We start from the raw sequence: 227,359 nt of genomic DNA on the forward strand, positions 1-227,359 counted from the left end.
GAAGCTACCGCCGAGGAAGGTCAAAGGCGGTACGACCAGCATTGGAATAAGGTTCAATTGTTCGAAGTTCGTCGCCCAGATACCGATTATGAAACCGAACAGACTGAAGCTTACAGCCGTCAGCACGAAGAACAGGATCATCATCAGCGGATGCTGAATGGTGATGTCGACAAAGAAGGAAGCGGTTATCAGAATGATCGTGCCGATCATCAACCCCTTTGTCGCCGCAGCACCGACATAACCAGCAACGATTTCCGTCATGGCAACGGGCGCAGACAGGATTTCGTAGACCGTACCGGTGAATTTCGGAAAGTAGATGCCGAAGGAGCCGTTGCTGATGCACTGCGTGAGCAGCGTCAACATGATCAGGCCGGGCGTGATGAACGAGCCGTAGGAAACGCCGCCAACCTCCTGAATCCGCGAACCAATCGCCGTTCCGAACACAATAAAATAGAGCGATGTGGAAATGACTGGAGACACGACGCTCTGCAAAAGCGTGCGTCGGGTCCGCGCCATCTCGAAGAAATAGATCGACTTGATTGCTTCGAAATTCATTTCTGGCCCCCAACGAGCGAAACGAAGATATCCTCGAGCGAGCTTTGCCGCGTCGATATATCCTTAAAGTGAATACCTTCCGCAGACAGTGCGCTCAGGAGATCGGCAATACGTCCCTGCTCGCCATTACCGTCGATTTCATAGGTCATGGTGCAGTGATCTTCGGAAAGCGACAGAGCAAAGGCGGAGAGTTTTTCCGGCACGGCCTCAAGCGGCTGCGAAAGCTCGAGGAAAAGCTGTTTGCGGCCAAGCTTCTGCATCAGGGCCGTTTTTTCCTCGACCAGCAGCAGTTCGCCACCATTGATGACGCCGACACGGTCGGCAATTTCTTCCGCCTCTTCGATATAGTGCGTTGTCAGAATGATCGTCACGCCCTTGGCGCGCAGATCCTCCACCACCTGCCACATATCGCGGCGCAGGGTCACGTCCACGCCGGCGGTCGGCTCATCGAGAAACAGCACCTTCGGCTCATGCGCCAGCGCCTTGGCGATCAGCACGCGCCGCTTCATGCCGCCGGAAAGTTCGCGCAGCATGTTGTCCTTCTTGCTCCAGAGCGACAGCGACTTCAGGATGCGCTCGATCAGCTCTGGATTCTTCTTCTGGCCGTGCAGGCCGCGCGAAAAACTGACCGTATTCCAGACTGTTTCGAACTGGTCAGTGGTCAGTTCCTGCGGCACCAGGCCAATCAGCGCCCGCGTCTGCCGGAAATCCTTCACGACGTCATGGCCACCGACAAAGACCGAGCCTTCGCCAGGATTGACGAGACCGCAGACGATCGAGATCAGTGTCGTCTTGCCGGCACCATTGGGGCCGAGGAGCGCGAGAATTTCGCCCTCCTTGATATCGAGGCTGACACCCTTGAGCGCCTGGAAACCGTTTGCATAGGATTTGGTGAGGTTTCGTATCGAAACGATTGCATTCATAGCGAAACTTCCGCGAAATCGAGGAGATATGCCCGCCATATAGGCTGTTGCCCGCACAAACGCCAGCCCGCGACCGCCAAACACTGTATTCCGTCAGCGCGGAAAATCAGCCGTAAACGCTGTAAAAGAACTGCGCGGACACAAAGACCAGAAACAGGCCGAAGGCGCGTTCGAGTTGTTGTTTGCTGAGCGCATGTGCCAGCCGGGCGCCGTATGGCGCAACGATCAGCGTAATCGGGATCAGCAGGATGACGGCAATCCAGTTGATGAAGCCTGTCGAGAATGGCGGCAGGCCGGCATCTCCCCACCCCGCCCAGATGTAACCTGCAAGCCCCGGCAACGAGATCAGCACGCCGACACCGGATGAGGTGGCAACCGCCTGATGGATGGTGCGGCCGTAAAGGGTCATGAAGGTGTTGTTCATCACCCCGCCGCCGACGCCCATCAGGCCGGAAAACAGGCCGATACCCGTGCCGACCAGAAAGCGGGTCGGATTGGCAGGCAGATCGGAGCCCAGATGCCAGCTCGCGCGATTGAAGATCATGCGAAATGCCAATGCCAGCGCGATGAAAGCGAAGATCAGCCGCAGGGCGATGCTTGAGGCATAAGCCGCAACGACCGATGCGAGGATGGTACCGAGCGGCACCGCGACAATCCAGCCTTTGAGCAGACCGATGTCGACAGCGCCCTTTTGCCGATGCGTCAGGAAAGAGCGAATGGAGGTCGGCACGATAATGGCAAGCGAAGTCCCAAGCGACAGATGCATTCGCACCGCTTCCGGAACCTCCAGAAGTCCGAAGACATGGTAGAAGACCGGAACGAGAACTGCACCGCCACCAATGCCGAACAGCCCGGCAAGCAGCCCCGCGATGACACCGGCACCGGCGAGTGCGGCGGCAAACATCGCTATTTCAGAAATAGGCGGCATGGAACAGGCTCCCCAGTCTGTCACGAACGTGTGATGGTGATACTGTATGAGAGAGGTGAGGCAAGCCACATTATCGGCCTGCCGGTACGACGACTACGCATTTGTCACACGGCTTCGAAACGGTCGCCGCCTTCTTCGAAGTCTGCAGTTCTTTCGTATTGTTTTTAGTCTGCATTCGGGACAGCACCCACCCCGCGTCGCTGTCCCATTTTAACCGGCCCTCGGGCCGGTTTTTCTTTTCTGCAATCGTCTGCCTCGCCTTAGTCGCAGTGGCGATAGCCGGATTTGCGGGTGCGCAGATCGAAGTGGAAGTGGTTCCAGTGGTTCGGATCGCTGCCCGGCCCGAGAACCGTCGAGAAATATTTGCAGCTATCCGTGCGAACCGCCTTCAATAGCGCCTTCTCGCGGAAGGCGAAGAAGTTCTTCTTGCGAACATCGATCTCCTTGCCGTTCTTCAACGTGATCGTGCCGATATCGATGGCGTTGCCACGGGCATGTTCAGACCAGGGATTGCTGGAGCGAGAATTCATCTTGCGGCAGGAATAGCCGCCCATTGGAGTAATCCGCTCGACGCCGGAGAGATAGCGGAAGCGCGACGACGGCACGAGCTCGAACTTCACCCATTTAGCGAAGGCAAGCGTCACCTGGCAATTGAGTTTGACCGCCGGACGGATTGCAACGCCGCTGGAAAGACCGCTGAGCTCGATCGGATAGTCAATGCCGCAGGTCGGGCCATCGGCAATACGCGCAACATCCCGGAAGGCAACGCCGAGACGGCGAAGTTCGGCCCGGCAGGCAACCTCGGAAGACGGCATCATGCCAGGGGGCATGGAGGGACGGCTGCCTTGTGACGAACCGCCGCGTACCGGATCGTTTGGCATCACCATCGCCACCTCCTCGACCGGCTGGCGGGAACCGCCGGACGACGGTGGCGGGATCAGACGTGATTGGGCAGCAGGCTGTGACTGACGTACCGGAGAAACCTGCATCGGGCTATCCGTGCCGATCCCATCGACAACCGGCTGAGATGACACGCCTTCGGCAATGTCGGCATCCTGCTCTTCGGCCAGCCCGCGCACCGGCTCCACGCCCAGCATGGAATCCATGTTCACACCGCCCTCGCCTTCGGCGATCTGATTGGAAGCGGGTTGGCGTACCATCGCCTGACTTGAGACATTCTGGCCTGTCGCGGCCATGCGCGCCTGATGCTGGCTATCGAGTGTCGAATAGCTGCCCTGCGGCGCCTGCAGCAATGGATCGTGGGATGTGTAGGGTTCCGGCATCGGCTGCGAAACGGCAGAATAATCGGCCATCTGCCCAGCCTGGTTTACCGCGCCGGGAGGCGCGCTGTAGGCGGGCTGCCGTGGTGAGCCAATGGCGCTGACGCGGGTGGTACCATCGACCTCTGCCGGCGGGACAAGCCCCTCCGCAGAGCACGACACCATCACCGTCGAAATCATCAGCAACGTCACCAGACGACGCGGAAGGGAAGCATACGCCATACTCGAACCTGTACCTTCAGCGGCTTCTAGAGCGCCGTGCATTCGTTTGAACGCACGCGGGAACGCCCTAAAATTTGAACCTGCGCATCGTTCATGTCGAAAATCGGTTTCGACCTTCGCCTCGACGCGCAGAGCGGCAATTCAGTTAAAATTTTAGTAAAACGAGGTAAACGAAGTCTTATCCTTCGCTAAGAACCGGGCCGAAATCCGTTAACCGGTTGTTCCAAATGAAAAAGGCGCTGTCGAAACAGCGCCCTTGAGGTCCTCTGAACAATAAGCGTCACGCCGCGCGTGAAAGCGTGCGGCCCGCCTGCTGTCCAAGTTCGAAACGCGACAACAGCGCATGCAACTGTCGGCTTTCTTCGGCAAGCGTCTGGCTGGCTGCGGTCGTTTCCTCCACCATGGCTGCGTTCTGCTGCGTCATCTGGTCCATATGGTTCACGGAGGTGTTTATCTCGTGCAAACCCGTCGCCTGCTCGCGCGCGGCGGTGGCAATGGAATTGACGTGGCCGTCAACACGATTGACGAGGCCAACGATCTCCTCCAGCGCATCGCCCGTCGAGCGGACAAGACGGACACCGCTACCGACCTCTTCTGCCGAACTGGTGATCAGCGATTTGATCTCCTTGGCCGCATTGGCCGACCGCTGCGCCAGTTCGCGAACCTCCTGCGCGACGACAGCAAAGCCACGGCCGGCCTCTCCGGCGCGTGCAGCCTCGACGCCGGCGTTAAGCGCGAGAAGGTTGGTCTGGAAGGCGATCTCGTCGATCACCGAAATGATCTGACTGATCCGCTTCGACGAATCTTCGATCCGCCCCATCGCTGCAACCGCATCGCGAACGATCTCACCGGAACGGCCAGCGCTGGTTTTCGTATCACCAACCATCTGCCGCGCTTCGTTGTCGCGCTCGGAGGCGGTGCGTACCGTCGCCGTGATCTCATCCAGTGCAGCAGCCGTTTCTTCAAGAGCAGCCGCCTGCTGCTCGGTCCGACGCGAAAGATTACCTGTCGCCTCACTGATATCGGAAGCACTGTCGTTGACGACGTGGCTTGTCTTGCTGATTGCCTCGATGACCTGGTGGAGCGCTCCGACGGCCCGGTTGAAATCGGTGCGCAGCTTTTCATAGTCCGCGCCGATATCGGAGATTTCCACCGTCAGATCGCCATTGGCGAGGTTTTCAAGCGCGTTGCCAAGCTGGCTCATCGCATGATCCTGACGCTCCGATGCCGAACGCAACGTCATTTCGTTGCCACGACGCGCCTCCTCCAAAGCGCGCTGCTGTTCGGCCTCGCGCCGCTGCAGGGCGCTGCGCTCATTGACGGAGTTGCGCAGGACAAGAAGCGTCTTGGCCATGGCGCCTATCTCGTTGCTGCGATCAGCAAACGGTACATCTGCCTCACCATCTCCATCGGCAATGCGGCTCATGCTGTGCTTGATCCGCTCGATCGGCTTGACGACACCGCGGATCGTCGCAGTTGCAGCAGCAATGACCAGAAGACCTCCGACAAGGCAGATGGCCGCGTTGAGATAAGCGTCCCTCCAGAAAACCGCCTTCAGGTCGTCAACATAGACACCGGTACCGACAATCCAGCCCCAGGGAGCGAAACCGGCAACGTGCGAGAATTTCTCGACGGGCTCAGGCGCGCCGGGCTTCGGCCAGTAATAGTCGACAAAGCCCTGCCCGCTGGCCTTGACCGTGTTGACGAACTCAACGAACAGCGCCTTGCCGTTCGGGTCCTTGTTTCCGGAAAGATCGGTTCCGTTCATTTCCGGTTTGATGGGATGCATCACCATTTTCGGATGCATGTCGTTGATCCAGAAATAGCCGCTGCCATTTCCATATCGCATCGCTGCAATCGTGGCCTTGGCCTGCTGCTGCGCTGCCTCCCGAGAAAGACTTCCGCTTTGCTCCATGCGATAATATTGGTCAAGAATAGCGATGGCCGTGTGGTTCATCGATTCCAACCCTGCTTTACGTTCCCGCTCCATTCCCCGGTAACTTTCCAACAGGCTGAACGTAAGAGCAGTCGCCAATATCACCAGAAACAACGCGACAAGCGCATAAAGGCGCATAGATATCTTGGTGTTCTTCATAAGTTCGACCGCCTATAGTTGCAATTTAGCCAGCCAACTCTAAAGTCAAAAAATTGATTATTATTAAATACAGTTATTAGACCTTAGTATTGTATTCCAAATACACGGATTGATGGTCCGACACGCAACTAAACGTCCGGAAGCTGTACAGAAATTTTGGAACCAGAACGGTTTCGTTCCATTTTTAAAGACAGCATTAACGTTGAAGCTTTTATTCTGTTCTTGAATTTGCAGCATTGAGAGGCGAGCCATGGCGAAGCCGAATTTCCGTTTCACCCACTACGATCTGAGAGAATTGCGCGCTGGTACGATCATCGAAATCTCGTTGACGGCCATCAACAATGTGCGCCTGATGACGGGGGCGAATTTTCAGCGTTTCACCGAACTGCTGGATTTCAAATATCTCGGTGGTGTCGCCAAGAAATCGCCAATCCGCATCACCATACCTGAAACGATGCATTGGCACCTGGTGATCGATGCCGAGGGACACAGCGGCCTGGCGGAATCTTCCGTGAAGATGTTGCCGGCCCAGGCGGCCGCCATACCGCAGCGCAAGGCGTCCTGACGGCCCGCCTGACGCCTGAGGAACAAACCACGCATTCGAAAAAGAATCTGAAAACAGCAAGATACGGGCATTTACGGAATCATTCTGCAAAGCAGGTGATTCATTTTATGAGGAACAGCGCCTAACGCTGTCCTCTTTCTCGCCGCAGCTTCGCCCACCAGTCCAGCCGCTTGCGAATGTCACGTTCGAAACCCCGGTCCGGCGGATCATAAAAGGTGGTCCTCCCCATCTTTTCAGGGAAGTAATCCTGGCCGGAGAACGCGTCGGGCTCATCGTGATCGTAACGATAGCCGTCTCCGTAGCCTTCACCCTTCATCAGCTTGGTCGGCGCATTCAGAATATGCTTGGGCGGCACCAGCGATCCGTTCTCCTTGGCTGCCCGCATTGCCGATTTGAAGGCTGTGTAGACAGCATTCGACTTCGGTGCGGTCGCCAGATAAATGCAGGCCTGTGCCAGCGCCAGTTCGCCTTCAGGAGACCCCAGATAATCGTAGGCATCCTTTGCCGCGTTGCAGATCACCAGCGCCTGCGGATCGGCGAGACCGATATCCTCAACCGCCATCCGCACGAGCCGGCGGCCGATGTAAAGCGGGTCCTCCCCGGCATCGAACATGCGGCAGAGATAATAAAGCGAGGCATCGGGGTCTGAGCCGCGCACGGACTTATGCAGCGCCGAGATCAGATTGTAATGGCCATCCTGGCTCTTGTCGTAAACCGGAGCACGGCGCTGTACGATACGCGTCAGCCCTTCGGTGTCGAAAACTTCATCCTTGCGGGCGGCACGCCAGACTTCCTCAGCCAGCGTCAACACCGCACGGCCATCGCCATCCGCCATGCGGATGAGACTGGCGCGCGCATCGTCGCTCAGTGGCAAGGGCCTTGCCTCAGCCTGCTCCGCGCGCTTCAACAACTCGGCAAGGCTGTCCTCATCGTGCGAGTGGAAGGTCAGTACCCGCGCCCGCGACAAGAGAGCCGCGTTGAGTTCGAAGGATGGGTTCTCGGTGGTGGCGCCGACAAGAATGATGGTGCCATCCTCCATGACCGGAAGAAAGCTATCCTGCTGCGCACGGTTGAAACGATGGATCTCGTCAACGAACAGCAGAGTCTGACGGCCATTCATGCGCCGCGTACGGGCCGATTCAAAGACTTTCTTGAGGTCTGCGACACCGGAGAAGATTGCCGATATCTGTTCGAAAGCGAGGCCCGCTTCACCGGAGAGCAGCCGGGCAACGGTTGTTTTTCCCGTTCCCGGCGGACCCCAGAAGATCATCGAGCCAAGCGACCCGCTGTCAATCATGCGGCGCAATGCGCCCTCTTCGCCCGTCAGATGTGATTGGCCGGTGACTTCAGCCAAGGTCTTCGGACGCAGGCGGTCGGCAAGAGGTCGCCTGTTGGCAACCTCTGTCGGAACCTGCGGCGCGAAGAGGTCATCGCTCATCGAAGGAACTGCCGGATGCGTTGACCGTCGCGCATGATTTCCACTCGCCAGAAACCGGGATTGTCATCCAGCACCTTCTCGACGGCCGCTGTCGAAGAGACATCCTCTCCGTTCAGCGACAGCAGAATGTCCTTCGGCTGGAAACCGACGCGGTAAGCCGGTGAGCCGCGTTTGACGTCGACAATGACAACACCGTTCACCTGCGAGGGCATGCGCAGCTCATCCGCCAGTTTCGGCGAAAGGTTTGCGACAGTGGCGCCGGCAAAGGGATTGCGACCTTCAATCAGGCGCTCGTCGCGCGGTGCCGTTTCAGGCGCGGAATCAAGCGCAATGGTGACCTTTCGGGCCTGCCCCTTGTCCATGACCGTCAACTCGGCAGATTTGCCGATACCCGCCGTCGTCAGGCGGTAGCCCAGCGCGTCTGGATGCTCTACCTCAATACCGTTGACGGCCGTGATGACCTGTCCCGGCTCGACGCCAGCCTTCTCGGCAGGACCGCCCTTCACGACGCTGACAACCAGCGCACCTCTGGCACGGTCAAGGCCAAGCGCCTCTGCGACATCGGATGTGACGGGATCGAAGGTCGCACCGATATAGGGACGCTGGAAGCTGGCATCACCCTTTTCCGCAGCGGCAATGAACACCCGGACCAGATTGGCCGGAATGGCAAACCCGATACCGTTGGAACCGCCACCTTTGGAGAAGATCGCCGTGTTGATGCCGATCAGCTCACCGTTCATGTTCATCAACGCGCCACCCGAGTTGCCCGGATTGATGGAGGCATCGGTCTGGATAAAGAAACCGAAATCGCCCTGAACCACCTGATTGCGCGCCAGCGCCGAAACGATACCGCTGGTCACCGTCTGGCCGACACCAAACGGGTTACCGATGGCAAGCACGAGATCGCCGACTTCGACCGCATCCGAATTGCCGAGCGGCAACATTGGGAATTGTTCCTTGGCGTCGATCTGCAGCACGGCAAGGTCAAGCCGGTCGTCTTTCAGCAGAACCTTGGACGCAAACTCCCGACCATCGGCAAGGGCCACCTTAATATCGTCGGCGCCGTCGATCACGTGGTTGTTCGTCACCACAAGACCACCGGCCGTAAGAATAACGCCGGAACCGAGCGACGATTGTTTTTCCGTGCGGTTCGGCAATTGCTGGCCGAAGAACTGCTCAAAGAACGGATCGCCAGCGAACGGCGAAAGTCGGCGCTGGACGGCACGCTCGGCATAGACGTTGACCACGGCTCCGGCAGTGCGCTTGACGAGCGGCGCGAAGGACAACTGCATTTCCGTGTGACTGGTCGGTACAGTCTTGTTGTCTTGTGCACCCGCCGCGCCTGGCAGGAAAAGAAGGGCAGCGACAAGGCCGCTGGACAGACATTTCAACATGCTCGGCATGTGATTCCTCATCTTCATCAGTATGATAAAGTTATAACCAGCCAGCCTATAAATGAAAGCACGGCAAGATGATGGCTGGCGCTTTCAAGAATGGGCGGATGGAACAAACCGATGCCTTCCGGCTTTCAAACCCTGACAATATTCAGGGATACAGACAGCATGACGTTCAAAACCGGTTTCTTTGCCCTTTCCATCGCTGCGGTAACGATCATCACCGCCGCACCAGCCCACGCCGCCAGTTTCGACTGTGAAAAGCAGGATCTGGCGGCCGACGAAAAGGCGATCTGCGACAATCGTGTTCTCAACGATCTCGACGTCAAGATGGTAACGACCTTCGACATTCTCACGCAGCTTATGGCGATGGGCGCGCGCGACACGCTACGCGACGAACAAAGCCAGTGGCTGAAGAGACGCCAGGAATGCGGTGCGGATGCCACCTGCCTGACCGGCGCCTATCACGAGCGGATGAAGAAACTCAACGAAGCCTTTGAAAGCATTTCCCGCCCCCTATAAGTCAGGCTGCTAAGTCAGGCTGCGCGAATAATCTCCCCCATCAGCCCATGCAACTGGTCGCGGTAACCGGTTCTGGCGGAGGGGGCATCCTCACGCGACGTCATCACCACCGAAAGCTTTTTAGCGGGCACGATGTAGAGCATCTGCCCGCCATAACCCCAGGCGTAATAAACCTGCTCTCCCGCCATCTCCTTGATGAACCAGCAGTAACCGTAACCGTCGCCATTGAACACGGAATTGGTCCGTTGCTGCCATGACTGGTCGATCCAGGCCTGCGGCAGCAATCGCTCACCATCCGGCGTCACGCCGCCGCGCCGATAAAGCTCGCCAAAGGCCAGCAGTGACCGCGCCGTCATCGCCATCTGGTTGCCACCGAGATAGATGCCCTGCGGATCGCGTTCCCACGCGCCGATCGAAAAACCTTTCAATGGACGAAACCACTCGCGTGCCAAGGCCAATGTCGAGCGGCCCGACGCCTTGGTGAGAATGGCCGAGAGCAGGTGGGTGGAACCGGTCGAGTAAAGCATGCCACCGCCCGGCTCGCCCGCGAAACCGGAGCCCAGCGCCGTCCGCACCCAATCCCGGCTGGACACCCATCGACCGTAATTCGGCCCTGACATGCGCTCCAGGCCGGACTGCATGGAAAGCAGATTGCCAATGGTAACCCTTTCCAGCCTCGGATCGGGATTGGTTGGAAAACTGCTCCGCAACACCGTTGCAATCGGCTGCTCCACGCCATCAAGAACCTTTTTGTCGATCGCCATGCCAACCAGAGCAGAGACGATGGATTTCGACGCGGACTTGATGTTGGTGGAGCCGTTGAGCGCCGCACCGTGATAGGCGCGGCTCGCGGTCTCGTTGCCATCAACGCTAACGATCACAGTCTTGAGGCTGGAAAGCGCATCCGCATTCCTCAAGGCAGGCTCGAAACGATCATTTCCCCCGCCGGTCTGGGCGCGGGCGATGGAAGCAAAGGGCAAGGCGCCGAGAATGGCGAGCGCTGTTCGTCTTTTCATAAAGGCGAGATAGGAACGGGTTGAATTCGGAAAAGGCATGTTCGGCGCACATCACTCCAACGTGACCGGTAGAATTCTTCTGGTTTCGAATGCTTATTGAATATGTTCAAAGGCTTAGATGGATTTTTGGAATCACATCCCCAAAGACTTGAATCGCTTTCTGAAGCTGCAGTCCTCAACAAAAAAGCCGCCCCTGAGGGCGGCTTTCGTATTGGCTTCAAGCGAACGCTCTATCACTCGGCGTCAGGCAGAATGCGAACGGCACCCTTGTCAGCGCTGGCAGCAAAGGCAGCATAGGCCTTGAGCGCCGTGGTGACGTTACGCTTGCGCGGTGCGGCCGGCTTCCAGCCAAGCTGGTCCTGCTCGGCGCGGCGCGACGCGAGTTCTGCATCCGCGACCTTGAGGTTGATCGTACGGTTGGGGATATCGATTTCAATCGTATCACCCTGGCGCACGAGACCGATGGCGCCGCCCTGCCCGGCTTCCGGCGAGGCGTGACCAATGGACAGACCAGAGGTGCCGCCCGAGAAGCGACCGTCAGTGATGAGCGCGCAGGCTTTGCCGAGGCCCTTGGACTTGAGGTAGCTGGTCGGATAGAGCATTTCCTGCATGCCCGGGCCGCCCTTTGGTCCTTCATAGCGAATGACCACGACGTCACCTGCCTTGACCTCGTTGCCGAGAATGCCCTTCACGGCCGCATCCTGGCTTTCATAGACAACCGCCGGGCCAGTGAATTTCAGGATCGACTCGTCCACACCGGCAGTCTTCACGATGCAGCCATCGAGCGCGATGTTGCCGTAAAGCACGGCCAGACCGCCGTCCTTGGAGAAAGGCTTTTCGACAGAGCGGATAACGCCGTTTTCACTGTCTGTGTCGAGATCATCCCAGCGCGACGACTGGCTGAAGGCAACCTGCGTCGGAACGCCGCCCGGAGCCGCCTTGAAGAACTGGCGCACGGTTTCGCTGTTGGTGCGGGTAATATCCCAACGATCGATGGCGTCGCCAAGCGTCGCTTCATGCACGGTGTAGGTATCGCGGTTGATAAGACCGCCGCGATCCAGTTCGCCGAGAATACGCATGATACCACCGGCACGGTGAACGTCTTCCATGTGCACGTCCTGCTTGGCGGGCGCGACCTTGGAGAGGCAAGGCACCTTGCGCGACAGACGGTCGATGTCTTCCATGCCGAAATCGACGCCGCCTTCGTAAGCAGCCGCGAGAATGTGCAGAACCGTGTTGGTGGAACCGCCCATGGCGATATCGAGCGACATGGCGTTTTCGAACGCGGCCTTCGAGGCGATGGTGCGTGGCAGAACGGTTTCGTCGTCCTGCTCGTAATAACGGCGTGCCAGATCAACGATCAGATGACCGGCTTCAACGAACAGACGCTTGCGATCCGAGTGAGTGGCGAGCGTCGAGCCATTGCCGGGCAAAGACAGGCCCAGTGCCTCGGTCAGACAGTTCATCGAATTGGCCGTGAACATACCGGAGCACGAACCGCAGGTCGGGCAAGCGGAACGCTCGATGACCTGAACGTCTTCGTCGGAAACCTTGTCATCGGCAGCAGCAACCATGGCATCGACCAGATCGAGCGCGACCGTTTTGCCGTGAAGCACGACCTTGCCCGCTTCCATCGGGCCGCCGGATACGAAGACCGCCGGGATGTTTAGGCGCATCGCGGCATTCAGCATGCCGGGGGTGATCTTGTCGCAGTTGGAAATGCAGACCATCGCGTCGGCGCAATGGGCGTTGACCATGTATTCAACGGAATCCGCGATGATTTCGCGTGAAGGCAGCGAATAGAGCATGCCATCGTGACCCATGGCGATACCGTCATCAACCGCGATCGTGTTGAATTCCTTGGCGACACCACCAGCAGCTTCGATTTCGCGCGCGACGAGCTGGCCAAGATCCTTTAGGTGAACGTGGCCCGGCACGAACTGCGTGAACGAATTGACCACCGCAATGATCGGCTTGCCGAAATCGCCGTCCTTCATGCCGGTCGCGCGCCAAAGGCCGCGGGCGCCGGCCATATTGCGGCCGTGAGTTGTCGTTCTGGAGCGATAAACTGGCATGGTGTTTTCCTCGATCTGTTGGCGAAGGGATAACACCGCTCATCGCGGCACCTTCCCTTCCCGTTTTGCCGTTTTTCTAGCGCAAACCACAGGCCCTGTCACTGTCACCTTCCGGCAAAACAGTACGGTTCGGTACGGTACGCACTGAGATCATCACGCAATTTCGACAGATCACATCACAAATCCGCGATTTTTACGGTCTTCATACAGTTTTTATAACACGTCTTGAAACATCTCTGTGCAACAGCCGTATTCATTATCATAATCGATTTGTCGCCGTTACGCCCGGCTTTTGTGGAGGTTCACATGCCCGCCTATCGTCCCCCTCGCATCGCAGCCAGCGAGATCACGCCCAAGGGCATCTATCTCTCGCGGCGTTCCTTTCTGGGGACTGCGGCCGGGCTGGCAGCTATCGGGTTGGCCGGCCGCGACGCAATCGCAGCCCCACTTGCCGCGAAACCCGGCGCCTACAAACTCGACGAGAAGCTGACGCCCCTCGACGCCGTGACGAGCTACAACAATTTCTATGAATTCGGCGTCGGCAAATCAGATCCGAAGGAATATTCAGGCGACTTCAAACCGAATCCCTGGACGCTAAAGGTCGACGGCCTCGTCGGTAAACCACAGGAGTTTGGGATCGAAGATCTCCTGAAGTATCAACTCGAAGAACGCACCTACCGCATGCGCTGCGTTGAAGGCTGGTCTATGGCGATCCCGTGGATCGGATTTCCGCTTGCAACACTTCTGGACAAGGTCGAACCGTTGGGCAGCGCCAAATATGTGGCTTTCGAAACCATTGTCAGGCCCGAGGAAATGCCTGGACAGCGCGGTCTCTTCCAGCCGCTGAAATGGCCTTATGTCGAGGGTCTGCGGCTTGATGAAGCCCGTCATCCGCTGACCATTCTGGCGCTCGGTCTTTATGGTGAAACCCTGCCGAACCAGAACGGCGCGCCGGTCCGGCTCGTTGTTCCCTGGAAGTACGGGTTCAAGGGCATCAAGTCCATCGTCCGCATCTCTCTGGTCGAACAGCAGCCGGAAACGACCTGGAAGAACTCCAACGCGCGGGAATACGGTTTCTATTCCAACGTCAATCCGAACGTCGATCATCCCCGCTGGAGCCAGGCGACGGAACAACGCATTGGTGAAGGTGGATTCTTTGGCGTGGAGAACCGCCCGACCCTGATGTTCAATGGTTATGAAGAGGTCGCAAACCTCTACACCGGCCTGGACCTCAAGGCGAATTACTGACCATGGCTTTTGCTCTTACCCTTCCCTCCCTGCCGAAGCGCTATCAGCCGGCGGCGATCTGGGCACTTTACATTGTCGGTCTGGCGCCGGGCGTATTGTATTTCTACCTCGCGGCGACGGGGGGCCTGGGGTTCAATCCTGTAAAGGATTTTGAACACCTTCTCGGTATCTGGGCACTGCGCTTTCTCTGTCTGGGATTGATGGTCACGCCGATGCGCGACCTTTTTAACATCAACCTCATCGCCTACAGGCGCGCGCTGGGTCTTATTGCCTTTTATTACGTGCTGGCGCATTTCACCGTCTATCTTGTGCTCGATCGCGGCCTGATCCTCAGCTCGATCGCCGGCGACATCCTGAAGCGACCTTACATCATGCTTGGCATGGCAGGCCTTCTGATGCTCATCCCGCTGGCACTGACATCAAACCGCTGGTCGATCCGCACCCTTGGCGGCCGCTGGAACACTCTGCACAAACTTGCCTACCCGATCCTGCTGGCGGGCGTTCTGCACTTCGTGCTGGCGCGAAAGTCCATGACGCTGGAACCGGTCTTTTACATCAGCATCATGGTCATCCTGCTGGGCTACCGGCTGGTGCGGCCGACGCTCATGGCACGCAGGCGGGCCGCTAAAAGCGCGACGACAGCCAGAACCGTCTCGCGATAAACGCCGCCAGTAAGATGCCAACGAGATAACAGGCGATATTCCACAACGAAAAAACGCGGCCGAGCAGCAAAGCGCCGGTGGTTGTTGCTCGAAACGCATCAAGCGCCGGGAAATGGACGAGCCTTATAAGTTCGACCAGTATCGCCACTGCACACGCCAATGGCGCAGCCAGCGATCGCCTCTCCGCCCCCATGAACATTGCCATCAGAAAACAGACCATCGATCCCCAGAGGACCGAGCCTCCATACTTCACGACCATGAACGGCAATCCGATGGTATAGCCGTAGCGACGCAGCGCCAGCCCGGCAAAAATCACCAGGACGGCGGCGAACAGGGACCCCACACGGGTGCCATAAAATCGGTGTGAATCGGCGATCATAAATATCTCTTTACGACCGGTTGCCGTAGACAGACAACATTGCCGCACATTGAGGATCAACGGGTTTTGACGAGCGATACCACCTACCCCACAAGCCGCCTCGCCCTGATCGACAGGTTTCTCTGCGATATCAAGCCCTGGGGCGAGTTGCGCGGCTTAAAGCGCTTCGCGGTCGAATTTCTGTATTCCGGCATCAAGGAGGCCCGTGCCTGCATGTTTGCCGGACTGTTTTTCCTGTCGATCTTCCTTGTTCCGCGCACTGCTCTCTTCGGACTGCCGCGTTATGACGTACTGCTCGTTATCGCGCTCGCCATCCAGTTTTTCATGATCTGGAGCAAGCTGGAGACGCTCGACGAAGCCAAGGCGATCCTCCTGTTCCACATCGTTGGTTTTGCCCTGGAGGTGTTCAAGACGTCCGGCACCATACAATCATGGTCCTATCCGGACTTCGCCTATACCAAGGTTTTTGGCGTGCCGCTGTTTTCCGGCTTCATGTATGCGGCGGTCGGCAGTTACATCATTCAGGCGTGGCGGCTGCTCGATGTCCGTATCCGCCACCATCCGCCGTATTGGATGGCAACGCTGATCGGCGTTGCGATTTACGCCAACTTCTTCACACATCACTTTATCGACGATTATCGCTGGTATATCGCCGCTTGCGCAATCGGCCTCTACGCCCGCGCTACAGTCATCTACCGCCCCTATGACCGCGACCGCAAAATGCCTTTGCTGCTGTCATTCGTGCTCATCGGCTTTTTTGTCTGGCTCGCGGAAAACATCTCCACCTTCTTCGGGATCTGGAAGTACCCCGATCAGATTGGTGCCTGGTCCATCGTCCATATCGGCAAGTGGAGTTCCTGGTCACTGCTGGTCATCATGACCTTCACGATCGTGGCCCATCTCAAACATATCAAGAGCCGCATCTACGTTCCCGAATGACGTGAACCGTCCTGGCGAAGATGAACCTGAAGAAGGGCTGTCGTTCCGTTTCGACGCGGACTCCGTCAGCACCTGTCGATCCACCCAACCGGTCCCCTCACCCGGATAACGCCAAACACAAAGAAGCCGGGTGATCGCTCACCCGGCTTTTTATCGAATGACACCGCAAGGGTGTCGGAACTTACGCAGCTTCGGCAGCAGCAGCTTCAGCAGCAACGCGAGCCTTGTCGGCTGCGCCCTTGGCGTCGACGTCACGCTCAACGAATTCAACAACTGCCAGAGCAGCGTTGTCGCCCTGGCGGAAGCCAGCCTTCATGATACGCAGGTAGCCGCCGTTGCGGTTTGCGTAACGAGCTGCGATCGCGTCGAACAGCTTGCGAACAGCGTCCTGATCCTTGATCTGCGAGATCGCCTGACGACGAGCGTGCAGGTCGCCGCGCTTGCCAAGCGTCACGAGCTTCTCAACGATCGGGCGAATTTCCTTCGCCTTCGGAAGCGTGGTTACGATCTGCTCATGGGTGATGAGCGAAGCAGCCATGTTGGCAAACATTGCCTTGCGGTGGCTGGCGGTTCTATTGAGCTTGCGGCCTGAATTTCCGTGGCGCATTGCTATTCTCCTTTAATGCAGGGTTCCCTTTGGGATCTGCCGTTTCCTGGCACATGCAGGTGACTTACCTGCTGTTTGACGGGGAAAGGCAGTCTTTACGGTCCTGCCTTGTCTTTTGTTAGTACTGGTCTTCGTAACGCTTCGCGAGATCTTCGATGTTCTCTGGCGGCCATGCCGGCACTTCCATGCCGAGGTGCAGACCCATGGAAGCGAGAACTTCCTTGATTTCGTTGAGCGACTTGCGACCGAAGTTCGGAGTGCGAAGCATTTCGGCCTCGGTCTTCTGAATCAGGTCGCCGATGTAGACGATGTTGTCATTCTTCAGGCAGTTAGCCGAACGAACAGACAGTTCGAGCTCGTCGACCTTCTTGAGAAGCGCCGGGTTGAACGCGAGTTCGGTAACCGATTCTTCTTCTGCTTCCTTCTGCGGCTCGTCGAAGTTGACGAAGACGCCCAGCTGGTCCTGAAGGATACGAGCGGCGAAGGCTACGGCGTCTTCGCCGGAAACCGAACCGTTGGTCTCGATCGTCATGATCAGCTTGTCGTAGTCAAGAACCTGGCCTTCACGGGTGTTTTCCACCTTGTAGGACACTTTCTTGACCGGAGAATAGAGGCTGTCCACCGGAATGAGGCCGATAGGGGCATCTTCCGCGCGGTTGCGCTCTGCCGGCACGTAGCCTTTGCCGTTGTTGACGGTGAATTCCATGCGGATTTCAGCGCCGTCGTCCAGCGTGCAGATTACGTGGTCGGGATTGAGGATTTCGATGTCGCCAACCGTCTGGATATCGCCAGCGGTAACAGCACCAGGACCCTGCTTACGCACGACCATGCGCTTGGAATCGTCGCCATCCATCTTGATAGCGATTTCCTTGATGTTGAGCACGATGTCCGTCACATCTTCCCGTACACCGGGAATAGAGGAGAACTCGTGCAGAACACCGTCGATCTGCACGGCGGTTACAGCAGCGCCGCGCAGGGAGGACAACAGAACGCGACGAAGCGCGTTGCCGAGCGTCAGGCCGAAACCACGCTCCAGCGGCTCAGCAACGAGCGTTGCCTTCGTGCGGCTGGACGAGGTGAACTCGACCTTGTTCGGCTTGATAAGTTCCTGCCAGTTCTTCTGAATCATCTTTAAACCTTCCGTTCGCCGCCACCATCCAATCGTGACGGACCGAGCATGAAAACATCGAGAGGAACCTATGCCGGTTCATCGATGGGTTCTTGAGCGCAAGTCCGCCGATCGAAATCAGCGCGCACACGCCAGATACACGAAAATTCCGCCAGACCTGAAGGAAAGGCGGAATTTCCGAACCACGGTCGCGTCAGACGCGGCGCTTCTTGCGCGGACGGCAACCGTTGTGCGGGATCGGCGTCACGTCGCGAATGGAAGTAATCATGAAACCGGCAGCCTGCAGAGCGCGAAGTGCAGATTCACGACCCGAACCCGGACCGCAAACTTCAACTTCAAGCGACTTCATGCCGTGTTCCTGAGCCTTCTTCGCGCAATCTTCAGCAGCGATCTGGGCAGCGAACGGGGTCGACTTACGCGAACCCTTGAAGCCCTTGGCACCAGCAGACGACCAGGCAATAGCGTTGCCCTGTGCGTCGGTGATGGTGATCATCGTGTTGTTGAAGGTCGAGTTGACGTGCGCAACGCCAGACGTGATGTTTTTGCGTTCGCGACGACGGACGCGTGTGGCTTCCTTGGCCATGGTATACCTTTCGTTGATCTCTTCACCGCCGTAACACCAGCGGCTACACCGGCAATCCGCCCGAAAACGGGCTTTTCGCCAAACTCAGAAAGGCTGGCGCGGACTGCACCAGCCTCCCCTTTCCGGAAAACCGGAAAATTACTTCTTCTTACCAGCGATCGCCTTCGCCGGACCCTTGCGGGTGCGGGCGTTGGTGTGCGTGCGCTGACCGCGGACCGGCAGGCCACGACGGTGACGCAGACCACGGTAGCAACCGAGGTCCATCAGACGCTTGATGTTCATCGAGGTCTCGCGACGCAGGTCACCTTCGACCTGGTAGTCACGGTCGATGGCTTCACGGATCTGAAGAACTTCAGCATCCGTAAGCTGATGAACGCGCTTGTCAGCCGGAAGGCCAACCTTGTCCATGATTTCCTGCGCGAATTTCGGACCAATCCCGTGAATGTAGGTCAGCGCAATAACAACGCGCTTCGCAGTCGGGATATTGACGCCAGCGATACGTGCCACGTCTGTTCTCCTTGGTTCCAGTTGCCATCCGGCAAGTGGTGATTCCATTTGAGCGGCACGAAAGACCGCCAGTTCAAAATTGGTGTCCGCGACAAGTCAAAACGACCGTACCCGGATATCCCGTCCCTTCGGGAAATCCGCGCCAGTCGCTTGGGTTGTCGCGAGTTGGCGCGGTGTTTAACGGAATCAGCGCAAAAAAGCAACCAGCTCCGCCAAGATTCTTTTTTCGATCCAGAGGATCGACCAGCCTGTCAGGCCGATGCTTTCTCGAGGGCACCCTCGATCGCGCGGGTCACGGCATCAACATCAGCCATACCATCGAGCGTGACGAGCTGACCTTGCTCGCTATAGTACTGAGACAGCGGCGCTGTCTTCTCGCGATATTCGGTCAACCGCTTGCGGAAAGATTCCGGATTGTCATCCGAACGGACAGTGCCGCCGGCTGCAATGGTCTCTGCCACACGGTTTTCGATTCGGCGAATCAACGCCTCCTCATCAACCTTCAATTCGATAACCGCATCGAGAACGAGGTTGTTGTCGCGCATGTTGTCCGCCAGCGCCTTGGCCTGCGGGACCGTGCGCGGATAGCCGTCGAGAATAAATCCCTTCGTACAGTCCGCACCCACGATGCGCTCAGAAACGATTTGATTGACGATATCGTCAGAAACCAGCCCGCCCGCGTCCATGACGGCCTTGGCGCGTTTGCCGATCTCTGTGCCTGCGCTGACAGCAGCACGAAGCATGTCACCGGTAGAAAGCTGCGGAATCCCATACTTGTCGGTCAAGCGCTTTGCCTGGGTTCCTTTGCCCGCACCCGGCGGACCCAAAAATATCAGTCTCATCGTCCCCTCTTTCCTCCACGCAACTTCGATTTCTTGATCAACCCCTCATATTGCTGGGCGATCAGGTGTCCCTGAATCTGCGCAACGGTATCTAGCGTTACACTGACTACGATCAAAAGCGAAGTACCACCAAGGGCTAATGGAATACCCGTACGAGCGATAAGTGTCTCAGGAAGGATACACACGAAGACCAGATAAATCGCACCGATCAAGGTGATACGCGTCAGAACGTAATCGATGTACTCCGCGGTGCGTTCGCCAGGGCGAATACCGGGAATGAAGCCGCCATGCTTCTTAAGGTTATCGGCAGTATCCTTCGGATTGAAGACGATAGCCGTGTAGAAGAAGGCGAAGAAGGCGATCAGCAGGCCATAGAGCGCCATGAACAGCGGCTGTCCATGCTGGAGCGCGGCAATGATGGATGTCGCCCATGTCGGCAGGCTGGTATTACCGGCAAAACCTGCGGCGGTTGCCGGCAGAAGCAGCAGAGACGACGCGAAGATCGCTGGAATGACGCCTGCGGTGTTGAGCTTCAGCGGCAGGTGCGACGTATCGCCCTGGAACATGCGGTTGCCGACCTGTCGTTTTGGATACTGGATCAACAAGCGGCGCTGCGCACGCTCGACAAAAACGATCAGGGCAATAACGAGAATCGCGACGACCACTACGAGCAGGATCAGCGTTGTGGACAACGCACCCGTACGACCGAGTTCGAGCGTACCGGCCAGAGCCGTCGGCAGACCGGCAGCAATACCGGCGAAGATGATCAGCGAAATACCGTTGCCGATACCGCGTGAGGTGATCTGCTCACCGAGCCACATCAGGAACATCGTGCCGCCGAGCAGCGTGATGACCGTCGAGACACGGAAGAACCAGCCCGGATCGATCACGAGACCGTTGCCACTCTCGAGACCAACGGCAATACCGTAAGCCTGAAGAGTACCGAGCAGAACCGTACCGTAACGGGTGTACTGGTTGATGATCTTGCGTCCGGCTTCGCCTTCCTTCTTCAACGCTTCGAGCGAGGGCACGACAGATGTCATGAGCTGCACGATGATCGAAGCGGAGATGTAAGGCATGATGCCGAGGGCGAAAATCGCCATACGCTCGACAGCGCCGCCCGCAAACATGTTGAAAAGACCGAGAATACCGTTGGCCTGGCCGCGGAAGGCCTGTGCATAGGCTTCTGGGTTCAAACCCGGAAGCGGAATATGGGTGCCGAGACGGTAGACGAGAAGTGCGGCAAGTGTAAACCAGAGACGCTTTTTCAGATCCTCCGCCTTAGCGAAGGTCGAAAAATTCAGGTTCGAAGCCAGTTGTTCCGCTGCTGAAGCCATAAATTTCTCCGAAGGACCTCTGCCTACCGGCTACAACCGGCACATGCGGAAAGGTCTAAAAGATACTGGTCAAAAACCGGGCTTCGGACGAACGCGGCTTTCCGCCGCCATCATGCCTCACCCTGTTTTCGTGTGTCTATCCCCTCCCCTGCGGGAGATCAAGACCGTGAGGCTCTCATATAGGAGCGCAAACGCCCGGAGTGAAACACACCGGGCGCCTGAAAGTCGAAATATTATTCGGCAGCTTCTGCTGCAACAACGAGAAGCTTGATGGAACCGCCAGCCTTTTCGATCTTTTCGATCGCAGGCTTGGAAGCACCAGCAACTTCGAAGGCAACCTTTGCCTTCAGTTCGCCGTCAGCGAGAATGCGAACGCCGTCCTTCGGACGACGGATAACGCCAGCGGCCTTGAGAGCGGCTGCGTCAATCGTCGCGGAAGCGTCGAGCTTCTTGGCGTCGATAGCCGTCTGGATACGACCGAGCGAAACAACAGCATATTCGGAACCGAAAATGTTGTTGAAGCCGCGCTTCGGCAGACGACGGTAGATAGGCATCTGACCGCCTTCGAAGCCGTTGATGGCAACGCCCGAACGAGCCTTCTGACCCTTTACACCGCGACCACCGGTCTTGCCCTTGCCAGAACCAATACCGCGACCTACGCGGATACGGTCCTTGGAGGAGCCTTCGTTGTCTCTGATTTCATTGAGTTTCATGATAGGTTACTCCGTCTCACTTCTCGTCAACGACGCGAACGAGATGCTGGACCGCACGGATCATGCCACGAACCGCCGGAGTATCTTCCAGGGTACGCTGACGGTGCATCTTGTTGAGACCCAGACCGACCAGCGTCTGACGCTGGATTGCCGGGCGGCGGATTGGGCTGCCGATCTGTTCGACCGTAACAGTCTTCTTGGCTTCAGTAGTCTTCTTGGCCATGATCCAGCTCCTTATTCTTCAGAAGCGTTGCCGGAAGCGGCACGACGAGCCTGCAGCGTTGCATACTTCAGACCGCGCTGTGCAGCGATGTCCTTAGGATGAACCTGGTGCTTCAGAGCGTCGAACGTAGCGCGAACCATGTTGTACGGGTTCGAAGAACCGGTCGACTTGGCAACAACGTCATGAACGCCGAGCGTTTCGAAAACTGCGCGCATCGGACCACCGGCGATGATACCGGTACCGGCCTTGGCGGAGCGAAGCAGAACCTTGCCAGCGCCGTGACGACCGTTTACGTCGTGATGCAGCGTACGGCCATCGCGCAGCGGTACGAAGATCAGATCGCGCTTTGCGCTTTCAGTTGCCTTGCGGATTGCTTCCGGAACTTCACGAGCCTTGCCGTGACCGAAACCAACGCGGCCCTTCTGGTCGCCAACGACGACGAGAGCAGCGAAACCGAAGCGACGGCCGCCCTTAACAACTTTTGCAACGCGGTTGATCGCGACCAGCTTGTCGACGAATTCGCTATCACGCTCTTCGCGGTTCTGGCGATCGTCGCGCGAACCTCTTTTATCCTGTGCCATTGTCCTTGTCCTTTTTCTTTTGCGGGTAGAACGGCAAACGAGAGAAGGACCACCGGTCTCATTGCTGAAACCTGCATGGTCCGGTGAAAATCCGCCCGGCAGAACCGGGCGGATAAAAGATTAGAAGCTCAGACCGCCTTCGCGGGCAGCTTCTGCCAAGGCCTTAACGCGACCGTGGTAGATGAACGCGCCACGGTCGAATACAACCTCTTTGACGCCGGCCTTTGCCGCACGCTCTGCAACGAGCTTGCCGACTACCGCTGCTGCTGCAACGTCTGCACCGGTCTTCAGCGAACCGCGCAGATCAGCTTCGAGCGTGGAGGCAGACGCAAGCGTCTTGCCGGCAACGTCATCGATGACCTGAGCATAGATGTTCTTCGACGAGCGATGAACCGACAGGCGCGGGCGGCCATTGGCAACCGCCTTAAGCTGGCGGCGCACACGGCTCGCGCGACGTGCAAGTGCTTCTTTCCTGCTAGCCATTTCGCGTGATCCTTACTTCTTCTTGCCTTCTTTGCGGACAATACGCTCTTCAGCGTACTTGACGCCCTTGCCCTTGTAGGGCTCGGGGCCACGGTATTCGCGGATTTCCGCGGCAACCTGTCCGACCTGCTGCTTGTTGATACCGGAAATGATGATTTCCGTCGGCTTCGGCACGGCAATCGTAATGCCCTGCGGCGGCTCGTAAACAACGTCGTGGCTGAAGCCGAGTGCGAGCTGCAGGTTCTTGCCCTGCATCGCGGCACGGTAACCGACGCCGTTGATTTCGAGCTTGCGCTCGTAGCCATCCTTAACACCCTTGAAGATGTTCTCGATCATCGTGCGGGACATGCCCCACTTCGAACGAGCTTCCTTCGTGGTGTTTGCCGGCGTTACCGAAACGCCGTTATCTTCGAGCTTGAGCTGGATGTCGTCGTTTGCGACGAAAAACAGTTCACCCTTCGGGCCCTTTGCGGTGACCTTCTGGCCATCAACATTGGCCGTCACACCCGCGGGAACCGGAACGGGCTTTTTACCGATACGAGACATGTTTCAATCCTGTCTGTTCGCTATGGAGATCCTTGCGCGGTCTTAGAAGACCGAGCAAAGAACCTCGCCACCAACGTTCTGTTCGCGAGCCTGGTGATCGGCCATCACGCCCTTCGGAGTCGAAAGGATGGTGATGCCGAGGCCGTTCGCGACCTGCGGAATGGACTTAACCGAGACATAAACTCGGCGGCCCGGCTTGGAAACGCGGCCGATCTCACGGATCACGGACGCGCCTTCGTAGTACTTCAGTTCGATGTTGAATTCGGACTTGCCGTTTTCGAAATCGACCTTGGAATAACCGCGAATGTAGCCTTCAGACTGCAGCACATCGAGAACGCGTGCGCGGAGGCTGGAGGCAGGAGTGCTTACCGAAGACTTACGGCGAGCAGCACCATTGCGGATGCGGGTGAGCATATCACCCAAAGGATCAGTCATGGTCATGTGCCCGTCTCCTTACCAGCTCGACTTGACAACGCCAGGCACCTTGCCCGAGTTGCCCAGCTCACGAAGCGCAATACGCGACATCTTGAGCTTGCGATAGAACGCGCGCGGACGGCCCGTTACTTCGCAGCGGTTGCGGATACGCGTCTTCGAGCCGTCACGCGGCAGCGAAGCGAGCTTCAGGGTGGCCTGGAACCGCTCTTCGATCGGAAGGGACTGGTTCATGACAATAGCCTTGAGGGCGGCGCGCTTGCCGGCCTGGGAGGCAACTGTCTTGCGGCGGCGCTTGTTCTTTTCAACTGCGCTTGTTTTCGCCATATCGGAGTTCCTTTTCTACGCTCGTCGTTACGGTTAGTGACGGAACGGGAAGTTGAACTCTGTCAGAAGAGCCCGTGCTTCGTCGTCCGAAGTCGCCGTCGTGCAAACGATGATGTCCATGCCCCACATCTGATCAACCTTATCGTAGTTGATCTCAGGGAACACAATGTGCTCCTTGATGCCCATGGCGAAGTTGCCACGGCCGTCAAAGCTCTTCGGGTTCAAGCCCCGGAAGTCGCGAACACGCGGCAGCGCGATGTTGACCAGACGATCAAGGAATTCGTACATGCGCGCGCCACGAAGGGTAACCTTCGCACCGATCGGCATGCCTTCGCGAACCTTGAAGCCCGCGATGGAGTTGCGAGCGCGGGTAACAACCGGCTTCTGACCAGCGATAGCGGCCAGATCAGCAGCAGCAACCGTAGGCTTCTTGGAGTCAGCAGTTGCTTCACCAACGCCCATGTTGATGACGATCTTGTCGATCTTCGGGATCATCATAACGTTAGCGTAGGAGAACTTCTCCTGCATGGCGCCACGGATACGCGAAACGTATTCCGCCTTGAGACGCGGTTCGTACTTGGTCTCAGCCATCGATGACTTCTCCCGAACGCTTGGCCACACGGACCTTCTTGCCTTCTACAACCTTGAAGCCAACGCGAGTCGGCTTGCCATCCTTATCGGCAATGGCAATGTTGGAGATGTGCAAGGATGCTTCCTTGTTGATGATGCCGGCTTCCTGGCTCTGGGTCTGGCGCTGGTGACGCTTCACCATATTAACGCCACTCACGACAGCCCGGTCTTCCTTCGGCAAAACCTGGATTACTTCACCGGTGCGGCCCTTGTCCTTACCGGTCAATACGACAACCTTGTCGCCTTTACGAATTTTCTGCATCGCATTCGCTCCTTACAGTACTTCCGGAGCCAGCGAGATGATCTTCATGTGGTTCTTAGCGCGGAGTTCGCGCGGAACCGGTCCGAAGATACGCGTGCCGATCGGCTCTTTCTTGTTATCGATAAGAACTGCTGCGTTGTTATCGAAACGGATGACGCTGCCGTCAGCGCGGCGGATGTCCTTGGCGGTACGAACTACAACCGCCTTCATCACGTCGCCCTTCTTGACGCGGCCGCGCGGAATAGCTTCCTTGATGGAAACGACAATGATGTCGCCAACAGAAGCATACTTGCGCTTCGAGCCGCCCAGCACCTTGATGCACATGACACGACGTGCGCCGGAATTATCCGCCACGTCGAGGTTTGTTTGCATCTGAATCATGTCAGGTCGCCTTCTTGTTGTTACCGGAACGGTTGGGCAAACTCTTACGAGCAAGCCCCCTGCCCCAGCTTATGAATATCTGTTTGTTTGCGCGGAAAAGTCGTGACAGGGTGGTTTCCCGAAGGACCTTCCGTGCGCATCAAAGCAAAAGACGCCCGTGACACGAGCGTCCTTGCGGTGCTTCATACAGATTTTCGCGCCGAATACAAGTGAGTCGGCGCGATTCTGTTGAAATTAAGCGTGGGCAGATACAACCGTCCAGCGCTTGTCCTTGGAGATCGGTGCGCATTCCTCGATGGAAACGACATCGCCGACCTTGTACTGGTTGTTTTCGTCGTGCGCCTTGTACTTCTTCGAACGGCGAACGGTTTTCTGGAGCAGCGGGTGAGCGAAACGACGCTCAACCCGGACCACTACGGTCTTCTCGTTCTTGTCGGAAACGACGACGCCTTGCAGGATGCGTTTGGGCATATTGTTCTTCCCTTAGGCCTTGGCTTCTGCCGCCTTCTGGCGGGCAATGGTTTTGACGCGGGCGATGTCCTTACGGACTTCGTTGATGCGCGAGGACTTTTCCAGCTGGCCGGTTGCCTTCTGGAAGCGCAGGTTGAACTGCTCCTTCTTCAGGTCAGCGAGCTTGTCCTTGAGCTGATCGGCGCTGAGGCCGCGAACGTCTTCGGCTTTCATGTGCCTTGCTCCTTACTCTGCGATGCGCTGTACGAAGCGCGTCTTCACCGAGAGCTTGGCAGCGCCGAGACGAAGCGCCTCGCGGGCGATCTCCTCGGACACACCGTCGATCTCGAACATCATACGACCGGGCTTGACCTTGCATGCCCAGTAATCGACCGAACCCTTGCCCTTACCCATACGAACTTCGGTCGGCTTAGCCGTAACCGGAACGTCAGGGAACACACGGATCCAAACACGACCTGCGCGCTTCATGTAACGCGTGATCGCGCGGCGGGCCGCTTCGATCTCGCGTGCATTCACGCGGTTCGGTTCCTGCGACTTCAAGCCGAATTCACCGAATGCCAGGTCAAAGCCGCCCTTAGCGACGCCTTTGATGCGTCCCTTGAACTGCTTGCGGTACTTAGTACGCTTTGGCTGCAACATTTTCTTACTTCTCCGAGCTTATCTTTCGCCAGCGTTTATCAAGCGTTTTCGCGACGACGATCGGAACGATCGCCACGCTCGCGGCTTGCCGGACCCTGGGCATCGCCTTCGAGCGCACGACGCTCGGAAGCCATCGGATCGTGCTCAAGGATTTCGCCCTTGAAGATCCAGACCTTGATGCCGCAGATACCGAATGCGGTTTCGGCTTCAGCCGTACCGTAGTCGATGTCCGCACGCAGCGTGTGGAGCGGAACGCGGCCTTCGCGGTACCATTCGGTACGAGCGATTTCGGCACCACCGAGACGACCACCGCAGGTGATCTTGATGCCTTCGGCGCCAAGACGCATTGCGGACTGAACAGCGCGCTTCATCGCACGGCGGAAAGCCACGCGGCGTTCGAGCTGCTGGGCGATCGACTGTGCAACGAGGGTTGCGTCGACTTCCGGCTTACGCACTTCAACGATGTTGAGGTGCGTTTCGGAGTTGGTCATCTCGGAAAGCTTCTTGCGAAGCTTTTCGATGTCTGCACCCTTCTTGCCGATGATCAGACCCGGACGAGCCGAGTGAATGGTCACGCGGCACTTCTTGTGCGGGCGCTCGATGACAACCTTGGCAATACCAGCCTGCTTGAGTTCCTTGACCAGGTAAGCCCGGATAGCAAGGTCTTCGTGCAGCAGCTTGCCGTATTCAGCGGTGTCAGCGTACCAGCGGCTGTCCCAGGTACGGTTGATGCCGAGGCGGAAGCCGATTGGATTGATTTTCTGACCCATTATGCGGCCTCCCCTTTTTCCTCGACTTCACGAACAACGATCGTGAGGTGAGAGAACGGCTTTTCAATGCGGGATGCACGACCACGGCCACGAGCGTGGAAACGCTTCATGGTGATGGACTTGCCAACATAAGCCTCGGCGACGACGAGAGCGTCGACGTCGAGATCATGGTTGTTTTCCGCATTGGCAATTGCAGATTCGAGCGTCTTCTTGACGGTGCCTGCAATGCGCTTGCGGGAGAATTCGAGCTCAGCGAGAGCGCGATCAACCTTCTTGCCACGGATAAGAGCGGCAACCAGGTTCAGTTTCTGGGGGCTGACGCGAAGCGTACGGGCAACGGCCTGAGCCTCGTTGTCCTTCAGCCGGCGTTCGGTCTTAGCCTTCGCCATGATTACTTCCTCTTTGCCTTCTTGTCCGCGCCGTGACCGTAATAGGTACGGGTCGGAGAGAATTCACCGAACTTGTGGCCGACCATGTCTTCGTTGACAGAGACGGGCACATGCTTGCTGCCGTTGTATACGCCGAAAGTCAGACCGACGAACTGCGGCAGGATCGTGGAGCGACGGCTCCAGATCTTGATTACTTCGTTACGTCCGCCTTCGCGCACCTTCTCAGCTTTCTTGAGAAGATAGCCGTCAACAAACGGACCTTTCCATACTGAACGAGCCATTAGTGACTTCCTCTCTTACTTCTTACGCTGATGGCGCGAGCGCATGATGAACTTGTCGGTCGACTTGTTCGAACGGGTGCGCTTGCCCTTCGTGGGCTTACCCCACGGAGTCACCGGGTGACGACCACCCGACGTGCGACCTTCACCACCACCGTGCGGGTGGTCGACCGGGTTCATGACGACGCCGCGAACATGCGGACGCTTGCCGCGCCAACGAGAACGACCGGCCTTGCCGTCGTTGATGTTGCCGTGATCGGCGTTCGAAACAGCACCGATCGATGCGAGGCAGGAGCCGTGCACCAGACGCTGTTCGCCAGAGTTGAGACGCAGGATCGCCATACCGGCGTCGCGACCAACGAGCTGAACGTACGTGCCGGCGGAGCGAGCGATCTGACCGCCCTTGCCTGGCTTCATCTCGACGTTGTGGATGATCGAACCGACCGGGATGTACTGAAGCGGCATGGCGTTGCCTGGCTTCACGTCCACTGCCTTGTCGGAGGCGATTACCTTGTCACCAGCAGCAAGACGCTGTGGCGCGAGAATGTAAGCCTGTTCGCCGTCTGCGTACGTAACCAGCGCGATGAACGCGGTGCGGTTAGGGTCGTATTCCAGACGTTCAACGGTGCCTTCAACGTCGAACTTACGACGCTTGAAGTCTACCAGACGGTAGGTCCGCTTGTGACCGCCACCTTGGAACCGGACGGTGATCCGGCCCTGGTTGTTACGGCCACCCTTGGAGCTGAGGCCCTCGGTAAGAGCCTTTACCGGCTTGCCCTTGTAGAGCGAAGCGCGGTCCACGATAACCAGCTGGCGCTGGCTTGGCGTGGTCGGATTGAAACTTTTCAATGCCATTTTATTGTTCCCTTTTGGGTCTTTGCCCGCTTGGGCCTAACCTTTAGAGTCCGGTGGACACGTCGATGGATTGACCTTCGGCGAGCGTAACGACGGCTTTCTTGACGTCTTTAAGCTTACCGGCGAACCCACGGAAACGACGGGTCTTACCCTTGCGGATAAGCGTGTTCACAGCCGTGACTTTGACGCCGAAGAGAGCTTCAACAGCAGCCTTGATTTCAGGCTTAGAAGCGTCCTTGGCGACATTGAATACGACCTGGTTCTGTTCGGATACCAGCGTCGACTTTTCCGTGATCGAAGGAGATACGATCACATCGTAGTGGCGAAGATCCGTCATTTGAACCGCTCCTCCAGAGCCTCTACAGCAGCCTTGGAAAGCACCAGCTTGCCACGGCGCAGGATGTCGTAAACATTGATGCCCTGTACCGGCAGAACGTCCACGTTCGGGATGTTCTGAGCTGCGAGCTTGAAGTTGCCATCAAGTTCTGCGCCGCCGATAACGAGAGCGTTGGTCAGGCCAAGCGTAGCGAAGCTGCCGAGCAGGGCCTTGGTCTTTGCTTCAGATGCAACGAGCTGATCGATGATGATCAGTTCTTCTGCCTTCAGCTTTGCAGACAGGGCGTGACGCAGAGCAAGCGCACGAACCTTCTTCGGAAGGTCATGAGCGTGGCTACGAACGACCGGGCCGTGGGCCTTGCCGCCGCCGCGGAACTGCGGAGCGCGAGCCGAATGGTGACGAGCGCGGCCCGTACCCTTCTGCTTGTACATCTTCGCACCGGTGCGGGAAACTTCTGCACGGGTCTTGGACTTGTGGGTTCCCTGCTGCTTCTTAGCAAGCTGCCAGCGAACCATACGGGCCAGAATGTCCTGGCGTGGGTCGAGGCCGAAAATCTCGTCCGACAGGGAAACCTTGCCGGCGTCTTTTCCCTCGAGGGTTTTGACGTTCAATTCCATTGATAAGGCTCCCTTACTTCGCAGCCGACTTGACGGCGTCGCGGACGATGATCCAGGAACCCTTGGAACCGGGAACTGCACCCTTCACGAGGATGAGACCACGGTCTTCGTCGGTGGAAACGACTTCGAGGTTCTGGGTCGTAACGCGCGTCTGGCCCATGTGACCAGCCATGCGCTTGCCCTTCCAGACGCGGCCCGGATCCTGGTTGGAACCGGTCGAACCGTGTGCACGGTGCGAGATCGAGTTACCGTGCGAAGCGCGGCCACCACCGAAGTTGTGGCGCTTCATCGCACCGGCGAAACCCTTACCGATCGTCGTACCAGTGACGTCGACCAGCTGGCCGGCCTGAAAATGATTTGCGGTCAGTGATGCACCGATGTCGATCAGGTTCTCGGGGGAAACCCGGAACTCGACGAGCTTTGCTTTCGGCTCAACGTTGGCAGCAGCGAAATGGCCGCGGAGCGCCTTCGTTGTATTTTTGACCTTGGACTGGCCTGCACCGAGCTGAACTGCGGTATAGCCATTCTTGTCTTCCGTGCGCTGGGCAACGACTTGTACGTTATCCAGACGCAGAACTGTTACGGGAATATGCTCACCAGCGTCGTTATAGACGCGGGTCATTCCCACTTTCTGTGCAATCACACCTGAACGCATTGGTTCATCCTCTTGCGAGCCTTGAAGGGAAAACCCTCTCTGGCCTTTGTTAAGGAGTTCCCTTCGACATCTCACGACGTTTCCGGTCTCCGGTTTGGAAGCCGTTGGATTGCTCCACGTACCTTCCTTGTTATTTCGGCCCTCACTCGAGTGAGGTCAGGCCGGGTCTTAGAGCTTGATTTCCACGTCAACGCCAGCAGCGAGGTCGAGCTTCATCAAAGCATCAACAGTCTGCGGGGTGGGGTCAACGATATCGAGAAGACGCTTGTGCGTCCGCATTTCGAACTGTTCACGGCTCTTCTTATCAACGTGAGGAGAGCGGTTGACGGTAAACTTTTCGATGCGGGTTGGGAGCGGAACCGGGCCGCGAACGCTGGCGCCGGTGCGCTTTGCGGTCGACACGATTTCACGGGTAGAGGCATCGAGGATCCGGTGATCGAACGCCTTGAGGCGGATACGGATATTCTGGCCGTTCATTCGTCTTGTCCTTGTTCTTTGTTATTCGTTTCTGCACGCAGAAACACATGAACTTCTATTAATCGTGGCGCCGCAGATTTTCAAAAATCGAGAGGACTGCCCAAAGGCCAGCCAATCATTTCGGTAGTCTGTATTGCTAAAATCACCGCGCTTCGCAATCGCTTGCGAATCCAGCGGTGAGTGTGAGTGCGCGTTTACGCGCTTTCACCGAATTTTTCAAGCACTAAAAGTGCTACGCCGTCACGCTTTTTACCAAAAGCCCGACGGCGGTGCTTATCGCACCGCCGTCGGCCAGTATTTTCAGATCGAGAAATTACTCGATGATCGAGGCAACGATGCCGGCGCCGACGGTACGGCCGCCTTCGCGGATAGCGAAGCGCAGCTTTTCTTCCATCGCGATCGGAACGATCAGCTCAACTTCAACCGTGACGTTGTCGCCAGGCATAACCATTTCCGTGCCTTCTGGAAGCGAAACGATACCGGTAACGTCAGTCGTACGGAAGTAGAACTGCGGACGGTAGTTCGTGAAGAACGGCGTATGACGGCCGCCTTCTTCCTTCGTCAGGATGTAGGCTTCAGCCATGAACTTCTTGTGCGGCTTGACAGAGCCTGGCTTGCACAGGATCTGACCACGCTCAACGCCATCACGCTGTACGCCGCGAACCAGTGCACCGATGTTGTCGCCAGCCTGGCCCTGATCGAGCAGCTTGCGGAACATTTCAACGCCGGTAACAGTCGTCTTCGACGTCGCGCGGATGCCGACGATCTCAACTTCTTCACCGACCTTGACGATACCACGCTCAACGCGGCCCGTAACAACCGTACCACGACCAGAGATCGAGAACACGTCTTCGATCGGCATCAGGAACGGCTGGTCGATCGGACGCTCAGGCGTCGGGATGTACGCGTCAACTTCTTCCATCAGCTTGCGGATTGCGTTCTCGCCGATTTCCTTGTTGGAATCTTCGAGAGCTGCAAGTGCAGAACCCTTGACGATCGGAATGTCGTCGCCCGGGAAGTCGTAGGACGACAGCAGTTCGCGAACTTCAAGCTCGACGAGCTCGAGAAGTTCTGCGTCGTCAACCTGGTCAACCTTGTTGAGGAACACAACGATCGCCGGAACGCCAACCTGACGAGCAAGCAGGATGTGCTCGCGGGTCTGCGGCATCGGGCCGTCAGCAGCCGAGCAAACCAGGATCGCGCCGTCCATCTGGGCAGCACCGGTGATCATGTTCTTCACGTAGTCGGCGTGGCCGGGGCAGTCAACGTGGGCGTAGTGACGGTTAGCCGTCTCGTACTCAACGTGCGCCGTCGAAATCGTGATACCACGAGCCTTTTCTTCAGGAGCTGCGTCGATCTGGTCGTACGCCTTGAACTCGCCGAAGAACTTCGTGATTGCTGCCGTCAGCGACGTCTTGCCATGGTCAACGTGACCGATCGTGCCAATGTTGACGTGCGGCTTATTGCGCTCAAACTTGCTCTTTGCCATTAGTGGCTCTCCATACTTATCCCTGAGCGGGAATAAACTTCAAATCTCGTTTGGGGAGTACCCCGGTCACTTCTGACCGGAGTACTTTGCCTGGATTTCAGCAGCAACGTTGCTTGGAACCGGCGAATAGTGATCGAACGTCATCGAGTACTGTGCACGACCCTGAGACATGGAACGCAGGTTGTCGACGTACTTGAACATGTTGGCCAGCGGAACGTGCGCGTTGATAACAACGGCAATACCACGGCTTTCCTGACCCTGGATCTGACCGCGACGCGAGTTCAGATCGCCGATCACGTCACCGACGTAATCTTCAGGGGTAACGACTTCAACCTTCATCATCGGCTCGAGAAGCTGTGCACCAGCCTTCTTTGCTGCTTCACGGAAGCAGGCACGCGATGCGATTTCGAACGCCAGAACCGACGAGTCGACATCGTGGAATGCGCCGTCGAACAGGGTTGCCTTGACGCCGAGCATCGGGAAGCCAGCCAGAGGACCGGAAGACAGAACGCTTTCGATACCCTTCTGAACGCCTGGGATGTATTCCTTCGGAACAGCACCACCGACGATCTTCGACTCGAACTTGAAGTCTTCGCCTTCTGGGTTCGGTTCGAACAGGATCTTCACGCGAGCGAACTGACCGGTACCACCGGACTGCTTCTTGTGCGTGTAGTCTTCTTCGTGCGCCTTGGTGATGGTTTCGCGGTAAGCAACCTGCGGAGCACCAACGGTAGCTTCAACCTTGAACTCGCGACGCATACGGTCAACGAGAATGTCGAGGTGAAGTTCGCCCATGCCGGCAATGATCGTCTGACCGGATTCATCGTCTGTCTTGACGCGGAACGAAGGATCTTCAGCAGCAAGGCGGTTAAGCGCGAGGCCCATCTTTTCCTGGTCGCCCTTGGTCTTCGGCTCGATAGCGATCTGGATGACCGGCTCAGGGAATTCCATGCGCTCGAGGATAACCGGCTTCAGCGGATCGCAGAGCGTATCGCCAGTGGTGGTTTCCTTGAGGCCAGCCAGAGCAACGATGTCGCCAGCGAAGGCTTCTTCGATGTCTTCACGCGAGTTGGAGTGCATCTGCAGCATACGGCCGACGCGCTCGCGCTTGTCCTTGACCGTGTTGATGACAGACGTACCCTTTTCGAGCTTGCCCGAGTAGATACGTGCGAAGGTCAGCGAACCGACGAATGGGTCGTTCATGATCTTGAACGCGAGCATGGAAAGCGGCTCGGAATCGTCAGCGTGACGCTCGATTTCGGCTTCCGTCTTGAAGTCGATACCCTTGATCGCCGGAATGTCCAGCGGAGAAGGCAGGTAGTCGACAACAGCGTCGAGAAGCGGCTGAACGCCCTTGTTCTTGAACGCGGTGCCGCAGAACATCGGGTGGAACTTCACGTCGATGGTGCCGCGACGAACGAGTTCGCGAATCTTGTCGTTGTCTGGCATGTCGCCGTTCAGGTAGGCTTCCATCGCTTCTTCGTCGATCTCGACAACAGTCTCGATCAGCTTTTCGCGATATTCTTCAGCCTTGGCCTTCATGTCTTCCGGGATTTCAACGACATCCCACTGAGCGCCGAGCGATTCGTCACGCCAGATGAGTGCATTCATCTCGATCAGATCGATGACGCCCTTGAATTCGGTTTCTGCACCGATCGGGAGCTGCATGACAACTGCAATAGCGCCGAGACGGGTCTTGATCATTTCTACCGAGCGGTAGAAGTCAGCACCGGTCTTGTCCATCTTGTTGCAGAAGATCATACGCGGAACGTTGTACTTCTCAGCCTGACGCCAGACGGTTTCCGTCTGCGGCTCAACACCGGCGTTGGCGTCGAGAAGAGCGATCGCACCGTCGAGAACGCGCAGCGAACGTTCAACTTCAATCGTGAAGTCGACGTGGCCGGGGGTGTCGATGATGTTGAAACGGCGCATCTTGCCATCGCGACCCTTCCAGAAGGTCGTCGTGGCAGCGGAGGTGATGGTGATACCACGCTCCTGCTCCTGCTCCATCCAGTCCATCGTGGCTGCGCCATCGTGAACTTCGCCGATCTTGTGCGACTTACCGGTGTAATAAAGAATACGCTCGGTGGTCGTCGTCTTGCCGGCGTCGATATGCGCCATGATACCGAAATTGCGGTAGTCTTCGATTTTATATTCGCGAGCCATAAGGGACTGCCTTTCGATATTCGACCGGTGAGATTACCAGCGGTAATGCGAGAATGCGCGGTTGGCGTCAGCCATCTTGTGCGTGTCTTCGCGCTTCTTGACAGCGGAACCGCGGTTGTTCGCAGCGTCCATGAGTTCGCCGGAAAGGCGATCGACCATGGTCGTTTCGTTGCGCTTGCGCGCAGCAGCGATCAGCCAGCGGATAGCAAGAGCCTGGCGGCGCTCAGGACGAACGTCGACCGGAACCTGGTACGTTGCACCACCAACGCGGCGCGAACGGACTTCAACGTGCGGAGCAACGTTATCGAGCGCGGAGTGGAACACGCCGAGCGGCTCCTGCTTCGTCTTGCCCTGAACGACGTCGAACGCGCCGTAAACGATGCTTTCAGCAACGGACTTCTTGCCATGAAGCATGATGGCATTCATGAACTTGGTGACGACCAGATCGCCGAACTTCGGGTCCGGGTTGATCTCACGCTTTTCTGCACTATGGCGACGGGACATATTCTTTGTCTCTCAACTGTTATGGCGCTTTACCACGCGGAGAACCTCGCGCAGCGCCGGAATCTGTTTAAACCGAATTACTTCGGACGCTTCGCACCGTACTTCGAACGGCGCTGCTTGCGGTTCTTGACGCCCTGGGTATCGAGAACACCACGGATGATGTGGTAACGAACACCTGGCAAGTCCTTTACGCGGCCGCCGCGGATCATGACGACAGAGTGTTCCTGAAGGTTGTGACCTTCGCCAGGAATGTAGCCGATGACTTCGAAGCCGTTGGTGAGGCGGATCTTGGCAACCTTACGCAGAGCCGAGTTCGGCTTCTTTGGGGTCGTCGTGTAAACGCGGGTGCAAACGCCACGCTTCTGTGGGTTTTCCTGAAGAGCAGGAACCTTGTTGCGCTTTACCTGTGCCTGGCGAGGCTTGCGGATAAGCTGGTTTACGGTAGGCATATAACCATCCCTTGCAAAAACTACTTTAGCCACCCTTGCGGGTGGCGGTTATGCCGTTGCCGGCGACGAAGCACGCATATATCCTCATGCGCAAAACGTGGCCCGATCCGCTTTCACGGATGGACCACCAAGAGCAGAGGACAACCTCAAAGGTGTCGTGCGTGCAACATTCGTGTCTTCTACGTGCGATGAAGACCTGTTTGAGATGAACTTCAGGGAAAATATTCCCTGACGGCCAGCACAGACAGAGGCTCCGATGGCGGGCGTACTACTGTTTTAGCCAGCTTTCGTCAAGGGTGAATCCGCACATTGCCCTTTGGCATCGGGGCTTAACGCCAGCCATCAGGCCATTTCATCCCCGTTTTAACACATGTCGCCGCCGCTTGCTGTGAATTTCGCACGCAGCCTTTGGCTTTTCATAAAATCGGTCTATTGATTCCCCGTGCTCCGCTGGAAATGCGCCAGCACGACAAGGGACCGATTCCCGATCGGTCGCACCATTTTACAACTTGAGATCAAGGAACCGCGTCATGAATACTTCTCCAGACAACGACAATGGACGCGATGAGCCCATGGTCTTCATCGTCATTGGCAAAGCCTACGAACAGGAAGGTTCCGAGGGGATCGACATCCATGTCATCCTGAAGGCTCCTGACGACGATACCGCCGTGCGCGAGACACTGAACGCGCTCTCCGAAGAAGGCTTCATCGAGGCTGACCTCGACCAGATCGGCATGCTGACCGAGATCCCGGACGAGGAGCCGCACGCCTCCGCCTATCAGGGCGCGCTGGAAGGCGAAGTTGCGATCATCCGCTTCGCGTGACCTTCCGCGGCGGCATCGCCGCAGCGATGACCGCTTGGCGCAACGCAAAGACCACTTGAGATCACCAGTCCAATAAAAAACGCCCGGATCGCTCCGGGCGTTTTTTGTATCTGAGATGACCAGGGCCTCTTTCGAGGCCCCCGCCCGGCTGCCTTATTCGGCTGCCGGAGCCTGATCGGTCATGTCCTGCAGCATCTGCGTCGCAGAGCCTGCACCGGTACCCTTGCGGCGCTCCTCGAGAATGAGGTCGTCGCGCGAAGTCGCGATGCGGCGGATCTGCGTCATGGTGCCGCCGGTACCGGCCGGGATAAGGCGGCCGACGATGACGTTTTCCTTGAGACCCTGCAACGTGTCCGTCTTGCCGGCGATCGCAGCTTCCGTGAGAACCTTTGTGGTCTCCTGGAACGATGCGGCCGAGATGAAGGACGGCGTCTGCAGCGATGCCTTGGTGATACCGAGAAGAACAGGATCGCCATAAGCCGGCTTCTTGCCCTCTTCGATCAGACGATCGTTCATGTCGTCCAGCTCGATACGGTCGACATTGTCGCCAACGATGTACTGGCTGTCGCCAGCGTCGGTGATTTCCACCTTCTGCAGCATCTGGCGAACGATCACCTCGATGTGCTTGTCGTTGATGATAACGCCCTGCAGACGGTAGACTTCCTGGATTTCGTTCACGAGGTAGGAAGCGAGTGCTTCCACGCCCTTGATCGCCAGAATGTCGTGCGGCGCAGGATTGCCGTCGAGGATGTACTCACCCTTTTCGATGTAGTCGCCTTCCTGAAGATGGAAGGGCTTGCCCTTCGGGATCAGGTATTCAACGGCTTCAACACCGTCTTCAGCAGGCTCGATCATCACGCGGCGCTTGTTCTTGTAGTCGCGGCCGAGGCGGATCGTACCATCGATTTCAGCGATGATAGCGTGATCCTTCGGACGACGCGCTTCGAAGAGTTCGGCAACGCGCGGCAGACCACCGGTGATGTCCTTCGTCTTGGCGCTTTCGAGCGGCGAACGTGCAAGCACGTCACCCTGCGAAACCTTCGCACCCGGCTCGACCGACAGGATGGCGTCAACCGAAAGCTGGAAGCGGGCTTCACCACCACGGGAGAGCTTCGCAACAGCACCGGAAGCGTCCTTGATGACGATCGCAGGTTTGAGGTCCGAACCGCGCGGTGTCGAACGCCAGTCGATAACCTGACGCTTGGTGATACCGGTGGACTCGTCGGTCGCTTCCAGAACGGAAAGGCCGTCGACCAGGTCTTCGAAGTGAACAGTACCTTCCACTTCCGTCATCATTGGACGGGTGTAGGGGTCCCACTCTGCAAGACGCTGACCGCGCTTAACCTTGTCGCCGTCGTCAACGAAGATCTTCGAACCGTAGGCAACGCGCTGCGAGGAGCGCTCCTGACCACGCTCATCGAGAATGGTGACCGCCATGTTACGGCCCATTGCAATGAGGGTGCCTTCGGAGTTGCGCAGGATGTTGCGGTTCTTGATCGCAATCGTGCCCTCGTAAGAGGCTTCGAGGAACGACTGGTCAACAACGTTTGCCGTACCGCCAAGGTGGAAGGTACGCATGGTAAGCTGCGTGCCCGGTTCACCGATCGACTGTGCGGCGATAACGCCAACGGCTTCACCCATGTTGACAGGCGTACCACGTGCAAGGTCACGACCGTAGCAGACGCCGCAAACGCCAACCTGCACTTCGCAGGTCAGAGCCGAACGGATGCGAACGGACTGGATGCCCGCCTTCTCGATAACTGCCACATCGGCTTCATCGATAAGCGTACCCGCCTTGACGAGGTTTTCGCCGGAAACCGGATGATCGATGTCGTCCAGAGCCGTACGGCCGAGGATACGTGCGCCAAGCGAAGCAACAACCTGACCAGCATCGACGATGGCAGTCATGGTGAGGCCCGTTTCGGTACCGCAATCCCTGGAGTTGACGATGCAGTCCTGTGCCACGTCGACGAGACGACGGGTCAGGTAACCGGAGTTCGCGGTCTTCAAGGCGGTGTCTGCCAGACCCTTACGGGCACCGTGGGTCGAGTTGAAGTACTCGTTAACGGTCAGGCCTTCCTTGAAGTTCGAGATGATCGGCGTCTCGATGATTTCACCCGACGGCTTGGCCATCAGGCCGCGCATACCGCCAAGCTGACGCATCTGGTTCGGAGAACCACGGGCACCCGAGTGGCTCATCATGTAGATGGCGTTCATCGGCTTCTGGCGACCGGTCTCGGCATCGAACTCGACAGCCTTAATACGGGCCATCATGTCTTCCGCGACCTTTTCGGTAGCCTTACCCCAGGCGTCAACGACCTTGTTGTACTTCTCGCCCTGAGTGATCAGGCCGTCGTTGTACTGCTGTTCGTATTCCTTCACCAGGGTTTCGGTATCACCGACGATCTTCGCCTTGGTTTCAGGAATGATCATGTCGTCCTTGCCGAACGAAATGCCGGCGCGGCAAGCATGGGCAAAACCGAGCTGCATGATACGGTCGCAGAAGATGACCGTGTCTTTCTGGCCGCAATGACGGTAGACCGTGTCGATCATCTTGGAGATGTTCTTCTTGGTCATTTCCTGGTTGCAGATGTCGAACGGAATGTTGCCGTTCTTCGGCAGCAGTTCGCCGATAATCATGCGACCTGGCGTCGTTTCGTAGATCTTCGAAACCGGGTTGCCGTCGAGATCGACAGACTTGAAGCGGCCGCGGATCTTGGCATGCAGCGTGACGACCTTGTTTTCCAGAGCGTGATGCAGTTCGCCCATGTCAGAGAAGGCCATGCCTTCACCCGGCTCGTTCTGGTTCAGGATCGACAGGTAGTACAGGCCGAGAACCATGTCCTGCGAAGGAACGATGATCGGCTGACCGTTTGCCGGATGCAGAATGTTGTTGGTCGACATCATCAGCACGCGCGCTTCAAGCTGGGCTTCCAGCGAGAGCGGGACGTGAACAGCCATCTGGTCACCGTCGAAGTCGGCGTTGAAGGCCGTGCAGACGAGCGGGTGCAACTGGATTGCCTTGCCTTCGACCAGCGTGGGCTCGAAAGCCTGGATACCCAGACGGTGCAGCGTCGGTGCGCGGTTCAGAAGGACCGGATGCTCGCGGATAACCTCGTCGAGGATATCCCACACTTCCGGCTTTTCCTTTTCAACCAGCTTCTTGGCCTGCTTGACGGTCGAGGAGTAACCCTTCGCGTCGAGGCGGGCATAGATGAACGGCTTGAACAGCTCGAGCGCCATCTTCTTCGGCAGACCGCACTGGTGCAGCTTCAGTTCCGGACCCGTCACGATAACCGAACGACCGGAGTAGTCGACGCGCTTACCGAGAAGGTTCTGACGGAAGCGGCCCTGCTTGCCCTTGAGCATGTCGGAGAGCGACTTCAGCGGACGCTTGTTGGCACCCGTGATGACGCGACCGCGACGGCCGTTGTCAAACAGCGCGTCAACGGATTCCTGCAACATACGCTTTTCGTTGCGGATGATGATGCCAGGCGCGCGAAGCTCGATCAGACGCTTCAGACGGTTGTTACGGTTGATCACACGACGGTACAGATCGTTCAGATCCGACGTCGCGAAACGGCCGCCGTCGAGCGGAACCAGCGGACGCAGGTCCGGAGGAATGACCGGAACGACCTTCATGATCATCCACTCGGGACGATTGCCCGATTCCATGAAGTTCTCGACGATCTTCAGGCGCTTCATCAGCTTCTTCTGCTTGAGGTCCGAGGTGGTCTCGGCAAGCTCGGAACGCAGATCGCCAGCGATCTTTTCGAGGTTCATCGACGCAAGCATTTCGTAGACAGCTTCAGCGCCGATCATGGCGGTGAACTGGTCTTCGCCGAACTCGTCAACGGCGATCATGTACTCTTCTTCAGACAGAAGCTGGTTCTGCTTGAGCGAGGTGAGACCCGGTTCGGTGACGATGTAGTTTTCGAAATACAGAACGCGTTCGACATCCTTCAGCGTCATGTCGAGCAACGTCGAGATACGCGAAGGAAGCGACTTCAGGAACCAGATGTGGGCAACCGGCGCAGCGAGCTCGATATGGCCCATGCGCTCACGGCGAACGCGCGACAGCGTAACTTCAACGCCGCACTTTTCGCAGATGATGCCCTTGTACTTCATGCGCTTGTACTTGCCGCACAGGCACTCATAGTCCTTGATCGGTCCAAAGATGCGCGCGCAGAACAAACCGTCACGTTCCGGCTTGAACGTACGGTAGTTGATGGTCTCCGGCTTTTTGATTTCGCCGTAGGACCAGGAGAGAATCTTCTCCGGGCTAGCGATCGAAATCCGGATGGAATCGAAATGCTGCGCGGGCATCTGAGGATTGAAAAGATTCATGACCTCTTGGTTCATGCCTTGTCTCCTTGAGAGGCTAGCTGCTGCCCCTGTTTGCATCTGGACCGGTATTTCCCGGTAACACCGTCCAGAGCCATAAATACGGTTTAACCGCAGAATGCGGCGAAAGTTTCCCATCGCGGTTCGGCCCCGCGGGGAAAACCGGCAGGCGCCATTTTCAGGCGCCCGCCGCTGTCATTTTTATTCCGCCGCGTCGGGGAGCTGATCGCCTGCCTGAGCCGCGTCGAGTTTGGAGTTCTCCAATTCGACCGAAAGACCGAGCGAGCGCATTTCCTTGACGAGAACGTTGAAGCTCTCTGGAATACCGGCTTCGAAGGTGTCGTCGCCACGGACGATTGCTTCGTAAACCTTGGTGCGGCCCGCCACGTCGTCCGACTTGACAGTGAGCATTTCCTGAAGCGTGTAGGCTGCGCCGTAAGCTTCCAGTGCCCAGACTTCCATTTCCCCGAAACGCTGTCCGCCGAACTGCGCCTTGCCGCCCAGCGGCTGCTGGGTAACGAGCGAGTAAGGACCGATCGAGCGAGCATGGATCTTGTCGTCGACAAGGTGGTTCAGCTTGATCATGTACATGTAGCCGACAGTGACCTTGCGGTCGAAGGGCTCACCCGTACGTCCGTCGTAAAGAACCGACTGACCAGATTCGTGCAGACCAGCCTTCTTCAGCATCGCAGCAACGTCAGGCTCATGCGCACCGTCGAAAACAGGCGTAGCGATCGAAACGCCGCGCTTGGCTTCTTCGGCAAGCTTCACCAGCGACTCGTCGTCGAAACGCTGTACCTCATCATGCGATTCACTCGCATAGATCTCGGTCAGTTCCGAGCGAAGTTCGCTGATGTCCATCGTCTTGCGATACTCTTCGAGCATCTCGCCGATCTTCTTGCCCATACCGGCGCAAGCCCATGCGAGGTGCGTCTCGAGAATCTGGCCGACGTTCATACGCGAAGGCACGCCGAGCGGGTTCAAGCAGATGTCGACGTGCGTACCGTCTTCGAGGAACGGCATGTCCTCGACCGGAACGATGCGCGATACGACACCCTTGTTACCGTGACGGCCGGCCATCTTGTCGCCTGGCTGGATCTTGCGCTTAACAGCAACGAAGACTTTGACCATCTTCATGACGCCCGGAGGCATTTCGTCGCCGCGCTGGACCTTCTCGACCTTGTCCATGAAGCGCTGTTCAAGGCGCGACTTGGATTCGTCGTACTGACCACGCAGAGCTTCGATCTCGGACTGAACCTTCTCGTCCTCGACTGCGAACATCCACCACTGCGAGCGGGGGTATTCGGAGACGACGGCGTTGGAAAGCTCAACACCCTTCTTGAAGCCCTTCGGACCGGCAATCGACACCTGGCCACGCAGCATATCGATCAGGCGACCGTAGACGTTGCGGTCCAGAATGGCCTGCTCGTCATCGCGGTCCTTTGCCAGACGTTCGATTTCCTCGCGCTCGATTGCCATCGCACGTTCGTCTTTTTCGACGCCGTGACGGTTGAACACGCGGACTTCAACGACCGTACCGAACGTGCCCGGAGGCATGCGCATGGACGTATCGCGAACGTCTGAAGCCTTTTCACCGAAGATGGCGCGCAGAAGCTTTTCTTCCGGCGTCATCGGGCTTTCGCCCTTCGGCGTGATCTTGCCGACGAGAATGTCGCCCGGTTGAACTTCCGCACCGATGTAAACGATACCGGCTTCGTCGAGGTTCTTCAGCGCTTCTTCCGAAACGTTCGGGATGTCGCGCGTGATTTCTTCCGGACCAAGCTTCGTGTCACGTGCCATCACTTCGAATTCTTCGATGTGGATGGAGGTGAACACGTCGTCGGAAACGATACGCTCCGACATCAGGATCGAGTCTTCGTAGTTGTAACCATTCCAGGGCATGAACGCGACGAGCGCGTTACGGCCGAGAGCCAGGTCACCGAGGTCGGTCGAAGGACCGTCTGCAATGATATCACCCTTGGAGATGATGTCGCCGACGGACACAAGCGGGCGCTGGTTGACGCAGGTGTTCTGGTTCGAACGCTGGAACTTCTGCAGACGGTAGATGTCAACGCCAGACTTGCCGGCATCAAGGTCTTCCGTCGCGCGGATAACGATACGGGTCGCATCCACCTGATCGACAACGCCGCCACGACGAGCTGCAATGGCAGCACCGGAGTCGCGGGCAACGATCGGCTCCATGCCGGTACCGACGAACGGTGCCTCGGCGCGAAGAAGCGGAACGGCCTGACGCTGCATGTTCGAGCCCATGAGAGCGCGGTTGGCGTCGTCGTTTTCCAGGAACGGAATGAGAGCCGCCGCGACCGAAACGAGCTGCTTCGGCGAAACGTCCATCAGGTTGATGTTGTCGCGCGGTGCGAGCATAACTTCGCCCGAGTGACGGCAAACAACGAACTCTTCCGAGAAGGAGCCATCTTCGTTAAGCGGCGCGTTAGCCTGCGCAACGTAATACTTCGCCTCTTCCATAGCGGAGAGGTAGATCACGTCGTTGGTGACCTTGCCGTCAACGATCTTGCGGTACGGGGATTCGATGAAGCCGTACTTATTGACGCGGGCAAAGGTTGCAAGGCTGTTGATCAGACCGATGTTCGGGCCTTCCGGCGTTTCGATCGGGCAAATACGGCCGTAGTGGGTCGGGTGAACGTCGCGGACTTCGAAGCCGGCGCGCTCGCGGGTCAGACCGCCCGGTCCAAGAGCCGAAAGACGACGCTTGTGGGTGATTTCCGAAAGCGGGTTCACCTGGTCCATGAACTGCGAAAGCTGCGAGGAACCGAAGAATTCGCGAACAGCGGCAGCAGCCGGCTTCGCGTTGATCAGGTCTTGCGGCATCACGGTATCGATTTCGATCGAGGACATACGTTCCTTGATCGCACGCTCCATGCGCAGAAGGCCGAGGCGGTACTGGTTTTCCATCAGCTCGCCGACAGAACGAACACGGCGGTTGCCGAGGTTGTCGATGTCGTCGATTTCGCCCTTGCCGTCACGCAGTTCGACCAGCATCTTGACGACAGCGAGGATGTCTTCCTTGCGCAGCGTGCGCACGGTGTCTTCCGCGTCGAGGTCGAGACGCATGTTCATCTTCACGCGGCCAACGGCCGACAGATCGTAACGCTCTGCGTCGAAGAACAGCGAGTTGAACATCGCTTCAGCCGAATCCATGGTCGGCGGTTCACCCGGACGCATGACGCGATAGATGTCGAACAGAGCTTCCTGGCGGTTCTCGTTCTTGTCTGCAGACAACGTGTTGCGGATGTACGCACCAACGTTGACGTGGTCGATGTTGAGAACAGGAATCTCGTCGAAGCCGGCAGCAAGAATGATGCCGAGCGTCTTCTCGTCGATTTCGTCGCCTGCTTCGAGATAGATCTCGCCCGTCGAGTAGTTGACGATGTCTTCGGCGAGGTAGTTGCCGTACAGATCGTCATCCGTCGCCTTCAGAGCCTTGAGGCCCTTTTCGGTGAGCTGGCGGATAAGGCGCGGGGTAAGCTTCTTGCCACCTTCGACAACGACTTCGCCGGTGTCGGCGTCGATCATGTCGGTGATGACCTTGGCGTTCTTCAGTGCTTCAGGCTGGAACGGAATGCGCCAGCCGTCACCGTCACGCTCGTAAGAAGCCTTGGTGTAGAAAGTCGACAGAATTTCTTCGCCGTCCATTCCAAGCGCCATCAGAAGCGATGTCGCAGGAATCTTGCGGCGACGGTCGATACGCGCATAGACGATGTCCTTCGCGTCGAACTCGATGTCGAGCCACGAACCGCGGTAAGGAATGACGCGTGCAGCGAACAACAGCTTGCCGGAAGAATGGCTCTTGCCCTTGTCGTGGTCGAAGAATACGCCCGGCGAACGGTGCATCTGCGAAACGATGACGCGCTCAGTGCCGTTGACGATGAACGTACCGTTGTTGGTCATGAGCGGCATATCGCCCATGTAAACGGACTGTTCCTTGATGTCCTTGATGGACTTCGCACCTGTATCTTCATCGATATCGAATACGATGAGACGCAGCGTCACCTTGAGCGGCGCTGCATAGGTCAGGTCGCGCTGACGGCATTCCTCGACGTCGAACTTCGGCGCTTCGAATTCGTAGGATACGAATTCGAGCATCGAAGCACCGGAAAAGTCGGTGATCGGGAATACGGATTTGAAAACGGCATTCAATCCCTCGTCGGGACGGCCACCCTTGGGCTCGTCAACCATGAGAAACTGGTCGTACGAAGCCTTCTGAACCTCGATGAGGTTCGGCATTTCCGCTACTTCTGGAATTTTGCCGAAAAACTTGCGTACGCGCCTGCGACCGTTAAACGAAAGGGTCTGAGCCATCGTCGCTCCTTTAAAATTGCATCCGGGCCTGCAACGGACGGGAACCGATGGCCAGTCGACCCCGTCGATCAATGGGTATCATCAATCTCGTTCCACATCCCGGATCGATCAGGCCGGATTGCCTAGATGAGCCGGTTCGGAACCATTCTCTTGAAGAACCCATTACCCAAAAGCCGTTTTCACGCGGCTTTTGGGTAATCGGTTTTATTCTCAATGACGTACGGGAGAAGGCTTTCGCCCTCCCCCGCAGCAATCGCAAGATTACTTAACGTCGACCTTAGCGCCGGCGTCTTCAAGCTTCTTCTTGAGGTCAGCAGCTTCAGCCTTGGAAACAGCTTCCTTGACAGGCTTCGGAGCGCCTTCAACGAGGTCCTTAGCTTCCTTCAGGCCGAGGCCGGTGATGCCGCGAACTTCCTTGATGACGTTGATCTTGTTGGCGCCAGCGTCAACCAGGATAACGTCGAACTCGGTCTTTTCTTCTTCAGCAGCAGCAGCAGCGCCTGCACCGCCAGCAACAGCAGCAACAGCTACCGGAGCAGCAGCGGAAACGCCCCACTTTTCTTCGAGAAGCTTGGACAGTTCTGCAGCTTCCAGAACGGTCAGCGAGGAGAGGTCTTCTACGATCTTTGCGAGATCAGCCATTTTTCAGTTCCTTTAATTCGGTTCGAACCGGTTTGAATATTTACAGCGAAAAACCGCCTTAAGCGGCTTCGTCCTTCTTGGAGTAAGCCGAGAACACGCGGGCAAGCTGACTTGCCGGTGCTGCGACAACCGTAGCGACGCGAGTTGCCGGGGCATTGAGAAGGCCCAGCAGCTTTGCGCGCAGCTCGTCCAGCGAAGGCAGGGTCGCAAGCGACTTGACTGCTTCCGCGTTGAGCGCGGTTGCCCCCATGGCACCACCGAGAACAACGAGCTTGTCGTTGGTCTTGGCGAAATCCATGACGACTTTCGGAGCGGTCATCGGGTCAGTGCTGTATGCAATCAGCGTCTGTCCCTTGAAGAGATTGGTGATCTCTTCCGACTCCGTACCCTGAAGAGCGATCTTGGCCAGACGGTTCTTCGCGACTTTAACTGTGCCGCCCGCAGCGCGCATTTTCGAACGGAAGTCGTTCATCTGCGCAACGGTGACGCCAGCATAGTGGGCCACGACAACCGAACCAGAAGCCTTAAAGACTTCGTTCAGCTCCGTGACGAATTCGCGTTTTTCCGCTCTTTCCACTGTCTGTCTCCAGTAGACGGGACCGCAATCCTGCAGGCCCCATCGGGTTTGCCTTTGCCCCAAGGAACCTTGAAACCAAGGTCCGAGTGACGCTCGAGGATCCTGTCCCCCTGCTCTCTCACCCGAAGGCTGAAGGCACAAGGCACACCAGGTTCGAACCGGATTATTAAGCATCACGAGTGATGCGAAAATCCGGGTCTTACCCGTCTCATGCAGGCAAAAAGTGATTAAGGATCAACCACCTGCAATCTCGGACAGGAATTCCGGGTTTCCCCGGAAACTTCCGGCCGGTGAGGGCCGGAAATCTGTTTTGCCGCGCCTTGCGAAAAGGCGCGGCGAATTCATTAGGCGGTGACCGACGACGGGTCGATGCGAACGCCCGGACCCATGGTCGAGGAGATCGCTACGCGCTTGACGTAGTTACCCTTGGCGCCAGCCGGCTTTGCCTTGATAACGGCGTCAGCGAAAGCCTTGATGTTCTCTTCAAGAGCCTTGGCGTCGAACGAAGCCTTGCCGATGCCAGCGTGAACGATACCAGCCTTTTCAACACGGAACTCGACAGCGCCGCCCTTGGAAGCCTTGACGGCACCAGCAACGTCCATCGTAACCGTACCGACCTTCGGGTTCGGCATCATGCCACGCGGGCCGAGAACCTTACCGAGACGGCCGACGAGCGGCATCATGTCCGGGGTCGCGATAACGCGGTCGAAATCGATCTTGCCGCCCTGAACCGTTTCCAGCAGGTCTTCGGCACCAACGATGTCTGCACCGGCAGCCTTGGCTTCGTCAGCTTTGGCGCCACGAGCGAACACAGCAACGCGAACATCGCGGCCCGTGCCGTTCGGCAGGTTAACAACGCCGCGAACCATCTGGTCAGCGTGACGCGGGTCAACACCGAGGTTCATAGCAACTTCAACGGTTTCGTCGAACTTGGCGACTGCACGTTCCTTAACCATGGAAATGGCATCGGTGAGAACGTAGAGCTTGTTCGGGTCAACGCCTTCGCGAGTCTTCTGTACGCGCTTTGCAAGCTTAGCCATGATCAACCTACCACTTCCAGGCCCATGGCGCGGGCAGAGCCCTCAACCATTGCCATTGCGCCTTCGATATCGGCGGCGTTCAGATCCTTCATCTTGGCTTCGGCGATCGTCTTGACCTGAGCCTTGGTGATGGAACCAGCCTTCGCGCCCTTGCCCGGAGTCTTCGAACCGGACTGGATCTTTGCTTCCTTCTTGAGGAAGTAAGTCACCGGAGGCTGCTTCATCACGAATGTGAAGGACTTGTCCTGGTAGTAGGTGATGACGACCGGAATCGGCATACCCTTTTCCATTTCCTGCGTGGCGGCATTGAACGCCTTGCAGAATTCCATGATGTTAATACCACGCTGACCAAGCGCAGGACCGATCGGCGGGGACGGGTTTGCCGATCCTGCCTTCACCTGCAGCTTGAGCTGGCCTGCAACTTTCTTAGCCATTTCTCTCTGCCTTTCAATTCGAACCAGTCACCCGGCTCATCTAATGCCGAAATATCCGGCGGCTGCGGTTGCGTGGTGCGGCGCCCTGCCCCGGCTTAAAGAGCCAGATTGCCTTCCACGCGGTTTGGAGCTTACCGCCCCAGCACTCAGACCTTTTCGACCTGAGCGTATTCCAGCTCGACCGGCGTAGCGCGGCCGAAAATCGAAACTTCCACCTTCAGGCGCGAACGCTCTTCATCGACATCCTGAACAACGCCGTTGAACGACGCGAACGGACCATCGGAGACGCGAACCTGCTCGCCGATCTCGAACGAAACCGAAGACTTCGGACGCTCGACACCTTCCTGAACCTGACCAAGGATACGCTCGGCCTCATAGTCCGGGATCGGAACAGGCTTGCTGTCCGAACCAAGGAAACCGGTAACCTTCGGCGTGTTCTTGATGAGGTGATACGCCTCATCCGTCAGGTTAGCGCGGACAAGCACGTAACCCGGGAAAAACTTGCGTTCGCTATCGACCTTGCGACCACGACGCACCTCGACGACCTTTTCGGTCGGCACGAGAATCTTTTCGAAAAGGTGATCAAGACCCTTCTGACGAGCCTTTTCTTCGATCGACTCAGCGACCTTCTTTTCGAAATTCGAATATGCGTGAACGATATACCAGCGCGCTGCCATCTTTACTCTCCGTTCAATCCGTTACCGGCCGACGTTCAGCACAAGGCTGAGAACCCAGCCGATGAGCTGGTCGGCAGCAAAGAAGAACAGCGCCGCGAAAATAACCATCACCAGCACCATTGCCGTGGAAATCATGGTCTCGCGGCGCGACGGCCATGTGATCTTCGACGCTTCGGCGCGAACCTGCTGCAGAAACGTAAACGGATTGGTTTTAGATGCCATTGACTGCCCACGCAATTACGGCGCGTAAAGCCGAACTAATCAGCCCCACGCACCGCGTGTCTGTTTTGACCCTACATAAACATCGATTCCCCTTTTAACAAGAGGAAATCGACATTCCGCGAAATTCACCGGATAACCGGCACCCCATCCGCCATGCAGCGAAGTTGCGCGCTTGCGATTGAGGAAGTGGCAGGGGCAGAGGGGCTCGAACCCCCGACCTGCGGTTTTGGAGACCGCCGCTCTACCAACTGAGCTATACCCCTTTAGTTCCGAATCCGGCTGCGCAATTCGCTTGGCCAATTCGGTATGGCGCTCCTTTAAGGTGATGCGGAAAGAATGGCAAGTGCGTTTTTCTTTTTTTCACACCAGCGCACGAAATACATCATATTGTCTCCCTCCCCTGAGACGATCTAGGGTCACCCTCAAACCCCGCAAGCGGTAGCCTTTCATGGAACACCTATGAGCATCTATCTGATCCGCCACGGCCAGACAGAATTCAATGCGGTCCAACGCTGGCAAGGCCAGGTCGATTCGCCGCTGACAGAACTGGGCCGCGCGCAAGCGCTCCGCATGGGACAGAAACTGGCTGAGCTCACCCGCAAGGACCAACTCCACGTTTTCTGCAGCCCACTGGGACGTGCGCGACAGACCTGCGAGATCGTTGTGCGCGAACTTGGCATGATTGACGGCGTGACTCTCGATCCTGGCCTGATGGAAATCAGCATGGGCGCCTGGGACGGCATGACGGACTACGAGATCGATCAGGAATATCCGGGCGCCCGTGACGGCCATGACCGCTACGAATGGTTCTTTCATGCCCCGGGCGGCGAAACATTCGATCGGATGCGCTCCCGCATCGCACACAGCCTGGAGGGCATCAGGAGAAGACAGGCGCGTGACGCCCTCATCATTTGTCACGGCATCACCAGCCGCCTGTTACGGGGCGTCTATGCCGACATGCCGAAAGATCAGGCTCTGCGTCTCGACGTACCGCAGGACGCGTTTTTTCGTCTCAACGAAGGCGCAATCGAACGGATCGACTGCTAAGCCTTGAGGCACCCGCACCTCAGCCTGAGAGAAACGCAGACAACAAAAAACCCCGTTGTTTCCAGCGGGGTTTTCTCAAATCCCTTGCGGGAAATGATTACTCGATGATCGAGGCAACGATGCCGGCGCCGACGGTACGGCCGCCTTCACGGATAGCGAAGCGCAGCTTTTCTTCCATCGCGATCGGAACGATCAGCTCAACTTCAACCGTGACGTTGTCGCCAGGCATAACCATTTCCGTGCCTTCTGGAAGCGAAACGATACCGGTAACGTCAGTCGTACGGAAGTAGAACTGCGGACGGTAGTTCGTGAAGAACGGCGTATGACGGCCGCCTTCTTCCTTCGTCAGGATGTAGGCTTCAGCCATGAACTTCTTGTGCGGCTTGACAGAGCCCGGCTTGCACAGGATCTGACCACGCTCAACGCCATCGCGCTGTACGCCGCGAACCAGTGCACCGATGTTGTCGCCAGCCTGGCCCTGATCGAGCAGCTTGCGGAACATTTCAACGCCGGTAACAGTCGTCTTCGACGTCGCGCGGATGCCGACGATCTCAACTTCTTCACCAACCTTGACGATACCACGCTCAACGCGGCCCGTAACAACCGTACCACGACCAGAGATCGAGAACACGTCTTCGATCGGCATCAGGAACGGCTGGTCGATCGGACGCTCAGGCGTCGGGATGTACGCGTCAACTTCTTCCATCAGCTTGCGGATTGCGTTCTCGCCGATTTCCTTGTTGGAATCTTCGAGAGCGGCAAGTGCAGAACCCTTGACGATCGGAATGTCGTCGCCCGGGAAGTCGTAGGACGACAGCAGTTCGCGAACTTCAAGCTCGACGAGCTCGAGAAGTTCAGCGTCGTCAACCTGGTCAACCTTGTTGAGGAACACGACGATCGCCGGAACGCCAACCTGACGAGCAAGCAGGATGTGCTCGCGGGTCTGCGGCATCGGGCCGTCAGCAGCCGAGCAAACCAGGATCGCGCCGTCCATCTGGGCAGCACCGGTGATCATGTTCTTCACGTAGTCGGCGTGGCCGGGGCAGTCAACGTGGGCGTAGTGACGGTTAGCCGTCTCGTACTCAACGTGCGCCGTCGAAATCGTGATACCACGCGCCTTTTCTTCAGGAGCTGCGTCGATCTGGTCGTACGCCTTGAACTCGCCGAAGAACTTCGTGATTGCTGCCGTCAGCGACGTCTTGCCATGGTCAACGTGACCGATCGTGCCAATGTTGACGTGCGGCTTATTGCGCTCAAACTTGCTCTTTGCCATGTGAATTTTCTTCCTGTGAACATGAAGTAGTTTCCCCGGCGAACCGGTTTGGTGTCGCCGTTTAAGGCTTTGTAAGCGAATGCGCAAGACTTAATTGTTAAAGCGCCCTCGCACGCGCATGAAGCGCGGCATTGAAGCCCTCATATGGGGCCGCCGCCGCGAAAGTCAAACCCAATTGGGCAACCCGGTGTGCCAACCCCGCGTTGAATCAGCGCGTGTTTGTCATGCCCGTTGAACGCACGTCGGCGATAACGAACTCTTTACCGTTGATAACGAACTCTTTACCACGGCACAGTTCTTGGCTTATGGAAGCGAATACGTCCGGGGAGAGACGCCAACCGCCTTGTACCGAACGACATCACGACCGGCCGCGTCCTGCGGCCAGCGCTTTTATATCCGTTTCAGGGCATCCACATGGAAATCTTCACCGCTGCCGGGTTTACGGCATTTCTACAGGTCATCGCGATCGATCTCGTTCTGGCGGGGGACAACGCCATCGTCATCGGCCTCGCCGCTGCCGGTCTCCCGGCCCACCTGCGCCGCAAGGCAATCCTCGTCGGCATCATCGCAGCGACGGTGCTGCGCATCGGCTTTGCAGCCATCACCGTCCAACTTCTGTCTGTGGTCGGCCTGCAGCTCTTCGGCGGCCTGCTCCTGGCCTGGGTCTGCTGGAAAATGTGGGCAGAACTCCGCGAACAGAACGGCTCGATGGAAGATGAGGTAACCGACGAAGAAGCTGACCTTACCAAAGGCCACAAGACATTCTTCCAGGCGGCAATCCAGATTGTCATCGCCGATGTATCGATGTCGCTGGACAACGTTTTGGCTGTTGCCGGCGCGGCTCAGGAACACGTCACCGTTCTGGTAATCGGCCTCATCGTTTCTATCGCTCTGATGGGTCTTGCCGCAAACTTCGTCGCGAAGCTGCTGCACCGCTACCGCTGGATTTCCTACCTTGGCCTGATGGTCATCATCTACGTGGCGCTAAACATGCTCTATCACGGCACACTTGAAGTCGTGCCGCACATCCAGCCTTATTTCGGCTGATCACACCGGAAACTCACGCAAAACAAAGGCCCGAAAACGCGATGTTTCCGGGCCTTTTTTGTTGCCTGCGTGGCGACGTGAATCACGCTTGCGTTGCGCTGCAACATTTTACTGCAATCGGAAAATCACCAATTTTCGTCCGTCCGTTTTGATAGTTGAGGTCAGCCCCGGGCAAGCATAGGGAACTAAATATCAGGTTAAGAAAAACAAGAAGAAAGGCATAACGAACAATGGCTTATGACTGGGGTGGAGGCCGTACGCGCCGTCTTCGCTGGATGAAGCTCGGTTGCGTCGGAAGCTCGCTTGTCCTCGTTACCCTGCTGGTGATGTTCTTTCTCCATTAGGACACGCCAACTGGATTTTTTGACATTGACCGGCGGTGCGAGATGGGCCTTAAACCCATATCATGCCGCCGGTTTCATTTGGGCGACGCATGTGTGGCTCAGGGTTTGATCGCTGTGCAATGCACCGGCTTTTTCATCTCGGCATCCGCCATCAGATCGTAAAGATCGGCTTCATCGCCCTTTGACCACCAGATATAGACACCCCCCTGATATTTCGCACCCGAAGCAGCCATGACGTTCGAGGCGACAATGATTCTGTCTGCAAATGCGATTCGCACGAGACTGATATCTCCGGCATTCAGATAGGTCGCCCCCACCTTCTCCTGCCCACACTGATAAGCCGATTCTGTTTTTTCAACGCTCATCGTTTCGGGCAACGAAATAATAATGTCCTCCGCCATGACGCTGGTGACAACGAGTGGAGACAGCATTGTCGTGATGAGAGCAATTGCAGCGGATCTTTTCATGACATGTCCTTCCCTTACCTGCGCACATAAACGCATCTTATAAGGGCGGGAATCAGGCGGACTGGCATCAGGTGAACAGCCAGTACCCGCCACCCAGAATGAAAGCCCACATCACCAGGGAAATGGCCAGCACGACGAGATAATTTCTAAGTCGCTTTGTCATTCGCATCCATTCGCTCGGCAGTGCACAACACATGCAATATGCCGCTTGGCCGGTGAAAGCGGCACTGCCGCCCATTCAAGTCCTGTATCAAGAGGGAAAAAAGCAAACTATTCGTATATTTTACCCGATGGAATGCGCAGTTGCACCATCGGAACCAACGAATCGCCCGGAACAAGGCAAAAAGCCGGCAAATGATGTCGATCGCCAGACATCCCGCTACGAGCTAAAGCAAATAAGAAGGATGGAAAAAGCCGCAGCTCATGAGCCAATCAAGCTCACAACGGGTGAATGCTATGCCGTGAAGAGATTGGAGCGGGAAACGGGACTAGAACCAAGCCCATAACTCTTTGATTAAAAAAGAGTTTCCGCGTATTCCCTATCAGGAATGGACACGATTATGGACTTATTCTTTCGCGATGGCAAGTGTTGTGCCAACTTTTTTTCTACCGCAGGCTGCTGACGCTCATCAACATCTGGAGCATCGCACGGCCACCTCGATCCCCAACCATGGAGAAGCCCCTCCGTTCCAGGTGGTGGCTCGGCTGACACGCAGAGAGGAAAGACGTGCCTGCCGTTGAGGAACTGTCATCCAATCCCGCGCGGCGTCGTTCGTGGCCATGCTGCCGGTCTGCCTGCTGTGGGGCGCGGCGCACACCAGCGGTTTGATCGTCAGCCAGATGTGAATGACCTCGGCGGCACCGGATGAGCCAGAGTTCGCCACCAGCCTCTATGTTCCGGCGGCCAACCTCGGTGTGGTGCTCAGGGCCGCGGTCAGGGGCGGTTTCATCGAAGCAATAAGGATGCAGGGAACGGTGTGGAGCGGCTGGTTGTTTGCGGCGTTGGCGATGGCCGCCGTGCTAGCCAGAAAGCCGTGGCGCTCAAACCTCCATGGATAAATGGAGGGATGAGAATGTCAGGATTCCCAAGGTGCCTGCCGCCACTGTTCGGCAAGAAACTCCACGAATGCGCTGACCCGGCGAGGGACGGGAGCACGTTGCACGCGCACCGCCTGGATCGGCACCGCAGGTTCGGCCCAGTCGGGGAGCACGCGCACCAGATCGCCGCTGCGCAGTTCTTCGGCCACGTCCCAAGTCTCGCGCAGCGAAATTCCCAACCCGGCCCGACTCCAGTTCCGCAGCGCATCCCCGTTGTCGCTGCGCAGATCGCCTGCCACTTCGACGTTCTCAGTTCTGCCGCTCCGCCCCGCATGCTTGAGTGTCCAGCGGTTCTGGCGCAGGCCCGGATAGGCGAACAACAGGCATTGGTGCCGCGGCAGTTCGCGCGGGTGCGCGGGAATGCCCATGCGCCGCAGGTAGGCCGGGGCCGCCACCAGTATGCGCCGGCTTTCGGCCAGCCGCCGACTGATGAGGCGCGAATCGGCCAGCCGGCCGACGCGCACGGCCAGGTCGAGATCGCTGTCGTAGAGATCGACAACGTGATCGCTCAGTTGCAGATCGAACCCCAGTTGGGGATGGTGTTCGCGGAACGCGGCGATCGCCGGCGCCAGGTAGCGCGCTCCCAATGGAACCGGCGCCGTCACGCGCAGCGTGCCCGTCAGCGTCTGCACGCCTTCCCTGGCGACATCGGCAGCTTCATCCAGCAGCGCCAACGCGGGACGGGCGCGCTCGGCGACGGCCCGGCCTTCATCGGTGATGCGCAGTTGCCGCGTGCTGCGCTCGAACAGCCGCGCGCCCAACGCCTGTTCCAGACGTGCGATCTGCTTGCTCACCGTGGCCGGCGCCAGGTCCAGGGCGCGGGCGGCGGCAGAGAAGCCGCCGCAGTCCACGACCTTCAGGAACACCATCAGATCATCCAGGTTGCGTATCGTCATTTATTCCGATCCATCACAGATGTTTCTCCAATCTACTCCTTTTTGGAAGCATGTGACATCCCCAGAATGAGGGCTGGATCACTGCGTTCGTCACGCCATCAGGCGACGAACCCCACCCTGGAGTCGCCACATGCCCGTTGCCATCTATGTTTTCACCCTTTGCGCCTTCGCCATCGGCTTCACCGAGTTCATCAGCATCGGTCTGGCGGCGTCCCTGGCCGACAGCCTGCAAGCGAGTGCCGCGCAAGTGGGGCTGGCGGTCACGCTGTATGCCGCCGGCGTGGTGATCGGTGCGCCGATCTTGACCGCGCTGGCGTCGGGGTGGTCACGCAAGCGCCTGCTGCTGGTCGCCATGCTCGCCTTCACCGCCGGCAACGTGCTGGCGGCGCTGTCCACCGCTCTACCGCTGCTGTTGGCGGCACGTCTGCTATCGGGTCTGGCGCATGGGGTGTTCTTCGCTGTGGCATCCAGCGTGGCGACGCGGCTGGTAGCGCCAGAGCGAGCGGGTGCGGCGCTGTCGCTGGTGTTCGGCGGCGTGACTGTGGCGATGGCGCTGGGCGTGCCGGCGGGTACCTGGCTTGGCAGCGCGCTGCCCTGGCAATGGATCTTCGCGCTGATCGCGCTTTGTGGACTGGCGGGCGCGCTGGGCGTGGCCCGTTGGATGCCTGCGGGCGCGGGCGACATCGCCAGCAGTGGCCCAGGCTGGCGCCAGTTACCAGTCCTGTTCGACCGCCGCCTGCTGGCGGGGGCCAGCCTGCCGCTGCTGTCCTATACCGGCTCCTTCGCCCTCTACACCTTCATAACACCCTTGCTGCTGCAGGTGACGCATACCGACATCCGTGGTGCGAGCGCGATCCTGCTGGCCTATGGCATCGGCGCGGCGATCGGCAATGTAGTGGGCGGACGGATGACCGATCGCATCGGCATGGATCGCGCCTCGCTCTGGCTGCTGGCGGGCATCGCCGCCGTGCTGGCGCTGATCGGCTTGGCGCAGGGCAGCTTCGCGTTTATGGTGATCCTGGTCATGGCGCTGGGCCTGACCACCTACGGCGCCATTCCGCCGCTGCAATCGCGCATCCTGGGATTGGCACGCCGCCATCGGCCGCAGGCGCTGGACGTGGCTTCCGGGCTGAACATCGCGGCCTTCAATGCCGGCGTGGTCGTCGGGTCGATACTGGGGGCAGCCAGCCTGGAGCATTGGGGCCTGACCAGCTTGGCTTGGGTCGGGCTGGCCGTGGCGCTGCTGGCATTGCTGACACTGGGCTGGCAGCGGCGTTTGCCGTCCATGCGTTTCGCCGCGTCCGTGGCAGGCGAGTGAGGGGCGCTGACATGGCTTTGCATCCCGAAATTCGCGCCTTTCTCGACACGCGCCGCCAGACCGATCCCGGCATCGACTACGGCCGGATTGGCGCGGCGGAACTGCGCGCCGGGTTCGCCATCCCGGCCAGCCCGGCCCCGCCGGGGACTGAATCGCTGCGGATCGAGGGCTGCCGCATCCCCACCCGTGCAGGCGGCATCCGGGCGCGCGTGTATGCACCGCCGGTTGGCGAACCTCAGCCGGTCACGGTGTTCTTCCACGGCGGCGGCTTCTGCATCGGCGACCTGGAGACGACCGACAGCCTTTGTCGCAGCCTGGCCATTCATTCGCGCAGCATCGTGGTTTCGGTGGACTATCGGCTCGCTCCCGAGGCGCCGTTCCCTGCCGGTGTGGAAGATGCGCAGGACAGCGTGGCATGGGTAGCCCGGCACCCCGCATCCTTCGGTGGCGACGCCACGCGCCTGGCGGTGGCCGGGAACAGTTCCGGCGGCAACTTCGCGGCGGTCGTGGCGCAGTGGGCGCGCGATGAGCGGATCGACTTGCGCCATCAGCTCCTGCTGTTTCCCGTCACCGATATCAGCCGTGAGTCGGCGTCCTATGCTGCGTTCGCCGAGGGCTACTTCATGACGGCGGACATGATGCGCTGGTTCCGGCGGCACTACCTGCCTGCGGCCGGCCTGGCGATTGATCCGCGCGCATCTCCGCTGCTGCAGGGTGATCTGGCCGGGGTCGCGCCAGCGACGATCTTCACTGCCGAATACGACGTGCTGCGCGACGAAGGCGAAGCCTACGGGGACGCGCTGCGGCGGGCGAGCGTGCCGGCCCACTACAAACGCTGGAATGGGCAAATCCACGACTTCACGCTGATGGCCGAGCACATCACCGATGCGGACACGGCATTGCGGGAAGCGGGAGAAGCCCTGCGTCTGGCACTGCACGCACGATAGCCGACATAGGACGCTGCGATGGAATTGCGCCACCTTCGCTGCCGCTGCTTCCTCGCTGTCGCCGAAGAACTGCACTTCGCCCGCGCGGCCGAGCGGCTGTACATCGAGCAGTCGCCCCTGTCCCGCGCCGTCAAGGCACTGGAAGAGGAACTGGGTGTGGTGCTGCTTGCCCGCACCACGCGCAGCACGCGACTGGCCCCTGCGGGCAATCTGCTCCTCGATCTTGTCCGTCGTCTCTTCGCAGGCTTGCAGCAGGCTCGCGAGAGCGTGAAGGTGACAGCCAGGGGTTTCACGGTCAGTTGCGCATTGCGCTATCCGACGGCATCACGCCATCCCGCCTGCTGGCGCTATACCGACAGCAAGAACTCGAAGTCGAAATCCTCCTGACTGAAGTGCCGCTGTCGCAGCAGATCATGGATCTGCGTAACGACCTGTACGACGTGAGTTTTGCCTGCGCCGGTGAGGTGGTTGACGGCATATTGCCTCACCCATTTGGACTGATCCACTGATGGTGGTCCGTGCCGGCGCGACCTCCCTTGCTCGCCCACAAGCGCATCCCGCTGGTGCTGTGCACCCGATGGCGTGCGAAGGCCATGCCCGGCAGGTGGATCGCCTACTGCGCCTGGATGCCGAACCATCGGAGACGCTGGCGCGCTTCATCGAGCCGTGCAGGCTATCGCGTCGCTAGAGGCCGTCAGACCGGGTGATGTCTCCCGCTTCCCTAGCCCTCGCGATCTTAGCGGAACAGACCGTTCGCGCTACGCTCATATAACCAGTCCCGGCTTTGTACAAGCCAGGCAGAACGACAGCCCCTTTTCGCCTCATGGGCGACGCTGCTGATCGCAGCGCAGGGCTCGCACGAAGCACTCTGTCTGCACGAGCTATTTCTGATCGCGAATACCACACCAGTGTTCGGCCGGCGGTCGGCACATGAACCTGCGCCACGTGGCAACTGTGGTCAACTGTCGTACCTTCGTGAGGCAGGCCGATTCGTTGGTCCTATGCGCAGGCATGAGGAACAGTCGGGCGTCAATGATGGAAGCATCCAAACATGGGAAACCTTCTCAGCATGGTGGCTTTTCCGGTTCGTTTTCAAGCTCGAATTGCAGCGTTCTGTCCGCTGTCGGAGAACCATTCCAACAACCAAAGGAAGACACACCATGAGGATACGCCACCTGCACTATTTCTTGATCGTCGCCGAAGAGCAGAGCTTTGCTCGCGCCGCAGCCAGGGTCCATATCGAACCCTCGCCACTGTCCCGAGCCATCCAGGAGCTGGAGAACCAGCTTGGCGTCAGGCTTCTCCACCGCGCCAAGGGGCGGATACGGCTGACCTGGCCAGGCGAGGTGTTCCGAGAAGAAGCACGACGCATGCTTTCTTTCATGGACAACGCGAAGTCTCGCGTTCACTCAGCCTCGCAGGGCTACCGCGGTCGGCTGCGTATCGGCCTTGCCGATAGTCTTGCTCAGCCACGGCTCACGCAATTGCTCGCACGCTGCAGAGAAGAGGAACCTCGCACCGAAGTTCGGATCTCCGAAATGACCGTCAACGAAATGCTCCAGGCCCTCCGCCATGATCAGATCGATGTCGGTTTCACGGTGGACGGCGAAGCTACTGATGGATACGTCAAGGAGATGGTCTGGGCCGAGCGCCCCGCGATCGCCATCCCCACCCACCATCCGTTGCTTGCCTTCGACAAGATCCCTCTGGCCGAAGCTCTCCGCTATCCACTGATCCTTTGCCACCCGGAGCGGTGCGCGGGCGGCCATAATGTCATTCGTCGCTGGTTCCATGATGGCGCATTGCCCTCACCCTCCGTTGCCGAGTATGTTTCAGGGCATGAGCCGATGATAATGCTCGTCGCCGCAGGCTATGGCATCGGGATCGGCCTGGAGTCGCAGGTCGCGCTCTACAGCCATCCCGATGTCATCATCAGACAGGTCGTGGACGAGGTTCCCAACACGGCGACGTTCGTTGTGGTGCCGGAGAAGCCGGCCTCCCTAGAGCTGGAGCGCTTCATAAAGCGAGCGCAGGAAATCGGCAAAACCTCGGCCGGCTGACGCTTATGTCGGCACCGTAACGCATGGCATCGTCATCGGCGCCATGCTTTTTTTGTCGGCTAAACGACCAAAAAAGTCGCTCTCATCCTCAGCAACGCGCAGTCCATCTTGCTGCTCGATGACATAAGCCGCGTGATTCTGGCAAGCGAGGCAAAGCAGCCACATGTCAATGCCTGTTAGCAGAATTCGGCGGACTTTTTTGGTCGCCCGAACGACGAAAACCGACACCACCAATCTGCACATTGAATAGGCAGAGGGGTATCGGCTGTTCCTGCGCTTTATCAAGTCGATTTAATTCCGAATATTGGCATTTGCAAGGATCGAGTTGACAGCGATGAGTTCTGAAACGGCACCAGGTTGATTGCAACCCATGAATGCGGTGGTCAGCACGATCCTATTGATTGATGTGTTCTGTCGGTGACGCTCTTCTAATGCGGTTCAGACCCAAGAAGATCCACCGAGCATCAAGGAGTGACCATCATGTTTCAACAGAATCCCGCTCCGGCACCGGAGCGGCGCATACTGCGCCGTGCAGAAGTTGAGGCAAAGACGGGCTTCAAACGCGCCCATATCTACAGCCTCATGAAAGAGGGCAAGTTTCCCAAGGCCATGCGACTTGGCGTTCGCGCCGTTGGCTGGGACTCGGCCGAGATCGACCAATGGATCACCGACCGCCTTAAAGAGCGCGTCTGACCCTGCTCCCCATTTCCTTCACGAAGAGGAGCACGTCATGCAGGTGATTTCCGTCATCTCTACCAAAGGCGGCGTTGGCAAAACGACGATCGCCGCAAACCTCGGTGGCTTCATCGCCGACGCCGGACTGCGCGTGCTGCTTCTCGATCTCGACATACAGCCCACGCTCTCGTCGTACTATGAACTGGCTGACCGCGCACCTGGTGGCGTCTATGAGCTGCTGGCGTTCAACGAGCGCGACATTTCGCAGTTGGCTTCGCGCACGGCTGTCGAGCGCCTGGACATCGTTCTGTCCAACGACCAGCACCGGCAATTGAACACGCTGCTGTTGCATGCCCCTGATGGCCGGTTGAGGCTGCGAAACCTCTTGCCGGCGTTCGAGCCGCACTACGACCTGGTTTTGATCGACACCCAAGGTTCCCGCAGCGTGCTGCTCGAAATGGCGGTGCTGGCATCCGGGGCTGCGGTTTCGCCGGTCACGCCCGAAATCCTTGCTGCTCGCGAAATGCGGCGCGGCACCCTTCAACTCATTCAGGACATCGCTCCTTATCGCCATCTCGGTATAGAGCCGCCGCCCTTGCAGTTGCTGATCAACCGGGTGCCCGCCGTGTCATCCAATGCCCGCCTGATCCGGCAGACGCTGCGGATGATCTTCCGTGAGCAGACAGGCGTCCAGGTACTTGAGACCGAAGTCCCAGCGATAGAAGCATTTCCGCGCGCGGCAACGCAGAGCCTGCCGGTTCACCGGGTCGAACACCGGCGTCCGACAGGCAGGATCGCTCCAGCCGCACTCGACATCATCCGCGCCCTGGCTACCGAGTTATGCCCGCAATGGCGTGAGCGTTTCGGCCTGGTCACTGGCAAGATCGGGAGGAGGCATTCTCATGTCGAACGCCCATGAGCTTGCACGAGGCCACAAGCAGCTCCTGCCTCTGATTGAATTTGCACTGAGCGAAGGCTGGGCCGTTTCTCGCACGTCGGGCGGTCACCTCAAATTCATCAAGCCGGGATTGCCGCCGATATTCACGAGTTCGACAGCCAGCGATCACCGCGCCGGGCGCAACGCCCGCGCAATGTTGCGCCGCGCGAACCGCCAGAACGCCGAAGCCCGTCCTGATGGAAAGGAGACCGGCCATGGCTGATATCTCCGAACAGGAAATGGCGGCGAAGCTGATGAGCGATGGCTTCGGCCGCACTGGCCCGGTGGCCGGCGCACTGACCGATCCGGTCGCGGATACCCCGATGGTCGTAACGCTTGATGAGTTGCGTCCGTACGAGCTTGATCCGCGCCTTACCCGCAACCCGCTCTATGACGAAATCAAGGCTTCGATCCGCGAGCGCGGTTTGGACGCACCACCGCCGATCACACGGAGGCCTGGTTCAGCCCACTACATCATTCGCAATGGAGGCAACACCCGGCTGGCCATACTGCGTGAGTTGTGGACCGAGACCAAGGATGAACGCTTCTTCCGTATCGGTTGCCTGTTCCGCCCCTGGCCTGAGCGCGGCGAGATTGTCGCCCTGACCGGCCACCTCGCAGAGAACGAATTGCATGGCAGTCTTTCGTTCATCGAGCGCGCGCTTGGCGTCGAAAAAGTTCGTGAACTCTACGAGCAGGAAGATGGCAAGTCGCTGTCGCAATCGGAGCTTGCCCGGCGTCTCAAAGCCGACGGCTATCCTGTTCCACAGCCCCATATCAGTCGCATGCAGGAGGCCATCCAATACCTGCTGCCAGTCATCCCGAACGTCCTCTACGGAGGGCTGGGCCGCCATCAGGTCGAGCAACTGACCGGCTTGCGCCGGGCCGGCGCCAGGATCTGGGAGGCACGCGCCGCGACCAAAGAGGTGGATGTTGATTTCGCCACGCTGTTCCAGGACGTTCTTGCCATCTTCGATGGGTCGCCCGGCAACTTCAACATCCAGCGCGTTCAGGACGAACTGATCGGCCAGATGGCCGACCTGCTCGGTGTGCTGTATGACACGCTCGCTCTCGAAATCGTCGACTCCGAGAAGCGCTGGCAAGTTTTGACCAGTGAACCCGCCGCGGCACCACCGGCCACGCCTGCCGTGGCGACATTACCGCAGGCCTCGCCTGCGCAACTTTCCCCGCCCACACCCTCGACGCCACCGCAGCGTGAGACGCCAGTCGCGGCATCAGAGTCCAGCTTGCAGACGAAGCCTTCCCCGGTGCAGCCTCCCGCATCTGACGATCAGCCGGACGATGAAAGCCAGCGGTCTGCGCTGCTTCAGGAGCACATTGTCTCGCCTGCTCCAACGACCGATCGCCTCCAATCGATCCAGCGCCTGATTGCCGACCACACTGGAGAGGCGCACAACGACTTCGAAAGCAACGTCCTTCAGGCTATCCCCGTGCAGGTCGGCGGCCTGTATCCGATCTCGGATGTATGGCACATCGATCCCGGTCTGGACGAACCCGACCGTTTGCGTACGCATATTGCGCAGTTCGCACTGGAAATTGCCAGTGAAGCTGGCGTGGCAGACCATATCGTCCCGTCCGATGACGGCATCGGCTTCTCATGCGCGACCGATATCGAGCGCATGGGCTCGGCCGGCGCAATGGCGCTCCCCGGTGCAACCCTGACGCTGCTGCACGTCCTGAGCGCGCCTTATCTGTCGGCCAGCGCCGCCCCTGCGCGTATCGACACTTCGCGATTGGCAGGAGATTTGGCCGTCCTGCTGCTGGGGATGGCACAGCGGGCTACCCCCTCTCGGGGCCAGTCCCATGTTCTGACCGACAACGGCCTGGTGAAACTGTTCCGGCTGGTTCGGCTCTCGCGTCGACTGCTGGAGATTGAGGCAGGCACCATGGATGGCGATAGCGCCATGCCTGGGTCATGAGGGGAGGCGCCATGTCGAATCCCCATCCTCTCAATCAGGCAGTGATCGCGCAGGCGCTCCACGATTTGCGTAACGGTCAGTTGCGCCGCGCCAAGTCCATGGGATTTGAGGACGCGGATCTCGATGCACTCAAACATCCCGCATTGGCCAGCGCGCTGGCCAATGCCCTGGTTTCCTGGTGCTGCGTAACGGTCAATCGAGATGTCGTGCAACGACTGCTGCATCAGGCCGAGGACGTGACCCAGGAGGTGGTCAGGATCGACCGGTTGCTGCGCCTGGGCGCCAGTACGGAACTCATCAGCAAGTTCTTCGGCCTGACCCACCAGGAGATCGCCCTGCGCCGCGATATCATTGGCCTGCCGAAACGCAAGGGGCGCCACCCTGTCCTGACAGAAGAGCAGGATTGCGATCTATGGAACCGCTGGTCGGAAACCGTCAAGGAGCGCGGTGTGGCGCTGACCGACGAAACGGCGATGCTCGACATTGCCGCAGACCTTGCCGAAAGCATGAATCTGCCCATCTCAGTCATCTGGAGCGCCATCGGCAGGTGGATCGATGAAGGGCTGGTTTGAGCATGGACCGCTCACGCCGATCAAGCGGTCCCGTATCGCTGGGCGACCTTTTCGATCAGGCGCTTCAGCGAATGCAGGTTCACCAACCGCAGCCCGCACCGGACCAACCAGCCCCATCTCGCCAGACTGACGGTTTCATTTTCAGCGGCAATCGCCATGACTCCGTGCCTCGCGCCTTGCTCACGGACAATCGCCTGACGCCGCTGGAACGCAACGCCTGGCAAGTGTTCCGGTTGTTGCTCAACGACGATGGAATCACGGCTCTCCCGACCTACGACCAGCTCGCTCCCTGGCTGGCCTCGATGCCATGCGCCACCCGAGCCTCGCATGAAACGGTCGCCCGCGCGCTGACCCTGCTACGCCTCACACGCTGGATCAGTCTGGTACGGCGGCGGCGCGACCCCAGGACCGGGCGCATCCAGGGCAACCTCTATGTGCTGCACGACGAACCTCTCACGCCGTACGAAGCCATTCAGCTCGATGCCGATTATCTGGGGCTGGTCAGCCAGTCGCTGGACCATGCCAGCAAATCCATCCAGCGCGTCGGCGTCCACACGCTCAAGGAAATGATCGACGACCCTCTGCTCAGCGGCAGGGAACTGCCGAGCCGGCTGCAGGTGATATCGCGGCGTCTGGCCGCGCAAGGGTGGACTGAACCAGCGACTTATCCACAGCCTGGGGATAATCACGATTCCGAAGACGGGGAAGACGGCCTTCTTCGGAATCGTGACGCACCTTCTTCGGAATCCGAAGTGGGCGAAAAACCCCGGAAAACCGGCTCACTTCGGAATCCGAAGACCGATAGTACAGTACGTAAAGAAAAAGAAATAAAAGAAGTACGTACAGTACCGCGCGGGTTGGGCATGCTTCGCCTTCCCGAGCGCTTCATGTCGCTCAAGGCAGAACAGCAATCGGGCGCATTGGCCGCGTTGCAGCCGGTTGATCCCGACCTGCATCAGGCTGTTCTCGATGAGTGGGATGCCCGCTGCCGAGCGAGCACCGTGCGCAATCCTGCCGGCTACCTGTTTGGCATTATCCAGAAAGCGATGCGCGGTGAGTTCCGCGCCTGGGCTGGACAGAGGACGCCGCCCGATAAATCAGCCACACCGCCCCAGGAACCACGGCAACCCGTAGATCCGGAAGTCGCTCAGGCTCATATTGCCCGGCTGCGCTCGATGCTTCGCTTGTCGTAGAGCTTGCCTCTATCGACGAATAGTCGTGGCCATGTCAGGCCATTTCACCGCCGTCGACCATGACGAGAGAGTCCACCCAGTTCCATAGTCGCCTATACCCCGGGTATAGCGAAACATGAAGCCTTCCAGCCAGGGGGCATCAAGCGCTTATCGTGGATGACGGGCTGAGCGTCCAGCGAGAGCCATGGACGCCTATACCCTGGGTATAGCGCAACACACAGCCTTCCAGCCATTGCATCCAGGTCTTTGCCCTGGCTGACGAGGCTGAAAGTCCACTGAGAGCCGTGGACGCCTATACCCCGGGTATAGCGCAACACCCAGCCTTCCGGTCCTGGATAGCCATGCGCCAGCCCAACAGGGAATTCGAGTGTCCACCGAAATCCATGGGCGCCTATACCACTGGTATAGAAGAACAGCCTGCCTTCCCGATCCGGGTAGATTTCGTGAACCCTGCGCCCACGAATAGGTTCCCGGTTCCGATACCGCGCCAGCCGTGCCGCCGCCTGCTCACAAACAGGCGCTGCTCCGGTGCGGTTTGATGACTGACGGCCTTCCGGCCAATGGCGATGCTGACCTCTCGTTTCAACACCGGGAGTCGTCAACATGGCCAACGAAACAGAATCTCTGCAATTGAACCTGGGGTCCCTGCGCAGCGCGATGTCGCTGACGCTGCACACCCATCATGCCTCGCGCATCTGGCACGGGCGTACACCATCCGAAGGCAAGCCCGGCATCATCGGCCTCAACGGCTTTGTCGCCATCATGAACAAGCTCAAGCGCGGCGCCGAGCAGGACGATCCCTATTCGGACTGGTGGATGCTGCGCATCGAAGACAAGCTCAGCACAACCAAGGAGCAGCTTCAAACCCTGCGCGAGCAGGTGGACCAGGCGCTCGCCGACATCCCGCAGGCGCTCAGCCTTGGCGAAAACCTCAATGTCCAGCCAGTCAAGCTTCCACTGTTCGTTTCCTCGCAGCTCGGCTTCATGGCCGTGTACCTCCTGGCCGACTATGACGATCTTGCCCGGCGTTTGATCCTGGCGCATCACACGGCCCTGATCGACCGCAGCACGCTCGAACGCTGGCTGGGCGAAGGCGCGCATTCCCTGCGCAGCCTGTTCAGCCTGGCGCAGCAATACCGCTACTCCGGTACGAAGCGCGACGACTTCGCAGCCAACAACGCCGCAGCGCGTGCGGCCGTGGAGAAGTATGGCGAGCTGCCGCAGGACGTGCTCGAAGGCGAACGCCGCTCCCGCTTCGCGCCGCCGCTTATCCGGCGTTCGCCACTGGCCTCGGCGACCGCCCGGTCCGGAACATCGGCTGTCGTGCCGGCCAGTGACGCCGACCAGACTGCGCCAGCCGATTCCGACGACGAAGCCGAGGGTGAAGCATCCGCGTCTTCGGACGAAGAGGATGCATCAGCATGAACGCGCCAAGCCGCTTCGAAGCGCTGGAACAGCCTGACTTCCAGAAGCTGGAACACGCAGCCTACCTAAAAGGCCTTTTAAGACCCTTTAAAGGTAATGGGGAGCTTGCGACCTGGGCCAGCCAGTGCGAAGCGCTGCGGGACGACCTGATTGGACTGGCGCAGCGCAAGGTGCTGGCGCAGGCCCGCAGCCATCCCTTCAACCTGTTGCCCGTTCAACTGGCGCAACAGACCACTGGCGCAGGCACGACATTTCTTCGCTGGCGCAACCTCGACCGTTCCAGCATGGGCGTGGCGCTGTGGGAAGGACTGATTGCCAGCCCCGCCACACCGATCGGCCTGATCGACGACCTCCTTGCGCTGGAACAGCAGCGCATCGTGCTGAACATGCAGATCAGCCTGTGCCACACCATTGCCCGGCAGGGTTTGGAGTGCGCCAGCAAGGTGGCGTCGGCGCAGACAGCTCACCAACGCCGGGCCGCCGGCGGAACCGGTACTGGTCCATCGAATGGCGGGCCATCATCATGAGCAGGCCTGGCGCTAATGCGCAGCCCCGGTTAAACCGCACCCGCGCGGGCGACTGGCGCGAGATGTTGCGATGGATAAGCCTCGATGGCATGCGGGTGCAAGGCTTCCCACGGCGGTCATTTCGCGGTGTTCTCGGACATCCTCGTTACGCCCTGCATTATCGCCGGCTCGCGAGTTGGCGACTCCGTACTCGATCCTCTCATGGGCAGCGGCAAGACCGCCGTGGCAGCGCTCTGTCTGCGGCGGTATTTCATCGGCTGCGAATTGAACCGGTCGTTCATCGACCTGCAGCACCTGCACTGATGCCAATCGGTCAGGCATTTCCAACCAGCAAGGAGTTTCCACTATGAGCACGCATTTCTATGGCGAAGGCAACATCGGTTCTGCGCCAGAATACCGGGAGTTTCCGAACGGGAATGATGAACCGCGCAGGCTGCTGCGCCTGAACGTCTATTTTGACAACCCTGTTCCGACCAAGGACGGGTTCGAAGATCGCGGCGGCTTCTGGGCTCCCGTGGAAATCTGGCACCGCGACGCCGAGCACTGGGCCACGTTGTACCAGAAAGGTATGCGCGTACTGGTCGAGGGGCGCACTGTTCGTGACGAATGGGAGGACGCCGAAGAGAACGAACGCGTGACCTTCAAGGTTGAAGCCCGGCGCATCGGCATTCTGCCGTATCGCGTTGAAGCGGTCGTTCTGAGCGCGAAGCCCGCATCTGCCGACTCTGCCGAAGGCCAGTAACCTTCACTCGTGGCGACACCCGGCGAGTGGATGGCTCACCATTGCTCGCCGGGATGTGTCAGCCGGAATTTTGTCCGTTGTTGCATTGAGGGTCTACCTATGCGACTGCCATTCGAACTTGATCCGCAGATCATCCACCACATCATCTACAGCCAGGCCGGTTCCATCGGCAAAGCCATCATCGAATTGCTGATGAACTCGGTCGATGCGAAGGCCAGCACCGTGTTTCTTTCTCTGAGCCGCACGGGCTTCACCTGCAGCGACGACGGCCGGGGCTTTGTCAGCAGGGAGGACGTCGTTCACTACTTCGGTCGTTTCGGTACTCCGCACGACGAAGGCGATGCGACCTACGGGCGGTTCCGACTCGGACGTGGCCAGATCATGGCCCATGCAACGACAGTCTGGCGTTCCAGCGCCTGGATGATGACCGTCGACACTCGTGCCATGGGCTATCACTATGATCTCGACGAAATCCGGGATGCAGTGCAGGGATGCTCGATCTCCGGGAACTGGTACGAGGCGCTGAGCGATGCCGAACTGATGTCCGCCGTTCAGGAGATTCGGGATCTGGTGCGTTACACGCCCATCAGCGTCGAGCTGAATGGTCACAGGATTGCCCGCGATCCTCGCACCGAGCATTGGGATGCTGAGGACGAATTCGCGTGGTATCGCGTGAAAGCGGATGGGTCCGTCTCCATCTATAACCAGGGTGTACTCGTGCGGCACGACCCCGCTCACATGTGGGGCGCCGGTGGCCTTGTCGTTTCCAAGAAGGCAATTGCTCTGAACGTCTCCCGCACAGAGATCCTGCGCAAGACTTGTCCGGTGTGGAAGTCGATCGCCAGTCAGTTCGGCCGGTTGGCTGACCAGATGGCTTCCCGGCTTGGCGACCATCGCAAAACCGAGGCTCGCCGCGAGAAATCCGCGCGGGCGCTGCTCTCATGCGATACGAATATCATTCAGATTTATTCCAGGGAGGAAGTCGTCACGCTTCTGCCTGGCAAGAGGCACGTATCACTGGAGGATTTTCTGCGCAAATGCCGGTATAGCCACAACAAGAGGCAGGATGGTCGGTTCGCTGTTGTTGAGAACGCCTTCGACGTGCCGAAGGGTGAAGCAATCGCCCGTGAAGGTATAGCCTTGATTGTGCATCCCGGCACACTCGATCGCTTCGGCTGCTACAACGCGCAGGATTTTGTCGACTGCATTGTTCGCATCAATGCCAATCTGCGTCATGACGTCGAGCAGAACAACACGCAATTCTGGGGTTTGAACAGTCTCTACGTGCCTGATCTCGTCGCGTTCTCAACCCTGCGGGATGCCTTCATCGAGCGGACCCGCATCGTGATCGAGAAAGACGTGCTCGATCGCGAAACGCGGCGTGCCTGGGTCGCCCTGCGCTGGTGTCTGCACCACTACGCAGCCTTATGTACTGGCGGCCGCCCTACGTATGGCGGCCAGGTGCGTGGCGGGAAATCACTTCACATCTTTCTCGGCGAGTCCAACAGAGCCGAGGCATGGACGGACGGCAGTAGCTATATTGCAATCCATCTCACCATCGCGCAACGTCTCAAATCCTACCCAATCCAAACTGCGGCTTACATCTTTACCCTCGTCGAGCATGAGATCTCTCATGAAGGGGACAGCCTCGATTGCGGCCATGACGAAGCGTTCTATCAGCGATTCCACGACATGGCCTTGCGTCATATCGAACAGCGTCAACGCTACATGCACATGTGGCTGATGAAATACACCGTGAGCATGGAGAACGAGGGCAAACGGCCGCGCGGTGAGGCCTGGCGTGAACGCTATCTGGTTGATCGGGCAGGTAGCGGTCGCACAAAGCGCGGCCTTGCTCCAGCGATCGAAGATGTGCGCGATGATCCCGTGGTCCTCAGCGTTGTTCCCGACGAGAACGAAAAGATCATCAACTACCAGAACATGCTTTTCGTCAACGCTGGCATTTGCCCTGCACCGCCTGACTGGCCTGATGTCCTGGCGCGTGCTCAAGCCGACCAGAACCTTATCGCGGAAGATCGTCGTGCCGCTTCTGAACAGCGCGCTGCTGAGCTGGACCAGGCCGATGAGGACGATGCCGCCTGGTGGGCTGAGATCGAGGCCGAGATTGCCGTGCGTCAACGCTTCGCAACGCTGTTCGATGTACCACTGGCGGAGGTACACGTCGAAGCGCTGTGCTATCTGATGCGCGAGGACCTGAACGACAAACAGCTCCATGCCATGTGGATGGACAAGCCCTGGGAGGCTGACGATGCCCCTCCTTCCGGTCACGGCGAATTTGGCGACTACTGGGATGCAGACGTCGATCCGGGCGATGCAGGTTCAGGTGGCTCGCCTACCGAATCGAAAGCGCACTTCTCCGTAGACCTACAGCCTCTGATTCAACCCGGCGAGACCACATGGACGCTGGAGCGTAATGCCGCGGCTGCAGGGTTCTTTCACGTCGATGATTACCTGAAGTGGCGTGCCGGGACTGATACCTGAACCAGACACGCCGTGAGTCGGTTTGCTTCTCACCTGCTGATAAATCACCCGAGGCTGGTTTAATCAGCTTGCCATTTGAAGGCGGCTGTAGCAGCTAACAGTCGCCCTTGATGCGCCAATGCTGCCTGTCATCTGACGCAGCCTGCACCAGCAGGTGCTTCAGCCGGACATATCTCCGGTCTAAGTCTGCCGGGTTCCGCTGAGTTCCACGCGCGCACGGATGGCGAAGCCTCAGTACATCGTTCTTTTCCGACGACCGTTACTCACTGCCGCAACGATGCTCCCGGCGTGCAAAAAGCCGGTCAGCATGGAGTCCACCTTGTTTGCTGCCCGCCGCTGATCCCATCGGCATGCTGGTGTTCATTCGACGATCACCATGCAATTTCCGGGGAGGCCGCATGCGACTGTATCTGTGCGAGAAGCCTTCGCAAGGAAAGGACATCGCCCGAGTGCTGGGCGCCAGGCAGCGTGGTAACGGCTGCTACAACGGACCCGGTATCGTCGTGACCTGGTGCATCGGCCATCTGGTCGAAGCGGCGCCACCGGAAGCTTACGGGGAGCAGTACAAGCGCTGGTCCATCGAACAGCTTCCGATTCTTCCAGAGCGCTGGCGCAACGAGGTCAAGTCCTCGACCGCCACGCAATTCAAAGCGGTCAAACAGCTGATCGGACAAGCCACCGAACTGGTGATTGCAACCGACGCGGACCGTGAGGGCGAGATGATCGCCCGCGAGATCATCGACCTGTGCGGCTACCGTGGCTCCATTCAGCGGCTCTGGTTGTCGGCGCTCAACGATGCGTCCATCCGTAAGGCGCTGGATGCTCTGAAACCGTCGAGCGAGACATTGCCGATGTACTACTCGGCGCTCGCCCGTTCGCGTGCGGACTGGCTGATCGGCATGAACCTCAGCCGCTTGTTTACCGTACTCGGTCGGCAGGCCGGCTACCAGGGTGTGCTGTCGGTCGGCCGTGTGCAGACCCCGACGCTGAAGCTGGTTGTCGACCGCGATCGCGAGATCGCACGTTTTGTTTCCGTGCCGTTCTGGGCTGTCGATGTTCAGTTGTCCCATTCGGGCCAGTCATTCTCCGCCAGTTGGGTGCCACCCCAAGGTGCCAGCGATGAGGCTGGAAGATGCCTGCAACAATCCGTGGCATTGCATGCGGCAGATCAGATACGCGATGGCCGCGAGGCGCTGGTGCAATCGGTGGAAACCGAGCGCGTGCGCGAAGCACCGCCACTACCGTTCGATCTCGGCACGCTGCAGGAAACGTGCTCCAGGCAGTTCGGCCTCGACGTCCAGGAAACGCTGGACATTGCCCAGGCCTTGTACGAGACGCACAAGGCGACGACCTATCCGCGCAGCGACTCTGGCTATCTGCCGGAAAGCATGTTTGCCGAAGTGCCGGCAGTGCTCGACGCCATTGTTGCCACCGATCCCAGCCTGCGCCCGTTGATCGACCGGCTCGACCGAAATCAGCGTTCACGCGCCTGGAACGACGCGAAGGTGACGGCGCACCACGGCATTATCCCGACGCTGGAGCCCAGCAATCTGTCGGCCATGTCGGAGAAGGAACGGGCGGTGTATGGATTGATCCGTGCGCACTTCATTGCGCAGTTCATGCCCCACCACGAGTTCGACCGGACGGTCGCGCGATTGTCGGCGAACGGCCAATCGCTGCAGGCGAACGGCAAACAGGTGATCGTTCCGGGCTGGCGGCTCGCGCTGATCAACAGCGAACCGGAGACACAAGACGGCAAGGACGACGAACCCGCTCAGCGGAGCCAGATCCTGCCGCCTCTGAGCAACGGCACCCGCTGCGGTGTCGAGCAGGTCGAGTTGAAGGCGCTGAAAACGATGCCGCCCAAGCCCTATACCCAGGGCGAATTGATCAAGGCCATGAAAGGCGTCGCCAAACTGGTGACCGACCCGCGGCTGAAGCAGAAACTCAAGGAGACGACGGGCATCGGCACCGAAGCCACGCGCGCCAGCATCATCAACGGCTTGCTCGGCCGGAGCTATCTGGTCAAGAAAGGCCGTTCCATTCGCGCTTCGGATGCCGCTTTCACGCTCATTGACGCTGTACCGTCCGCCATTGCCGATCCGGGTACGACTGCCGTGTGGGAGCAGGCCCTGGACATGATTGAAGCTGGCCAGCTGACGCTGGACACGTTCATCGAAAAACAATCCATCTGGATCACGCAGTTGGTCCGGCAATACGGAAGTACCAGCTTGTCCATCAAGGTTCCCGAGGGGCCGGCCTGTCCTGTGTGCGGCGCCGCGACCCGGCAGCGCACCGGCAAGACCGGCGTCTTCTGGTCATGTAGCCGTTACCCAGACTGCAAGGGCACCGTGGCGATCGAATCGTCCGGTGGCAAGCGTCCGGCCGCCCGCAAGCGTCGCGCGCCCCGCAAGACTTCCTGACGTCAGACACGTCCTGCCCATACCGCGATTTCCAGCGGTGGTCAGGCATTGCCCCGCCAACGGCGGGGTATCCCGAGCATGTCTCCGCCTTCTGCAAAGGCATGTTCCCCTCCAGCGGTTCGTGTCGCCGGGAGGGATGAAGGTGTTTTCCTGCCCGGTTGCGTAAGCGCAGCCTGTTGATCAGCGATTTCTGCGTCCGATCCGAAGGGTCTCCTGGCGCCTCGCATGCGAGGCGCCAGGAGACCCTTCGGGGACGACGGTGTTCGATTCCGGTGCCCGCCGGTGAAACAACGGGTTCCTTTTGTGCGCGGATGTGCGCCGAACGATGCCGGCCCCAGCCACGAAACGGGTCGGGTGCGACCGCTGACACAGCGACAGGCTCATGACGACGGCCAGGTCCCTGCGACAGCCCACAGGTGGTTTCCTTGTCAGTCGCTGGAGGCATTCAGCCTCCAGCGCCCTGTTCCTCTCCTTCCTCGCTTTGCACCACCGCCGACACATCGGTCGCGCGGCCATGGGCCATTGCGCCCCAACCAGAACAGGAGATGCGACATGAACCATCCCAACCTTCAATACGGCAGCGTGTGCAGCGGCATCGAGGCCGTCAGCCTGGCCTGGAAACCGCTCGGCTGGCATCCGGCCTGGTTCTCGGAAATCGATCCATTCCCGAATGCCGTACTCGCCCATCATTACCCCGACGTCCCCAACCTCGGCGACATGACGGGGATCGCCGATCAGATCCTCGCCGGCACCACTCCGGCACCCGACATTCTGGTCGGGGGCACGCCTTGCCAGGCGTTCAGCGTGGCCGGCGCGCGCGGCGGTCTGTCCGACCCGCGTGGTGCCCTGACCCTCAAATACACGGAGCTTGCAAATGCCATCGACCAAACCCGTCAGGAACAGCATCAACAGCCCTCGGTCATCGTCTGGGATGCCGCGCGACGATCAACGTGGAATTCGAGCGACAATCAGGATGGGACTTTGCGGGTGGTGGGCGTAACGGAGTGAGGGCGTAGCCCGATCGAAGTTATGCCCACCACCCGTGGCGCAAATTTCAGGCATGCCTTGCGCCTGTGATCGCGGTCAATCTGGCGATTTTCCATAACCGGAGAATCACTTTGTGCCAGGTCGCCATGTAAACGATCATCAAATGAGGCTTTTCATGAAGTTACGTCAAAATCATTCCGTCACGGTTGCTGCCGCAAAAGCCGAGATGGGCCGCACGACAGCTTTCCGGATCGAGAAGGATCCGCGTCTACCATCTCAAAAAACAAAACCGCGAGAGCGCAGGCGTCCGGATCCACTGGCCCATATCTTTGACGCCGAGATCGTGCCGCTGCTTCAGGCTGCGCCCGGAATACGGGCGGTGGCGATATTCGAGGAGATGTTGCGCCGCCACCCGGAGCTTGGAGACGGCATTCGTCGGACGATGGAGCGGCGCATTCGCTCCTGGCGCGCTGTGCATGGCGCAGAGCAGGAGGTCATCTTCCGGCAGGTTCACGAGCCCGGCCGGTTGGGCCTTTCGGATTTCACCAACATGGATAGTCTGGAGGTCACGATCGCCGGCCAGTTGCTCGATCATCTCCTGTATCACTTCCGCCTTGCCTATTCCGGCTTCGAACATGGTCATGTCATCCTCGGCGGCGAGAGCTTTGTCGCCCTGGCGGAAGGGCTACAAAACGCCCTGTGGTCCCTTGGCGGCGCGCCGCATGACCATCGCAGCGACAGCCTGTCGGCGGCGTTCCGCAACCTGACTGCCGACGAGCAGGAGGATCTGACGCGTCGATACGAGGAACTTTGCGCTCACTATCACATGAAGCCGACGCGCAATAACAAAGGCATCGCCCACGAGAACGGCTCGATCGAGAGCGTGCACGGGCATATCAAGGCAGAGATCCGTGATGCGCTGCTCATGCGCGGCAGCAACGACTTCGACGATCTTGCCGCCTACCGTGCCTTCATCGATGAGATCGTTAGCCGCCGCAATGCCCACAATCTCAAGCGTATCGAGGCAGAAAGACCTCATCTTCAGGAACTGCCGCAGCGCAGGACGACAGACTTCGAGGAGGTGGTTGTCAGGGTCATGCGCACCGGCGGCTTCTCGCTGCGCAAAGTCTTCTACAGCGTGCCTTCCCGCTTGATCGGTCATCGGCTACGGGTGCGCCTCTTCGATGACCGGCTTGATGTGTTCGTCGGCGGCACCTATCTCATGACGCTTTCCCGAGGGCGGGGACATCCAGATGGTCGCCACAGCCAGGTCGTCAATTACCGGCACGTCATTCATTCCCTCCGTCAGAAGCCGATGGCGCTATTGCGGCTCGTCTATCGAGACCAGCTCTTCCCGAGGCTGGAATATCGGCAAACCTTCGAGGCCTTGCTGGAGCGGCTGACCGACAAGCAGGCCTGCAAGACCATGGTCGAGATCCTGGCGCTGGCCCATGAGCGAACCTGCGAACGCGAACTGGCCGAGCAACTGGCCAGAACGTTGGATGCCGGCGAGCTTCCCGATATGGCTGAGTTGCGAAAGCACTTTGCGCCTGACCCCTCCGCCTTACCCGTCGTCTCCGTCCATCTGGCACCGCTAAGCGGATACGAGGTCCTTGTCAGCGCCGACCAGGTGGGAGAACGCGCATGACCAATCCCAATGATATCGATGCCGGCCGTCTGAGCATTATGTTGAACGAGCTTCGCTTGCCGGCGATCAAGATGCTTTGGGCAGACTTTGCCCAACAGGCCGACAGAGAGGGTTGGCCCGCGGCCCGCTTCCTATCGATTATCGCCGAGCATGAGCTTGCCGAACGTGACAGGCGCAGGATCGAACGCCATCTGTCCGAGGCCAGGTTGCCGCCGGGCAAAACGCTCGACAGCTTTGCCTTCGACGCCGTGCCGATGATCTCCAAAGCGCAGATCATGGCGATGACGGCGGGAGATAGCTGGCTGGCGAAGGGGGCTAATGTTCTCATGTTCGGGCCGCCGGGGGGCGGTAAAAGCCATCTTGCGGCAGCCATCGGCCTGGCGCTGGTCGAGAACGGCTGGCGCGTGCTGTTCACCAGGACGACGGATCTCGTTCAAAAGCTGCAGGTCGCGCGACGCGAACTGCAACTGGAATCCGCCATCAACAAGCTCGACAAGTTCGATCTGCTTATCCTAGACGATCTTGCCTATGTCGCAAAGGATCAGGCTGAGACCAGCGTCCTCTTCGAGCTCATCTCGGCACGCTATGAGCGGCGATCTATCCTGCTGACCGCAAATCAGCCCTTTGGCGAATGGAACAAAGTTTTTCCAGATCCCGCCATGACGCTCGCCGCGGTGGACCGCCTCGTTCATCACGCCACGATCTTCGAGATGAACGTCGAGAGCTACCGTCGCCGCTCAGCTATGGAGGCAAAACGGCAACGCGGGCGGCCTCCAATCTACGCGACAATCAACGAGGCTACACAGATTGACGCTCCGCGACAATTAGAAGAGCAATGACCGCTTGCCAGCGTCAATCACGCTGCTAAAGTCCCACTGTCCGCGACACAACAGTCCCATCTAGATTGTCGCGCGAGTTCCTTCCAGATTGCCGCGCTATACAACGGGTTGTGACGGAGTTATCTATCGGAAAAATCTAATCTTTTGATTGATCCAGCAAATTGTGATGTGCAATCCTTGCTGTGCGCCGCTCATCGGCGCCGGGTGTGAGAACCCGAATTGATACCAGCGGGTCGCGTTATGGCGATCCGTAGGGCAGACGCATGCGTCTGGTCGGTCTGGTATCAGCCGGTTTCTCACCCCTGCGGGTCGCCGCCATCTGTCGGATTCCATTCCGAATGGCGCGGGGATTAAAGCCATGGAGGGGACGGCATGGATCACTCGGACAGCAACAAGAAAACCAGCATTCATGCGCAGCGTGCGTACTCGCTTATCTTGTCGGGCGTAGCCGAATGCGACACTGCGCTGGACCAGCGTCTGTTGCTCGACTCTCTCATCTGCCAGTGCGCGGTGTTCACTCGTATTCTGGGCGGTGAGCGTGAATTTTATGATTTGCTGGAGAAGCTGAAACGTATCGATCTCGATGTGGCTGGCGATTTGATGCCTGCAACGCAGCACTAAGGTTCGACTTCGTTGGAGCGGCGATACCTGGCAGGGCCTTGCATTTTTGCTCACTGGATATACAATGAAGATGTATATCTATGAAGGAGGTTCAGCATGCAGGTCGCAAAATGGGGCAACAGTCTCGCCGTTCGTCTCCCGGCCACGCTGGTGGAAGCGCTGGAACTGCGTGAAGGCGACGACATCGAAATCATTGTGGATGATCCGCGCACCTTCGCGGTTCGCAAGAAGCCCGGTGCGGATGCCTTGTTGGAGCGCCTGCGCGCTTTCCGCGGCAAGCTGCCGGCAGATTTCCGCTTCAGCCGTGACGAAGCCAACGCCCGTGGCTAAGTTCAAGCACTTCCTCGACAGCAATGTGGTGCTTTACCTTCTGTCGAGCGATGCCGACAAGGCCGACAACGCGGAGGCGTTGCTGAAGGCTTCCCCGGTCATCAGCGTGCAGGTGCTCAACGAAGTGACGAACGTGTGCTTGCGCAAGCTTCAGATGAGCTGGGACGAGATCGCCCAATTCCTGGAACTGGTGCGCAGCTTTTGCCGGGTCGTTCCGCTCACGGAGACGATTCACGATCAGGCTCGATGGGTAGCCGAACAGCATCGCCTGTCGTTCTACGACGCCTGCATCGTGGCGGCCGCAGCAGCAGCCAATTGCAGCACGCTCTACAGTGAGGACATGAACCACGGGCAGATACTGGAAGACAGTTTGACCATCAGAAATCCGTTCGTAGTGAAATGATTGCAGCAGGTGAGCAGGAAGCAACTGGAGCAACCGTGTAACGTAGACAGCAGGTGATCAACATGAATACGACAACTCGCAGCAGTACCGCAGAACGTTTCGGGCACAAGCTCGGCCGTACCTGGCGTGCTTATCTGCACTACGAGCGTAGGGTCGTCGCGTGGCTGATTTCGGTTGGCGCGCCAAGTGCTGTCGCAACCGCTCTGGTGTGGGTCGTCACGCTCGCCGTTCTGGGCATTCTCCTCTACGCCGCGTTCTGGCTGGCTTTGTTGCTCCTGTTCGCTGTCGCAGCCGCGTGGATGGCCGGACATGGTGACGCCACGGAGGAAAAGATGGGGGTATTTACCACCCAGGAAGATCTCCGAGAGACACCGGGGTACGATCCGGTGCCCTACAACGATGCTGACCACCCAGACTTTCCCGATGAAAAGGACCTTTGAACGCCAGGCTACTTGAGCTTGCTTGAGATGATGGCAGGTCCTTTCCCTCCAGCCGATGCCGCGTCTTTGGTGCTGTTCGAGAAGGCGGAGACTATTCCAGCCGCGCGCACGCCAACCCATGTCAACGCGGCGAGCCAGAACCCAGGCAGCACCAGGAACATCGTTGCCATGACGAAGTTCAACAGCAGATCCCCGAACGCGTTGTTCAACCCCATCACCGGATCGAAATTGGTCATCGGGCGGTTGTAGCCCCATCCCCAGCCATAAAGGGCATCAAGGATGGTCGAGTCCACCCATCGAGCAAGCTGGAACCAGAAGTCGACAAAGAACAGCGCGAACTGCACCACGCTTACCGTGACAAGGTTTTTCAGGTCGTAGGTGCCGATCACCAGCACGATCGGAATGCAGATCACCAGCGCCATCTTGAGTAGCGACAACGCCATGGGCAAAGCCTGGCGCATGACATCCATCGCAGGAAACAGCCCGATGGCGCCGACCGCCATTCCCACGTCTCCCGCAGCCCGCGTAACGACATTCGGCAAGGTCTTGTCGATCTGTCCGCCGTAATCGGTGTAGACCGCGCCCTGGTTCAGCTTCTGCTGACGCGGGGCGGCGATGGCGCGGATCACGGAATCGTCCAGTTCGGTCCTGGAGATGAAGCCAGCCCAGTTCGCCATGCGCGAAAGCAGGTTAGGATCGACCTGAGCTAGGAGGCGGGCACGCAGGCCGGTTGAGCCATCCGACCACCATTCCCGGCAGTTCGGGTATCCGGCCCCACTCGGCACCTCGGTCAATCCCGCGTCGCGACTGTCATCGTAGGGCCAGGACTCGCGCGGTGTGCTGGAGTGGTAGGTGTCGTAGTATCCCGGCGTGTCGACAAAGTAGTTGGAGCCGATCCAACTGACGTCCGCCATCTGCTCCTCACTGAGGTCCGGCCGGTTCATGAACAGCTTGGCCCGCGCCGGGCCGTAGCAGTTGAGCGCGAAATCCGTCACCTCCTGAGCCAGCAGGGGATCGTCGATACGGGTGTTGTCAATGTCCATCCTCATCTGCCGCAGGTCGGTTCCGCACGGGATCGCCGCGACGGCGGCGCTGGTGACCGCTTTGGAAATCGAGTGCATGAAGAACCACCAGACCGGCACCTTGGCGGACTGGTTGTTGAGCGTGGTGAATGACTGGCCCCAGCCGGTATCGCTGGGCGCGGGAACGTTCACCTGGCACTGGCTGGAGCGGGACTGGTCGAAGCTGATGGTGTTGAGATCCACGTCGATGAACGGAATGCCGGCAAACATGATCACGACGATGGCGACGAACACCCTGTTCTCGATCCGCATCGAGGAGAGCACGCCCTTGTTGCCTTCGTCGGCCCCTTCCGCGCGCGCTTTCAGCCATTCCTGAATCACGATGGCGAGAAACGGAAGCGCGAACAGGCCGCTGGCGACGAGAACCGACCAGATGCCGTTGTGGACGATCCACCCGACGAGGGTCAGGTAATACTCCAGGTAGTCGGACGTGTAGAGCGTCATCGTGTCCTCCGCGCCTCAAGTGGATTGCAGCAGCAAGCTGCCTTCAAGGACGGCCAGAGCCGCCACACCGGCGATTTCGACACGGATGAGGCGTTCATGCGATTCCGTGTCGGGTTCGCGAGCCAGAACTCGTTTGCGCATCCATCGCCATCCGCAGGCGATGCCCGCGTAGAGCAGCAGGCGCCAGGCCAGGAAATAGCCGGTATGGTCGTCCATCCAGCGCTCCCAGCTCTCGATGCTGCCCAGCACACGGATGCCGATCACGTTGATGGTGATCGCCACAACGAGCAGCAGGACCGTCCAGAGCAGTGCGTAACCGACACGGCGATTGAACAGCCACCGCATGCGAAGCCAGGCCGGGATCATGGATTGCTTCCTCCCGATTGCGAACGCTGCAATTCGTCGAGGCGATTGGGGATGGGATCGCCCTGGTAGACGCCGCGCGAACCTGCGGCCCGGGTGCTGTGGCGCTGGATGATCTGCATCGGGGAGTTGTTGGCCAGCTCACGGCGCAGTTCGAGCTCGGTCTTGAGGTTGTTGATCTCACGGTCGAGAATGTCGTTCTCCTGCGTGACCGCCTCCTGGGCCATTTCGTTCGCTGCCACATTCGGCTCCATCCGTCCGGTCAGCAGCGTGCGCTGAAGCAGCAAGGCTTTTTCCAGCACGCTGGCGAGAGCCACCTCGGAAGCGAGGCGCCTTGCGAGGATGTCCTGATCTGGCTCATCCCGCAGCGCTTCGATCACGCCGCGGGTGATCGGCAGGGACGTGCTGCTGGCTTTCTGCAGATTGTCGAAGCTCATCGATTGGCTGCCCGAGATCAGTTCCTGCAGGCTTTCCAGCTTGGTCTCGTACTCTTCCTGGATGAGCGGGGTCAGCCCGACGCCGGGCGTGGTCTGCGTCTTGGTGCAGCTTTCGCAGGTGCGCTGCTCCTGCTCGCCCAGGACACGAGTGGCCCAGGTGACAGCGGCCTGCGGAGAACTCCAGGTCTGGCACGTCAGTCGGTCGCCGCAACTGCCGGAATCGATGGACGAGGTGTCATCGACGCTACGGCCGTTGACGAGGTTGTAGCCGGCCCGCGTCACGTCAGCGACCACGCGGATGGGCGCCTGGCCCGAACCGCCGGCATTGTCGCCTCCGACCCATGGCACGCCCTCATTGCCCTTGCTGCTCTCCGCCTCCTCGATCGCGGAAACCGCATCGGTGCTGGCAACCGCCTTCTTGAGCGCCATGCCTTCCGCGAGCTGGTCCCAGCCGAGCTGGCCACCGGCCATGTCGGCCATCCTGTTCGCGATCGCCCGGCAGGTGAGTTTCGAGCGGTCGAAATCGAGCCTTGCTTGCAGGACACCGTTGGTGAGCAGGTTATAGAGACCGGGATCGGCGCGCTGGATGATCAGCGCAGGCAGAGAAGCCACCGCGCTGGTGGCGTTCTGGATCACGTTCGACATGATGGTCTGGAACCCGTTAGTGATGCCGTTCAACTGGTTCTGCAGCGTGGTGGTGAGGCTCATGTCGCCACAAATGAGGTTACTGTTCCAGCCAACGCCAACACCGATCGAGCGCATGTTGGCCGCGCCCGTCATCGATACGGCCCGGCCGCCGCCGATGCTGTACAGCACATCGTCTCCAATCACGCTGCCACGATGTTGCAGGCCGTATTCGTTGACGCTCGTCTGGGCGACGGCGCCAGAGCATGCCGCCGTCAGGGCGCAAACGAGCAGGCTCCGGCGTAGATGTTTGTGGATGGCAGGAGTAGGAGAACGTGAAGTCATCTCAGGAGCCTCCACCGAAGTCGACGCTGCCAAGGAATGTCTGACCCCGGCGCTGGCAGCAGCTGTAGGGCCGCCAGAGCGCCCAGGCATAGTCACCCTGCTGGGCCTGGACGCGCTGGTTCGAATGCGGGAAGACGGCGCACGAACTGGACATCGTGGGCGTCAGTTCCTGCCACTTGCCCGTGGAGGCGTCGCCTTCGACAAGCTCGCCTGCGGGCCAGTAGCCGTCGCGAGCGGTGGCAAGCAGGGGCTGGTAGACGTGGATCTGGCCACGGCGGGTGACGATATCGCCGGCGCGCTGCGCGACTACGGCTCCGCTCTTGTAATCGTCGGTCTGGTGCAGGAAACCGCCCCGTGGATAGACGGCACCCCACAGGTTCAGTGAGGTCCTCGCTCCGATCTCGCGCATGCCGGGGATCAGCGCTTCCGGATAGACGGCCTCCGGCACGTTGTAGCGCCAGGCCACCGTGTCGAGCGTGCTCAGCAGGTATGGCATGAAAGCCGTGCCGGCACCTTCGCAGGAATAGCCCGAAGTGCTGGCGAGCTGACCCAGGACCGCGCCGCCGGGGTGGCCGATCACGTCAGCGTTCTTGAACTTCGACAGGTTGTTTTCGTGATCCTGGTTCGTCGTGCCATCGCCGCCGGCCTGCGCCGTGGTGTTCGGCATGCTCATGGCCCGCACTTCGATCCACGGGTTCTCACCCGTATTGGCGTAGCTGGACACCACGGCATCCGGCACGTAGTGGCGCACTTTGACCGATGTCCGTACCGAGCAGCCGAAGGTGCTGCAAAAGAGCCAGTAGCAGATCCCGACGACTCTGTATTCAAGGCAATCGGGGGATAGAGCCGAAGCCGTGATCGTTGCCGTGTTGAGCGCGAAAGCCGACGACGCGGTTCCAAGCATGAGGGCCGCGATTGCGGCGCGAAGGCGGTGGGCGCGCTTCATGGCTGCGCCCTCCGGTACGCTTCGATGCGGGCAACCGCCTGGGCCACATCCGGCTCGCCGTAGATGACGTAGCGCCGGTCGACCACGATAGCGGGAACGGTGGAAATGCTGAGGCTCCAGGCGTCGGCCACGCCCTGCCAGGCAGAAGCAAGGTCACGTTGAAGCTGGACGCCGCCCTGCTGCAGGCGTTCCTGGACGATGGCTTGGGCCCGATGCGGATCTGCGGGCAGACCAGCCGCAAGGCTGGACTCGATTTCCTGCGCCGCGTCGAGGCGGACGACAGTGGCACTGTCCGCCGATTTCAGCTCGACGGACCGGTCAGTGAAGACCGTCACCTCGGCGGCGCTGGCCGCCTGGCTGGCCAGGGCTAGTGCAACGCACAAGGCGCTGGCTACCGCCGATGGAAAGCGTATCTGCCCGTATTGGGTGCGAAACGGGTTGAGCATGTCCGGACTCCTGAAGCATGTTGCCGTTGTGGAGTCTCGGAGTTCATCCTGAACGCGCGCTCAGGTCAGTCAACAATCGGAATCCGGGAGTGCCCGTATTTCGCATGCAGGCGGCATCGCTGCGGAAGGCTGAGTGATATTTGTCCGGTGACCGCGATCTTCGGCGAATGGCTGGCTGGGGCCCGTCCAGATTTTCATGCATCGACACAGGCTGAAAGGGGCATTCCGATCGCCCGAGCATCATTCCGATCATTCTGATTTGCTCAGATATCGGCTAAAATCAAATGATAATGAAAATCATTACTATTGCAGTCAAGTTTTCTGTATTCTATTCTGACATTTGTTGACGGCAGCCTCACGGTGACAGTGTGCTGGCATCTTTCAGAGTGTTGTTTGAATGGCATATGCGTTTCTGATGGGATACGGGCTGATTTCATTTTCGTTTGGCGTCACACACGTCCAGTTTCAATATAAAGAACTGAGGCAACAAACAGTGAACATTACGAGGTCTCGCTGATGTGGGATCTCAAGCGCTTGTTCCAAAAACATGCCCAGGAAATTGATCGGTTTCTGCGCAAACGTGGGCATCAGCCCGATGTTGCATCCGATCTGACCCAGGACGTGTTTCTCAAACTACTCACTTCCTCACCACCAAAACATAGCGAAAACCCCAGAGCTTACCTTCATACGATTGCCCGAAATGTTTCGGTTGACCTCTATCGTCGGGAGCAGATCGTTCAGAGAGAAGATTTGAGCGAAGAAGAATACGCCGACATTGCCGACCCTACCCCTGGCCCCGATAAGGTTGTCCATCATCGGCAGCGTCTGGCGACGGTTGACAGAGCTTTGTCGGAATTGCCCGAAAAGACACGGCGCGCCTTCGAGCTTTATCGACTTGGCGATATGACGATAAGTGAGGTCGCTGACGAACTGGGCTTATCTGTCTCGCGGACATGGACACTGATCCGACGAGCTTACCTCCACCTGCAAGCCAGCCTTGACGACGAGATTTAGGTGACGTGGGGGTGAAGATTTTATCCTCTCGTTCGTTGTAGCTATTATAGGGATAAGATTGCGCTCCTCCGGAGCGCGCCATCGCATATCCATGACCGAGGACGTATTGAAAGACAACAAACTATACGAGGAAGCGTTTGATCTCATCATTCGCCAACATAGTGATCCCAGTAATACGGTAACCCGGGATCTCATCCGGCGATGGAGGGCGCGCAGTCCTGCGCATGAGGCCGCATGGGCTGACGCCGTGGACGTGCATGGGCTTTCGGGGGTTGTGGTGAAAACCCGCTCCAGAGCTGCAGAACGCGCCCAGCCACGAATATCACGACGATCTTTCATTCTTGGCGGCGGAGCGGCATTTGCCTCAATAGGTGCCGGTGCGTTGTTTGGCCCTCAATTGCTGTTACGCATGAGTGCCGACCACGTGACCTCTACGGCTGAGATACAAGACTTTCCTCTCGCTGACGGCACAACCATATCGTTGGGGCCTGATAGCGCGTTCGCGGAACAGTTCACCACGACCTCCCGACGTGTCGAATTGCTTGAAGGAATGGCTTTCTTCAACGTTGCCGATGATCCCACACGACCATTTCAGGCAGTTGTCTCCGGAATGACGGTGACCGCACTGGACGCCGCATTTGAACTCAGCAAGGATGCCGACCTCTGTAGCGTCGCGGTTCAGCGTGGTTCAGCAGATATCTCAACCGGCGCGGAGCAGAGAGAAATGCTCTCTGACGGCGAATGTCTGACCTTTAACCCCAGCAGCCTCAAAGTCGAGCGAAGTCAACGCTTGCCGTCACAGATCGCTTCGTGGCGGGAAGGTATGCTTGTCGTTGATAAAGAGCCTATCTCTGCCGTTGTTGCCCGAATTGGCCGCTGGAAACCGGGGCGCGTAGTCATTGCCGATGCGGGATTGGCTGCCCAGCGTATCAGCGGCGTCTATAACCTCGCAAATCCACTGCAAGCTATTGAAGCTGCTGTCCAACCGCGCGGCGGAAAAGTACGTGAAATCACTCCCTGGATCACGGTAATTACGACGATCTAAAAAAGTTGAGTTTTTGGGGAGAAATTTTTGCCCCCCCGTCCGTTTCACTTAATAGGGACTGCTTCCAGATAGCCAGTCCCAGTGGATTTGGGTGAAATGGGTCGGGGGCTTGATGACGTCTGTAAGCAAGAAAAAAAATGCGGTTCGCCTTGATGGAAAGCGGTTGATCGTTGCAGCTCTCCTTGGTTCAACCAGCACTGCGGCTTTGATGATAGCAATACCTTCGCAGGTATATGCGCAGTCATCGCAACAAATCACATTCAATATTTCGTCAGGGTCTCTTTCCAGTGCACTTGCAGAGTTCGGCCGGCAGTCCGGTATTCAGGTGAGTTACCCCCCGGAATATGCCGCGGGGAAGCAAACGGCGGGCGTTTCAGGAACGGCGACGCCTGGCCAGGCACTGGCGCGACTGCTGCAAGGCTCTGGCCTTGCGTATAGTTTTACCAGCTCCGGCACGGTGACGATCAGCGATCGGATATCTGCTGCCGTAGCGCCGGTCGACGATGACGGATCGCTGATACTCGATACAATCCAGGTAACTAGCAAGGTAGGCGATAATCCAGCCGATGCGCCATACCAAACCGCAGGGTCAAGTGCCTACATCTCCGGTGAGCAGATTGAGCGGTTTCGCGGAACATCTGTCGGTGATTTCATCTCTGGTGTACCGGGGGTGATGAACGGCGATAGTCGTAATTCAGGCGCGGTAGACGTCAACATCCGCGGTATGCAGGGACAGGGGCGTGTACCGGTCATTGTTGATGGGGCATCAAACGAAACGACAGTCTATCGAGGATACAACGGCTCAAACTCGCGAACGTATATCGATCCCGATTTCATCGGATCGGTCTCGATTGAAAAGGGGCCGAGTATGGGGGCTGATGCTACGGGTGCGACTGGCGGCGTCGTGCGCATGAGCACGATCGGCGTCGACGATATCTTGCTGCCGGGTAAGAGTTTTGGCGTCCGCCTGAAGGGAGGCTTCAACACGAACAGTTCCTCCGTTCCAGCTGTAAAAACTGAAAGAGGGTGGCGGGGGGGCTCGTATCCCTATAACGGCACAATGCCCTCAACAGATACTCTTTTTGCGCCGGGGGGGATGGACCGTCCTTCTCTCTTTGAGCCAACAGGGGGCTCAGGGAGTATCGCTATCGCCGGGACTACCGAGTACATCGACGTAGTTGCTGCATATGCGCGACGTAAGAATGGTAATTATTATGCTGGGGAGCATGGCGGTGATGGTGCCCATCCGGTTCTGGCGAAAAACATTTACGGGCAGGACGTTGTCGCAAACGGTGGTCTGAGCCCCTTCAGATCTGGCGAGGAGGTGCTTAATACATCGCTTGATAACGAATCATGGCTTCTTAAAACGAAAATAAAATTCGATGAAGGTCATTCACTGGAGCTTGGCTGGAATAGATATCATAGCGTGTATGGAGATATTCTCCCAACGCAGATAACGAGCACGAGTGTTCCCTATCAGAATACGTTGAGCGAAATAACATTAAATAACTATACAGCACAATATAAGTGGAATCCCGAAGACAATGATCTGATCGATCTGAAGGTTGATGCTTTTCTAGCTGACGTGGATTTACGGGTGAATTCAGCCGTGCGTTATTCTTACCCCATCCTCGGTATCGATATCCTTTCCCCTAGTTTGGTATACGCGGAATCGAAAAGATGGGGGCTAACAGCGTCCAACACGTCCCGTTTCTTTACTGACTTAGGCGATTTCAAGCTCGAATATGGTGGAGCGTTCACGAGAGAGGATATTGGTTTACCGTCAGGGGTTTCTGCGGACACTGAAGGTCTCTGGATGCCTCGTGACGGCTGGCGTAAGGAAGCGAGCGGTTTCACATCCCTCGAATGGAAGCCGCTAGACTGGCTCACGCTCAATGGAAGCGCTCGCTATTCTCATTTTGAGACATTAGATGACACTGATGGAACCAGCAGTTCCGACGGAGGGTGGTCTCCTGTCGCGAGTATAACCGTTGAGCCCATCCAAGGCTTCCAGATTTACGGAAAATACGGAAGTGTTTTACGTTCACCGAGCATCTTTGAAACACTGAAAACCGACGCGTTTGATGCTGCCACTCAGAACCAGGTCGATCCTGAACGGGCTAAAAGCTATGAGATAGGTCTCAACTACCTGATGGATGGCATTCTTTTGGCGGGCGACAAACTTCGATTTCATGCCGCATATTTCGATAATCATATCGACAATTATATCACGAGAACCAACGTCGCTACAGGAGGCAGTTTTAATGGTATGCCTACATATGGTCTAAGAAGGATAAATCTCGACTACGCAGAAATGCGCGGTTTTGAGGTGTCCACCGAATATGATACCGGAAAATATTTTGGAAGCGTTGCATGGAATCATTACACCGACATGATGTTCTGTGTTCCTGAAGATACAAAACTTTCGCCTGGTTACTCCCAATGCGCCGCAGGCGGCATTCGTAACAGTTATGGATTGCTGTCTGTACCTCCTAAAGACACGCTCACATTAAACCTTGGCACCCGGTTACTGGATGAAAAGCTAACAGTCGGTTCACGCCTCACCTATATTTCCGGTCGCTACGCTGAAGGGGTTGGAGACGGATCTACTTTAGGGAATGGCGAGATCAACGCGTCCACGTGGAAGCCGTATACGCTCATAGATCTCTACGCGAGCTACAAGATCAACGAAAATGCCACGTTCGATTTCGCAATCGATAACCTGACTGATCGCTATTACATGGATGCACTCAATGCTTCCCTGATGCCTGCACCCGGTCGCACTGTGCGCGGCAGTCTTACAGTCAGATTCTAAATGTTGCAGACGAACGCTGTCGGCGTTTCGAGCTGAGAGGTATTGGCTATGAACGAAGAAATAATACTGGATGAGCCGCTGACGCGATCCCGGCGGCTGAAAGCAGCAACCCATGAATCGCACGATCGTCTCGACAAGCGGATCATGGGCAGCGATCCCTTTGCCGACCGCGAACGCTATGGGCGCTTTCTGGAGGTGCAATACCGCTTCCATCACGAGATCGATCGGCTTTACCGCCACGACGAACTGTGCGCCATCATTCCCGATCTCCATGGGCGGCGGCGTCTCGGCCTGATCCGCAAGGACATGGAGGACATCGGCTCGCCGATCCCGGAGTTGCGCGAAAGCGAGGACTATCTGATCGACGTGCCGAACGCGTTGGGGTGGCTTTATGTGGCCGAGGGCTCCAACCTAGGCGCGGCTTTTCTGCTCAAAGAAGCCGCGAAACTCGGTCTCTCCGAAGACTTTGGAGCACGGCATCTGGCTGGGGCACCGGAAGGGCGCGGCAGGCATTGGCGAGCCTTTACTGCGGCGCTCGACGGGCTCGACCTAGACAGGGCAGCCGAAGGCCGCCTCGTGCAAGGTGCGAAGGATGCTTTCGCCCGTGTCCGCTCCCTTGTTGATTTACGCTTCGGCGACTGACTGGGAGGAAGCGATGCCATGTTGCACGTCGCAGGGGAGACCGTAGCATTAAGTATTCCAGGCAACCGGGTTAGCCGCCTGGCCCTGCATGCCGAGGCAGGCCACTGCCATTTGCGGCGTGTCCTTGCGGCCGCGTTGCCATTCCGCACGCGTGCCCGATACAGCGCCTTCCTCTCGGTCCAGTACAGCTTCGCGGGCGAGGTCCAGCCGATCTATGAGCATCCGCTTCTCCACGTTCTGCTGCCGGATGTCAGCTGGCGCTCATCACTCGACCTGATTGTGCGTGACATTACTGATCTGTCGCCAGGAGGGGAACTACCGTCAATCGATCTGGCGCCATCCAGATGCGAGGACGACTGGCCATGGTTGCTCGGATGGCTGTTCGTGGCCGAGGGAATATCGCTCTACGGGCCGACCCTTTACAGGGAGGCCGTCAAGCTGGGGCTAAGCCCCAGACATGGAGCGCGCCATCTGTCAGGTGAGCCGGAACTGCGCCTGCAACGCTGGCGGGCTTTTGTGCGAGCTGTGAATGAGCTTGCGCTCAGCGGCGCGGAAGAAGGCCTGCTGTCGGCTGGCACAGATAGAGCACTTGGCCGCCTTCAGGCTCTGGCAAGTGAGGTGCGCTTATGAATGCTCATCACAAGCTGCCGCAACGCTTGCCAGGGTATAAGCGGACGGCTCTCAACGAGCGCACCCGTGCCGGCTTCATAGCGCTGGGGTTCTTTTTCGTTTTCCTTGGCATTGTGGGTGCGGTCGTACCGCTGATGCCGACGACGATCTTCCTGATCCTTGCCGCATGGTGTTTCAGCCGCTCGTCGCCAAGACTTGAAGCGTGGATGCTGAACCATCCGCGCTTCGGGCGAACGTTGCGCGACTGGCGCGACGAAGGCGCGATGCCGATCCGGGCGAAGCTGATGGCCTGCTCCGGAATGGCGTTCGGTTACGTGCTGTTCTGCCTCGCCGCAAAGCCGGTCTTCTGGCTGGCGGTGATGGTCGCAGCCGTACTGCTCCTCTGCGCCGGATGGATCATGTCGCGACCACGGCCCCGTTCTGGTCATCGTTCGGTTGCGCCGGATAGCAGCCAGTCTCAGGGAGAAAGACAATGTTGAACGTGGCGCGACAGGCCGAGTTTGCCATCGATATCCTCGTGCTTTGCGCCCGACGCCAAAACAGTGACTGGCTGACGATGAGAATGGTGACGCGCCAAGCCGGCACAAATGAACCGGGAAGACTGAATTTATGAGTTTCGCAGGGATTAACTTCACGATCTTGCATCGCGAGCGCCAGGCATCTCGGCTTGTTGTTCTTGCCGCTGCTTTCGCCCTGCTGCTCGCGCCGACATTCGGCGCTCATGCGCAGGAGGCACTCCTTTCCGGGGCTTCGGGTACGACATTCGTCCAGAAGCAGGAGACGCCTGCGACGGTGAGTTCCGATAGATCCATCAGCGAGCGTGGGAATGAACCCGATAGTACCCAGGCCTCACAGCCTGAAGCGCGGCTGGATTTACCCCACAATCTGTCGCCCTGGGGCATGTTCAGGGCGGCCGACTGGGTGGTGAAGGCGGTCATGACCGGCCTTGCCATAGCAAGCCTCGCGACCTGGACCGTATGGGTCGCCAAGACAATCGAGATCGCCTGCGCCCGGGCACGGGTCAGGCGATCGCTCGCCACGATCATGTCCTCGGCCGATCTGGACAGCGCCGCGCACTCTCTTGCCGGACGTGGCGGGCCTGCCGCCTTCATGGTGCGGTCTGCCGAAGAGGAAATGCACCGATCCCATGCTGCGCTTGATCATGCAGGCGACACCGGCGTGAAGGAGAGGCTCGCGTCGAGGCTCTCGCGCATTGAAGCACAGGCGGGACGCAGGCTGAGCAAGGGAACGGGAGTGCTCGCCACCATCGGGTCAACCGCGCCGTTCGTCGGCTTGTTCGGCACGGTCTGGGGGATCATGAACGCCTTCATCGGCATTTCGGAATCCCAGACCACCAATCTCGCCGTCGTCGCGCCGGGTATCGCGGAAGCGCTACTCGCCACCGCGATCGGCCTCGTCGCCGCGATCCCGGCAGTCGTGATCTATAACATCTTCGCGCGCGCCGTCACCGGCTACCGGCAGTTGCTTGCCGATGCCGCGGCAGGTGTCGAGCAACTGGTCAGCCTCGGCCTCGATTTCCGCAAGGTGCCTGCCACGCACGAGACTCCGCCTTACCGGGTGGCGAGGAAATAGCGCATGGCAGGTAACATTCGCGATCACGGCGGTGATGAACTGGCAGAGAACAGCGAGATCAACGTGACGCCTTTTATTGACGTGATGCTGGTTCTGCTCATCATTTTCATGGTCGCGGCGCCGCTTGCGACCGTCGACATCAATGTCGATCTACCGGCTTCGACCGCCAGGCCGGTCGAGCGACCGGACAAGCCGCTTTACCTGACGCTGAAGGACGATCTCTCGCTCAGCCTCGGGAACGATCCAGTCACGCGCGACGTCCTGCCAGCTGCGATAGATGCGGCGAGCGAAGGGAACAGAGAAACCCGTGTGTTCCTGCGTGCCGACAAAGCAGTCGACTATGAGCATCTGATGGAGGTGATGAACCTCCTGCGCGATGCGGGTTATCTCAAGATCGCGCTGGTCGGGCTGGAGACAACTTCGGCGATGAAAGAGTTATCCACCTCGACAACGGGGTTGGCTCCATGAGCGTTGAACAGAGCTCCGGCGCGATGCGGACCGGCAGACTGACCGATGTCGGGCTGTGGATCGGCGCGGGGCTGGTGGCTGCCGCCCTTCATGGAGGTGGCCTGCTGTGGCTGTTACACGAACCGCCGCTCGTCGCCGCCGACAGTGCTCCGCCGCCGGCCATCATGATCGAACTGGCCGATACCTCCGAAGCCGTCATGACCGACGAGAACGAGATTACGGCCGACCAGCAGACGGCTCAGGAGAGTCAGCCGGTCGAGAAGGTGGATACGACCGAGGAAACGCCGGTGGAGCAACCGCAGAAAGAGGTCGCGGAAACAACTTCGGAGCCCGTCGAGCCTGAACATCAGCCCGTCGATAGATCGTCCGAAACGGTTGACCCGGTGAAGCAGGAAGTCGTGAAGCAGTTCGAAAACGTAGAGGTGCCGCTGCCTATATCGCGGCCCAAACCGCCTGAGAAGAAGCGCGAGATGGTGAAAAAAGAACCCGAGAATACGCCGGTCAAGCAGCGCCAGCAGCAACAGGCCGCGTCGAAACAAGCGGTTGAGGCGCAGGCTCAGGTGATTCAGTCGAACCGCAACGCGGCACGCCAGTTAACATCCGGGCTGTTCTCGTCTTCGGTGACGCCAGCGAAATGGCAGGCCCGGCTGATGGCTCATCTCGAGCGGCGCAAGAGATACCCGTCTGAGGCACGGTCACGCGGAGAGTACGGAACTGTTTATGTCCGGTTCAGCATAGATGATTCCGGCAATGTTCTGTCGGTCACGCTTGCGCGTTCTTCGGGGCATAGTGAACTGGACAACGAGGTTTTGTCTCTGGTGCGACGAGCCTCACCAGTGCCGGCTCCTCCGGCCGGCGTGAAGAAGACCATTACTGCACCCGTGCAATTCTCCGTGAGAGGGTGATCCTGGAACCAGCTTTGAATTGCTGTGCTGCGTTCAGCATGGGGGAGCTGGCGACCATTCAGTCCAAAAATGTGATGTAAATGGCGGAGTTATTACTAATGCTAATAATTATAGTAATAATTCGCATTTTCATTTATTTTGAAAGAAATGGTAAAATAGCTAATAAAAAGATTTCTGCCGTTGACCACAACTGACAACCAGCATCGCTGATTGCGATTGATACAGGCCAAGGCAACTGGGCATTCGGGGTGGTTTTTATGATCAGAGACGGCTCCGTCATGCGACGTGTTGTAAATAGATCAATCCATCAAGGAGATTTTTTATGATTCAGATCATGAAGAAAACGGTCCTGGCACTCGCTGTTTTAGGAGCGGTTAGCACGGCCGAAGCGGATGTTGTTGGGGGACAAAGTGATGCAGCGAGTCCTTTTCACGTGGGAACCGCAACTTATGGCACTGCGGGTGCTGCTGGTGCCGGCGTGACAGGGCAGATACTTAATCTTGTAGCGTCTTTTGATCACTTTGCGCTTCCTGCTTATTTTAACTCGACAACCGGTGTCTATAGCGTCAGCGGTCGGCAATTGGTTGCGGACGGAGCACCTGGTCCGGGAACCCCTGTTGATCATAGCGGTTTAGGCGTCTGGTCCTTCGCCCAGGTTGGTAGTCAGGATGTCTGGTTCGGCGAGTGGGATGCTGAATCCACCACCGGTGCGATCGGCACCAAGGTAGCGGGTACCCATACCGTCTGGTACAACGGCGAAAACGGTAACGTTGCTTCGACGCTACCGACTGCGGCACCGGTGACCTATACGGTTCGCTCAATCAACAACTACTCAGGATCGACACTGCCTACCAGTACGTTGACAGCCAACTTCGCCACTGGCGCGGCGAGCGCAACCGGTGATATCGGCTTCACAGGGGGTACGATCAACACCGTAGGTTCTGATGTTCGACTCGCTGCCAGCGGCGTCAGCGTGGCCAGCGCCAGCGGTACTGGCGGCAGTCTCGATGGCAAGTTCTACGGGACCGGCGCTGCCGGCGTTGCCGGGATCGTTACTTTCTCTGACCGGACCAAGGATACCGCCTTCGGTGGCTCCAAAAATCTATGAGAAAGAAGCAGTCTGACAACGGCACTCCGGGCTCATTAGCAGTCGCAACAATTGCAGGAAGTGTTCGTCAATGAAACCCGATAGTGCTTGTACCTTGAGCGAGGGCAGGTTTCCTCATGCCCTTGCTCTTTTCAGCGCCGGTCCCTGACGCCCCGGTTGCGCTGCCGGAGCAGGTGCAGGTTCTCGCGCACTCGCTTTCCGGAAAATCTGCCTATGCAACATCCACTGGATTTATCCGCCGCTTCCTGTCCAAACCAGCGGCAGTCCATATCTCAGAAGCGCCAGTTACTGCGAATATTCCAGAATCGCTCTGGTGGGCAACTTCTCATTCGAGGTATTCTTCCAGTTGTTTTCGGAGTGGTGTCGTTTGCATCTGTTGCCGCACAGGATCGTGACGACACACGCCGCCTTCTCGAACAAAATGTCGAACGTCAGGCGACCGATCGTGAACGCGAACTTCTGAAAGATGAAGTCAGCCCTCCGCAGGGCCAACGGCCGACCCTGACCATTAACGGGCAGTCTTACCAAGTGGAGCGGACCGCCAGCGCTCTGGGACAGGCACTTTACCTGTCGCTTCAATATCACCAATGGTCTGCGGCGGGCCATTTCCTTGAAGAGTACCTCACGCTGCCAGATCGCGACCCGATGCTGGTTCACTATGCCAGCGGAATACTGGCGCGTGTACACGGACGACCGGGCGAAGCGGAGGCGGAATTTCGGGCTTTGTTGGAACTACAACCCGGCTTCCTGCCGGGGAGGCTTGAATTGGCACGAGTCCTGTTCGAGGACGCACAAGAACGTGAGTCAGAGAGGCTATTCTCCGACATCCTGGCGTCGATCGATAACTCGGACCCTAAGACCGCCGGTGTTGGCAAAACCATCGAGGCATACCGAAACGCCCTGAAACAACGTCAGGCGTGGACAGGTTCCTTCTCGTTCGGTCCATCCTGGTCAGACAATATCAACCGAACATCGGCCAGCCGTACTTGCCTTTTATCCGATAACACTGGCTTCTGTTATTACGAGCGCGCACTTCCTGAGGCGATCAGGGCCTATGGTATGGATTTTGACGCGAGCCTCCAGAAGCGAATCCCCCTGCTCGGGCATCATGGCCTGTATATGCGCTCTCTTCTTTACGGTACCCAGTACCAGAATCACGGCGACTATAATGAAACCACGTTCAACACACAGGCCGGTTATAGCTACCGTGATAGCCGCCAGCAGATCTCCCTGGCCCCGTCCTTCGAATATTACGAATGGGGCAATGATGCCCTGTATGGTGCCTGGGGATTGCATGGCGAGTGGAGTTACACGCTCTCTCCGGCGTCGCTTGTCAAGCTTGAGGGGGACCACAAGGATCTACGATATCGCCGCGAACTCTACGCCCAAAACTTCAACGGTTCGCAACGCTCCTTCTATGCCACCTACTTCAGAGATGTTGGGGCAGGCTGGACACTTTTCGGAGGAATTGACTTTGTCGACAGCAATGCGAAGGAGGATGTCAATGCCTATCAGCAGAAAGGGGTGCGAGCCGGTGCGTCTGTGCAGGTCTCCGGATTCCAGGGAACCCTGTTCGCAGCCTACAGAAAGCGCGATTATGACCTTTACAATCCGTTGATTGAGGCAAGGCGCAAGGACGAAGAACAAAATTACACCTTCGTACTGAAAGCTGCGCGCTGGCAGGTGGCCGGTTTTGTTCCAAGCCTCACCTACCGGTACAACAAAGTGAAAAGCAACGTCGACTGGCTCTATTCCTATGACCGCAACGATGTCAGCCTGAAGATGGAGTACACGTTCTGAACGGGTATTCCCGCCTCACCGTGGCGGGAGTTATCGCGGTGCCGGTCTGGCCCGGCACTGCGACAGGATGAGGCTTGTCACGCAAGGCGCGGCAGGCATGATCCTGGTGAAAACTCGGCAAAGCCGATCTTCTCGATGATCTCGGACAGATGCTCCACTACGGTAAGGTCCTGGGCGGCTGCCATTGTCGCTGTTGACGGGCGAACCAGGAAACCATCGTGAGCCAGGCGCAGCATGGCAAGATCGTTGAAGGCGTCACCCGCGGCCAGAACATGGGAGCCCTGTTTCAGAAGGCGGGCGACATGATCTTCCTTGCCATTGCGGTCGGCCCACGCGCAGCCCGTGATCCAGTTGTCGGGATCTGTCTCCAGTGAGTGGCAGAACGCCTCCGGGGAACCCAGCGCATCGAGCAGGCTGCCCGCCAGCTCGCGGAAGCAATCCGAAACGATGTGTACCCGATAGCCACCGTGTTGTTCGAGTTGGTGCAGGAAATTACGGGCTTCATGGTATGGCTGGATATCGGCAAGGATGGCCTGCACGTCACGAAGGCGCAGGCCATGTTGTCGCAGATGGTCGATGCGCCAGCGCATCAGCGCCGGATAGTCCGGTTCTTCCCGGGTCGTGATGGACAAGGCCTCGATGCCGCTGGCCTGCGCGATTCGTGGCCACAGTTCCGGGATCAGCACGCCTTCGAGGTCGATACAGGCAATTCTCATCGCATCCCCCTTTCAAGCGCTGACGTTGGTAAAAGCCAGGGATGCCCCCAGTGCGATTAGCGCGACCCCGATAATCCTGTCGACGGTGAGTTGGTGGTTCAGCAGTCGGCGGCGCATGGCGGGGGCCGCAAAGAAGAGCGCCACGATGCTGAACCAGACCCAGTGCGAAACGGACATGAACAGGCCGTAGGCGAAATTGTGGCTCATCGGGCTGCCGGCATGGACGACCTGCGTATAGGTGGCGACAACGAAGAGCATCGTCTTCGGATTGAGCGCATTGGTCAGGAAGCCCATGCGGAAGGCCGCCAGCGATGACGGCGCGGAACCGGATGCTTCTTCCAGCTTCAGCACCGTTTTGTTGGTCAGTGACTTGTATCCGAGATAGATCAGATAAGAGGCCCCCAGCACTTTCATGCCCAGGAACAACAGAGGTGAATTGACGATCACCACAGCAATGCCCAGCACCGTGTACATCACATGGACCTGCACGCCGCAGGCAATACCGAATGCCGAAATCAGGCCGGTGCGCGAGCCGAAGGCATAGCTGTTTCGGGTGATCATCGCAAAATCGGGACCGGGACTGACGACCGCCAAAATGGTGATGGTGGCTACTGCAATCAGTTCATTCATTGGTTTGGAACTCCATTGGGAGGCTGCGGAACGATCGGATCGTTCCGCAGGCGGTCTCAGCGCTTGTTGAAGGTGATGACGAGGACGTCGCGATAGCCCTGCCGGGCTGGATCATCCGCAAGGATGGGCGTTACCCCATGCATCGTGCGTTCGTCGTTGACGATGGCTGCGTCGAGAGGATCAGCCAGGGTGTAGCGGGCAAGTTCCTGGCGATCCCTGTCGTAGATGCCGGTCTCGCCATTGAGGACGTTCACGCGGTTGACCAGCATCATGAAGACGAAGCTCACACCGTCCCGATGGATGCCTTCGGGAGTGGGCAATGCCTCTGCGCTGGTGGCGACGATCCGGAACTGATGAACTTCGATATGCCAATCGTTGAACGGTGCCAGGCCGCTGAACGTGGCGCGGCACAGTTCCAGCGCCGACATCAAGACCTTGCCCGACGCGATCGAGGGTTCGATGGGCGCGAAATGTCGGGCAATCCCGCCATTGAGGGTGTTATACGTGACGCTCTGGTAGTGAGGTTGCGGCGGCTCCAGCTGAACACTGGAAGCCGGCGTGGCGCTGTAAACGCCATGACGTCGAAACCGGTACGTCCCGCCATCCTTCATGAACTGGTCTTGCTCCAGGCGATTCCAGCTCTCCTGAAACTCTGTCCAGTCGTCCAGTGCGCTTGCATCCTCAGCAGAGAGCAGCGACCGGACAGTTTTGGACGGCAGTATGATGTAATCCTTTTTGGCGATGATTTCGCACAGATTGTTCGTGCGGTCGCTGCCAGTGGCCTGCTTCATTTGCGTTTGCGCAATTTCGGCTTCAGGCGTCGATTTCTCCATATAACACCTCAGTATTTAAGTTTTCATTGAGCTCTCGTGTTGTGCCGATTGAATTATTGAGTGCTTGTGCTGGAGAAAAAAGCGATTTATCTTGAGAGAAATCTGTCAGATTTCATCGTGTATATGAAACTTCCATCACTGGCTTCATTCCGCTTTTTCGAGGCGGCAGCGCAAACCGGCAGCTTCGTGAAAGCGGCCGAACAACTCCACGTGACGCACGGCGCGGTCAGCCGACAGGTGCGGCTGCTGGAGGAGGCGTTGGGCGTCGAGCTGTTCGAGCGGCGCAACCGGGCGATCTTCCTCAATGCGGCCGGGCGCTCGTTGCATACGACCACCTTCGCGGTGTTCGAGCAGCTCGAAGGCGCTGTATACCGTTTGCAGCAGTCGGCACGGGAAGAGGTGCTGGTCTTGTCCTGCGAGCCGACCATCGCCATGAAGTGGCTGATCCCGCGGCTGCCCGCGTTTCACAAGCAGAACCCCGACATCAACCTGCATCTGGTCGCCGCCGGTGGGCCGATCGATTTCGCACGGGAAGGTGTCGACCTGGCGCTACGCCGTGACGATTTCCATTGGGATCAGGACGTCCACGCCGAGAAGATCTGCGACGAGTGGGTGGGGCCGGTCAGCAAGGCGAAGAAGAGCCGCAAGGAGCAACTGGATGGCGTGCGCCTCCTGCACTCGGGGACTCGGCCAAAGGCGTGGCCGACCTGGCAGCGGCTGTCAGGGATTTCCACAAAGGGCAGCATTCGGGTGGATTACGAACACTTCTACCTGTGTATTCAGGCGGCGGTATCTGGTTTGGGGATGGCCATGGTTTCGTTCCTGATGGTGCAGGACGAACTGCAGAGCGGCCAGTTGCACGCCCCCTACGGCTTCATCCGGGATGGGTCCGGCTATTGCCTGCTGTCGCCTCAGCCACTCGACCAGGATGAAAAGTGCGCGCGTTTCAAGGCATGGCTGATGGCGGAGGCGGCTGCGAGCCTTTCTGCGATCGGGGCGTGAGCCGGCAGGACCGACCTTCCATGTCGCGCCGGTCTGTACTCCGGTTGGCGCTATATCGCCTGCCGGTGCCGGTTCTGCTCGAAGACGTGAATGGTGCTGGTCAGCATCGCGGTATGAGCGAACAGGTCCCGCGCCGAATCGGATGATTCTCCGACCAACTCCGCGTTCTGCATGGCGATACGTTCCAGATCGACCACCGCCTGGCTGATCTGGGCAACGCCCGTGCTCTGCTCCTGCGCACTGGTCATCAGCGTATTTTGATCCAGCCCGCCCGTTTGCGCTGTCACATCGCCCAGGAGTGAACGCAGGTTGCTTTGAGAGTCAAAGTCACCTTGACACGTTATCAACCGCATCGGAGGGTGTCTCGGTGTTCGTTCCCAGCTCGGTATCATGATCGGCAGATAGCAAATCCAACGCGGACAACAGCGCGTCGCCTTCGACGGGACCTGACAGGGCAAGTGTGCGGCCGCCCTGGTTGTCTCTCAGCTTCAGCGTCGGGGTGGCGGTGAAGCCTTCACGCCAACCTTCGCTGGTCTGTGCCTGGATGATCGCCTCGGTGCGTTTGCTATCCTGGCAGGTCTGGATTGCTGGCGTCAGCGCTGGGTATTGCGCGGTGTCCGGTATGCCGGCGCCATCGCTCCGGGTGTGTTGGTAGATCCAGGTAACCGCCTGCCAGAACGCGGTGTGGCCTTCGGCCTCTCCCGCGCATTCGGCCAGTCGAGCCTGTCTTGTTGCTGCTGGTTCGTGCATGGGAAGTGGCAAATGGTGCCATTGCAGGTTCGCCTCGGGGTGCCGATCCACCCATGCTTTGATTATTGGGTAGTAGCTCTTGCAGTATGGGCATTCCAGATCCGCATAAAGAATCAGCGTAAAACGTGCGTCAGCGCTGCCATATCGCCATGGCGGCCCCTCCTGAAAATGATGCGTGGCCGCGTTTTCCGCACTGACTTTTACCGGTGAACCGGATTCGTTCATCAGGTACCAGGCTCCCAGAAGCAACAAGGTGAGTGCCAAGGCAACCAAGGGGCCCAACTGACGACGAAGCGGAGAACGGAAGAAGAGAGAGGATGGCATGGCAGGCTCCCACCGTTTAGTTGAATGCGTCCAGCGGCAACGAGTCGATGCCGCGCGCCCGGTCGATCTTTTCCGCGACCTTGAAGGCGGCATCGAGTTCGCTGATGCCGAATTGCTGCATTAGCTGGTAGCGCTCAGCCTTCTCTTCCGGCTCGGTCATGGCAAGCGCCAGGTACAGGCTTGGCGGGACGGCGCGGAACAGCAGTTCCATCGACTTCGACAGGATTACGCCTTCGGTGAATTTCCCGGCCTCTTTCCTCGCCGACAGCATCAGGGCTTTCTGCGATGGATTGAGCTCGCGGAAGCGGGCGATCTTCTCCACTTCGTCGGGCGGCATGCTGAGGCACACCCACCATTCAATCATATTGAGCATGGGTTCCGCCGCTTTCGGCAGGTCGTCGAGGTTTTGCGTAGCGAGCCAGTACCAGGCCCCCAGCTTCCTCCACATTTTCGTGATTTTTACAACATAGGGTGCGAGCAGCGGGTTCTTGGTGATGATGTGGCCTTCATCTGTCACATTGATGATGGGACGGCCGAGAAACTGGTCGCGTTCGGCGATGTTGTTCACCGTGTTGATCAGGCTGATATAGGCGATGGAGAGCTGCGCGTTGTAGCCCTCCCGCGAGAAGGTCGCCAGATCAACGATGGTGATGTCCGCCTCCGGCCACGGTGTACCGGGCCTGTCGAACATTTCACCGTCGATCCCTTGGCAGAACATGTCCATCGCATCTGCCATTTCCAGCAGGCGCGTGCGGCGCGTTTCAGGCAAGGTGGGATCGCGGCCGCGTTCGCGCAGCGCATCGCGCACGTCGCGAGTCAACACGGTGCGCTTCTCCGACACGCAGCGTTGCGCGGCCTCAAGAATGCATTGACGGATGAGGCTGCGGTCGGCCCTTGTCATTCGGGCTTCCTCTTTATCCTCGCCGCCAGTGATCATCAGCCGGGCGGTGATTTCCAGTTCTCCCAGCACGTCACGCTGTTCGTCTCCCTCCGTCGCTTCCTCTTCGGCGCTCTCCTCGTCCAGCGCGTCGGCATCGAGTGTCTGCACCTGGCTCGGCGTATCGACCAGGCGCCAGGCATCGGCAAACGGTGCAAGGCTCACGCCGGCGCCGGGTGAGAGCTTGACGCGATGCACGGTGAGGCCCAGCCGCGCCGCAAAATCACCGAACAACCCGAAGCTGTTGCCTGCTTCCACGATGAACATCCGCGGGCGGTAAATCGCTGTGACCTGGTTGAGGATGTTGTTCAGGGTCGCGCTCTTGCCCGAGCCGGTGGGCCCGAACAGGAACAGGTGCGCATTCATCTGTCGATCGAGCCGGTTCAGCGGGTCGAACGTGACCGTACCACCGCCACGGTTGAAGAAGGTGATGCCCGGATGGCCGGTTCCCTGGCTGCGTCCCCAGACCGGCGCCAGATTGGCCGCATGCTGGGCAAACATTAGCTGGGTGTACCACTGCCGCTTGTCCTTGCCGGGGTCGTAGACGCAGGGAAGCCAGCGCAGGTAGCTGTTGAGCGGCGCAACTTCGTCTTCCTCGCGCACGGGCTGCAGGCCGGCATTGAGGAGGACATTGCCAAGCTGAAGGCCGCGCATATCGAGATCGGCGAGGTCGCGCCCGCGCAGGTAGAACGCCAGCGAAGCGCGATAGAGCTTGTGCGAACTGCCGATCAGCCCGCGCGCCTGCTGCACATCTTTGAGCGCTTGTTCCGATGCCAGGGTTTCGCCGACCGCTTTCTTCGCCAGATGGTTCAGATGGGCTTCGAGAATGTCCTGGGGGGTGATCACAAGGGTGAGGCACATGGTCGTGTCCTCGGGCATCTGGTCGAACAGGGCATTGATGGCGTCACCGCCTTTGCGGGTTTCGCCGGTCAGGTGGCCGGTTGCCGGCGGCGTGCGCAGGCGGTCGAGCACGATGGTGCGATGGGGCATGCCGTCGAAGAACCAGAGGCCGTTGTCAACATCGGATCTCGGCTGGCCGAAAAACAGCCGCTGCGCGAAATCGGTGCCGCTGGCAAGTTCCAGTTCGTCTTCTCCGGTCGCTTCCGGATAGGAAGCCAGACGATAGAACCGCTCACGGTCTTCGTCTGTCGGACCCAGGAAGCTTGGTCCAGGATTGAACCAGGGCAGCAACCAGGCATGGATGGCAGCGGCATCGAGGCGGTGCGCCTGCACGCCGGCATTGGCGAGGCCGCCGGCCAGGCGTTCGCAGACGACATTCAGCGCCTGCTCGGGCGATTGCCCGCGCCGGGCTGGCGTATTGCCGACGCGCCGGTAGACGACCAGCCGAACACGGCGCGTCTGCCCGCGCCAGGGCAGCCGTGTGACCGTGCGGTCCTCGAACAGACCTCCCTGCCTGGAGACGGCGCGTAGATGGTGGCCGAAGAAACGGAGGTAGAACTTCGTGAACTCGCTTTCCCTCGCCCGAGGCTGAAGGTAGTTTTCAAGGGTCGAAAGATAGCGGTTCCAGTCGGCATCATCCTGGGCATACAACTGGACCACCCAGGGGGACTCGTCCAGTTCATCGAAACTGTCCTGGATTGCGTTCTCCAGCGCATCACGGACCTGTGCCAGCCATGAGGATTCCCTGCCTTCCGTACCGATCGGCATCAGCTCGAAGAATGCGGCGACAGAAGCTCCGTCCTCCAGCAGCATGCACCTGGACTCCGGCAGATACTCTACCCACGGCAGCAGATCGGCAAAGGACGGCGAAACGTCGTACAGCGCCTCTTCGTCGGCCAGCGTCGCGGGCCTGCGCCTGGCGTCCCGTTTGCCGGGTTCAGGGATGCCGTGCGCCCGCAGCTGCGCGAGGTAGCGCTCCCATGCGTCCGGTGGAGCATCTGGCGAGGAGCCGCTATCGGTATCGGGCGACGAAGCACGGCGCTTGAAGAACGGCCAGTCCATCAGTAATCCTCGGTCCGTTCGCCCGGCATAGCGTATTGCACGCGCTGGTACAGTGGGAAGACGGTGGTGTAGCCGGGGACAGGCACCGGATCGGTGCCCGCGAGATGGGGAAACACGTACATCACCAGATCGGGATTCGGCAGGCGTTGGAACTGCCGGTAGATCTCGTTTTGCGCCGTGCGGGTGTAGCTGGCATTGACCGCCGGCGCGGCCTTCACATCGACTTCGGTCAGCGGGCGGCGCAGCGACTGTCTTGCATCGAGCAGCTGCCGGGCGGTCTGGCCGCCGCGGGCGTTGCCGCCGGTTTCCTCGTTCCAGATATCCAGCATGCTCTGCCCATCGTGAGGCAGCAGCTTTTCCTTGCTGGTCGAGCAACCGCCAAGCGCCACGGCAATGACCAGCACCGCCAGGCCGTTAATCCAGATCCTGTGCATCAGAAGCACCTCCGAGACGATGATCGACCTTGCGCCCCTTCGGGTCGTAATCGATGGTGAGGGGTTGTTCGAGATGAACCGCGACCTTGGCGCCGGGCTTGACGTACACGGCCGCAAACGCCTGGCCGTAGAGCTTGTTCACCCACTGCGACATGTCCTGGACGCCACCGGCCAGGATGCGGCCCATCGCTTCGTTGCCGGAAATGCCGACCGTGCCGAGCGAGCCGTTGTTGTTGGCGACCACCGCCACGCTGCCGTTGTCCGACTTGATCAGCGACGCCGCACCCGCTCCGGCCGCGGTGATCAGCGCCTGGGTGCCCAGGTATTGCTGGGCGTTGCTGCGCCGTTCGCCGCTCACGCAGGGAATGCCATAGGGATCGCTGATCCAGCCGAGGCCATCCTGCGTACTGTTGCCATTGGCGTTGCTGCTCTGCTGGCGGTTGCCGCCACGATCGCCGTCCTCCGGAACCGTGCGGATGGTGCCGTCATGGAACACGAAGGTGACCGAGCGGATCTGCCCGCGCACGCACGAGAGCGTCCAGTCGCCCGACGCCGTGCCGCTGACGACCGCACCGGCGACATCGGGAATGTCGATGCCGTTCGCGGTGAGGTTGTCCGGGCCGATCAGGACTTTGAAGGGGTATGGATCGTTAACGGTCCCGTCAATCGGGACGCGCCCGATCAATGCCGTCATCGAAATCGAACCCATCAGCGTGGCGTTGGTCGGTACGGTATAGACCGGCCTGGCGGTGGAGATGCCGGCGGCCTTGGCTCCGGCATCCGCGACCGTCTCCCGGGTGGTGTCCAGCGTCTTCTGTGCCGGGCCGAAGCTGTTCGGGAATGTGAAGCTCCCGGCCGTGCCGGGGCTGCGGCTCTTGCCGTCGCTGCGTGCATCTTCCGGCTCGATCCAGCGCACGCCATCGGTTCCGAGCCCGGCGCCGTCGCCGGGTTCGAGGCCAAGCCCGACCGGCAGATCGGCATGGCCGTTCTTGCCGCTCAGGTTTTCGAACTGGCGCTGCAGGTCCTGCAGCAGGCCCTGGGTTTGCTGGCGTTCGCTGGCAACCTGTTCGCGGTCATTCTTCAGCTGGTTGCGCTCGGTCTCCAAGGCGCTCTGGATACGGCGATCGATGGCGCCCTCGCGCTGACGCAGGCGTTCGTTTTCCGCCTTCTGGGTCTTGTTGTCGGTCAGCGCCGTCTGCAGTTCGGTGCGCAACTGCCGAACCTGGCCGACCAGGGTCGCCACCGTATCGCGCGGCGTGTCGCCTTCGATGCCGAGCGCCCTCGCTTCTTCCGGTGTGAGCTGGGTTCCGCCGTCCCGGCCAGGCTGGCTACCTCCGCCGGAAAACAGCTTCACGCCGACGAACACCAGCAGCAGCGCCATCGGGATCATCAACCACTTGAGCAGGCCATTACCTTTCATGACGGCCTCCATCCTTGCGAGCCGGTGTTTTGGGTTCCGGCAGGTTCAGCGCGGCATTGACCGGGCTGATCGTCGGCAGCAGCGATTCACCCAGCCCGTGCCCCTTCGTCACCAGATAGACGACCGAGGTGTCATCGGGCGTGCCGGCCGGACCCAGCGTGTTGTGCTGGAACGCCCCCGTCATGAAGTCGCCTTGCAGGTCGCGAGGGTCGAGAGAGAGCCAACGCTTCGAGGTGTTGTTCAGCCGTACCGCCGTCACCCACAGGCCATCGAGGCGCCAGGCGGCGAGCGCCTGCGCTCGCACCGGCAGGGTCGGCAGCAAGGTATCCAGTGGCAGGTTGCGTTTCAGATTGACGCGCGTGATGCCGGATATCGGCTCGACGGTACGCAGCGGCGCATAAAGATTCTGGGCCGCATAGCGCGTCAGCACCACCGGCACAGGCGTCTCGCGAGCCGTGCGGGAGACCGCTTCCTGCGTGCCGTTTTCGTCGCTCTTTGCGGCCGCTGCCAGGTCGCCGTAACGGGTCGGAGCGCCTTCGGCTTCGACGATGCGCACCGGCTCCAGCGGCGCCTGGCCGGCCGGTGCAGGTTCGGCTGCAATGTCCAGCAGGATCAAGGCGCCGCTGTCAGCGTCCTGCAATTGCAGCCGGGTGGGCTCGATCGGCTCGCTGGCCCGCAGGTAGATTGCGCCGCCGGCGCTCTGGACACGGAGGCGGCCGGTCAGCGATGCGGGGACGCCGACGCGGACATTGCGGTCGATGAAGACGACGCGCTCCTGGTCCACATGCAGGGACACCGCCAGCGGCAGCCGCTCCCAGCGCAGGATTTCCAGCGCCTGGACCGCGGTCGGCAAACTCGTGGTCACCAGCAGTCCAAGGGCATAAAGGACATGTTTCATGGCGTCTCTCCCAAAGCGCCGCCGAGCCCGCCGGATGTCGTACCGGTCGGTGTCACGGGGTCGGGGGTGGTGATGCGCTGCGGCGCACCGCTGTAGCAGTCGATGGCCAGGCCGAATGGGTTGCGTTCCGGATCGACGTCCGAGCGCACGACCTTGAGGGGGTAGCGCACCAACGCGCGCTTGACCTGTTCGGAGCCGTAGTATTCGTCCGCCGTGACATCGAGCGTGACGATCCAGTCGCGGTCCGAGACCGTCTTTACCCGCAGCGTGGGGTCTTCGCCGTAGCCTCGGCCGGGGATCTCGTAGATCCCGCGTACCCGCTGACGCAGCTCGCCGGCCGTGCGGCGGTACTCGTAGTCGTGGCGCAGGAAGCTCTGGCAGGAGGGTGTGAAGTACGGCGACAGCACATGGATGTTGCGGGCGTAGTCTTCATCGCCGTTGACGGGCCAGCGCTGGAGTTGCTGCCAGATATAAAACGAGAAGGAATAAACCGATTCTGGCGGCACCTCCCACCATTTCCTGGTGCTGCCCGAGCGCAGGTCCGGCGGCACGTGGATGGTCAGGTCGCGCGGCGCGTTCCACCAGCCGATCCCCATTACCAGGGCCACCAGGAGCAAGGCGCCCGCGCCGAGGCGCAGGGTCTTGATGTGCGCCTGCAGGTGGGTGATCTCATTCTTGAACCGGCTCACGAGGCGGTCCTCCGTCTGGTGGTCCAGTAGCCCGAACGGGTCACCAGGTCGCGGCCACCGATGAACTGGGCCAGGCCAGGGTGCCGCCGCGCGACCCACCACTGGATCTGCCGGTACAGCCAGGTGTCGGGCCTGCCGCGTTTCTGGCGGCGCAGCATGCCGCCGCCGGCGAAGACGCCGGCGGCGATGCCGAGCACGATGGCGGTGGGAGCGATGGCGATCATCGAGAAGACGATCGCCAGCGGAATGCCCACTGACAGGCCGGCCGCGCCCGACAGGCCTGCGCACACCCACAACTCATCCGCCGTGAGGCCGCGCACGACCACGGGATGGCGATTGAGGCGATGCGGCAGGAACGCTACCGTTCCGTCAGGCCGGACGTCCTGATGCTCAGGCATGTTCGTCCCTCACAGAACGCCGGTGGCTTCGGTGAGCAGCCAGATGCCGACGACCAGCAGGACCGCGCCAACTGCCACCGTCAAACCGAACTGTCCCCAGGTTTTGCGGCCCGTGTGGATTTCGGCATACGTGCCGTAGGCGTGGTAGCACACGCCCACGAACATCGACGCGACCACCAGCAAGGCGATCAGCATCACGATGTCGTAGCCGTAGTTGCGCAGCGTATCCATGATGCCCGAGCCCGTGCCGCGCGACGGGTCTTCAAGCGTGGGCAGGCCCTGGGCCTGGGCGAGTGAACTCAGCATGGCAAACGCCGGCAGGGACGCCAGGGCTGCGATGCGCGTGGAGCGGAAGGGATGCGAAACCGGGTTCATGATGTGAGCCTTTGCGTTACGAGAGGAGGAAAAAAGTCAGCACGACGTACATCGCGACAAAACGCACCGCGACGCCGAGGAACTGACGCTGGGAAATCCGCTGCTCCGACCAGCCGACATAGGCAGTGCGCAGCGCCCACACGCCCCACAAGAGCAGGACCGCGAACACGGCGCCGACCAGCACGACGGATACGGCGGATGGGGTGAAGCCGCCGTTGGCCTGGAAGGCGGTGACCTGGCTGGCATTCATTTCTTCGGCTCCTGTTCGGAGTCCTGTCGGTAGTCGCCCTGCAATGCCGCGGGGTCGCGTGGCTGGGCGCGCTGCGGCGTCAGGTAGTCGTTGATGCCGGCCCGCATGCGCTGCAGGTCAGCAGCAAGGCGCGTGTAGTCGAAGTGATAGCGGGCGCGCTCCTGCGATGCGGTCGCGGCGGATTGCTTCGCGAGGCGATCGAGCAGATCCAGCTGGCGAACGACTGCCGCCAGATGTTCCTTCTCATTGCTGTCGTCGGCCGCGGTCGCCGGCAGAGCCGTCGACAGGCCGGCAAGCACCAGCGCCGCGAGCGCGCTGCGCCTTGCAAGTGCCGAGCGGTAGGACCGTGCCATCGTGCATTCCCCGTTGATGCGTAATGGCTTGATGCTGCGGCGGCGAGCGCGTGAAAGCCGCAAACAATAGGAACTGGCGGCTCACCACATTCTTGGGATGCTGGGTGTGTGAGCGTCTGGATGAGCACATGAGGTATCGGCTACGGTCGGTTCTGGGTGCTCCAAGGGTGTCGGAGCGCGGTGGGGGATCGAATGCGGCTTGTACGCCCGCGTTGGAAATAGGCACGCAGGAAACGCATAAAAGCGTCTCATGAGAGTGCTTATGCGATACTCTCGCTCCCTTGGGAGTGGTTATTGAAAGTTTGGGCGGGAAATGCAATAATCCGTCTCATGAAGGCAGATAACGATGATAGGCGCTCCCGTGAGAGCGATAAATTAGATGCACCACTGCCGTTGCCTGTCGAGCGTGCGATCCGCAAGCTCGGCAGCGACGTCGCGCTGGCGCGTAGGCGCCGCCGGATTTCGCAGGCCTCTCTGGCCGAGCGGATGGGCGCATCCGTGTCTACCGTCCGGCGCATGGAAAAAGGCGATGTGCGTGTGCCCATCCACTTCTTCGCCCGCGCCCTGCATGTCTTTGGCGAGATACAGGCCCTGGCTGGGTTGCTGGATACCGCGCGCGACGACATCGGCCTGACATTGATGGACGAACACCTTCCCAAACGCGTGCGCAGCAAGTCACCGACATCGGGGGCGCTATGAAATCCGCAGTTTCTATACGCCAGCAGATCCAGGTCTGCATCGGCAAGGCCGGCACGCCTGTCGGCACCCTCGTCTATGTCAAGCAGGGGCGCCGCGAAAACACCACCTTTGCCTACGACCAGAGCTGGCTGGCAAGCCCGCACGGGTTCAATGTGTCCGCCGACCTTGCGCTTCACTCTGGCTATCAGCCACGCCGCGCGCCGTCAGCGCACGATTCGGTCTTTCACTTCGCCCTTGCCGATACGGCTCCGGACGCCTGGGGGCGCAGGGTCATCGCGCGGGACCACGCCAGGCGCCGCAAGGACAACGCAGCACTCGCACCGCTGACCGAACTGGATTACCTGCTGGCGGTCGACGACTTCAGCCGGGTGGGCGCCTTGCGCCTGCGCGATCAGGGCGGCCGCTATTGCAGGACGGTCGATGAAGGCCGGCGCAGCACGCCGCCGCTTCTGGAGCTGCAGCGCATCTACCAGGCCAGCCGCGCGGTCGAGCAAGGCCAGGAAAGCACCGAGGATCTGCGCTACCTGCAGGGAAAGGGCACGTCGCTTGGCGGCATGCGTCCCAAGAGCACGGTGGTCGATGAGGATGGCGCGCTGGCGATCGGAAAATTCCCGAGCGTGGGGGATGCGCGCAGCGTGACGCGCGGCGAGGTACTGGCCCTGTGCCTGGCGCAGCGCGCCGGCATCGATGCCGCGCCTGCCCGCGTCGTCGAGATTGAGGGCACGCCGGTCGCGGTCATTCGCCGCTTCGATCGCGATGGGGTCGATGGACGCATTCCGTACCAATCCGCTGCTTCGTTGCTCCAGGCCTCCCGTGAAGAGGACCGAAGCTATACCGAGATCGCCGACGCGATTCGTTCTGTGGGGTATTCACCAACCGCAGACGTGCAACAATTATGGCGTCGGCTGGTGTTCAATCTGCTGATCACCAATGTGGATGACCATCTACAGAACCATGGCTTTCTGCACGTCGAAAAGGGGCTTTGGCGGCTGGCGCCGGCTTTCGACGTCAATCCTTTTCCCGACAAGGATCGGGAATCGAAGACCTGGCTGTCGGAGCAGGACGGACCGATCACCGACCTTGAGATGCTGCTGGCCCGAAGCGCCTATTTCTCATTGAGCAGGAACGATGCGCTGGCTGTGCTGGAGGAGGTGCATGCCGCCGTACTGGATTGGCGGGAGGTCGCGCTGGGGGCGGCGGTGGGGCTGCGCTCGAACGAACTGGACGACTTCGCGCCGGCGTTCGAGCACGAGCAGATGTCGCTTGCGAAAGCGTTGCTCGGCTGATCCAGTCTGGAGGATACGGGCGCTAACAGCCGCGCCCGGATTCACAGCTTCTAATAAGGATGCTTGCCGGAGAAACCCGAAGCGCTTCCGTGATGAATTCGCTCGTAGATTTCCTGCCGATGAACATCCACGTCCCTTGGCGCGGTCGTGCCGAATTTAACCTGCTGGCCGTTGACGCCAAGGACAGTGACAGTGATGTCGTCGCCGATACGGATGATCTCGCCAATGCGGCGCGTCAGAATAAGCATATGGCCCTCCTTGCTGGCGATTTTTGCTGTTTGTCGGAAAAGCCATTTGCGAGCGAAAGAAAGAGCCCGCCAATGAAAGCGCGAGCGTATTTCCCAAGGTGTTAGTCGCTATTTCACTCCGGGCTTCCTTATTGTGAAGTACCGGGTGGAATTTCATCATGGCAGAAGTATTTCGCTTTTCATAAATGTTTTCGCAGATCAATAATGAGATATTGATCGTTACTGCCGATCAATTTTCAAAAATGAGCCATTGGCGCGACCATCATGTTGGTGGCTCACAAATATTTCTTGAAGCTTCCGGCTGCGATGTCCGTCGCCAGTCCCAGCAGCACCGCGCTGGGCAGCAGGATGAGCAAGGGGCTGACACTCAGGGGTAGCGCCAGGTAGATCACCCATGGCAGCACGGCCAGCGGCATCAGCGATGCTTTGGCGCGATGATAGATGAAGCCGGATTCGCGTCCGGCGCCGAAGCGGCGGATGTCGCGGCGCACCAGGCCGTCGACCAGCCCTACGAAGGCGGCCATCAGGAATAGCGGCAACGTCAGCACCAGCACCATCAGGCGCACGAGGAAGACCAGGGTCGTGAACGCTGCAGCGATCAGGTAGCTTTCTATCCAGACATATGCCTGGCTGATGTAGTACCGGAAATCGCGCGTTCCGCTGTGGCTGGGGGCGCTGGCCTGGTTCGCGGCGTTGCGCATCCACTCCAGGAAGCCTGTCTTGACGAAGATCCACTCGTAGGCCTGTTCGACCAGCCAATGCGCGGTGCGTCCCGGTTCCTGCACCAGAGCGCTGCGGGTGAAATGACCGGAGAGCTGGGCCAGTTCATAGTCGAGCATTCCCTGTGCGTGCCGCCATCCTTGATCCGGCCAGAACAGGTGCATGCCCACGCATTCGATGACGATGCAAAGGAGCAGCGAGCCGCACAGAACGCCGAATAGGCGAAACGGCAGCGTGATGATGCCTGCGATCAGTCCTTGCTGGCGGTTCTGCTGGCGTTGCGCGGTGGCGGCCGGATCACTCATATGACCGCCTCGCCATCGGCCGCGGCCGAGGTGATATGCCGAAAGTCGTCCAGCAGGTCGTCCGGTAGCGGTTCATCCTGCAGGCCCGGAAGTCCCTGGTTTTCCCACCAGTCGCCAGCCTCCACGTAGTGCTGACGCATGTAGCCCGCCAGTTGTTGCAGATCCCTGGGCATCGCCTCGTCGGGATCTGGCGCCGGCAACGGCATGCGCACCTTCCAGAGGTTCCCACCCTCCAGCAATGCAAAGGCCTGCCCTTTCGGTAGTGCCACCACGTGCGCCGGCTCGATCAACGGCACGCTGGTGGTCGTGATCCTGTCCTGGGTGTTGCTGGTGAAATCGGTCTGCCCGCGAATATCCGAACTGTCGGTTGCGCCGCTCATCAGCGACGTAGTGTAGACCTCGACCTTTGGAAGCTGCTTGGTCAGCAACTCTGCCGTCGCTGTTTCGCGCACGCGCAACATGAAGAGATTATTGAAGTTGCCGACCACCTGGCCGGCTTTGGCACGGTTGCCGATCCTCGCTTCGATATCACTGAGGGTCTGGGTGTAGGCCGTGACTTGCAGGCCGGCGCCGCCGCCCTTGTTGACCATGGGGATGAATTCATCGCCCATGAGTTCGTTGAATTCGTCGGCATGGACGTTGATCGGCAATTTCACCCCGGAGGCCGTGCCGGGAAGCCCGTCATCGATCCCGAATTTGTAGATGTGTCCGGCCACGGATACCAGATCGCTGAACATCGAGTTGCCGACCGCTGCCGCGACCTCCGCATCCGACAGCGCATCAAGGCCAACGTAGACGACCGCCCTCTTGCGGATGATCTGCATCCAGTCGAAGATCGGCCGCGGATCGTTCAGGTCGGAATAGTTCGGCGCGAGCAGCTGCGCGGTTTTGCCGGTCGTGAGCTTTTCGAGCAACGGCAACAAAGACGCGACGATCTTGTCGAAATAGGTGCGGTCATAACGCACTGCCGAACGCAGACCATCGAGCACGGGATCGTACACGCGCACCTGGGAGAGATACTGCTCCAACGCTACCACGCGCTTCTCGCGGCCCATCATGTGACGAGGCGTATTCTTGTCGTTGATCCGGCCTTCGAGTTGGACGATGACCTCCCACGCCTTCTGCTCATGGCTGGCGAAGTAGTGTTGGGCATATTCGATGAACAGGGCGTCGATGTTCACCACATGGCGCTGGATCAGTAGGTAGTCCGGCCGCTGCCCCAGTTCCACCAGGGCTCTGGCGATGATGTTGACGAAGCGCCATGCGAATTCACGGAACGCCGCACTGTTGCCTTCGCCCGAAAGCTGCCCTGCGATGCGGGTCGCCACTTCACTGATACGGCCGAAGCGCCCCACGGCGTTGTAGCGTGACGAAATGTCGGGCCATCCCAGATGAAACACATAGAACTCGCCCTCGCGCCCGGCGCGTTTGGCCTCGACGTACATTCGTTTCAAAAGGTCTGCGTCACCCTTGGGGTCGAAAGCGATAACGACCTCATGCTCTCCGGCGGCGTTGCGCCGGCGGATGTCCTGGGTGATGAACAATTCGGCCAGCCGGGTCTTGCCGACGCGCGTGGTGCCCAGCACAAGCGAGTGGCCGACCCGTTCGCCGAGCGGCAGGGTGACGTCGATTTCGTGCGGTTCGATGCCGTGCAGGCGTGGCATGCCTCCCACTGGTGGCAGCGGCCGCGCGGGATTCAACGGGTTGTCCCATGCTATCACCCGGGCGAGCTTCGAAAGTGGAAACGGTGCGAACTCCAGACGCTCTTCAACGCGCCGGGCAAGGCGGTAGATCGGTGTCGGCTCGACGTAGCGCCGGAATTCCGGCCGATAGGTCTGCATCAGCCGGTGCGTGTGGCGCTGGTCCCAGCGAAAGCCGCGGCCGATAAACAGGCGCTGCCGACTGACCGGCACCTGGCGACTGGTCATGACATAGCGAGGCAGGCGGCGGATATTGCGGCGGTATCGCAAGATGGCCATCGCCTCGCGCAGGCGGATGCCGCCAAAGACGAGGAATGCCAGAGCGCTGCCGGATCCCAGCAGCGGGCTTAACGCGAGCGACCATGGTGCCACCATGCACACCAACGCGGCGCCGGCGCAAACCGCAACGGTGTATAGCTCCACCGCTGGCCGCAGCAGCACTTCGACCGCATGAGGCTGGGCCATGACGGCTTGCTCACTGCTCGATGCCGCTGGCGGTGATCAGGACCGGGTAGTGCCGCAGTCCGAGCCGCTGAGCGAGGTCGTCACCCGATACGGGGGACAAGGTGAGCTCGGGCGCCAGCTTGCGCAGTCCCGCCAGTGTCTCTGCCGATCCGACATTGACCACGAGACCGATGGCGCTGATTTCGGTCAGTGCCGCCTTGCGCTCAAGCAGCCATGCGCGTGAGCGCTCGTCATCACCGATGAGGAAGACTGGAGTAAGACCCGGAGCCTGGATCACCCGGCGAGGCTCATCGCCAGGCGACAACCGCTCCGAGCGCACCGGCAGCATATCTGCTTCGCTGAAGGTCTTGCCTCCGGACGGCGGCACGGAGATACGTGGCGGACTCGGTTGATCCTGGCGTGGCGGCAGGTCCAGCGCCTGGTAGTAAGGCAAAGCGGAACTGCCTCCATGGTCCTCGACCACGACGAGAGGCGGCTGGCCCGCCGCCAGGGCTGGCAGAACAACGGCGCACAACAACGCGCAAAGAATCGGCCTCACGGCGCCAAGGGCGAAGGCAGGTTTCATGGTGTATTCCTCCTTGTGGAAGCGTCCGTACGGGAAGGACCGACCACGCGCGCCAGGTGCTGGCTGACGCTGCGCCGGTAGCGCGCAGCTGGTGCGCCGCCGGCTGGACGGTGATAGCGACCGATGGCGACCAACCAGTCCTCGCCGGGCGTGTGTTGTTCACGCAGGATTTCGGCCGCGATGGCGAGGTTGCGGTATGGATCGAGCAGATCGCAGGGGCGGCTGTAGCGGTGCTTCTGGTAGCCCAGGTTGACCTGAGCCAGTCCTGCGTCGATGCGGGTTGGCGGAACTTCACGTAGCGCCTTGCGCAGCCCCTCGCAGGCCTCTGCGTGGCTGCTAAAACGGCGGGCCGCACCCGCTACGTTCAGTGTCCAGGGCCAGGGAACCAGTCGTCCGCCACGCTGCAGGCCGCTTTCCTGCAGGGCCACTGCATATAGAACCGGGGACGGAATATCGGCACGTTGGGCTGCGACCTGGTAGGCAGGTGGCGGTATCTCCTGGGCGTTGGCCTGGGCGGTCCCGGCCATCAAGCCGGCCAGCAGCGCGAGCAGGCGTGCGTAACGGTTCACTGCCGTTGCCATTGATCGCCAACCTGCCGCACGACGGCTGGCAGATCTCCCTGCAGGCCCAGTGACAACCAGCGGCCTGCGTCGTGGTTGAGGGTGATGGAGCCGTTGCGAACACGGGAGGGGTCGATACGCTCCCGCTTGGCCCATTCGCGGATGCGGGCATCATCCTGGCGGCTTCCGACCATGTAGAGATCGAACTCGTTTCCCGAAGCCTGCAATTGCTGGACAAGCTGACCGCACGGCGCGCATTCGTCCTTGACGAATACCGCCATCCGGCGCTCATCACTTGATGCAGCGCTCGCACTGGAAGCGGCGTTGGCACCAGGCAGATTGACGCGCTGCATGCCGGGATGCAGGCGTTGCCAGGCGGCGTCATAGGCGCGCTGATAAGCCAATGTTTTCTCGACGCGGCGTGCTTCGACCTGCACCTGCAATTCAGCGTAACGGCGGCGCTCGTCGTCCGACCGTGCCTCGATGCCAAGTGCTGTCAACGGATCGAGATTGGGAGAAAAGATTCCCAGCGGCCCCCGCATCACTTCCCGGTAGCGCGTCCATTCCTCCGGGCGAAGTCCCCAGTCGCGCGCATTCTGTTCGTCGCTGTTGGTCGCGATCGTTGGCTGTTCCTGGCTGGGAACGACAGGAGAAGCGGCTGTGCGCGCGTTTTGCGCCGTTGCCGCGGAGACGGCACCGACGGCAAGGCTGGTCGCCAGTGCAAGCGAAATGATCCTGTGGTTCATCTGGCCCTCCTACGGCGCAACCACGCGAAGAACCTGGCCGCCGTTCTGGAACACCGCGGTGTGGTCTTCGATGGTTTCCAGCCGCCAGCCGGCCTCCGTTTCGCCGGGCCGCAGAACGCCTGTCAGGGGCGAGGCAGCGGCTCCCGTAGGCAGGATCGACAAAAAGCGTTCGCCGCCGCGCATTTCGAGGCCGATGACCTTGAATGGAGGCACCGCCGCCTTGGGCTTGGAGGCCTGGGTCTTCCGCGTCCGGGTTGGGGTGGGAGCGACCTGGGCGGCTTTCGCCATGCGGGTCTCCAACTGCTCGATGCGGCTTTGCAATGGAGAGAGGCTTTCGGCCGTCAGCCGTTTACCAAGCGCCTGCTCGATCCTGGAAACCCGTTGCTCGATGGCCTGGCGCTCGGTTTCGAACTGCGCGGTCGTTAACGCGTCGGGCCGTTGGCGCTGAGCTTCGATCTGCTGTCCCAATTCCGCCAGCCGTGCTTCCATGGCCGCGACTTGCCCACTTTGCGCGTTGTCCCCGGCATGTGTGGCAAGGTTGGACAGCGCGACGTGATTCACTACGGCTCCCGCGCTGATCAGCAAGACCCAGGTGATGGTGGCCACGCGCAGCAGCGGTACACGCGAGCGGCGGCCGGAGTCGGGGATGATGGTCATGGCCGGACCTCCGTGATGAGCGGGCGTTTTTCAACATGACCGGCCGCCTTCGAGGCTGAGTGCGCGGCCGGTTGGCTCAGAGCAGATGCTGGTTGGGGAAAGCGGGTGAAGCAGATCCGGCGGGCGCCATCGTCGACTTTCAGATCCCACGCGGGGCCTGCCAGCGTCAGCAGGGCATCGCGCAGCAGCATCGGCCCCAACCGATAGTGGGATGCCGGCAGTGGCAGTGAATTGAGCGCGGTGATCTCGCCCACCGAGCAGAGCTGGTAACCAGAACGCAGCAGGACGTGACGCAATGCATCGCCCACGGTCGCATTGCGCGTATCGGGCATGGCAACGTCGACTACCTGCAACAGTAGGTCATGCTGTGCCGATGCCGGAGCCAGTTCGACCAGGGTGTAGCGGCCATAGCGCACGACAGGAATGAATTCCGGCCTCTGTTTTGCCGGCGCGATCGCCGGCTTCGCGATGGGGGCGGCCTTCGGGGGAGGCGTCGTCGTGGCGCAGCCGGCCATCAGTGCGGCTGCGATCAGCAGGCCGCAGCCCGCCAGATGGCGATGGAAGTGGCTGAATGGTTGCATGTGTCGGTTCTCTAAAGCGTTGAACCGTCACAATCGCCGTTCATGGCGGGGGCATCAGCAAACAAAGGGAACTGCTGGCTGCCCCTATTTCTATTTTCGAAGAGCTTCCCCCTTCCTATCGCTTATTCGCTGTCTGTCGGCAGGGGTGCGTTCTCTTTGCGCTAAGACCTTGCGTGAGCTCTTAGGATGGGCCAAGTTCGCTCTTCGATGTTCTGGGCTGCGGAACCTGCGTACCGAGGCATTGTCGGCATCGGCGCCGAGGACGGTTGGTGCGGCTTTCACGTAGTAAAAGGAGCACCTAGCATGGCCAGGCGAATGCCACCAACAAGCGTCCCGCCTAGCCACGCCGCTTTCAGGCACTTACCATCGGCTGTATTATTTACCATCGCTATCTTTCGGTAACGCATAGGCCACGATCGCATCACCAAGCTTGGATTCCATGAACAGGCTGCCGCCTGCCGCGATCACCACGAATTGTCGCTTGCTGCGATCGGACCAATAGGTCATCGGCGTGGCCTGGCCGCCCGCGGGAAGACTGGACTTCCACAGTTCCTTGCCGGTGCTGGCATCAATGGCGCGCAGCACGCTTTCCTGCGTCGCCGCAACGAAAATCAGGTTACCGCGCGTCACCAGCGATCCGCCGGCGATGGGGGTGCCCATCGTGATCGGAAGGTGCGATGGAATGCCGAACGGGCCGCTACCGCTGGCGGTACCCAGTGGCTTGGTCCAGATAACCTTGTGGGTGGTCAGATCAACCGCCGTGATCAGCCCATACGGCGGCGCGTTGCATGGAGCGCCGAGCGGAGAAAGGAAGGCCTTGATATCGGCGGCGAACGGAGTCCCGGCCTGCGCTCCGGCACCGCCAACGTCGCCACCCGCGCCATGGCCAGCGGGCACCAGCCCCAACTTGTCGGCTTCTTCGCGCGGGATCAGCCGGTCGTAGTTGGGAACCTTGCTGGACGTCACGATCATCAGGTTACGCTGGGGATCCACGGAGACGCTGCCCCAGTCGCTTCCCCCCACGAAGCCCGGGTAGGCGACGGTTGGCCTCACGCCGGGAGGCGTCAGCGGGCCGTCATAGCGGGCCTCCTTGAACTTAATCCTGCACCAGAGTTGATCGAGCGGCGTCGTACCCCACATGTCACGTTCGCGCAGATCCGCTCCGCGGAACGAAGGCATCGCGACCGAGAACGGTTGCGTCGGGCTCAGGCGATCGCCAGGCGCCGGGTTGCCGGGTGCCGGGACTTCTTCCACCGCGGACAGCGGCTGGCCGTTGGTGCGATCCAGCAAGAACATCTCCCCGCGCTTGGTCGGCTGGACCAGCGCATGTACCGGAGCGCTGCCATCCTTGCCGGGCAAGTCGATCAGCGTCGGCTGCGAAGCGATGTCATAGTCCCACAGATCGTGATGCGTGGTCTGGAACGACCAGCGAAGTGCACCGGTGTCGGCATCGATTGCCAGCACCGAGCTGGAATACTTGTCGTCGAACGGTCGCCGCTGGGCACCGTAATAGTCCGGCGTGGCGTTGCCCGTGGGTACATAGACCATGCCCAGTTCTTCGTCGGCACTCATCGGCGCCCAGCTGTTCGGGGTCGAATGCGTATAGCTCTCGCCGGGCTTGGGCTCGGCATGGTCGTCGGGGCGGCCCATGTCGAACGCCCAGGCGAACTTGCCGGTGACTGCATCGTAGCCACGGATCACGCCGGACGGTTCGCCCCAGTACTGGTTGTCGGCCACCCAGCCGCCAAAGATGACTTTTCCACGCACGATCGCCGGAGCGGAGCTGACGTAGTAGTAGCTCTTCTCGATCTTGCCCTCGGCATTGGGCAGGTCGATATCGACCTGGCCATTGTTTCCGAAATCGGGGCAGGGCTGTCCACTGACGGCATCCAGCGCGATCAGGCGGGCGTCGATGGTCGCGGTGAGGATCCGGCTGGAACACACGCCGGTGGCCTGCGGCACCTGGTAGTAGGCCACGCCTCGGCATGCGCCATGCGAGGAGACCTTGTGCAGCGCGCCGGATTTGAAGCGCCAGTTCACGTGTCCGGTTTCGGCGTCGATGGACAACACATCGTTGTAGCCGGTGCACACGTAGACCGAATCGCCGACCTTCAACGGCGTCACTTCAAGCGCACCCAAATCGCCATCCACCGACTTGCCGACATGCACGGTCCAGATGGGTTTCAGGCGCGAGACATTGGCCGGGGTCAGTTGCTCCAGGGCGCTGAAACGCGTGCCGCCGCGGTCATTGCCATAGTGCAGCCAGTTGCCGGCGTTCGCTATATCTGTTGCAGGAGTATCGGGACTGGCTGCTGGAGCTTCCGTCTGAGTACCAGCTTGATACAGCGGATCGACCGGTGTTCCACCAATCCGATGGGCCATGGACCCGACCACGATGGCAGCGACCAGGGCCGTTACGAACACGCCCGCCGATCGCGAGCGCGATGCTGCCGGGCTTAGTGTCGCCACCAGCCCCGGAATCAGAAAGCCGGCGCCCAGCAGGAAGGTCAGCCACAAACGCGGCAACAGGCCCCAGAAATCGAATCCCGCTTCCCAGACCGCCCAGGCCAGAGTCAGTACCAGGATTGACGCATACAGGCGGCGTGCATAGGCATTTCCACGCCATACCAAAATGCAGCACACTAGGCTGGCGATACCCGCCAAGAGGTAGTAAGGAGAGCCGCCCAGCAGCACCAGACGTATGCCGCCGATCACCAGGGGAAGGCCAAACAGACCCAGCAGAACGGCATAGATCGTGCGGCCAGATTTTTTTGTAGTAGAAGCCTGATGAGACACGGAAACTTCCTTATGTTAGTTAGGGAACTCGGATATTCGGATCAGGATGCGTTCAAGCCAGGGGCCAGCGGTACATCGCCATCAGTTGGCCAGATCGCCACCAGCGACCGGATTCGCGCTGTTCAACACGAACGCGCCGAGATCGGAAGCAGCGAACAAGACCACACGGGCGATATCGTCGGAAACGCCACGTAGGCCTTGGCCGGGAGGTGGCAGGCGCTGGGGTAGAGCAATGACGAACATAATGGCGGCCTCTATTGCCTTGGTTGAACTGGCCCAATGATGTGTCGGCGGATCCTTGACACCGTAATCGAGCGTCCAGGATCCGCAGTTTTAGCCCTTTGCAGCGACGAAGCTGGCGATCAGATTGCCGTAGAATGGCAGGTGTTCACCCATGATCTGACCAAGCTGCTGGCCCGTCGGCTTGCGCCAATCGGCCTGGAGTTCGGCACCGACGGCGACCCAGGTGATTGGCTTGATGCCGGCCTGTACCATGCGTGCCACGGCGACCTCCTGGACGAGCTTATTCCAGGTGCCGGAGGCGTCGATCACCGCATAAACGTCATAGCCAGCATTGATCGCCGACAGCGCGACAAAGGCGACGCAGACTTCGGTGGAGACGCCCGCCACGATCAGCTTCTTGCGGCCGGTTTTCTCGACCGCGGCGACGAATTCGGCGTTATCCCAGGCATTGATCTCGCCGGGTCGATGGATGACCGGCGCGTTTGGAAGGGTCTGGGTGATTACCGGCAAGACAGGGCCGTTAGGCCCGTCGCTGGCGCTGGTCGTGATGACGGCGGGAAGATTGAACGCCTTGGCGAACTTCACCAGGCCGGTCACGGCAGCCAGATATTCGGGGACGCTCTGATCCTGTACGCCGTTCGACAGGCCGGTCTGATGATCGACGAAAAGGACGGCGGCATTGTCGGGTGTAAGACGGTCGTAGCTCATAACAATTTCTCCTTGGGTGATCCGGCCACTGGCCGGGTTTAGTTCGCCGGACGTTTTGCCGGCAGTGGTGGTGTCACGTTTTCGGGTCGGCAGGCCATCAGATCCACGCAGCGATGCAGGTCACGGCCAGAACAGCGCCGGGAATGAGGGCGTGGCTGTACTCTTTGTGGTAGAGAACGACGGCGGCGGCACTCACCATCGTGACTGCGGCAAGAACGAGTCCGCCGGTTCGCCAGCCCGGCACCACAAGCATGACCGCCACCGCCAGTTCCAGTGCGCCCACAAGAAAATGGAACCACCCTGGAAAACCCCAACGCTGAAACTCGGCCCGGATCGGGGCTGGCGCAACGATGTTGACGCCACCACCGATGAGGAAGAAAGCGCCTAGAAGCCAGGTCAGGATGGTTGCCGTCATATAGTAGATCTCCGCGTGGAATGGTGCCACCGGCAGGCTCAGGCGCTCGCGGCGTCGTTCAGGGTGGGATAGTCGATGTAGCCCTTGGCGCCCGGCGAATAGAAGGTGTCCTTGTCCGGCGCATTGAGCGCGGAACCCAGACGGAAGCGCTCGGGCAGATCGGGGTTGGCGAGGAAGGCAGCACCGAACACTGCGGCATCGGCCGCGCCCTCGCTGATGAGGGTTTCAGCCTTGGCTTGGTCGAGACCGCTGCCGATCAGGTAGGCACCCTTGAAGCGCGGGTGCAGCAGCGCGTGGTAATCGACGCTGGGTGCGCCGAACAGGGAGACCTGCAAATAGGCCAGGTCGAGGCCGCGCACCTGATCGACGAGGTAGGTGTAGGTTTCCTGCGGCGTGGCGTCGGTGATGCTGTTGAAGTTCATCTCGGGCGAGATCTTCAGTCCGACGCGATCGCCGCCCGCTTCCGCCACCATCGCCGCCAGTACCTCCAACACGAAGCGGGCACGGTTGGCGATGGAGCCGCCGTACTCGTCCGTGCGCTGATTGCTGCCCGAGGACAGGAACTGCTCGGGCAGATAGCCCGACGCGCCGTGCAACTCGACGCCATCAAAGCCGGCTTCCAGCGCCCGGCGTGTGGCGGTGCGATAGTCGGCGACAACGTCGGCGATCTCGGCCACGCTCAATGCGTGCGGCACGACGTAATCCTGCGGCCCGCTGGCAGTCCAGGACTGACCGGCCGGCTTGATCGCTGACGGAGCCACGGGGAGCGCGCCGCCCGGCTGCATCGACGGGTGCGAGACGCGCCCGGCGTGCATCAACTGCATGAAGATGCGGCCGCCTTTGGCATGCACGGCATCGGTGACGTGCTTCCAGGCCGCGACCTGCGCATCGTTGATGATGCCCGGTGTACGCACGTAACCTTTGCCCGTCGCCGAGGGATAGGCGCCCTCGCTGATGATGAGGCCGGCGCCGGCACGCTGCGCATAGTAGGTGGCGACCAGTTCGGTCGGCACGCCGGTCGCATCGTCGGCGCGCGAGCGGGTCATGGGGGCCATAACCAGGCGGTTGGGAAGCGTGAGACGACCGATGCGGACGGCGGTGAAAAGCTGGCTCATGATAATGTCCTCATATTCGCGATGGATGGTTGTAGGAATAAAGTGATAAGCGTGCCTTCGAAGCAGGCGCCCCGGCGTTATCGGGTTTGCACGGATTCCGCACCGAGCTCACGGGAGTCGCTCTGTTCATTGGCGCACGATGTCGAGCGGCATCAAACGACCCATTTCGCCGTTCGTGTAACGCTTGAAGGCCTCGGCTAACTGTGCCTGGTCGTTCATGATGAAAGGCCCGTGCACGGCCACGGGCTCCCCCGGATCGGTCCCGGAGAGCACCAGAAACTGTGCCGGTTCAAGGGCAGTCACCTGCAACTGTCCAGCTTTCACCATATGTGCTGCGACCGCCTGGAATGGGGCCAGCCGTCGGATTTCGTCGTCGGCTGCAATCTCGACGGATCCTGACAACAGGTAGACCAGCACGTTGCGACGCGGCGGGACGGCGTATATCCACGTGCCAGTGGCCTTGACGTCGAACAGGTCGAACGCCTCTGCCGGATCCAGCGAACTCCGGGCGCCGGAAAAGCGACCGGAAAGCACGCGCGTGCGGTTCTTCCCGGTATCCATCACAACGGGAACATCTGCGGCGGCCGCATGCATCATCCGGGGGGCCAACGCCTTGGCTAATCTCGCCTGGTTCACGAATATCTGGACTCCGTGTACTTCGCGACCGATCTGCGCGGGAAACTCGTCATGGACGACCCCGGTGCCCGCCTGCGTCCAGACGATGGCGCCCGGCTCGATGACCAGATCGTTCTGCAGGGAATCGCGGTTGCGCAATCCCCCAATCGAGTTCTCGAAAATATAGGAAATCGCCGAGAAGCCCGCGTGCGGATGCGGGGCAAAAGTCGGCCCCCTCATCCGGTAATGGTCGAAGCCCATCACCGGCAATGCGAATGCTCCCAAGCCCTGCAGATCCAGGCGGCGCGCGGCGAAGTGAGCACCGTGCGCCGCCTGGGCGGCATTCACTACCTTGGAAAAACGCACAGTCATCTCCGTTCTCCGGCTTGGCCATCACACTAAATGAATATATCCCCGCAACAGTTACGCGATAAGATGGAAATTCACGAAAGACTGGTGCATATACGCACCAATGGAGCCTATGGATAACCTCAACGATCTGGCCTATTTTGTAGCCGTGGTTGACCACGGTGGCTTCTCGGCTGCGGCCCGTGCCACCGGCCTGGAGAAGACTCGCCTCAGTCGACGCATCGCGGCGCTGGAGTCTCGGTTGGGCGTTCGCTTGCTACAGCGCAGCACCCGCCGCATCGCGTTAACCGAAGCGGGAGAGCGTTTCTTCGTCCAGGCGCGGACATTGGTCGAAGGCGCGCAGAGTGTCTACGACAGCGTGGCCGATCTTCGGCGCGAGCCGTCAGGCACGATCCGGCTGACCTGCCCACAAGTAATGGCACAGAACTACCTCGCCCCGATACTGCCGGGATATTTGGTGACCCATCCGAAGGTCAAGCTTGAACTGGACGCCAGTGACCGGCACATCGACCTGTTGAAGGAGCGCTTCGACCTGGCGCTTCGCGCGCACGTGAAGGTCGAGGACACCTCCGGGCTGGTTGCGCGCGAACTCGGGCAGGCTCGCCGCGTACTGGTTGCAAGTCCGGCCTTGCTCGATGCCATTGGTCGTCCAGAAGCCCCGGAAGACCTGTCGGTGCGGGACACTATCAGTCGTCTCAGCGACGTCCACGATGGACAAGCCCGCTGGGCCTTGAACGATCCTCAAGGCCGAGCAGCCATCGTCCCCCATGTGGCACGTCTGTCATCGGACGATCTGAGGATGCAACTCGAGGCCGCCATCCATGGGGTGGGCATCGCACTGCTTCCGGAACCGATCGTCTCCGGCTCCGTTCGAAGGGGCCTTCTCGAAGTGGTTCTGCCGCAGTGGGCCGCCACTGCACATGTGATTCATCTGCTCTACCCACCGCCGCGCGGCATGCTGCCATCCGTGCGCAGCCTCATCGATTATCTGACCCTGCATCTGCCCGCGAGCATACAGCAACGAAGCGTTGATGCATTCGACGCCTCGCGCTGATCCCCATGAGGTAGTTCAACACCCGTCTATGCCATCACCGAGATATGGCTGTTTTCAGCAAAAATACAGCGCTTCACATTGTGTACGAATCTGGACGCACTGACGCAGAAGGCTGACGAAGTCGAAACGTCGAGTTCACCTGACGAAACACTCGTGCTCCGGTTTCGAGAATGGGTGGCGATCGCCCAATGCTACAGGGACGTTGCCGCAATGATGGCGGCCGCCCACACCAACGCGAACTCCTCGCTTGATACGCCGCGGCGCACTCGGCAGGCGCGCGACTGCTGCGTGCCCAAGACGAAGGAACGGCGCGCGCCGACATGACCGGGGTCGACCTGTTCGCGACGCTCGGCTGGGAGGTTCACTAACCGCCGTTCGCGTCGAGGGCGGATCATCTCGTTCACCTCAATTACGAGCGTCATTCCGACAAGTCGGCTGGCAACGATACCAGGAAGGCGCATAACAGGGCGCAACATATTTTTGTCTGCATCGCATGAATTGCGTCCGCAGCCGGCCCCATGTCAGCGAGCTGTTGGTCCAGCCGCTGTTCGATCACTGGCTTTTACGGCACAAGCGAGAAGCCCATCCCGTCATCGAGCATGTCGTAGCGCCCACTGGCGAGCATGACGCTGCGCCGTTAGATTCCGACCACACGCTTCCCGTCGGCTACGGGCTCTCCGTTCAGCAGCTAGGTCGCGGCCAAAATCAGGCGAGCTTTGACGATATTGGGCGCAGCTTGGATGTTGGAGTTCATGGAAATCATCCATGGATGAGAAAGAACACAGTTATGCCCACCAAGAACATTGGAATGACTGCAAGGTGGAAGAAACGAGAAGGCCAGCGACCCGATGGGCGCCAGCATAGGAATTTGAATCAGACTGCGAAAAGTTGGCCTGACATCGCCACTTCCGCCGAATCGCCGTCCGTGTAGAGTGCGTCCAGGCCGGACTCCGGCACATCTCCGGATGTGCTCTGCGAGGCGAGGATCCTCTTCGCCATCAGCGACAGGCACGCCATCTGCGACGTGGATAAGCAGCCGAGATATATTGAAACCGATGCGCGATACGCTTTTACAGCAGGCGCATGAAGTCCTGTACCAGCCCGAAGGTTAGGTACGCCATCAGCAGCGCGATTCCAGCGTCGAGCATGCGCCAGGCTTGTGGCGACTGGAAAAGACCGGTCAGCTTCTTGCTGCCTGCCGCCAACAGTACGAACCAGATGAATGATGCGACCATCGTGCCTGCCGAGAACGCCGATTGCTGATCGACAGGTTTAGCCGCACCCATCGAGCCGATAAGCACCACTGTGTCCAGCCATGCATAGGGGTTTGCAAAGCTGAGGATGAACGCTGTGCGCAGCAGGTGACGCTGCGTGCCGGTGTCGGTATCCGCGAGGCGTGGCATGGACTGATTGCGGATACAGGCGACCAATCGCTGCCCGCCGAACCAGACCAGGTAGAGCGCACCGGACAACAGTAGCACCGCTACGATACGGGGATGGCTCTCGAGTAGTGTGCCGACACCCGACACGCCGATAGCAATGAGAATGGCGTCGGCAATCACACAGATGGCAACGACGCCCCAAATAGCGCCCCCGCTGACACCCTGGCGGATGACCAGGGTGTCCTTGGGGCCGGGAGCGGAAAACAGTGCAACGCCCAGCAGCAGTCCTTCGAGAAACAGCGAATGTACGAATGAACTCATCTAGCCCTCGCGTCAGGCGGTTTTCGCTGCAACAGCAATTGGAAGATTGCCGAAGCCAGTGTGATGAGCATTCATCGCTGCGGAGAGGTCGACCGGCTTCCTGCGGCGAAAGCCGATAAGCGCATCTGCGCTGCTGGGATTGGCGAAATACACGAGCGAGCTTCGCTGAACGGGTTGGCTCGGCGTCAGGACGGCATGGTAGGTTGCTGGAATAGCGCAGTCGGATAGCTGCGTCAGCAATGAACCCGAGAGGACTGCCAGTTCGTTTTCCAGCAGGCGAACCGGCTCCAGGGCGCTGCCTCGCAAGATGACCAGGCCATCGCGGTTGGGCCGGATGAATGTGAGCAAATGACCGTCCTCGTGCGGGTCTTGTGCAAATTTCCGTTCACGCGGAGGCGGGTTCTGGCCGTACACGCATAGTTGCAGGTACGAGCTGTCGCGGATGGAAGCCAGCGGCGGTGCGCCGAACTCGTGGCATATCCCCTTGATGACGCCCTGAGCCAGCTCGCTGATTTCAGTTTCATAGGCTGCGGCTGCTCGCAGATATGGACTTTGGCTGAAGGGATGATCCTCGCGCCTGCCGCTGTGAGCGTGCCAGTAGCAAAAGCGTTCACACAGATCGGGATTGTCCCTGACATGGGCATATTCGGAACCGAACGGCAGGAAGCCATCGGTATCCGCAGCGAAGCTGTAAGTCTCCTTTGTCTCTTGTGCTATGCCAGTAAATCCATCCAGCAGCAGCGAATAGTTATCTCGCATTGCCGCCGTCATCGGGATGATCCCGAAGCCGGTTCGTGCAATAGCTTCAGCGCAATTTTTGATATGAGGCATAAGGGTTACCTGTCCGTCTGGTTCATGGGTACGGCCACTCGGTTACTGCCATCAGGCTTCATGCGTACAACATGCTCGCTTGGCGATATCGCTGTTTATTGGCAATCATCTGGCCGAAGACAGATTGCCTTATTAATTGAATACTGGCCGATGATTGGTTTACTGTGGCACTCAGACTGTCCTTTTTAGTGGACAATACGCGGTGGTCGGGAGCGCGGCCACGGGGAACGAGATGAAATCAAAGAGAGAAACGCTGCGCGCGCTGATCGCGCGACGTGGCCGGGAGCTTGGCAAATCCATGACCGCGATTGCCAAGGAAGCTGGGCTGTCCCGGACTTACCTGTACGGACTGGCTGGTGGCGCATCGCAGGACCCCTCCGTGCGAACCCTGGTCAAGCTGGCCAGGGCCATCCAGGTCTCGCCGCTGCTGCTCTTCCGCTACTACGCCGATCTTGGCGGTGCGCCATCGGCCGGCGCGCCATTGGCACCGACCAACCGTGCGGTGGGCTTGAGAGATCGGGGCGACATTGCGGTGTTCAACGCCGATGTGACGACGCCCGACCATGCCATCGTCCTGCCTGGCGAAGCCTTCCATAAGATATGGGAGATCCAGAACGTGGGCCGCAAACCCTGGCATGGGCGCAGGCTGGTACGTGTGGATGGCGAGTACGTGATCGCTCGCCGCGAACCAGGCAAGACCGACCTTCAGGTAGTCTTGAATGCCCACCTCACCAGCCTGTACCAAGAGGTTGCCATTCCGGACACGCTGCCAGGACAACCCGTGCGTATCAGCATTGAATTTGCAGCGCCGAAAGAGAGCTGCACGGTGGCATCGATCTGGCGGATTGAGGACAGCGAAGGCAATCCCTGTTATGGGCCGTCCTTCATCTTGCATGTGGTGGTGACGGTCATGGCGCGATGACGTCTACCACTGGTTCATGCCCGTATGACTTCAAGAGGATTTCTGTTTTGGGTTGTGTTCGAGGACGCGTGATGCTGTGGCTCTCCGTCACATCAGAAAAAAGGCCCCAAGGTGGGGCCTGAAGAAGTGAATGCGTACTTGCCGGATCAATCCTCACGGACAGAACCCAGCTTTCGTGCGGCCGAAAGGATGGCGTTCTGTTCTGTCGCATCGAAGCAGACGAATGGCTCTTCGTATCTGGCTTCTTCGGCCAGATCTTTGGCCTTGTCGTAGTGAACACCCAGGTCAAATTCCTCCCGGGTGATCCTGACGGTGAAGAGCGGCATGTCAGACATGCCCGAGGCGTTGACGCAGGCGACCGCGATTCGCATCTCGAATTCATCGTGATCCGAAGGAGCGGCTGATATGGCCACAGTGGCTTGGGTTTCAAGATCATCGCCGTCAACTATATCCATGCGTTCGCGCATTTCGGAGACGAAGGCTTCGGGGGGCATCAGGCCATAACGCGACAGGCGGACGGGGATGTCTTCCGCGTCGAGGTTTCCGTCCTCGATGCGCTGTCGCATGAAGGCGGCAATCCCGGCTTCCAGTGTGTCATCGGCGGCTGCCGTTGGCGAAAGGGAAGCGGCGATTGACCAGGCGTCCACTTCCGCGGCGGTCTCCCCGGTCAACATGCCTTCGCCGATGGCGCGTTCGCACATGCCGCGCATGCGTTCCAGCATTTCCGATGCCGACTCGCCGTTGAGCAGATAGGCCACGTCCAGCGTCAGGCGCGCGCTGACGATTTCGGGCGTAGTTTGAGTGTTGTTGTTCATGGAAATCTCCTTGGGATGAGAAAGAACACAGCCATGTCCACGAAAAACGCGGGCATGGCTGCAAGGTGGAAAAACGAGAAGGCCGGCGCCCCGATGGGGAGCCGGCATGAGCAGTTGCATCACGCGGCGACAAGTTGCCTTGCCATCGCCACTTCTACGGAATCGCCGTCCGTGTTGAGGGCATCCAGGCCGGACTCCGGCACGTCTCCCGACGTGCTCTGCGAGACGAGGATCTTCTTCGCCATCAACGACAGGCACGTCATCTGCGACGTGGCCGCATAGCCGAGATAGATGACCTTCACGGGCAGCTTCTGGCCGATCCGCCATGACCGACGCGAGGCTTGCTGGAGCGTATACACGTTCCAGCCAGACTGCATGAACACGATCGTTGGGAACTCCAGCAGATCCAGCCCTGTTTTGACCAGTTCGGGATTGGTCAGCAGCACATCGATGCCCCGGTCCAGTTGCTTGGCAATCCAGTCTTCGCGCCGTGAGGTGTCCACGCTTGCGCGCAGCACCGCGACCTTCAGACCTTCCTGCTCCAGCAGAACCTTCAGCCTCGACGTGGTGTCCCGCGTCCCGGTATAGACGGTATAGGCCAGGACCTTGCGGCCTTCGGCTTTCTCTGCCTTGCAGATGTCGATCAGCTCACGCTCTTTCGGCGTGATTTCCAGCTCGTTGAACTGCGACGGTGTGAACGCCAGCAGCTCGCGCGTGCGGGGATGCGTCACCGTCTCGGGACGGAAGCACGTGTCCGGCCAGGCCAGAAGCACGTTGAGGACCACACCAAGAAGCGTCGTGTCCCGCTTGCGCAGGGCTTCCTTGAGGGCCGCGGTGAGACGCCCGGCGAGATCACGATAGGCGCTGGCCTGATCGGCCTCCATCGCGACCTCACGAAACTCCTCCTCATAGCGAGGAAGAACATTGCCGCCAATGTCCCTGAGTTTCAGGAACACGGTGAACGGCAGCACGCAGCGCAGGATGCCTTTCGGCCCGAAACCCGGCGCCTTGACGGTGCGCACCGTGATCTTGGTGCCTCTGGCCGTCTTGTGCGCGGTTCCGGTGCTCTCGGAATAGATGTCCTTCAACACGCCGTGTTCGCGCATGAAGGCCATCGCAGCCGACGTCATGCTGCCGGTCCTGGAGGGCCGGTAGCCGTCTTCGATCATCCGCCCGGTCAGCGTCCGGAACAGCAGCGCGAACAAATCGTCCGCGTAGCCGCCCATCAGCGTTCCGGTCAGCAACAGGGTCCTGCGAGCCTTGGAGGCAAGCACGCCCATCGCTTGTCCCTGTGCGGAACCAGACCCTTTGTACTCATGGCCTTCGTCACACACTAGGAGATCGAAAAAGCCCTGCGGAAGATAGCGCTTGATGAATTCACTGGCTTGATATCCGCCTTCACCAAAGCCAAATTCCATGGAGGCCATTGCACGTTCCATACGCTGAGCCTGCCGGTCGCTGAAGACAAGATCGCCGTTCTCGTCCATCAGGTTGATGAACTCGAACAGGTTGTCGCCCAGGAGAGAAACCAGGAACGACTCGCCGAACTTTTTCATCAGCCGTTGGGCCGTGGCTTCGCCGATGGTGGGAATACGCTTGAGCGCCTTGATCACCGCCGAGGACTGGTCGGTTGCCGAAAGCGAACGAGGACGTATCAGGGTCCATAGCGCAGATGCGCACTGGCTGCACTTGCGCCGCGACTCTTCGGCTTCGAGCTCGACCGTGTTGACGGGCTCGCCATCGAGATCGGTGATGACGTGACCGCAATGCGGGCATGCTCCGACGAAACCGCCGGGAATGCGGCGACGGGTGAACACGGGTTTCCAGTGGAAGCCCATGCGCATCCTGACCCTGCCGAGTACGAAGAACTCCTGGCCGCTGGCCGGTACGCCGAGTTGCTCGCGCAGCTTCAGCAGCTTGACCAGCGTGTCGGGGCCGTTGAGCACCCACACCTTCGCGCCAGGAATGGTTTCGAGGATTTCCCGGCGCCACTTGTAGACAAGGTGCGGCGGTGACAGGACCAGCGTGCGACGGTAGCCTTCGGCGTTGAGCACGGCGGCGACGGCAATTGCCATCAGTGTCTTGCCCGTTCCCATTTCTGCGTTGATGATCGCGGCGCGTTCACCGCGGTCGACCAGCAACTCGCTGATAGCGTGGATGACTTCGGCCTGCGCCGGGAACGGTAGCCGCTTGAGACGCGACAGAACCTGTTGCCGGTGCGGGCGCGCTTTTCCGGTATAGACCGGAGGGTTGGCGCGGTTGAGGCTGTCCAGCAGTTCGTCGCCGAATTCGGAAACGAAGTCGTTGAGGCTGATGGTCAGCGGCGAGGATTCCGTTTCGAGCAGGTCGCCCTGCACGGAGGAATCGGGGATGTTTTCAAGATCGAGGGACATGGTGATGCTCCAAAGAAAACGGGGCATGCACCTCCCCCTGCGGGGCGATGGACATGCCCCTGGGTGGGAAGATGAGAAGCGGCGACAGCCGCCGGACGAAGATCAGTACTCGCTAGGAAGCAGCAGCGTGGTGACGCTGCGATCCCACTCGGTGATGATCCAGAGGTTCAGGTCAGGCTCGACCTGGTAGGACGAGAACAGGCGGTCCTCGCCGGTGCGCAAGGCGGTGTCATTGGACTGCCAATCGCTGTCGTCGAGATCGCCCCAATCGGCGCTGAGATGGCGCGCGAGGTATCGGCCTGGATTGAGCCGGCCCTGGTGGACCAGTTCATCGACGCCGGCGGTCATGACCAGTTGCCCGGTCAGGAATCGCGGTTGCGGGACAACGCTGAGGAAAAGCGCTTCGTGTGCCATGGTGGTGACTCCATATGAAATGAAGGGCCATGGCACCCGTTCGGGGTGATTGGCCCCGTGGGTGGATGATGCGGACGACAGCAGTTATTGGGCTGTCGCAATGGAAGAACGAAGCTTTGGTGCGTCAGGATTCGGATGGCAGCAGGACATGCGTCGCGCTGCGATCTGCCTCGGTGAAGATGCGAATGGTCACGTCGCGGGTGACCACGTAGAGCGAGTCGAGACGTGCGCCGGATTTCAATGCGGCATTGTTTTCCCGCCACTTGTCGTCCGTCACGTCACCCCAGTCGCCGCGGATGTGGCGCAAGAGGTAAGGCATCGGATCGAGCCGGCCTTCCCGCATCAGGCGGTCTACGCCTTCGCTGAAAATCAATGCGCCGATCGGGAACAGCAAACGGCGGTGATCACGAGGTTTCGCGTCGGAGGTCATGGTGTTTCTCCTGCATGTTGAGGAGGGCCATGACACCCCGTTGGGGCAGCATGACCCCGTTGGGTGGAAAAGTCCGAAGATGCAAGTCGTCAGCGCGGCTCGTTCTCCTCGGGCAGCTGGATCACGGTCTGGCTGTGATCCTTGCTGGTGGTCACCAACAAGGATAGACGCGGTGTCACTTGGTAGCGCGAGGTCAGAGCGCCTTCTGATTGAAGGGCAGCATCGTTCGCGCGACGTTCGGTGTCATCCAGATCGCCCCAATCACCACGCAGGTGGCGATGCAGGAAACGATGGGGATCAACCAGCCCCTTGCTGTCCAGCCATTGCACCTTGGCGCTGAGCGTCAGGGCACCGCTGGAGAACAGAGGGATGGAAGCCGGCGTGGTGCGCTGGCGTGGGAACAGTTTGAAGGACATGGTTGTAGCTCCTGTTGCGTTGATGAAAAACGAAGCCAGCGCCTGGTCCAGGCGTTGGTTTTCGGGGGGATGAAGAATCAGCGGATGGTCAGCACTTCTCCCCGCGTGGGGGAGCCGGGTGTCATGTCCCATGCGCGAATGACCGGGATGAACTTGTCGGTGAGGATGCGCGTTTCGGCGATCGAGCCGTCGTCACGTTCGTGGTATTCGACCGCGGCGGACTTCTCTTTGTGGGTATCGCCTTTGACGACCATCACCTTGCCGGTTTTGGAACGGACGACACCTGAAATCGCACCGGCGGCGAGCGCCAGGGCGAGATGCCAGTGAGACAAGGCACGGGCCGGCGGCCGCAGCGACTGCTGCGAAGAGCCGAGATGCGTATCGAGGGAAGGCCATAGCCCTTGCAGGCGATGAACCTCGGCCGCGAATTGCTCCGGCTCCAAGGTGACCCGGTAGAACTGCTCCGGCTCGGCCTGTGCGGCCGGGACGGAATACGGGAGGAACGGCCATTCAGCCGGCAGTTCTTCCGCTTCGATATCACCCGCGCCGATCTGCAGCAGCCGGTTGCGGATGGCTTTGGCATCGCTTGCCAGATCGCGCTGGCGTGAGCGGGTGCCGAAGATCACCACCTGCCTGAACTGCTGTTCGACCGCACGGTAGATGCGCAGTCCGGTGAAATGGCGTGTCAGCCAACCCACCAGTTCCGCATCCAGCGTGTAGCTCGGAATGATGAAGACCAGCACGCCACCGTACTGCAGCAGCGGCAAGACGCGCTGATAAAACAGCTTCTCCAGCCTGGCGCGGCCCTGTCCCTGGTAGCCGATGTTGCCATCGGCATCCCTGGACAGATCCCCATAGGGAGGATTGAGCCACATCAGTCCGAAGCTTTGCCGGCTGATCAGCGTGTCCATCAGGTCGCTGTGCAGGCAATGGTCGACAAGACCTCGGGCATGCCTGGCGCGCTCTTCGTCGAATTCGACGGCATAAGCTGACACCAGATCACGGCCGAGCGCATGTGCGGCTTCAGCGATGGCAACGCCTTCGCCTGCGCAGGGGTCGATGATGGTGACTTGACCGGCGGCCGGCGCCAGCGCGTTGAGCGCCCGCTCCAGCGTAGGTTCGTCGGTTGGGTAGTACCCGTTTTTCGCAAAATTCCTGGCAAGCCGGGGGAACATGAGAGCCATGTGAATCTCCTGATTCTGGTTGGGAAAATGAGGGGCGTGCGGCTTGCGCATGCCCTTGCGAGACTTCAGGCGACGCGCCGCAAAGGCATGCCGGAAGCCAGTTCATGCGCCGTGGCGCTGAGGGTGCCGTTGCGGATCAGATCGCCGAGTGCCTTTGTGAGCACAGGAACATCCAGCGCCAGGCGGTGCCCTTCCAGTGGCCCGTAAGCCATGGGAAGATGCGCCAGCATGGATTGCTCCATCAGCAGGTCCAGCACGATGTCGCGCCAGTGATCGAGGAGTGGCAGAGGGCACGTTTCCTGTACCAGCGTCCACAAGCGATCAAGCCGATGGTCTGAGTCCCTGGGCAGCAGCGTCAGCGCGCTGGCGTTGGCCTTGTCGGGCTTGACGCAGCGCTGGTCGAAGAGCCACAGGTTGACCATCGAACCGAACAGGGTGCGGCGGAAAAGGCGCGTGGAGCGCTTCTCCAGCCTGTCGACGTTTCCGATGAAAACCGGAATGGAGCCGCCTGCGTCGGTGATGAGGTGGAACTGATCCAGGCCATCGTCGTCACGACCCAGCGTGAGCCGGGCCAGAAACTGTTGAACGGCCGTATCTCGTGCCCAGACGGACAGGAAGATCAGGTTGCCGCCTTCGTCGCCGATATAGCCGTCGGCCATCAGGTCGGGGCATTCATCAATGCGAAGAAGCGGTTGCGAAGATGTTGTTTCGGGCATGGTCGTGTCCTTTGGAAGATCCAGGGACAGCACCAGCCCGTGAGGCTGATACAGCCCCTGGGGGTGAGGAATGCTCCGTCAGGAGCGGTGGGTGAAAACCGCGGGCATTGCCCGAAACGGGCACAGTCCGCGTCAGATCAGTTTTTCAGTTGCCGCAGGCCTTCGGCCAGCAGCCACAGCGCCCGATTGAGGCGGACGTTCTGATCGATGCCTTGCACAGGGCGTGTGCGTTGATGGCGGCCATTGGCAGTCCGACCGGACAGACCTCCTTTGACGAGGTTTTCCTGCACCCGGTTGAACACCGACCATAGATCCGGCCGGTTGTCATCGAACCGGCGTGTTGCCAGAACCTGGCTTTCAGTTATCGGCAGCACCTTGGTGTCGCTGTCGTACTTGAGCGTCAGGGCCGATCGCGCAAAGACTTCCGCCTCGCCATCATCGAGCGTGACCGCTCGCATGGCTTCGCGGGAGTCCTGCACCTGGTCGAAGCCGCTCAGGACCTCGTAGGCGCCTTCGATTACATGGTCCGTGACATTGCCCTTGTGGGGCACACGAACGTCACCGACGATATCGCCGCACACCAGACCGTTCTGGCACACGAAACGGAACATACCCGCCAGCATCTGGTAGCTGCTGGTGCCATCATGTGAGTTGAGGAGGATGATCTCATTCGCCTCTTTGCCGTTGATCTGGCTTGCATGGCGAAGGCGGAGCATGTGTTTCGTGAACTCGCGACGGTCTTCATGACGCACGCGGGTCTGGCACACCATGAAGGGCTCGAACCCTTCATTGCGTAGCTTCGCCAGAACGGCGGAGGTCGGTATGTAGCTGTACCGTTCGGAGCGGCTTTCGTGCGGTGTATCCGCGAAGATGGAGGGAGCGACTGCGCGGATCTGGTCATCCGACAGCGGATGATCTGCACGCAGGATCGGGGAACGTGATGCGAAACGAGATGCGAGTTGCATGTCTATCTCCTTGAGGATTGGGCAAGCGACATCGACGGCCGGCACAAGGCCAGTCGCGCGTGCGTGCGTGGAAAACCTGCGATGCAGGGTCAGTCCGAAGACTGGTGGACGGGAAATTCAGACGACTGGAACGGCGGATGCCGAACGTACTGCGCGTCTGTGGTCGTGGTACGCCCGCACACGCTCGCGCCATTCGGACGATTGCGTGGGTGCGCGTTCGAGATAGCTGAGCGGGCAGCTGTAGTAGTAGGGATGAACGGATTCATCCATCGACTTGTAGCCCCACTCGTTGCGATAGCGCTGCAGCAATGTGCAGCCGATGTAGGTGCGGAATTCACCCGCAGCGAGGTTGAGCATGTTTGGCTCTTTGGCCGTGATTTTGACCACGGACCACAACACGTTGCCGCGAAGGGTATAAGCCAGAGTTTCAACATGCGCGGCCTGGCAATCTTGCGGCTGCACCAGGTAGTGGATCAGTTCGCTTCGCGAGCGATGGGAAAATAGCCAACCCATGAGAAGGTCTCCTGAAGAAAAAGCCGGAGTCCTCCCCTGCGGGGAAGAACCCCGGCGGGTGGGATGCCGCTTGCGCGGTGGATCAATCAGGCGCTGGCGAGGTGCCAGTCCTGGGAGAGAGGTTCAAACCGATAGCCCATCGCATCGAGACGGTCACGCTGCTGACGCAGGACGCGGCGGTCGACGGTTGCGTCGAGTTTCACGGTTTCGCTCAACGGCCAGAGCATGCCGAACAGTGCCGCGTCGTCATCGTCAGCCGAAGCGTCGGAGGGCGATGCTGCCGCTGGTTCGCTGCCGAACGGCGTGGTGTCGACCAGTGGATCGCGCGTGCTGCGGGCCTTGGTCCTGGCTGGAGGCCTGGCGGCGGCCGCAGGAGCCTGCGCTTCCTCATCAATGGGATCGATCTCCTGCGGGCTCAGCCGCTGGGCTTCGTCCTTGCTCAGGCGATCGCTGTTCGAGAGGGTCATCCCGCCCAGGTGGGCGCGGATTTCGATGACCATCCGCCCACTGGTGTTGTAGGTGGAGGGTCGGATTTCGGCGATGACGAAATCACCGTCGTATTTGCCTTCGTCGTACTGGTCGAGCTCGGCATTCTTGATGACGAACTCACCAATGCTGGTCGAAAGGCGGCCGACATTGAAGTCGCCATTCCTACCGTGGATTGTCTTGATGGCCAACTGGCCCGGAAGGGTGATCATGGAGTGCTCCTGGTGAAGAAAGGACGACCGGGCTCCGCCGACAGCGCTGTGTCAGGGATGCTCGGCTGATGAAAAGAACAAGGCCCCTGTGAGGGGGCCTTGCGGATCAGAACGACTCGGCCAGTGCCGGTGCTTGCGCATCAGCAGCTTCGTCGGCAGGTTCTGCGACCGGCTCGGATGCTTCCGGAACCGGTGCTTCCTGCGGCGCAGGAGCAGGAGCAGCGGATTGCTCCGCAGCATCCTGTTCGGACTCGGCCGGCTTGGGCTCGGCCTTGTACTTCAGGACGCCATCGACCTTGATCCAGCTGACGAACAGCAGGCGGGCCTTCAGGCTGACACCCTGTTCGCCGGCGCGCTTCCCCTTGGAATAGGTGAATGTGTCGGTCCACAGGTCGCCCAGTCGGAACCCGATCATCACTTTCTTCTCCGCCTCGACGGCATCGATGCAGCGACGAATGAGGTGCTGGGCATCGGTGCCCGAAACGCGCGTATCGAAACGCACGTACGAGACATCGTTGCTCGGACCATTGAGCGCTGCGATATCGCAGGCCAGGAACGGTTCACCTTTCTTCGGCTTCACTTCGCGGATGCGATTGAGGTAGCCGAGACCGGTGATGTGCAAGTCAAAAAAGGACTTTTCGGTGGAAGTGGTCATGGTGATCTCCAGACTTGAGGACAAGAAAGCGGAGACACACCGACCCCATACGGGAGGTGTGTAACCCCCGCGTGGGTTGATGGATCGTGAGATCCGGCAACAACTAGGTTGGCATCACCGCCGATTGCTCGACGGTCGTTCGCGCTGGGATGCCGAGTGCGAACTGGTGTGATCACGCGGACGGAACCGCGCCGTAGCCTTGAAGATCGTGGCTACCTGGGCATGTTGCTGACCGTGGTCAGCGCAACATGGCTGTAGCGTGGCATCTGCTTCTCTGGACGGCCATCCGGAATGGGTACTGGCCTGTCGCCTTATTGTTCGGCCGCTGAACGTGAGTCGTGCGCGCATGCCGATTGCCGCGTAGAGCGCATGGCGTAACCCGGTTGTATGCTGGTTCTCAACAGCGGCGGAGCCTGGTGTGCGGTGTCGGGATGCTGAAAAAAAGAAGCCCCCGAGGCGGGGGCTTGCTGGGTGATCAGCGATGGAGCAAGTGCCAATCCCTATGAACCGCAACCGGCCGGGCAGCAACCCAGCTCGATTCCGTGTGTGCAGTAGCCATTCTGTGCGTTCCAGTTCCGGGTTTCCCGCCTCTCGGCAGGTGTTGCGTAGTCCCATTCCTGTGCTATCTGCAGAGCCTGCGCGCGCTGGCATTCAGGCAGTCGATCAATGTGTTTTTCGATCTGTGAACTGAAGCGTTCGACGTAGTAGTCATGAGACAGTCCGCAGCCGTTGTTGGCTTGCACGGCGAACTTCTCGCAGACAGCCCGCCACGCGGTTTCATCGAACGCGGGATGAGTCTGCCCGATGGGCTGTGAGGATGTACTGCAAGTGATTTCTGACATGGTGGATACCTCAAAGTTGAAGAAAAAAGGCCCTCCATCTGAGTGGATGGAAGGCCTGTAGGGGGCAAGTCGTCGCCAGGCTACGGCATCAGCCGTAATGCCGCCGGGCTTCCTGCCATGGAACGAAGCGCGCATCACGGCCAGTCGAGAGCGGAAGCGGTAAGCTCCCGGCCTCTTCCTTCGAGAAGCGCGTCGCCTGGTTGAACAAGACCCAGCCGAACTCGTTGGACCAGAAGCCGGCGCTGTCGCTGACGACCGACTCGTTGGGTGAATAAACCACCCAGGAGTCGCTTGCCGTGGACGTCACGCCGACACCGCCTGGCGTCGCCGTGAAGCCTTGGCGTCGATCACGCTCACGTCGATCAGGCGCCAGCGCCCGTCGTCGATCAACTGCTCCAGCACTTCGCCGAGCATGTCGAAATACACCTCGTCGTGCCGATCGACCAGTTCGCCATCGCGATGCAGCTCCACCACGTAGGTGTCGCCTGCACGGTCATAGAGGATCGTCACCCGGCCCTCGAACTTCCCGGTCGAAACCGCGAAGCTGATCGCCGGAGGTGTCTCGATGATCCTGGACGGCTTTGGATCGACCCAGGTGAAGTCACGGGCGCCCGCATCGACCAGCATATGGGTGATACGCCGGAAGCCATCGGGCGCCGGCATTTCCTCCAACTGCTGGATGAGCTGGCCCAGTTCCAGGCACTGTGGCGCGGGGATGGGCAGCTTGGCCGGTGCGGAACCAAGGACATGCGTTTTGACGGTGTAGGGGATGCCGTCAGACGTCATCTCCGTGCGCTCTTCCGGGGTGTCCGCACGCAGGCCGTCGAAACGGCGCCGCGCGTAGGGTTGGACATGCACCTTGACTCCTTCTTCGGGGACGGAAGTCACCAGGTTGGGATCGAGCACCGCGAACTCGGTGGGTTTGATCCTGACGATGATGGCATCGCCGGTGGTCGCGACCACTTTGCCGTCGAAGGCATCGGGGTCGATCGAGAAGCCGAATGCCGACACTTGTGGCTGATCGTCAAATACGCGGTACTTGAAACCTCGCGCATTGCGCGGCACGTGGGCTGAGACAAGCGAAGGCATCAGGGACTTGATGAGGGAACGGTCCATGGGAACTCCTTGAGAAAAGGCAAGGGATTCCCGCCACAAGGGAGGGTGTCCCTTGTGGGTTGAGTGATTGGCGCGGAATGCGCCGGTAGAACAGACCAACCAGTGCGACGAGGCACCGCAGTCTTGAAGGTCTCGACTGCCTGGGCATGCAGCCGGCAACGCCAGCAAACATGTCGTCAGGTTGATCTATGGCGCTGCGAATTGTTAGCGCCTATCGGAGCCGTCTCTTCACCGTATTCCTTCGTTGCGGGATCACAGATCGTCGCGTCGCAGGTGCTTGCGACGAACCTGCATCCAAGGGAACATCAAACTTGCGACAAACCCGCCAATGACGCCGGTGGCCAGAAATCGGATCTCGCTCCCCCAAGGCTGCGGCAACGCCATGCTCAACGCCAGGACGCCGAGAAGAATCGCGCTGGCGGATGCGATCCACCGCCACCGGGTTCTGAGCAGGCCGCCTGCCAGGGCATCCAGCAGACTGAGTTCGGTGAACGTTTCCCCGGAGGATTTTTCCGCAATGCGTTCGCGGAGCACGTCCAGGTCGATATCCGGGCCGTTCCCTGCATGGCGCTCCTGCTGCTGAAGTGCGTCGGTAATCGTGTGAGGCGAAGGCAGGTTCTTTGGCCAGGCGCTCGCGGGGTTGACGCCATAGGCTGTCAAGAGCGTGTGGGTCAGTTTTGGCAGCAGTAAACGCTTTGCCAGGCGGTCGTCCAACACGCACCACATCTCCTCCCTGCCAGCTTCTGCCAGACGGTAGAGCGCCAGCCGGCTGGCGGCCGGGTAATCAATGGTGGTCACCATCGCAGGCATTTCGATTGCACCACCGGAGCGCAGGAAGTGGACGCGGTTCTTGCCTTCGTGGGCGAACCACAATCCCAGCGGAGCGATCTCAAACACGATGGCCTGGTCACGGTCTCCCGGTGCCGAGCGTTCATCTTGCAGCAAATAGTCGGCAAGCCCGGTGGCGGAGGGTGCCTCCCTCCACCGCCAGGATTCGCCCAGCACCCTATCGAGCGGAACATGAGCGCGCGCGCTGCCGACCGATTGCCGCAAATCCAGAAAAGGCACTATGGCCCTGGTGAAGGCGGAAACGTCGACAGCGGAACCGGCTGCATTGGGCAGTTCAGGGGGCACAAGGAATGTCGAAGCAGGTAATCTAAGCGCTGCATCCAATGCGTCCTTTGCAGCCACGATGTTTCTGACAGCTTGCTTCAGCTTGGCAGAAGCAGCATCGGGTTTCTGTACAGGGGCAACTTCGATATCTGACGGCATCGTCACAAGGTTTCCAGAAAATACAAAATCGAACTACATGGAACTATAAAAAAGAGAGCCTCGCGAGGAGGCTCAAATTTCAATCTACAGTTATTCTTCATATTGTGGCAGTCCATCCAGGATCGGGGCATCGGCATCGAAGATCAGGATGCGGGTGTCGGCCAAAGCCGCCAGATGGAGAGTATCAACCAGGGATTCCGGCATGCCCTTGTTCAGATGTTGCTGTCGCAGTTGTGCAGCGGTAATGCCCTCGATCTGCAACAGGTTCTCATCTGTCCATGGCGTGGCGATCAGTTTTACGCCAATCGCCGGGCTATAGGGAATGCGGAATGCGATGAACTGGAAGGCAGTCGGGGTGGCGATATCAGCCAACTCGGCCAGGTAGCGGGAAGCCTCTTCGGTAATGTGCGCCGTACTGATTTCCCAGCACCGGCTGTAAAAGCCGGTCTCGAAGCTCAGTCGGTGAATCACTTCCTCCGCAGATTTTCCGGAGTAGGTGTCTGCGATATGAACAGGCTGATCGAAGTCATCGCCGGTAATGGCATAGACTACCGTGCGCACAACTCCATCGGTCTGGCATTGGCTTTCCAGTTCCTTCAGGATTTCCTGGCCTTCGGTGATCAACGCAAAGTCGTTGCACAGAATGCAGGGAAACTGCGCGATCTGTTCGTCAGGCAGATGCGCCTGGCTGGGATGCAGCGGCCGCCAGACTGGCGGGCTGTCGTCTGCGTGGTTGATGCAAAGCGTGCGGACGAAATGCAAGTGCTGATAGCCGCGGATGAAGGGATTGAGAGTCTGGGACATGAGATTTCTCCAGCGAGTTAGGCGGAGCGCCCCCTCCGGGGATAACGCCCCGGTGGGTGGATAAAATGCGCAGCCTTGGTCGAAAGCTCAGTCCTGATTTTGGAGCAGACCCTCGGCTATGCGTTGCCGCAGTTCCCGGCGGCTATTGTGATCTTGAACCCCGGCAAGCAGTCTTGCCGTTTCAAGTGTTATGCGGGCGGCTGCTACAGTCAGATCGCCCTCCCGCAGCGCCCTATGCAGATCAGTTGCGAGTTCCAGCGCCTGAGCGGAGTTCCCGAACAGCCTGATCTCCCGACTGATGAAGCAGGCGTGACCACCGAACTCGAACAGCCTTGGTTTGCTGCAGTACCAGCAACCCTCAAACTGAATAGCGACAAGGTTATGGCCATCGTTGAAGCAAGAGGCGATCAGGAACAAGGCTTCGAGGTCTGCGTCACCATCAAACGGATGATGTTCGATAAGGTTTTCGAGATCTTCGTCCTGATCGGCGTGGAAATGCCTGGCGAGCGCTTCAAGAACCACATCGATTGTCGTCTCGGGTTCCTCACCAGGTGAAATGTTGAGCTGAGTGGATAGGGTCGTCAGGCCCTCCAGCACGTCACTCCATTGCGGATCGTTGGTTTCGGCAATCGTTGCGATGAATGCCCGCCCGTTCCCTGGATAGTTGGCGTCGAGATTGAAGGCGCCGAACAGTGCGGAGATAACAGGCGTAACGTGTTCCAGCATCAGAACGCCGGTAGCTTCGTAATAATTATTCGCCATGATGATGGCTCCTCTCGATGAATGAGCGGAGCCACGTCCCTGCGGACATGAGCATCCGCATGGGGAGTAGAAGGGAGACGCCAGGACAGAGGCGCGCCGTCCCTTACAGCGTCGGTCGGAAAACAATGAAACCGGCTCACCAGCCGCTGTAGTTGAGCACCAGCTGCGCGATCACTTTCCTGCGTTCCAGGTCGAGGCCGCCGAGATCGGCGAGACCTTCGAAGCCGATACGCTTGAGCATCGCTGCGCCCTCTTTGGCGTTGTAGAAGCTGACCATTGCAGAAAGGAAGAGCCGCTGTCCGCCGCTCAGGACGCCAAGGGCATCGTTGAGCAGCAGCAAGTTGGGCCGCAGATCCCATTTGCTGGCAGCACTCAGAAATCCTTCGCGGGTGCCGTCGCCAAACCACTCGACACCGGCGATTTCCACGCCGCGCTTCCAGGCACGGAAGAAGGCGGATGGCGCCAATGCGAAATGCGCTTCTTCAAGCGCGATCTGATCGACGACCTCTTGGGGGAGAGAAATTTTCAGGTTCATCGCTATGACTCCTGTGGCTGTACGATCAGGGATGCGAACGCTGTTGCCACTCACCGTTTTCGAGAGCGGTCGCTGCAGTTTCGCTACTGGGGAAATATTCGATGGACTCGCGCGAGACCGGGCCTTCTTCATCGGTCGTGCCGATGTAGTAGCCTGCTGCGCTTCTCAGCACTCGCAGGGGCAGACGCTTGCCGACCCAGAACAAGGCCAGATGGCCGATCCGGGGTTCGGGATGTGAAGCAATGGACATGGTGTTCTCCTGACAATGGCGGGAGGCGCCACATCCCGACGGAAGTGGAAGCGTCCCGTGGGTTGATGGAAATGCATCGACGCCGTGATGGCGTGCGTCCGCGAAGGTGATGCGTGGCGGACTGGTGGGTCGGCGCGGAGAACTCCGCGGCACAGCCGGAACGACCCTGGCTGCTGGCATGGCGCTGACAACATCAGCAACACATGTGGCCAAGCATCAAGCAGGCGGCGTCGATCGTCATGCCGAAATGAGATACCGGCCACCCCCCGATTGAGAGACGTGAGCGAAAAAAAAGCCCCGCAAAAATGCGAGGCTTGTTGATGGTGTCTCGCCAGCGGGCGATCAGGATGCGTCGTTGTTGCCAGTGTGCTGTTTCCAGAGGGCGAATGCCTCATCGGGGGTGAGCTCGGCGAGGATGACGATTGGCTGTTTTTGCGCGGCGCGTAGCCTGGCGAAGTAGGCGGGCCTGTCGGTGATGGTCTTGAGCTTGACGCCCTTGAGGAACAGCAATTTGCCGTCCTTGACGAACAGCACCTTGTTGCCGATGTCACGATTGAAGGCGGCACGGATTTTCTTGTCCGCGTGCATCGTGTTGGCGAGATGGTCGACCAGGTAGTCCAGCGTGATCTCGATGGTCAACTTGCGCGAACGATCCTGGGGATCGTCGTACTCGGTGACATCCGGTGGCAGGCTTGCCGCGAACTCCTCCGCTTCAGCGAGCTTCGAGCGTTTACCGTCGCGTGCGCGGACGAAGGTCATGCCGCCGTGGCCGTCATTATTGGCGTCGGCGATGGGCTCGCCGTCGAACAAAACGGTGGCGGTGAAGCAAAGCGTTTCCTCGCTGGCGAAATCGGCAACCTTGAGGTTTTTCAGGCTGACGCGCTGTTGATGAATGCTCATGGGAACTCCTGTGAAATGAGGCGGGAACGGCCTCATCCCGACAGGACGTGGCGAGTGTCCCGCAGGGGTTAGGGAAGAAATTGCATCAACGCCGGCTATGGCGTGCATCCGCGGATTTGATGCGAAGCGGACTGGTTCGGTCGGCGCGTGGGAACCGCGGCGCAGCCTGGAAGACCGTAGCTGCTGGCATGGTGCTGAATCATCAGCAACGCATGGGAATGAGCATGGCGATCCAGTGCGGCTTCGTCCTGCGTCAATCGGAATGCAGACCTGGCCCTATTGCCAAAAAAAAAGCGCTCCCAAAGGAGCGTTTGTGAGGTGGATCAATTGGTGATCGTATGTAGCTTGCCTTCATCATCGAAGAGCAGCCGCACCGTCGCGCCTGCCAGTTTGGGCTGAGGCGTATATACAGAAATCTCCTTCTCACGCTGATAAATCCATCCTTCCATCTGTCATATCTGTGGGGACGGCTTCGGTCCAACTACGCGGGCGTGGCTCTTTATCGGCGCATCATGTCGTTGGTCTGGATGGGTTTCCTGGTCGGTGTCGGGATGAAATATGGAGCGCTGTTCTTCAGTCTCATCATCGCCGTTCCTTTTGTCATCGTGTACCAGATGGCGTCATTGCTGCACCTTCTTACCGAGCACGTATGGCTGCTGCGTCGTTCGGACGAGACTGTTCGTGATAGCCATGTGAAGAATTGCCTGGCACGTTTTTGCGGTTCCCGATGCCCGGCGGATTTCTCCCTGCGCAATAGCGGTCGCTGGCTGAAATGGGGCATCGCACACCTGTTCTTCCATTTGCCCTGCAGAATGCTGGTCGTTCAGGGATCGCTGGTCTGTCATGACTGGCATCACCGCTTCGGGAGTGCTCGCGAGTGGTATGCATATGCGCAGTTGAGGGAGAAGGATGCCCGGAAAATGGCGCTCCGCAGCACCTATGACTATGTGGATATCTGGGGGCTGCATAACTGTCTCGATTATGTATTTACGATGATCAGCAATGCAGACCCGGTAGATATTGATACGCTGGAATACCGTCTCAACTAATGTCGGTGTCCGATGGACTCCTGGCCACGATCCTTGTGGCATCAGAGGCTACACGTTCATGAAGCTGGAGAGCCTTTGGCCCAGCCAGGCAACACAGGGGACAGCCATCGAATTACCGATCGCTTTGTAGCGCGGCGCGTCGGCGGCAGGCTTGCCGCGATACGGCACCAGGGTGTAGTTGTCCGGCATTCCCTGAAGACGCTCGCACTCGACAGGCATCAACCGCCTTACGCGCCAGCAAGCCCATTGTGACCAGCCGCTTTCGTCCGGCGCGAGCAACTCGCCACGGAAATATGCCTCGAATGAGGGCAGCAGGACATGCGCCTTGTCGCTGCCGCCCCCACTTGCACGCAGAGCGTCAGCCACCGCACCGCCCAACTCGGCCGTTGCGCCGCCCTCCCGCCCACGCACCGCGACGGAGCGTGCGACCAGATCCGGCCCGAGGACAGTCTCGCTGCGTTCCGGCTCTCCCTTGTACCGACTGGTGATCGTGCCGGAGATGTCGTAGTTGAAGGTGGCCCGAAGCGTCTTGAAAGCGATCGCCGGCACGACCCCGGCATTGGCATGGCTGTCGGCGTGCCCGCCGGCGCGAAGGGTTGGAGCGAGATTTTCGAGAACATCCGCGCCGCTGCCCTGGGCGGTGAATCCCAGCATCGGCGTCTTCTCATCGCCCTGGTCATCCGATGCGGCGTTCCGGGCAGGAACATGGGCGATTGCAGGCAGTCCCTGGCCTGGCGTGCCGCCGCCTACTGACAGCGCACCAACGATCTGGCCATCACCGGCTTCAAGGCGAACCTCGTTGCGGATGTTCTGGGCGAAAGCCACGGGCATTGCGGACCAGGGCGTGAGCTGGGTGACGATGGGTACGCCGCGGCCGGTTCCGTCCTCACTACTACCTTTGCCGCTGTTGGCGGTGTTCAGTGCATGCGTTTGCTGTCCGGTGACCGACTGGGCTGCAAAGGTTTCGACCTCGAAATCGCATTTGTGCCCGCGTGCGGTCAGGCAGGCCGCTTTGTCGATCGGCCCTTGCCGGTTTCCGCCGCCGAAGCAGACGGTGACGGATACCCGTTGGTAGGCTCCGGCCAGTGATCCGGGAAAGCTGCCTGCGCGATCAGCGCTGCCTGCAAAAGGTCCGGCAGCGATTTGCCACGTTTGCTCGCCCGGCGAAGAATCCCCGTGCAGGCAATCGGGCTCAAAAAGTACCGCTGCGGGATCGAATCCGACACGACCACTTGCCACAAGAAACACGCGCTTGCGGCGTTGGGCGACACCGAAATATTGGGCGTCGAGTACCCGCCACGCGATGCTGCGGCGGGGTCCAGACACACAACCCGCGTTCGTCCATTTGGCCCCTGCTGGTTGCAGTTCGCGGCTTTCGCCGGCCAGTGCTCCCAGAAGGCATCCAAAAGCATTGGATTTGTCGGAGAGGACGCCGGGGACGTTTTCCCAGACTATAGCGCGGCAATCTGGAAGGAACTCGCGCGACAATCTAGATGGGACTGTTGTGTCGCGGACAGTGGGACTTTAGCAGCGTGATTGACGCTGGCAAGCGGTCATTGCTCTTCTAATTGTCGCGGAGCGTCAATCTGTGTAGCCTCGTTGATTGTCGCGTAGATTGGAGGCCGCCCGCGTTGCCGTTTTGCCTCCATAGCTGAGCGGCGACGGTAGCTCTCGACGTTCATCTCGAAGATCGTGGCGTGATGAACGAGGCGGTCCACCGCGGCGAGCGTCATGGCGGGATCTGGAAAAACTTTGTTCCATTCGCCAAAGGGCTGATTTGCGGTCAGCAGGATAGATCGCCGCTCATAGCGTGCCGAGATGAGCTCGAAGAGGACGCTGGTCTCAGCCTGATCCTTTGCGACATAGGCAAGATCGTCTAGGATAAGCAGATCGAACTTGTCGAGCTTGTTGATGGCGGATTCCAGTTGCAGTTCGCGTCGCGCGACCTGCAGCTTTTGAACGAGATCCGTCGTCCTGGTGAACAGCACGCGCCAGCCGTTCTCGACCAGCGCCAGGCCGATGGCTGCCGCAAGATGGCTTTTACCGCCCCCCGGCGGCCCGAACATGAGAACATTAGCCCCCTTCGCCAGCCAGCTATCTCCCGCCGTCATCGCCATGATCTGCGCTTTGGAGATCATCGGCACGGCGTCGAAGGCAAAGCTGTCGAGCGTTTTGCCCGGCGGCAACCTGGCCTCGGACAGATGGCGTTCGATCCTGCGCCTGTCACGTTCGGCAAGCTCATGCTCGGCGATAATCGATAGGAAGCGGGCCGCGGGCCAACCCTCTCTGTCGGCCTGTTGGGCAAAGTCTGCCCAAAGCATCTTGATCGCCGGCAAGCGAAGCTCGTTCAACATAATGCTCAGACGGCCGGCATCGATATCATTGGGATTGGTCATGCGCGTTCTCCCACCTGGTCGGCGCTGACAAGGACCTCGTATCCGCTTAGCGGTGCCAGATGGACGGAGACGACGGGTAAGGCGGAGGGGTCAGGCGCAAAGTGCTTTCGCAACTCAGCCATATCGGGAAGCTCGCCGGCATCCAACGTTCTGGCCAGTTGCTCGGCCAGTTCGCGTTCGCAGGTTCGCTCATGGGCCAGCGCCAGGATCTCGACCATGGTCTTGCAGGCCTGCTTGTCGGTCAGCCGCTCCAGCAAGGCCTCGAAGGTTTGCCGATATTCCAGCCTCGGGAAGAGCTGGTCTCGATAGACGAGCCGCAATAGCGCCATCGGCTTCTGACGGAGGGAATGAATGACGTGCCGGTAATTGACGACCTGGCTGTGGCGACCATCTGGATGTCCCCGCCCTCGGGAAAGCGTCATGAGATAGGTGCCGCCGACGAACACATCAAGCCGGTCATCGAAGAGGCGCACCCGTAGCCGATGACCGATCAAGCGGGAAGGCACGCTGTAGAAGACTTTGCGCAGCGAGAAGCCGCCGGTGCGCATGACCCTGACAACCACCTCCTCGAAGTCTGTCGTCCTGCGCTGCGGCAGTTCCTGAAGATGAGGTCTTTCTGCCTCGATACGCTTGAGATTGTGGGCATTGCGGCGGCTAACGATCTCATCGATGAAGGCACGGTAGGCGGCAAGATCGTCGAAGTCGTTGCTGCCGCGCATGAGCAGCGCATCACGGATCTCTGCCTTGATATGCCCGTGCACGCTCTCGATCGAGCCGTTCTCGTGGGCGATGCCTTTGTTATTGCGCGTCGGCTTCATGTGATAGTGAGCGCAAAGTTCCTCGTATCGACGCGTCAGATCCTCCTGCTCGTCGGCAGTCAGGTTGCGGAACGCCGCCGACAGGCTGTCGCTGCGATGGTCATGCGGCGCGCCGCCAAGGGACCACAGGGCGTTTTGTAGCCCTTCCGCCAGGGCGACAAAGCTCTCGCCGCCGAGGATGACATGACCATGTTCGAAGCCGGAATAGGCAAGGCGGAAGTGATACAGGAGATGATCGAGCAACTGGCCGGCGATCGTGACCTCCAGACTATCCATGTTGGTGAAATCCGAAAGGCCCAACCGGCCGGGCTCGTGAACCTGCCGGAAGATGACCTCCTGCTCTGCGCCATGCACAGCGCGCCAGGAGCGAATGCGCCGCTCCATCGTCCGACGAATGCCGTCTCCAAGCTCCGGGTGGCGGCGCAACATCTCCTCGAATATCGCCACCGCCCGTATTCCGGGCGCAGCCTGAAGCAGCGGCACGATCTCGGCGTCAAAGATATGGGCCAGTGGATCCGGACGCCTGCGCTCTCGCGGTTTTGTTTTTTGAGATGGTAGACGCGGATCCTTCTCGATCCGGAAAGCTGTCGTGCGGCCCATCTCGGCTTTTGCGGCAGCAACCGTGACGGAATGATTTTGACGTAACTTCATGAAAAGCCTCATTTGATGATCGTTTACATGGCGACCTGGCACAAAGTGATTCTCCGGTTATGGAAAATCGCCAGATTGACCGCGATCACAGGCGCAAGGCATGCCTGAAATTTGCGCCACGGGTGGTGGGCATAACTTCGATCGGGCTACGCCCTCACTCCGTTACGCCCACCACCCGCAAAGTCCCATCCTGATTGTCGCTCGAATTCCACGTTGATCGTCGCGCGGCACCGTTGCCTCAGCGAGGAATGCACGAGCCTAACCATTAGCGCAGGACGACAAAGGGGCGCCTCCAGTACCGCATTCTTGCTCGCTGGCACTGGCCCACAGGGCTATATCAAAGGGCTCGGCAAGGGGCAAGGGAATGGGGCCCAAGGGGAATGGGCCTACCTGAAAAGGAAAAGGCTCTCCTGCGACCGCAATTTCAGGTGCTTCCATGTTCGCACTGTTCCAACGAAAACGACCCGTGCAGGCCGATACCGTATCGCCTGCTACTGCAACAAAAGGCAAAGGGCTGACGCGGCCGGAATCGGCCGCGGTTCTGTTAGCGACCTCTCGGCGCCAGAAGTTGCTGGAACACATCTGGCAGCGGACATCACTCTCGCGCCAGCAGTTCGCGGCGCTATACCTTGCTCCACTGGAACGGTACGCCGAGCTGGTCCAGCAGTTCCCAGCATCGGAATCGCATCACCACGCCTATCCAGGGGGCCTGCTCGATCACGGGCTTGAGATCGTCGCCTATGCGCTCAAGCTACGGCAGTCGCACCTTCTTCCGGCAGGAACGACACCCGAGGACCAGGCCGCACAAGCCGAAGCCTGGACGGCTGCAACGGCCTATGCCGCGCTGCTCCATGATATTGGCAAGATCGCCGTCGATCTGCATGTCGAGATGAGCGATGGCAGCGTGTGGCACCCCTGGCACGGGCCGTTGCAGCATCCGTACCGTTTTCGCTATCGCAAGGAACGCGAATACCGCCTGCACAGTGCAGCGAGCGGACTGCTCTTCAACCGATTGCTCGATCGCGACATCCTCGACTGGCTCAGTGGCTACCGTGAACTATGGGCCGCGCTGCTTTACGTGCTGGCCGGACAGTACGAGTACGCCGGCGTGCTGGGCGAGCTGGTCACGCAAGCCGACCGCGCCTCAGTCGCCCAGGAACTGGGCGGTGATCCCGCCAAGGCAATGGCCGCGCCGAAGCACGCTTTACAGCGCAAATTGCTGGAGGGGCTTCGCTATCTGCTCAAGGAAGAGCTGAAGCTGAACCAGCCGCAGGCATCGGATGGCTGGCTGACACAGGATGCCTTGTGGCTCGTATCCAAGACGGTCTCGGACAAGCTGCGCGCGCATTTGCTATCGCAGGGCATCGAGGGGATTCCGGCCAACAACACGGCCGTCTTCAACATCCTGCAAGACCACGGCATGCTGCAGGCCACACCTGACGACAAAGCCATCTGGAAAGCGGTCGTCACCAGCGAGGCAGGCTGGACGCACACGTTCACGCTGCTTCGGCTCGCACCGGCGCTGATATGGGAAGACAGCGAGCGTCCGCCGGCGTTTCAGGGAACTGTGGAGGTGGTTCAGGAAGAGGACGCATCGGCAGCAGCATCCCCCGCTACATCGACCACCGCTGAGCAGCCTTCTACTACCAGCGAGACGCCCACTCCCGCGATCTCCCCGCTTGCGCCTGCTGCACAAGCGGTCGGCAATGATGGCGTAGATGCCTTGCTCGATTTGCTCGGAACGCCGGACATCGAGGTGCCGTCAACCACAGCATCTCCGAACGAACCAATCGAGACAGGAATCGGGCAGGATCAGGAGCCTGAGCTGCCAGCGCCTGTTGCTCCCTCAGCCGCCGCGGTGAAAAACGAAACTCAGGCGCGTCCATCCGGCGAACACTTCATCGCGTGGTTGCATCAGCATATCAACACCCGCAAGCTGATTATCAACGACGCTAAAGCCCTGGTGCATACGGTGGCCGATACGGTGTATCTGGTCAGTCCTGGATTGTTTCAACGCTACGCGCAAGAGCATCCAAAAACTGCATTTCTGGCAAAACAGGAAAATGTCGCGGATTGGCAGTGGATTCAGAAAGCGTTCGAGAAACTGCAGCTGCATCGTAGGCAGGATACCGGCCTGAATATCTGGACCTGCGAGGTCACCGGGCCACGGAAATCACGGCGGCTGCATGGCTATCTGTTGGCTGATCCCACACGCCTTTTCGATGAGGTCCCACCCAACAATCCATATTTGACTTTAGCAACGACCACATCATCACCGGCATCAGGCGAATACTGAGGCGCTGCAAATTTTCCCGATTCACCCCCCAGGCTGCATCCAGCCATGCCTTCTCCGCCACCATTCAGGTTGACGATAGGTTCGGGAAAAAGACATTCATGAAGCGTCGAACTGGGCCTTTCGTGGGAACACTCTTCAACGACATGTCACGTCCAAAGGGCACGACCGAAAGCCAGTCACCTACACGACAGTACCGTAGCAACCGCATGATTCTCCAGCAGCCGAAACTGAAGTCATCCAACAAGGGGCTTTGATGAAATAACGCCGTAAAAGCGGCGCCGGGAAAGACACCTCTCCGTAATACAATGATTATAATGAATTTATTGACTACGGATATAACGTCCGAACACATCGGACACTCATGAGAATTTACCAATACAAATTTACCGCATAGTATTCATAACGAATAATATAAGCATTCGTAACAATGTTTACAGGCGGATAACAATATCCGAATAATGTGCTTAATTTTCCATCGAGAAGAAATAGTCATCCACGAAGCTATCTCTGGATGATCTAAATGTGTCGGTGTCTTCTGATGCGCCGTCCAACCATCAATTCAATGTCGCACCACTAAGACTGTTTATCAAGGGGTTAGATATGAATTCCGTCAAAATCTTAGATGTTACTTTGCGCGATGGCGGGTACAGGAACAATTTCAACTTCACAAAGGATTATGCATGTAAGGCAATCTCGCGATTGGCTGATATAGGAGTGCAATACTGCGAGATAGGCTATTGCAACGGCTCCTTCGTACGCAAACCAGAGCATGGATTAACCAGCTCAGTGAGTGTCGATTATCTGCGCGCTGTATCAACATCATCAGGACAGAATTTAAGCCTCGCTGTCATGGTTCATCCAAGAAACGTCGGGCCATCCGATTTCGAAATGCTTCACGAAGAAGGCGTTTCAATGATCAGGGTCTGCCTGAAACGAGAACAGCTTAACGAGGGTCTCGCCACGATTAGACTGGCGAAATCTTTGGGATTTCTGGTCAGCGCCAATGTCACTCACATAACCGCCCAGACAGTCAGTGCCGTGATTGATACATCGCTCCAAGCTGAAGGTGCAGGCGCGGATCTCGTCTGCTTCGCTGATTCCAATGGGAATATGATACCCACTGACGTCGAACGCCTAATCGGACGCGTCTTCAACCGTGTGATCGTGCCCATAGGTTTTCATGCCCATAACAACCTATCGTTGGCACTAGCCAATGCAATAGCCGCCATGGAGGCGGGCGCTGAATATATCGATACGTCTATCTGCGGCATGGGAAAAGGTGCCGGCAATTTACATCTAGCGATGTTGATTGCCTACCTTGACCGTGCGGGCATCAAGCATCAATACGATCTCGTCAAAGCAATTGAACTGTCACTTCTAACGTCGCAACAAGTACCAGATAGCGATATTTCGGCACCGTTACTGGACATCATGATGGGCGCGTACAACTTTTCTTACGACGTAGGAAAGCGCCTGCAGGAAACACTTTCCAATTTCCAACTTGCTTCGGAGTTCCACGCTCTTCAGGTGATGCACCAACAAGATCAAGTCGCCAGGTTAGCTCCCCGAGCGGTCGGTTCGACAGCAACCATGCCTCACGTTCGGCATTCAATGTGAGGATCATTCCGATGACAGGACCTCATGAAACAGGAAAAAGAAAACGTATTTGCGTATTGCCTGGTGACGGCATCGGCGCGGACGTCATGGAACAGACACTCCCCATTATTGATGCACTTGAAGTACCGCTGGATCTTGAGTTTGGTCGAATTGGCTGGAAATGCTGGGAAGAAGAAGGCGAGCCAGTGCCGCGAGCAACTTGGGATGCCATTCAACGATGCGATACGACTTTGCTCGGCGCGATCACAAGCAAGCCGCTGCGTGAGGCAGAGGCCGCACTTCCACCGTCACTACGGGGCATCGGACATAAATTTACTTCGCCTGTGATTCAGTTACGGCAGCGGTTGGATCTCTATGCGAATGTCAGGCCAATCGTAGACATATTGGGCAATAGCAGTTTCAAATTCACAGTTATTCGTGAAAACACCGAGGGCCTTTATTCAGGGCTGGACTTTGGGTGTATACCTGCCGAATTCGAACCACTACTACAAAAGCGTGAAGCAGAGGGCGCGCCTTGGGTGCGTGAGGGATCAAACGATGCCGTTATGTCGGTTCGCTTGCAAACTCGGAGAGGCCTTTTGCGGTTGTTCCGGTTCGCGTTCACCTACGCCCATGAAAACAACTTCCATCTTGTAACATTCGCCGACAAACCAAATGTCCTTAGATACAGCAGCGCTTTTGCCCGAGAGCTCCTTGAGCAGGTAGCGGATGAGTTTCCCGCGTTGAGCTATAGCGTTGACAATATCGATGCTGTTGCATTGTGGATGGTTCGACGCCCCGAGCGGTTTGGTGTAATCGTGGCTGAGAACATGTTCGGTGACATTTTATCCGATCTTGGGGCCGGTGTAATGGGCGGCCTTGGTCTCGCGCCGAGCGCCAACATAGGCGAATACAAGTCTTATTTCGAGCCTGTGCATGGTAGTGCGCCGTCCTATGCCGGATTAGACAAGGCGAACCCCAGTGCAATGTTCCTGACCCTAGCTCTAATGCTTGACTACCTGGGCTTCAGAGAAAGCGCACAGATAATTTCGCAAGCCGTACGAATTGTGGCTACGTCGGATATACGTACTTATGACCTCAATGGTCAGCACGGTATGAGAGCTGTCGCCGAAGAAATAATACTTACGGCTAGCACATTTCACTCATCAAAAAATCTGCCGGGGGACGTTATAAATGTCTGAACACGACAAAGAAATTCTTGCTCAACTAGAAAATTTGGATACGCCGGCACTTTCCGATGCCCTTGATAGCCTTGGAATAAATGGTGGCCTACTTGGTATCACGCAACAAGTACAAGGCACGCGCTGCTCGGGGTTCGCTTTTACCGTGCAGTACGAGCCAGTAATAGACAATATTGGGTTCAAAAACGCTGCGAACTACATTGATCAAGTGCCGGAAAATTCGATTATTGTATCGGCCAATAACGGCCGGATGGATTGCACAGTGTGGGGAGACATCATGACCCATGTTGCAACAATCAAGGGCATTAGAGGAACTGTTATCGATGGCGTAGCCCGCGACTTTGATACCCTATCCCAGCTTCATTATCCCTTATTCAGTAGGGGGCGATTTATGCAGTCAGCAAAAAATCGAACTCAAATGCAGGCTGTTCAGGTTCCGCTCCAAATATCTGGCGTAACGGTAAATCCCGGAGATGCGATTGTCTGTGACTCTAATGGCTGCTTAGTCATTCCGTACGACAAACTCTCCGAAGTGATACGGCGAGCAGCAGCGGTTGAAAAAACCGAGCGCGGCATAATCGACAGCGTAAATGCTGGGCTTCCCCTTATAGACGCCCGCCTCAAGCATCGCTATGATCAACCCTGGCTCTCCTCTGATGAAAAGGCAGACGTTCCCGAGCAATTTCACAAGGGGCGGCACCATGAATAGCTCCGGCAGCTTGGCGTATAGTCAACGTGAAGACGTGGTGAAAAACTTTAAAAAGGCCATGCGCCGTCTCACAAGCACTGTGACAATCATCGCGACACGAGATGAACAACGGTCTTATGGAATGATTGCTACAGCAGTTATTTCCGTCAGCGCAGCTCCCCCGGCTATTCTCGTGTGCATAAATCATACGGCAAGCCTATACCAACCTTGTATAGCATCGGGACGGTTCACCGTGAACCTACTCACCGATCGACACACAGACTTGGTTGGCACATTTTCTGGGGATGTCAAAGGCAGCGCGAGATTTCAATGTGGCCGCTGGCTTTTCGACCGTGGCCTTCCTTATCTTGAGGACGCACAGGCCTCTCTGTTCTGCACCGTCGAAAACCGTATCCCATACGGAACGCACGACATATTAATCGCACGAGTCGATGAGGCTCTTGCCGTCGATGATATATCCCCTCTGCTTTGGCAGGATGGTCATCCCGCAATATCGATATCAATTGACGCTCAAAGTTAAGAGCCATTACAGGAAAAACAAAATGACTAATGCACACGCTTTCGACAACAATTCCGTCTCCGATCAAAATGCAATTTACCTCGTAAATGTGGTTCATGTTAACGAGGGACATCAAGATTTAGCTATCGATATACTCAAGAAAACGGTCGAGTACGTCGCGAAGAAATATCCTGCCTTTAAGTGGAGCAGGCTTATGAAGAGCACAGATGGAAAAACCGTCATCAACCAAGCGCAGTGGACAAGCAAAGATCAATTTGATTCATTATTCAACGACGATCAATTCCTAGCCCTTTATTCCAGATTAAAAGAAACTGGAACGTGGGAATACCATTTATACAACGTCTCTGAATATATCACGCCGTAATCAAATCGATAAATAAACCAATAGACTTTAATTATTGCCACCGGAGGCTGCATATGATGCGCACACTCACAACACCACTAACAAAATTGCTAAATATCAAACACCCACTTGTTCTTGCCCCAATGGGTGGAGTTTCAGGTGCCAGACTGGCCAGCGCTGTTAGCAACGCAGGAGGTTTGGGGCTCATTGGTGCAAGTTACGGCGAAGCCAATTGGATGCGGACCGAGCTTGCTGCAATGCGCGATGTAGCTGCCCCCTGGGGCGTTGGGTTGGTGATGTTTACAGTCTCCGAGAAGATGGAGCTGTTGCATCTAGCTCTAGACCACGGGCCTGATGTAGTGGCGCTATCGTTTGGCGATACCACCCCCTTCATTCGCCCCATCCGAGACAGCGGCGCCAAAATCTTGGTCCAGGTTCACGATGTTGACCAGGCGGTGGCTGCACTTGACGCCGGGGCGGATGCACTGATCGTGCAAGGAGCCGAAGCTGGTGGGCATAGCTTGCGCCGATCTTCCTTTCCGCTGTTTCCTGCTGTGCGGGACGCTGTTGGTGAGGAACCTGTCTTGATCGCGACAGGCGGTATTGCAGATGGGAGGGGGGTCGCGGCCGCCCTTGCTTTGGGTATGGACGGTGCCATGATGGGGACCCGCTTCTATGCTTGTGACGAAGCTCTTCCGTCTTTGCAGGTCAAACAGCGCGTTGTTGACGCCGTAGCCAGTGAGACTGTTCGCACAAGAATTTTCGACGACATTCGCGGCATAAGCTGGCCATCGAGATACAGCGGTCGAGCGATTGCAAATGACTTTACAGCGCGGTGGATAGGCAATGAAGCGGAAATGTTGGCCGCCGGAGATACGGTTCAGCAGGACTATATGAAGGCGGTAGAGACAGACGACATATCAGTACGAGCCATATGGGCTGGTGAAATAGTAGATGTGGTGCGAGACGTACGTAGCGCCAATGAAATTGTGGAATCAACGGTGACGGAGGCAGTGAAAATCCTGCGACGTATGCCTCAGATTATCAACGGCTGATACCTAACATCACTTACGCTCTCACCGCTGGGGCGCTTTTACCAGGGGCATATCGCATGGATAATACCGTTACCTATATTAAGCGTGGTGAATCAGAGAAAAAGATACTCGTCATGTCTCCGGTCATGCCAGAATGGGACAACGGCGATTTCTTTCAGCCATTGACGGAATATTTTCTGAAACATGGCTACTCGGTGTTTATAGTTGACACATTATCATTATCGCCACAGCTCAACGAGCCTATTTCTTATTTTAGCCAGCGCTGGGCCAAAGAACTCGAATCTCATGGCCCCTTCGAAATCGTTGCAGGTTCAGCTTTGGGAGGTGCTCTTGCACAGTTACTTGTCTCCAAACACCTGAAAACAAAGGCTTCCTGCTTACTACTTATTTCCGCACCCAATAATACCGACGCAGAACTTCGAAAACGGCTGGCGGTGATCGCTGAGCTGGCCCGAGAGGGAGATCTCGATCAAGCAATGAGAGTGCTTGCCTATCGTGTTCTCCCGGATACATGCCAACCGCTGGTAACATTGGCGCCAATTAAATCAAATGGCTCACTACAGCAACAGGAACGCTTATATATAGGATTCAGTTACTTATACGAACTAGATATTCGCCCTGAGATTAAGGAATTTACAGGCCGGGTGTTGAATATAATTGGTGAACGATCTCAGCTGGTAAAAGCTTGCAACGCCCAACTGGATGAATCCCCCGCACATCGAACAGTCGTAATTCCGGGTGGAGGAATGAGACCATTAATTGATGACGCTCTACTCGTTATCTCAGCGATAGAAAAGCATCTATTTAATTGGCAGGAGAATAATAATGAGCGCGGTTAGTCCTCCTGATTTCATCGATGTACATTACCACGTGAACCCAGACGCTTACGTGCGCCGCCACAGCGCCATTCAGGCTGGAAGCGTATATGCGAAACATAATGGCTGGGTGATCTTAAAAAATCATCTTGGCTGCACCGCTGCGCAAGCCTGGGAAGCTCGCGAACAAGGACTTCCGGTATTCGGATCTGTGGTGCTCAACGAGATAGCCGGAGGTATCAATTACAGGGTGGTCGAGCATAGCCTCTGTCGGAACGGCGACAGTGAGTTACGTTTTATCGTTCACATGCCAACCGTTACAGGCCGGTCACACCGGAGCTCACTGAAGCGCGAAATCAGCAATACAATACTGACGCGCAATCCGATAAGGCCCTTAACGGTGAGCAATGACGCCGAGAAATTAACTGCCTCAACACTGGATATCTTCCGAATGGCACGCGATTTCCCACTGGTTATTTCGACGGGACACGCTAATAAAAAGGAGGTCAGGCTACTTGTAGATGCTGCTGTTAAATTTGATGTGCGGCTGATGTTGAATCAACCCGCCAATCCTTTGACCGGATTAACTGCTGGTGAGCTTCTTGAAATTGCTCAAGCACCAAATATTTACGTCGAACAAACGTCGCTGACCTATCTATTAGGATATCAGGACAGGGATGATTACTATAAAGTTCTAGAAAAAGTACCGCGAGCAATATACAGCTCGGATCTAGGCCAAACGAGCCAGCCGGACATAGAAAAGTGGCGCGGCCTTTCTGAAAAATGGTTCAGTGAATGCAATTTATCTCCCCAACGCATCCATGCGATCCAATGTGGGAATCCCGAAGAAATGTTAACTCTATGACGGAACGCATTAGACGATGCGGCGCCCGAACTACGGGCGCCGCATTATTATTGAAGTAAAACATACATCTTATTGCGCAGAGCAGTTAATCGCCATCAGAACCAAATCGATTTCGCAAGCCAGCTTTCTCCATGGCTGGCAGCACATCCCTTACGAAGCTGCTGATACCTTCATGGTAATCCAGCCAGGTCAGGGCAATGCCGTCGATCCCCCATTCCGAGTATTTTTTGAACTGCCTGATAATTGATTCAACAGACCCAACGAGTGGCACGCCTGCGAAACCTGCCTTGAAATGAAATTTGAATTCCTCTGCTTCTTCAGGAGTAAATATACCAGTTTGTATTCCCAACTCCCTCGTGATGTTGTCGGCGCCTTCGTCATCTCCCTGCTCAATCGCGTAGTAATTCAGGTATTCTGCAGCTTCCTCGTCAGTGTCCTTCTGCACAACGTAGCCATAGCACCATATCTGTATATCTCTACCGAACTCCGTCTTCGCCAGATCCTTATACGATGCAATTTGCGACCGAACGGCTTCTTCCCCATGCATGTGCTTTATTATCAAAAACGCTGCATCACAGTATTGGGCGCAATAGCGCTTGCCTCGGGGCGATCCCCCAGCGTTAATTAGGAATGGTGGATTTATGGGCTTGGGGTCGGACATAGCCTCGACAATCGAAAAATGTTCGCCGGTGAAGTTGAACGGCTCCTGCTTGGTCCATGCATTCTGTGCAATTTCCAACCATTCTTCAGCGTAATCATAACGCTTATCGTGGTCCATCATTGTGCCGTCGAACATTCTCATTTCGGCGCCATACCAACCGCAGAGAATATTCAATCCGAAGCGCCCACTGCTAATATGATCGATAGTCACAGCCTGCTTGGCGGCAAATAACGGATGGACCGTGGGCAAATGAGATGTTGTAAAGACCGCTATCTGATCTGTTAAAGCTGCAATTCCAGCAGCCCATGTGTAAGTCTCGTAGCACACACCACCGGTATTATTCTTCCCACCAAACCCCTTCCATCGCCCCACAGGAATGAATGCTTCAAATCCTGCTTGATCGGCAATTTTGGCTATCTCAAGATTACCCGGCCAGTCGTCGCCGCGTAATCTCTCAGGTGCATTTGTGACTGTGCATCCACCTTCTGTATTGGTAGAAAAAACTCCCAGTTTCATTAAATTCTTGCTGGTACGAACTGGATTTTCTTTCACAAGATAATCTAACGTTTTCGTCATGCTTTTCTCCCGGCTTTGCCAGATTAAGTGCATATCCAGACAATACTGTTGCAGGGAGATTGCATAATGCTATTCGACTGCAATTCCATGCCAACACAACCAATGATATACACATGCGGGAGAAATCGAAGCCAGCTTGACGTCCGAACACTTCGGACTTCTTTGCTCAAAACGGGGGTGGATCAAGCCAGCATCGGCACTCTACATGATATTGCAGAACCGGACACCAAGCATACGGAAAGTGAGAAATTATTTGTTTGCCATCAACTCAGCCCCCATAAAGTCAATGAATACACGTAACTTTAGAGCCTGGTGCTTGCTAGATGGCCAGAGCATACGGAAGACACCTTGGTGACGAGTATAAGTCTCTAATACCGGAACCAACTCTCCTGCTGCAATAGCAACCCGCACCATGAAATCCGGCAGGCAGGCAATACCCAAGCCGTCACGAGCGACATGAATCAACACTTCCGTTGTATTACAAATCATCGTAGCCGGAAGAACGGGGGCTTGCTCTCCATCTGCTAGAACTAATGGCCAGGCCTCGAATTTTCCAGTGCTCGGAAATTTGTGTTGAAGGCAAGAGTGAAGGGTGAGGTCAGCAGGTACTTGAGGGGTTCCACGGCTATTCAGGTATTGAGGCGATGCTACCAACTGCAGTTGGAACGTTCCTAACTGGCGGGACATGAGTCTTGAGTCAGCCGGATCTCCAGTACGAATTACCGCATCAAAGCCTTCTTCGATTATATCGACTATCCGATCGGTGAAATCTAAATCAAGTTCGATCTCCGGATATCGATGCATAAACGCAGATACTGCTGGCATTACCAGGTTACTTACTAATGGCAAGCTCACACGGAGCTTTCCCTTTGCCACCTGCTGGGTCTCTGAAAGTTCCATTTCTGCAGCTTCGATCTCACAGAGGATACGTCGGCAGCGCTCAAGGAACAGCGTACCTTCGGCAGTCAGCGTGATGCTCCTAGTACTGCGGTGAAGCAAGCGTACGCCGAGGCGCTCCTCCAGCCGAGCAATACTTTTTCCTACCGCTGACGACGAAACACCCAGTATCCGACCTGCTTCAGAGAAGCTGCGGGTTTCAGCCGCATGCACGAAGAAAGTCATACCAGTCAGAGATTCCATATCACCACCATTTAAGAAATTTTGTCCGATATGTAAGGAACAGTAGACCATTTTTCTCGGGTTAGCACAGATTTAGGATAGTAGCGATGTCAAAAAACACTTGGCGGCTATCACCTCTTGAACCTGTCTTGGGCACCGGCCCTGGCTTACATGAACAACCATCGGACAATTTAGATGACTGAGATTCAGGCCCCCGTAGGCCGTGCAACAACCCGTGAATGGCTTCAACTTTTAGCCGCCTGCCTCACCGGCATCCTGATCCCGTTGTGCTTCACCGGGCCGGCCGTCGTACTGCCGTCCATCAGCCAGGAGCTGGGCGGGACGGCGGTGCAACTGAACTGGGTGGTCAACGGCTACATCCTGACCTACGGCAGCGCCATGATGGCGGCTGGCAGCCTGACCGACACCTATGGCCGCAAGCGCGTGTGGCTGGTCGGCTTGGCGCTGTTCGCACTGGTGACATTCGCCATCCCGCTGGCGCCCACGGTTGGCTGGATCGACGGCCTGCGCCTGCTGCAAGGACTGGGCGGCGCGGCCGCTTTCGCCGGTGCCATGTCCTCATTGGCGCAGACCTTCCACGGCCCCATCCGCACGCGGGTGTTCAGCCTGCTCGGCACCACGTTCGGCATCGGCCTGGCCTTCGGGCCACTGGCGGCCGGCTGGCTGGTGGAGGTGGCCGGCTGGCGCTGGGTGTTTCTGGCGACGGCGCTGATCGGGGTGGCCGGCTTCGGCCTGGTATGGGCCAGCGCCACGGAGTCCCGCGACCCGCAGGCCACTGGCCTGGACTGGCCGGGCGCCCTCAGTTTCACCGCCGCGCTGACTTTGTTCACCTACGGCATCCTGCTGGCACCGGAAGCAGGCTGGCGCAGCGCCACGGTCATGGGGTCGCTGCTGGCGTCGGCCGTGCTGTTCATGGCGTTCGTGGGCATCGAGCGGCGCGTCGCGCGGCCGATGCTCGACCTGTCGCTGTTCGGCCGTGGACGTTTCATCGGCGTGCAGGTGCTGGCCGCGTCGCCGGCCTTCTTCTTCGTCACGCTGATCGTGATGCTGCCGGGCCGCTTCATCGGCATCGACGGGCTGGGTGCGCTCGAAGCGGGACAAATGATGATTGCCCTAGCTGCGCCGCTGCTGGTCGTGCCGTTCCTGGCCGCGCTGCTGTCGCGCTGGTTCACCTCCGGCGTGCTGTCCGGCATCGGGTTGCTGCTGGTGGCGATCGGGCTGGTCTGGCTGGGTCAGGTGCTGGCCGGCGGTGCCGGCGCTGCACTGGTGGCGCCGCTGGCGCTGGTCGGTGTCGGCATCGGCCTGCCATGGGGATTGATGGACGGCATGGCCGTGAGCGTGGTGGAGAAAGAACGCGCGGGCATGGCGACCGGGATTTTCAACTGCGTGCGCGTCTCGGCTGACGGCATCGCCATTGCGGTTGCCGGCGCGCTGCTGGCATTCCTGATCCAGGGCGGGCTACTCGGTGCCTTGTCCGCTGCCGAGCCCGCAGCCGTGATCGAAGCGGCCAACCGCGCCGCGCTGGGCGACCTGCACCAGGCCACCACGCTGCTGCCCGGCGAACGTGCGTTGCTGCTGGCGACCTACGACACCGCGTTCCGCTGGGTGCTCTACGTCCTGGCGGCCGCGTCGGCACTGACCGCATTGCTGGTGTTCGCCTTGCTCGGCCGCTCACGCGCGCATGAAGAAGCGGGGGCGACGCCATGACCTCCATCAGGACGGACGCCTTGCCCGCCGACCTGGCACAGCATCGGGCCTATGCGCGGGTGTTCCAGCCGGGACGGCTCACCTTCGGTTTCATCGCCCCGTTAGAAGGCTACCCGGATACCCCTGCGCCCACGCTGGCGGGGCATGCGGCCTTGGCGCGGCAGGCCGATGCTCTCGGTTTCGCGGCCATCTGGCTGCGCGACGTGCCGTTCCTCGACCCCAGCTTCGGGGACGTGGGGCAAATCCACGATCCGATGGTCTATGCGGGCTGGCTAGCGGCGATCACTCAGCACATCGCCATCGGCACGGCGGGCATGGTGATGACTTTGCGCGATCCCGTGCTGCTCGCCAAGCAGGCAGTCAGTGTCGATCAGCTCTCCGGCGGCCGGCTGTTGCTGGGGCTGTCCACCGGCGACCGGGCGACGGAGTACCCGGCCTTGGCCAAGCCCTACGACAACCGGGCGGAACGCTATCGGGAGGCACATGCGCTGCTGCGCGTCGTGACCGAGCAGCGTTTCCCCATGCGCCAGACGGCGCACTACGGACGGCTCGATGGAAACCTCGACCTGGTGCCCAAGCCCGTGGGCGGCCGTCTGCCGACGTTGGCGATCGGTCGCTGCGGCCAGGACGTTGACTGGCTCGCTCGGCACATGGATGGCTGGATCTGGCATCAAAGCGACTTCGACCGCTTGCCGGATGTGCTGGCGCAATGGCGCGCCAGTGGCGATGCTCAGGTGTTCAAGCCTTACGGCTATGGCGTCTTCTTCGACCTCGATGAGAACCCGGAGGCGCCCTTGCAAGTGGGTCGTGGCATCCGCACAGGCAGAAATGCGCTGATCGCCCTTTGGAGGCGGCAACAGGCGCAAGGGGTGTCCCATGTCGCGTTGAACCTGAAACCGTTGCGGCGTCCCGCCGCTGAAGTCCTGGCGGAACTGGCCGAATACGTGCTGCCGGAGTTTCCCGTCGGGGTGGTCGATGCGGCGATGCAAGACGCCAAGGAGGCGCAGCCATGACCGGCCGTACCTCGACGGTTCCCATGCTCGGCGCGGCATGGCTGGTGACGGCCGTGTTCATGCTGTCCAACTCGCCGACGCCGCTGTACGTCCACTGGCAGCAGGAACTGGGTTTCTCCACCGGAACGCTGACGGTGATCTTCGCCCTCTACATCGCCGGCCTGTTGGGCACGTTGCTGGTGGCCGGGCAGTTGTCCGACCGCTATGGCCGCAAGCCGGTGCTGCTGCCGGGCCTGCTGGCCGCGCTGACGGCCTGCCTGTTGTTCGCCAGCGCGCAGTCGGTGCTGGCACTGGGCGCTGCCCGCCTGCTGACGGGCATTGCCGTGGGCATCATGGTGTCGGCCGGCATGGCGGCGGTCGGCGACCTGGCCGGCAGTGAACGCAGGCGCCAAGCGGCCCTGCTGGCCTCGGTGTCGATGGTCTTCGGCGCCGGGCTGGGGCCTCTGCTCGCGGGCGGCTTGGCGCAAACGCTGGCGCATCCGATCCTGCCGGTGTTCGGCATCGAATTGGTTGTCCTCTGCAGCGCGCTGATCGTTGCCTGCCTGTTGCCCTTGCGGCGTTCGCTGCGTTCCAGCGGCCAGCCTTTGCGGCTTCGGCTACCCACAGTGCCCACCGCCAACCGGCGGCATCTGGCCTGCGGCATCGCCACCTTCGGGCCGGGCATCACGGCAACCTCGTTCGTGCTGGCGCTGGGACCATCGCTGCTGTCGCGGCTGCTCGACGTGCGCAGTCCCATGATCGCCGGCGGCATGGCGTGCGCTATGTTCCTGACTGCCACCGGTGTGCAGTTCGCGGTGCGCCACTGGCCGATACGTTCGATCTTCCTGGGCAGCACCACAGCCACGGTACTGGCGATGGCGAGTATGGGAATCGCTGTGCATGCCTCACTCGCACCGATGCTGGTGGTGGCTTCACTCCTGGCTGGTGGTGGTCAGGGCTTAGGTCAATTGGGTGGCCTGACCTTGATTGGTCTTCATGTTCCTGACGAGCGACGTGCCGAGGCCAATGCGGTGCTGAACATCGGCGGTTATATCCCGGCGGGGCTACTGTCGGTCGTTACAGGTTATCTGATCGACGTGATTGGAGTAGCAAGTGGTACCACCGTCTTCTGTGTCTCGCTTGCTCTCGCCGCAAGTCTAGGTGGGGTGTTTGTAATATATTCTTTGGCATATTCGGAGAAGAATACAGAGTAGTAAAAATAGAACACACAGGGGGAAACGCTTGGTCTGCTCACCGTCTGGATCTAGCGATCTGCATCGACATCCAGAATATACCTATAGCAACAATGCCAGCACCTAACCGTGCAGTGCTAGCAAGTCCGGCAATCTCTAGTGCAACACCCCCAAAAATCGAACCCAGCGCGATGCCACCATTGAAACCGGCGATGTTCAGGCCGGCCGCCACCGCCGGCGCCTGCGGCGCGTGGACGTTCGCCAGCCCAATGACCCGCGCCTGTAAGGCCGGCACCGCCGCATAGGTCAACGCGCCCAGCAGGCCGGTCAGCAAAACCATCAGAAGTAGGGATGCGGCCGATAGCCAGATCGCCAGCAGCACCACGGCCAGACCGACCAGCACCGTCATCACGGCCGCGTCCGCGCCCTTGCGGTCGGTCAAGCGACCACCCCACACGTTGCCGATGGCCGCCATCACGCCGTATCCGAGCATCAGCAAGCTGCTGGTGCTTTCAGTGACCAGAGTAACCTGCAATAGGATCGGAGAAATGTATGTGTACAGTGCGAACGAACCGGCATAGGCCAGAACAGTGATACCAGCACCAGCCAGCAGACGCGGATTGAACATGGCCTTGAGGCCGTCCATCGCGCTGGCCTGGGCCGAATCGTCGTTGTGGTCGGTCGGCATCAATATGAGCACCCCCAGGAAACCGATCGCACCACTGGCAGCCACCGCCATGAAAATCACCTACCAGTTCAGGAGACCGCCGAGGTAAGTTCCCAGCGGCACCCCGAGAGCCAGGGCGAGAGTCAACCCACCGAATACAACAGCGACAGCAGCTCCGGCGCGATTTCGTCCGACCAGTTGCGTGGCAACACTCGATGCAACAGCAAGGAATACGCCATGGCCGAGTCCCGAAGCAAAACGTGCCGCCAACATCGGCGTCAAGGCGTCTGAGAGGCTCACTACTGCATTGCCAACAGTGAACAATCCCATGGCCACCAAAAGCAGGCGCTTACGGGGCCAGCGCGTTGCGAGAGCGGTCAACCCTGGCGCACCGATCACCGCTCCCAGCGCATAGGCCGTCACCGCCGTTCCCACCTGACTGACGCTGGTGTGCAGGTCCGCGGAAATGTTGGACACCAGACCGATGGTGACAAACTCCGTGAAACCTAGTGCAAAGGCGCAGAGCGCGAAGACGTAGATGACAAATGGCATGCGCTCGCTCATGATTTACGCCCGCCCATCAACACTGGACGTCAATAGCGGCAGCATCGCTTCAGCTACGCCTTTGGCCGACGCAGGATTCTGGCCCGTCACCAGCCGCCCGCTTACCACGACCTGAGCCTCAAAGTTTGCCGCCGGCAGATGGCTGGCGCCTCGGTCATGCAGAACGTCGGCAAGCAAAAACGGTACGGTGTCATATAAACCGACTGCACGCTCCTCATCGTTGGTGAAGGCCGAGACCTCCTTACCAGCTACCAGATAGCGACCATCGGAGAGCTTGACGTTCACCAATCCAGCCGGCCCGTGGCAAACCGCCGATACCACGCCACCATGCTCGTAAATTCGTGCCGCGATGGCTGCCAGTTCGGCGTTGTCAGGAAAGTCCCACATCGTCGCGTGACCACCGGCATAGAAGATGGCGGCATAAACGTCGGGATCGATCCGTGACGGCGCCAACGTGTTTTCCGTAGCTCCGCGAAGCGTCGCATCATTCCAGAATTCAGCATTGATCGGATCATCCAGGTTCAACCCATCGACATGAGTCTTTCCGCCCTTCGGGCTTACGAAATCGACGGTGAAACCCGCCTCTACAAGAACTTTGTATGGATGGCTCACCTCTGACAGATAGAAGCCGCTGGGTGTGGCATCAGGTGCGTCTGCGAGACCTTTCCTGTCATGGCTGGTCAACACAAAGAGTATGCGCTGTGACATTTTCTGGCTCCTTTGAAGATTTGAATGTGCATATGGCATCCGCCGCAGCCTCGGACCGCATGGCTGGATGAGCATGCTCGACACTCATTCTGGGTGATTTACTTTAACCTTAAAAGCGCCTAAAATTGACAAACACTTTCCCCAAAATGGGCCAAATCAATTGCGCAACGATGATCTTGCCGTCTTTCTGCATGTGGTTGACCGTCACAGCTTTTCGGCTGCGGCAAGGGACCTTCAAGTTGCTCCCAAAGCTGTCAGCAAGCAGATCGCAAGGCTGGAGAGTGCTCTCGGAACCACCTTGTTCGAACGGAACACGCGTAACCTGCGTATCACCGACGAGGGTCGCGTCATTGCCGAGAGAGCGCGCGTCGCCCTGTCGGTCCTCGATGAAGTAAAAGAACTTGCCAGAGGTGGAAGCCAGGAACTGACCGGCAACATACGACTGACCGCTCCAGCACCGTTCGGACGCAAGTTTGTGGCGTCAGCGATCACTGACTTTTGCCGGCTACATCCCAAGGTCGGATTTGATCTGCGCCTCTCCGACCAGGTTCAGGATCTCTATAGCGGCGACCTGGATCTGGCAATACGTATGGGTGAACTGGCCGATTCAAGGCTTCTTGCTCGCAGGGTGGCGGACAATCGCCGTATCCTGGTGGCCTCACCGGCCTTCGTTGAAGGGCATGGGAACCCCGCGCGGCCGGAGGACCTGGAACATCACAACTGCCTGGTGTTCGCCTATCCCGGACTACTGCAAAACACATGGCCGCTTCGAAAGGGACGGCGCGAGAAGTCCGTGCTGATCGGTGGCACGCTCTGTAGCGACAATGGCGATGTTTTACATGAATGGTGCCTTGCCGGGTTGGGAATCTCATTGCGTGAAACCTGGGATATCCACGAAGAGCTACGTAACGGCCAACTGGTGCGCATACTGCCCGAATGGGAGGGTGTAGCATCGAAAATCAGCCTTGTGCGAGCACGCAGAGAGCCCGTGCCGCACCGATTGACTGCATTTAGCGAATTTCTGCTCGAACGGTGGCGGCAGGCGCCGTGGGATGAATGAACATAGAATTTAAACAGAGTCCATCTAGCCTTGCGATCGCCGATCTGCTGTGGATGTTAGAAAAGTCTGAAGCTGCCCAGGCATTGAACCTCCGTGTATTGCAGAACAGGGGCCCATGTCAGTGACTGCACCCGACGCCACTCCGGAACCAGTGCCGCGCTTCACTGCACTTCAAGGCCGCTTAGGGAGCAGCGGTCTCCGTCGACTATAATCGAGGCCATTCACAGTCAGTCAATATCTGTGATTAACGACCGTATCGAGGTGCGATCTGGGCAGTGGGTTGCAATAGGTTCTGTGCTGGTGACAATGCCAGTCAACAGGGCACCTCGGCACTACGTTATTGGCACCGCGGACATGGAAATGACCTTGCCCATCCTTGTAACCGTGGCAGATCAACCAGTTACTGATTCAATCGCTCCCGTAAGAATTCGATGAAGCGTTGCGTCTTTGCAGGTAGCAAACGAGTCTCCGTAATGGCGTAGACGGGGAATGGATTCCCCCACCATTGAGGTAGCACACGTCGCAATAGCCCGCGGGCGACGTCGCCCGCGGCTATTTCTTCTGGCATGAGGACTATCCCCATGTCGAGCGTCGCAAGGCGTCTAATCATTCCGACATTGTTGAGCACAAACCGCCCTCCCACCGAAACCTTGGTTGTACTGACGCCATCCTGCAGAGTCCAAGTGTTGGTTTTCGCCATGCCCAGGCATTCATGTCGCTCTAAATCTTCCGGGCCGCCGGGCTCACCTGAGCGTTCAAGATAAGTCGGGGAAGCATAAAGGTAGCTTGGCAACCGCGCCAGAGGCCTCGCGATCAGTTGGGAGTCCTCAGATTCCCCCATCCGGACGGCCACGTCGAAGGGTTCGCTCACGAGGTCGACGCGGCGCGGAGTCAGGTCGAAATCGAAAGTGATACCTGGATAGAGCCGGGAAAATTCGACGATCACTGGGGCCAGGTAGGTGATGGCGAAATCCACAGGCAGCGAAACACGCAGCGTGCCGCTTGGCTGGGCCAGCATCTCTCCCAGTTGCTCGTGCGCCAGCCGGGCCTCGTCGACGATGCGCTTGCTGCGCTCAAAATATATAAGACCCGCCTCAGTCAGTTCGACCTTGCGTGTCGTACGGTGTAGCAGGCGCAAGCCAATGGCTTTTTCCAACGCACCGATCCTTCTCGACAAAGTCGAGCTTGGCATCCCTAGTTTCGTCGCCGCTCCGCGGAAGCTCTTTGCTTTGACGACTTCAACGAACAACGACATGTCGTTTATAAGAACCATTGGATTGCTCCATATGTGGATCAATTAAATCCATATTGCCTTATTTATTGCAAGACCAACAAGTGTGATGATGAATTCTTTAAAAATGAGGAATCATCATGAGCAAGCTGTTCACATCTCTCCGCATCGGTCGTCTCACGCTTCCCAACCGCCTGGTCATGGCTCCCATGACCCGCTCACGCGCCGATGATGCAACCGGAGTGCCGACCGAACCGGTTACCACCTACTATGCCCAGCGCGCCGGAGCCGGCCTGATCATCAGTGAGGGCGTCTACCCGTCTGCAACCGGTAAGGGCTACGTGCGCACACCGGGCATCGTCGATGATGCACAGGTCGCGGCCTGGAAACAGGTGACCGAGGCCGTGCATGCCAGGGGCGGACATATCTTCATGCAGTTGATGCACGCCGGGCGTATCTCGCATCCATCGATGCAACCGGGCGGCGCGCTGCCGGTGGCGCCGTCGGCCATCAAGCCGGAAGGCCAGTCATGGACCGCCAGCGGCCCGCAGGATTACGTCGTGCCGCACGAACTGAGCGTGGCCGAGATCGCCGGTGTCGTCGAGGACTATCGCATCGCCACCCGCCGGGCGCTGGAAGCCGGCTTCGATGGCGTCGAGCTGCACGGCGCGTCGGGCTACCTGCCCGAGCAGTTCCTGTCCTCGGGCAGCAACCAGCGCACGGACGAATATGGCGGCTCCATCGCCAACCGCGCGCGCTTCGTGCTGGACGTGCTCAAGGCCATGGTCGAGGAAGCGGGCGGCGATCGCGTCGGCCTGAAGATTTCGCCGGAGATGAACTTCAACAGCATCTCCGACGCCACGCCGCAGGAAACCTACACCTATCTGGTCGACCAGCTCGGCGGCCTCGACCTGGCCTACCTGCACGTAGCCCTGTTCGGGCCGACCAGCGTCGACTACCACGCACTGCTGCGCCCGCGTTTCAAGGGCGCCTATCTGATCGGCAGCGGTCTGGACCAGGCCAAGGCCGAGGCTCTCGTCAGCGAAGGCAAGGCCGATGCCACGGTGTTTGGTGGCGCCTTCCTGGCCAACCCGGATCTGCCCGAGCGCTTCCGTCTGGGTTCCGCGCTCAATGCGCCGGACAAGGACACCTTCTACGCGCCGGGTGCCAAGGGCTACACCGACTATCCCACCCTGAACGACGCCGCGAGCGCCTGAGGTTAACGCTATGTCTGTTGTCATCGCCCAGCTTCATCGCGCCAACCACGGTGGTAATTTCCGGGGCTACGGGTTGAGGGGCGATGCCGGGTTGCTCTCCCCGTTCCTCGGCGTTGATCATTACTGGATGAGCGCGCCGACCTTTCCGCTCCATCAGCATGCGGGCATGTCGGCGGTGTCTTATCTGTTTCTTGATTCCGAAACGGGAATGAACAACCGGGATTCCATCGGCACGCATAACCTGATCCAGCCGGGCGGCCTGCACTGGACTACTGCGGGCCGGGGCGTGGCGCATGAGGAGGTTCCGGCCGAGCGCGGCAAGACGGTTCACGGGCTGCAATTCTTTGTAGCGCTTACGCCCTCGAAGCGGGACATCGCCCCCTTCCCACTGATCCTCGAGTCACAGGACGTGCCGATCGTGCAGTTGCCGGGCGCAAGGATTCGTGTGCCTCTGGGGAGTTATGGTCAGAAACGCTCTCCGCTGGCCCCACCGACGGAGGTGACACTACTTGACATCTCTCTGGAGGAAGGGGCAGAGCTGACAGTGCCTGTCCCGGAAGGACATTTACTTTTCGCCATGCCGATCTTCGGTACGGTCGAAGTGCAGGACCAGCGCTTCAACAGCGAGGACCTGAAACTACCGGTGCTTCCGGCGCAAGACGCTCCGCGCGATATCGCGTTGAGAGCACCCTTAGGAAGCGTCAAGGTCGTGATTTTCAGCGCACTTCCGCTATCCTTAATCTGATTCCAACCAAACGAGGACTTTTATCATGGCTCAAGAAAGATTCACTGCCGAAAACTCCGCATTGCTATTGATCGACCACCAGGTCGGCACGATGCAACTGATCAAGAACATCGACTCCCAGTTCGCTGGCAAGCAGGCGATCGCGCTGGCCAAACTGGCGAAGATCCTGAACCTGCCGACCGTGATCACGTCCAGCCAGGAAGACCGTGCTCAGGGACCGATCATGCCGGAAATCGCCGAAATCCTGCCCGAAGCGCACGCCGCGCGCATCAAGCGTCCTGGCGTGGTCAATGCCTGGGCCTACCCCGATTTTCGCGATGCAGTGCTCGCCACCGGGCGCAAGAACCTGATCATGGCGGGCGTGACCACCGACGTCTGCCTGATCTTCCCGGCTATTGACGCTGCGCTCGAAGGCTTTGCCGTGCAGGCGGTGATGGATGCATCGGGTTCGCCCAGCGACCTGTCCGAGGAATTCTCGCGCCAGCGCATGCACGATGCAGGCGTCGTGCTCACCGCTACCAACACGCTGATGGCGGAGATCGCACAGGATTGGTCGACGCCCGATGGTCAGCAACTGATCGGCCTGCTGTTCAGCGACGTGTTCCCGGCCCTCGGCGCCGGCATCTCCTGATGCGATAACGGGAGGCGGCGGTGGCCTGCGAGAAGTCATCACAGATATGCCACCGTCGCGAGAAAATTCGTTGCCGTCAGCCCTCAGACTGAATTGCACAGGAGCTGGCGGCATCCTCGATGCGTTCATTGGAAATTGAAACTTGCAGATTCACGTTATCTACTTTGGATGAAAGCGCGATGCGCAGGCATTCGTGATAGAAACAGATTGATCTCACCCACCACACCGTGGTGGTGAACGGCGTGCGCCTGCACTACTTGACGGCCGGTTCGGGTGATCCCCCCTGGTCCTGCTGCACGGATGACAGCCACGCCCAATTCCGCAAGGCGATATGAACGAGGAGAAAAAGCATGTCCTACATTGATGTTTCCAACCACTCCCTGGCTGAGCTGATTTCGCTGCGCGGTCGCACCGCGGTCGTCACCGGAGGCGCCGCCGGCATTGGCCGTGCGATCAGCAAGCGGCTGGCCGAGTCCGGCGCTAATCTGATTATCGGCGACCTCGACGAGGCCAAGGCCAAGGAAACGGCCGCCGAGTTCGCATCCTTCGGCGGCAAGCACATCGGGGCGAGCCTCGATGTCAACGACCATGCCTCGGTCTCTGCACTCGCCGACCTGGCCGTGTCATCGACCGGACGGCTCGACATCTGGGTCAACAATGCTGGCATCTACCCCTCCCGGGCGGTGCTGGACATCACCGATACCGAATGGGATCGCGTCATCGACCTCAATCTGCGCGGCACCTTCTTCGGCGCCCGCGAGGCGGCGCTGCGCATGCAGCCCAACACCGGCGTGATCGTCAACATCGTCTCGACCGCCGCCTACAACGCCAGCAATGGCGCCAACTCCGCCCACTACGTCGCTTCCAAGCACGCGGTGGCGGGCCTGATCAAAAGCCTGGCGGTCGAACTGGGTCCCAAGGGCATCCGCGCCGTGGGCGTCGCTCCGACGCTGACCGAAACGCCCGGCGTGGCGAGCAAGCGCACCGAAGGCGAGGCCGTCAACGAGGCGCTGGTGCGCTACGCGCAGGCGCTGCCCCTGGGCCGGCTCGGCGTTCCCGACGACATCGCCCGCGTCGTCCTGTTCGCAGCGTCAGATCTCGGTGCATTCGTCTCCGGCAGCGTGATCCCCGTGGACGGCGGCGACCTGGCCCGTTGAGACGGCGCGCTTGCCCATGCTGACGGCTGGAGAACCGCCACTCGCGCGGGCCGCCTGCACTGTCCCAAACGAGAGAAAGCATCCATGACCAGATCACTGGCACTGCTCCTGACCACCGCCTTTTCGACCATCTGCCTTGTCGCGGCGTGCGGCACGTCCGCCACGTTCGCCACGCAAACCTCGACCTCGACCTCGACCACTGCGCGGGAATTCGCCGGCCTCGACTTCGATTCCACCCGCTACGAACGCCAGTCCCTGGTTGTCGACGGCAAAAGCATCGCCGTGCGCGCCTACGAGAACATCGTCTACGTCGCCCGGCCGGTGGACACCACCTACCAGGTGATGAACATATACGTGCCCGAGGCGTATTTCCAGGGCCAGGGCATCGGCGCGTTCACCGCGCAGACCGCGCCGATCTTCTTCCCCAACCAGGTCGGTGGCTATATGCCCAGCAAGCCGGGCACGCTGGCCGGCCGCGGCGGGTCACCCGGCGATGGTGGCCCGCGCGGTGCCGAAGCGCTGCCGTCCGGAGGTGCGTCTGCGGGCAGAGGTGCCCCCCCGAGCGACGGCGGCCAGCCCAGCACGATCGCCGTGGCCCTGTCCAAAGGCTACGTCGTCGCCTCGCCCGGCGCCCGCGGCAGAACCACTCAGGACGCGGATGGCCGCTACACCGGCAAGGCGCCGGCGGCCATCGTCGATCTCAAGGCGGCAGTGCGCTACCTGCGCCACAACGATGCGCGCATGCCCGGCGACGCCGAGAGGATCATCTCCAACGGCACCAGCGCGGGCGGCGCACTGTCGGCGCTGCTGGGGGCGAGCGGCAACAGTGCCGACTATGGGCCTTACCTGCAGGCGCTGGGCGCCGCGCAGGCGCGCGACGACATCTACGCCGTGTCGGCATACTGCCCGATCACCAATCTCGAACACGCTGACAGTGCCTACGAGTGGCTGTTCAGTGGCGTCAACGACTACAAGAAGATCGAGATGGCGATGCTGGACTACAACGTGCAGCGCAAGGAAGTCGCAGGCACGTTGACGCAGACACAGATTGGCGTGTCAGGTGTGCTGAAGGCGCAGTTTCCTGAGTATCTCAACAGTCTTGCATTGCAAGGACCGCAGGGGCAGGCGCTTCGGCTGGATGAGGCCGGCAACGGCAGCTTCAGGGAATACATCAAGTCGCTGCTCATCGCTTCCGCGCAGATCGCGCTGGACGAAGGCAGCGACCTGTCGGGCCTGGACTGGCTCACCGTGCGGGACGGCAAGGTGCGGGATCTGGATTTCGACCGATACGTGCGTTATGCTGGCCGCATGAAACTACCTCCGGCGTTCGACGCGCTGGATCTGAGCAGCGGCGAGAATCAGCTGTTCGGCACGCAGGCGATCGATAAGCGCCACTTCACCGCGTTCGCCCAGCAGCACAGCGCCGCCGCCGCCGCACCCCTGGCCGATGCCGAACAGGTCAGGATGATGAACGCGATGCGCTACATCGGTGCGCCCGGCACGGCCACGTCGCGGCACTGGCGCATCCGTCATGGCACCAGGGACCGCGACACTTCACTTGCCGTGCCGGCCATCCTGGCCACGACGCTCCTGAATAAGGGCTACGACGTCGATTTCGCCTTGGCATGGGACCGTCCCCATAGCGGCGATTACGACATGGATGCCCTGTTCGCCTGGATGGAGCGCATCACGCCCGTGAAGTAAGGCTCGCAGTAGGGTCAATTATCTGGACAGTACATTGCCGCTGAACATGCCGCCTCTGAACACAGCGGCGGCAGGATCGGTGGTAAAAAGTACCAGGTCGGTATCCTCACCAGCGTCAACATCATATTCCTTATCGTCGCGGATAAGGACGCTTTCTCCATTTTTCAGTCTCTGGTTACCGAGGGTTGCACTGCCCTGAAAGACGTATAGCAGCCTCACTACACCGGGGGTGGGGATCGTCGGCAATGCCAGACGATTTCCCTTATGAAGTCGGACATCATGCAGCCAGGCCTGGGCGCGGAAAACCAGAGGCGCGAATGAAGGGCCTGCAATCAGCCGCCAGCTATTTTCGCTGAAGGCCGAACTGAAGTCGTGAAACTGCACTTGAGGTGCGAGATCCGGTTCGGATGGTCGGACAAATATCTGCAGACATTGCATTGCATCGGTTTCACCGATGACCCGCTCTTCATGCTGGAACGTATGTCCGGCATTCATCAACATAAGACGTGTATTGGATACTTCTTCCGTATTGCCCACCGTGTCCAGATGAAGCATCTTTCCTGCGCGCACATAGGTCAGTATTTCGTCATCCCGATGAGGATGCATGGCAATGACCGTACCCGGCTGAATAAAGGCATGGTCAATTCGGCCGATCGCGCCGATACCGCTGTCGCCTGAGTTTTCAGCCATACCCGGCCAGAGTATTTCAATGCCAAATCCCCCTGAACCATGCTTGTGCTTCAGGCTACGGTCGATCTTGATCATTTCGGTCATATGTATCTCTCCAGCCAGAGCATCTCTGATGCTCTGGCGCACGTTCATGTTGATGAACCGTTTGCTACGCCTGTCGACGCATCACCCTGCGATGCTCTTAAAGCATCTTTATCCAGTGCCCAGTGCTCCATTACCAGTGTTCACGGTAAGGTCTGACTTCAGTTTCAAAGCTCCAACCCTGGCGCGACTGGGTGGTCAGGCTGTAAGCCGCTTCGGCCACGGCGGCCGGGGAGACGAATTCATCGGCGGCCTTGTCGGGCATTTTTTCCCGCGTCGCAGGAAGATCCACAATGCCATCGATGATAAGCAGCGAAACATGAATGCCTGCCGGCCAGAGTTTACGCGCCATGGATTCAGCCAGACTGCGCTGTGCGGCTTTAGCTGGTGCAAATGCGGCCGTATTTGCGCCTCCACGGCGCGACGCGGTCGCCCCGATGAACAGGATATTGCCTTTCCCACGAGCTTTCATTGCCGGGATAACCTGTTTGGAACACAGCAACGCGCCGAATGCGTTGACCCGCCAGGCTGATTCAAATTGTTCCGGCGTAATCATTTCAATGTCGGAAAGCGCGCCCGAGCCGGCATTGAACAACAATACCTCCGTCTCACCCAGCTCCGTCCGTATCGCGTTAAACGCTGCCGCGACAGAGTTGGCGTCTCCTACATCGCAGGCATAAGCGCGAGCATGGGCGATTTGGGCAGCAAGCCCCTGGGTTCGCTCCAGATTGCGCGCAAGCAATGCGACGGCATAGCCCGCTTCGGCAAAACGCTGAGCCAGTGCCTGGCCATTGCCTTCCCCGGCACCGGCAATGACGGCGACAGGGCGGTTTACAGTGCTGGATAATGTGTTCTCTGTCATTATGGTCGCTTCCGTATAATTACTGTTCCATAGATAAAAACACCATGATCCGAAAGATGTCCGGATTGTTCCAGCTAGATTATGACTTAATAAGTATCGGCGTGCTCAAAAAAAATGGAATTGATTATTCCACATTTGGCGCAGCCTTGCGGTGGTTGCCGAATACAAGATCTTCTTCGTTGCTTCATAAACAGAGGTCAACTCCCCCCTGAACGGCGATCTGGTACCTTGATGATTTCGGCTATCGCTGTAACAACGGTGGCTGCTTGCAGGATCAGAAATTAGATTTGCGTGCGTTTCGCAGATCCAGCAATCAAGATTCGTCATTTCTGCATCAAGGAGACGACAAAATGTCTTTTTTATGCATTATATAACAGTGTATAGATAATTAATTACGGGCGAAAGGAACTGAAATCATAGATAACCTTTCGATACGTATTAAGTAAAATGAGAATACTACTGGAAATTGGATATGAATATTTTACGTGCGGATCCCGCATCAGCATTTGAATATGGTCCTTTCAGGATCCGGCGCATTCGCCCGGGCAGGATTGAGTCAGGAAAAAATGGCAGCGCTTTTGGTGCAATCGGAGTGATCGATCATGTCAACCTTGATCCGGGGGCGCTTATCAAGATGCATGAGGAGTCCAACGATGAAATCCTGAGCTATATATGGCGCGGCTCAATGATGCATGAAGGCAGCGACGGCACGAGGATAGCGCTTTCACCCAAGAAACTGATGATGATGAATGCAGGAAAAGGCGTCAGGCATGAAGAATCCACACCGTTTGTCGCTACCGAATTACTGCGGGTTTATATCCGTCCCCGCCATGCTGATTTGAAGGCTCGGGTTCAGTTTTTTGATCGTCTGGGAGGGGGCGATCTGAATGAGTGGGCCTTCCTGGCTGGGCCGGAAGGACAAAATGCTCCGTTGGACATTCGTCAGGACGTTATTGTTTATGATATCAACCTTGAACAAGGTGTTAGCACGGACATTCCCTGGCATTCAGGTATGGCTCAGTGGCTCTATGTAATGGATGGGGAGATAAGGATCGATGATTCTGTCCTGGCAAAAGGTGACGCGGCCAGCAGTCGCGATGAGGGGTTATCTGCGGTGACAGCAAGCAGGAATACCACCCTGTTATGTTTTCTGGTGAACCTGGATTCACAGGGGATCATGGATGGCCTGATCAGCGGAACAGAGTGAAAGCTAAGGCTCAAAGGTCGACAGAATAAAACTGAATTAATAATAAGTTACCCGGCGTGGCTGTCCGAAATTCATATCATTTGCAGCAGGCCACGGGCAAATTCCTGTTCCAAACCCACTGAACGGGCCCTTTGTAAATCCATTGGGACGCACAAAGGGCGCAGCGGGTGCATGGAAGCGGTTCGGTCACGCGATTGTCATGTATGCCCCGGCAAACCTGAACTGTTGGATTGAGCGTAGCGGCGATATTCGGCGCTGATCCGGCTTGAATGCGTAACCAGCCCGCGAACATAAGGCAGTCGCGCCGCCTCATAGCGAGCGAGTGCCGTAGCGATGGGCTCAGATGTTTCCCGGCAAGCCAGTATCTGGGCCAGCACCGCAGCATCTTCCACCCCGGTCAAATAACCCCGCCCGGTCATTGGCGAGACGACGTGGGCAGCATCGCCCACAACAGCCAATGCGCCGCGCGCCAGACGCGAGGGTCTATACTCGGAGATAGGGGCTCCACTCAATACCTCGGTCGAACTCACGCCGGCCACAACCGCCTCCGCCCATTCGGCAGGCCATATCCGTGGTGCAACCGCGGCCAGTTCTTGCCTGAGCGCTCCATCGATTGTCCCACGTCCGAGGGTGCCGACAATGTGGTCATCCCCTGTCAGGCAACCGGTGCGGCGCAGCAGTTCGTCCCGATGTGCGTCAAACCAGGCGAAGGTGATCTGGCGTCGCCCGGCTTCCAGCGAGCCGTCGCGGCCGGGAAGCGCCGCTGCAACCAGCCGATAGCCTTCCAAGAATTCGATCCACAGTCCCCCATCCGATGGCCAGGGAACCGGATGCGTCAGCGCCCGTTCCTCGATCAGCCCGCGCCACACCAGATAGCCGGCATAGCGGGCGAACGGGTCTTCCGGCGCGATTGCGCGCCGTACGACGCTGCGGTAGCCGTCGGCACCAATCACCGCAGCGGCAATTCGCTCGCTGCCATCGGCAAAAGTGACACGCGCGCAGTCGCCGAGGTCCATGAGCGAGGCGACGGCCCGGCCCTCTTCCACAACAATGCCGGGGGTTGCGGCGACGCGACCGCGCAGCCAGGCGTAGAGCGCTGGCCAGGTCGTCAGCTCACGATAGGCAGGCACCACAGGCAAAACGGGTTGCGTACGCGGATCGTAGCCCACCGTTGCGGCGACCACATCCAGATCGATGCTGAGGCTGTCGCCGCCGTGGACGTGCCCGGTTGTGCGTTCGATGATGCGAACGGGGACATTCCGCCTCGCACAGGCCAGTGCCAGCGTCAACCCAGCCAGCGAGCCGCCGATAATGGTGATTTCCGAAGAGACGGTCGTTGTGGTGTCAGTGTTCATGGACGTTGCCTGTTATCCACCGGCGCGGAGGAGGAGCGACCCGCTCCGCCGCTGAGCATCAGCAGGACAGCCAGCCCGAGCCCTGCCGTCACCGCTCCGGCCACGGCGACGAATGGGTAGGCAAGCCCTGCCGCGATGACAGCGCCGCCCAGCGCCGCGCCGACCGCGTTGCCGAGATTGAAGGCGCCGATGTTCACCGAGGAAGCCAGGCTCGGCGCACCTTGCGCCGCGGTCATGACGCGCATCTGCAGGGGAGGCATCACGGCGAAACTGGCCACGCCCCACAGGAACACAAGTACGGCAGTCGGCACACTGTGGCGCATGAAGATGGCGAAGAGCACCAGAGTGATCACAAGCGCGGCAAGCGAGATCGCAAGCGTCCGGTCCGGATAGCGGTCCGTGAACTTGCCGCCGAGCCAGTTTCCGACCGTGAGGCCGACGCCATAGGTGACGAGCATGGTCGTCACGAAAGTAGTCGAGGCCTCCGTTTCGATCCGCAGCATGGGAACGATATAGGTGAAGACCGTGAACATGGCGCTTGAACTCAGCACAGTCAGCCCGAGCGCGATCCCGACCGGGCGGCTCGCCAGCACACGCAGTTCGGCATAGGCGTTGCCCGCGGGCGGAGCCGGCATAGCCGGCAGTGTTTTCCACAGCGCCGCCATCGTGAAAACGCCGATCCCGGTGATTCCCCAGAACGCGGCGCGCCAGCCCAGCACTTCTCCCGTCCAGGTCGCCAGGGGCACGCCCACCACGTTGGCGATCGTCAGCCCCATGAACATGGCCGAGATTGCCGCCGCCCGGCGATGGGGGGGCGCGAGGTCGGCCGCCACGACGGAACCGACGCCGAAAAACGCGCCGTGATTGAGCGAAGTGATCACCCTGGCCATCAGGAGCATGCCATAGCTGCCGGAAACCGCGGCGAGCAGGTTGCCAAACGTGAAGATCGCGGCTAGCCCGATCAGGAGCGTGCGCCTGGGGAGGCGGCGGGTCGTCAGCGCCATGAGAGGCGCACCAATCATCACGCCCAGGGCGTAGACGCTGATCAGGATGCCTGCCGTGGGAATGGAAACACCGAGATCATGGGCGATCAGGGGTAGCATGCCCATCGGGGCGAACTCGGTGACGCCAATGCCGAAGGCACCTGCGGCCAGCGCGAGAAGGGGGAGATTTAATTTCATATGACTTTTCCTGTTATATCCACCCCGAGTGGTCATGGACGATATTTGGGCGCCTCTTGTGCAAAGCACCCGTGTGAAACACTTGCAGAAACAACGACAATCCCTTCACTGGAACACCTTTTGCAGGACGGAAAGCACCGCGGCACTCACGGCGATCCAGATCACAATCCAGAAAAACTCTATCCCCGCCATCAGGGAAGCCTGCTGGCTGATTTGCTGGGCGACCTGTGCCATGGCCATCTGGGTGGCCTGCCCAGCTTCATGGGACAAAGAAAAGAACTGGCTGAGTTGCTGCAGTTGTTGCGTGAAGATGGGGTCTTCATGAGTCAGCCTGATATTTAAAGCGCCGTATTGGACCGTGCTTCTCCATTGCAGGAAGATAGTCGCAATGCTGGTGCCCGCCGCCATTGCGATCTGCCCGAGCATATTCTTGACCTGCTGCGCATGGGCGAACAGCACATCCTCATGTCCGACATCGCGGAAGGTCTGCATCGCGGTGGTCGCCAGCACCAGCATGACAAAGCAGCCGTTGAGCGCGAGCGCCGGCAGGATGTGCAGCCACATATCGGCGACTGGCGTCAGCGAGGACAACAGCCAGCCGAAGGCCGCCAGCGAAAGAAACCCCAGGACGAAGAACTTCTTCGGCGCCGGGTATCTGGGCAGCACGCGCATCATCACCAGCCAGGTCAGCAGCGACGCGGAGAGTCCCAGAGCTTGGAACTTGCCGATGGTTTCCCAGGAATAGCCCAGGCCGCTTTGCAGGAAGAACGGCAGGATGTAGTTGTTGGAACCCAGGATAAGGTAGCTGAAAGAAAACATACCCACGCCCAGGACATAGCGCGGCGTCATCAGTTCGCGGATCTTCAGTAACGGGCGCTCATGGTTATGTTCAACGTGGAAGTAGGTATAGAGTGCGAACACGGCCAGCGTGGCGAAGACCAGCATAATGCCGGTGTCGTTATAGAAGTCGTAATAGGACCGCTGCAGGACGTACAGCAGGAAGAACGAGCCGAGAGCCAGTAGCAGCAAGCGTGCGGGGCTGGTCCGTGTGCGTTCCTGCTCCGGGTGGGGATCTCTGGGCAGGAACCGAATCGAGAGCCCGGCAGCCACCAGCGCGCAGGCGATCAGCACCCAGAACATGGCCTGCCAGGTGTCGTGTGTGACGGCCAGGGATGCGACCAGCGGCGCAGCCGCGGTGCCGCTGGCCAGGCCCACGGCGAATACCTTGATACCGACGAAGCGGCCGGGTCCGGGGGGTATGTGATTGACGAGGATACGCGACGTCGTCATGAACGAAGCGCCACCCAGCGCCATCACCACCCGACCGATGGCAAACGTGCTCAGATTGTGACTCAGGCTGCACAGTAGAGCACCTGCGATGTAAACGATGATCGACCCGATCATGTAGTTGCGCCAGCCGAGGCGTTCGGTCAGCCAGCGCTGCTTGGCGATCACGACCACGGCGACGCAGGCGTAGAGCGCTGCGACCAGGCTGTATTCCTCGGGGCTGGCGTCAATCTCCCCGCGGATTGGGACAGAGGCGAAAGCTATCATGCCGGTCTGGAGAAACTCCAGGCCGCACAACAGGCAAACCGTCGCCAGAAGTGCGCCGTGTTTTCTGTACATAAGGCGAACCTATTGCGCGGCCGCGGTCTGCGGCTGCCCTTCGTTATCCCGGATCACCGCTTCCACAATGGCGTCGGCATCCTGCAACTCATGGTTATAGACTTCGGTCTTGTAGACGAAGCCAGGCTTGATTTCCTTTGAGATCATCTCGCCGCTGCGATCCTGGGCGTTTACCGACACGCGCATCGACAGCCCTACACGCAGCGGTTGGCGGGCGATCTCCTGCGGGTCCAGCGCGATCCTGACCGGCACGCGCTGGGTGACCTTGATCCAGTTGCCTGTCGCGTTCTGGGCGGGCAACAAAGCAAAAGCACTGCCGGTTCCGGCATCCAGGCCCACGATCTTCCCGTGGTAAACCACGCTACGGCCGTAGATATCAGCGGTCAGTTCGGCCGGCTGGCCTATGCGCAGATGCTCAAGCTGCGACTCTTTGAAATTGGCGTTGACCCATAGCTGATCCAACGGGACCACGGACATCAGCGACACACCCGGACTGATACGTTGTCCCAGTTGCACGCTGCGTTTGGCCACGGTGCCATCCACCGGTGACGGAATGGCCGTGCGGGCCCGCGCTATATACGCATCACGCAGGTTGGTCGCGGCAGCGAGCACATCAGGATGTGTGCGCAAATCGGTGCCATCGACCATTGCCCGGCGCTGCGCCAGTGACTGATCTACTGCGGTCAGGGCCGCCTGCGCATTCTTGAGCACATCTTCTACATGGCTGATCTCCTCGCGTGAGACGGCGCCGCTGGCGGCGAGCCGGGTACGGCGCGCCAGGTCGGTCCTGGCTTTCTGGACATCGTTCTGACGCTGCGCAACCTCGGCTTCCAACTGCCGGACCTGCGAATATTGCGTCCGGGCCATCCGCGTGGCCTTGGCCAGTTCGGTTCTGGCTCGCTCGAATTGAACTTCCTGGTCGACCGGATTGAGCGTGACCAGCGGCGCACCGGCTTTCACATAGTCAGTGTTGTCGGCCCCGATAGCCGTCACGGTGCCGCTGATCTGAGCGGTCACCTGCACGACGTTGCCGTCCACATAGGCATCCTCGGTCCGCTCGACAGTACCTTGCAAGGTATACCAGGCGACCCCAGCGACCAGGAGCAAGATCACCGCAGCGGTTACCGCCTGGCCACGTGTCTGAAACGGCAAGGGCGCTTTGCCGTCGTCCGGATGACTGGGCGGCGTTTGTGCCAGACCGGGTTGTGTATTTTGATTCATGTTCATGGATTCCTTATTCTTTGGCGCCATCACGAGGCAAATCGGGAACGTAGCCGCCGCCCAGGGCACGGCTCAGGTTCGCTTCCAGGGCCAGACCCCGGGATTGCAGCTGGACGAGTTGCCGCCGCTGCGAGAGCGCATCGCTTTGCGTGGCCAGCACCTGAATGTAGGTCGCCAGTCCAGCGGCGTAGCGTTGATCGACCAACTTAGCGGCATCATCGGCCGTCTGCACCGCCTGTTGTTGCTGGTCGATGCGCTCGCGCAGCCAGCGGATCGATGAGAGCTGGTCCGAGATGTCGTGCAGCGCATCGACCAGCGTCTGGTTGTAATCCTCGACCGCAATGTCATAGGCGGCGTTCTGCGCGGCCAGATTGGCGCGCAGCCTTCCCCCCTCGAAGATCGGCAGGCTGATGGCGGGCCCGATGCCCAGAATTCGGCTGCTGGCCTCGGTGAGCTGATCAAAGCCGAGGCTCTGGTAGCCGGCGAAAGCCGACAGGTTGATGTTCGGATAAAAGCGTGCCTTCGCGCCTTCGATCTCGTGGCTTGCTGCCTCCACGCGCCAGCGTTGGGCGACAATGTCCGGGCGATGGCCCAGGAGCTCCGCAGGCAAGGCACTGGGAATGGTCACTGTATCGGGGCGCCTGAGTTGCGGCGTGGTGATAGCGCGGCCCCGGTCTGGTCCCTTGCCAAGCAGGGCTGCGAGCCTGTTACGGCTCAACTCCATCGATTCGCCCAGCGCCGCAATCCGGGCACGGGTTGCAGGGATGGCAGCCTGCGATTGCTTGATATCGATCTGCGAATCCAATTCCGCAGCAAATCGCTGTTGCGTAAGCGACAAAACCTGCTCTTGTCGCCTGAGCATCTGACGTTCGATTGCCAGTTGCTCATAGCTCTGCTGCAGCTCGATATAGGCCTGCACGATTGCTGATGACAACATTAACCGGGTGGCATAGCGGTCTACTTCCATCGCTTTGCCACGCCCCAGGGCCGCCTCGACGGCGGCCCTGTTCTTGCCCCAGAAGTCCAGTTCATAGCCGACATTAAGCGTGCCCTGGTTAACTGTCTGCCAGGTGCCAGCCATCACTGCCGGTGTGGTGCCGTTCTCACTATACCGCTGGCGCGTGCTGGAGATATTGGCATCCATGTGGGGCATTAACTGCGCCTGTGCCATGTTCTGCATCGCTTCCGCCTGGCGGACCCGTGCAGCGGCACCCCGTAAGGTCGGACTACTGGCTAGTGCCTCGTCAACAAGTTGGTCCAACTGGGCGTCGCCGAAACCGCGCCACCACTTTTCCTGTGGCCAGTGGGCATCGGAAACCGTTATGCCGTCCAGTGCTCTGCTGGCTGCCAGGTCGGCAGCATTGCCTATGCTCGAAGATGGCTTGAGATTCCCGGGTACACATCCGGTCAAAACCGATCCACTGACCAGCGCCGCGGCCAGCAGGTGCACGCTTCGCGGTGAGCAGCGTATGCTACGCTCCGGCGGTGATGATAAAGTTTTCATAGATACCATTAGTGTCTATATGGACAAAAAAGAAAGGCCGCAGGGACCTCTCGCTACCGCGCATTGTTTATCGTTAGGGGGCGCGAAGCCCTGATGTCACGATGTGGACAGCATCTTTGATATTCTGCCTGGCTTTCAGATTGCCTGTGAGCAGATGCAGCCATGACATCCCGGTCAACATCACAGCAGCCGCTTCAACGGCCGATGTATCCTCAATTTCGCCCCGCGCAACCGCGCGTTCAAAAATATGCCGCATCGTACGTTCCCTGCGTGGCAGGAAAGTCTCGCGAAACTCTTCCAGCGAGTCTGGATTTAACTGGATTTCCGTGATGAAGCTTCGCAGGGCCTCGCCGGAACGGGTCGAGGCCCACCAGTGCCATAAAGAGCACAAATGAACGTTAAGATCCTGTTCCAGATTCCCCGTGTCAGGAATGATCAGAGAAGCCTCGCCGGAACGTTCGTACACTTCCCTGATCAACGCAGCCTTGCTGCCCCACCAACGATAGATGGTGGGCTTGCTGGCGCCAGCGCGGGCAACCACTGCGTCCAGCGTAAACGCCCTGTAGCCGTTCTCCTCCAGGAGGTCGGCGGCAGCGGTCAGAATGGCCTCGGTACTCTCCGGGCTGCGGACGGCACCTATCGATAGTCGGCTCCGACTTTTTGCCTTGGCCTTCTTGTCCCCAGAGGAGGTATAGGCCTGTTTTCTGGTATTCATAGGCGTATGGTTCCTGCAGATCATCGCAAGTGTCAGCATCACCCAATAGCGACGCGATGTATATTTTGGCTGATCCCATGCCAGAACTGGCATGGGCGTACGATGAGTTATCCGGGCTTGAGGCCCAAAGTCGTTGCCTACCGATGGAGTCTCGGGGACAAGCGACCATTGCTGGATAGATACCGTCAGTATTTATACAATTTTCCAGAGTTCTCGTCAATCATTAGGCATTGCGCGGTTGAAACTTATGGCCTTCCCGTCCTCGCATCCGGGCGGATGCTCCCTTGCGAAAACCAGTACGCAATAAGGGAGGTACGTTCGACGTCACCACCGGCATCAGCAACAAACATCTACGAACCAACCGGGCAGTCGATAAAAACATGATCCAAAAGTTCAGCGTCAGCAAGGAACCCGACAAGCCGATAACGGAGTTGTACGACAACCTATGCAAGAGCTGCCAGTCGCAGCTGCTACTTGATTGACCGGATGGATGAGGGGTGACTCTACCGTATTCGCCATCGTACCGGTCCTTGCCGTAAGCTTGGGCGGCCCGCTTATGCTTGATTTACGAGTGTGATCGGAGAAGTTTGATTAGCCCCTTCCCCTAAAACAATGCGTTCTATTTTTTTGACTTCAATCACTTCGTTCAAAGCCGAGCGCGACCAAAAGCACCAAGTGCAATTCTATTCTTCGTTTATCAATATTTGTTGCGAGTACACATCGAAAAATATATTCTCGAAAAATATCAATTACAAAATAAACTAATTATAAATCCTAATAAATCACGAACATAACCGATTGTTATTATGTGAAAACTGACATTCCAAATTTTCATGCAATCAAAAGGAATCTCAATCAATGATAAGAAAGAAATACCTGTTGAAGTTCCGACGGTGCCAGACCTTGCACACACTGGAGCAAGTTTACAGCCACATGAAAGACAGTGTTCCGTCCTCTGAGCTGGGCGAATTTGAAGGGGCCTGCGACCATCGGCGCGCCGAAATCACCCACGGCCATTTGTGGGACAAAGTACCTGCATCAGCATGGAAGAATGTCAGCTAGGATCCGCGACCGCGTTACCAGATACGGAAAACTCTCCTGCTGACGCACGGTTAGAGCATCAAGTGTCGCTGACGTGTTTCACTTCCGTCAAAGTACCTGCGCGAACAAGCTTCAGGCAGCTTTCCGTCTCTTCGATAAGAAGAGCCGCGCTGCATTCCAGTGCAGCCGCAATTCGCAGGATCAGTGCCAGGGTGGGCATGTGTTCGCCCCGCTCGATCCTGCCCATGTGCGCCCTCTCAATCCCGGCTAAATTTCCCAGTGCCTCCTGCGCCGTACCGCGCTCCGTTCTCAACGCCTTCACCGCCATGCCAAAAGCCTTGGCCGGCTCCGCTTCATAACTTGTACTGCCTGTAGGCCGGCCCCGCCTTATTTCACGCTTTTGCATCTTTCAAAGCGTGAAAGAAGACCGCAAATTAAACCACGTTTAATTAAACGCGGCCTGCTATTATCTGGCTCTGTCTAACGCATCCTTCTTTACGGGAGAGCCAGCCATGCACAGCCAGTACCCCATTGATTCAATACGGATAGCCATCTCCTTTGGAGCCTTCACTGCGCCGCTTGCGGAGCTATTGGCAAAGCAGCGCGCAGAGGAACCCCGTACAGAGATCTGCCTCCTGGAGACGTCGTTTTCTGAACAGGTGCAGGGGGTGGCGGAAGGCCGCTACGATCTGGGGTTTGCCATAGCTCCGCCGGCGAATGCCAATCTCGATAGCGAGGCGCTATGGCACGACGAGATTGCCGTGGCTGTTCCTGAACTCTCACCGCTACTCGCGTTCGAGGAAATTACATTGGAAGAAGTCGTTCGGTACCCTCTGGTGCTCTGGTCCGCGGAAGACTGTGAACCTCTTAGCCGCCGGGTTATCGAATTGCTTAATTCAGCGACGGTGAAATTCAACGTGATTGACCGTGCCAGATCTTTCGAATTGATGGCCGTTCTGGTCGCTGCAGGCTACGGGATCGGCTTCGCAGGAAAATCACGCATCGATAAAGCGCGGAAGCTGGGCATCGTTATGCGTCCGCTGGCCGGATCACCGAACGACCTGAGTACGTATTTGCTTCGCACTCACGACATGTCTTCCTCGCCTATCGAACGGCTGATCGAGCGAGCACGCAAGCTCGACCAGTCTGTGTCGTTCAACTGAGGACTATGCCAGCCGAAGCATCGCCTGATTGTCCTTCAACGAAAAGCACACCGACATAACGACTTCATGCAGGTTCTCCGCGGTCACCGCGTCGACCGGCGCAAGGCCCTTGAAGTCATCGTGCGGCTGGGAAAGCGCACGGTAGATTTCCCATGAGTCCGCCTCGCGTGCGAACTTGAGCACCGCCTGAATCAGCTTGTGCTTCAGCAGCGTGAAATGCCAGTCCGGTACGCGCTGCCCCAGGTTGCCGAGGCTGAGTGCCAACATCTTGCGACCGCTGATCTCGTAGCTGATCCATCGCCGTGACTTGCCAGCCATCTTCGCAAAATCGGCTGCGGAAAGAAGGTGTGGCGAATTGAAGATGTCCAACCGCTCCAGTTGCTCGCGTTGGCTTTCAGACAAGACCGGCGGTGTCCGCGGTCTCGTGATAGCGGACAGTCGATGCACGGAGTCCGGCAGCGTCGGCATACCTGCTCCAGGCTTCGAGACCAACACAATGGGGGCAGGTGGAATTGCTGCTTCAGCACCCTCTGGCACTTCATCAGGCACCTCCGGAACACCTTCCAGATGGACGGTCAGGTGCATGCTCGCGGCTTCGACCTGATGCTGCTCGAACAGATCAAGCCGATCAGCCCAATCCTGCATCATGCGTCGGCGTTGCTCCACGTATTCGGCGTGGTTGTAGGCGGCGCTTACCTTGTCGGGGTCTGAATGCGAAAGCTGTGCGTCGACCCAGACTTTCGGATACCCGATTTCATTCAATGCGGTCGAAATCGTCGCCCGGATACCGTGTCCCGTTAGTTGATCGGTGTAGCCCATACGCTTGAGGGCCTGGTTCAGGGTGTTCTCGCTGATGCGCTTCTTCAAGTCCCAGCCGTGGGAGAACAGGTAGCGCTGTGCCGGCTTGAACTGCTCCAGCATGTACTGAACGATTTCCATGGCCTGTGCCGACAAAGGCACGATGTAGGGAGGAATATCACCGGGGCGCTTGCCCTCCTTACGCATCTCTAGCTGCAACTGTTTCACGACCTCCGGAGGAATGATCCATAGGCCCTGGTCGAGATGAAACTGATCCGGTGTCGCCAGACGCAGCTCGCCGGTACGCACCCCTGTCAGGAACAGCAGCCGCAGCCCGAGCTGGGTCTGAAGTCGGCCGTGGTACTTGCGCAGCCGTGACAGCATCGCCGGCAGTTCATCCATTCGCAGGAACGGGTTGTGGCGAACAGGAGGCATAGGCAGCGCCACCACATCCAGATCGAACGCGGGGTTCTGCGGCAAGCCGGGCACGATGATCAGCGCGTAGCGGAACATTTGCCTGAACCAGGTACGCACCTTCTCTGCCACGCTGAGCGCCTTCCGCCGTTCAATCCTGGCAACGACCTCCAGAAGGTCCGGCCGTTGGATTTCATAGATGGGCCGTTTTCCAAGTGTTGGAAGGATGTCCTTGGCGAAGATGCGCAGGATCTGCGTCAGCGTGCTCTGCCGACCCTCCTTGAGGACAAGCCTGCGGTGCTCGACCCACTTGTCGAATACGGCCTGGAAGGTGTGTTCGTCGGCCAGCCGGACGGCCTGCCGCTTCTGCTTGCGATCCGCTCGGGGATTGATGCCCTTGGCCAGCAGCGCACGCGCCGCATCGCGGAGGGCGCGTGCTTCCCGGAGGCCTACCTCCGGATATGTGCCCAGCGACATGCGCTTCTGCTTGCCAGCCCAATAGTAACGGTAGTGCCAGGTCTTGCCTCCGGTCGGAGAGACCGCGAGGGAGAGTCCGTCGATATCGCTGACGGTGTAAGCCTTGCCGGTCGCCTTGGCGTTCCGGGCGGCCATATCTGAGAGTGCCATGCTCCAGCTCCTGAACTATGAGTCAGGACTAGATGCTTGTCTCGTTGACCTCGCTCCTCCAGCAACAAACCGGAAAGCGCCTCACCCGTATTCATGGACTTAAAAATGGACTTAAAAGTCCCGGATGTTGGCGGTTTCCAGTGGACATCACTGGAATGAAAAAAGGGCCTTTCGGCCCTGTTTTCAATGGCTTGCAGAATTCAGTGGAACTCTACAGAACCTAAATTGGAGCGGGTAGCGGGAATCGAACCCGCGTATTCAGCTTGGAAGGCTGCTGCTCTACCATTGAGCTATACCCGCGGTGGTGATTTCGATCCGTGCAGAATGGTGGAGGGAGTTGGATTTGAACCAACGTAGGCTGAGCCAACGGATTTACAGTCCGTCCCCTTTAACCACTCGGGCATCCCTCCAGTATTCTGCGAGGATCAAGCGACCAAGCTTTGTCCAGATGTCCGTTCGGCGCTGCGCCGTTCGTCGTCTGTGGGGGCGTATATGACGGCCTCGTTCGCTTCTGTCAACACGGTGTCATACGAATTTTTTCGAAAAATTTCGTGCGCCTTCAAAGCCCTGTGGATAGTTTGTCGTGACCGGAGATAATTAGGCCCGACGTTGTCAGGGCTGGTGCGGGCAACACGCCGGAGATATAAGGCGACATGAGCAACGACGCCCCCAAAGACAAATCCACCCGCGATACGCACTACGCCAACCTTCGCCGCGCCGTGCGCGATGCAAAGCGTGAGCGTGGCGAAATCCCGACCCCTCCCCAACAGAAGCGCAAGCATAAAGGCGCGGATGACTGGAAGCCGCCGCAACTCGCAGCGGATCAGGTCTATCTTTACGGACTGCATACGGTGCGTGCCGCCCTTTCCAATAAAGAGAGGCAGATCATCAAGCTGTCGGTCACGCAGAACGCTTTTGCCCGTCTAGACATTGGCGAAGCGGAAGGCCAGTCCTTTCCGGTCGAGTTCGTTTCCCCCCAGGATATCGACAAGGTGCTTGGCCCCGAGGCAATCCACCAGGGTGTGATGCTGGAAACCAAGCCCCTGCCGGTAAAAAGACTGGGTGCGCTGAAAGACAGCCCCTTGATCCTCGTTCTGGATCAGGTCACCGATCCGCACAATGTCGGCGCCATCATGCGCTCAGCCGTCGCATTCAATGCTGGCGCGCTGATTACCACGATGCGCCACAGCCCGACCGAATCCGGCGTGCTGGCGAAATCGGCGTCCGGCGCACTGGAACTCATTCCCTATATCCAGATCACCAATCTCGCCGACGCGTTGGGTGAACTGCACAAGCTGGGTTTCACATCCATCGGACTGGATTCGGAAGGCCCTGCCCCGATCGAGCAGACATTCAGTGGTGACAAGATTGCCCTGGTGCTTGGCGCCGAAGGCAAGGGACTGCGCCAGAAGACGCGCGAAACCGTTTCGGCGCTGGCGCGTCTCGACATGCCGGGCGAAATCAAATCGCTGAACGTTTCGAATGCGGCGGCGATCGCCCTCTACGCAACACAGCAATTCCTGGGAAAAGCCTCGTCGTAAGGCACGTCTTTCTTGCGAAAAAATAAGGCGCGACGCATGCTGCGCCTTATTTGCACGCATGGAGACCAGGATACGATGCCCGATATGATCAAACCGACCGGCGAACTGACGCTTAGAACGCTCGCCATGCCCGCAGATGCAAATCCGGCGGGCGACATTTTCGGTGGCTGGGTCATGTCGCAGATGGACTTGGCCAGCGGCATCCGCGCCGCCGAACGTGCTCGCTGTCGCGTCGTGACGGCAGCGGTGAAGGAAATGGCCTTCGAACTGCCGGTCAAGATCGGTGACACGCTGTCGATCTACACAGAGATCGTTCGCGTCGGCCGGACTTCCATCACCCTTTCCGTGGAAGCATGGGCGCAGCGCTCACGCTTCGACAAGCTGGAAAAGGTCACCGCCGGAACCTTCATCATGGTGGCGATGGACGAAGAAGGTAAGCCCACCCCCATTCCGCCGGCGGAGTAAGACCATGGAGGCCGCCGTCAATGCTGCGGAAGCTTATTCGCACATTCGTGCCGTCATGGGCATGGTCGTCGGCCTCAGTCTCGCCCGCCTTCTGACCGGTCTCGCCGGTTTCGTACAGCATCCGAAAAAGGAACGTATCTATCTCGTCCATCTCGGCTGGGTGGCGTTTCTGTTTCTCATGCTCGTGCATTTCTGGTGGTGGGAACACCGCCTGGCGGCATCCGGCCACGTGCTGGGCTTCGGAGCATTCCTTTTTCTCATCCTGTTCTGCTCGCTGTTTTATTTTCTCTGCGCGCTGCTGTTCCCGACGGAAATGAAGGAATACACCGGATACGAAGATTATTTTTTCTCGCGCAAAGGCTGGTTTTTTGCGTTTCTGGCCGCGCTCTTCGTCACCGATATTGCCGACACACTGCTGAAAGGCCGCGATTATTTCGCCGCTCTTGGTCTGGAATATATCCTCCGCAACATCGTGTTCGTGGCTTTGTTCACGACAGCGGCTTTCGTTGCCAATCGCCGCTTCCACCAAGGCCTCATCGCCTTCGCACTGATCTATCAGGTCGTCTGGATTTTCCGCACTTACGACCTGCTGACCTGAGCAGTCGTCAGAAATTATGGCCCGGCAGGGCCGCGGCCTGTTTCACCCAGTCCGCGAGCTGGGCTTCATCCAGAATATCGTCCTCGTAGATATTGAAGTATCGCACATTAGCCTGTTTCGAAGCCACCGGTGGAACGGGCATGAGCGCACTTCCTCGCATGAAAGCAAGCTGAACGTATTTTTTGTAGCAGTACATCGAGCAGAACCAGCCATCCTCTTTACCGTAAAGCGGCGTATTCCATTTCACGGCTTTTCGGACAGCCGGAAACACGTCCTCCACGATCCGGTCGACACGGCGGCCAATCCCGGATTTCCAGCCCGGCATCGCAGTAATATAAGCCTGAACCGGCTCGTTGCCATGGCCCAAAGGGATCTGCGGGTTGCCGCTGGAGAGCAGCTTCGGTTGGCTTTTCTCGATCATGGGCACCCTTATAGCACGAATGCAGGGTGCCGACGATTGCGCCGCTTTGCGCCGTCAGCCCGGGATCACCTTTGTCGCAGTGACATCGGAAGAAGAATATGGCACCTCACAAGCCATGAGGTTTATTCGCAAGATCATGCAGGATCGCAGTTCGGCTGGCGCCATCGCCACGCTGGCGCTTTTGCTGTTCCTGTTGCAGGGCCTTGTAAATGGCGCTGCTAACGGCAGCATGGCGGCAGCGGCCCTCGCAGCGGGCGACGTTATCTGCTCCACCCATTCCCCTGATGGTGCGACTGGCAAGGAAAATCCAGCCTCCAAACTGGCCAACAATTGCTGCGGCGCGCTTTGCCGCCTTGCTTCCCTCTCTACGGCCGCCCTTCCCGTCACCCCTGATGACCTGCCCGCCGACATTATCCCGAAGGTGCAGATCGCCGTCCTACCAGCCGACGCGGCCCTGCCGCCCTCTCCGCCCAACAGGGATTCTCGAGCCCGCGCCCCACCCCTTTCTCTGCAGATCTGACGCATGAACCATCCGGCCGGGAAAGGCCGGACTATCCTTATCTTGCGGAGACACCCATGTCCGTCACCACTTCTGTCGAAGGGGAGCGCCCGCGTGCGCAATCTTCGTCCACCAGCCTTTACCGCGCCGTCTGGCGCTGGCACTTTTATGCCGGTCTTTTCGTCCTGCCGTTCATGGTAACGCTTGCTGTCACCGGCGCGCTTTATCTGTTCAAGGATGAACTGGACAACGTCATCCACGCCAATATCAAGCGTGTCGAAGCAGTACAAAACGCGCCGAGAGCGCTTCCATCCGAGATCATCGCCGCCGCGCTTGCAGCGGTTCCCGGCACGGCAGTCAAATACACCACGCCAAGCGACCCCGCCGCCTCGGTAGAGATCACCGTCAACACGACGGATGGCAGGCGCGCCGTTTATGTCGATCCTTATACACGCGAGGCTCTCGGCTCGCTTCCGGATCGCGGTACCGTCATGTGGACGATCCGTTATCTGCACAGCCTGAAATATTTTGGCACCTATGCACGTTACCTCATCGAGATCGCGGCGGGCTGGTCCATCCTGCTGGTCGCAACCGGCATCTATCTCTGGTGGCCGCGCAAACAGACCGGCGGCGTGCTGTCTGTGCGCGGCACGCCGAAGAAGCGCGTCTTCTGGCGCGACACCCATGCCGTCACCGGAATTTTCGCTGGTATCTTCATCGTTTTCCTCGCCCTTACCGGCATGCCCTGGTCGGGCGTCTGGGGCGGCAAGGTCAACGAATGGGCCAATGGCAACAACTTCGGATATCCCTCGGGCGTGCGTATCAACATCCCCATGTCCACCCAGAAACTGGATGAGATTTCCAGAACGTCCTGGTCACTGGAACAGGCTCAAATTCCGATCTCGCAAGGGCATGACCACGGTCAGCACAGCGCAGAAGACATGACGCGGCCCATCGCTGAAAGCACCCTGCCTGTTACCTCTATCGGCGTTGATCAGGCTGTAGCACGCTTCGATCAGCTCGGGCTTTCACCGGGCTATGTGGTCGCCCTGCCGACAATACCGCGAGGCGTCTATAGCGGTTCTGTTTATCCTGACGACCTTCAGAAACAGCGTGTCATTCATCTCGATTAATATAGCGGCGAGCCATTGATCGACATGAGCTACGCCGACTATGGACCGCTCGGCAAGGCGCTGGAATTCGGCATCAACACGCATATGGGACAGCAATTTGGCCTGACGAACCAGATCGTGCTGACCCTGGCCTGCCTCGGCATCATCTTGCTCGCCACCTCCGGCGGCATCATGTGGTGGAAACGTCGCCCAACGGGCTCTCTCGGTGTTCCACCCATGCCGCAAGACAGACGCGTGCTCTATGGGCTCATTGCCATCCTTGCCATGGGAGGCATCATCTTCCCATTGGTCGGAATGAGCCTGCTTGTCATGTTGCTGCTCGATCTCTTGATGCAGTCACGCCAGAAGCGCCGTGGCGTCTAAAAACATCTGATAACTGTGGCCGGGAGCAATCCCGGCCGTCGCTTCGACCATCAGGATCTGAAGATAAACGACGCGCCCAGCGCAATCAGTGCAAAACCGATGACATGATTGATGGTGATGCTTTCCTTCAGCCAGAAAACCGAAAACAGCGCGAACACCGCCAGCGTAATGACTTCCTGAATGGTCTTGAGCTGCGCCGTCGAATAGACCTCCGATCCCAGCCTGTTGGCCGGTACTGCAAGGCAATATTCGAAGAAAGCGATACCCCAGCTCGCCAGAATGGCCAGAAACAGGGCGCTGCCCTTGTGCTTGAGGTGCCCGTACCAGGCAAAGGTCATGAAAACATTGGAGGCAACGAGCATCAGGACAGGCCAGATGTGAGCAGGGCTGATTGCGGGCATGACAAATCCTTGGGAAACGAAGATAGAAAACGGCTTAGAGCATCGGACCGAAAAGTGTAACGCCGATTTCCGAAAATCCCGGCGTTGCAGCCAAAAATTTCGAGCGACTGCGAATGCTGAGCGCAGTTTTCGGCCAGCAGAAACGAAGATCCAGCCATTCGGTTCCCAGGCAGACGACGTTTCCCTTTTGTACTCATTTTTTCATCGTCGCCCCTTCCTTTCTCCACTGACTCCCTCCATATTCTCGCCATGGCCAGATCACCGAAAAATTCCACATCCTCAAACTCCGGGTTCGAGGAAATGCCGCAGGCGCCGTTTGAAGGCGCACCGCTTTCCGGCAGCGTTGCCGACTGGGTGAAGCAGCTCGAGGCAGAGGCAGAAGCCTCCTCTGTTGAAACACAGCGCGAGATCGCCTCCAAGGCCGGCAAACACCGCAAAAAAATCGAGATCGAGGCCCGCAAGGAAGCCGAAAAGGCTGCGCCTGCGAAGACAGCCAAGAAAACGACTGCCTCCAAAACCGCGCGTGGCGTGTCGATAGGCGGATCGTCCGACCCTAAAACACGTGCGGCAGCCGGCCTTAATCCGGTCGCCGGTCTGGATGTTTCGCTGGAAGATGCCGGCGCCCTCGCTCCCGGCGCCGTGACGGCGACGGTCGACGCACTCTCCAAGCTGATTGAAAGCGGCAATCCGCTGTTCAAGGACGGCAAGCTGTGGACGCCGCACCGCCCTGCCCGCCCGCCGAAATCCGAAGGCGGCATCGCCATCGAGATGGTTACGGAATATAAACCGTCCGGCGACCAGCCGACCGCAATTGCCGATCTGGTCGAAGGTATCAATTCCGGTGATCGTTCCCAGGTGCTGCTCGGCGTCACCGGCTCTGGCAAGACCTTCACCATGGCCAAGGTGATCGAGGCGACACAGCGTCCGGCTGTCATCCTTGCACCGAACAAGACGCTCGCCGCGCAGCTCTACTCCGAATTCAAGAACTTCTTCCCGAACAACGCGGTCGAATACTTCGTTTCCTACTACGACTATTACCAGCCGGAAGCCTATGTGCCGCGCTCGGATACCTATATCGAGAAGGAATCGTCGATCAACGAGCAGATCGACCGGATGCGCCACGCCGCCACCCGCGCCATTCTGGAGCGCGACGACTGTATCATCGTCGCCTCGGTCTCCTGCATCTACGGTATCGGCTCGGTCGAAACCTATACGGCCATGACATTCCAGATGCAGGTCGGTGACCGGTTGGATCAGCGGCAGCTTCTGGCCGACCTCGTGGCCCAGCAGTACAAGCGGCAGGACATCAATTTCGTGCGCGGCTCCTTCCGGGTGCGTGGCGATACCATCGAAATCTTCCCCGCCCACTTGGAAGATGCCGCCTGGCGCATTTCCATGTGGGGCGACGAGATCGAATCCATCACTGAATTCGATCCGCTGACAGGCCAGAAAACCGGTGACCTGCAATCGGTCAAGATATATGCCAACTCGCACTATGTGACGCCACGCCCGACCCTGAACGGTGCCATCAAGTCGATCAAGGAAGAGCTGAAAATGCGCCTTGCCGAACTGGAAAAGGCCGGCCGTCTTCTGGAAGCGCAACGTCTGGAACAACGCACCCGTTACGATATCGAGATGCTTGAGGCGACAGGTTCCTGTGCCGGCATCGAGAACTATTCGCGTTATCTCACCGGTCGCAATCCCGGCGAGCCGCCACCGACCCTGTTCGAATATATTCCCGACGACGCCCTGATCTTTATCGATGAAAGCCACGTCACCATTCCGCAGATCGGTGGCATGTATCGCGGCGACTTTCGCCGCAAGGCGACACTGGCGGAATATGGCTTCCGCCTTCCATCCTGCATGGACAACCGCCCACTGCGCTTCGAGGAATGGGACGCCATGCGCCCGCAGACCGTTTCAGTTTCCGCCACGCCAGGTGGCTGGGAAATGGAGATGGCCGGCGGCGTGTTCGCCGAACAGGTTATCCGTCCGACCGGTCTGATCGATCCACCGGTGGAAGTTCGCTCGGCACGTACGCAGGTGGACGACGTCCTTGGTGAAATCCGCGAAACCGCCGCCAAGGGATATCGCACCCTCTGCACCGTGCTGACCAAACGAATGGCGGAAGACCTCACCGAATATCTGCACGAACAGGGCGTTCGCGTGCGCTACATGCACTCGGATATCGACACGCTGGAGCGTATCGAGATCATCCGCGATCTTCGTCTCGGCGCCTTTGATGTGCTGGTGGGTATCAACCTGCTGCGCGAGGGTCTGGACATTCCCGAATGCGGCTTCGTCGCCATTCTCGATGCCGACAAGGAAGGCTTCCTGCGGTCCGAAACATCGCTCATCCAGACCATTGGCCGTGCGGCGCGTAACGTCGACGGCAAGGTCATCCTTTACGCCGACAACGTCACAGGCTCGATGAAGCGAGCGATGGAAGAGACCAGCCGTCGCCGCGAAAAGCAGATGGCTTATAACGAAGAGAACGGCATCACGCCGGAATCGGTCAAGGCCAAAATCTCCGATATTCTTGATTCTGTTTATGAGAAGGATCACGTAAGAGCCGATATTTCCGGCGTTTCCGGTAAGGGCTTTGCCGATGGCGGCCACCTCGTTGGCAACAACCTGCAGGCCCATCTCAACGCGCTGGAAAAGTCCATGCGCGATGCCGCGGCCGATCTCGACTTCGAAAAGGCCGCCCGACTGCGCGACGAAATCAAGCGCCTCAAGGCCGCCGAACTCGCCGCCATGGACGACCCGATTGCCAGAGAAGAGGCTTCGAGCGCCGAAGGCGGGAGAGGCAGAGCAAAAGCGGCTTCCAAAGGCGCTGGCAGTGAATCGCTCTTCACCAAACCGTCACTCGATGACATGGGACCAGGCACAGACACCGCCAGACCGCTGTTCCGCAAGAACACCCTCGATGAGATGACAGTGGGCCGCACCGAAAAACCTGTTCGTGGTGCAGTCCCCGACAAACCGGATGAGCCGGGCAAACGGTTCTCACCACTGCTGGAAGGCCAACCGGAAAAACGCACCGACGACCCGCGCCCGATCGTGCGCGGCAAGGTCGGCGCGGGCTCTTACGAAGACCCGGTCGATGAAAAGCGCAAGGGCCGCACCAAGGGCAAGACGGGAAGGCCGGGACGTTGACAGACTAGCGCTCCGGAACCCGGCACTCCCACAAACGTTGGTTGTGTTTAGGGACCCGCAAGGGAGATTGGCATGCTTCGAAAAAATCTGGCGAGACTTTGTTTGTTTCTCGCTTCAGGGCCGGCGTTCGCCGGACAAATCGAAGACGCCACTTTCAAAAGCAAAGCGCTGGGGAGTGATCTTTCCGTCAACATTTACCGGCCGGATGGCGACCCGCCGGACAACGGCTGGCCGGTGCTCTATCTGCTGCATGGCCATGACGGCGATCAGAACAGTTGGCGCGATCTCGGCAATATCGAAAACACGCTGGACGGCATGATCGCATCGGGCACGATCCGTCCGCTTGTGGTGGTAATGCCGGGCGCTAAAAATAGCTGGTATGTCGATTCGAGTTCTATCGAGGGACCGGGTGACTACGAAACGGCCATCACCCGCGATCTTCGGTTCCACGTCGAAACGACGATGCCCGTACGCAAGGACAAGCAGGGACGCGCGATCGCCGGCCTGTCTATGGGTGGGTTCGGTGCGCTCCGCCTCGCCTACGGCCACGAAGATTTATACACTGCGGTCGCAAGCCTGTCGGGCGCGATCTGGCAAAATGTTCCGGCCGGAGACGTGGACAAGACGCCGGCCGAACTCAGGCTCATTCAGGATAGCGCATTCTTTCACCGTATCGACCGCGCCACCATCACCAGCGGCATCGTGCTGCCTTCCACCGGCGATCATTTTTCCGGCGCCTTCGGTACGCCCTTCGATGCACGACTGTTCAACGACAAGAACATTTTCACACTCATAGCCAGACACGTTGTTCAAAGCCAGGATTTACCGGCAACCTATCTGACGGTCGGCGACGACGATGGCTTCAACCTGTGGCGCGGCGCCGTGGCCCTGCATGAGACATTGCAGGCCGATAACCGTAAATCCGAGTTACGGATCACCGATGGCGATCACCTCTGGTCCGTATGGAAAATATCGATCATCGACGCACTGAAATTCATCGATAGCCAGTGGGACAAAGACATGAATGTTGCTCAGGACTAGCGATCCAGGTCTCTATCAATCCCTCTGGCGAGCTTACTTCCGCTTCTTCGCGGCTTTCCCCACAGCGTTTAACGCGGCAGCAGCGCGGATCAAGGCTGCCAGTGCCTCCTCGTCAACCTTATCGCCCTCGTGAAGATCGATGGCGCGCCGGGTATTGCCTTCGAGGCTGGAATTGAACAGACGACCTGGGTCGTCCAGCGACGCCCCTTTGGCGAAGGTCAATTTCACGGCGCTCTTGTAGGTCTCGCCCGTACAGATGATACCGTCATGCGACCAGACGGGCACCCCACGCCATTTGACCTCCTCCACGACGTCTGGATCGGCCTTTTTGATAATGGCCCGTACACGCGCCAGCATATCGCCTCGCCAATCGCCAAGGTCGGCGATCTTCTGATCGATGAAATCTGACGCTGCAGTCTCCTCGATATCATTTTCCGACGCTTTTTTGACCACGCCATCCTCCCTCTATTCCCGCTGCTTTAACCATTTCGTGCTGCGCACGAACGGTCACGGATCATCATAAACACGATTTTTCATTTCGTCTCACAGGAACCAATTCCGCCTCCCTTCGTTACTTCCCCGAACGCAACGTTCAGCATACAAAGGGAAGAAACATCATGAAAAACAAGGTTTTCGCACTGGCTGCCGTCGCAGCCCTGACCTCTTCTGTTGCCTTCGCGCAGACCGCCACCACGGCACCGGCCGAGACGGCTCCTGCAGCAGTTGGTGCGGATGCGGCACTTTCTGGCCCTGGCTTCACCATGGGCACGAAGGCCAGTGGTCCGCTGAAATTCGTCAACGTGCAGAAGACCGACCTGACCGCCTCGCAGCTCGATGGCATGGATATCTACAATGCCAAGGGCGAGGACATCGGCGAAATCGAAGATGTGGTCATTGGCGAAGGCAAGGCCGTGATCGGTCTCGTTGCCAGCGTCGGCGGTTTCCTGGGCATCGACAAGAGCTACGTGGTTCTCGACCCGGCATCCGTTGCGATCAACAACGACAATGGCACCTGGAAAGCCTATGTCGACACTACCAAGGATGCGCTGCAAAACGCGCCCAAGCTCGATTACGACAAGCTTGATGACTGACACCCCTACAGTCACAAGCGGCCCCTGCGATCCGTCGCAGGGGCTTTTTGTATGGAGATGGCCGCAGCGATAAATGCCGTCGCGGGGCCGATGCAACGCTTGCCTTGCCGCCCACCCCTCGCCTATCTTCGGCCCGCAAAACCATCCAAGGATCGATGCGTGCCCGCCTCAAAATACTCTTCGCTCACTTTCACCGTAGCGTCTTTAGTGTCGGCTTTGCTGGCGCCTTCGGCTCAGGCCGCAGACTGGAAACCAGCCGAGCAGATCAAGACCTATACCGTCACGGGCAACTCAGGGGCAGCGCTTTACGATTCCATCGGCGAGCGCGGTCCCATGGCGGGCGTGCAGGCCATCGCCCACACCACGTTCAAGCTGACATGGCGGCGTGACTATCGCCCGCAACCTGATGGCGCCTGCGTGCTCGCCACCGCGCGCCCCAACCTCACCATCATCTACACCTGGCCAAAGGCACCGGCGAAGCTGCCGACCGCCGTCGCGGCGAGCTGGAAAACCTTCATTAGCGGAGTGGAAACCCACGAGCGGGTGCATGGCGAGCACATCGTCGACATGGTGAAGAAGATCGAAGCCTATAGCGTCGGCTTGCGGGCCGAAAGCGATCCGGGATGTCAGAAAGTCCGTGCGGTGCTGCAACAGCGGCTGGGCGAATTGTCCAACGAACAGCGACAACGCGGCAGAGACTTTGACCGAGACGAACTCTCACCTGGCGGTCGCGTTCATCAGCTCATTCTGGCACTGGTCAACGGCCCCTGATCGATCGGTGGCCTGCGCAGATAAGCATTGCCGTACTCGGCAGCCTCGCCTTTCAGCACCGGTTCCGGCCCTAGCAGGCCGCGCAAAAGTGTAAGCGGTTTTGCGATCATGGCCTGCGCAGAAAAAGCCTTGCCTTACTCGGCAGCCTCGCCTTTCAGCACGGGTTGCGGCAAGGACATGGCCTCCAGTTCGTAAGAATATCCTTCAAGCATCGTATAGGCTTGTTCGATTGCTTCGATCTGCGCCTCGGCATTGCGGATCGCCTCGGCAATCGACTGGCTGCGGGCACGTAGCATGGAGCCGAGAACATCGGTTTCCGGTTTTTTGCCCAACCGGTCCATATGTTTGCGGACACGGGTGCGGTGCCGCTCAAGTTCCAGAATGTGAAAGCGACTTTTCAGGATATCGTCGGTCAGTTTGCGGCGCATCGCCGCCACGGGATCGAAGCTGCCCGGCTCGCGTTCATCGAGAATGAACTCGTTGACGAGCGTTTCCAGCATCAGCAGACCCTTGAGATCCTTGGCATCGGCCAGTTGCGGATCGTAGCCGGTATCGTCGAACACCTTGCGGCGTACCGGGTCCTTCAACAGTTCATAGGCTGTCTGAAGTTTCGCGAATTGCTCGGCGTCACCGCCGCTGTCGGGATGAGCAGCCTTGGCCACCTTCCGATAGGCGGATTTGATCGCAGCCTCGTCGGCATCGCGCTCCACACCTAGCAATATATAAGGATCGATCACGAAAACACCTTCAAACGCAACTCTTCACCAGCATGCCGAACATATCCTGACGGCAGCGGACTGATCATAGGCGAAAAGCGCGCCACGAGCACCCCTGCTGCACCAGTCAAAGCGGTAAAACCCTAAAAAGGATGCACCGCCATAGCGATATAAAACCGGGCGAAAAGCCCTTGGTCCCGAAATTTGTCGAGGCCAAGGCCACTATAAAGGCAGGCCGGACAAAATTGTGGACAGCCGCGACGAAAGAGATTTCTAGGCACTCTGCTCGACAGGATCGAGACAGAGTTACGGCTGACCCGCGGGCGCAAAAACACTGCGTGGCAAGGGGTTATGGCGAAATACCATCAACGGGTGTACTCTTGATCATCGATCTGAAGGGAGGGTCAGTCCGGTGCCGCAAACGATCACACAGACCGTCACAGACTATGTTCATGCCATGGCCTACGCGGATGAAGGGCTGATGCGCGATGTTTTCGATCCGCGCGCCTCAATCGTCGGGAATTATCTGGGAGAAACCGAATGGCTTTCGCTCGATGATTTCGTTGGCCAGATCAGGGAGAACGAGCGCGGTCTCCCCGACCACGATCCGTCCTTCGAGATATTGGGGATAGACAAGGAAGGCGACAGCGCCTCCGTCAAACTGACCACCAGCTTCGACGGCACCGACTTCTGTGAATATCTTTCGCTGCTGGAACGCGATGGAAACTGGTTCATCGTCCACAAGCTCTATCACGTGAAGCCGTAGAACACAGGCAACACATTGCCGGAACACAGCGGTCGAACCACGACCGCTGTCAGCGCCGTAGCGTCACAGCCACTTCGGAATATCAACCCGTTGATAGGTCTGCAATTTTCCGATCAAGGCTTCCGCATTGGCGTCAACAGAGGTCGAATGTCGGTGCGCGGCCGGCAGAAATTTCTCGACAACCATGTGGTCGATGAAGCCCAGGAAGCTGTCGAAAAATCCCCGTGTATTCAAAAGACCGATCGGCTTGTCGATTTCGGAAAGCTGGTTCATCGTCCAGACTTCCATGAACTCCTCCATCGTCCCGATGCCGCCAGGCAAAGCAATGAAGGCATCCGCCAGTTCCGCCATGCGTTGCTTGCGTTCGCGAAGCGTCTGCGTCACTTCACAAAAGGTCAGCCCCTCGTGCGAGTGACCCTTTTCGTGAAGGCGAGCGGTGATGATGCCGTGAACCTCCCCACCGGATGACAGTGCCGCGTCGGCCACAACACCCATCAAACCCTTGGTCGTGCCACCATATATGAGTTGGATGCCGGCGTTACCAAGTGCGCGCCCCAGCGCCCTCGCCCCTTCTGCAAACTCTTCCGATGCACCGTGGTTGGAGCCGCAAAACACGGCAATCGATTTGATATGACGGATCATCATGGCATTCCCTGATCAGACATGGCGGGCGACAGCGCCGATTTGGGGATCATCACATGTGCCCCCTTTTTGATGTTGACGAGCTGGGTGATCCGAACGTCCGCCGCAACGCTGCAGAAGGTATATGCATCCTCCGCGCTCATGCCCGTTCGCTTCCGGACAAGCGTGATGGCGTGACGCAAAGCCTCGCGCACCGCCCTCTCCAGCTCCTCGTCGAAACCCATAGAGATCAGGTGAGTCGATGTCTCGGCAAAAGGAGCGGAAATGTCGGTATTTTTGATCACCGTGATCCGAACACGACCAGACAATCCGGTCTCCACAGCGGTGAGACACACCTCGCCATCGCCCTGGGCCGCGTGTCCATCTCCGATCGAGACAAGAGCACCTTCGACGGATACAGGCAGGTAAAGCGTCGAGCCTGACGACAGCTCCTTATTGTCGATATTCCCGCCGAAATAACCGGGCACGACAGATGAACGTCGGCCATCCTCACGCCGTGGAGCAGTTGCAATAACGCCAAAGAAAGGACGCGCCAAAAGCGTACCTCCCCAGGGCGCAGCAATCGTGCCCATCGTCATGTCGATACCGAAATGCACCGTCCTTGATGCATCGAAATCGTCGGGCAACGCGCCCTTTCCTGGACGGATGATGTTGAAACCCCAATCATCGCGCAGGCTGACATCGAGAATGTCGATTTTGAGCATGTCGCCGGGCACCGCGCCATTAACGCGGATCGGCCCGGTGAGGATGTGCGGGCCAAGTTCAGGCGCAAGTGTCTGGTGGATGACGCCAAGTTCGGGGCGAACGCGATATCGGCCGACGGGGGCCTCTTCCGCAGACCCGCTGACCGAATGAACGGTCACGATGTCACCGCTGTCGATGCTGAGAACCGGTGAGAGGTTCCCGTCAAGGTAACCCCAGTGTACCGTCTCAACGCCCGGAAAAAGCTCATGCTCGGCCATCGGTTCAGGCCAGTTCGAAACGGATGGGCTGTGCGCCTTCCCAGAGCGTCTTCTTGCCAAGTGCCGCCAAGTTCTCCAGCCCCGATGTCAGTGTGATGAAATGGTTTCCGGCAAGCTGCCCCATTTTCGATGAGAAGTCGACGCCGCCATAGGCCAACAGAATTTCCGTTTCGCTGATACCTCCGGGGTAGAGGATGATGTGGCCCGGTGCGGGATGGCTGGTGTGGTTCTCGTAACCCACGCCAAAATCCTCATCCCCCAACGGCACCCAGACGCCCTCACCGCTCCACCGGACATGGACGATCTGACTGTCATAAGGGAGGCGCTCCAGGAAGGCCGCGCAGGTTTTCGGTGCATCCTGCATTTCAAGGCGAGCGGTGAAGGTGAACGGGCCGGCGGTGATCGTGAGTTCGGTCATGAAAATTGTCCTGTAAATCCTGCATGAATGCCTTGGGGGGAGCGGTCAGCCGTTGGTGGCGAAACTGTCGCTGCGAACGGCCCAACCTGTCACTCGCGCCTCGATAGCCGAGAAGATGATGTAGAGAGTGACACCGAGCGCAGCGAGAATGAACAATCCGGCAAAGACCAGCGGCACATCGAAGCTGGAGCTTGCGATCATCATCAGATTGCCGATGCCACGGTTCGATGCAACGGTTTCGGCAATGACGGTGCCGACAAACGCCAGCGTCGCAGCGACTTTCAGTGAGGCGAAGAAATACGGCATGGTGCGTGGCAGGCCGATATTCCAGAGGATTTCGAGTTTCGTCGCCTTCAGCGTGCGCATGACGTCCTGCAACTCCGGTTCGGTAGAGGCGAGCCCGGTCGCGACATTGACGACGATGGGGAAGATGCACATCACCATTGCGGTCAAGATGGCTGGCACGGTTCCAGCCCCGAACCACAAGACCAGGATCGGCACGATCGCCACTTTCGGGATTGACGAAAAGCCGACCAGCATCGGATAGGCCACATCGTAAGCAAGCTTCGAAGAGCCGATGAGCATGCCGAGAAGCACACCAAGAAGAATGCCAAGCCCAAGCCCGACCAGCGTCGTGTAGATGGTCTGAAAGGCATGCGGCCAGATTGCCGGGAACTGGGTGATGAGCGTTGAAATCGCCTGCGTCGGTCTCGGCAGAACCATTTCAGATATGCCGAACATGAGGCAGATCAACTCCCAGGCGACGAAGGCCCCGAGAATGCAGCAGGCTGACAGAACGCGACGTTTGGTGTCCGGCTTCATGGCTGATGCTCCTTGACGGCCCGGGCCGCGACGATGCGCTCGCGAAGCCTCTGTGTGAGGGATACGAATTCGGGTTCGAACGAGATGTCGATGGTCCGCGGCCGGGCAAAGGGCACTGCACGATCCTCAATGATCCGCCCTGGTCGGGCCTGCATGATGCAGATGCGCGACGCCAGATACGCGGCCTCCTTGAGGTCATGGGTCACGAGCAGAACGGTCGGCTTCTTCTCGATCCAGAGGTTCTGCATGATCTCCCAGAGTTCCTCGCGGGTGAACTGGTCGAGCGCGCCGAACGGCTCGTCGAGCAACAGCAGCGTCGGGTCATGGATCAGCGCGCGGCAGAGCGAGGCGCGCTGTTGCATTCCCCCTGAAAGCTGCCAGGGAAACTTGTCGCCGAAACCGGATAACCCCACCTGTTCCAGCAAAGCCTCGGCCCGATCGCGATATTCGCCTTTCTTTTTCTTCGCATAGGCATGTTTGAATGGCGCAACGATTTTCAGCGGCATCATGACGTTGTCGCGCACATTGAGCCATGGCAGCAGTGTCGGGTTCTGGAAGGCCATGCCGATACGGACATCATTTGCGCCGATCTCACGGCCGGCCACGAAGATGTGGCCCTCCGACGGCGAGAGTGTTCCCGCAACGAGTTTGAGGATTGTCGACTTGCCGCAGCCGGAGGGTCCGACCAATGCGATGAACTCGCCATTCTCGATCCGCAGCGATGTTTCGGCCAGAGCGACGGTTTTGTTCTTTTCGCCACCGAAGGTGACGTTCACCCTTTCCAGATCGATGATTGCGTTGCGGACTGCAATTTCGGGAGCGAAAGCGATGGTCATGCCGCCGCACTCCCCGTGTGAGATGGCACCTGAGAGGTAACGGCCGCAATCGTCTGATTCTCGTTTCGCACGTCCGGCACCGGCATAGACTGGATGTCATGCACCGACCGTCCCCAACCGCGGGCATCTGCCTGAAGTTGGCGATCCTTCATGGCAAAGCGGCCGCGAACGATCGTGTGGATCGGCAGAGCAGTTGCGCGCATCCCGTGCCAGGGAGAGATTTTCGCCGTAGACTGGATCAGCGCATCATCGATCGTCCAGGCACGATTGGTATCGACAATGGCGATATCGGCATCCGAACCAACCATCAGTGCGCCCTTCCTCGGGAAAAGTCCGAAGGATTTTGCCGGGTTCTCCGCACTCCAGCGCACATAATCCGACAGGCTGGCCCCGCGGCGGGCTATTTCCGTCAGCATCAGCGGCATCTGGGTTTCCACACCGGGAAAACCGCAATCGACCGTCCAGATATCGGCCCGTGTCTTTTCTTCAGGCGCATGCGGAGCGTGATCAGTGGCAATCATGTCAATGGTGCCATCAACAAGCGCCTGCCAGATCGGGTCCTGGTTTTCAACTTCACGGACCGGCGGATTGACGCGGATAACCCCGCGCTTGGCTTCATAATCATCCGCAGACAACAGCAGATATTGCGGGCAAGTCTCACCGGTGATGTCAACGCCGCGTGCCTTTGCATCCGCCAGCGGCCGAAGCTCTGCGGCTGAGGAGATGTGGAGAATATGGATGCGCGCGCCGGTCCATTCGGCAAGGATCGCGGCGCGGGCAACCGCCTCCGTTGCCACCACCGCCGGACGGGCGGCAAGGTGGGCAAGTGGATCGCTGCGCCCCATCTGGCGAAGGCGCGCTTCGCGACGCTCCATGATGGAGTTCGTTTCGGCATGCAGCGAAATGCGTTTGCCGGTCGGAGCGACGATCTCGAACAGTTCCAGCATCGCACCGGTTGTCGGCGACGGGATGCGACCGAAGGTATTGCCCATGTAGCATTTGAAGCCGATCACGCCGCCTTCGATCAATTCACCGATATGCGGCAGGCTGTCCTCGCCAAGCACAGCATAAAGGCCGTAATCGACATGCGCCTTGGCACTGGCAATCGCGTGCTTTTCCTTCAGCGATGCCGCGTCGGAAATTGCCGGCAGGGTGTTGGGCATGTCGAAGACAGTGGTGACACCGCCGAAGGCTGCCGCTGCCGTACCCGAGGCAAAGTCCTCCTTCTGCGCATAACCGGGATCACGGAAGTGCACATGGACGTCGATGGCGCCAGGAAGAATGTGCAGACCGGTCGCGTCAAGTTCCTCTTTTGCCTTCGGCATGGCGCTCTGCTCGCCAATCGCCAGGATCGCACCGTCCTTGATTGCGATACTGGCCTTGTACTCGGTGTCCGGTGACACGATCGTGCCGCCGTGGATGACGAGATCGGCGATGATATCTGTGGTCATGACTTCCATCCTTCCTAGAGCGCGGCCCAACCGCCATCGACGGGCATATCGACGCCGGTGATCTGGCGGGATACATCGCTGGCGAGAAACAGGCAGGCATTGGCAACGTCTTCATCGACGGTGATGCGTTTCAGCGCATAGTCCTCGGCGTGACGAATGGCGGCCTCTTCTTCCGTGATGCCGAGCTTTTGGGCCATCGTCCTGCAAACCTTGTCGCGGAAGCGCGGGCCATCCACCATGCCGGGGGCGACACAGTTGACGTTGACATTGTGCTGACCAACCTCAAGCGCGAAGCTCTTGGTAATGCCGCGCAGACCCCATTTGGAAGCGGAATAGGCAAGACGCCCGGCACGCCCCTTCATGCCGAAGGTGCCGCCGACATTCACGACCTTGCCGTAACGCTGGTCGATCATTGCCGGCAGAACGCTGCGGATCGTGTGGAAGCAGCCATTCATGTTCAAGGTGACGATCTCATCAAACTCCTCCGGCGTCGTCTCGGCGCCTGTCTTGCCCATCGGGCCGGAGCCGCCGGCGACATTGACCAGCACATCGATACGGCCGAACGTCTCGAGTGTTTTCGCAGCCGCCGCATCGCACTGCGCCGCATCGGTAAGATCGCAGCCAATGACGATAGCCTCGCAGCCCTTTGCTTCAAGCTCTTCGGCAATAGGCTCAATGGCTGCGGTGTCTCGGCCGATGAGTGCCAGTTTGCTGCCTTCGGCGGCGAATGCCCGCGTAATGGCTGCGCCCATGCCCTTTGCCGGGCCGGTGATGACCACGACTTTATCCGTGAGCTTCAGGTCCATGATGTATTCCGTTCTCAGTATCTGGAGGATGAAAGGGAAACGGCGCCTGACGCGCCGCCCTTTTAGTTGACCGCAGTCAACAGATCGGTCTTGGCCGGAAGGAAGCTGCGGTCGAAGACTTCGCCGACGGCAGGCGTGCGCGGCAGGCCATTGGCGTTGACCAGAATGTCGATCGACTTGGCAAGACGCGCTTCATCGACATCCCCAAGGCCAACTTTGGCGACTTCGGGATGCGCCATTTCGTCGGCAATGGTCGCATCGAAACGTTCACGCTCGACGTCAGTCTTGAGCAGCGATTCGCGTGTCTTAACCGAAGCGACGGCGGCTTCGGGGTCCTTGATGGCATCCTTGATGCTTCTGTTGAGCGCACGCAGGAACCCCTTGATCGCTTCGGGATTCTCCTTGAGGAAGGACTTCGAAACGATGATGGCGTTGGAATAGAGATCCATGCCGTAGTCGCCGTATTTGATGAAGCGGATTTCCTTGTCAGGGTCGACACCGATCAGCTTGGCGCTGAAGCGGATGGTGTTGACGTAACCAAAAACGCCGTCGACCTGTCCTTTCATCAGCATCTGCTCGCGCAGGTTGGGCTGCATGTTGGTGACTTCCACCTTCGAGCAATCCGTCTTGCTGATCGAGCAGAAAGCCGGGAACAGCTTGAGCGCGCCGTCATTGGCAGCACCACCCAAAGTATGGCCGGCAAAATCTGCGGGTGATTTGATCGGGCTGTCAGCTTTGACGGCAATCGTGAAAGGCGGCTGATTGTACATCATGAAGACGCCAACCGGTGCATCCTCGGGTTTCTTCGCGGCGAACTCGATCAAGGCGTTGATGTCGCCAAAACCCATGTCATAGGCACCATTGGCAACCAGCGGAACCGCAGCGCCCGAACCGTTTCCCTGGTCCATGGTGACGTTCAGACCCTCCTCCTTGAAGTAACCCTTGTCCTCGGCAAGGAATAGCAAACCCTGTGGCCCCTGATATTTCCAGTTCAGAACAAGCTTGATGTTGGTCTCGGCCTGTGCAGCTGCCGCCGTGGCGAATGTTGCAAGCGCAGTCATAGCGGCAAGTGCTGCCATACGGGCACGCGTTTTCATCTGGTGGTGAGCCATTGCTTGTTCCCTTTATCTTGTTAGTTGGGGCCGCCGTGTCCGGCTGCTCGTTATGTTGCAACGCGACAATGCCACTGTTCAGTGAATACATCTACCGCTATTCTTGTGTTTCAGCGGTGCCAAAAAGGCCTCACTCGGAGATGACGATGCGCCACCTCAAGCTGTTGCAGCAGATATCTGAAATCGCACGCGTCGGCTCGATCCGCCTGGCGGCGGAAAAGATGAACATCACCGCCTCGGCAATGAACCGGAAAATCCAGGATCTCGAAGTTGAACTTGATACGCCGATCTTCGAACGACATGCGCGCGGTGTGAAATTGACGGCAGCGGGCGAAATGTTCGTGCGTTACGCCCGCAGCCAGATCGCCGATGCGGAGCGCCTGAGTTCTCAGGTTGAAGACCTGCGTGGCCTCCGGCGCGGTCCGGTCAAGATTGCCTGCAGTCAGGCACTGGCGCTTGACTTCCTGCCTTCACAGATCGGCGAATTTCGCAAGGCAAACCCTCGCCTCGTCTTCGACATCAAGGTCATGGACCACAATGCGGCCATTAACGCGCTGATCGACTACGACGTCGACCTCGCCATCGTCTACCGGGCAGTGATGCGACCCGCTGTGCGAATTCTGGCCTCAGTGCCTCAGCGGCTTGTCGCGATCATGCGCGACGACCACCCTCTCACCGCCAAGCAGACCTTGCGACTGTCCGACTGTGTCGGGTATCCGCTCGCATTGCCCGATCAAAGCCTCGGAGGCAGACAGGTTCTCGATGAAGTCATCGCCAGACGTGATTTTCGCTTCGATGTCATGGCCGAGTCCAACTCCTTCGAAATGCTTCGCGGTCTGGTGCTGCGCGGGAACATGATCTCGTTCCAGATCGATGTCGGTGCTCCGCGCCAGGAGTTCGGCATGGGCGTCGTCGGTCGCCCCATCGACGAACGCGACATCCCGCGCTCCGATCTCGTCATGTGCCAACTCAGAGGACGCATCCTGCCACTGGCGGCAGCAAGCTTCGCCGATCAGATCGTGCGGGCGACGGCGTAACATCGCGATGGCCACTCTGTTCTCAAGGCCAGCCCGAAAACTTTTGATCGCCGGTCTGGAAAATGAAGGAATATTCTGCGCGAGGCGAAAGGCCGTCCAACGCGCAACTGGTCCGTTACGCCGGCAACAAGCCGTAAAACGCGCAACACGCTATAAAACGACCTTCTAGATCATTTTTCTTAATGCGCTGAATTTCAAGAGAAAACTGGTGCCCCCGACAAGGTTCGAACTCGTGACCCCCTGATTACAAATCAGGTGCTCTACCAACTGAGCTACAAGGGCAATCCAGTAAGATGCCAAGTAACAGATTCTCGTCGTGTGTAAAGCGAAAACTGGCGAGATCGTATTCAGATGTTCGTTTTCCACACCCGTTCAAGAACACGATGAGGTCATGAACGCTGTGCGTATCGCGGTATAAGCGAAGTGTTTACATGAAACAGCTATAATGGTGATGAAATACAACCAAGCGAAGAGAATGATCCGCGTATGCGCACCAGCATCCAGAAGACACAGCTCAAAGGCACCATTCTTATTGCCGTGAGCTCCATGTTGCTGGCGACGCTTGCCGCAGCTCCAAGCGTCAACAACTATGTCAGATCCAGCATAAATGCCGAACAACTCAGTCGTTTCGAAATCGCGCTGCGTTCCGTTTGGCTCGTGTCTGCCGAACGCGGACCGTCCAATAATCTTATGGGCGCAGATGTGCCCGATGAAGCGCTTGTTATCGCACTGGCCTCGGCAAGAAAGGCAACGGACGAGAAACTGGCACAGCTACGCGTCGCGTTCGAGCCGGAGTTGCGCCAGCAACCGCAATTGGCCAATGTCTTCGCCGACATCAAGCAGCAACTCTCACAGTCGCGTACGGCCGTTGACGATTTTGTCGATCTGCCGGTCGCAACGCGCGACCGAAGGCAGATGGCTGACGCCATACAATTGATGTTCCAGAGCGCAGACAGCATCAACACGCTTCGCGGCAGACTGGCAGCAGCCATCATCAAGGAAACACCCGATGTCGCAATGGATATTGCCACAACGGCGACAGCCGGCGTCATGCGCGACCGCATCGGTCGCCTGGGCTCCTATGTAGTCATGAGCCTTTCAGCGAGCCCATCTGAACGACAGGCCTATCGTGCAAAGTTCGATGCGGATCTGCAAAGCCTCGCGCTGCTCAAAGCATCACTGAACAACTACACGGCCGCCTATCTCGGCGTTCCGAAAATCGACATGGCGCTGAAAGACCTTGAAAGTTCCTACTTCGGTCAAGCGCTTGCGTATGCGCAAAATACGATTGCCATGGCCGTGCCGGATGCGAGGCCAAGCGTGACCGACTTTTCACAGACCTACATTCGAGGCATGCAGTCCGCCGACATACTGCGCGATCTCGTCCTTGCCGAAACACGTTCGAAAACCGAGGCCATGAAGGACAAGGCCCTGTCCTATGGGATTGCCTCCGTTCTGCTGGCGGCGATTGCCATGTATGTGCTGCTGAGACTGGTGGCAGTCTACAAGACGGCACTGTTCCAGCCGATGCAATCGGTCCGGTCACAGATTGCCGCAATTGCTGAAGGTAATCTTGCGGACGTCGAGCATCAGAGCCGCGTCGCGCCGGAAGTGCGCAAGATGTTTCAGGAACTCGATTTCCTGCGTGGGCAGTTGCGGCAGAAGCGCGATATGGAAGAGCAGCAACATGCCTTGGCCGAGCAATTAAGGCGGCTTTCCGAAACCGATGCTCTGACGGGTGTCTTCAATCGTCGTGCACTCGAAAAATCCGTGCGCAAGGCCCTTGATGACAGGGAACTGTCTGCGACGCTGACCGTGATGATCGTCGACATCGATCATTTCAAATCGATCAACGATAAATTCGGTCACGCGATGGGAGATCTTGCTCTGCAGAAGACCGCAGATCTTCTCAAGGGCGCCCTAAGGAAAAGCGATATCTTGGCACGTTACGGCGGAGAAGAATTTGTCATCGTCCTGCACGATGTCAGCCACGCCACAGCAACTGCGACTGCGGATCGTCTGCGACGCGCCATACAGGCCAATGTCATCGATGACGAGCATGGGATTTCGCTGACGGCCAGCTTCGGTGTGGTCTGGCAGGAAACGCGCACCGTCAGCAACTGGGAAAGTCTGATCGCGGTTGCGGATGAGCGGCTCTATCAGGCCAAGAGAGCTGGACGAAACCGTGTCTGGGCGACCTACTATCAAAAGATCGCCTCTGCATAGAGCGAGATAGAGAGACGTCAGATCAAGTCCAGCGTCATCACCACGGCACAATGGTCGGAGGCCTTCGGGCGATCCCATCCCGTCCGGGGATAACGTTCCACCTCCTGCCCCGGCGGAAAGATCGTGCGATAGGGCTGGCCAGCCCGAACAATTTCGGGAATGCGCGTCGCATTGGTTTCAGCCAGATGCGGAGAAAGCCAGATATAATCGAGCTGGCACAGATGCTGCTCCAGCGGGCCACGCGAATGATAGAGCGTCCAGCGATCCATGACATCCCGACGCAACATCGGGTTCACTGCAAAACCGTCTTTTGAGAAGACGTCGAGCGCGCTGCGCTCCTCGCTGACTGGCGTGAAGGTGTAGCCGTTACGCCTGTCGCCGGCGATCATGACACGTTCCTGATAGTCGTTCATGTCGCCGCAGATGGCGAAGTTCATTCGCCGTGCCTTGTCTGCACCCCAACGTCCCTCGATGATACGTCGAACAGCCATCGCCTCCGCCTCGCGGATCGGCATGGTGCTGTAACGGGCATCGGTTGCCTCGCGGGAATTTGTCATGGATTTCAGATGCGTGACGTAAAGTGTCAGCGGCTTTCCACCAATCCTGAGATCGATTTCGAGACAATCCCGCTTGAAGATCTTGTCATCGATATGGTTCGTCAGGGCGATTTCTTCATTGAACAGGCCAAGATTACGATAGGTTACCGCAGCGTGACTCTTGATATCCACCACCTCGATCCGTTCGCCATCGCGCGTCTCCTCGCGCATGACAACGGCCACATCGATACCGCGACTATCATTGCCTTCGACCAGATACTTCTGACGATAACCATTGCCGACCATACGGTAGAGATAACCGTATTCGAAGGCCTGCAGGGCAGCCATGTTGTCCACTTCTTGAAGGCAGAGGATATCGGCGTCCGTATCGGCGATGGCGAGAGCGGAAAGCTGGCGCGTATCGTCCGTGGAGGCAACAAGCCGGGCACTCTCCAGTGCCTGATATGTTGCCTCGTCGCGGATGTCGTAAAGCTGAATTGCCCTGTCGCGCCGCGTCTGGTTGCGAAAGCCGGTAAAATCGAAACGGGTCAGCAGGTTCTCGATATTGAAGGTAGCAAGCCGAAGCGACATGATTCATTCCTGTTTTACAGGAAAAGCTTAGCCGCTGCCGGTGCTGCTTGCCAACCGTCTAAAGATGCCATGCCTCGCGAATGGCAACCGGCAACCGTTCTCCAGCAACAACAGGAAAGCGCGAGTATGCTCTGAGCGACTGGCCGTCGGAGAGTTCAAGCCGCACGGCGTAACGCTCGCCCTCATACAGAACCGAAGTGACGGTCGTCATCACCCCGCCGTCCTCGAAAGCGACATCCTGCGGCCGCACCAGAACATCCGCAAGCGGCGCATCCCCCGAACCGCCATTCAATGCGATCTGCAATGCGGGCCAGTCGAGTTGGCGTTGTCCACCGGTGGCAAGTTTCAGCGAAAGGATCGCTCCCTGCCCTACCAACGAACCGACGAGTTTGCCTTCCGGTCTTGCATAAAGCTCGGCTGGCGGCGCAACCTGCAGCAGTTTGCCATGCGACATGACGGCGACATCGGTTGCCAGCGCCATCGCCTCGGCCTGATCGTGGGTGACATACACCATCGTCGCGCCTGAGCGGGCATGAAACTCCCGGAAGGTTTCCTCCATCTCCTGTCGCAGATGGCGATCGAGATTGGCGAGCGGTTCATCGAGCAGCACGACATCCGGTTCGGTCACCAGGCAGCGGGCGAGCGCCACACGCTGCCGTTGGCCACCGGAAAGCTCCGCCGGACGTCGGTCGGCAAACGCTTCCAGCCTGACGGCAGAAAGCGCGGAGCGGACCTTCTCGCGATATTTCTCGCCGGAAATGCCCCGCACTTTCAGCGGATAACCGGCATTGTCCGCGACCGTCATATGCGGCCAGAGAGCATAGGACTGGAACACCATCGCCATGTTGCGCCGCTCCGGCGACACCATGGTTGCAGCATCGGCCAGAACCCGTTCGCCCAGCAGAATGGAACCATCGGATGGTTGCTCGAAGCCCGCGATCATGCGCAGCACGGTCGTCTTGCCGCAGCCCGAAGGGCCAAGCAGGGCCAGAAAACCACCTTCACGGACGGTCAGCGAGACATCGTCGACCGCGGGTTTCGCATTCGCTGCGAACCGCTTGGAAAGACGGTTGAGGATCAGTTTCGCCAAGGCACGACTCCTTTCGGCAGATAGCACCCCAGAATTTCCAGCAGCAACATCAGCAAGATAACCATGATGACAACCAGTACCGAAAGCGCCGAGGCGAGATCGAAACTGCCGCTGTCATCCAGATTGTAGATCAATACGCCAAGCGTCTGTGTTCCCGCCGACCAGAGAAGCGCGGAAACGGTCAGTTCATTGCAGGCGATCAGGAACACCAGAATGACGGATGCACCCGCTGCCGGTCCCACCAGTGGCAGAATGATATCCTTCATCCGTTGCCAGAACCCCGCCCCCGACAATCGCGCCGCCTCTTCCAGCGACGGGTCGAACTGCAGGAAGGCGCTGACCATCGGCTTCAGACTGACAGCAAAGAAGGACGAGAAATAGGCCAGCATGATGATCCAGATCGTTCCGTAAAGCGTCACGCCGAGAAGCGGAATGGGGGCTGCAAACAGCAAAACGAATGATACCGAAATCACCACCCCTGGCAGTGCATAGGGAATGTCGACTAGAGCCGACAAGACGAACATGAAACGGCTCTTGCCACGCACCAGGAAATAGGCCGTCAAGATCGTCACTGCCAGGAGACATATCGATGTCGCGGAGGCGAGAAACAGAGAATTGCGGAATGCGGTGCGCGTCACCGTCTGCCGGTAAAGCAGTTCCTCATAGGCGTGCAACGTCGCCGTCTTGAGTGTCAACGGCACACCGTAAGCCGGCGCAAGAGAGCTGGCAACCAGGGCTGCCAGCGGTGCGACCAGCATGAAAAACAACATCAGCCAAAGCGCCGCTTCGACGACCGGGCGCCAGTAGGACAGCCGAAACGTTGCGGCCTTTCCTGAAAGACCGATGATGCGATAGTCCCGCCCCTTCAACGCCCGCTCCTGCAGGGCGAGACCGGCCACGGAGATGATGGCGATCATCGTCGACAGAATGGCGATATCGCCAAAGGTGCTGGAGCCGAAACTGGCGAAACGGCTGTAGATCAGCGTTGGCAAGGTGAAGATCGAAGCCGGAATGCCGAGAATGGCCGGAATGCCGAAGTTTCCGATACCGGAAACGAAGGAAATGGCTGCACCAGCGATCAGTCCGGGGGTCGAAAGCGGCAGGATGATGTCGAACAGTACGCGGCGTGGCGATGCACCCGAAAGCTTGGCAGCCTCGATACCATCCTGCGGCAGGGCCATCAGCCCGGACCGCAGCGACAGAAACACCAGTGGCGCGTGCTGCACACCGAGCAGCAGGGCAATACCTGCAATGGAATAGAGCGGTTGCGGCGAACCGATGGGCGGCGCCAGACCAAGTGCCTTCAAAAGCGTGCTTGAGGGGCCCGTCATGCCGATCCACGAGAGTGCTGTCACCTGCGGCGGGATCATCATCGGCAGCATGAACAGGAAGCTCAGGATCGACTTGCCGCGCACATCGCAAAGCGTCAGCGCAAGCGCAAAGGCGCCGCCGATAGCAAGTGAAATCAGCATGCCAAAGAACGAGGTGGACAAGGTGTTGAGCACCGCGTCCCACAAGGCAGGATCAGCAAGCAGACGCCATATATTGCCATTCAGTGCCGAGATGACGCCCGTATAGGCCAGACGGCCGAGCGGCAGTGCACTCAGAACAAAGACGGTCGAGACCACAAAAGGAAACAGCCAGCGTGGCTGGCTGCCTCCATAAGCATTGGATTGCGACATGTCGCTTTATCAGCCCTTGGAGCCGAAAATATCCGAGAACGTCTTCAGATCCTGTTCGGAGTTCTTCAGAGCATCGGCAGCGTTGAGCGGCAGAACCTTGATTGTGTCGCGGGCCGGGAAACCTTCCGGCATACCCGCATCTGCACGAGCCGGGATGTAACCGAGCTTCACGAAGCCCTGCTGGCCCTTTTCGGAGAGCACATAGTCAACGAACTTCTTGGCCGCTTCTTCGTGCTTGGTGCCCTTGAGGATTGCAACCGGCTCGGTCACGGCGGACACGCCCTCTTCCGGGAAAACGAACTCAACCGGAGCACCTTTGGCCTTTTCACGGATCGGCATGTAGTCAACGACAACGCCGTAGGCCTTTTCGCCGGAGGCGACAGACTTCAGGATGGCGCCATTGCCACCGGCTGCAACTGCCTCATTGGCCTTGAGCGCCTTGTAATAATCCCAGCCGAGATCCTTGGAAGCGGCAAGCGTCTGCGCATGGATAAGGGCAGCACCCGAGGTCAGCGGGCTCGGCATGGTGACCAGACCCTTGGCTTCAGCCTTGGCAAGATCCTTCCAGCTCTTCGGCTTCATGGCTGCCGAAGTGTTGTACATGATGCCGGTGGTGATGAGCTTGGTGGAATAATAATAGCCATCCGCATCGTAGAGCGACGCGTCGATATTCTTGGCTTCCGCAGACTTGTGAGCGAGAAGCTGGCCGGCCTGCTTCATGCGCTCCAGCGTCACCGTGTCGGCAATCAGCAGCACATCGGCAACCGGATTGCCGGCGTCGATTTCGGCCATCAGCTTGGCCATGATTTTCGGTGTTCCGTCACGAACCCACTCGACCTCGAGGCCGGGGTTTGCGGCCTTGAAGCCGTCAACGGTCGCCTGTGCATCCTCGTTTGGCTGGCTGGTGTAAAGCACCAGGTCGGCCGCGTTGGCAGCGGTTGCAATAAAGCCGAGTGAGACGATCGCAGTGAAAGCGGAAAGCAGCGTCTTCATGGGTCCATTCCCTGTTGAAATTCGGGACCGCTAAAACACGCTTGCATAACACGTATGTGACAGAGAAGACGTCTTGCCACCGTAAATGAAAAACCCTCCCGCCTTTCTGGCGGAAGGGTCGGCATATTGGACCATGAAAGGCTCAGATCGCAGCTATCGTCTCGTTGTTCAGTTCATTGACCTGCGCTGCAGCGATCAAGCGGCCAAGACGCTTCATGCCTTCTTCGATCATTGCTTCGTTGGCGCAGGAGAAACTGATGCGCAACGTGTTCGCGCCCGAACCATCCGCATAGAAGGCGCGCCCCGGAACGAAAGCAACCTTCTCGGTGGCGATGGATTTCGCCAGCAAAGCGGCGCCGTCCATTCCTTCAGGCAACGTCAGCCAGATGAACATGCCGCCTTCCGGCTTTGTCCAGCGCGTGCCCTCAGGCATGTATTTCGCAAGCGCTGCCAACATCGCATCGCGACGGGCGCTGTAAGCTGCCTTGACCTTGGCGACCTGCTTGTCGAAACCACGCGAGGCAACGTGTTCGATCGCGATCTGGTTGATGGTCGACGAATGCAGATCTGCTGCCTGCTTCATCAGCACCAGCTTGCGGATGACAGGCGTGGACGCAACAATCCAGCCAACGCGAAGACCGGGTGCCAGCGTCTTCGAGAAGCTGCCGCAATAAATGGTGCGGGTCTTCTCGATGCCGCCGGAACGGGCAATATCGAGCGACATGATTGGCGGGACAGGCTCGCCGTCGTAACGCAACGACTGATAGGCCGCATCCTCGATAACGGCAATATCGAGTTCGTCCGCGAGCTCCAGCAGTTTCTTGCGCCCTTCCAGATCAACCGTTTCGCCGGTAGGATTGGAGAAGTCTGCAGAGAGGTAAGCAAATTTGACCGAGCCACCGAGCTTGGCGGCATTGTCGCGATAGGTCGCCGGTGTGCGGTTTCCACCAGGATTGAGCTGGTCGTAGTTCGGCTCATAGGCGTTGAATGCCGAGAGTGCGCCGAGATAGGTCGGCCATGTCACGAGGGCGGTGTCCTTCGGCGACAGGAACAACTTGCCGAGATAATCGAGACCCTGCTGCGAACCCGACACGATGAAGACGTTTTCGGCCGTGCACTCGATACCGATCTTGCCCATCTCGCCGGCCAGCCAGTCGCGCAGCGGCTTGTAACCCTCACTGACGGAATACTGCAGCGCGGCATTGACCTGTGGGCCGGAAAATATGTCGGAATAGGCCTGCTTGAATTCCTCGTCCGGGAACAGCGCCGGGTCAGGAATACCGCCCGCAAAAGAGATGATATCGGGCTGTTCAAGCAGCTTCAGCAGCTCGCGGATTTCGGACGCCTTCATGCGCGACGAGCGCGTGGCGAAAATATGTTCCCAATCAAGCATGGGCACGTTTCCTCTTGTGTCGTTTTTTATGCGTGAATGTTTACAGATATTTCGATACGTCAGCAATACTGACTTATCAGTTTTTCGAATTATTTCTGCCCACTTGCCTGCATTATCTCAATTGCAGGCAACGCCAAATATACCCTCGCACGAGGCTTAACAATCATCCGATTGCGATTGACGCGACGGCGTTTTCCGGCTGGATTGCAATCCGGAAGCCGCGAGACGGCTCAGGCATGAATGGGAGGTTATGGCATGCTCAAGAACATCGATCCGGCACTCAACGCGGATGTGCTGCACGCACTTCGCGCCATGGGTCATGGCGACACCCTGGTCGTGACGGACACCAATTTTCCGTCAGACAGCGTCGCGCAATATACCAGCGTCGGTCAGGTTTTGCGCATGGAAAACATCTCGGCGGCCCGCGCGATAAAGGCGATTCTTTCCGTGCTGCCGCTGGACACCCCTCTCCAGCCCTCCGTGGGTCGCATGGAAGTGATGGGCGCTCCGAACCAGATCGAAGCGGTTCAAGCGGAAGCGCAAAAAGAGATCGATTCAGCGGAGGGCAAATCAGCGCCAATGTACGGCATCGAGCGCTTCGCATTTTATGAGAAGGCCAAGGAAGCCTATTGCGTCATCACCACCGGCGAAACGCGCTTCTACGGGTGTTTTCTGTTGACGAAGGGCGTGATCCCGCCACAGGGATCATAAACACAAACAGAAAGGCCGGAGCTTTCACTCCGGCCTTCTTCATTTCAGTCCAGGCGTCAAAGCTTAGTTGACAGCCTTGTCGACCAGCTTGTTCTTGCCGATCCACGGCATCATGCCACGCAGCTTCGCGCCAACTTCTTCGATCTGGTGCGAGTCGTTGTTACGACGAATGCCCTTGAAGCGTGCGCCGCCAGCCTTCCATTCCTGCATCCACTCGGAGGTGAACTTGCCGGTCTGGATGTCGTGCAGAACGCGCTTCATTTCAGCCTTGGTCTCAGCCGTGATGATGCGCGGACCGGTGACGTATTCGCCCCACTCGGCCGTGTTGGAGATCGAGTAGTTCATGTTGGCGATGCCGCCTTCATAGATCAGGTCGACGATCAGCTTCACTTCGTGCAAGCACTCGAAATAAGCCATTTCCGGAGCGTAACCGGCTTCAACCAGGGTTTCGAAACCAGCGCGGATCAGTTCGACGAGACCGCCGCAGAGAACAACCTGTTCGCCGAAGAGGTCGGTTTCGCACTCTTCCTTGAAGTTGGTTTCGATGATGCCCGAACGACCGCCACCAACGCCGCAAGCGTAAGAGAGAGCAACTTCAAGAGCGTTGCCCGAAGCGTTCTGGTGAACAGCAACGAGGCAAGGAACGCCGCCGCCCTTCTGGTATTCGCCGCGAACCGTATGGCCAGGGCCCTTCGGTGCGATCATGACGACGTCGAGCGAAGCCTTCGGCTCGATGAGGCCGAAGTGAACGTTGAGGCCGTGTGCGAAAGCAATAGCAGCGCCGTCACGGATGTTGCCGGCGATGTCGGCCTTGTAGATGTCAGCCTGGAGTTCGTCCGGGGTCGCCATCATGATGAGGTCGCCCCACTTGGCAGCTTCAGCAACGGTCATGACCTTGAAGCCATCGGCTTCAGCCTTCTTGACGGTCGGCGAACCGGCCTTCAGAGCAATAACGACGTTCTTCGCGCCGGAATCCTTCAGGTTCAGCGCGTGAGCGCGACCCTGGGAGCCGTAGCCGACGATAACGACGTTCTTTGCCTTGATGAGGTTGAGATCTGCATCACGATCATAATAAACGCGCATTTGATGGTCCTTCCCTAATGCTTGTCTCTGTTTGTCTGAACCGGAACCCTCAGGCGACCTTGCCGCCCAGTTCCGAATGAACTTTTTCCGTTCCGTAAAGGGTCAGAAAGGCAACAACGGCCTTCTTCGCCCTTGCGGAGAAATCCTTGCCTGGCGTTTCGCCCAACAGCATGCGGACATGCAGGTCGGAAACGATCAGGCCGTAAAAACTGCGATACGCCTCTTCAACGTCATCGAACCGCAGGTAACCGGAACGGCGACCCGCTTCAATCAGCCCGCGGGCGCGCCGATCGATCTGGCGACGACCACGCTCGAGAAGGAGATCGCCAAGCTTGGAGCCGTCGCGGCTCGCCTGCCCGATTGCGAGACGGTTGAGTGCAAGCGAAACATCACCTGCCAGAACGTCCAGCAGATCATGCGCAAACACTTCCAGATGATCGGAAAGCTGTGGAGCGGAAACGCGGTCGCCCGCCTTTTCGAAGGTACGAACCTTGCTCTGCTGAAAGGTAATCATCGCAGCCAGCAAACCGTCGCGGTCGCCGAACCACTTGTAGAGACTTTCCTTCGAACAGTTCGCGGCCCGTGCCAGGCCCGATGTCGTCAACGCTTTCTCGCCACCCTCGACCAGAAGACGCAATGCCTGGTCCAGAACAACGTTCTGGCGCGGCGAAAATTCCTGCGCTGTGATCGATTCCGAGGCCACGCTTTTCCACTCCAGAGGCTCGATTAATGTACCGTACGGTACGGTTCGAGAGACGTTTATGCGGAGAGAGCTTTCCGGTCAAGCGCTTTCTTAAAGAAAGGAAAGAATTGGTGCGACGCAGCAATACAATGCGAGAGACACACCAAACGAAAGATTGTTACCAAGGCGGCGGGCTGCTGCCTATTCGGCCGCCATCGTTTCCCGCGCAGCACCGATATCCCGCGACGGCGATACACCGTAAACGCGGCTATATTCGCGACTGAACTGGGACGGACTTTGATACCCGACGCGATGACCTGCCGTGCCGGCATCCAACCGTTCCAGCAGCATCAGCCGCCGTGCCTCATGCAGCCGCAACTGCTTCTGATACTGGACCGGCGTCATGGCCGTGATGGACTTGAAATGGTGATGGAAAGACGAAACGCTCATCCCGACATGCTCGGCAAGTTCTTCGATGCGCAATTGGCGCGCAAAATTCTCGCGCAGCCAGGCGATGGCCCGGGCGATACGGTTGCCCTGACTGTCCGAAGCTACGATGTTCATCAACTGCCCACCGGCCGGCCCGGTCAGAATTCGATAGAGAATTTCCTGTTCGATCAGCGGTGCCATCGCCGGAATGTCATCTGGACGATCAAGCAAACGCATCAGCCGGATTGCAGCATCGAGCAACTCCGGTGTCGCCGTGTTGACCATGATCCCTCGCTGTCCGTTCACCTGTTCGGCGGGGCGCTCGATATGAGCTCGGCTCATCAGGTCCAGTAGCTTTTCACTGCTGAGCGCGAAGGAGATACAGAAATGCGGCACTTCCTTGCTGGCCTCGACCACACGCCAGGCAACCGGCAGATCAAGTGACGTCAACAGGTAGTCACCGGCACCGTAATTGATGGTATCCGTTCCTAATTGCAGGCTTTTTGCCCCTTGGATCACCATCGCGAGACAGGGACGGTAGCTGCCGTGACAGGGTGCGCTCGGTGCAGATCGCCGGCTGATGCCAAGCGCCTCGATTGCCGTCTGGTTTTCGCCGTCCTCGCTTGCATGGCGCCCGGCGAGGGAAACGATCTCGGAGTAGAGATTGAAAGGCAAGGTCATGGGAAATCCCCGAAAAAAGGCGGCGATATGTCTGATGACATCTATCTAGAGAGTGCTCCGGTTTCCGCAAATAGTACCGCATCGTTTTTTGCAGGATCGTGCAAAAAGCTTGGAGGATCGCTCTAACGCGTCGCAACCCATCCATAGCATGATCCGCCATCACTTTCCCAACCCCGAAAGGATACTTCAGATGGCTATTGCCAGAGGCTATGCAGCCACCGACGCGTCGAAGCCGCTTACCCCGTTCACCTTCGAACGCCGTGAGCCGAACGACGACGATGTTGTCATCGACATCAAATTTGCCGGCATCTGCCACTCCGACATTCACACCGTTCGCAACGAATGGAAGAACGCGGTTTATCCGATCGTACCCGGCCATGAGATTGCCGGTGTCGTCACCGCCGTAGGCTCCAAGGTCACCAGGTTCAAGGTCGGCGACCACGTCGGCGTTGGTTGCTTCGTCGATTCCTGCGTTGGCTGCGCCACACGCGACCTCGACAACGAGCACTATATGCCGGGTCTGGTTCAGACCTATAACGACGTCGACCCCGCGACCAACACCGCAACCCACGGCGGTTACTCCGACTCGATCGTCGTCAAGGAAGGTTATGTCCTGTCGATCCCGGACAATCTGCCGCTTGACGCCTCCGCGCCACTACTGTGCGCTGGCATCACGCTCTATTCGCCGCTGCGCCGCTGGAACGCCGGTCCCGGCAAGAAAGTCGCGATCGTCGGCATGGGTGGTCTCGGCCATATGGGCGTGAAGCTTGGTGCCGCCATGGGCGCCGATATCACCGTTCTTTCCCAGACCTTGTCGAAGAAAGAAGACGGCCTGAAGCTCGGCGCCAAGGAATATTACGCCACGAGCGATGCATCCACCTTTGAAAAGCTGGCAGGCACCTTCGATCTCATCATCTGCACAGCAGGTGTCGCGATCGACTGGAACGCCTATCTCGGCCTTCTGAAACCCAAGGGTAGCATGGTTGTGGTGGGCGCGCCCGAACATCCGATTCCTATCCATGCCTTCTCGCTCATCATGGGCGCACGAAACCTCTCCGGTTCGATGATCGGCTCCATCAAGGAAACCCAGGAAATGCTGGATTTCTGCGGTGAACACAACATCGTTTCGGAAATCGAGAAGATCAACATTCAGGACGTCAACGAAGCTTACGAGCGCGTCCTGAAAAGCGACGTCCGTTACCGCTTCGTCATCGATATGGCATCGCTCGACGCCTGATCCTTTAAAATTCAGGGCGGGACGCGAAAGCGCCCCGCCCTTTTTCCATTCTTTGCCGCGTTATCAGGACTCGTCCTTCAACGTTTCCTTCTGCGTGATGAGCCGGGCGCTGTGCTGGCCGCTCATGTAAATCCACAACCAGCTCCACGCGACGGCAAGACGCGAGCGTGTGCCGATCAGGAAGTAGATATGGGCCAATCCCCATATCCACCAGGCTATGCCGCCCTTCAGCTTGATCTTGCCGAAATCGATAACGGCAGCGCGTTTGCCGATCGTTGCGAGATTGCCCTGATGTTTATAGCGGAACGGCGCAGGCTCGGCTTTGCCGGCAAGACGTGCCTTGATCAGCTTCGCTACATAACCTCCCTGCTGCTTGGCGGCAGGAGCAATCCCCGGGACCGGCTTGCCATCCTCCTGCGAGACGGCCGCGGTATCGCCGATGACAAAGATATTGGGATCGTCGTTCAGGTAGAGATGCGGGCCGACCACGGCGCGTCCTGCCCTATCTGCCGGCGCATCAAGCCACTTTGCCGCCGGAGACGCCTGCACACCCGCAGCCCAGACAACCGTCCGGCAAGGATAATAGGTCTCGCCGACGGTCACCCCTTCATCCGTGCACGCCGTCACCGGCGTTCCAAGCAGCACCTCGACGCCGAGTTTTTCGAGGGCTTCCTTGGCATAGGTCGAAAGTTCTTCGGTGAAGACCGGCAAGACGCGCGGACCGGCCTCGACCAGCAACACCCGTGCCTTGGTGGTGTCGATATTGCGGAACTCCGGTGGCAACACCTTGTGGGCAAGTTCGGCAATCATGCCTGCCATTTCCACACCAGTCGGACCTGCACCGATAATCACAAAGGTCAGAAGAGCCTGCCGTTCCTGCTCACTGGTCGCGAGTTCGGCTTTCTCAAACGCCAACAACAGGCGACGGCGGATTGTCGTCGCATCCTCGAGCGTCTTGAGGCCGGGCGCAGAACGCTCCCATTCATCACGGCCGAAATAGGCATGCCGCGCACCCGTGGCCAGAACGAGCGTATCAAAACCGATGGTCTCGCCGGAACTCAAATGCACGGTGCGGGCATTCCGGTCGATACCGGTGACTTCGGCCAGGAGCGTCGTCACTTCCTTGCGGTTGCCGTAAAGCCGCCGGATCGGCCAGGCAATCTCCGATGTTGCCAGAACGGTCGTGGCAACTTGGTAAAGCAATGGCTGGAAAAGATGGTGATTGCGACGGTCGATCAAGGTGATACGCACAGGAGCCCCCTCCAGCCCATGTACGAGTTGTAAGCCGCCGAAGCCTCCACCCACGACGACAACATGATTTTCTTGCATAGTCTTCTGCCTTTTTAAAAGCGCGCGCACGGAGCATACGCGCGACCGACTATAGGCAAAAAAATTGACTTTAGTTATGAAATAGACTGCCCGCAGGCGCGACAAAAACGCCGTACCGTTTCAGCCATGCCGTATTCCAGCGCATCCGCCGTCAATCCGTGACCGATCGAAACTTCGGCAAGAAACGGGATGCGTTCCATCAATTTCGGCAGATTGGCAACGGTCAGATCATGCCCTGCATTGACGTCGAGCCCGAGTGCCCTGGCGTGATCAGCGGTTTTCCCGAGCGTTTCGAGAAGCGCTTCAGCCTTTTGCGGATCGTCAAAGCAGCCACCATAAGGTCCAGTATAAAGCTCGATACGGGCAGCACCGGTCTCAGCGGCAAGTTCCACCGGCTCACGCTCGCCGTCCCCATCGGCAAAAAGCGAGACACGCATGCCGCCGGCCTTGAGGCGCGAGACCACATCTTTCAGGAACGTCGCGTGTTTGCGAAAGTCCCAGCCGTGATCGGACGTGGCCTGGGCGGGATCGTCAGGCACCAAGGTTACCTGCTCCGGTTGCGTCTGTTCACACAGGACGAGAAAATCCTCGCTTGGATATCCCTCGATGTTGAATTCCGTCTTCGGAAAGGAATCATCGATCAGCGCACGCAGCACGGGAAGATCCGAAAAGCGAATATGGCGTTGGTCCGGACGCGGGTGTACAGTCAGGCCGCTGGCGCCTGCCGCCAATGCGATTCTCCCGAAATGCGCGACATCCGGCCAGGGAAGATCGCGACGGTTGCGCAACATGGCAATTGCGTTCAAATTGACGGATAGTTTTGCAGGCATGGCAATCGGCTCACATTCGGAAATCTCCTCCCTGTTTCACGCAGCTTGGGGGCATTCGCAAGGAGGGTCGCTAAAATTTTTAACATCACGGAACGAAAAGACAAAAGATACGTTCGTTATGTTTGATGCGTTAGGCATGATGCTGACACGTTAAAAAATGGGGTGGCCGGGGATCAGGCCGGCATGACCTCAAAGTCGGCGGAATGTCAGTCCACGCAGAAGGGGGAGACAATGCGGGATGGTCGGATGCCGTTCAACAACCACGGCGACGAAGAAAGACTACACCAACGTCCGGGCAACTTTCTTCCGGATATCAGTTTACCGTCGTCTTTACCGCCCGAACCCGTCCCTATTGCCGACATGGCCAATATCTTCGGCGTCACACACCGCACCCTGCACTTCTACGAGGAAAAAGCGCTTCTGACCTCAAAACGGGTCGGCCAGATGCGCGTCTACTCCTACCGTAACGTGCACCGCATGGCGGTGATCAATTTCTGCCGCGAAATCGGCATCTCCGTTGCGACAATTACCGAGATCATGGAACGGCTGTTGCGCTCTTCCTCACAGGAAGAGGCTGACGATGTCTTTCATCACGCCCTGCGACAGCGAAAGAGAGAGCTGACCGCAGATCTCTCCACAATTCAGCGCCAGGTGCAGCAAATCGAAGATGTCCTGGTGATCGGGCCTGAGAGCGATGACGGCGATTACCGCCAGCATGGACACACGAACGACGTCCTGCTCACGGATAACGAGCGGAAATGCCTCGAACTGATGGCCGAAGGTTATGCACCTGTCAGGCTTGCGCGTGCATTGGGTCTGTCAGGCGACGAACTCAATGACCTTGAAACGAGGATTATCGGCAAGTTCAACGCCAGCAATCGTTTCCAGGCAGTCGCAAAAGCCGTGCTGCTCGGCGTCATCCGCGCCTGAGCAGCATTCTCAACGCACGATCGTCAGCCGTTCAGCCGCTCGGGTGACGGCCGTATAAAGCCATCTCTCGCGCGAATCGCGGAATGCGTAGCTCTCGTCAAAGAGAACGACATTGTTCCATTGCGAACCCTGCGCCTTGTGCACGGTCAGGGCATATCCGAAATCAAATTCGTCGTAACGCTTGCGCGTCGACCAGGGGATCTCGGTTTCCGTTTCCTCGAAGGCTGCCTTGAGCAGCTTTATCTTCGCAGCTCCGCGATCCATATCGTCGTCTTCGGGACGGATCATCAGGTTGATACCGGGTTTGACCGTTTCGCGAGAGGAACTCATCACTTGCCAGAGCGAACCGTTCAGCAGACCTTTTGCTGGATCGTTGCGCAGGCAAACCAGCTTGTCGCCGGACTGCGGGTAGTCTGCGGAAAAACCCTTCAGTTCGCGAAGTCGCTGGTTGTAGCGGCGACGCGTACGGTTTGTGCCAACCAGCACCTGATCGGCATCAAGAACAAGCGACTGCGTCACGTCGGACTTGGATATCACCTGCGCCGAACCATAATCGCCACGCATGATCTCGCGGCCCTCGCGAACATCCATGGCAAGCTGAATGATCGGGTTGTCCTTCGCCTGCCGGTGAATTTCGCTCAGGAGGAAATCCGGCTCCTGCTCGGTGAAGAAACCGCCGCCAGTCACCGGCGGAAGCTGTCCGGGATCGCCGAGAACGAGGATCGGCGTACCGAAGCTCATCAGATCCCTGCCGAGCTGCTCATCCACCATCGAGCACTCGTCGATGATGATCAGGGCTGCCTTTGCAAGCGGACTTTGACGGTTGATGGAAAACATCGGCGCGACGGACGTCTTGCCGGTTTCCTCATCTTCAACCGTTTCCTCGCCACGCGGACGGTAAATCAGCGAATGGATCGTACGAGCGTTTGAAGCGCCGCGCGAGCGCAACACCTGCGCCGCCTTGCCGGTGAAGGCTGCAAACAGCACGTCACCGTCGACATTTTCCGCGAAATGTTTGGCGAGCGTGGTCTTGCCCGTTCCGGCGTAGCCGAACAGACGGAAAACCGGTGAACGGCCTTCCTTCAACCAGCGTGAAACAGCCTTGAGGGCTTCGTCCTGTTGCGGTGAAAATTGCATGCGCTCTCATCGCAGGATTCGAGCGCCAAGCGCAACAGAAAAAGAACGAAAGAAGAATCAGGCATAGCCGGAACACCCGCATTCTTTGTTTCATCAGGCAGGAATGGCGATAGCGGCGACGCACATCCATGAATAGAGTTGGCGCATGAAAATTCTGATTCTTGGCGCGACCGGTTTCATCGGCTCTGAAATTGCCCGCAGGCTTGCTGCCGATGGCCATGCCGTCACCGGTCTTGGCCGTACGACGGCATCCGCAAGACGGAAATTTGCCTTTGCTGAATGGGTTACCGCCGATCTCTCTCACATGACGCAGCCAGCCAACTGGCATTTGCTGCTCGGACGACACGACGCTGTCGTCAATTGCGCCGGGGCGCTGCAGGACGGTCTTTCGGACGATCTTGCCGCCACACAGGAAAAGGCGATGCGCGCCCTCTATCAGGCCAACGCCGATGACGGCAACAGGTTGATCGTGCAGATATCGGCCCGCACCACAGGGTCGGCCGCGGAGACACCATTCCTGTCAACCAAACAGCGTGCCGACGATGCCTTGGCCGCAAGCGGTGTACCGCACATCATCCTGCGCCCGGCTCTGGTGATTGGACGCAACGCCCACGGCGGGACAGCGCTGCTGCGAGCACTGGCAAGTATTCCCTGTTTAATTCCGCTCGTCCATTCGCAAAGCCCGGTTCAAACGGTCGCCCTGGACGACGTGACCGAGGCCGTTTCGCAAGCCATTCGTGGAGAGATTGCTCCCGGAAGCGACCTGCATCTGGCCGCCGACCAGTTACTGACACTAGGCAACCTGGTTGGAATGCATAGACAATGGCTGGGACTGGCAGAGGCGAAAACCATATCCTTGCCTGTATGGCTGGCAAAGCCGGTCAGTTGGGCAGCAGATCTGGCGGGTTCGCTTGGCTGGCGCTCCCCGCTCCGCTCCACCGCGATGGCGGTAATGTCACAAGGCGTGACCGCAGACGGCGCCCGTATGCAGGGCTTTGCGTTCAAAACTGCCAGTCAGACACTGGCCGGCAATCCGTCCGGCGTTCAGGATCTATGGTTCGCACGGCTCTTCCTGCTGAAACCCGTCTCCATTGTCTGTCTTTCCGTGTTCTGGCTGCTGTCCGGAGTAATCCCGCTTCTCGACCTGACGAGAGCATCCAGCCATTTCTTGCCCTTCATGCCGGAAACGTCGGCGCTGGTGCTGACGGTGGCGACGTGCCTGATCGACATCGCACTTGGCATCGCTGTTCTGCTGAGGCCCTATGCTCTCAAAGCCATGCTCGGCATGTTGCTGGTGACCGCCTCCTATCTAGCCGGCGGCACCATGCTCGAACCGGCACTGTGGCTCGATCCTCTGGGGCCGCTTGTCAAAGTCCTGCCCTCCATCACCCTGACACTTGCCGCTATGGCAATCCTCGATGAACGATAAACTGCACCATGTTTGAAGAGATCATTCGCCTTGCCCACGTCATTGGCGCGACCGTCCTGTTCGGCACCGGCGCCGGTATCGCCTTCTTCATGGTGATGGCACGCAGAACCGAAAACCCGGCGCTGATCGCTCATGTGGCGGGAACTGTTGTCATTGCCGATACGGTCTTTACGGCGACAGCCGCCGTTTTTCAGCCTATTACCGGCTATCTGCTGGCCGACATCATCGGTTGGCCGCTGACCGAAGGCTGGGTTTTTCTATCCCTGCTGCTTTATGTTTTCACCGGTATCTTCTGGCTGCCCGTGGTTTGGATACAGATACGGTTACGCGATATCGCCCGGGCTTCCGCCACGGCTGGCACACCTTTGCCTGCTCAATGGTTTCGTCTCTATCGCATCTGGTTCGCCTGCGGTTTTCCGGCATTTTTTGCGGTGGTCGGCATCATCTGGCTGATGTTGATGAAACCCGACATTCCGCTCTGGAGCTAGAGAAACTTTTTTCAGGCAGCCGGGAATAAAACGCGGACCTGCGGTGTCTCATTGATCGTTAGCGAAAACATCGCCTGCAACCAAGGAGGATTGGTCCATGAATATCCGCTTTATCGCCCCCGCCCTCGTTCTGGCGCTTGCCGGAACAGCCTATGCCGCCCCAATGGTCGAAACCGTCAAGACCGAAAAGGGCAACGTGCTTGCGGGGGCAAAAGGCATGACGCTCTACACTTTCAAGAACGACAAGAAGGGCGTATCCAATTGTTACGACAAGTGCGCGACCAACTGGCCGCCCTTCTTCGCCACCGATAGCGACAAGGCAGACGGTGCCTATTCGATCGTGACACGCAAGGACGGCAAGAAACAATGGGCCAAGGATGGCATGCCGCTCTATTACTGGGTCAAAGATATGAAAACGGGCGATGCTACCGGTGATGGCGTGAACGGTGTGTGGGATGCCGCAAAACCCTGATGGCATGAACGACAGACCGCGGGGGAATTTTTCCCCCGCTCCCGGCTCTTTTGAGGCGGAAATGCTGGCATTGATGCCGGCGCTGCGACGTTACTCTCGCAGCCTCTCCCACACCGACGCCGATGGCGAGGATCTGCTGCAGGACTGCGTGGAAAAGGCGCTTGCCAATCGTCGGCAATGGCGCGGAACAGGTTTGAAGTCATGGGCTTACACCATCATGACA

The 227,359-nt window shown here is 58.8% G+C and carries 231 protein-coding genes, 4 tRNA genes and 12 pseudogenes (2 of these 247 cut by a window edge); 92 read left to right on the forward strand and 155 right to left on the reverse strand.

Annotated features, from left to right (window positions below):
• The 5 genes from FY156_09895 to FY156_09915 form a co-directional block, all read right to left on the reverse strand.
• A protein-coding gene (locus FY156_09895; protein UXS01757.1) for an ABC transporter permease crosses the window boundary here: on the reverse strand, positions 1 to 555 show its 5' portion. The gene continues 207 nt to the left of window position 1, outside the view; 555 of the gene's 762 nt are visible here — the first part of the coding sequence; it begins with the start codon at positions 553 to 555; its stop codon lies beyond the left edge, outside the window.
• Positions 552 to 1,478, reverse strand: a complete 927-nt coding sequence (locus FY156_09900) for an ABC transporter ATP-binding protein (GenBank protein UXS01758.1) — start codon at positions 1,476 to 1,478, stop codon at positions 552 to 554. Before FY156_09900 ends, FY156_09895 begins: the two co-directional genes overlap by 4 nt.
• Positions 1,479 to 1,584: 106 nt before the next feature.
• Complete coding sequence (locus tag FY156_09905) at positions 1,585 to 2,406, reverse strand: sulfite exporter TauE/SafE family protein (GenBank protein UXS01759.1); 822 nt, start codon at positions 2,404 to 2,406, stop codon at positions 1,585 to 1,587.
• A gap of 260 nt (positions 2,407 to 2,666) precedes the next feature.
• Complete coding sequence (locus FY156_09910; GenBank protein UXS01760.1) at positions 2,667 to 3,908, reverse strand: extensin family protein; 1,242 nt, start codon at positions 3,906 to 3,908, stop codon at positions 2,667 to 2,669.
• A gap of 280 nt (positions 3,909 to 4,188) precedes the next feature.
• Positions 4,189 to 5,982, reverse strand: coding sequence for a HAMP domain-containing protein (locus tag FY156_09915; GenBank protein ID UXS03105.1), 1,794 nt, complete (start codon positions 5,980 to 5,982; stop codon positions 4,189 to 4,191).
• 271 nt (positions 5,983 to 6,253) lie between these two features.
• Between FY156_09915 and FY156_09920 the strand changes: the two genes are divergently transcribed.
• The gene (locus FY156_09920) at positions 6,254 to 6,568 is read left to right on the forward strand and encodes a DUF1883 domain-containing protein (GenBank protein ID UXS01761.1); all 315 of its coding nucleotides are present in this window, start codon (positions 6,254 to 6,256) and stop codon (positions 6,566 to 6,568) included.
• Positions 6,569 to 6,689: 121 nt separating this feature from the next.
• On the opposite strand, the gene FY156_09925 is transcribed toward FY156_09920, so the two are convergent.
• A complete protein-coding gene (locus FY156_09925; GenBank protein UXS01762.1) occupies positions 6,690 to 8,006 on the reverse strand; it encodes a replication-associated recombination protein A in 1,317 nt (438 codons plus the stop codon).
• Positions 8,003 to 9,409, reverse strand: coding sequence for a DegQ family serine endoprotease (locus FY156_09930; protein UXS01763.1), 1,407 nt, complete (start codon positions 9,407 to 9,409; stop codon positions 8,003 to 8,005). The genes FY156_09925 and FY156_09930 overlap by 4 nt, the downstream gene beginning before the upstream one ends.
• A gap of 159 nt (positions 9,410 to 9,568) precedes the next feature.
• Between FY156_09930 and FY156_09935 the strand changes: the two genes are divergently transcribed.
• On the forward strand, positions 9,569 to 9,922 hold the full coding sequence (locus FY156_09935) for a hypothetical protein (GenBank protein UXS01764.1): 354 nt from the start codon (positions 9,569 to 9,571) through the stop codon (positions 9,920 to 9,922).
• 14 nt (positions 9,923 to 9,936) lie between these two features.
• On the opposite strand, the gene FY156_09940 is transcribed toward FY156_09935, so the two are convergent.
• The gene (locus tag FY156_09940) at positions 9,937 to 10,938 is read right to left on the reverse strand and encodes a serine hydrolase (protein UXS03106.1); all 1,002 of its coding nucleotides are present in this window, start codon (positions 10,936 to 10,938) and stop codon (positions 9,937 to 9,939) included.
• A gap of 233 nt (positions 10,939 to 11,171) precedes the next feature.
• Complete coding sequence (gene ilvD / locus FY156_09945) at positions 11,172 to 13,013, reverse strand: dihydroxy-acid dehydratase (GenBank protein ID UXS01765.1); 1,842 nt, start codon at positions 13,011 to 13,013, stop codon at positions 11,172 to 11,174.
• Between the two features lie 306 nt (positions 13,014 to 13,319).
• Here ilvD and msrP point away from each other — a divergent pair, with 306 nt between their 5' ends.
• Both msrP and msrQ read left to right on the forward strand, forming a co-directional pair.
• The gene (gene msrP / locus FY156_09950; GenBank protein UXS01766.1) at positions 13,320 to 14,261 is read left to right on the forward strand and encodes a protein-methionine-sulfoxide reductase catalytic subunit MsrP; all 942 of its coding nucleotides are present in this window, start codon (positions 13,320 to 13,322) and stop codon (positions 14,259 to 14,261) included.
• 2 nt (positions 14,262 to 14,263) lie between these two features.
• Entirely contained in the window at positions 14,264 to 14,923 is a 660-nt protein-coding gene (gene msrQ, locus FY156_09955; protein ID UXS01767.1) for a protein-methionine-sulfoxide reductase heme-binding subunit MsrQ, read from the forward strand.
• Here the strand turns inward: msrQ and FY156_09960 are convergent.
• Positions 14,886 to 15,302 carry a DUF2809 domain-containing protein gene (locus FY156_09960; GenBank protein ID UXS01768.1) on the reverse strand — a complete coding sequence of 139 codons (417 nt, stop codon included), beginning with the start codon at positions 15,300 to 15,302 and terminating at the stop codon, positions 14,886 to 14,888. The genes msrQ and FY156_09960 overlap by 38 nt on opposite strands.
• A 66-nt stretch (positions 15,303 to 15,368) precedes the next feature.
• On the opposite strand from FY156_09960, the gene FY156_09965 reads away from it, so the two are divergent.
• On the forward strand, positions 15,369 to 16,241 hold the full coding sequence (locus FY156_09965) for a DUF817 domain-containing protein (GenBank protein ID UXS01769.1): 873 nt from the start codon (positions 15,369 to 15,371) through the stop codon (positions 16,239 to 16,241).
• Positions 16,242 to 16,422: 181 nt separating this feature from the next.
• Here FY156_09965 and rplQ read toward each other — a convergent pair whose 3' ends face one another.
• The 31 genes from rplQ to FY156_10120 all read right to left on the reverse strand — a co-directional run bounded on the left by rplQ (position 16,423) and on the right by FY156_10120 (position 35,920).
• Positions 16,423 to 16,848 carry a 50S ribosomal protein L17 gene (rplQ, locus tag FY156_09970; GenBank protein ID UXS01770.1) on the reverse strand — a complete coding sequence of 142 codons (426 nt, stop codon included), beginning with the start codon at positions 16,846 to 16,848 and terminating at the stop codon, positions 16,423 to 16,425.
• A 118-nt stretch (positions 16,849 to 16,966) separates the two neighbouring features.
• The gene (locus FY156_09975; GenBank protein UXS01771.1) at positions 16,967 to 17,977 is read right to left on the reverse strand and encodes a DNA-directed RNA polymerase subunit alpha; all 1,011 of its coding nucleotides are present in this window, start codon (positions 17,975 to 17,977) and stop codon (positions 16,967 to 16,969) included.
• Between the two features lie 193 nt (positions 17,978 to 18,170).
• Positions 18,171 to 18,560, reverse strand: coding sequence for a 30S ribosomal protein S11 (rpsK, locus tag FY156_09980; protein ID UXS01772.1), 390 nt, complete (start codon positions 18,558 to 18,560; stop codon positions 18,171 to 18,173).
• A gap of 138 nt (positions 18,561 to 18,698) precedes the next feature.
• Entirely contained in the window at positions 18,699 to 19,067 is a 369-nt protein-coding gene (gene rpsM, locus FY156_09985) for a 30S ribosomal protein S13 (GenBank protein ID UXS01773.1), read from the reverse strand.
• A 251-nt stretch (positions 19,068 to 19,318) separates the two neighbouring features.
• Positions 19,319 to 19,909, reverse strand: a complete 591-nt coding sequence (locus FY156_09990) for an adenylate kinase (protein ID UXS01774.1) — start codon at positions 19,907 to 19,909, stop codon at positions 19,319 to 19,321.
• Complete coding sequence (gene secY / locus FY156_09995; GenBank protein UXS01775.1) at positions 19,906 to 21,246, reverse strand: preprotein translocase subunit SecY; 1,341 nt, start codon at positions 21,244 to 21,246, stop codon at positions 19,906 to 19,908. The genes FY156_09990 and secY overlap by 4 nt, the downstream gene beginning before the upstream one ends.
• 233 nt (positions 21,247 to 21,479) lie before the next feature.
• On the reverse strand, positions 21,480 to 21,959 hold the full coding sequence (locus tag FY156_10000) for a 50S ribosomal protein L15 (protein UXS01776.1): 480 nt from the start codon (positions 21,957 to 21,959) through the stop codon (positions 21,480 to 21,482).
• 16 nt (positions 21,960 to 21,975) lie between these two features.
• Entirely contained in the window at positions 21,976 to 22,182 is a 207-nt protein-coding gene (gene rpmD / locus FY156_10005) for a 50S ribosomal protein L30 (GenBank protein ID UXS01777.1), read from the reverse strand.
• A gap of 11 nt (positions 22,183 to 22,193) precedes the next feature.
• On the reverse strand, positions 22,194 to 22,763 hold the full coding sequence (gene rpsE, locus FY156_10010; GenBank protein ID UXS01778.1) for a 30S ribosomal protein S5: 570 nt from the start codon (positions 22,761 to 22,763) through the stop codon (positions 22,194 to 22,196).
• A gap of 120 nt (positions 22,764 to 22,883) precedes the next feature.
• On the reverse strand, positions 22,884 to 23,246 hold the full coding sequence (gene rplR / locus FY156_10015) for a 50S ribosomal protein L18 (GenBank protein ID UXS01779.1): 363 nt from the start codon (positions 23,244 to 23,246) through the stop codon (positions 22,884 to 22,886).
• A gap of 12 nt (positions 23,247 to 23,258) precedes the next feature.
• Positions 23,259 to 23,792, reverse strand: a complete 534-nt coding sequence (gene rplF, locus FY156_10020) for a 50S ribosomal protein L6 (GenBank protein ID UXS01780.1) — start codon at positions 23,790 to 23,792, stop codon at positions 23,259 to 23,261.
• A 42-nt stretch (positions 23,793 to 23,834) separates the two neighbouring features.
• Positions 23,835 to 24,233, reverse strand: a complete 399-nt coding sequence (gene rpsH, locus FY156_10025; GenBank protein UXS01781.1) for a 30S ribosomal protein S8 — start codon at positions 24,231 to 24,233, stop codon at positions 23,835 to 23,837.
• A 12-nt stretch (positions 24,234 to 24,245) separates the two neighbouring features.
• Positions 24,246 to 24,551, reverse strand: a complete 306-nt coding sequence (rpsN, locus tag FY156_10030) for a 30S ribosomal protein S14 (GenBank protein UXS01782.1) — start codon at positions 24,549 to 24,551, stop codon at positions 24,246 to 24,248.
• Positions 24,552 to 24,584: 33 nt separating this feature from the next.
• Entirely contained in the window at positions 24,585 to 25,142 is a 558-nt protein-coding gene (gene rplE, locus FY156_10035) for a 50S ribosomal protein L5 (GenBank protein UXS01783.1), read from the reverse strand.
• On the reverse strand, positions 25,135 to 25,443 hold the full coding sequence (gene rplX / locus FY156_10040; protein UXS01784.1) for a 50S ribosomal protein L24: 309 nt from the start codon (positions 25,441 to 25,443) through the stop codon (positions 25,135 to 25,137). The genes rplE and rplX overlap by 8 nt, the downstream gene beginning before the upstream one ends.
• Before the next feature lie 12 nt (positions 25,444 to 25,455).
• Positions 25,456 to 25,824, reverse strand: coding sequence for a 50S ribosomal protein L14 (rplN, locus tag FY156_10045; protein ID UXS01785.1), 369 nt, complete (start codon positions 25,822 to 25,824; stop codon positions 25,456 to 25,458).
• Positions 25,825 to 26,058: 234 nt separating this feature from the next.
• The gene (rpsQ, locus tag FY156_10050) at positions 26,059 to 26,295 is read right to left on the reverse strand and encodes a 30S ribosomal protein S17 (protein ID UXS01786.1); all 237 of its coding nucleotides are present in this window, start codon (positions 26,293 to 26,295) and stop codon (positions 26,059 to 26,061) included.
• A gap of 12 nt (positions 26,296 to 26,307) precedes the next feature.
• Positions 26,308 to 26,508 (reverse strand): 50S ribosomal protein L29, encoded by a 201-nt coding sequence (rpmC, locus tag FY156_10055; GenBank protein UXS01787.1) that lies wholly within the window; start codon positions 26,506 to 26,508, stop codon positions 26,308 to 26,310.
• Positions 26,509 to 26,520: 12 nt separating this feature from the next.
• A complete protein-coding gene (rplP, locus tag FY156_10060) occupies positions 26,521 to 26,934 on the reverse strand; it encodes a 50S ribosomal protein L16 (protein ID UXS01788.1) in 414 nt (137 codons plus the stop codon).
• Positions 26,935 to 26,972: 38 nt separating this feature from the next.
• Entirely contained in the window at positions 26,973 to 27,704 is a 732-nt protein-coding gene (rpsC, locus tag FY156_10065; GenBank protein ID UXS01789.1) for a 30S ribosomal protein S3, read from the reverse strand.
• Positions 27,704 to 28,093: a 50S ribosomal protein L22 gene (gene rplV / locus FY156_10070; GenBank protein UXS01790.1), complete on the reverse strand. Its 390-nt coding sequence runs from the start codon at positions 28,091 to 28,093 to the stop codon at positions 27,704 to 27,706. The genes rpsC and rplV overlap by 1 nt, the downstream gene beginning before the upstream one ends.
• A 2-nt stretch (positions 28,094 to 28,095) precedes the next feature.
• Positions 28,096 to 28,374: a 30S ribosomal protein S19 gene (gene rpsS / locus FY156_10075; GenBank protein ID UXS01791.1), complete on the reverse strand. Its 279-nt coding sequence runs from the start codon at positions 28,372 to 28,374 to the stop codon at positions 28,096 to 28,098.
• Between the two features lie 15 nt (positions 28,375 to 28,389).
• Positions 28,390 to 29,226 carry a 50S ribosomal protein L2 gene (rplB, locus tag FY156_10080; protein UXS01792.1) on the reverse strand — a complete coding sequence of 279 codons (837 nt, stop codon included), beginning with the start codon at positions 29,224 to 29,226 and terminating at the stop codon, positions 28,390 to 28,392.
• Positions 29,227 to 29,269: 43 nt separating this feature from the next.
• A complete protein-coding gene (locus FY156_10085) occupies positions 29,270 to 29,563 on the reverse strand; it encodes a 50S ribosomal protein L23 (protein UXS01793.1) in 294 nt (97 codons plus the stop codon).
• Positions 29,560 to 30,180: a 50S ribosomal protein L4 gene (rplD, locus tag FY156_10090; GenBank protein UXS01794.1), complete on the reverse strand. Its 621-nt coding sequence runs from the start codon at positions 30,178 to 30,180 to the stop codon at positions 29,560 to 29,562. Before rplD ends, FY156_10085 begins: the two co-directional genes overlap by 4 nt.
• A gap of 13 nt (positions 30,181 to 30,193) precedes the next feature.
• On the reverse strand, positions 30,194 to 30,835 hold the full coding sequence (rplC, locus tag FY156_10095) for a 50S ribosomal protein L3 (GenBank protein ID UXS01795.1): 642 nt from the start codon (positions 30,833 to 30,835) through the stop codon (positions 30,194 to 30,196).
• Between the two features lie 168 nt (positions 30,836 to 31,003).
• Positions 31,004 to 31,312 (reverse strand): 30S ribosomal protein S10, encoded by a 309-nt coding sequence (gene rpsJ / locus FY156_10100; protein UXS01796.1) that lies wholly within the window; start codon positions 31,310 to 31,312, stop codon positions 31,004 to 31,006.
• Between the two features lie 313 nt (positions 31,313 to 31,625).
• A complete protein-coding gene (gene tuf / locus FY156_10105; GenBank protein UXS01797.1) occupies positions 31,626 to 32,801 on the reverse strand; it encodes an elongation factor Tu in 1,176 nt (391 codons plus the stop codon).
• Positions 32,802 to 32,867: 66 nt separating this feature from the next.
• Entirely contained in the window at positions 32,868 to 34,967 is a 2,100-nt protein-coding gene (gene fusA / locus FY156_10110) for an elongation factor G (protein ID UXS01798.1), read from the reverse strand.
• A gap of 33 nt (positions 34,968 to 35,000) precedes the next feature.
• Positions 35,001 to 35,471 carry a 30S ribosomal protein S7 gene (gene rpsG / locus FY156_10115; protein ID UXS01799.1) on the reverse strand — a complete coding sequence of 157 codons (471 nt, stop codon included), beginning with the start codon at positions 35,469 to 35,471 and terminating at the stop codon, positions 35,001 to 35,003.
• A gap of 77 nt (positions 35,472 to 35,548) precedes the next feature.
• A complete protein-coding gene (locus FY156_10120) occupies positions 35,549 to 35,920 on the reverse strand; it encodes a 30S ribosomal protein S12 (protein UXS01800.1) in 372 nt (123 codons plus the stop codon).
• A 530-nt stretch (positions 35,921 to 36,450) separates the two neighbouring features.
• Between FY156_10120 and FY156_10125 the strand changes: the two genes are divergently transcribed.
• Positions 36,451 to 36,744 (forward strand): transcriptional regulator, encoded by a 294-nt coding sequence (locus FY156_10125; protein UXS01801.1) that lies wholly within the window; start codon positions 36,451 to 36,453, stop codon positions 36,742 to 36,744.
• Between the two features lie 153 nt (positions 36,745 to 36,897).
• Here FY156_10125 and rpoC read toward each other — a convergent pair whose 3' ends face one another.
• The 9 genes from rpoC to FY156_10170 all read right to left on the reverse strand — a co-directional run bounded on the left by rpoC (position 36,898) and on the right by FY156_10170 (position 49,284).
• Positions 36,898 to 41,106 carry a DNA-directed RNA polymerase subunit beta' gene (rpoC, locus tag FY156_10130; protein UXS01802.1) on the reverse strand — a complete coding sequence of 1,403 codons (4,209 nt, stop codon included), beginning with the start codon at positions 41,104 to 41,106 and terminating at the stop codon, positions 36,898 to 36,900.
• A 183-nt stretch (positions 41,107 to 41,289) separates the two neighbouring features.
• Positions 41,290 to 45,429 carry a DNA-directed RNA polymerase subunit beta gene (gene rpoB / locus FY156_10135; GenBank protein ID UXS01803.1) on the reverse strand — a complete coding sequence of 1,380 codons (4,140 nt, stop codon included), beginning with the start codon at positions 45,427 to 45,429 and terminating at the stop codon, positions 41,290 to 41,292.
• A 261-nt stretch (positions 45,430 to 45,690) separates the two neighbouring features.
• Positions 45,691 to 46,071, reverse strand: coding sequence for a 50S ribosomal protein L7/L12 (rplL, locus tag FY156_10140; GenBank protein UXS01804.1), 381 nt, complete (start codon positions 46,069 to 46,071; stop codon positions 45,691 to 45,693).
• 58 nt (positions 46,072 to 46,129) lie between these two features.
• Positions 46,130 to 46,648, reverse strand: a complete 519-nt coding sequence (gene rplJ / locus FY156_10145) for a 50S ribosomal protein L10 (GenBank protein UXS01805.1) — start codon at positions 46,646 to 46,648, stop codon at positions 46,130 to 46,132.
• Positions 46,649 to 46,992: 344 nt separating this feature from the next.
• On the reverse strand, positions 46,993 to 47,688 hold the full coding sequence (gene rplA, locus FY156_10150; GenBank protein ID UXS01806.1) for a 50S ribosomal protein L1: 696 nt from the start codon (positions 47,686 to 47,688) through the stop codon (positions 46,993 to 46,995).
• Between the two features lie 2 nt (positions 47,689 to 47,690).
• Entirely contained in the window at positions 47,691 to 48,122 is a 432-nt protein-coding gene (rplK, locus tag FY156_10155) for a 50S ribosomal protein L11 (GenBank protein ID UXS01807.1), read from the reverse strand.
• Positions 48,123 to 48,268: 146 nt separating this feature from the next.
• Positions 48,269 to 48,799 carry a transcription termination/antitermination protein NusG gene (gene nusG, locus FY156_10160; protein UXS01808.1) on the reverse strand — a complete coding sequence of 177 codons (531 nt, stop codon included), beginning with the start codon at positions 48,797 to 48,799 and terminating at the stop codon, positions 48,269 to 48,271.
• A 21-nt stretch (positions 48,800 to 48,820) separates the two neighbouring features.
• The gene (secE, locus tag FY156_10165) at positions 48,821 to 49,021 is read right to left on the reverse strand and encodes a preprotein translocase subunit SecE (GenBank protein UXS01809.1); all 201 of its coding nucleotides are present in this window, start codon (positions 49,019 to 49,021) and stop codon (positions 48,821 to 48,823) included.
• 187 nt (positions 49,022 to 49,208) lie between these two features.
• Positions 49,209 to 49,284: transfer RNA gene (locus FY156_10170), tRNA-Trp, on the reverse strand.
• Between the two features lie 196 nt (positions 49,285 to 49,480).
• Here FY156_10170 and FY156_10175 point away from each other — a divergent pair.
• Positions 49,481 to 50,068: a histidine phosphatase family protein gene (locus FY156_10175; protein ID UXS01810.1), complete on the forward strand. Its 588-nt coding sequence runs from the start codon at positions 49,481 to 49,483 to the stop codon at positions 50,066 to 50,068.
• Between the two features lie 97 nt (positions 50,069 to 50,165).
• Here FY156_10175 and tuf (FY156_10180) read toward each other — a convergent pair whose 3' ends face one another.
• On the reverse strand, positions 50,166 to 51,341 hold the full coding sequence (tuf, locus tag FY156_10180) for an elongation factor Tu (protein ID UXS01811.1): 1,176 nt from the start codon (positions 51,339 to 51,341) through the stop codon (positions 50,166 to 50,168).
• Positions 51,342 to 51,755: 414 nt separating this feature from the next.
• Here tuf (FY156_10180) and FY156_10185 point away from each other — a divergent pair, with 414 nt between their 5' ends.
• Positions 51,756 to 52,388, forward strand: coding sequence for a TerC family protein (locus tag FY156_10185; protein ID UXS01812.1), 633 nt, complete (start codon positions 51,756 to 51,758; stop codon positions 52,386 to 52,388).
• Positions 52,389 to 52,830: 442 nt separating this feature from the next.
• On the opposite strand, the gene FY156_10190 is transcribed toward FY156_10185, so the two are convergent.
• A complete protein-coding gene (locus FY156_10190) occupies positions 52,831 to 53,199 on the reverse strand; it encodes a hypothetical protein (protein ID UXS01813.1) in 369 nt (122 codons plus the stop codon).
• A 194-nt stretch (positions 53,200 to 53,393) separates the two neighbouring features.
• Between FY156_10190 and FY156_10195 the strand changes: the two genes are divergently transcribed.
• Together FY156_10195 and FY156_10200 are read left to right on the forward strand one after the other, a co-directional pair.
• Positions 53,394 to 53,705: a hypothetical protein gene (locus tag FY156_10195; GenBank protein ID UXS01814.1), complete on the forward strand. Its 312-nt coding sequence runs from the start codon at positions 53,394 to 53,396 to the stop codon at positions 53,703 to 53,705.
• Positions 53,706 to 53,967: 262 nt separating this feature from the next.
• Positions 53,968 to 54,258: pseudogene (locus tag FY156_10200) on the forward strand (MFS transporter).
• Positions 54,259 to 54,275: 17 nt separating this feature from the next.
• Here FY156_10200 and FY156_10205 read toward each other — a convergent pair.
• On the reverse strand, positions 54,276 to 55,193 hold the full coding sequence (locus tag FY156_10205) for a LysR family transcriptional regulator (protein ID UXS01815.1): 918 nt from the start codon (positions 55,191 to 55,193) through the stop codon (positions 54,276 to 54,278).
• 130 nt (positions 55,194 to 55,323) lie between these two features.
• On the opposite strand from FY156_10205, the gene FY156_10210 reads away from it, so the two are divergent.
• The 4 genes and pseudogenes from FY156_10210 to FY156_10225 all read left to right on the forward strand — a co-directional run bounded on the left by FY156_10210 (position 55,324) and on the right by FY156_10225 (position 59,518).
• On the forward strand, positions 55,324 to 56,511 hold the full coding sequence (locus tag FY156_10210) for an MFS transporter (GenBank protein UXS01816.1): 1,188 nt from the start codon (positions 55,324 to 55,326) through the stop codon (positions 56,509 to 56,511).
• A 176-nt stretch (positions 56,512 to 56,687) separates the two neighbouring features.
• Entirely contained in the window at positions 56,688 to 57,458 is a 771-nt protein-coding gene (locus FY156_10215; GenBank protein ID UXS03107.1) for an alpha/beta hydrolase, read from the forward strand.
• A gap of 18 nt (positions 57,459 to 57,476) precedes the next feature.
• Positions 57,477 to 58,146, forward strand: a pseudogene (locus tag FY156_10220) (LysR family transcriptional regulator).
• A 472-nt stretch (positions 58,147 to 58,618) separates the two neighbouring features.
• Positions 58,619 to 59,518: a LysR family transcriptional regulator gene (locus tag FY156_10225; GenBank protein UXS01817.1), complete on the forward strand. Its 900-nt coding sequence runs from the start codon at positions 58,619 to 58,621 to the stop codon at positions 59,516 to 59,518.
• A gap of 3 nt (positions 59,519 to 59,521) precedes the next feature.
• Here FY156_10225 and FY156_10230 read toward each other — a convergent pair whose 3' ends face one another.
• Positions 59,522 to 59,746, reverse strand: a complete 225-nt coding sequence (locus FY156_10230; protein ID UXS01818.1) for a hypothetical protein — start codon at positions 59,744 to 59,746, stop codon at positions 59,522 to 59,524.
• 252 nt (positions 59,747 to 59,998) lie between these two features.
• On the opposite strand from FY156_10230, the gene FY156_10235 reads away from it, so the two are divergent.
• The 19 genes and pseudogenes from FY156_10235 (at position 59,999) to FY156_10325 (ending at position 77,722) form a co-directional block, all read left to right on the forward strand.
• The gene (locus FY156_10235; protein UXS01819.1) at positions 59,999 to 60,211 is read left to right on the forward strand and encodes an AlpA family phage regulatory protein; all 213 of its coding nucleotides are present in this window, start codon (positions 59,999 to 60,001) and stop codon (positions 60,209 to 60,211) included.
• A 37-nt stretch (positions 60,212 to 60,248) separates the two neighbouring features.
• Positions 60,249 to 61,112, forward strand: a complete 864-nt coding sequence (locus FY156_10240; protein UXS01820.1) for a ParA family protein — start codon at positions 60,249 to 60,251, stop codon at positions 61,110 to 61,112.
• Positions 61,096 to 61,353 (forward strand): type II toxin-antitoxin system HicA family toxin, encoded by a 258-nt coding sequence (locus FY156_10245; GenBank protein UXS01821.1) that lies wholly within the window; start codon positions 61,096 to 61,098, stop codon positions 61,351 to 61,353. The genes FY156_10240 and FY156_10245 overlap by 17 nt, the downstream gene beginning before the upstream one ends.
• Entirely contained in the window at positions 61,346 to 63,070 is a 1,725-nt protein-coding gene (locus FY156_10250) for a hypothetical protein (protein UXS01822.1), read from the forward strand. The genes FY156_10245 and FY156_10250 overlap by 8 nt, the downstream gene beginning before the upstream one ends.
• 11 nt (positions 63,071 to 63,081) lie before the next feature.
• Positions 63,082 to 63,642: a DUF2857 domain-containing protein gene (locus FY156_10255; GenBank protein UXS01823.1), complete on the forward strand. Its 561-nt coding sequence runs from the start codon at positions 63,082 to 63,084 to the stop codon at positions 63,640 to 63,642.
• Between the two features lie 2 nt (positions 63,643 to 63,644).
• A complete protein-coding gene (locus FY156_10260; GenBank protein UXS01824.1) occupies positions 63,645 to 64,835 on the forward strand; it encodes a hypothetical protein in 1,191 nt (396 codons plus the stop codon).
• A 603-nt stretch (positions 64,836 to 65,438) separates the two neighbouring features.
• On the forward strand, positions 65,439 to 66,260 hold the full coding sequence (locus FY156_10265) for a TIGR03761 family integrating conjugative element protein (GenBank protein ID UXS01825.1): 822 nt from the start codon (positions 65,439 to 65,441) through the stop codon (positions 66,258 to 66,260).
• Complete coding sequence (locus FY156_10270) at positions 66,257 to 66,787, forward strand: DUF3158 family protein (GenBank protein ID UXS01826.1); 531 nt, start codon at positions 66,257 to 66,259, stop codon at positions 66,785 to 66,787. Before FY156_10265 ends, FY156_10270 begins: the two co-directional genes overlap by 4 nt.
• Positions 66,788 to 66,898: 111 nt before the next feature.
• Positions 66,899 to 67,090: pseudogene (locus FY156_10275) on the forward strand (site-specific DNA-methyltransferase).
• Positions 67,091 to 67,133: 43 nt separating this feature from the next.
• Positions 67,134 to 67,529, forward strand: coding sequence for a single-stranded DNA-binding protein (locus FY156_10280; GenBank protein ID UXS01827.1), 396 nt, complete (start codon positions 67,134 to 67,136; stop codon positions 67,527 to 67,529).
• Positions 67,530 to 67,628: 99 nt separating this feature from the next.
• Positions 67,629 to 70,031 carry an ATP-binding protein gene (locus FY156_10285; GenBank protein ID UXS01828.1) on the forward strand — a complete coding sequence of 801 codons (2,403 nt, stop codon included), beginning with the start codon at positions 67,629 to 67,631 and terminating at the stop codon, positions 70,029 to 70,031.
• A gap of 398 nt (positions 70,032 to 70,429) precedes the next feature.
• Positions 70,430 to 72,454 carry a DNA topoisomerase III gene (locus tag FY156_10290; protein ID UXS01829.1) on the forward strand — a complete coding sequence of 675 codons (2,025 nt, stop codon included), beginning with the start codon at positions 70,430 to 70,432 and terminating at the stop codon, positions 72,452 to 72,454.
• A gap of 552 nt (positions 72,455 to 73,006) precedes the next feature.
• Positions 73,007 to 73,387 (forward strand): annotated as a pseudogene (locus tag FY156_10295) (DNA cytosine methyltransferase).
• A 217-nt stretch (positions 73,388 to 73,604) separates the two neighbouring features.
• On the forward strand, positions 73,605 to 75,089 hold the full coding sequence (locus tag FY156_10300) for an IS21 family transposase (GenBank protein UXS01830.1): 1,485 nt from the start codon (positions 73,605 to 73,607) through the stop codon (positions 75,087 to 75,089).
• On the forward strand, positions 75,086 to 75,928 hold the full coding sequence (locus tag FY156_10305) for an ATP-binding protein (protein UXS01831.1): 843 nt from the start codon (positions 75,086 to 75,088) through the stop codon (positions 75,926 to 75,928). Before FY156_10300 ends, FY156_10305 begins: the two co-directional genes overlap by 4 nt.
• A 372-nt stretch (positions 75,929 to 76,300) precedes the next feature.
• Positions 76,301 to 76,549: a hypothetical protein gene (locus FY156_10310; GenBank protein UXR99982.1), complete on the forward strand. Its 249-nt coding sequence runs from the start codon at positions 76,301 to 76,303 to the stop codon at positions 76,547 to 76,549.
• A 96-nt stretch (positions 76,550 to 76,645) separates the two neighbouring features.
• The gene (locus FY156_10315; protein UXS01832.1) at positions 76,646 to 76,879 is read left to right on the forward strand and encodes an AbrB/MazE/SpoVT family DNA-binding domain-containing protein; all 234 of its coding nucleotides are present in this window, start codon (positions 76,646 to 76,648) and stop codon (positions 76,877 to 76,879) included.
• Positions 76,791 to 77,282, forward strand: coding sequence for a PIN domain-containing protein (locus tag FY156_10320; protein UXS01833.1), 492 nt, complete (start codon positions 76,791 to 76,793; stop codon positions 77,280 to 77,282). The genes FY156_10315 and FY156_10320 overlap by 89 nt, the downstream gene beginning before the upstream one ends.
• Before the next feature lie 62 nt (positions 77,283 to 77,344).
• Positions 77,345 to 77,722 (forward strand): DUF3742 family protein, encoded by a 378-nt coding sequence (locus tag FY156_10325; GenBank protein UXS01834.1) that lies wholly within the window; start codon positions 77,345 to 77,347, stop codon positions 77,720 to 77,722.
• Between the two features lie 8 nt (positions 77,723 to 77,730).
• Here the strand turns inward: FY156_10325 and FY156_10330 are convergent, their stop codons facing one another.
• Genes FY156_10330 through FY156_10350 form a run of 5 tightly spaced genes read right to left on the reverse strand, consistent with a single transcriptional unit; the run spans position 77,731 to position 82,409 of the window.
• Positions 77,731 to 79,248, reverse strand: a complete 1,518-nt coding sequence (locus tag FY156_10330; protein UXS01835.1) for a conjugal transfer protein TraG — start codon at positions 79,246 to 79,248, stop codon at positions 77,731 to 77,733.
• 15 nt (positions 79,249 to 79,263) lie between these two features.
• The gene (locus FY156_10335; protein ID UXS01836.1) at positions 79,264 to 79,614 is read right to left on the reverse strand and encodes a hypothetical protein; all 351 of its coding nucleotides are present in this window, start codon (positions 79,612 to 79,614) and stop codon (positions 79,264 to 79,266) included.
• Positions 79,611 to 81,017 (reverse strand): integrating conjugative element protein, encoded by a 1,407-nt coding sequence (locus tag FY156_10340; protein UXS01837.1) that lies wholly within the window; start codon positions 81,015 to 81,017, stop codon positions 79,611 to 79,613. Before FY156_10340 ends, FY156_10335 begins: the two co-directional genes overlap by 4 nt.
• A gap of 1 nt (position 81,018) precedes the next feature.
• Entirely contained in the window at positions 81,019 to 81,963 is a 945-nt protein-coding gene (locus FY156_10345; GenBank protein UXS01838.1) for a TIGR03756 family integrating conjugative element protein, read from the reverse strand.
• Positions 81,960 to 82,409, reverse strand: a complete 450-nt coding sequence (locus FY156_10350; protein ID UXS01839.1) for a TIGR03757 family integrating conjugative element protein — start codon at positions 82,407 to 82,409, stop codon at positions 81,960 to 81,962. Before FY156_10350 ends, FY156_10345 begins: the two co-directional genes overlap by 4 nt.
• 516 nt (positions 82,410 to 82,925) lie before the next feature.
• Here FY156_10350 and FY156_10355 point away from each other — a divergent pair.
• From FY156_10355 to FY156_10405, 11 genes are all read left to right on the forward strand, one after another.
• Positions 82,926 to 83,423, forward strand: a complete 498-nt coding sequence (locus FY156_10355; protein ID UXS01840.1) for an RNA polymerase sigma factor — start codon at positions 82,926 to 82,928, stop codon at positions 83,421 to 83,423.
• A 91-nt stretch (positions 83,424 to 83,514) separates the two neighbouring features.
• Positions 83,515 to 84,468 (forward strand): DUF4880 domain-containing protein, encoded by a 954-nt coding sequence (locus FY156_10360; GenBank protein UXS01841.1) that lies wholly within the window; start codon positions 83,515 to 83,517, stop codon positions 84,466 to 84,468.
• 208 nt (positions 84,469 to 84,676) lie between these two features.
• Positions 84,677 to 87,283, forward strand: coding sequence for a TonB-dependent receptor (locus FY156_10365; GenBank protein UXS03108.1), 2,607 nt, complete (start codon positions 84,677 to 84,679; stop codon positions 87,281 to 87,283).
• Between the two features lie 48 nt (positions 87,284 to 87,331).
• Positions 87,332 to 87,925 carry a biliverdin-producing heme oxygenase gene (locus FY156_10370; protein UXS01842.1) on the forward strand — a complete coding sequence of 198 codons (594 nt, stop codon included), beginning with the start codon at positions 87,332 to 87,334 and terminating at the stop codon, positions 87,923 to 87,925.
• An 18-nt stretch (positions 87,926 to 87,943) separates the two neighbouring features.
• Complete coding sequence (locus FY156_10375; protein ID UXS01843.1) at positions 87,944 to 88,555, forward strand: biliverdin-producing heme oxygenase; 612 nt, start codon at positions 87,944 to 87,946, stop codon at positions 88,553 to 88,555.
• Positions 88,552 to 89,034, forward strand: a complete 483-nt coding sequence (locus tag FY156_10380; protein UXS01844.1) for a DUF454 domain-containing protein — start codon at positions 88,552 to 88,554, stop codon at positions 89,032 to 89,034. The genes FY156_10375 and FY156_10380 overlap by 4 nt, the downstream gene beginning before the upstream one ends.
• Before the next feature lie 130 nt (positions 89,035 to 89,164).
• The gene (exbB, locus tag FY156_10385; GenBank protein ID UXS01845.1) at positions 89,165 to 90,148 is read left to right on the forward strand and encodes a tonB-system energizer ExbB; all 984 of its coding nucleotides are present in this window, start codon (positions 89,165 to 89,167) and stop codon (positions 90,146 to 90,148) included.
• A 3-nt stretch (positions 90,149 to 90,151) separates the two neighbouring features.
• Complete coding sequence (gene exbD, locus FY156_10390) at positions 90,152 to 90,616, forward strand: TonB system transport protein ExbD (protein ID UXS01846.1); 465 nt, start codon at positions 90,152 to 90,154, stop codon at positions 90,614 to 90,616.
• Between the two features lie 23 nt (positions 90,617 to 90,639).
• Positions 90,640 to 91,521: an energy transducer TonB gene (locus FY156_10395; protein UXS03109.1), complete on the forward strand. Its 882-nt coding sequence runs from the start codon at positions 90,640 to 90,642 to the stop codon at positions 91,519 to 91,521.
• Between the two features lie 322 nt (positions 91,522 to 91,843).
• Entirely contained in the window at positions 91,844 to 92,629 is a 786-nt protein-coding gene (locus FY156_10400; protein ID UXS01847.1) for a hypothetical protein, read from the forward strand.
• 213 nt (positions 92,630 to 92,842) lie between these two features.
• A complete protein-coding gene (locus tag FY156_10405; GenBank protein UXS01848.1) occupies positions 92,843 to 94,429 on the forward strand; it encodes a DUF560 domain-containing protein in 1,587 nt (528 codons plus the stop codon).
• A 77-nt stretch (positions 94,430 to 94,506) separates the two neighbouring features.
• Here FY156_10405 and thrH read toward each other — a convergent pair whose 3' ends face one another.
• Genes thrH through tdo form a run of 3 tightly spaced genes read right to left on the reverse strand, consistent with a single transcriptional unit; the run spans position 94,507 to position 96,608 of the window.
• Complete coding sequence (gene thrH / locus FY156_10410) at positions 94,507 to 95,145, reverse strand: bifunctional phosphoserine phosphatase/homoserine phosphotransferase ThrH (protein UXS01849.1); 639 nt, start codon at positions 95,143 to 95,145, stop codon at positions 94,507 to 94,509.
• Between the two features lie 12 nt (positions 95,146 to 95,157).
• The gene (locus FY156_10415) at positions 95,158 to 95,775 is read right to left on the reverse strand and encodes a LysE family translocator (protein UXS01850.1); all 618 of its coding nucleotides are present in this window, start codon (positions 95,773 to 95,775) and stop codon (positions 95,158 to 95,160) included.
• Between the two features lie 56 nt (positions 95,776 to 95,831).
• Positions 95,832 to 96,608, reverse strand: a complete 777-nt coding sequence (tdo, locus tag FY156_10420; protein UXS01851.1) for an L-threonine 4-hydroxylase Tdo — start codon at positions 96,606 to 96,608, stop codon at positions 95,832 to 95,834.
• 123 nt (positions 96,609 to 96,731) lie between these two features.
• On the opposite strand from tdo, the gene FY156_10425 reads away from it, so the two are divergent.
• Positions 96,732 to 97,610 carry a LysR family transcriptional regulator gene (locus FY156_10425; protein ID UXS03110.1) on the forward strand — a complete coding sequence of 293 codons (879 nt, stop codon included), beginning with the start codon at positions 96,732 to 96,734 and terminating at the stop codon, positions 97,608 to 97,610.
• Positions 97,611 to 97,660: 50 nt separating this feature from the next.
• Here the strand turns inward: FY156_10425 and FY156_10430 are convergent.
• From FY156_10430 to FY156_10480, 11 genes and pseudogenes are all read right to left on the reverse strand, one after another.
• Positions 97,661 to 97,867 (reverse strand): annotated as a pseudogene (locus FY156_10430) (hypothetical protein).
• Between the two features lie 70 nt (positions 97,868 to 97,937).
• Complete coding sequence (locus FY156_10435) at positions 97,938 to 98,684, reverse strand: DsbA family protein (GenBank protein ID UXS01852.1); 747 nt, start codon at positions 98,682 to 98,684, stop codon at positions 97,938 to 97,940.
• Between the two features lie 16 nt (positions 98,685 to 98,700).
• Positions 98,701 to 101,583: a conjugative transfer ATPase gene (locus FY156_10440; protein UXS01853.1), complete on the reverse strand. Its 2,883-nt coding sequence runs from the start codon at positions 101,581 to 101,583 to the stop codon at positions 98,701 to 98,703.
• Positions 101,583 to 102,017, reverse strand: a complete 435-nt coding sequence (locus FY156_10445; GenBank protein UXS01854.1) for a TIGR03751 family conjugal transfer lipoprotein — start codon at positions 102,015 to 102,017, stop codon at positions 101,583 to 101,585. Before FY156_10445 ends, FY156_10440 begins: the two co-directional genes overlap by 1 nt.
• Positions 101,998 to 103,437, reverse strand: a complete 1,440-nt coding sequence (locus FY156_10450; GenBank protein ID UXS01855.1) for a TIGR03752 family integrating conjugative element protein — start codon at positions 103,435 to 103,437, stop codon at positions 101,998 to 102,000. Before FY156_10450 ends, FY156_10445 begins: the two co-directional genes overlap by 20 nt.
• A complete protein-coding gene (locus FY156_10455; protein UXS01856.1) occupies positions 103,427 to 104,335 on the reverse strand; it encodes a TIGR03749 family integrating conjugative element protein in 909 nt (302 codons plus the stop codon). Before FY156_10455 ends, FY156_10450 begins: the two co-directional genes overlap by 11 nt.
• Positions 104,332 to 105,024, reverse strand: a complete 693-nt coding sequence (locus FY156_10460; GenBank protein ID UXS01857.1) for a TIGR03746 family integrating conjugative element protein — start codon at positions 105,022 to 105,024, stop codon at positions 104,332 to 104,334. Before FY156_10460 ends, FY156_10455 begins: the two co-directional genes overlap by 4 nt.
• Entirely contained in the window at positions 105,021 to 105,422 is a 402-nt protein-coding gene (locus FY156_10465; GenBank protein UXS01858.1) for a TIGR03750 family conjugal transfer protein, read from the reverse strand. Before FY156_10465 ends, FY156_10460 begins: the two co-directional genes overlap by 4 nt.
• 9 nt (positions 105,423 to 105,431) lie before the next feature.
• Complete coding sequence (locus FY156_10470) at positions 105,432 to 105,797, reverse strand: TIGR03745 family integrating conjugative element membrane protein (protein ID UXS01859.1); 366 nt, start codon at positions 105,795 to 105,797, stop codon at positions 105,432 to 105,434.
• A gap of 16 nt (positions 105,798 to 105,813) precedes the next feature.
• Complete coding sequence (locus FY156_10475; protein ID UXS01860.1) at positions 105,814 to 106,047, reverse strand: TIGR03758 family integrating conjugative element protein; 234 nt, start codon at positions 106,045 to 106,047, stop codon at positions 105,814 to 105,816.
• Positions 106,044 to 106,400: a raqprd family integrative conjugative element protein gene (locus FY156_10480; GenBank protein ID UXS01861.1), complete on the reverse strand. Its 357-nt coding sequence runs from the start codon at positions 106,398 to 106,400 to the stop codon at positions 106,044 to 106,046. The genes FY156_10475 and FY156_10480 overlap by 4 nt, the downstream gene beginning before the upstream one ends.
• 330 nt (positions 106,401 to 106,730) lie before the next feature.
• Here FY156_10480 and FY156_10485 point away from each other — a divergent pair, with 330 nt between their 5' ends.
• Together FY156_10485 and FY156_10490 are read left to right on the forward strand one after the other, a co-directional pair.
• Positions 106,731 to 107,099, forward strand: a complete 369-nt coding sequence (locus FY156_10485; protein UXS01862.1) for a helix-turn-helix transcriptional regulator — start codon at positions 106,731 to 106,733, stop codon at positions 107,097 to 107,099.
• Entirely contained in the window at positions 107,096 to 108,385 is a 1,290-nt protein-coding gene (locus FY156_10490; GenBank protein UXS01863.1) for a type II toxin-antitoxin system HipA family toxin, read from the forward strand. Before FY156_10485 ends, FY156_10490 begins: the two co-directional genes overlap by 4 nt.
• A 50-nt stretch (positions 108,386 to 108,435) precedes the next feature.
• On the opposite strand, the gene csrA is transcribed toward FY156_10490, so the two are convergent.
• The 14 genes and pseudogenes from csrA to FY156_10560 all read right to left on the reverse strand — a co-directional run bounded on the left by csrA (position 108,436) and on the right by FY156_10560 (position 121,196).
• Positions 108,436 to 108,633: a carbon storage regulator CsrA gene (csrA, locus tag FY156_10495; protein UXS01864.1), complete on the reverse strand. Its 198-nt coding sequence runs from the start codon at positions 108,631 to 108,633 to the stop codon at positions 108,436 to 108,438.
• Positions 108,634 to 108,908: 275 nt separating this feature from the next.
• Entirely contained in the window at positions 108,909 to 109,658 is a 750-nt protein-coding gene (locus FY156_10500; GenBank protein ID UXS01865.1) for a TIGR03747 family integrating conjugative element membrane protein, read from the reverse strand.
• Complete coding sequence (traD, locus tag FY156_10505) at positions 109,655 to 111,823, reverse strand: type IV conjugative transfer system coupling protein TraD (GenBank protein UXS01866.1); 2,169 nt, start codon at positions 111,821 to 111,823, stop codon at positions 109,655 to 109,657. The genes FY156_10500 and traD overlap by 4 nt, the downstream gene beginning before the upstream one ends.
• Before the next feature lie 10 nt (positions 111,824 to 111,833).
• The gene (locus FY156_10510; protein ID UXS01867.1) at positions 111,834 to 112,388 is read right to left on the reverse strand and encodes an integrating conjugative element protein; all 555 of its coding nucleotides are present in this window, start codon (positions 112,386 to 112,388) and stop codon (positions 111,834 to 111,836) included.
• Complete coding sequence (locus FY156_10515; protein ID UXS01868.1) at positions 112,385 to 112,969, reverse strand: lytic transglycosylase domain-containing protein; 585 nt, start codon at positions 112,967 to 112,969, stop codon at positions 112,385 to 112,387. Before FY156_10515 ends, FY156_10510 begins: the two co-directional genes overlap by 4 nt.
• Positions 112,954 to 113,694 carry a TIGR03759 family integrating conjugative element protein gene (locus tag FY156_10520; protein ID UXS01869.1) on the reverse strand — a complete coding sequence of 247 codons (741 nt, stop codon included), beginning with the start codon at positions 113,692 to 113,694 and terminating at the stop codon, positions 112,954 to 112,956. The genes FY156_10515 and FY156_10520 overlap by 16 nt, the downstream gene beginning before the upstream one ends.
• Positions 113,695 to 113,703: 9 nt before the next feature.
• Entirely contained in the window at positions 113,704 to 114,351 is a 648-nt protein-coding gene (locus FY156_10525) for a hypothetical protein (protein UXS01870.1), read from the reverse strand.
• Positions 114,348 to 114,932 carry a hypothetical protein gene (locus tag FY156_10530; protein UXS01871.1) on the reverse strand — a complete coding sequence of 195 codons (585 nt, stop codon included), beginning with the start codon at positions 114,930 to 114,932 and terminating at the stop codon, positions 114,348 to 114,350. Before FY156_10530 ends, FY156_10525 begins: the two co-directional genes overlap by 4 nt.
• Positions 114,933 to 115,307: 375 nt before the next feature.
• On the reverse strand, positions 115,308 to 117,686 hold the full coding sequence (locus tag FY156_10535; GenBank protein ID UXS03111.1) for a membrane-bound PQQ-dependent dehydrogenase, glucose/quinate/shikimate family: 2,379 nt from the start codon (positions 117,684 to 117,686) through the stop codon (positions 115,308 to 115,310).
• Positions 117,687 to 117,809: 123 nt separating this feature from the next.
• Positions 117,810 to 117,917, reverse strand: a pseudogene (locus FY156_10540) (SDR family NAD(P)-dependent oxidoreductase).
• 144 nt (positions 117,918 to 118,061) lie between these two features.
• Positions 118,062 to 118,679, reverse strand: coding sequence for an isochorismatase family protein (locus tag FY156_10545; GenBank protein UXS01872.1), 618 nt, complete (start codon positions 118,677 to 118,679; stop codon positions 118,062 to 118,064).
• A gap of 97 nt (positions 118,680 to 118,776) precedes the next feature.
• Positions 118,777 to 119,094, reverse strand: coding sequence for a DoxX family protein (locus tag FY156_10550; protein UXS01873.1), 318 nt, complete (start codon positions 119,092 to 119,094; stop codon positions 118,777 to 118,779).
• 38 nt (positions 119,095 to 119,132) lie between these two features.
• Positions 119,133 to 120,209 carry an alkene reductase gene (locus FY156_10555; protein UXS01874.1) on the reverse strand — a complete coding sequence of 359 codons (1,077 nt, stop codon included), beginning with the start codon at positions 120,207 to 120,209 and terminating at the stop codon, positions 119,133 to 119,135.
• A 126-nt stretch (positions 120,210 to 120,335) separates the two neighbouring features.
• The gene (locus tag FY156_10560; protein ID UXS01875.1) at positions 120,336 to 121,196 is read right to left on the reverse strand and encodes a pirin family protein; all 861 of its coding nucleotides are present in this window, start codon (positions 121,194 to 121,196) and stop codon (positions 120,336 to 120,338) included.
• 109 nt (positions 121,197 to 121,305) lie between these two features.
• Between FY156_10560 and FY156_10565 the strand changes: the two genes are divergently transcribed.
• On the forward strand, positions 121,306 to 122,247 hold the full coding sequence (locus FY156_10565; GenBank protein ID UXS01876.1) for a LysR family transcriptional regulator: 942 nt from the start codon (positions 121,306 to 121,308) through the stop codon (positions 122,245 to 122,247).
• A gap of 191 nt (positions 122,248 to 122,438) precedes the next feature.
• On the opposite strand, the gene FY156_10570 is transcribed toward FY156_10565, so the two are convergent.
• From FY156_10570 to FY156_10585, 4 genes and pseudogenes are all read right to left on the reverse strand, one after another.
• The gene (locus FY156_10570) at positions 122,439 to 122,723 is read right to left on the reverse strand and encodes a hypothetical protein (protein ID UXS01877.1); all 285 of its coding nucleotides are present in this window, start codon (positions 122,721 to 122,723) and stop codon (positions 122,439 to 122,441) included.
• An 89-nt stretch (positions 122,724 to 122,812) separates the two neighbouring features.
• Positions 122,813 to 122,920 (reverse strand): annotated as a pseudogene (locus FY156_10575) (DUF3363 domain-containing protein).
• A gap of 397 nt (positions 122,921 to 123,317) precedes the next feature.
• Positions 123,318 to 123,950: a LysE family transporter gene (locus FY156_10580; protein UXS01878.1), complete on the reverse strand. Its 633-nt coding sequence runs from the start codon at positions 123,948 to 123,950 to the stop codon at positions 123,318 to 123,320.
• A gap of 12 nt (positions 123,951 to 123,962) precedes the next feature.
• Positions 123,963 to 124,709 (reverse strand): 2OG-Fe(II) oxygenase, encoded by a 747-nt coding sequence (locus FY156_10585; GenBank protein UXS03112.1) that lies wholly within the window; start codon positions 124,707 to 124,709, stop codon positions 123,963 to 123,965.
• A gap of 304 nt (positions 124,710 to 125,013) precedes the next feature.
• Here FY156_10585 and FY156_10590 point away from each other — a divergent pair, with 304 nt between their 5' ends.
• Positions 125,014 to 125,703 carry a helix-turn-helix domain-containing protein gene (locus tag FY156_10590; GenBank protein UXS01879.1) on the forward strand — a complete coding sequence of 230 codons (690 nt, stop codon included), beginning with the start codon at positions 125,014 to 125,016 and terminating at the stop codon, positions 125,701 to 125,703.
• A gap of 440 nt (positions 125,704 to 126,143) precedes the next feature.
• Here the strand turns inward: FY156_10590 and FY156_10595 are convergent.
• From FY156_10595 to FY156_10690, 20 genes and pseudogenes are all read right to left on the reverse strand, one after another.
• Positions 126,144 to 126,335, reverse strand: a pseudogene (locus tag FY156_10595) (hypothetical protein).
• Between the two features lie 302 nt (positions 126,336 to 126,637).
• On the reverse strand, positions 126,638 to 128,911 hold the full coding sequence (locus tag FY156_10600) for a DEAD/DEAH box helicase family protein (protein ID UXS03113.1): 2,274 nt from the start codon (positions 128,909 to 128,911) through the stop codon (positions 126,638 to 126,640).
• A 102-nt stretch (positions 128,912 to 129,013) separates the two neighbouring features.
• Entirely contained in the window at positions 129,014 to 129,325 is a 312-nt protein-coding gene (locus FY156_10605; GenBank protein ID UXS01880.1) for a hypothetical protein, read from the reverse strand.
• A 124-nt stretch (positions 129,326 to 129,449) separates the two neighbouring features.
• Positions 129,450 to 129,755, reverse strand: coding sequence for a hypothetical protein (locus FY156_10610; protein ID UXS01881.1), 306 nt, complete (start codon positions 129,753 to 129,755; stop codon positions 129,450 to 129,452).
• Between the two features lie 89 nt (positions 129,756 to 129,844).
• Positions 129,845 to 130,171 (reverse strand): methyltransferase, encoded by a 327-nt coding sequence (locus FY156_10615; GenBank protein UXS01882.1) that lies wholly within the window; start codon positions 130,169 to 130,171, stop codon positions 129,845 to 129,847.
• Positions 130,172 to 130,248: 77 nt separating this feature from the next.
• A complete protein-coding gene (locus tag FY156_10620) occupies positions 130,249 to 131,355 on the reverse strand; it encodes a class I SAM-dependent methyltransferase (protein ID UXS01883.1) in 1,107 nt (368 codons plus the stop codon).
• A 65-nt stretch (positions 131,356 to 131,420) separates the two neighbouring features.
• Complete coding sequence (locus FY156_10625) at positions 131,421 to 132,071, reverse strand: hypothetical protein (protein ID UXS01884.1); 651 nt, start codon at positions 132,069 to 132,071, stop codon at positions 131,421 to 131,423.
• A 137-nt stretch (positions 132,072 to 132,208) separates the two neighbouring features.
• Positions 132,209 to 133,036 (reverse strand): DUF945 domain-containing protein, encoded by an 828-nt coding sequence (locus FY156_10630; GenBank protein UXS01885.1) that lies wholly within the window; start codon positions 133,034 to 133,036, stop codon positions 132,209 to 132,211.
• A gap of 117 nt (positions 133,037 to 133,153) precedes the next feature.
• The gene (locus FY156_10635; protein UXS01886.1) at positions 133,154 to 133,549 is read right to left on the reverse strand and encodes a hypothetical protein; all 396 of its coding nucleotides are present in this window, start codon (positions 133,547 to 133,549) and stop codon (positions 133,154 to 133,156) included.
• Positions 133,550 to 133,635: 86 nt separating this feature from the next.
• Positions 133,636 to 134,247, reverse strand: coding sequence for a DUF3275 family protein (locus tag FY156_10640; GenBank protein ID UXS01887.1), 612 nt, complete (start codon positions 134,245 to 134,247; stop codon positions 133,636 to 133,638).
• A gap of 106 nt (positions 134,248 to 134,353) precedes the next feature.
• Entirely contained in the window at positions 134,354 to 134,902 is a 549-nt protein-coding gene (locus tag FY156_10645; protein UXS01888.1) for a DUF3577 domain-containing protein, read from the reverse strand.
• A gap of 500 nt (positions 134,903 to 135,402) precedes the next feature.
• Positions 135,403 to 135,744 carry a hypothetical protein gene (locus tag FY156_10650; GenBank protein ID UXS01889.1) on the reverse strand — a complete coding sequence of 114 codons (342 nt, stop codon included), beginning with the start codon at positions 135,742 to 135,744 and terminating at the stop codon, positions 135,403 to 135,405.
• A gap of 88 nt (positions 135,745 to 135,832) precedes the next feature.
• Positions 135,833 to 136,051: a hypothetical protein gene (locus tag FY156_10655; GenBank protein ID UXS01890.1), complete on the reverse strand. Its 219-nt coding sequence runs from the start codon at positions 136,049 to 136,051 to the stop codon at positions 135,833 to 135,835.
• Complete coding sequence (locus FY156_10660) at positions 136,048 to 136,860, reverse strand: GTPase (protein UXS01891.1); 813 nt, start codon at positions 136,858 to 136,860, stop codon at positions 136,048 to 136,050. The genes FY156_10655 and FY156_10660 overlap by 4 nt, the downstream gene beginning before the upstream one ends.
• Positions 136,861 to 137,112: 252 nt before the next feature.
• Positions 137,113 to 138,138, reverse strand: coding sequence for a hypothetical protein (locus FY156_10665; protein ID UXS01892.1), 1,026 nt, complete (start codon positions 138,136 to 138,138; stop codon positions 137,113 to 137,115).
• 84 nt (positions 138,139 to 138,222) lie between these two features.
• Positions 138,223 to 138,936 carry an ABC transporter substrate-binding protein gene (locus FY156_10670; GenBank protein UXS01893.1) on the reverse strand — a complete coding sequence of 238 codons (714 nt, stop codon included), beginning with the start codon at positions 138,934 to 138,936 and terminating at the stop codon, positions 138,223 to 138,225.
• Between the two features lie 87 nt (positions 138,937 to 139,023).
• Positions 139,024 to 139,698, reverse strand: a complete 675-nt coding sequence (locus tag FY156_10675) for a hypothetical protein (protein ID UXS01894.1) — start codon at positions 139,696 to 139,698, stop codon at positions 139,024 to 139,026.
• 136 nt (positions 139,699 to 139,834) lie between these two features.
• Positions 139,835 to 140,227 carry a hypothetical protein gene (locus tag FY156_10680; GenBank protein ID UXS03114.1) on the reverse strand — a complete coding sequence of 131 codons (393 nt, stop codon included), beginning with the start codon at positions 140,225 to 140,227 and terminating at the stop codon, positions 139,835 to 139,837.
• Positions 140,228 to 140,258: 31 nt separating this feature from the next.
• A complete protein-coding gene (locus FY156_10685) occupies positions 140,259 to 140,483 on the reverse strand; it encodes a hypothetical protein (GenBank protein ID UXS01895.1) in 225 nt (74 codons plus the stop codon).
• 342 nt (positions 140,484 to 140,825) lie between these two features.
• Positions 140,826 to 141,383 carry a hypothetical protein gene (locus FY156_10690; protein ID UXS01896.1) on the reverse strand — a complete coding sequence of 186 codons (558 nt, stop codon included), beginning with the start codon at positions 141,381 to 141,383 and terminating at the stop codon, positions 140,826 to 140,828.
• A gap of 512 nt (positions 141,384 to 141,895) precedes the next feature.
• Between FY156_10690 and FY156_10695 the strand changes: the two genes are divergently transcribed.
• Positions 141,896 to 142,432 (forward strand): hypothetical protein, encoded by a 537-nt coding sequence (locus FY156_10695; protein ID UXS01897.1) that lies wholly within the window; start codon positions 141,896 to 141,898, stop codon positions 142,430 to 142,432.
• 570 nt (positions 142,433 to 143,002) lie between these two features.
• Here the strand turns inward: FY156_10695 and FY156_10700 are convergent.
• From FY156_10700 to FY156_10710, 3 genes and pseudogenes are all read right to left on the reverse strand, one after another.
• A pseudogene (locus FY156_10700) lies at positions 143,003 to 143,920 on the reverse strand (DNA cytosine methyltransferase).
• Positions 143,921 to 143,985: 65 nt separating this feature from the next.
• The gene (locus tag FY156_10705; GenBank protein ID UXS01898.1) at positions 143,986 to 144,828 is read right to left on the reverse strand and encodes an ATP-binding protein; all 843 of its coding nucleotides are present in this window, start codon (positions 144,826 to 144,828) and stop codon (positions 143,986 to 143,988) included.
• Positions 144,825 to 146,309 (reverse strand): IS21 family transposase, encoded by a 1,485-nt coding sequence (locus FY156_10710; GenBank protein ID UXS01899.1) that lies wholly within the window; start codon positions 146,307 to 146,309, stop codon positions 144,825 to 144,827. Before FY156_10710 ends, FY156_10705 begins: the two co-directional genes overlap by 4 nt.
• Positions 146,310 to 146,733: 424 nt before the next feature.
• Here FY156_10710 and FY156_10715 point away from each other — a divergent pair, with 424 nt between their 5' ends.
• From FY156_10715 to FY156_10760, 10 genes are all read left to right on the forward strand, one after another.
• The gene (locus FY156_10715) at positions 146,734 to 148,593 is read left to right on the forward strand and encodes a DNA-binding domain-containing protein (GenBank protein UXS01900.1); all 1,860 of its coding nucleotides are present in this window, start codon (positions 146,734 to 146,736) and stop codon (positions 148,591 to 148,593) included.
• A gap of 98 nt (positions 148,594 to 148,691) precedes the next feature.
• Positions 148,692 to 148,847 (forward strand): hypothetical protein, encoded by a 156-nt coding sequence (locus FY156_10720; GenBank protein UXS01901.1) that lies wholly within the window; start codon positions 148,692 to 148,694, stop codon positions 148,845 to 148,847.
• A gap of 346 nt (positions 148,848 to 149,193) precedes the next feature.
• Positions 149,194 to 150,210 (forward strand): nucleoid-structuring protein H-NS, encoded by a 1,017-nt coding sequence (locus FY156_10725; protein ID UXS01902.1) that lies wholly within the window; start codon positions 149,194 to 149,196, stop codon positions 150,208 to 150,210.
• 11 nt (positions 150,211 to 150,221) lie between these two features.
• Positions 150,222 to 151,391, forward strand: coding sequence for an isocitrate/isopropylmalate dehydrogenase family protein (locus FY156_10730; GenBank protein ID UXS01903.1), 1,170 nt, complete (start codon positions 150,222 to 150,224; stop codon positions 151,389 to 151,391).
• The gene (locus tag FY156_10735; protein UXS01904.1) at positions 151,384 to 152,100 is read left to right on the forward strand and encodes an RraA family protein; all 717 of its coding nucleotides are present in this window, start codon (positions 151,384 to 151,386) and stop codon (positions 152,098 to 152,100) included. The genes FY156_10730 and FY156_10735 overlap by 8 nt, the downstream gene beginning before the upstream one ends.
• Positions 152,093 to 152,620, forward strand: a complete 528-nt coding sequence (locus tag FY156_10740; GenBank protein ID UXS01905.1) for a flavin reductase — start codon at positions 152,093 to 152,095, stop codon at positions 152,618 to 152,620. Before FY156_10735 ends, FY156_10740 begins: the two co-directional genes overlap by 8 nt.
• A 22-nt stretch (positions 152,621 to 152,642) precedes the next feature.
• Positions 152,643 to 152,984 (forward strand): antibiotic biosynthesis monooxygenase, encoded by a 342-nt coding sequence (locus FY156_10745; protein ID UXS01906.1) that lies wholly within the window; start codon positions 152,643 to 152,645, stop codon positions 152,982 to 152,984.
• A gap of 56 nt (positions 152,985 to 153,040) precedes the next feature.
• A complete protein-coding gene (locus FY156_10750) occupies positions 153,041 to 154,018 on the forward strand; it encodes a nitronate monooxygenase (protein UXS03115.1) in 978 nt (325 codons plus the stop codon).
• A gap of 56 nt (positions 154,019 to 154,074) precedes the next feature.
• Positions 154,075 to 154,857, forward strand: coding sequence for an alpha/beta hydrolase (locus FY156_10755; protein UXS01907.1), 783 nt, complete (start codon positions 154,075 to 154,077; stop codon positions 154,855 to 154,857).
• The gene (locus tag FY156_10760; protein ID UXS01908.1) at positions 154,844 to 155,698 is read left to right on the forward strand and encodes a hypothetical protein; all 855 of its coding nucleotides are present in this window, start codon (positions 154,844 to 154,846) and stop codon (positions 155,696 to 155,698) included. Before FY156_10755 ends, FY156_10760 begins: the two co-directional genes overlap by 14 nt.
• Positions 155,699 to 155,783: 85 nt before the next feature.
• Here the strand turns inward: FY156_10760 and FY156_10765 are convergent, their stop codons facing one another.
• Both FY156_10765 and FY156_10770 read right to left on the reverse strand, forming a co-directional pair.
• A complete protein-coding gene (locus tag FY156_10765; GenBank protein UXS01909.1) occupies positions 155,784 to 156,935 on the reverse strand; it encodes an LLM class flavin-dependent oxidoreductase in 1,152 nt (383 codons plus the stop codon).
• Between the two features lie 249 nt (positions 156,936 to 157,184).
• Positions 157,185 to 158,075, reverse strand: a complete 891-nt coding sequence (locus FY156_10770) for a LysR family transcriptional regulator (protein UXS01910.1) — start codon at positions 158,073 to 158,075, stop codon at positions 157,185 to 157,187.
• Positions 158,076 to 158,249: 174 nt separating this feature from the next.
• On the opposite strand from FY156_10770, the gene FY156_10775 reads away from it, so the two are divergent.
• The 3 genes from FY156_10775 to FY156_10785 are packed head-to-tail and all read left to right on the forward strand — an operon-like array spanning position 158,250 to position 161,988.
• On the forward strand, positions 158,250 to 159,782 hold the full coding sequence (locus FY156_10775; GenBank protein UXS01911.1) for an MFS transporter: 1,533 nt from the start codon (positions 158,250 to 158,252) through the stop codon (positions 159,780 to 159,782).
• The gene (locus FY156_10780; GenBank protein UXS01912.1) at positions 159,779 to 160,795 is read left to right on the forward strand and encodes a TIGR03571 family LLM class oxidoreductase; all 1,017 of its coding nucleotides are present in this window, start codon (positions 159,779 to 159,781) and stop codon (positions 160,793 to 160,795) included. The genes FY156_10775 and FY156_10780 overlap by 4 nt, the downstream gene beginning before the upstream one ends.
• Positions 160,792 to 161,988: an MFS transporter gene (locus tag FY156_10785; GenBank protein UXS01913.1), complete on the forward strand. Its 1,197-nt coding sequence runs from the start codon at positions 160,792 to 160,794 to the stop codon at positions 161,986 to 161,988. The genes FY156_10780 and FY156_10785 overlap by 4 nt, the downstream gene beginning before the upstream one ends.
• Positions 161,989 to 162,025: 37 nt before the next feature.
• Here the strand turns inward: FY156_10785 and FY156_10790 are convergent.
• Positions 162,026 to 163,198: pseudogene (locus FY156_10790) on the reverse strand (MFS transporter).
• Between the two features lie 3 nt (positions 163,199 to 163,201).
• The gene (locus FY156_10795) at positions 163,202 to 163,906 is read right to left on the reverse strand and encodes a type 1 glutamine amidotransferase domain-containing protein (GenBank protein UXS01914.1); all 705 of its coding nucleotides are present in this window, start codon (positions 163,904 to 163,906) and stop codon (positions 163,202 to 163,204) included.
• A 160-nt stretch (positions 163,907 to 164,066) separates the two neighbouring features.
• Here FY156_10795 and FY156_10800 point away from each other — a divergent pair, with 160 nt between their 5' ends.
• Positions 164,067 to 164,966, forward strand: a complete 900-nt coding sequence (locus FY156_10800; protein ID UXS01915.1) for a LysR family transcriptional regulator — start codon at positions 164,067 to 164,069, stop codon at positions 164,964 to 164,966.
• Between the two features lie 400 nt (positions 164,967 to 165,366).
• On the opposite strand, the gene FY156_10805 is transcribed toward FY156_10800, so the two are convergent.
• Entirely contained in the window at positions 165,367 to 166,239 is an 873-nt protein-coding gene (locus tag FY156_10805; GenBank protein ID UXS01916.1) for a LysR family transcriptional regulator, read from the reverse strand.
• Between the two features lie 98 nt (positions 166,240 to 166,337).
• Here FY156_10805 and FY156_10810 point away from each other — a divergent pair, with 98 nt between their 5' ends.
• The 6 genes and pseudogenes from FY156_10810 to FY156_10835 all read left to right on the forward strand — a co-directional run bounded on the left by FY156_10810 (position 166,338) and on the right by FY156_10835 (position 171,651).
• Positions 166,338 to 167,414 carry an alkene reductase gene (locus FY156_10810; protein ID UXS01917.1) on the forward strand — a complete coding sequence of 359 codons (1,077 nt, stop codon included), beginning with the start codon at positions 166,338 to 166,340 and terminating at the stop codon, positions 167,412 to 167,414.
• Positions 167,415 to 167,424: 10 nt separating this feature from the next.
• Positions 167,425 to 168,159, forward strand: a complete 735-nt coding sequence (locus FY156_10815; GenBank protein UXS01918.1) for a pirin family protein — start codon at positions 167,425 to 167,427, stop codon at positions 168,157 to 168,159.
• 25 nt (positions 168,160 to 168,184) lie between these two features.
• The gene (locus tag FY156_10820; GenBank protein ID UXS01919.1) at positions 168,185 to 168,790 is read left to right on the forward strand and encodes an isochorismatase family protein; all 606 of its coding nucleotides are present in this window, start codon (positions 168,185 to 168,187) and stop codon (positions 168,788 to 168,790) included.
• Between the two features lie 206 nt (positions 168,791 to 168,996).
• Positions 168,997 to 169,091 (forward strand): annotated as a pseudogene (locus tag FY156_10825) (alpha/beta hydrolase).
• 49 nt (positions 169,092 to 169,140) lie between these two features.
• Complete coding sequence (locus FY156_10830; protein UXS01920.1) at positions 169,141 to 169,947, forward strand: SDR family oxidoreductase; 807 nt, start codon at positions 169,141 to 169,143, stop codon at positions 169,945 to 169,947.
• Between the two features lie 84 nt (positions 169,948 to 170,031).
• On the forward strand, positions 170,032 to 171,651 hold the full coding sequence (locus tag FY156_10835; protein ID UXS01921.1) for an alpha/beta hydrolase: 1,620 nt from the start codon (positions 170,032 to 170,034) through the stop codon (positions 171,649 to 171,651).
• Between the two features lie 18 nt (positions 171,652 to 171,669).
• Here the strand turns inward: FY156_10835 and FY156_10840 are convergent, their stop codons facing one another.
• A complete protein-coding gene (locus tag FY156_10840) occupies positions 171,670 to 172,416 on the reverse strand; it encodes a pimeloyl-CoA dehydrogenase (GenBank protein ID UXS03116.1) in 747 nt (248 codons plus the stop codon).
• 139 nt (positions 172,417 to 172,555) lie between these two features.
• Positions 172,556 to 173,284, reverse strand: coding sequence for an SDR family NAD(P)-dependent oxidoreductase (locus FY156_10845; protein UXS01922.1), 729 nt, complete (start codon positions 173,282 to 173,284; stop codon positions 172,556 to 172,558).
• A 472-nt stretch (positions 173,285 to 173,756) separates the two neighbouring features.
• On the opposite strand from FY156_10845, the gene FY156_10850 reads away from it, so the two are divergent.
• The gene (locus FY156_10850; GenBank protein ID UXS01923.1) at positions 173,757 to 174,491 is read left to right on the forward strand and encodes a hypothetical protein; all 735 of its coding nucleotides are present in this window, start codon (positions 173,757 to 173,759) and stop codon (positions 174,489 to 174,491) included.
• Positions 174,492 to 174,688: 197 nt separating this feature from the next.
• Here FY156_10850 and FY156_10855 read toward each other — a convergent pair whose 3' ends face one another.
• The 6 genes from FY156_10855 to FY156_10880 all read right to left on the reverse strand — a co-directional run bounded on the left by FY156_10855 (position 174,689) and on the right by FY156_10880 (position 182,093).
• Positions 174,689 to 175,846 (reverse strand): salicylate hydroxylase, encoded by a 1,158-nt coding sequence (locus tag FY156_10855; GenBank protein UXS01924.1) that lies wholly within the window; start codon positions 175,844 to 175,846, stop codon positions 174,689 to 174,691.
• Positions 175,843 to 177,027, reverse strand: a complete 1,185-nt coding sequence (locus FY156_10860; protein ID UXS01925.1) for an MFS transporter — start codon at positions 177,025 to 177,027, stop codon at positions 175,843 to 175,845. The genes FY156_10855 and FY156_10860 overlap by 4 nt, the downstream gene beginning before the upstream one ends.
• Before the next feature lie 105 nt (positions 177,028 to 177,132).
• Entirely contained in the window at positions 177,133 to 178,653 is a 1,521-nt protein-coding gene (locus tag FY156_10865; protein ID UXS01926.1) for an MFS transporter, read from the reverse strand.
• 9 nt (positions 178,654 to 178,662) lie between these two features.
• Positions 178,663 to 179,874: an HlyD family efflux transporter periplasmic adaptor subunit gene (locus tag FY156_10870; protein UXS03117.1), complete on the reverse strand. Its 1,212-nt coding sequence runs from the start codon at positions 179,872 to 179,874 to the stop codon at positions 178,663 to 178,665.
• A gap of 13 nt (positions 179,875 to 179,887) precedes the next feature.
• Positions 179,888 to 181,378, reverse strand: a complete 1,491-nt coding sequence (locus FY156_10875; GenBank protein UXS01927.1) for an efflux transporter outer membrane subunit — start codon at positions 181,376 to 181,378, stop codon at positions 179,888 to 179,890.
• Positions 181,379 to 181,451: 73 nt separating this feature from the next.
• Positions 181,452 to 182,093 carry a TetR/AcrR family transcriptional regulator gene (locus tag FY156_10880; GenBank protein ID UXS03118.1) on the reverse strand — a complete coding sequence of 214 codons (642 nt, stop codon included), beginning with the start codon at positions 182,091 to 182,093 and terminating at the stop codon, positions 181,452 to 181,454.
• Positions 182,094 to 182,951: 858 nt separating this feature from the next.
• On the opposite strand from FY156_10880, the gene FY156_10885 reads away from it, so the two are divergent.
• Positions 182,952 to 183,155: a hypothetical protein gene (locus FY156_10885; protein ID UXS01928.1), complete on the forward strand. Its 204-nt coding sequence runs from the start codon at positions 182,952 to 182,954 to the stop codon at positions 183,153 to 183,155.
• 58 nt (positions 183,156 to 183,213) lie between these two features.
• Here the strand turns inward: FY156_10885 and FY156_10890 are convergent, their stop codons facing one another.
• A complete protein-coding gene (locus FY156_10890; GenBank protein ID UXS01929.1) occupies positions 183,214 to 183,540 on the reverse strand; it encodes a helix-turn-helix transcriptional regulator in 327 nt (108 codons plus the stop codon).
• Between the two features lie 106 nt (positions 183,541 to 183,646).
• Here FY156_10890 and FY156_10895 point away from each other — a divergent pair, with 106 nt between their 5' ends.
• A complete protein-coding gene (locus FY156_10895; GenBank protein UXS01930.1) occupies positions 183,647 to 184,297 on the forward strand; it encodes a LysR family substrate-binding domain-containing protein in 651 nt (216 codons plus the stop codon).
• A gap of 3 nt (positions 184,298 to 184,300) precedes the next feature.
• On the opposite strand, the gene FY156_10900 is transcribed toward FY156_10895, so the two are convergent.
• The 3 genes from FY156_10900 to FY156_10910 form a co-directional block, all read right to left on the reverse strand.
• Positions 184,301 to 186,136, reverse strand: coding sequence for a tyrosine-type recombinase/integrase (locus tag FY156_10900; protein UXS01931.1), 1,836 nt, complete (start codon positions 186,134 to 186,136; stop codon positions 184,301 to 184,303).
• Between the two features lie 226 nt (positions 186,137 to 186,362).
• Positions 186,363 to 186,436: transfer RNA gene (locus FY156_10905), tRNA-Gly, on the reverse strand.
• 25 nt (positions 186,437 to 186,461) lie between these two features.
• Positions 186,462 to 186,546: transfer RNA gene (locus FY156_10910), tRNA-Tyr, on the reverse strand.
• A 243-nt stretch (positions 186,547 to 186,789) separates the two neighbouring features.
• Here FY156_10910 and rlmB point away from each other — a divergent pair.
• The 3 genes from rlmB (at position 186,790) to FY156_10925 (ending at position 188,740) form a co-directional block, all read left to right on the forward strand.
• Positions 186,790 to 187,677, forward strand: coding sequence for a 23S rRNA (guanosine(2251)-2'-O)-methyltransferase RlmB (rlmB, locus tag FY156_10915; GenBank protein ID UXS01932.1), 888 nt, complete (start codon positions 186,790 to 186,792; stop codon positions 187,675 to 187,677).
• Between the two features lie 75 nt (positions 187,678 to 187,752).
• Positions 187,753 to 188,142, forward strand: coding sequence for an acyl-CoA thioesterase (locus FY156_10920; GenBank protein UXS01933.1), 390 nt, complete (start codon positions 187,753 to 187,755; stop codon positions 188,140 to 188,142).
• A gap of 4 nt (positions 188,143 to 188,146) precedes the next feature.
• Complete coding sequence (locus FY156_10925; protein ID UXS01934.1) at positions 188,147 to 188,740, forward strand: hypothetical protein; 594 nt, start codon at positions 188,147 to 188,149, stop codon at positions 188,738 to 188,740.
• 7 nt (positions 188,741 to 188,747) lie between these two features.
• Here FY156_10925 and FY156_10930 read toward each other — a convergent pair whose 3' ends face one another.
• Entirely contained in the window at positions 188,748 to 189,161 is a 414-nt protein-coding gene (locus FY156_10930) for a DUF1801 domain-containing protein (protein ID UXS01935.1), read from the reverse strand.
• Between the two features lie 115 nt (positions 189,162 to 189,276).
• On the opposite strand from FY156_10930, the gene FY156_10935 reads away from it, so the two are divergent.
• Entirely contained in the window at positions 189,277 to 189,681 is a 405-nt protein-coding gene (locus FY156_10935) for a DUF2946 domain-containing protein (protein ID UXS03119.1), read from the forward strand.
• 56 nt (positions 189,682 to 189,737) lie between these two features.
• Positions 189,738 to 191,156, forward strand: a pseudogene (locus tag FY156_10940) (PepSY domain-containing protein).
• A gap of 50 nt (positions 191,157 to 191,206) precedes the next feature.
• On the opposite strand, the gene FY156_10945 reads toward FY156_10940, so the two are convergent.
• Positions 191,207 to 191,557 carry a DMT family protein gene (locus tag FY156_10945; GenBank protein UXS01936.1) on the reverse strand — a complete coding sequence of 117 codons (351 nt, stop codon included), beginning with the start codon at positions 191,555 to 191,557 and terminating at the stop codon, positions 191,207 to 191,209.
• A gap of 249 nt (positions 191,558 to 191,806) precedes the next feature.
• Here FY156_10945 and uvrB point away from each other — a divergent pair, with 249 nt between their 5' ends.
• Positions 191,807 to 194,716, forward strand: a complete 2,910-nt coding sequence (uvrB, locus tag FY156_10950) for an excinuclease ABC subunit UvrB (GenBank protein ID UXS01937.1) — start codon at positions 191,807 to 191,809, stop codon at positions 194,714 to 194,716.
• 72 nt (positions 194,717 to 194,788) lie between these two features.
• Positions 194,789 to 195,757, forward strand: a complete 969-nt coding sequence (locus FY156_10955) for an esterase family protein (protein UXS01938.1) — start codon at positions 194,789 to 194,791, stop codon at positions 195,755 to 195,757.
• A 33-nt stretch (positions 195,758 to 195,790) separates the two neighbouring features.
• Here FY156_10955 and FY156_10960 read toward each other — a convergent pair whose 3' ends face one another.
• Positions 195,791 to 196,210, reverse strand: coding sequence for a DUF1801 domain-containing protein (locus FY156_10960; GenBank protein ID UXS01939.1), 420 nt, complete (start codon positions 196,208 to 196,210; stop codon positions 195,791 to 195,793).
• Between the two features lie 164 nt (positions 196,211 to 196,374).
• Between FY156_10960 and FY156_10965 the strand changes: the two genes are divergently transcribed.
• Positions 196,375 to 196,848 carry a PRC-barrel domain containing protein gene (locus FY156_10965; GenBank protein UXS01940.1) on the forward strand — a complete coding sequence of 158 codons (474 nt, stop codon included), beginning with the start codon at positions 196,375 to 196,377 and terminating at the stop codon, positions 196,846 to 196,848.
• A gap of 90 nt (positions 196,849 to 196,938) precedes the next feature.
• Complete coding sequence (locus FY156_10970) at positions 196,939 to 197,619, forward strand: DUF922 domain-containing Zn-dependent protease (protein ID UXS03120.1); 681 nt, start codon at positions 196,939 to 196,941, stop codon at positions 197,617 to 197,619.
• Between the two features lie 134 nt (positions 197,620 to 197,753).
• Here FY156_10970 and FY156_10975 read toward each other — a convergent pair whose 3' ends face one another.
• A complete protein-coding gene (locus FY156_10975; protein ID UXS01941.1) occupies positions 197,754 to 198,356 on the reverse strand; it encodes a J domain-containing protein in 603 nt (200 codons plus the stop codon).
• Between the two features lie 391 nt (positions 198,357 to 198,747).
• Here FY156_10975 and FY156_10980 point away from each other — a divergent pair, with 391 nt between their 5' ends.
• The gene (locus tag FY156_10980) at positions 198,748 to 199,101 is read left to right on the forward strand and encodes a nuclear transport factor 2 family protein (GenBank protein ID UXS01942.1); all 354 of its coding nucleotides are present in this window, start codon (positions 198,748 to 198,750) and stop codon (positions 199,099 to 199,101) included.
• 63 nt (positions 199,102 to 199,164) lie between these two features.
• Here the strand turns inward: FY156_10980 and FY156_10985 are convergent, their stop codons facing one another.
• The 8 genes from FY156_10985 to FY156_11020 all read right to left on the reverse strand — a co-directional run bounded on the left by FY156_10985 (position 199,165) and on the right by FY156_11020 (position 206,135).
• A complete protein-coding gene (locus FY156_10985) occupies positions 199,165 to 199,746 on the reverse strand; it encodes a TIGR00730 family Rossman fold protein (GenBank protein UXS01943.1) in 582 nt (193 codons plus the stop codon).
• The gene (locus FY156_10990; GenBank protein ID UXS01944.1) at positions 199,743 to 200,705 is read right to left on the reverse strand and encodes an amidase; all 963 of its coding nucleotides are present in this window, start codon (positions 200,703 to 200,705) and stop codon (positions 199,743 to 199,745) included. The genes FY156_10985 and FY156_10990 overlap by 4 nt, the downstream gene beginning before the upstream one ends.
• 4 nt (positions 200,706 to 200,709) lie before the next feature.
• Entirely contained in the window at positions 200,710 to 201,123 is a 414-nt protein-coding gene (locus FY156_10995; GenBank protein ID UXS01945.1) for a DUF3830 family protein, read from the reverse strand.
• Positions 201,124 to 201,168: 45 nt separating this feature from the next.
• On the reverse strand, positions 201,169 to 201,945 hold the full coding sequence (locus FY156_11000; GenBank protein UXS01946.1) for an ABC transporter permease: 777 nt from the start codon (positions 201,943 to 201,945) through the stop codon (positions 201,169 to 201,171).
• Positions 201,942 to 202,781 (reverse strand): ABC transporter ATP-binding protein, encoded by an 840-nt coding sequence (locus FY156_11005; protein ID UXS01947.1) that lies wholly within the window; start codon positions 202,779 to 202,781, stop codon positions 201,942 to 201,944. Before FY156_11005 ends, FY156_11000 begins: the two co-directional genes overlap by 4 nt.
• Positions 202,778 to 204,232: an allantoinase AllB gene (gene allB / locus FY156_11010; protein ID UXS01948.1), complete on the reverse strand. Its 1,455-nt coding sequence runs from the start codon at positions 204,230 to 204,232 to the stop codon at positions 202,778 to 202,780. Before allB ends, FY156_11005 begins: the two co-directional genes overlap by 4 nt.
• Before the next feature lie 14 nt (positions 204,233 to 204,246).
• Positions 204,247 to 205,038, reverse strand: a complete 792-nt coding sequence (locus FY156_11015; GenBank protein ID UXS01949.1) for an SDR family oxidoreductase — start codon at positions 205,036 to 205,038, stop codon at positions 204,247 to 204,249.
• Between the two features lie 62 nt (positions 205,039 to 205,100).
• Complete coding sequence (locus FY156_11020) at positions 205,101 to 206,135, reverse strand: ABC transporter substrate-binding protein (GenBank protein UXS03121.1); 1,035 nt, start codon at positions 206,133 to 206,135, stop codon at positions 205,101 to 205,103.
• Positions 206,136 to 206,296: 161 nt separating this feature from the next.
• Between FY156_11020 and FY156_11025 the strand changes: the two genes are divergently transcribed.
• The gene (locus FY156_11025; protein ID UXS01950.1) at positions 206,297 to 207,187 is read left to right on the forward strand and encodes a LysR family transcriptional regulator; all 891 of its coding nucleotides are present in this window, start codon (positions 206,297 to 206,299) and stop codon (positions 207,185 to 207,187) included.
• Positions 207,188 to 207,393: 206 nt separating this feature from the next.
• Here the strand turns inward: FY156_11025 and FY156_11030 are convergent.
• A tRNA-Thr gene (locus FY156_11030) sits at positions 207,394 to 207,469 on the reverse strand.
• Between the two features lie 204 nt (positions 207,470 to 207,673).
• On the opposite strand from FY156_11030, the gene FY156_11035 reads away from it, so the two are divergent.
• Complete coding sequence (locus FY156_11035) at positions 207,674 to 209,413, forward strand: GGDEF domain-containing protein (protein ID UXS01951.1); 1,740 nt, start codon at positions 207,674 to 207,676, stop codon at positions 209,411 to 209,413.
• A gap of 17 nt (positions 209,414 to 209,430) precedes the next feature.
• On the opposite strand, the gene FY156_11040 is transcribed toward FY156_11035, so the two are convergent.
• From FY156_11040 to FY156_11060, 5 genes are all read right to left on the reverse strand, one after another.
• Positions 209,431 to 210,540, reverse strand: coding sequence for an endonuclease (locus tag FY156_11040; GenBank protein ID UXS01952.1), 1,110 nt, complete (start codon positions 210,538 to 210,540; stop codon positions 209,431 to 209,433).
• Positions 210,541 to 210,598: 58 nt separating this feature from the next.
• Positions 210,599 to 211,630: an ABC transporter ATP-binding protein gene (locus tag FY156_11045; GenBank protein ID UXS01953.1), complete on the reverse strand. Its 1,032-nt coding sequence runs from the start codon at positions 211,628 to 211,630 to the stop codon at positions 210,599 to 210,601.
• Entirely contained in the window at positions 211,618 to 213,312 is a 1,695-nt protein-coding gene (locus FY156_11050; protein ID UXS01954.1) for an iron ABC transporter permease, read from the reverse strand. Before FY156_11050 ends, FY156_11045 begins: the two co-directional genes overlap by 13 nt.
• Before the next feature lie 9 nt (positions 213,313 to 213,321).
• Positions 213,322 to 214,305, reverse strand: a complete 984-nt coding sequence (locus tag FY156_11055; protein UXS01955.1) for an ABC transporter substrate-binding protein — start codon at positions 214,303 to 214,305, stop codon at positions 213,322 to 213,324.
• A 142-nt stretch (positions 214,306 to 214,447) separates the two neighbouring features.
• Complete coding sequence (locus tag FY156_11060; protein ID UXS01956.1) at positions 214,448 to 215,698, reverse strand: PLP-dependent aminotransferase family protein; 1,251 nt, start codon at positions 215,696 to 215,698, stop codon at positions 214,448 to 214,450.
• 255 nt (positions 215,699 to 215,953) lie between these two features.
• On the opposite strand from FY156_11060, the gene FY156_11065 reads away from it, so the two are divergent.
• Positions 215,954 to 216,409: a fucose-binding protein gene (locus tag FY156_11065; protein ID UXS01957.1), complete on the forward strand. Its 456-nt coding sequence runs from the start codon at positions 215,954 to 215,956 to the stop codon at positions 216,407 to 216,409.
• 63 nt (positions 216,410 to 216,472) lie between these two features.
• Here FY156_11065 and ilvC read toward each other — a convergent pair whose 3' ends face one another.
• From ilvC to FY156_11080, 3 genes are all read right to left on the reverse strand, one after another.
• A complete protein-coding gene (gene ilvC, locus FY156_11070; protein ID UXS01958.1) occupies positions 216,473 to 217,492 on the reverse strand; it encodes a ketol-acid reductoisomerase in 1,020 nt (339 codons plus the stop codon).
• Positions 217,493 to 217,541: 49 nt separating this feature from the next.
• Positions 217,542 to 218,195 (reverse strand): TetR/AcrR family transcriptional regulator, encoded by a 654-nt coding sequence (locus tag FY156_11075; protein UXS01959.1) that lies wholly within the window; start codon positions 218,193 to 218,195, stop codon positions 217,542 to 217,544.
• A gap of 180 nt (positions 218,196 to 218,375) precedes the next feature.
• A complete protein-coding gene (locus FY156_11080; GenBank protein ID UXS01960.1) occupies positions 218,376 to 219,284 on the reverse strand; it encodes an AraC family transcriptional regulator in 909 nt (302 codons plus the stop codon).
• Positions 219,285 to 219,474: 190 nt separating this feature from the next.
• Between FY156_11080 and FY156_11085 the strand changes: the two genes are divergently transcribed.
• Positions 219,475 to 220,521 (forward strand): NAD(P)-dependent alcohol dehydrogenase, encoded by a 1,047-nt coding sequence (locus FY156_11085; GenBank protein UXS01961.1) that lies wholly within the window; start codon positions 219,475 to 219,477, stop codon positions 220,519 to 220,521.
• Positions 220,522 to 220,584: 63 nt separating this feature from the next.
• Here FY156_11085 and FY156_11090 read toward each other — a convergent pair whose 3' ends face one another.
• Positions 220,585 to 221,850, reverse strand: a complete 1,266-nt coding sequence (locus FY156_11090; GenBank protein ID UXS01962.1) for an NAD(P)/FAD-dependent oxidoreductase — start codon at positions 221,848 to 221,850, stop codon at positions 220,585 to 220,587.
• A gap of 74 nt (positions 221,851 to 221,924) precedes the next feature.
• On the reverse strand, positions 221,925 to 222,680 hold the full coding sequence (locus FY156_11095; protein ID UXS01963.1) for a pyridoxine 5'-phosphate synthase: 756 nt from the start codon (positions 222,678 to 222,680) through the stop codon (positions 221,925 to 221,927).
• 231 nt (positions 222,681 to 222,911) lie between these two features.
• Between FY156_11095 and FY156_11100 the strand changes: the two genes are divergently transcribed.
• Positions 222,912 to 223,610: a MerR family transcriptional regulator gene (locus FY156_11100; protein ID UXS03122.1), complete on the forward strand. Its 699-nt coding sequence runs from the start codon at positions 222,912 to 222,914 to the stop codon at positions 223,608 to 223,610.
• Positions 223,611 to 223,619: 9 nt separating this feature from the next.
• On the opposite strand, the gene FY156_11105 is transcribed toward FY156_11100, so the two are convergent.
• Positions 223,620 to 224,747, reverse strand: a complete 1,128-nt coding sequence (locus FY156_11105) for an AAA family ATPase (GenBank protein ID UXS01964.1) — start codon at positions 224,745 to 224,747, stop codon at positions 223,620 to 223,622.
• Positions 224,748 to 224,892: 145 nt separating this feature from the next.
• Here FY156_11105 and FY156_11110 point away from each other — a divergent pair, with 145 nt between their 5' ends.
• The 4 genes from FY156_11110 to FY156_11125 all read left to right on the forward strand — a co-directional run.
• A complete protein-coding gene (locus tag FY156_11110) occupies positions 224,893 to 226,176 on the forward strand; it encodes an SDR family oxidoreductase (GenBank protein ID UXS01965.1) in 1,284 nt (427 codons plus the stop codon).
• Between the two features lie 8 nt (positions 226,177 to 226,184).
• Entirely contained in the window at positions 226,185 to 226,664 is a 480-nt protein-coding gene (locus FY156_11115; protein ID UXS01966.1) for a DUF2269 domain-containing protein, read from the forward strand.
• Positions 226,665 to 226,761: 97 nt separating this feature from the next.
• Positions 226,762 to 227,136 (forward strand): hypothetical protein, encoded by a 375-nt coding sequence (locus tag FY156_11120; GenBank protein UXS01967.1) that lies wholly within the window; start codon positions 226,762 to 226,764, stop codon positions 227,134 to 227,136.
• Positions 227,137 to 227,140: 4 nt separating this feature from the next.
• On the forward strand, positions 227,141 to 227,359 hold the 5' end (the start) of the coding sequence (locus FY156_11125) for an RNA polymerase sigma factor (protein UXS01968.1). 318 nt of this gene lie beyond the right edge of the window; only the first 219 of its 537 coding nucleotides appear in the window; its start codon is at positions 227,141 to 227,143; the stop codon falls past the right edge of the window.

The organism is Agrobacterium tumefaciens, from assembly GCA_025559845.1.
Classification (GTDB): domain Bacteria; phylum Pseudomonadota; class Alphaproteobacteria; order Rhizobiales; family Rhizobiaceae; genus Agrobacterium.

Coding starts and splice junctions, on each gene's coding strand:
- FY156_09900 (UXS01758.1), bottom strand. CDS start 1,478: ATGAATGCAATCGTTTCGATACGAAACCTCACCAAATCCTATGCAAAC.
- FY156_09905 (UXS01759.1), bottom strand. CDS start 2,406: ATGCCGCCTATTTCTGAAATAGCGATGTTTGCCGCCGCACTCGCCGGT.
- FY156_09910 (UXS01760.1), bottom strand. CDS start 3,908: ATGGCGTATGCTTCCCTTCCGCGTCGTCTGGTGACGTTGCTGATGATT.
- FY156_09915 (UXS03105.1), bottom strand. CDS start 5,982: ATGCGCCTTTATGCGCTTGTCGCGTTGTTTCTGGTGATATTGGCGACT.
- FY156_09920 (UXS01761.1), top strand. CDS start 6,254: ATGGCGAAGCCGAATTTCCGTTTCACCCACTACGATCTGAGAGAATTG.
- FY156_09925 (UXS01762.1), bottom strand. CDS start 8,006: ATGAGCGATGACCTCTTCGCGCCGCAGGTTCCGACAGAGGTTGCCAAC.
- FY156_09930 (UXS01763.1), bottom strand. CDS start 9,409: ATGCCGAGCATGTTGAAATGTCTGTCCAGCGGCCTTGTCGCTGCCCTT.
- FY156_09935 (UXS01764.1), top strand. CDS start 9,569: ATGACGTTCAAAACCGGTTTCTTTGCCCTTTCCATCGCTGCGGTAACG.
- FY156_09940 (UXS03106.1), bottom strand. CDS start 10,938: ATGAAAAGACGAACAGCGCTCGCCATTCTCGGCGCCTTGCCCTTTGCT.
- ilvD (UXS01765.1), bottom strand. CDS start 13,013: ATGCCAGTTTATCGCTCCAGAACGACAACTCACGGCCGCAATATGGCC.
- msrP (UXS01766.1), top strand. CDS start 13,320: ATGCCCGCCTATCGTCCCCCTCGCATCGCAGCCAGCGAGATCACGCCC.
- msrQ (UXS01767.1), top strand. CDS start 14,264: ATGGCTTTTGCTCTTACCCTTCCCTCCCTGCCGAAGCGCTATCAGCCG.
- FY156_09960 (UXS01768.1), bottom strand. CDS start 15,302: ATGATCGCCGATTCACACCGATTTTATGGCACCCGTGTGGGGTCCCTG.
- rplQ (UXS01770.1), bottom strand. CDS start 16,848: ATGCGCCACGGAAATTCAGGCCGCAAGCTCAATAGAACCGCCAGCCAC.
- FY156_09975 (UXS01771.1), bottom strand. CDS start 17,977: ATGATTCAGAAGAACTGGCAGGAACTTATCAAGCCGAACAAGGTCGAG.
- rpsK (UXS01772.1), bottom strand. CDS start 18,560: ATGGCCAAGGAAGCCACACGCGTCCGTCGTCGCGAACGCAAAAACATC.
- FY156_09990 (UXS01774.1), bottom strand. CDS start 19,909: ATGAGACTGATATTTTTGGGTCCGCCGGGTGCGGGCAAAGGAACCCAG.
- secY (UXS01775.1), bottom strand. CDS start 21,246: ATGGCTTCAGCAGCGGAACAACTGGCTTCGAACCTGAATTTTTCGACC.
- FY156_10000 (UXS01776.1), bottom strand. CDS start 21,959: ATGAAACTCAATGAAATCAGAGACAACGAAGGCTCCTCCAAGGACCGT.
- rpmD (UXS01777.1), bottom strand. CDS start 22,182: ATGGCCAAGAAGACTACTGAAGCCAAGAAGACTGTTACGGTCGAACAG.
- rpsE (UXS01778.1), bottom strand. CDS start 22,763: ATGGCACAGGATAAAAGAGGTTCGCGCGACGATCGCCAGAACCGCGAA.
- rplR (UXS01779.1), bottom strand. CDS start 23,246: ATGGCTAGCAGGAAAGAAGCACTTGCACGTCGCGCGAGCCGTGTGCGC.
- rplF (UXS01780.1), bottom strand. CDS start 23,792: ATGTCTCGTATCGGTAAAAAGCCCGTTCCGGTTCCCGCGGGTGTGACG.
- rpsH (UXS01781.1), bottom strand. CDS start 24,233: ATGACCATGACTGATCCTTTGGGTGATATGCTCACCCGCATCCGCAAT.
- rpsN (UXS01782.1), bottom strand. CDS start 24,551: ATGGCGAAAACAAGCGCAGTTGAAAAGAACAAGCGCCGCCGCAAGACA.
- rplE (UXS01783.1), bottom strand. CDS start 25,142: ATGGCTGAGACCAAGTACGAACCGCGTCTCAAGGCGGAATACGTTTCG.
- rplX (UXS01784.1), bottom strand. CDS start 25,443: ATGCAGAAAATTCGTAAAGGCGACAAGGTTGTCGTATTGACCGGTAAG.
- rplN (UXS01785.1), bottom strand. CDS start 25,824: ATGATTCAGATGCAAACAAACCTCGACGTGGCGGATAATTCCGGCGCA.
- rpsQ (UXS01786.1), bottom strand. CDS start 26,295: ATGCCCAAACGCATCCTGCAAGGCGTCGTCGTTTCCGACAAGAACGAG.
- rpmC (UXS01787.1), bottom strand. CDS start 26,508: ATGAAAGCCGAAGACGTTCGCGGCCTCAGCGCCGATCAGCTCAAGGAC.
- rplP (UXS01788.1), bottom strand. CDS start 26,934: ATGTTGCAGCCAAAGCGTACTAAGTACCGCAAGCAGTTCAAGGGACGC.
- rpsC (UXS01789.1), bottom strand. CDS start 27,704: ATGGGTCAGAAAATCAATCCAATCGGCTTCCGCCTCGGCATCAACCGT.
- rplV (UXS01790.1), bottom strand. CDS start 28,093: ATGGCGAAGGCTAAGACCGAACGCCGGCTGAAGGACAACGAGGCTCAG.
- rpsS (UXS01791.1), bottom strand. CDS start 28,374: ATGGCTCGTTCAGTATGGAAAGGTCCGTTTGTTGACGGCTATCTTCTC.
- rplB (UXS01792.1), bottom strand. CDS start 29,226: ATGGCATTGAAAAGTTTCAATCCGACCACGCCAAGCCAGCGCCAGCTG.
- FY156_10085 (UXS01793.1), bottom strand. CDS start 29,563: ATGACGGATCTTCGCCACTACGATGTGATCGTATCTCCTTCGATCACG.
- rplD (UXS01794.1), bottom strand. CDS start 30,180: ATGGAATTGAACGTCAAAACCCTCGAGGGAAAAGACGCCGGCAAGGTT.
- rplC (UXS01795.1), bottom strand. CDS start 30,835: ATGCGTTCAGGTGTGATTGCACAGAAAGTGGGAATGACCCGCGTCTAT.
- rpsJ (UXS01796.1), bottom strand. CDS start 31,312: ATGAACGGCCAGAATATCCGTATCCGCCTCAAGGCGTTCGATCACCGG.
- tuf (UXS01797.1), bottom strand. CDS start 32,801: ATGGCAAAGAGCAAGTTTGAGCGCAATAAGCCGCACGTCAACATTGGC.
- fusA (UXS01798.1), bottom strand. CDS start 34,967: ATGGCTCGCGAATATAAAATCGAAGACTACCGCAATTTCGGTATCATG.
- rpsG (UXS01799.1), bottom strand. CDS start 35,471: ATGTCCCGTCGCCATAGTGCAGAAAAGCGTGAGATCAACCCGGACCCG.
- FY156_10120 (UXS01800.1), bottom strand. CDS start 35,920: ATGCCTACCGTAAACCAGCTTATCCGCAAGCCTCGCCAGGCACAGGTA.
- FY156_10125 (UXS01801.1), top strand. CDS start 36,451: ATGAATACTTCTCCAGACAACGACAATGGACGCGATGAGCCCATGGTC.
- rpoC (UXS01802.1), bottom strand. CDS start 41,106: ATGAACCAAGAGGTCATGAATCTTTTCAATCCTCAGATGCCCGCGCAG.
- rpoB (UXS01803.1), bottom strand. CDS start 45,429: ATGGCTCAGACCCTTTCGTTTAACGGTCGCAGGCGCGTACGCAAGTTT.
- rplL (UXS01804.1), bottom strand. CDS start 46,071: ATGGCTGATCTCGCAAAGATCGTAGAAGACCTCTCCTCGCTGACCGTT.
- rplA (UXS01806.1), bottom strand. CDS start 47,688: ATGGCTAAGCTTGCAAAGCGCGTACAGAAGACTCGCGAAGGCGTTGAC.
- rplK (UXS01807.1), bottom strand. CDS start 48,122: ATGGCTAAGAAAGTTGCAGGCCAGCTCAAGCTGCAGGTGAAGGCAGGA.
- nusG (UXS01808.1), bottom strand. CDS start 48,799: ATGGCAGCGCGCTGGTATATCGTTCACGCATATTCGAATTTCGAAAAG.
- secE (UXS01809.1), bottom strand. CDS start 49,021: ATGGCATCTAAAACCAATCCGTTTACGTTTCTGCAGCAGGTTCGCGCC.
- FY156_10175 (UXS01810.1), top strand. CDS start 49,481: ATGAGCATCTATCTGATCCGCCACGGCCAGACAGAATTCAATGCGGTC.
- tuf (UXS01811.1), bottom strand. CDS start 51,341: ATGGCAAAGAGCAAGTTTGAGCGCAATAAGCCGCACGTCAACATTGGC.
- FY156_10185 (UXS01812.1), top strand. CDS start 51,756: ATGGAAATCTTCACCGCTGCCGGGTTTACGGCATTTCTACAGGTCATC.
- FY156_10190 (UXS01813.1), bottom strand. CDS start 53,199: ATGAAAAGATCCGCTGCAATTGCTCTCATCACGACAATGCTGTCTCCA.
- FY156_10195 (UXS01814.1), top strand. CDS start 53,394: ATGCAATATGCCGCTTGGCCGGTGAAAGCGGCACTGCCGCCCATTCAA.
- FY156_10205 (UXS01815.1), bottom strand. CDS start 55,193: ATGACGATACGCAACCTGGATGATCTGATGGTGTTCCTGAAGGTCGTG.
- FY156_10210 (UXS01816.1), top strand. CDS start 55,324: ATGCCCGTTGCCATCTATGTTTTCACCCTTTGCGCCTTCGCCATCGGC.
- FY156_10225 (UXS01817.1), top strand. CDS start 58,619: ATGAGGATACGCCACCTGCACTATTTCTTGATCGTCGCCGAAGAGCAG.
- FY156_10235 (UXS01819.1), top strand. CDS start 59,999: ATGTTTCAACAGAATCCCGCTCCGGCACCGGAGCGGCGCATACTGCGC.
- FY156_10240 (UXS01820.1), top strand. CDS start 60,249: ATGCAGGTGATTTCCGTCATCTCTACCAAAGGCGGCGTTGGCAAAACG.
- FY156_10245 (UXS01821.1), top strand. CDS start 61,096: ATGTCGAACGCCCATGAGCTTGCACGAGGCCACAAGCAGCTCCTGCCT.
- FY156_10250 (UXS01822.1), top strand. CDS start 61,346: ATGGCTGATATCTCCGAACAGGAAATGGCGGCGAAGCTGATGAGCGAT.
- FY156_10255 (UXS01823.1), top strand. CDS start 63,082: ATGTCGAATCCCCATCCTCTCAATCAGGCAGTGATCGCGCAGGCGCTC.
- FY156_10260 (UXS01824.1), top strand. CDS start 63,645: ATGGACCGCTCACGCCGATCAAGCGGTCCCGTATCGCTGGGCGACCTT.
- FY156_10265 (UXS01825.1), top strand. CDS start 65,439: ATGGCCAACGAAACAGAATCTCTGCAATTGAACCTGGGGTCCCTGCGC.
- FY156_10270 (UXS01826.1), top strand. CDS start 66,257: ATGAACGCGCCAAGCCGCTTCGAAGCGCTGGAACAGCCTGACTTCCAG.
- FY156_10280 (UXS01827.1), top strand. CDS start 67,134: ATGAGCACGCATTTCTATGGCGAAGGCAACATCGGTTCTGCGCCAGAA.
- FY156_10285 (UXS01828.1), top strand. CDS start 67,629: ATGCGACTGCCATTCGAACTTGATCCGCAGATCATCCACCACATCATC.
- FY156_10290 (UXS01829.1), top strand. CDS start 70,430: ATGCGACTGTATCTGTGCGAGAAGCCTTCGCAAGGAAAGGACATCGCC.
- FY156_10300 (UXS01830.1), top strand. CDS start 73,605: ATGAGGCTTTTCATGAAGTTACGTCAAAATCATTCCGTCACGGTTGCT.
- FY156_10305 (UXS01831.1), top strand. CDS start 75,086: ATGACCAATCCCAATGATATCGATGCCGGCCGTCTGAGCATTATGTTG.
- FY156_10310 (UXR99982.1), top strand. CDS start 76,301: ATGGATCACTCGGACAGCAACAAGAAAACCAGCATTCATGCGCAGCGT.
- FY156_10315 (UXS01832.1), top strand. CDS start 76,646: ATGCAGGTCGCAAAATGGGGCAACAGTCTCGCCGTTCGTCTCCCGGCC.
- FY156_10320 (UXS01833.1), top strand. CDS start 76,791: ATGCCTTGTTGGAGCGCCTGCGCGCTTTCCGCGGCAAGCTGCCGGCAG.
- FY156_10325 (UXS01834.1), top strand. CDS start 77,345: ATGAATACGACAACTCGCAGCAGTACCGCAGAACGTTTCGGGCACAAG.
- FY156_10330 (UXS01835.1), bottom strand. CDS start 79,248: ATGACGCTCTACACGTCCGACTACCTGGAGTATTACCTGACCCTCGTC.
- FY156_10335 (UXS01836.1), bottom strand. CDS start 79,614: ATGATCCCGGCCTGGCTTCGCATGCGGTGGCTGTTCAATCGCCGTGTC.
- FY156_10340 (UXS01837.1), bottom strand. CDS start 81,017: ATGACTTCACGTTCTCCTACTCCTGCCATCCACAAACATCTACGCCGG.
- FY156_10345 (UXS01838.1), bottom strand. CDS start 81,963: ATGAAGCGCGCCCACCGCCTTCGCGCCGCAATCGCGGCCCTCATGCTT.
- FY156_10350 (UXS01839.1), bottom strand. CDS start 82,409: ATGCTCAACCCGTTTCGCACCCAATACGGGCAGATACGCTTTCCATCG.
- FY156_10355 (UXS01840.1), top strand. CDS start 82,926: ATGTGGGATCTCAAGCGCTTGTTCCAAAAACATGCCCAGGAAATTGAT.
- FY156_10360 (UXS01841.1), top strand. CDS start 83,515: ATGACCGAGGACGTATTGAAAGACAACAAACTATACGAGGAAGCGTTT.
- FY156_10365 (UXS03108.1), top strand. CDS start 84,677: ATGATAGCAATACCTTCGCAGGTATATGCGCAGTCATCGCAACAAATC.
- FY156_10370 (UXS01842.1), top strand. CDS start 87,332: ATGAACGAAGAAATAATACTGGATGAGCCGCTGACGCGATCCCGGCGG.
- FY156_10375 (UXS01843.1), top strand. CDS start 87,944: ATGTTGCACGTCGCAGGGGAGACCGTAGCATTAAGTATTCCAGGCAAC.
- FY156_10380 (UXS01844.1), top strand. CDS start 88,552: ATGAATGCTCATCACAAGCTGCCGCAACGCTTGCCAGGGTATAAGCGG.
- exbB (UXS01845.1), top strand. CDS start 89,165: ATGAGTTTCGCAGGGATTAACTTCACGATCTTGCATCGCGAGCGCCAG.
- exbD (UXS01846.1), top strand. CDS start 90,152: ATGGCAGGTAACATTCGCGATCACGGCGGTGATGAACTGGCAGAGAAC.
- FY156_10395 (UXS03109.1), top strand. CDS start 90,640: ATGCGGACCGGCAGACTGACCGATGTCGGGCTGTGGATCGGCGCGGGG.
- FY156_10400 (UXS01847.1), top strand. CDS start 91,844: ATGATTCAGATCATGAAGAAAACGGTCCTGGCACTCGCTGTTTTAGGA.
- FY156_10405 (UXS01848.1), top strand. CDS start 92,843: ATGCAACATCCACTGGATTTATCCGCCGCTTCCTGTCCAAACCAGCGG.
- thrH (UXS01849.1), bottom strand. CDS start 95,145: ATGAGAATTGCCTGTATCGACCTCGAAGGCGTGCTGATCCCGGAACTG.
- FY156_10415 (UXS01850.1), bottom strand. CDS start 95,775: ATGAATGAACTGATTGCAGTAGCCACCATCACCATTTTGGCGGTCGTC.
- tdo (UXS01851.1), bottom strand. CDS start 96,608: ATGGAGAAATCGACGCCTGAAGCCGAAATTGCGCAAACGCAAATGAAG.
- FY156_10425 (UXS03110.1), top strand. CDS start 96,732: ATGAAACTTCCATCACTGGCTTCATTCCGCTTTTTCGAGGCGGCAGCG.
- FY156_10435 (UXS01852.1), bottom strand. CDS start 98,684: ATGCCATCCTCTCTCTTCTTCCGTTCTCCGCTTCGTCGTCAGTTGGGC.
- FY156_10440 (UXS01853.1), bottom strand. CDS start 101,583: ATGGACTGGCCGTTCTTCAAGCGCCGTGCTTCGTCGCCCGATACCGAT.
- FY156_10445 (UXS01854.1), bottom strand. CDS start 102,017: ATGCACAGGATCTGGATTAACGGCCTGGCGGTGCTGGTCATTGCCGTG.
- FY156_10450 (UXS01855.1), bottom strand. CDS start 103,437: ATGAAAGGTAATGGCCTGCTCAAGTGGTTGATGATCCCGATGGCGCTG.
- FY156_10455 (UXS01856.1), bottom strand. CDS start 104,335: ATGAAACATGTCCTTTATGCCCTTGGACTGCTGGTGACCACGAGTTTG.
- FY156_10465 (UXS01858.1), bottom strand. CDS start 105,422: ATGCCTGAGCATCAGGACGTCCGGCCTGACGGAACGGTAGCGTTCCTG.
- FY156_10470 (UXS01859.1), bottom strand. CDS start 105,797: ATGAACCCGGTTTCGCATCCCTTCCGCTCCACGCGCATCGCAGCCCTG.
- FY156_10475 (UXS01860.1), bottom strand. CDS start 106,047: ATGAATGCCAGCCAGGTCACCGCCTTCCAGGCCAACGGCGGCTTCACC.
- FY156_10480 (UXS01861.1), bottom strand. CDS start 106,400: ATGGCACGGTCCTACCGCTCGGCACTTGCAAGGCGCAGCGCGCTCGCG.
- FY156_10485 (UXS01862.1), top strand. CDS start 106,731: ATGAAGGCAGATAACGATGATAGGCGCTCCCGTGAGAGCGATAAATTA.
- FY156_10490 (UXS01863.1), top strand. CDS start 107,096: ATGAAATCCGCAGTTTCTATACGCCAGCAGATCCAGGTCTGCATCGGC.
- csrA (UXS01864.1), bottom strand. CDS start 108,633: ATGCTTATTCTGACGCGCCGCATTGGCGAGATCATCCGTATCGGCGAC.
- FY156_10500 (UXS01865.1), bottom strand. CDS start 109,658: ATGAGTGATCCGGCCGCCACCGCGCAACGCCAGCAGAACCGCCAGCAA.
- traD (UXS01866.1), bottom strand. CDS start 111,823: ATGGCCCAGCCTCATGCGGTCGAAGTGCTGCTGCGGCCAGCGGTGGAG.
- FY156_10510 (UXS01867.1), bottom strand. CDS start 112,388: ATGAAACCTGCCTTCGCCCTTGGCGCCGTGAGGCCGATTCTTTGCGCG.
- FY156_10515 (UXS01868.1), bottom strand. CDS start 112,969: ATGGCAACGGCAGTGAACCGTTACGCACGCCTGCTCGCGCTGCTGGCC.
- FY156_10520 (UXS01869.1), bottom strand. CDS start 113,694: ATGAACCACAGGATCATTTCGCTTGCACTGGCGACCAGCCTTGCCGTC.
- FY156_10525 (UXS01870.1), bottom strand. CDS start 114,351: ATGACCATCATCCCCGACTCCGGCCGCCGCTCGCGTGTACCGCTGCTG.
- FY156_10530 (UXS01871.1), bottom strand. CDS start 114,932: ATGCAACCATTCAGCCACTTCCATCGCCATCTGGCGGGCTGCGGCCTG.
- FY156_10545 (UXS01872.1), bottom strand. CDS start 118,679: ATGAGCTACGACCGTCTTACACCCGACAATGCCGCCGTCCTTTTCGTC.
- FY156_10550 (UXS01873.1), bottom strand. CDS start 119,094: ATGACGGCAACCATCCTGACCTGGCTTCTAGGCGCTTTCTTCCTCATC.
- FY156_10555 (UXS01874.1), bottom strand. CDS start 120,209: ATGAGCCAGCTTTTCACCGCCGTCCGCATCGGTCGTCTCACGCTTCCC.
- FY156_10560 (UXS01875.1), bottom strand. CDS start 121,196: ATGACTGTGCGTTTTTCCAAGGTAGTGAATGCCGCCCAGGCGGCGCAC.
- FY156_10565 (UXS01876.1), top strand. CDS start 121,306: ATGGATAACCTCAACGATCTGGCCTATTTTGTAGCCGTGGTTGACCAC.
- FY156_10570 (UXS01877.1), bottom strand. CDS start 122,723: ATGTTGCGCCCTGTTATGCGCCTTCCTGGTATCGTTGCCAGCCGACTT.
- FY156_10580 (UXS01878.1), bottom strand. CDS start 123,950: ATGAGTTCATTCGTACATTCGCTGTTTCTCGAAGGACTGCTGCTGGGC.
- FY156_10585 (UXS03112.1), bottom strand. CDS start 124,709: ATGCGAGATAACTATTCGCTGCTGCTGGATGGATTTACTGGCATAGCA.
- FY156_10590 (UXS01879.1), top strand. CDS start 125,014: ATGAAATCAAAGAGAGAAACGCTGCGCGCGCTGATCGCGCGACGTGGC.
- FY156_10600 (UXS03113.1), bottom strand. CDS start 128,911: ATGTCCCTCGATCTTGAAAACATCCCCGATTCCTCCGTGCAGGGCGAC.
- FY156_10605 (UXS01880.1), bottom strand. CDS start 129,325: ATGGCACACGAAGCGCTTTTCCTCAGCGTTGTCCCGCAACCGCGATTC.
- FY156_10610 (UXS01881.1), bottom strand. CDS start 129,755: ATGACCTCCGACGCGAAACCTCGTGATCACCGCCGTTTGCTGTTCCCG.
- FY156_10615 (UXS01882.1), bottom strand. CDS start 130,171: ATGTCCTTCAAACTGTTCCCACGCCAGCGCACCACGCCGGCTTCCATC.
- FY156_10620 (UXS01883.1), bottom strand. CDS start 131,355: ATGGCTCTCATGTTCCCCCGGCTTGCCAGGAATTTTGCGAAAAACGGG.
- FY156_10625 (UXS01884.1), bottom strand. CDS start 132,071: ATGCCCGAAACAACATCTTCGCAACCGCTTCTTCGCATTGATGAATGC.
- FY156_10630 (UXS01885.1), bottom strand. CDS start 133,036: ATGCAACTCGCATCTCGTTTCGCATCACGTTCCCCGATCCTGCGTGCA.
- FY156_10635 (UXS01886.1), bottom strand. CDS start 133,549: ATGGGTTGGCTATTTTCCCATCGCTCGCGAAGCGAACTGATCCACTAC.
- FY156_10640 (UXS01887.1), bottom strand. CDS start 134,247: ATGATCACCCTTCCGGGCCAGTTGGCCATCAAGACAATCCACGGTAGG.
- FY156_10645 (UXS01888.1), bottom strand. CDS start 134,902: ATGACCACTTCCACCGAAAAGTCCTTTTTTGACTTGCACATCACCGGT.
- FY156_10650 (UXS01889.1), bottom strand. CDS start 135,744: ATGTCAGAAATCACTTGCAGTACATCCTCACAGCCCATCGGGCAGACT.
- FY156_10660 (UXS01891.1), bottom strand. CDS start 136,860: ATGGACCGTTCCCTCATCAAGTCCCTGATGCCTTCGCTTGTCTCAGCC.
- FY156_10670 (UXS01893.1), bottom strand. CDS start 138,936: ATGTCCCAGACTCTCAATCCCTTCATCCGCGGCTATCAGCACTTGCAT.
- FY156_10675 (UXS01894.1), bottom strand. CDS start 139,698: ATGGCGAATAATTATTACGAAGCTACCGGCGTTCTGATGCTGGAACAC.
- FY156_10685 (UXS01895.1), bottom strand. CDS start 140,483: ATGTCCATTGCTTCACATCCCGAACCCCGGATCGGCCATCTGGCCTTG.
- FY156_10690 (UXS01896.1), bottom strand. CDS start 141,383: ATGAGCATTCATCAACAGCGCGTCAGCCTGAAAAACCTCAAGGTTGCC.
- FY156_10695 (UXS01897.1), top strand. CDS start 141,896: ATGTCGTTGGTCTGGATGGGTTTCCTGGTCGGTGTCGGGATGAAATAT.
- FY156_10705 (UXS01898.1), bottom strand. CDS start 144,828: ATGACCAATCCCAATGATATCGATGCCGGCCGTCTGAGCATTATGTTG.
- FY156_10710 (UXS01899.1), bottom strand. CDS start 146,309: ATGAGGCTTTTCATGAAGTTACGTCAAAATCATTCCGTCACGGTTGCT.
- FY156_10715 (UXS01900.1), top strand. CDS start 146,734: ATGTTCGCACTGTTCCAACGAAAACGACCCGTGCAGGCCGATACCGTA.
- FY156_10720 (UXS01901.1), top strand. CDS start 148,692: ATGAAGCGTCGAACTGGGCCTTTCGTGGGAACACTCTTCAACGACATG.
- FY156_10725 (UXS01902.1), top strand. CDS start 149,194: ATGAATTCCGTCAAAATCTTAGATGTTACTTTGCGCGATGGCGGGTAC.
- FY156_10730 (UXS01903.1), top strand. CDS start 150,222: ATGACAGGACCTCATGAAACAGGAAAAAGAAAACGTATTTGCGTATTG.
- FY156_10735 (UXS01904.1), top strand. CDS start 151,384: ATGTCTGAACACGACAAAGAAATTCTTGCTCAACTAGAAAATTTGGAT.
- FY156_10740 (UXS01905.1), top strand. CDS start 152,093: ATGAATAGCTCCGGCAGCTTGGCGTATAGTCAACGTGAAGACGTGGTG.
- FY156_10745 (UXS01906.1), top strand. CDS start 152,643: ATGACTAATGCACACGCTTTCGACAACAATTCCGTCTCCGATCAAAAT.
- FY156_10750 (UXS03115.1), top strand. CDS start 153,041: ATGCGCACACTCACAACACCACTAACAAAATTGCTAAATATCAAACAC.
- FY156_10755 (UXS01907.1), top strand. CDS start 154,075: ATGGATAATACCGTTACCTATATTAAGCGTGGTGAATCAGAGAAAAAG.
- FY156_10760 (UXS01908.1), top strand. CDS start 154,844: ATGAGCGCGGTTAGTCCTCCTGATTTCATCGATGTACATTACCACGTG.
- FY156_10765 (UXS01909.1), bottom strand. CDS start 156,935: ATGACGAAAACGTTAGATTATCTTGTGAAAGAAAATCCAGTTCGTACC.
- FY156_10770 (UXS01910.1), bottom strand. CDS start 158,075: ATGGAATCTCTGACTGGTATGACTTTCTTCGTGCATGCGGCTGAAACC.
- FY156_10775 (UXS01911.1), top strand. CDS start 158,250: ATGACTGAGATTCAGGCCCCCGTAGGCCGTGCAACAACCCGTGAATGG.
- FY156_10780 (UXS01912.1), top strand. CDS start 159,779: ATGACCTCCATCAGGACGGACGCCTTGCCCGCCGACCTGGCACAGCAT.
- FY156_10785 (UXS01913.1), top strand. CDS start 160,792: ATGACCGGCCGTACCTCGACGGTTCCCATGCTCGGCGCGGCATGGCTG.
- FY156_10795 (UXS01914.1), bottom strand. CDS start 163,906: ATGTCACAGCGCATACTCTTTGTGTTGACCAGCCATGACAGGAAAGGT.
- FY156_10805 (UXS01916.1), bottom strand. CDS start 166,239: ATGGTTCTTATAAACGACATGTCGTTGTTCGTTGAAGTCGTCAAAGCA.
- FY156_10810 (UXS01917.1), top strand. CDS start 166,338: ATGAGCAAGCTGTTCACATCTCTCCGCATCGGTCGTCTCACGCTTCCC.
- FY156_10815 (UXS01918.1), top strand. CDS start 167,425: ATGTCTGTTGTCATCGCCCAGCTTCATCGCGCCAACCACGGTGGTAAT.
- FY156_10820 (UXS01919.1), top strand. CDS start 168,185: ATGGCTCAAGAAAGATTCACTGCCGAAAACTCCGCATTGCTATTGATC.
- FY156_10830 (UXS01920.1), top strand. CDS start 169,141: ATGTCCTACATTGATGTTTCCAACCACTCCCTGGCTGAGCTGATTTCG.
- FY156_10835 (UXS01921.1), top strand. CDS start 170,032: ATGACCAGATCACTGGCACTGCTCCTGACCACCGCCTTTTCGACCATC.
- FY156_10840 (UXS03116.1), bottom strand. CDS start 172,416: ATGATCAAGATCGACCGTAGCCTGAAGCACAAGCATGGTTCAGGGGGA.
- FY156_10845 (UXS01922.1), bottom strand. CDS start 173,284: ATGACAGAGAACACATTATCCAGCACTGTAAACCGCCCTGTCGCCGTC.
- FY156_10850 (UXS01923.1), top strand. CDS start 173,757: ATGAATATTTTACGTGCGGATCCCGCATCAGCATTTGAATATGGTCCT.
- FY156_10855 (UXS01924.1), bottom strand. CDS start 175,846: ATGAACACTGACACCACAACGACCGTCTCTTCGGAAATCACCATTATC.
- FY156_10860 (UXS01925.1), bottom strand. CDS start 177,027: ATGAAATTAAATCTCCCCCTTCTCGCGCTGGCCGCAGGTGCCTTCGGC.
- FY156_10865 (UXS01926.1), bottom strand. CDS start 178,653: ATGTACAGAAAACACGGCGCACTTCTGGCGACGGTTTGCCTGTTGTGC.
- FY156_10870 (UXS03117.1), bottom strand. CDS start 179,874: ATGAATCAAAATACACAACCCGGTCTGGCACAAACGCCGCCCAGTCAT.
- FY156_10875 (UXS01927.1), bottom strand. CDS start 181,378: ATGAAAACTTTATCATCACCGCCGGAGCGTAGCATACGCTGCTCACCG.
- FY156_10880 (UXS03118.1), bottom strand. CDS start 182,093: ATGAATACCAGAAAACAGGCCTATACCTCCTCTGGGGACAAGAAGGCC.
- FY156_10885 (UXS01928.1), top strand. CDS start 182,952: ATGATAAGAAAGAAATACCTGTTGAAGTTCCGACGGTGCCAGACCTTG.
- FY156_10890 (UXS01929.1), bottom strand. CDS start 183,540: ATGCAAAAGCGTGAAATAAGGCGGGGCCGGCCTACAGGCAGTACAAGT.
- FY156_10895 (UXS01930.1), top strand. CDS start 183,647: ATGCACAGCCAGTACCCCATTGATTCAATACGGATAGCCATCTCCTTT.
- FY156_10900 (UXS01931.1), bottom strand. CDS start 186,136: ATGGCACTCTCAGATATGGCCGCCCGGAACGCCAAGGCGACCGGCAAG.
- rlmB (UXS01932.1), top strand. CDS start 186,790: ATGAGCAACGACGCCCCCAAAGACAAATCCACCCGCGATACGCACTAC.
- FY156_10920 (UXS01933.1), top strand. CDS start 187,753: ATGCCCGATATGATCAAACCGACCGGCGAACTGACGCTTAGAACGCTC.
- FY156_10925 (UXS01934.1), top strand. CDS start 188,147: ATGGAGGCCGCCGTCAATGCTGCGGAAGCTTATTCGCACATTCGTGCC.
- FY156_10930 (UXS01935.1), bottom strand. CDS start 189,161: ATGATCGAGAAAAGCCAACCGAAGCTGCTCTCCAGCGGCAACCCGCAG.
- FY156_10935 (UXS03119.1), top strand. CDS start 189,277: ATGAGGTTTATTCGCAAGATCATGCAGGATCGCAGTTCGGCTGGCGCC.
- FY156_10945 (UXS01936.1), bottom strand. CDS start 191,557: ATGCCCGCAATCAGCCCTGCTCACATCTGGCCTGTCCTGATGCTCGTT.
- uvrB (UXS01937.1), top strand. CDS start 191,807: ATGGCCAGATCACCGAAAAATTCCACATCCTCAAACTCCGGGTTCGAG.
- FY156_10955 (UXS01938.1), top strand. CDS start 194,789: ATGCTTCGAAAAAATCTGGCGAGACTTTGTTTGTTTCTCGCTTCAGGG.
- FY156_10965 (UXS01940.1), top strand. CDS start 196,375: ATGAAAAACAAGGTTTTCGCACTGGCTGCCGTCGCAGCCCTGACCTCT.
- FY156_10970 (UXS03120.1), top strand. CDS start 196,939: ATGCAACGCTTGCCTTGCCGCCCACCCCTCGCCTATCTTCGGCCCGCA.
- FY156_10985 (UXS01943.1), bottom strand. CDS start 199,746: ATGATGATCCGTCATATCAAATCGATTGCCGTGTTTTGCGGCTCCAAC.
- FY156_10990 (UXS01944.1), bottom strand. CDS start 200,705: ATGGCCGAGCATGAGCTTTTTCCGGGCGTTGAGACGGTACACTGGGGT.
- FY156_10995 (UXS01945.1), bottom strand. CDS start 201,123: ATGACCGAACTCACGATCACCGCCGGCCCGTTCACCTTCACCGCTCGC.
- FY156_11000 (UXS01946.1), bottom strand. CDS start 201,945: ATGAAGCCGGACACCAAACGTCGCGTTCTGTCAGCCTGCTGCATTCTC.
- FY156_11005 (UXS01947.1), bottom strand. CDS start 202,781: ATGACCATCGCTTTCGCTCCCGAAATTGCAGTCCGCAACGCAATCATC.
- allB (UXS01948.1), bottom strand. CDS start 204,232: ATGACCACAGATATCATCGCCGATCTCGTCATCCACGGCGGCACGATC.
- FY156_11015 (UXS01949.1), bottom strand. CDS start 205,038: ATGGACCTGAAGCTCACGGATAAAGTCGTGGTCATCACCGGCCCGGCA.
- FY156_11020 (UXS03121.1), bottom strand. CDS start 206,135: ATGAAAACGCGTGCCCGTATGGCAGCACTTGCCGCTATGACTGCGCTT.
- FY156_11025 (UXS01950.1), top strand. CDS start 206,297: ATGCGCCACCTCAAGCTGTTGCAGCAGATATCTGAAATCGCACGCGTC.
- FY156_11035 (UXS01951.1), top strand. CDS start 207,674: ATGCGCACCAGCATCCAGAAGACACAGCTCAAAGGCACCATTCTTATT.
- FY156_11040 (UXS01952.1), bottom strand. CDS start 210,540: ATGTCGCTTCGGCTTGCTACCTTCAATATCGAGAACCTGCTGACCCGT.
- FY156_11050 (UXS01954.1), bottom strand. CDS start 213,312: ATGTCGCAATCCAATGCTTATGGAGGCAGCCAGCCACGCTGGCTGTTT.
- FY156_11055 (UXS01955.1), bottom strand. CDS start 214,305: ATGAAGACGCTGCTTTCCGCTTTCACTGCGATCGTCTCACTCGGCTTT.
- FY156_11060 (UXS01956.1), bottom strand. CDS start 215,698: ATGCTTGATTGGGAACATATTTTCGCCACGCGCTCGTCGCGCATGAAG.
- FY156_11065 (UXS01957.1), top strand. CDS start 215,954: ATGCTCAAGAACATCGATCCGGCACTCAACGCGGATGTGCTGCACGCA.
- ilvC (UXS01958.1), bottom strand. CDS start 217,492: ATGCGCGTTTATTATGATCGTGATGCAGATCTCAACCTCATCAAGGCA.
- FY156_11080 (UXS01960.1), bottom strand. CDS start 219,284: ATGACCTTGCCTTTCAATCTCTACTCCGAGATCGTTTCCCTCGCCGGG.
- FY156_11085 (UXS01961.1), top strand. CDS start 219,475: ATGGCTATTGCCAGAGGCTATGCAGCCACCGACGCGTCGAAGCCGCTT.
- FY156_11090 (UXS01962.1), bottom strand. CDS start 221,850: ATGCAAGAAAATCATGTTGTCGTCGTGGGTGGAGGCTTCGGCGGCTTA.
- FY156_11095 (UXS01963.1), bottom strand. CDS start 222,680: ATGCCTGCAAAACTATCCGTCAATTTGAACGCAATTGCCATGTTGCGC.
- FY156_11100 (UXS03122.1), top strand. CDS start 222,912: ATGCGGGATGGTCGGATGCCGTTCAACAACCACGGCGACGAAGAAAGA.
- FY156_11105 (UXS01964.1), bottom strand. CDS start 224,747: ATGCAATTTTCACCGCAACAGGACGAAGCCCTCAAGGCTGTTTCACGC.
- FY156_11110 (UXS01965.1), top strand. CDS start 224,893: ATGAAAATTCTGATTCTTGGCGCGACCGGTTTCATCGGCTCTGAAATT.
- FY156_11115 (UXS01966.1), top strand. CDS start 226,185: ATGTTTGAAGAGATCATTCGCCTTGCCCACGTCATTGGCGCGACCGTC.
- FY156_11120 (UXS01967.1), top strand. CDS start 226,762: ATGAATATCCGCTTTATCGCCCCCGCCCTCGTTCTGGCGCTTGCCGGA.